The sequence below is a fragment of the Bradyrhizobium sp. Pha-3 genome, assembly GCF_042258615.1.
Lineage (GTDB): Bacteria > Pseudomonadota > Alphaproteobacteria > Rhizobiales > Xanthobacteraceae > Bradyrhizobium.
On the sequence record NZ_CP170152.1, the window covers coordinates 4,591,819 to 4,815,197 of the forward strand.

General features: G+C 64.1%; 221 protein-coding genes and 4 tRNA genes (2 of these 225 only partly in view). 144 read left to right on the plus strand and 81 right to left on the minus strand.

From position 1 onward, the window contains the following. Window positions 1–415: the 5' portion of an RDD family protein gene (locus ACE10Z_RS21805; protein WP_375789717.1), read on the minus strand. Its footprint begins 128 nt before the window's first position; only the first 415 of its 543 coding nucleotides appear in the window; it begins with the start codon at window positions 413–415; its stop codon lies off the left edge, out of view. 204 nt (window positions 416–619) lie between these two features. Here ACE10Z_RS21805 and ACE10Z_RS21810 point away from each other — a divergent pair, with 204 nt between their 5' ends. Then, complete coding sequence (locus ACE10Z_RS21810) at window positions 620–1,210, plus strand: DUF6151 family protein (RefSeq protein WP_375789718.1); 591 nt, start codon at window positions 620–622, stop codon at window positions 1,208–1,210. A gap of 5 nt (window positions 1,211–1,215) precedes the next feature. Here the strand turns inward: ACE10Z_RS21810 and hemB are convergent, their stop codons facing one another. Beyond that, complete coding sequence (hemB, locus tag ACE10Z_RS21815; protein WP_375789719.1) at window positions 1,216–2,280, minus strand: porphobilinogen synthase; 1,065 nt, start codon at window positions 2,278–2,280, stop codon at window positions 1,216–1,218. A gap of 212 nt (window positions 2,281–2,492) precedes the next feature. Here hemB and ACE10Z_RS21820 point away from each other — a divergent pair, with 212 nt between their 5' ends. From ACE10Z_RS21820 to ACE10Z_RS21835, 4 genes are all read left to right on the plus strand, one after another. Further along, window positions 2,493–2,954, plus strand: coding sequence for a DUF6163 family protein (locus ACE10Z_RS21820; protein WP_050422596.1), 462 nt, complete (start codon window positions 2,493–2,495; stop codon window positions 2,952–2,954). A gap of 665 nt (window positions 2,955–3,619) precedes the next feature. Further along, window positions 3,620–4,138, plus strand: coding sequence for a transcriptional regulator LdtR (gene ldtR / locus ACE10Z_RS21825; protein WP_018271925.1), 519 nt, complete (start codon window positions 3,620–3,622; stop codon window positions 4,136–4,138). Between the two features lie 187 nt (window positions 4,139–4,325). Then, window positions 4,326–4,556 (plus strand): hypothetical protein, encoded by a 231-nt coding sequence (locus tag ACE10Z_RS21830; RefSeq protein ID WP_375789720.1) that lies wholly within the window; start codon window positions 4,326–4,328, stop codon window positions 4,554–4,556. 20 nt (window positions 4,557–4,576) lie between these two features. Next, a complete protein-coding gene (locus tag ACE10Z_RS21835; RefSeq protein ID WP_092114742.1) occupies window positions 4,577–4,798 on the plus strand; it encodes a hypothetical protein in 222 nt (73 codons plus the stop codon). A 524-nt stretch (window positions 4,799–5,322) separates the two neighbouring features. On the opposite strand, the gene ACE10Z_RS21840 is transcribed toward ACE10Z_RS21835, so the two are convergent. The 6 genes from ACE10Z_RS21840 to ACE10Z_RS21865 form a co-directional block, all read right to left on the minus strand. Then, a complete protein-coding gene (locus tag ACE10Z_RS21840) occupies window positions 5,323–5,445 on the minus strand; it encodes a hypothetical protein (RefSeq protein ID WP_375789721.1) in 123 nt (40 codons plus the stop codon). 10 nt (window positions 5,446–5,455) lie between these two features. Next, window positions 5,456–5,659: a hypothetical protein gene (locus ACE10Z_RS21845; protein WP_375789722.1), complete on the minus strand. Its 204-nt coding sequence runs from the start codon at window positions 5,657–5,659 to the stop codon at window positions 5,456–5,458. Window positions 5,660–5,807: 148 nt separating this feature from the next. Further along, window positions 5,808–6,074, minus strand: a complete 267-nt coding sequence (locus tag ACE10Z_RS21850; RefSeq protein WP_375789892.1) for a transposase — start codon at window positions 6,072–6,074, stop codon at window positions 5,808–5,810. Between the two features lie 198 nt (window positions 6,075–6,272). Continuing rightward, a complete protein-coding gene (locus ACE10Z_RS21855) occupies window positions 6,273–6,653 on the minus strand; it encodes a hypothetical protein (protein WP_375789723.1) in 381 nt (126 codons plus the stop codon). A 606-nt stretch (window positions 6,654–7,259) separates the two neighbouring features. Beyond that, entirely contained in the window at window positions 7,260–7,649 is a 390-nt protein-coding gene (locus ACE10Z_RS21860; RefSeq protein WP_207829893.1) for a PRC-barrel domain-containing protein, read from the minus strand. A 111-nt stretch (window positions 7,650–7,760) separates the two neighbouring features. Next, a complete protein-coding gene (locus tag ACE10Z_RS21865; protein WP_375789724.1) occupies window positions 7,761–7,994 on the minus strand; it encodes a hypothetical protein in 234 nt (77 codons plus the stop codon). Window positions 7,995–8,399: 405 nt separating this feature from the next. Between ACE10Z_RS21865 and ACE10Z_RS21870 the strand changes: the two genes are divergently transcribed. Genes ACE10Z_RS21870 through ACE10Z_RS21880 form a run of 3 tightly spaced genes read left to right on the plus strand, consistent with a single transcriptional unit; the run spans window position 8,400 to window position 11,364 of the window. After that, a complete protein-coding gene (locus ACE10Z_RS21870; RefSeq protein WP_375789725.1) occupies window positions 8,400–9,368 on the plus strand; it encodes a Bug family tripartite tricarboxylate transporter substrate binding protein in 969 nt (322 codons plus the stop codon). Next, complete coding sequence (locus ACE10Z_RS21875) at window positions 9,365–9,865, plus strand: tripartite tricarboxylate transporter TctB family protein (RefSeq protein ID WP_375789726.1); 501 nt, start codon at window positions 9,365–9,367, stop codon at window positions 9,863–9,865. Before ACE10Z_RS21870 ends, ACE10Z_RS21875 begins: the two co-directional genes overlap by 4 nt. Next, window positions 9,865–11,364, plus strand: a complete 1,500-nt coding sequence (locus tag ACE10Z_RS21880) for a tripartite tricarboxylate transporter permease (RefSeq protein WP_375789727.1) — start codon at window positions 9,865–9,867, stop codon at window positions 11,362–11,364. Before ACE10Z_RS21875 ends, ACE10Z_RS21880 begins: the two co-directional genes overlap by 1 nt. Before the next feature lie 10 nt (window positions 11,365–11,374). Here ACE10Z_RS21880 and copD read toward each other — a convergent pair whose 3' ends face one another. Genes copD through ACE10Z_RS21900 form a run of 4 tightly spaced genes read right to left on the minus strand, consistent with a single transcriptional unit; the run spans window position 11,375 to window position 14,100 of the window. Then, window positions 11,375–12,322, minus strand: coding sequence for a copper homeostasis membrane protein CopD (gene copD / locus ACE10Z_RS21885; protein WP_375789728.1), 948 nt, complete (start codon window positions 12,320–12,322; stop codon window positions 11,375–11,377). 39 nt (window positions 12,323–12,361) lie between these two features. Next, window positions 12,362–12,712, minus strand: a complete 351-nt coding sequence (locus ACE10Z_RS21890; RefSeq protein ID WP_375789729.1) for a copper resistance protein CopC — start codon at window positions 12,710–12,712, stop codon at window positions 12,362–12,364. A 2-nt stretch (window positions 12,713–12,714) separates the two neighbouring features. After that, window positions 12,715–13,719 carry a hypothetical protein gene (locus tag ACE10Z_RS21895; protein WP_375789730.1) on the minus strand — a complete coding sequence of 335 codons (1,005 nt, stop codon included), beginning with the start codon at window positions 13,717–13,719 and terminating at the stop codon, window positions 12,715–12,717. A 57-nt stretch (window positions 13,720–13,776) separates the two neighbouring features. Then, window positions 13,777–14,100: a DUF2946 family protein gene (locus tag ACE10Z_RS21900; RefSeq protein WP_375789731.1), complete on the minus strand. Its 324-nt coding sequence runs from the start codon at window positions 14,098–14,100 to the stop codon at window positions 13,777–13,779. A 518-nt stretch (window positions 14,101–14,618) separates the two neighbouring features. Between ACE10Z_RS21900 and ACE10Z_RS21905 the strand changes: the two genes are divergently transcribed. Further along, window positions 14,619–14,900, plus strand: a complete 282-nt coding sequence (locus ACE10Z_RS21905; protein ID WP_375789732.1) for a hypothetical protein — start codon at window positions 14,619–14,621, stop codon at window positions 14,898–14,900. Window positions 14,901–15,088: 188 nt separating this feature from the next. Here the strand turns inward: ACE10Z_RS21905 and ACE10Z_RS21910 are convergent, their stop codons facing one another. After that, a complete protein-coding gene (locus ACE10Z_RS21910; RefSeq protein ID WP_375789733.1) occupies window positions 15,089–17,368 on the minus strand; it encodes a TonB-dependent siderophore receptor in 2,280 nt (759 codons plus the stop codon). 629 nt (window positions 17,369–17,997) lie between these two features. On the opposite strand from ACE10Z_RS21910, the gene glyA reads away from it, so the two are divergent. From glyA to ACE10Z_RS21960, 10 genes are all read left to right on the plus strand, one after another. Continuing rightward, entirely contained in the window at window positions 17,998–19,299 is a 1,302-nt protein-coding gene (gene glyA / locus ACE10Z_RS21915; protein WP_375789734.1) for a serine hydroxymethyltransferase, read from the plus strand. 22 nt (window positions 19,300–19,321) lie between these two features. After that, entirely contained in the window at window positions 19,322–19,804 is a 483-nt protein-coding gene (gene nrdR, locus ACE10Z_RS21920) for a transcriptional regulator NrdR (RefSeq protein ID WP_050400938.1), read from the plus strand. Further along, complete coding sequence (gene ribD, locus ACE10Z_RS21925; protein WP_375789735.1) at window positions 19,801–20,961, plus strand: bifunctional diaminohydroxyphosphoribosylaminopyrimidine deaminase/5-amino-6-(5-phosphoribosylamino)uracil reductase RibD; 1,161 nt, start codon at window positions 19,801–19,803, stop codon at window positions 20,959–20,961. The genes nrdR and ribD overlap by 4 nt, the downstream gene beginning before the upstream one ends. Beyond that, window positions 20,961–21,569 carry a riboflavin synthase gene (locus ACE10Z_RS21930; protein WP_375789736.1) on the plus strand — a complete coding sequence of 203 codons (609 nt, stop codon included), beginning with the start codon at window positions 20,961–20,963 and terminating at the stop codon, window positions 21,567–21,569. Before ribD ends, ACE10Z_RS21930 begins: the two co-directional genes overlap by 1 nt. Before the next feature lie 12 nt (window positions 21,570–21,581). Continuing rightward, on the plus strand, window positions 21,582–22,190 hold the full coding sequence (locus ACE10Z_RS21935) for a demethoxyubiquinone hydroxylase family protein (RefSeq protein WP_375789737.1): 609 nt from the start codon (window positions 21,582–21,584) through the stop codon (window positions 22,188–22,190). A 109-nt stretch (window positions 22,191–22,299) separates the two neighbouring features. After that, entirely contained in the window at window positions 22,300–22,791 is a 492-nt protein-coding gene (gene ribH, locus ACE10Z_RS21940) for a 6,7-dimethyl-8-ribityllumazine synthase (protein ID WP_092114727.1), read from the plus strand. Between the two features lie 2 nt (window positions 22,792–22,793). After that, the gene (gene nusB, locus ACE10Z_RS21945; protein ID WP_097673462.1) at window positions 22,794–23,288 is read left to right on the plus strand and encodes a transcription antitermination factor NusB; all 495 of its coding nucleotides are present in this window, start codon (window positions 22,794–22,796) and stop codon (window positions 23,286–23,288) included. A 176-nt stretch (window positions 23,289–23,464) separates the two neighbouring features. After that, window positions 23,465–24,466 (plus strand): thiamine-phosphate kinase, encoded by a 1,002-nt coding sequence (gene thiL / locus ACE10Z_RS21950; protein WP_375789893.1) that lies wholly within the window; start codon window positions 23,465–23,467, stop codon window positions 24,464–24,466. Window positions 24,467–24,689: 223 nt separating this feature from the next. Next, the gene (locus ACE10Z_RS21955) at window positions 24,690–26,810 is read left to right on the plus strand and encodes a sodium-translocating pyrophosphatase (protein WP_375789738.1); all 2,121 of its coding nucleotides are present in this window, start codon (window positions 24,690–24,692) and stop codon (window positions 26,808–26,810) included. Between the two features lie 151 nt (window positions 26,811–26,961). After that, complete coding sequence (locus ACE10Z_RS21960) at window positions 26,962–27,117, plus strand: hypothetical protein (RefSeq protein WP_375789739.1); 156 nt, start codon at window positions 26,962–26,964, stop codon at window positions 27,115–27,117. A 48-nt stretch (window positions 27,118–27,165) separates the two neighbouring features. On the opposite strand, the gene ACE10Z_RS21965 is transcribed toward ACE10Z_RS21960, so the two are convergent. Both ACE10Z_RS21965 and ACE10Z_RS21970 read right to left on the minus strand, forming a co-directional pair. Further along, window positions 27,166–28,173, minus strand: a complete 1,008-nt coding sequence (locus ACE10Z_RS21965) for a Bug family tripartite tricarboxylate transporter substrate binding protein (RefSeq protein WP_375789740.1) — start codon at window positions 28,171–28,173, stop codon at window positions 27,166–27,168. 100 nt (window positions 28,174–28,273) lie between these two features. After that, window positions 28,274–28,753 (minus strand): outer membrane protein assembly factor BamE, encoded by a 480-nt coding sequence (locus ACE10Z_RS21970; RefSeq protein ID WP_375789741.1) that lies wholly within the window; start codon window positions 28,751–28,753, stop codon window positions 28,274–28,276. Window positions 28,754–28,890: 137 nt separating this feature from the next. Between ACE10Z_RS21970 and ACE10Z_RS21975 the strand changes: the two genes are divergently transcribed. The 7 genes from ACE10Z_RS21975 (at window position 28,891) to ACE10Z_RS22005 (ending at window position 33,742) form a co-directional block, all read left to right on the plus strand. Beyond that, window positions 28,891–29,442, plus strand: coding sequence for a ubiquinol-cytochrome C chaperone family protein (locus ACE10Z_RS21975; protein ID WP_375789742.1), 552 nt, complete (start codon window positions 28,891–28,893; stop codon window positions 29,440–29,442). After that, window positions 29,439–30,026: a DUF177 domain-containing protein gene (locus ACE10Z_RS21980; protein ID WP_375789894.1), complete on the plus strand. Its 588-nt coding sequence runs from the start codon at window positions 29,439–29,441 to the stop codon at window positions 30,024–30,026. The genes ACE10Z_RS21975 and ACE10Z_RS21980 overlap by 4 nt, the downstream gene beginning before the upstream one ends. Window positions 30,027–30,341: 315 nt before the next feature. Then, window positions 30,342–31,403, plus strand: a complete 1,062-nt coding sequence (plsX, locus tag ACE10Z_RS21985) for a phosphate acyltransferase PlsX (RefSeq protein ID WP_092114721.1) — start codon at window positions 30,342–30,344, stop codon at window positions 31,401–31,403. After that, the gene (locus ACE10Z_RS21990; protein WP_375789743.1) at window positions 31,400–32,377 is read left to right on the plus strand and encodes a beta-ketoacyl-ACP synthase III; all 978 of its coding nucleotides are present in this window, start codon (window positions 31,400–31,402) and stop codon (window positions 32,375–32,377) included. The genes plsX and ACE10Z_RS21990 overlap by 4 nt, the downstream gene beginning before the upstream one ends. A gap of 130 nt (window positions 32,378–32,507) precedes the next feature. Then, complete coding sequence (locus ACE10Z_RS21995) at window positions 32,508–32,843, plus strand: integration host factor subunit alpha (RefSeq protein WP_035631661.1); 336 nt, start codon at window positions 32,508–32,510, stop codon at window positions 32,841–32,843. 128 nt (window positions 32,844–32,971) lie between these two features. Next, window positions 32,972–33,565 (plus strand): MerR family transcriptional regulator, encoded by a 594-nt coding sequence (locus ACE10Z_RS22000; protein WP_375789744.1) that lies wholly within the window; start codon window positions 32,972–32,974, stop codon window positions 33,563–33,565. A gap of 99 nt (window positions 33,566–33,664) precedes the next feature. Then, window positions 33,665–33,742: transfer RNA gene (locus ACE10Z_RS22005), tRNA-Pro, on the plus strand. Window positions 33,743–34,294: 552 nt separating this feature from the next. On the opposite strand, the gene ACE10Z_RS22010 is transcribed toward ACE10Z_RS22005, so the two are convergent. The 3 genes from ACE10Z_RS22010 to ACE10Z_RS22020 all read right to left on the minus strand — a co-directional run bounded on the left by ACE10Z_RS22010 (window position 34,295) and on the right by ACE10Z_RS22020 (window position 35,142). Beyond that, window positions 34,295–34,447, minus strand: a complete 153-nt coding sequence (locus ACE10Z_RS22010) for a zinc finger domain-containing protein (RefSeq protein WP_375789745.1) — start codon at window positions 34,445–34,447, stop codon at window positions 34,295–34,297. Window positions 34,448–34,693: 246 nt separating this feature from the next. Further along, on the minus strand, window positions 34,694–34,894 hold the full coding sequence (locus ACE10Z_RS22015; RefSeq protein WP_375789746.1) for a hypothetical protein: 201 nt from the start codon (window positions 34,892–34,894) through the stop codon (window positions 34,694–34,696). Beyond that, window positions 34,879–35,142, minus strand: a complete 264-nt coding sequence (locus tag ACE10Z_RS22020) for a hypothetical protein (RefSeq protein WP_375789747.1) — start codon at window positions 35,140–35,142, stop codon at window positions 34,879–34,881. Before ACE10Z_RS22020 ends, ACE10Z_RS22015 begins: the two co-directional genes overlap by 16 nt. 555 nt (window positions 35,143–35,697) lie before the next feature. On the opposite strand from ACE10Z_RS22020, the gene ACE10Z_RS22025 reads away from it, so the two are divergent. Further along, entirely contained in the window at window positions 35,698–36,387 is a 690-nt protein-coding gene (locus ACE10Z_RS22025; protein WP_375789748.1) for a hypothetical protein, read from the plus strand. A gap of 178 nt (window positions 36,388–36,565) precedes the next feature. Here ACE10Z_RS22025 and aspT (ACE10Z_RS22030) read toward each other — a convergent pair whose 3' ends face one another. Together aspT (ACE10Z_RS22030) and aspT (ACE10Z_RS22035) are read right to left on the minus strand one after the other, a co-directional pair. Next, complete coding sequence (gene aspT / locus ACE10Z_RS22030; RefSeq protein ID WP_375789749.1) at window positions 36,566–38,260, minus strand: aspartate-alanine antiporter; 1,695 nt, start codon at window positions 38,258–38,260, stop codon at window positions 36,566–36,568. A 15-nt stretch (window positions 38,261–38,275) separates the two neighbouring features. Then, window positions 38,276–39,967, minus strand: coding sequence for an aspartate-alanine antiporter (gene aspT / locus ACE10Z_RS22035; protein WP_375789750.1), 1,692 nt, complete (start codon window positions 39,965–39,967; stop codon window positions 38,276–38,278). Window positions 39,968–40,332: 365 nt separating this feature from the next. Here aspT (ACE10Z_RS22035) and aspD point away from each other — a divergent pair, with 365 nt between their 5' ends. From aspD to ACE10Z_RS22050, 3 genes are all read left to right on the plus strand, one after another. Then, window positions 40,333–41,964, plus strand: coding sequence for an aspartate 4-decarboxylase (gene aspD / locus ACE10Z_RS22040; RefSeq protein WP_375789751.1), 1,632 nt, complete (start codon window positions 40,333–40,335; stop codon window positions 41,962–41,964). 218 nt (window positions 41,965–42,182) lie between these two features. Further along, the gene (locus ACE10Z_RS22045) at window positions 42,183–42,362 is read left to right on the plus strand and encodes a hypothetical protein (protein WP_375789752.1); all 180 of its coding nucleotides are present in this window, start codon (window positions 42,183–42,185) and stop codon (window positions 42,360–42,362) included. A gap of 143 nt (window positions 42,363–42,505) precedes the next feature. Continuing rightward, a complete protein-coding gene (locus ACE10Z_RS22050; protein ID WP_375789753.1) occupies window positions 42,506–42,823 on the plus strand; it encodes a hypothetical protein in 318 nt (105 codons plus the stop codon). A gap of 36 nt (window positions 42,824–42,859) precedes the next feature. Here the strand turns inward: ACE10Z_RS22050 and ACE10Z_RS22055 are convergent, their stop codons facing one another. Further along, the gene (locus ACE10Z_RS22055; protein ID WP_375789754.1) at window positions 42,860–43,252 is read right to left on the minus strand and encodes a hypothetical protein; all 393 of its coding nucleotides are present in this window, start codon (window positions 43,250–43,252) and stop codon (window positions 42,860–42,862) included. Between the two features lie 395 nt (window positions 43,253–43,647). Between ACE10Z_RS22055 and ACE10Z_RS22060 the strand changes: the two genes are divergently transcribed. Both ACE10Z_RS22060 and ACE10Z_RS22065 read left to right on the plus strand, forming a co-directional pair. Further along, entirely contained in the window at window positions 43,648–44,727 is a 1,080-nt protein-coding gene (locus ACE10Z_RS22060) for an AI-2E family transporter (RefSeq protein ID WP_375789755.1), read from the plus strand. After that, window positions 44,727–45,164: an ion channel gene (locus ACE10Z_RS22065; RefSeq protein WP_375789756.1), complete on the plus strand. Its 438-nt coding sequence runs from the start codon at window positions 44,727–44,729 to the stop codon at window positions 45,162–45,164. The genes ACE10Z_RS22060 and ACE10Z_RS22065 overlap by 1 nt, the downstream gene beginning before the upstream one ends. Window positions 45,165–45,172: 8 nt before the next feature. On the opposite strand, the gene ACE10Z_RS22070 is transcribed toward ACE10Z_RS22065, so the two are convergent. Next, window positions 45,173–45,841 carry a helix-turn-helix domain-containing protein gene (locus ACE10Z_RS22070; protein ID WP_375789757.1) on the minus strand — a complete coding sequence of 223 codons (669 nt, stop codon included), beginning with the start codon at window positions 45,839–45,841 and terminating at the stop codon, window positions 45,173–45,175. A gap of 233 nt (window positions 45,842–46,074) precedes the next feature. Between ACE10Z_RS22070 and ACE10Z_RS22075 the strand changes: the two genes are divergently transcribed. The 3 genes from ACE10Z_RS22075 to ACE10Z_RS22085 all read left to right on the plus strand — a co-directional run bounded on the left by ACE10Z_RS22075 (window position 46,075) and on the right by ACE10Z_RS22085 (window position 49,223). Beyond that, on the plus strand, window positions 46,075–47,919 hold the full coding sequence (locus ACE10Z_RS22075; RefSeq protein ID WP_375789758.1) for an ABC transporter substrate binding protein: 1,845 nt from the start codon (window positions 46,075–46,077) through the stop codon (window positions 47,917–47,919). Between the two features lie 85 nt (window positions 47,920–48,004). Beyond that, window positions 48,005–48,637 carry a response regulator transcription factor gene (locus ACE10Z_RS22080; RefSeq protein WP_375789759.1) on the plus strand — a complete coding sequence of 211 codons (633 nt, stop codon included), beginning with the start codon at window positions 48,005–48,007 and terminating at the stop codon, window positions 48,635–48,637. 55 nt (window positions 48,638–48,692) lie between these two features. Further along, window positions 48,693–49,223 (plus strand): response regulator transcription factor, encoded by a 531-nt coding sequence (locus tag ACE10Z_RS22085; protein ID WP_375782651.1) that lies wholly within the window; start codon window positions 48,693–48,695, stop codon window positions 49,221–49,223. Here the strand turns inward: ACE10Z_RS22085 and ACE10Z_RS22090 are convergent. Then, window positions 49,205–49,759: an invasion associated locus B family protein gene (locus tag ACE10Z_RS22090; protein WP_375789895.1), complete on the minus strand. Its 555-nt coding sequence runs from the start codon at window positions 49,757–49,759 to the stop codon at window positions 49,205–49,207. The two genes, ACE10Z_RS22085 and ACE10Z_RS22090, sit on opposite strands and share 19 nt — an antisense overlap. Window positions 49,760–49,820: 61 nt before the next feature. Further along, window positions 49,821–50,708, minus strand: coding sequence for an alpha/beta hydrolase family protein (locus tag ACE10Z_RS22095; protein ID WP_375789896.1), 888 nt, complete (start codon window positions 50,706–50,708; stop codon window positions 49,821–49,823). 163 nt (window positions 50,709–50,871) lie between these two features. Between ACE10Z_RS22095 and ACE10Z_RS22100 the strand changes: the two genes are divergently transcribed. The 3 genes from ACE10Z_RS22100 (at window position 50,872) to ACE10Z_RS22110 (ending at window position 55,998) form a co-directional block, all read left to right on the plus strand. Further along, entirely contained in the window at window positions 50,872–52,566 is a 1,695-nt protein-coding gene (locus tag ACE10Z_RS22100) for a SulP family inorganic anion transporter (protein WP_375789897.1), read from the plus strand. Between the two features lie 177 nt (window positions 52,567–52,743). Then, window positions 52,744–55,494, plus strand: a complete 2,751-nt coding sequence (locus ACE10Z_RS22105) for a decarboxylase (RefSeq protein WP_375782652.1) — start codon at window positions 52,744–52,746, stop codon at window positions 55,492–55,494. A gap of 69 nt (window positions 55,495–55,563) precedes the next feature. Continuing rightward, a complete protein-coding gene (locus tag ACE10Z_RS22110; protein ID WP_375782653.1) occupies window positions 55,564–55,998 on the plus strand; it encodes a hypothetical protein in 435 nt (144 codons plus the stop codon). Between the two features lie 44 nt (window positions 55,999–56,042). Here the strand turns inward: ACE10Z_RS22110 and ppk2 are convergent, their stop codons facing one another. Together ppk2 and ACE10Z_RS22120 are read right to left on the minus strand one after the other, a co-directional pair. Next, entirely contained in the window at window positions 56,043–56,843 is an 801-nt protein-coding gene (gene ppk2, locus ACE10Z_RS22115; RefSeq protein WP_375782654.1) for a polyphosphate kinase 2, read from the minus strand. Between the two features lie 25 nt (window positions 56,844–56,868). Next, window positions 56,869–57,321: a hypothetical protein gene (locus ACE10Z_RS22120; RefSeq protein WP_375782655.1), complete on the minus strand. Its 453-nt coding sequence runs from the start codon at window positions 57,319–57,321 to the stop codon at window positions 56,869–56,871. Window positions 57,322–57,475: 154 nt separating this feature from the next. Here ACE10Z_RS22120 and ACE10Z_RS22125 point away from each other — a divergent pair, with 154 nt between their 5' ends. From ACE10Z_RS22125 to ACE10Z_RS22155, 7 genes are all read left to right on the plus strand, one after another. Beyond that, window positions 57,476–57,919, plus strand: coding sequence for a hypothetical protein (locus ACE10Z_RS22125; RefSeq protein WP_375782656.1), 444 nt, complete (start codon window positions 57,476–57,478; stop codon window positions 57,917–57,919). Further along, window positions 57,912–59,144 carry an HlyD family secretion protein gene (locus ACE10Z_RS22130; RefSeq protein ID WP_375782657.1) on the plus strand — a complete coding sequence of 411 codons (1,233 nt, stop codon included), beginning with the start codon at window positions 57,912–57,914 and terminating at the stop codon, window positions 59,142–59,144. Before ACE10Z_RS22125 ends, ACE10Z_RS22130 begins: the two co-directional genes overlap by 8 nt. 24 nt (window positions 59,145–59,168) lie before the next feature. Then, window positions 59,169–59,582, plus strand: coding sequence for a hypothetical protein (locus ACE10Z_RS22135; RefSeq protein ID WP_375782658.1), 414 nt, complete (start codon window positions 59,169–59,171; stop codon window positions 59,580–59,582). Between the two features lie 281 nt (window positions 59,583–59,863). Further along, window positions 59,864–61,162 carry a C4-dicarboxylate ABC transporter substrate-binding protein gene (locus ACE10Z_RS22140; RefSeq protein WP_375782659.1) on the plus strand — a complete coding sequence of 433 codons (1,299 nt, stop codon included), beginning with the start codon at window positions 59,864–59,866 and terminating at the stop codon, window positions 61,160–61,162. Between the two features lie 87 nt (window positions 61,163–61,249). After that, window positions 61,250–62,941 carry a DUF3300 domain-containing protein gene (locus tag ACE10Z_RS22145; protein ID WP_375782660.1) on the plus strand — a complete coding sequence of 564 codons (1,692 nt, stop codon included), beginning with the start codon at window positions 61,250–61,252 and terminating at the stop codon, window positions 62,939–62,941. Next, on the plus strand, window positions 62,938–63,870 hold the full coding sequence (locus tag ACE10Z_RS22150) for a DUF2950 domain-containing protein (protein WP_375782661.1): 933 nt from the start codon (window positions 62,938–62,940) through the stop codon (window positions 63,868–63,870). The genes ACE10Z_RS22145 and ACE10Z_RS22150 overlap by 4 nt, the downstream gene beginning before the upstream one ends. A gap of 17 nt (window positions 63,871–63,887) precedes the next feature. Next, window positions 63,888–64,319, plus strand: a complete 432-nt coding sequence (locus ACE10Z_RS22155) for a hypothetical protein (RefSeq protein WP_375782662.1) — start codon at window positions 63,888–63,890, stop codon at window positions 64,317–64,319. Between the two features lie 157 nt (window positions 64,320–64,476). On the opposite strand, the gene ACE10Z_RS22160 is transcribed toward ACE10Z_RS22155, so the two are convergent. Continuing rightward, window positions 64,477–64,989: a MarR family winged helix-turn-helix transcriptional regulator gene (locus tag ACE10Z_RS22160; RefSeq protein ID WP_375782663.1), complete on the minus strand. Its 513-nt coding sequence runs from the start codon at window positions 64,987–64,989 to the stop codon at window positions 64,477–64,479. Window positions 64,990–65,441: 452 nt separating this feature from the next. Between ACE10Z_RS22160 and ACE10Z_RS22165 the strand changes: the two genes are divergently transcribed. Together ACE10Z_RS22165 and ACE10Z_RS22170 are read left to right on the plus strand one after the other, a co-directional pair. Continuing rightward, on the plus strand, window positions 65,442–66,977 hold the full coding sequence (locus tag ACE10Z_RS22165) for a porin (protein ID WP_375782664.1): 1,536 nt from the start codon (window positions 65,442–65,444) through the stop codon (window positions 66,975–66,977). 407 nt (window positions 66,978–67,384) lie between these two features. Beyond that, window positions 67,385–67,597: a hypothetical protein gene (locus tag ACE10Z_RS22170; RefSeq protein WP_375782665.1), complete on the plus strand. Its 213-nt coding sequence runs from the start codon at window positions 67,385–67,387 to the stop codon at window positions 67,595–67,597. A gap of 144 nt (window positions 67,598–67,741) precedes the next feature. On the opposite strand, the gene ACE10Z_RS22175 is transcribed toward ACE10Z_RS22170, so the two are convergent. Next, window positions 67,742–67,879 carry a hypothetical protein gene (locus tag ACE10Z_RS22175; protein WP_375782666.1) on the minus strand — a complete coding sequence of 46 codons (138 nt, stop codon included), beginning with the start codon at window positions 67,877–67,879 and terminating at the stop codon, window positions 67,742–67,744. Then, window positions 67,876–68,094: a hypothetical protein gene (locus ACE10Z_RS22180; RefSeq protein ID WP_375782667.1), complete on the minus strand. Its 219-nt coding sequence runs from the start codon at window positions 68,092–68,094 to the stop codon at window positions 67,876–67,878. The genes ACE10Z_RS22175 and ACE10Z_RS22180 overlap by 4 nt, the downstream gene beginning before the upstream one ends. A gap of 18 nt (window positions 68,095–68,112) precedes the next feature. Here ACE10Z_RS22180 and ACE10Z_RS22185 point away from each other — a divergent pair, with 18 nt between their 5' ends. Further along, entirely contained in the window at window positions 68,113–69,075 is a 963-nt protein-coding gene (locus tag ACE10Z_RS22185) for an SDR family oxidoreductase (RefSeq protein ID WP_375782668.1), read from the plus strand. A gap of 73 nt (window positions 69,076–69,148) precedes the next feature. Here ACE10Z_RS22185 and ACE10Z_RS22190 read toward each other — a convergent pair whose 3' ends face one another. The 4 genes from ACE10Z_RS22190 to ACE10Z_RS22205 form a co-directional block, all read right to left on the minus strand. After that, on the minus strand, window positions 69,149–69,616 hold the full coding sequence (locus tag ACE10Z_RS22190; RefSeq protein ID WP_375782669.1) for a GcrA family cell cycle regulator: 468 nt from the start codon (window positions 69,614–69,616) through the stop codon (window positions 69,149–69,151). A 48-nt stretch (window positions 69,617–69,664) separates the two neighbouring features. Beyond that, window positions 69,665–69,865: a hypothetical protein gene (locus ACE10Z_RS22195; protein ID WP_016844973.1), complete on the minus strand. Its 201-nt coding sequence runs from the start codon at window positions 69,863–69,865 to the stop codon at window positions 69,665–69,667. A 173-nt stretch (window positions 69,866–70,038) separates the two neighbouring features. Then, on the minus strand, window positions 70,039–71,865 hold the full coding sequence (locus tag ACE10Z_RS22200; protein WP_375782670.1) for an AMP-binding protein: 1,827 nt from the start codon (window positions 71,863–71,865) through the stop codon (window positions 70,039–70,041). A gap of 87 nt (window positions 71,866–71,952) precedes the next feature. After that, complete coding sequence (locus tag ACE10Z_RS22205; RefSeq protein ID WP_375782671.1) at window positions 71,953–72,894, minus strand: acetamidase/formamidase family protein; 942 nt, start codon at window positions 72,892–72,894, stop codon at window positions 71,953–71,955. A gap of 66 nt (window positions 72,895–72,960) precedes the next feature. Between ACE10Z_RS22205 and ACE10Z_RS22210 the strand changes: the two genes are divergently transcribed. The 3 genes from ACE10Z_RS22210 to ACE10Z_RS22220 all read left to right on the plus strand — a co-directional run bounded on the left by ACE10Z_RS22210 (window position 72,961) and on the right by ACE10Z_RS22220 (window position 75,899). Beyond that, the gene (locus tag ACE10Z_RS22210) at window positions 72,961–73,755 is read left to right on the plus strand and encodes a YdcF family protein (RefSeq protein ID WP_375782672.1); all 795 of its coding nucleotides are present in this window, start codon (window positions 72,961–72,963) and stop codon (window positions 73,753–73,755) included. Window positions 73,756–73,847: 92 nt separating this feature from the next. After that, window positions 73,848–74,630 carry a DUF169 domain-containing protein gene (locus ACE10Z_RS22215; protein ID WP_375782673.1) on the plus strand — a complete coding sequence of 261 codons (783 nt, stop codon included), beginning with the start codon at window positions 73,848–73,850 and terminating at the stop codon, window positions 74,628–74,630. A gap of 93 nt (window positions 74,631–74,723) precedes the next feature. Then, entirely contained in the window at window positions 74,724–75,899 is a 1,176-nt protein-coding gene (locus ACE10Z_RS22220; protein ID WP_375782674.1) for a saccharopine dehydrogenase family protein, read from the plus strand. Between the two features lie 131 nt (window positions 75,900–76,030). On the opposite strand, the gene ACE10Z_RS22225 is transcribed toward ACE10Z_RS22220, so the two are convergent. Continuing rightward, window positions 76,031–77,230: an FAD-dependent monooxygenase gene (locus ACE10Z_RS22225; RefSeq protein ID WP_375782675.1), complete on the minus strand. Its 1,200-nt coding sequence runs from the start codon at window positions 77,228–77,230 to the stop codon at window positions 76,031–76,033. Between the two features lie 123 nt (window positions 77,231–77,353). Between ACE10Z_RS22225 and ACE10Z_RS22230 the strand changes: the two genes are divergently transcribed. Further along, entirely contained in the window at window positions 77,354–77,848 is a 495-nt protein-coding gene (locus ACE10Z_RS22230) for a MarR family transcriptional regulator (RefSeq protein ID WP_375789898.1), read from the plus strand. Here ACE10Z_RS22230 and ACE10Z_RS22235 read toward each other — a convergent pair. The 4 genes from ACE10Z_RS22235 to ACE10Z_RS22250 all read right to left on the minus strand — a co-directional run bounded on the left by ACE10Z_RS22235 (window position 77,820) and on the right by ACE10Z_RS22250 (window position 82,695). Beyond that, window positions 77,820–79,088 (minus strand): O-antigen ligase family protein, encoded by a 1,269-nt coding sequence (locus tag ACE10Z_RS22235; RefSeq protein WP_375782676.1) that lies wholly within the window; start codon window positions 79,086–79,088, stop codon window positions 77,820–77,822. The two genes, ACE10Z_RS22230 and ACE10Z_RS22235, sit on opposite strands and share 29 nt — an antisense overlap. A 175-nt stretch (window positions 79,089–79,263) precedes the next feature. After that, a complete protein-coding gene (locus ACE10Z_RS22240; RefSeq protein WP_375782677.1) occupies window positions 79,264–80,799 on the minus strand; it encodes an undecaprenyl-phosphate glucose phosphotransferase in 1,536 nt (511 codons plus the stop codon). A 114-nt stretch (window positions 80,800–80,913) separates the two neighbouring features. Further along, window positions 80,914–82,053: a glycosyltransferase family 4 protein gene (locus ACE10Z_RS22245; protein ID WP_375782678.1), complete on the minus strand. Its 1,140-nt coding sequence runs from the start codon at window positions 82,051–82,053 to the stop codon at window positions 80,914–80,916. A gap of 3 nt (window positions 82,054–82,056) precedes the next feature. Then, window positions 82,057–82,695, minus strand: a complete 639-nt coding sequence (locus ACE10Z_RS22250) for a polysaccharide biosynthesis/export family protein (RefSeq protein ID WP_375782679.1) — start codon at window positions 82,693–82,695, stop codon at window positions 82,057–82,059. Window positions 82,696–82,871: 176 nt separating this feature from the next. On the opposite strand from ACE10Z_RS22250, the gene ACE10Z_RS22255 reads away from it, so the two are divergent. After that, window positions 82,872–85,205: a GumC family protein gene (locus ACE10Z_RS22255; RefSeq protein ID WP_375782680.1), complete on the plus strand. Its 2,334-nt coding sequence runs from the start codon at window positions 82,872–82,874 to the stop codon at window positions 85,203–85,205. Between the two features lie 76 nt (window positions 85,206–85,281). Here the strand turns inward: ACE10Z_RS22255 and ACE10Z_RS22260 are convergent, their stop codons facing one another. After that, the gene (locus tag ACE10Z_RS22260; RefSeq protein WP_375782681.1) at window positions 85,282–86,619 is read right to left on the minus strand and encodes an MFS transporter; all 1,338 of its coding nucleotides are present in this window, start codon (window positions 86,617–86,619) and stop codon (window positions 85,282–85,284) included. A gap of 282 nt (window positions 86,620–86,901) precedes the next feature. Between ACE10Z_RS22260 and ACE10Z_RS22265 the strand changes: the two genes are divergently transcribed. Beyond that, window positions 86,902–87,840 (plus strand): LysR family transcriptional regulator, encoded by a 939-nt coding sequence (locus ACE10Z_RS22265; protein ID WP_375782682.1) that lies wholly within the window; start codon window positions 86,902–86,904, stop codon window positions 87,838–87,840. A 181-nt stretch (window positions 87,841–88,021) separates the two neighbouring features. On the opposite strand, the gene ACE10Z_RS22270 is transcribed toward ACE10Z_RS22265, so the two are convergent. Next, window positions 88,022–89,215, minus strand: a complete 1,194-nt coding sequence (locus tag ACE10Z_RS22270; RefSeq protein ID WP_375782683.1) for a GNAT family N-acetyltransferase — start codon at window positions 89,213–89,215, stop codon at window positions 88,022–88,024. A 168-nt stretch (window positions 89,216–89,383) separates the two neighbouring features. Here ACE10Z_RS22270 and ACE10Z_RS22275 point away from each other — a divergent pair, with 168 nt between their 5' ends. Then, entirely contained in the window at window positions 89,384–90,412 is a 1,029-nt protein-coding gene (locus ACE10Z_RS22275; RefSeq protein ID WP_375789899.1) for a polysaccharide deacetylase, read from the plus strand. Here the strand turns inward: ACE10Z_RS22275 and ACE10Z_RS22280 are convergent. Next, window positions 90,409–90,618: a DUF2842 domain-containing protein gene (locus tag ACE10Z_RS22280; RefSeq protein ID WP_076857838.1), complete on the minus strand. Its 210-nt coding sequence runs from the start codon at window positions 90,616–90,618 to the stop codon at window positions 90,409–90,411. The genes ACE10Z_RS22275 and ACE10Z_RS22280 overlap by 4 nt on opposite strands. A gap of 191 nt (window positions 90,619–90,809) precedes the next feature. On the opposite strand from ACE10Z_RS22280, the gene ACE10Z_RS22285 reads away from it, so the two are divergent. Beyond that, window positions 90,810–91,895, plus strand: coding sequence for a COX15/CtaA family protein (locus ACE10Z_RS22285; protein ID WP_375782684.1), 1,086 nt, complete (start codon window positions 90,810–90,812; stop codon window positions 91,893–91,895). A gap of 4 nt (window positions 91,896–91,899) precedes the next feature. Here the strand turns inward: ACE10Z_RS22285 and nadC are convergent, their stop codons facing one another. The 8 genes from nadC to ACE10Z_RS22325 form a co-directional block, all read right to left on the minus strand. Beyond that, window positions 91,900–92,751, minus strand: a complete 852-nt coding sequence (nadC, locus tag ACE10Z_RS22290; protein ID WP_375782685.1) for a carboxylating nicotinate-nucleotide diphosphorylase — start codon at window positions 92,749–92,751, stop codon at window positions 91,900–91,902. Then, the gene (locus ACE10Z_RS22295) at window positions 92,751–94,298 is read right to left on the minus strand and encodes an L-aspartate oxidase (protein WP_375782686.1); all 1,548 of its coding nucleotides are present in this window, start codon (window positions 94,296–94,298) and stop codon (window positions 92,751–92,753) included. Before ACE10Z_RS22295 ends, nadC begins: the two co-directional genes overlap by 1 nt. Continuing rightward, window positions 94,295–95,281: a quinolinate synthase NadA gene (gene nadA, locus ACE10Z_RS22300; protein ID WP_375782687.1), complete on the minus strand. Its 987-nt coding sequence runs from the start codon at window positions 95,279–95,281 to the stop codon at window positions 94,295–94,297. Before nadA ends, ACE10Z_RS22295 begins: the two co-directional genes overlap by 4 nt. 54 nt (window positions 95,282–95,335) lie before the next feature. Next, window positions 95,336–96,295 carry a hypothetical protein gene (locus tag ACE10Z_RS22305; protein WP_375782688.1) on the minus strand — a complete coding sequence of 320 codons (960 nt, stop codon included), beginning with the start codon at window positions 96,293–96,295 and terminating at the stop codon, window positions 95,336–95,338. Window positions 96,296–96,309: 14 nt separating this feature from the next. Next, on the minus strand, window positions 96,310–96,714 hold the full coding sequence (locus ACE10Z_RS22310; RefSeq protein ID WP_375782689.1) for a hypothetical protein: 405 nt from the start codon (window positions 96,712–96,714) through the stop codon (window positions 96,310–96,312). A 156-nt stretch (window positions 96,715–96,870) separates the two neighbouring features. Continuing rightward, a complete protein-coding gene (locus tag ACE10Z_RS22315) occupies window positions 96,871–98,151 on the minus strand; it encodes an O-acetylhomoserine aminocarboxypropyltransferase (RefSeq protein ID WP_375782690.1) in 1,281 nt (426 codons plus the stop codon). Between the two features lie 147 nt (window positions 98,152–98,298). Continuing rightward, complete coding sequence (locus ACE10Z_RS22320; protein WP_375782691.1) at window positions 98,299–98,883, minus strand: CoA-binding protein; 585 nt, start codon at window positions 98,881–98,883, stop codon at window positions 98,299–98,301. Window positions 98,884–98,992: 109 nt separating this feature from the next. Next, window positions 98,993–99,820 carry an enoyl-CoA hydratase gene (locus ACE10Z_RS22325; RefSeq protein WP_375782692.1) on the minus strand — a complete coding sequence of 276 codons (828 nt, stop codon included), beginning with the start codon at window positions 99,818–99,820 and terminating at the stop codon, window positions 98,993–98,995. A gap of 70 nt (window positions 99,821–99,890) precedes the next feature. Between ACE10Z_RS22325 and ACE10Z_RS22330 the strand changes: the two genes are divergently transcribed. From ACE10Z_RS22330 to ACE10Z_RS22350, 5 genes are all read left to right on the plus strand, one after another. Beyond that, window positions 99,891–100,319: a PaaI family thioesterase gene (locus ACE10Z_RS22330; RefSeq protein ID WP_173642586.1), complete on the plus strand. Its 429-nt coding sequence runs from the start codon at window positions 99,891–99,893 to the stop codon at window positions 100,317–100,319. A 152-nt stretch (window positions 100,320–100,471) separates the two neighbouring features. Beyond that, window positions 100,472–100,936: a 50S ribosomal protein L13 gene (gene rplM, locus ACE10Z_RS22335; RefSeq protein WP_050405657.1), complete on the plus strand. Its 465-nt coding sequence runs from the start codon at window positions 100,472–100,474 to the stop codon at window positions 100,934–100,936. Beyond that, window positions 100,936–101,412 carry a 30S ribosomal protein S9 gene (gene rpsI, locus ACE10Z_RS22340; protein WP_375782693.1) on the plus strand — a complete coding sequence of 159 codons (477 nt, stop codon included), beginning with the start codon at window positions 100,936–100,938 and terminating at the stop codon, window positions 101,410–101,412. The genes rplM and rpsI overlap by 1 nt, the downstream gene beginning before the upstream one ends. Window positions 101,413–101,658: 246 nt before the next feature. Beyond that, window positions 101,659–102,876, plus strand: a complete 1,218-nt coding sequence (locus tag ACE10Z_RS22345; RefSeq protein ID WP_375782694.1) for a GGDEF domain-containing protein — start codon at window positions 101,659–101,661, stop codon at window positions 102,874–102,876. A gap of 43 nt (window positions 102,877–102,919) precedes the next feature. Further along, entirely contained in the window at window positions 102,920–103,156 is a 237-nt protein-coding gene (locus ACE10Z_RS22350) for a hypothetical protein (protein ID WP_375782695.1), read from the plus strand. Here ACE10Z_RS22350 and ACE10Z_RS22355 read toward each other — a convergent pair. Further along, the gene (locus ACE10Z_RS22355; RefSeq protein ID WP_375782696.1) at window positions 103,149–104,318 is read right to left on the minus strand and encodes an AI-2E family transporter; all 1,170 of its coding nucleotides are present in this window, start codon (window positions 104,316–104,318) and stop codon (window positions 103,149–103,151) included. The genes ACE10Z_RS22350 and ACE10Z_RS22355 overlap by 8 nt on opposite strands. Window positions 104,319–104,601: 283 nt before the next feature. Here ACE10Z_RS22355 and ACE10Z_RS22360 point away from each other — a divergent pair, with 283 nt between their 5' ends. The 5 genes from ACE10Z_RS22360 (at window position 104,602) to ACE10Z_RS22380 (ending at window position 111,489) form a co-directional block, all read left to right on the plus strand. Beyond that, window positions 104,602–105,372, plus strand: a complete 771-nt coding sequence (locus tag ACE10Z_RS22360; RefSeq protein WP_375782697.1) for a gamma-glutamyl-gamma-aminobutyrate hydrolase family protein — start codon at window positions 104,602–104,604, stop codon at window positions 105,370–105,372. 524 nt (window positions 105,373–105,896) lie between these two features. After that, window positions 105,897–108,170, plus strand: coding sequence for a PAS domain S-box protein (locus tag ACE10Z_RS22365; RefSeq protein ID WP_375782698.1), 2,274 nt, complete (start codon window positions 105,897–105,899; stop codon window positions 108,168–108,170). Between the two features lie 150 nt (window positions 108,171–108,320). After that, window positions 108,321–109,379, plus strand: coding sequence for a dipeptidase (locus ACE10Z_RS22370; RefSeq protein WP_375789900.1), 1,059 nt, complete (start codon window positions 108,321–108,323; stop codon window positions 109,377–109,379). Window positions 109,380–109,468: 89 nt separating this feature from the next. Then, on the plus strand, window positions 109,469–110,536 hold the full coding sequence (locus ACE10Z_RS22375) for an ABC transporter substrate-binding protein (RefSeq protein ID WP_375782699.1): 1,068 nt from the start codon (window positions 109,469–109,471) through the stop codon (window positions 110,534–110,536). Between the two features lie 56 nt (window positions 110,537–110,592). Further along, window positions 110,593–111,489 (plus strand): haloalkane dehalogenase, encoded by an 897-nt coding sequence (locus ACE10Z_RS22380; protein WP_375782700.1) that lies wholly within the window; start codon window positions 110,593–110,595, stop codon window positions 111,487–111,489. 65 nt (window positions 111,490–111,554) lie between these two features. Here ACE10Z_RS22380 and ACE10Z_RS22385 read toward each other — a convergent pair whose 3' ends face one another. Beyond that, the gene (locus ACE10Z_RS22385; RefSeq protein WP_375782701.1) at window positions 111,555–112,532 is read right to left on the minus strand and encodes a GlxA family transcriptional regulator; all 978 of its coding nucleotides are present in this window, start codon (window positions 112,530–112,532) and stop codon (window positions 111,555–111,557) included. 152 nt (window positions 112,533–112,684) lie between these two features. Between ACE10Z_RS22385 and ACE10Z_RS22390 the strand changes: the two genes are divergently transcribed. Continuing rightward, window positions 112,685–112,948 carry a tautomerase family protein gene (locus ACE10Z_RS22390; protein ID WP_223967645.1) on the plus strand — a complete coding sequence of 88 codons (264 nt, stop codon included), beginning with the start codon at window positions 112,685–112,687 and terminating at the stop codon, window positions 112,946–112,948. A 180-nt stretch (window positions 112,949–113,128) separates the two neighbouring features. Here ACE10Z_RS22390 and glnA read toward each other — a convergent pair whose 3' ends face one another. Together glnA and ACE10Z_RS22400 are read right to left on the minus strand one after the other, a co-directional pair. Next, the gene (gene glnA / locus ACE10Z_RS22395) at window positions 113,129–114,538 is read right to left on the minus strand and encodes a type I glutamate--ammonia ligase (RefSeq protein WP_375782702.1); all 1,410 of its coding nucleotides are present in this window, start codon (window positions 114,536–114,538) and stop codon (window positions 113,129–113,131) included. 151 nt (window positions 114,539–114,689) lie between these two features. After that, the gene (locus ACE10Z_RS22400) at window positions 114,690–115,028 is read right to left on the minus strand and encodes a P-II family nitrogen regulator (RefSeq protein ID WP_011441447.1); all 339 of its coding nucleotides are present in this window, start codon (window positions 115,026–115,028) and stop codon (window positions 114,690–114,692) included. A 354-nt stretch (window positions 115,029–115,382) separates the two neighbouring features. Here ACE10Z_RS22400 and ACE10Z_RS22405 point away from each other — a divergent pair, with 354 nt between their 5' ends. The 7 genes from ACE10Z_RS22405 (at window position 115,383) to ACE10Z_RS22435 (ending at window position 122,099) form a co-directional block, all read left to right on the plus strand. Next, window positions 115,383–116,882, plus strand: coding sequence for an NAD(P)H-hydrate dehydratase (locus ACE10Z_RS22405; RefSeq protein ID WP_375782703.1), 1,500 nt, complete (start codon window positions 115,383–115,385; stop codon window positions 116,880–116,882). Next, window positions 116,860–117,321, plus strand: coding sequence for a GNAT family N-acetyltransferase (locus ACE10Z_RS22410; RefSeq protein WP_375782704.1), 462 nt, complete (start codon window positions 116,860–116,862; stop codon window positions 117,319–117,321). Before ACE10Z_RS22405 ends, ACE10Z_RS22410 begins: the two co-directional genes overlap by 23 nt. A 164-nt stretch (window positions 117,322–117,485) precedes the next feature. Further along, entirely contained in the window at window positions 117,486–119,102 is a 1,617-nt protein-coding gene (locus ACE10Z_RS22415) for a B12-binding domain-containing radical SAM protein (protein ID WP_375782705.1), read from the plus strand. Between the two features lie 192 nt (window positions 119,103–119,294). After that, entirely contained in the window at window positions 119,295–119,705 is a 411-nt protein-coding gene (locus ACE10Z_RS22420) for a RidA family protein (RefSeq protein WP_375782706.1), read from the plus strand. Continuing rightward, entirely contained in the window at window positions 119,702–121,024 is a 1,323-nt protein-coding gene (locus ACE10Z_RS22425) for a heterodisulfide reductase-related iron-sulfur binding cluster (RefSeq protein ID WP_375782707.1), read from the plus strand. Before ACE10Z_RS22420 ends, ACE10Z_RS22425 begins: the two co-directional genes overlap by 4 nt. Next, window positions 121,021–121,803: a Crp/Fnr family transcriptional regulator gene (locus ACE10Z_RS22430; protein WP_375782708.1), complete on the plus strand. Its 783-nt coding sequence runs from the start codon at window positions 121,021–121,023 to the stop codon at window positions 121,801–121,803. Before ACE10Z_RS22425 ends, ACE10Z_RS22430 begins: the two co-directional genes overlap by 4 nt. Then, window positions 121,800–122,099, plus strand: coding sequence for a DUF1330 domain-containing protein (locus ACE10Z_RS22435; protein WP_375782709.1), 300 nt, complete (start codon window positions 121,800–121,802; stop codon window positions 122,097–122,099). Before ACE10Z_RS22430 ends, ACE10Z_RS22435 begins: the two co-directional genes overlap by 4 nt. A 48-nt stretch (window positions 122,100–122,147) precedes the next feature. On the opposite strand, the gene ACE10Z_RS22440 is transcribed toward ACE10Z_RS22435, so the two are convergent. Beyond that, complete coding sequence (locus ACE10Z_RS22440) at window positions 122,148–122,975, minus strand: oxidoreductase (protein WP_375782710.1); 828 nt, start codon at window positions 122,973–122,975, stop codon at window positions 122,148–122,150. Window positions 122,976–123,076: 101 nt separating this feature from the next. On the opposite strand from ACE10Z_RS22440, the gene ACE10Z_RS22445 reads away from it, so the two are divergent. Both ACE10Z_RS22445 and ACE10Z_RS22450 read left to right on the plus strand, forming a co-directional pair. Further along, window positions 123,077–124,042, plus strand: coding sequence for a LysR family transcriptional regulator (locus ACE10Z_RS22445; RefSeq protein ID WP_375782711.1), 966 nt, complete (start codon window positions 123,077–123,079; stop codon window positions 124,040–124,042). Window positions 124,043–124,193: 151 nt separating this feature from the next. Further along, a complete protein-coding gene (locus tag ACE10Z_RS22450; RefSeq protein ID WP_375782712.1) occupies window positions 124,194–124,748 on the plus strand; it encodes a flavin reductase family protein in 555 nt (184 codons plus the stop codon). Window positions 124,749–124,768: 20 nt separating this feature from the next. Here the strand turns inward: ACE10Z_RS22450 and ACE10Z_RS22455 are convergent, their stop codons facing one another. After that, complete coding sequence (locus tag ACE10Z_RS22455; protein ID WP_375782713.1) at window positions 124,769–125,668, minus strand: LysR family transcriptional regulator; 900 nt, start codon at window positions 125,666–125,668, stop codon at window positions 124,769–124,771. 143 nt (window positions 125,669–125,811) lie between these two features. Here ACE10Z_RS22455 and ACE10Z_RS22460 point away from each other — a divergent pair, with 143 nt between their 5' ends. From ACE10Z_RS22460 to ACE10Z_RS22475, 4 genes are read left to right on the plus strand one after another with little or no spacing between them, the layout of a single operon-like run. Continuing rightward, a complete protein-coding gene (locus tag ACE10Z_RS22460) occupies window positions 125,812–126,816 on the plus strand; it encodes an HpcH/HpaI aldolase/citrate lyase family protein (RefSeq protein ID WP_375782714.1) in 1,005 nt (334 codons plus the stop codon). Next, the gene (locus tag ACE10Z_RS22465) at window positions 126,806–128,005 is read left to right on the plus strand and encodes a CaiB/BaiF CoA transferase family protein (RefSeq protein WP_375782715.1); all 1,200 of its coding nucleotides are present in this window, start codon (window positions 126,806–126,808) and stop codon (window positions 128,003–128,005) included. The genes ACE10Z_RS22460 and ACE10Z_RS22465 overlap by 11 nt, the downstream gene beginning before the upstream one ends. A 39-nt stretch (window positions 128,006–128,044) precedes the next feature. After that, window positions 128,045–129,418, plus strand: a complete 1,374-nt coding sequence (locus ACE10Z_RS22470; protein WP_375782716.1) for an LLM class flavin-dependent oxidoreductase — start codon at window positions 128,045–128,047, stop codon at window positions 129,416–129,418. A gap of 26 nt (window positions 129,419–129,444) precedes the next feature. Further along, the gene (locus tag ACE10Z_RS22475) at window positions 129,445–130,893 is read left to right on the plus strand and encodes an MFS transporter (protein WP_375782717.1); all 1,449 of its coding nucleotides are present in this window, start codon (window positions 129,445–129,447) and stop codon (window positions 130,891–130,893) included. Window positions 130,894–130,984: 91 nt separating this feature from the next. On the opposite strand, the gene ACE10Z_RS22480 is transcribed toward ACE10Z_RS22475, so the two are convergent. Further along, on the minus strand, window positions 130,985–131,326 hold the full coding sequence (locus tag ACE10Z_RS22480) for a monooxygenase (RefSeq protein WP_375782718.1): 342 nt from the start codon (window positions 131,324–131,326) through the stop codon (window positions 130,985–130,987). Between the two features lie 252 nt (window positions 131,327–131,578). On the opposite strand from ACE10Z_RS22480, the gene ACE10Z_RS22485 reads away from it, so the two are divergent. Next, window positions 131,579–132,406, plus strand: coding sequence for a tetratricopeptide repeat protein (locus ACE10Z_RS22485; protein ID WP_375782719.1), 828 nt, complete (start codon window positions 131,579–131,581; stop codon window positions 132,404–132,406). A gap of 21 nt (window positions 132,407–132,427) precedes the next feature. On the opposite strand, the gene ACE10Z_RS22490 is transcribed toward ACE10Z_RS22485, so the two are convergent. From ACE10Z_RS22490 to ACE10Z_RS22500, 3 genes are all read right to left on the minus strand, one after another. Next, window positions 132,428–133,138: a hypothetical protein gene (locus ACE10Z_RS22490; protein ID WP_375782720.1), complete on the minus strand. Its 711-nt coding sequence runs from the start codon at window positions 133,136–133,138 to the stop codon at window positions 132,428–132,430. A gap of 177 nt (window positions 133,139–133,315) precedes the next feature. Further along, complete coding sequence (locus tag ACE10Z_RS22495) at window positions 133,316–134,401, minus strand: enolase C-terminal domain-like protein (protein WP_375782721.1); 1,086 nt, start codon at window positions 134,399–134,401, stop codon at window positions 133,316–133,318. A 32-nt stretch (window positions 134,402–134,433) separates the two neighbouring features. Further along, window positions 134,434–135,765 (minus strand): multicopper oxidase family protein, encoded by a 1,332-nt coding sequence (locus tag ACE10Z_RS22500; RefSeq protein ID WP_375789901.1) that lies wholly within the window; start codon window positions 135,763–135,765, stop codon window positions 134,434–134,436. Between the two features lie 135 nt (window positions 135,766–135,900). Here ACE10Z_RS22500 and ACE10Z_RS22505 point away from each other — a divergent pair. From ACE10Z_RS22505 to lon, 5 genes are all read left to right on the plus strand, one after another. Further along, window positions 135,901–135,985: transfer RNA gene (locus ACE10Z_RS22505), tRNA-Leu, on the plus strand. Between the two features lie 164 nt (window positions 135,986–136,149). Next, a complete protein-coding gene (gene tig, locus ACE10Z_RS22510; RefSeq protein WP_375782722.1) occupies window positions 136,150–137,508 on the plus strand; it encodes a trigger factor in 1,359 nt (452 codons plus the stop codon). A gap of 240 nt (window positions 137,509–137,748) precedes the next feature. Continuing rightward, window positions 137,749–138,384 carry an ATP-dependent Clp protease proteolytic subunit gene (locus ACE10Z_RS22515; protein WP_021079148.1) on the plus strand — a complete coding sequence of 212 codons (636 nt, stop codon included), beginning with the start codon at window positions 137,749–137,751 and terminating at the stop codon, window positions 138,382–138,384. A 441-nt stretch (window positions 138,385–138,825) separates the two neighbouring features. Next, window positions 138,826–140,100 (plus strand): ATP-dependent Clp protease ATP-binding subunit ClpX, encoded by a 1,275-nt coding sequence (clpX, locus tag ACE10Z_RS22520; RefSeq protein WP_018271869.1) that lies wholly within the window; start codon window positions 138,826–138,828, stop codon window positions 140,098–140,100. 321 nt (window positions 140,101–140,421) lie between these two features. Next, complete coding sequence (lon, locus tag ACE10Z_RS22525) at window positions 140,422–142,851, plus strand: endopeptidase La (protein WP_375782723.1); 2,430 nt, start codon at window positions 140,422–140,424, stop codon at window positions 142,849–142,851. A gap of 81 nt (window positions 142,852–142,932) precedes the next feature. On the opposite strand, the gene ACE10Z_RS22530 is transcribed toward lon, so the two are convergent. Then, the gene (locus ACE10Z_RS22530) at window positions 142,933–144,144 is read right to left on the minus strand and encodes an MFS transporter (protein WP_375782724.1); all 1,212 of its coding nucleotides are present in this window, start codon (window positions 144,142–144,144) and stop codon (window positions 142,933–142,935) included. 1 nt (window position 144,145) lies between these two features. Beyond that, window positions 144,146–144,814 (minus strand): GntR family transcriptional regulator, encoded by a 669-nt coding sequence (locus ACE10Z_RS22535; protein WP_375782725.1) that lies wholly within the window; start codon window positions 144,812–144,814, stop codon window positions 144,146–144,148. Window positions 144,815–145,015: 201 nt separating this feature from the next. Between ACE10Z_RS22535 and ACE10Z_RS22540 the strand changes: the two genes are divergently transcribed. Both ACE10Z_RS22540 and ACE10Z_RS22545 read left to right on the plus strand, forming a co-directional pair. Continuing rightward, window positions 145,016–145,420, plus strand: coding sequence for a GFA family protein (locus tag ACE10Z_RS22540; RefSeq protein ID WP_375782726.1), 405 nt, complete (start codon window positions 145,016–145,018; stop codon window positions 145,418–145,420). A gap of 79 nt (window positions 145,421–145,499) precedes the next feature. Further along, window positions 145,500–145,574 (plus strand) — tRNA-Val (locus ACE10Z_RS22545). Window positions 145,575–145,720: 146 nt separating this feature from the next. Here the strand turns inward: ACE10Z_RS22545 and ACE10Z_RS22550 are convergent. Beyond that, a complete protein-coding gene (locus ACE10Z_RS22550) occupies window positions 145,721–145,969 on the minus strand; it encodes a PRC-barrel domain containing protein (RefSeq protein WP_375782727.1) in 249 nt (82 codons plus the stop codon). A gap of 250 nt (window positions 145,970–146,219) precedes the next feature. Here ACE10Z_RS22550 and ACE10Z_RS22555 point away from each other — a divergent pair, with 250 nt between their 5' ends. The 3 genes from ACE10Z_RS22555 to ACE10Z_RS22565 are packed head-to-tail and all read left to right on the plus strand — an operon-like array spanning window position 146,220 to window position 147,730. Next, window positions 146,220–146,516 (plus strand): hypothetical protein, encoded by a 297-nt coding sequence (locus tag ACE10Z_RS22555; protein ID WP_375782728.1) that lies wholly within the window; start codon window positions 146,220–146,222, stop codon window positions 146,514–146,516. Window positions 146,517–146,538: 22 nt separating this feature from the next. Then, window positions 146,539–146,844: a YciI family protein gene (locus ACE10Z_RS22560; RefSeq protein WP_375782729.1), complete on the plus strand. Its 306-nt coding sequence runs from the start codon at window positions 146,539–146,541 to the stop codon at window positions 146,842–146,844. A gap of 34 nt (window positions 146,845–146,878) precedes the next feature. Further along, window positions 146,879–147,730: a class I SAM-dependent methyltransferase gene (locus tag ACE10Z_RS22565; RefSeq protein ID WP_375782730.1), complete on the plus strand. Its 852-nt coding sequence runs from the start codon at window positions 146,879–146,881 to the stop codon at window positions 147,728–147,730. Here ACE10Z_RS22565 and pepT read toward each other — a convergent pair whose 3' ends face one another. Continuing rightward, complete coding sequence (pepT, locus tag ACE10Z_RS22570; RefSeq protein WP_375782731.1) at window positions 147,731–148,987, minus strand: peptidase T; 1,257 nt, start codon at window positions 148,985–148,987, stop codon at window positions 147,731–147,733. Window positions 148,988–149,149: 162 nt separating this feature from the next. Then, window positions 149,150–149,449 (minus strand): HU family DNA-binding protein, encoded by a 300-nt coding sequence (locus ACE10Z_RS22575; protein WP_016847738.1) that lies wholly within the window; start codon window positions 149,447–149,449, stop codon window positions 149,150–149,152. A gap of 331 nt (window positions 149,450–149,780) precedes the next feature. Here ACE10Z_RS22575 and ACE10Z_RS22580 point away from each other — a divergent pair. Beyond that, window positions 149,781–149,857: transfer RNA gene (locus ACE10Z_RS22580), tRNA-Asp, on the plus strand. 130 nt (window positions 149,858–149,987) lie between these two features. On the opposite strand, the gene ACE10Z_RS22585 is transcribed toward ACE10Z_RS22580, so the two are convergent. Beyond that, complete coding sequence (locus ACE10Z_RS22585; protein WP_375782732.1) at window positions 149,988–150,173, minus strand: hypothetical protein; 186 nt, start codon at window positions 150,171–150,173, stop codon at window positions 149,988–149,990. Window positions 150,174–150,620: 447 nt separating this feature from the next. On the opposite strand from ACE10Z_RS22585, the gene ACE10Z_RS22590 reads away from it, so the two are divergent. Next, a complete protein-coding gene (locus ACE10Z_RS22590; RefSeq protein WP_375782733.1) occupies window positions 150,621–151,499 on the plus strand; it encodes a class I SAM-dependent methyltransferase in 879 nt (292 codons plus the stop codon). A gap of 84 nt (window positions 151,500–151,583) precedes the next feature. Here the strand turns inward: ACE10Z_RS22590 and ACE10Z_RS22595 are convergent, their stop codons facing one another. From ACE10Z_RS22595 to ACE10Z_RS22615, 5 genes are all read right to left on the minus strand, one after another. Next, window positions 151,584–152,885, minus strand: coding sequence for a hypothetical protein (locus tag ACE10Z_RS22595; RefSeq protein ID WP_375782734.1), 1,302 nt, complete (start codon window positions 152,883–152,885; stop codon window positions 151,584–151,586). Between the two features lie 165 nt (window positions 152,886–153,050). Further along, on the minus strand, window positions 153,051–153,218 hold the full coding sequence (locus tag ACE10Z_RS22600; protein WP_375782735.1) for a hypothetical protein: 168 nt from the start codon (window positions 153,216–153,218) through the stop codon (window positions 153,051–153,053). Between the two features lie 37 nt (window positions 153,219–153,255). Then, window positions 153,256–153,456, minus strand: a complete 201-nt coding sequence (locus ACE10Z_RS22605; protein WP_050405629.1) for a hypothetical protein — start codon at window positions 153,454–153,456, stop codon at window positions 153,256–153,258. A gap of 98 nt (window positions 153,457–153,554) precedes the next feature. After that, on the minus strand, window positions 153,555–153,695 hold the full coding sequence (locus ACE10Z_RS22610) for a hypothetical protein (RefSeq protein WP_375782736.1): 141 nt from the start codon (window positions 153,693–153,695) through the stop codon (window positions 153,555–153,557). A gap of 146 nt (window positions 153,696–153,841) precedes the next feature. Continuing rightward, window positions 153,842–154,045 (minus strand): hypothetical protein, encoded by a 204-nt coding sequence (locus ACE10Z_RS22615; RefSeq protein ID WP_173642773.1) that lies wholly within the window; start codon window positions 154,043–154,045, stop codon window positions 153,842–153,844. A gap of 256 nt (window positions 154,046–154,301) precedes the next feature. Between ACE10Z_RS22615 and ACE10Z_RS22620 the strand changes: the two genes are divergently transcribed. After that, the gene (locus ACE10Z_RS22620; RefSeq protein ID WP_375789902.1) at window positions 154,302–155,258 is read left to right on the plus strand and encodes a TRAP transporter substrate-binding protein; all 957 of its coding nucleotides are present in this window, start codon (window positions 154,302–154,304) and stop codon (window positions 155,256–155,258) included. 136 nt (window positions 155,259–155,394) lie between these two features. On the opposite strand, the gene ACE10Z_RS22625 is transcribed toward ACE10Z_RS22620, so the two are convergent. Then, a complete protein-coding gene (locus tag ACE10Z_RS22625) occupies window positions 155,395–157,224 on the minus strand; it encodes an FAD-dependent oxidoreductase (RefSeq protein ID WP_375782737.1) in 1,830 nt (609 codons plus the stop codon). 186 nt (window positions 157,225–157,410) lie between these two features. Here ACE10Z_RS22625 and ACE10Z_RS22630 point away from each other — a divergent pair, with 186 nt between their 5' ends. The 3 genes from ACE10Z_RS22630 (at window position 157,411) to ACE10Z_RS22640 (ending at window position 163,982) form a co-directional block, all read left to right on the plus strand. Continuing rightward, on the plus strand, window positions 157,411–158,391 hold the full coding sequence (locus ACE10Z_RS22630; RefSeq protein ID WP_375782738.1) for a LytTR family DNA-binding domain-containing protein: 981 nt from the start codon (window positions 157,411–157,413) through the stop codon (window positions 158,389–158,391). A gap of 313 nt (window positions 158,392–158,704) precedes the next feature. After that, the gene (locus ACE10Z_RS22635; RefSeq protein WP_375782739.1) at window positions 158,705–163,024 is read left to right on the plus strand and encodes an autotransporter domain-containing protein; all 4,320 of its coding nucleotides are present in this window, start codon (window positions 158,705–158,707) and stop codon (window positions 163,022–163,024) included. Window positions 163,025–163,163: 139 nt separating this feature from the next. Further along, window positions 163,164–163,982 (plus strand): alpha/beta fold hydrolase, encoded by an 819-nt coding sequence (locus ACE10Z_RS22640; protein WP_375782740.1) that lies wholly within the window; start codon window positions 163,164–163,166, stop codon window positions 163,980–163,982. On the opposite strand, the gene ACE10Z_RS22645 is transcribed toward ACE10Z_RS22640, so the two are convergent. Both ACE10Z_RS22645 and ACE10Z_RS22650 read right to left on the minus strand, forming a co-directional pair. Next, entirely contained in the window at window positions 163,979–165,271 is a 1,293-nt protein-coding gene (locus tag ACE10Z_RS22645) for a spinster family MFS transporter (RefSeq protein WP_375782741.1), read from the minus strand. The genes ACE10Z_RS22640 and ACE10Z_RS22645 overlap by 4 nt on opposite strands. A 50-nt stretch (window positions 165,272–165,321) precedes the next feature. Further along, window positions 165,322–166,512 (minus strand): Rieske 2Fe-2S domain-containing protein, encoded by a 1,191-nt coding sequence (locus ACE10Z_RS22650; RefSeq protein ID WP_375782742.1) that lies wholly within the window; start codon window positions 166,510–166,512, stop codon window positions 165,322–165,324. 131 nt (window positions 166,513–166,643) lie between these two features. Here ACE10Z_RS22650 and ACE10Z_RS22655 point away from each other — a divergent pair, with 131 nt between their 5' ends. The 21 genes from ACE10Z_RS22655 to mtnK all read left to right on the plus strand — a co-directional run bounded on the left by ACE10Z_RS22655 (window position 166,644) and on the right by mtnK (window position 186,672). Continuing rightward, window positions 166,644–167,159, plus strand: coding sequence for a MarR family winged helix-turn-helix transcriptional regulator (locus tag ACE10Z_RS22655; RefSeq protein ID WP_212314868.1), 516 nt, complete (start codon window positions 166,644–166,646; stop codon window positions 167,157–167,159). Between the two features lie 213 nt (window positions 167,160–167,372). Continuing rightward, window positions 167,373–167,738 carry an NADH-quinone oxidoreductase subunit A gene (locus ACE10Z_RS22660; RefSeq protein ID WP_375782743.1) on the plus strand — a complete coding sequence of 122 codons (366 nt, stop codon included), beginning with the start codon at window positions 167,373–167,375 and terminating at the stop codon, window positions 167,736–167,738. Further along, window positions 167,729–168,319, plus strand: a complete 591-nt coding sequence (locus ACE10Z_RS22665) for an NADH-quinone oxidoreductase subunit B family protein (protein WP_050402390.1) — start codon at window positions 167,729–167,731, stop codon at window positions 168,317–168,319. The genes ACE10Z_RS22660 and ACE10Z_RS22665 overlap by 10 nt, the downstream gene beginning before the upstream one ends. Window positions 168,320–168,329: 10 nt before the next feature. Further along, window positions 168,330–168,947 (plus strand): NADH-quinone oxidoreductase subunit C, encoded by a 618-nt coding sequence (locus ACE10Z_RS22670; RefSeq protein ID WP_229183747.1) that lies wholly within the window; start codon window positions 168,330–168,332, stop codon window positions 168,945–168,947. Beyond that, the gene (locus ACE10Z_RS22675) at window positions 168,944–170,140 is read left to right on the plus strand and encodes an NADH-quinone oxidoreductase subunit D (protein WP_375782744.1); all 1,197 of its coding nucleotides are present in this window, start codon (window positions 168,944–168,946) and stop codon (window positions 170,138–170,140) included. Before ACE10Z_RS22670 ends, ACE10Z_RS22675 begins: the two co-directional genes overlap by 4 nt. Before the next feature lie 41 nt (window positions 170,141–170,181). Continuing rightward, window positions 170,182–170,793 (plus strand): NADH-quinone oxidoreductase subunit NuoE, encoded by a 612-nt coding sequence (gene nuoE, locus ACE10Z_RS22680; protein WP_029080758.1) that lies wholly within the window; start codon window positions 170,182–170,184, stop codon window positions 170,791–170,793. Next, window positions 170,793–171,005, plus strand: a complete 213-nt coding sequence (locus ACE10Z_RS22685; protein ID WP_375782745.1) for a hypothetical protein — start codon at window positions 170,793–170,795, stop codon at window positions 171,003–171,005. Before nuoE ends, ACE10Z_RS22685 begins: the two co-directional genes overlap by 1 nt. A 19-nt stretch (window positions 171,006–171,024) precedes the next feature. After that, window positions 171,025–172,350: an NADH-quinone oxidoreductase subunit NuoF gene (nuoF, locus tag ACE10Z_RS22690; protein ID WP_097673573.1), complete on the plus strand. Its 1,326-nt coding sequence runs from the start codon at window positions 171,025–171,027 to the stop codon at window positions 172,348–172,350. Window positions 172,351–172,359: 9 nt separating this feature from the next. Beyond that, window positions 172,360–174,435: an NADH-quinone oxidoreductase subunit NuoG gene (nuoG, locus tag ACE10Z_RS22695; RefSeq protein ID WP_375782746.1), complete on the plus strand. Its 2,076-nt coding sequence runs from the start codon at window positions 172,360–172,362 to the stop codon at window positions 174,433–174,435. 10 nt (window positions 174,436–174,445) lie between these two features. Further along, window positions 174,446–175,516: an NADH-quinone oxidoreductase subunit NuoH gene (gene nuoH, locus ACE10Z_RS22700; RefSeq protein WP_223967244.1), complete on the plus strand. Its 1,071-nt coding sequence runs from the start codon at window positions 174,446–174,448 to the stop codon at window positions 175,514–175,516. A gap of 7 nt (window positions 175,517–175,523) precedes the next feature. After that, window positions 175,524–176,018 (plus strand): NADH-quinone oxidoreductase subunit NuoI, encoded by a 495-nt coding sequence (gene nuoI / locus ACE10Z_RS22705; RefSeq protein ID WP_097673576.1) that lies wholly within the window; start codon window positions 175,524–175,526, stop codon window positions 176,016–176,018. Window positions 176,019–176,027: 9 nt separating this feature from the next. Further along, window positions 176,028–176,666 carry an NADH-quinone oxidoreductase subunit J gene (locus ACE10Z_RS22710; protein ID WP_375782747.1) on the plus strand — a complete coding sequence of 213 codons (639 nt, stop codon included), beginning with the start codon at window positions 176,028–176,030 and terminating at the stop codon, window positions 176,664–176,666. After that, a complete protein-coding gene (nuoK, locus tag ACE10Z_RS22715) occupies window positions 176,663–176,971 on the plus strand; it encodes an NADH-quinone oxidoreductase subunit NuoK (protein ID WP_027537255.1) in 309 nt (102 codons plus the stop codon). The genes ACE10Z_RS22710 and nuoK overlap by 4 nt, the downstream gene beginning before the upstream one ends. A 7-nt stretch (window positions 176,972–176,978) precedes the next feature. Continuing rightward, window positions 176,979–179,066, plus strand: a complete 2,088-nt coding sequence (gene nuoL, locus ACE10Z_RS22720) for an NADH-quinone oxidoreductase subunit L (RefSeq protein WP_375782748.1) — start codon at window positions 176,979–176,981, stop codon at window positions 179,064–179,066. Next, complete coding sequence (locus ACE10Z_RS22725; protein ID WP_375782749.1) at window positions 179,067–180,581, plus strand: NADH-quinone oxidoreductase subunit M; 1,515 nt, start codon at window positions 179,067–179,069, stop codon at window positions 180,579–180,581. Window positions 180,582–180,591: 10 nt separating this feature from the next. Beyond that, window positions 180,592–182,028 carry an NADH-quinone oxidoreductase subunit NuoN gene (gene nuoN, locus ACE10Z_RS22730; RefSeq protein ID WP_375782750.1) on the plus strand — a complete coding sequence of 479 codons (1,437 nt, stop codon included), beginning with the start codon at window positions 180,592–180,594 and terminating at the stop codon, window positions 182,026–182,028. Between the two features lie 61 nt (window positions 182,029–182,089). Continuing rightward, window positions 182,090–182,896 (plus strand): biotin--[acetyl-CoA-carboxylase] ligase, encoded by an 807-nt coding sequence (locus tag ACE10Z_RS22735; protein WP_375782751.1) that lies wholly within the window; start codon window positions 182,090–182,092, stop codon window positions 182,894–182,896. Beyond that, a complete protein-coding gene (locus ACE10Z_RS22740) occupies window positions 182,896–184,566 on the plus strand; it encodes a ribonuclease J (protein WP_375782752.1) in 1,671 nt (556 codons plus the stop codon). The genes ACE10Z_RS22735 and ACE10Z_RS22740 overlap by 1 nt, the downstream gene beginning before the upstream one ends. 42 nt (window positions 184,567–184,608) lie before the next feature. Continuing rightward, the gene (mce, locus tag ACE10Z_RS22745) at window positions 184,609–185,013 is read left to right on the plus strand and encodes a methylmalonyl-CoA epimerase (RefSeq protein ID WP_375782753.1); all 405 of its coding nucleotides are present in this window, start codon (window positions 184,609–184,611) and stop codon (window positions 185,011–185,013) included. 6 nt (window positions 185,014–185,019) lie between these two features. Further along, entirely contained in the window at window positions 185,020–185,295 is a 276-nt protein-coding gene (locus ACE10Z_RS22750; protein ID WP_375782754.1) for a DUF1467 family protein, read from the plus strand. A 72-nt stretch (window positions 185,296–185,367) separates the two neighbouring features. Then, a complete protein-coding gene (mtnK, locus tag ACE10Z_RS22755; protein WP_375782755.1) occupies window positions 185,368–186,672 on the plus strand; it encodes an S-methyl-5-thioribose kinase in 1,305 nt (434 codons plus the stop codon). A 346-nt stretch (window positions 186,673–187,018) separates the two neighbouring features. On the opposite strand, the gene ACE10Z_RS22760 is transcribed toward mtnK, so the two are convergent. The 4 genes from ACE10Z_RS22760 to ACE10Z_RS22775 form a co-directional block, all read right to left on the minus strand. Continuing rightward, complete coding sequence (locus tag ACE10Z_RS22760; RefSeq protein WP_375782756.1) at window positions 187,019–188,053, minus strand: ABC transporter permease; 1,035 nt, start codon at window positions 188,051–188,053, stop codon at window positions 187,019–187,021. Window positions 188,054–188,065: 12 nt separating this feature from the next. Next, window positions 188,066–189,568, minus strand: coding sequence for a sugar ABC transporter ATP-binding protein (locus ACE10Z_RS22765; RefSeq protein WP_375782757.1), 1,503 nt, complete (start codon window positions 189,566–189,568; stop codon window positions 188,066–188,068). Window positions 189,569–189,577: 9 nt separating this feature from the next. Next, a complete protein-coding gene (locus ACE10Z_RS22770; RefSeq protein WP_375782758.1) occupies window positions 189,578–190,612 on the minus strand; it encodes a sugar ABC transporter substrate-binding protein in 1,035 nt (344 codons plus the stop codon). 88 nt (window positions 190,613–190,700) lie between these two features. After that, on the minus strand, window positions 190,701–191,126 hold the full coding sequence (locus ACE10Z_RS22775; protein WP_375782759.1) for a globin: 426 nt from the start codon (window positions 191,124–191,126) through the stop codon (window positions 190,701–190,703). 209 nt (window positions 191,127–191,335) lie between these two features. Here ACE10Z_RS22775 and ACE10Z_RS22780 point away from each other — a divergent pair, with 209 nt between their 5' ends. From ACE10Z_RS22780 to ACE10Z_RS22825, 10 genes are all read left to right on the plus strand, one after another. Beyond that, window positions 191,336–191,956: a DUF2946 domain-containing protein gene (locus tag ACE10Z_RS22780; RefSeq protein ID WP_375782760.1), complete on the plus strand. Its 621-nt coding sequence runs from the start codon at window positions 191,336–191,338 to the stop codon at window positions 191,954–191,956. Window positions 191,957–192,038: 82 nt separating this feature from the next. Continuing rightward, window positions 192,039–194,417, plus strand: a complete 2,379-nt coding sequence (locus tag ACE10Z_RS22785; RefSeq protein ID WP_375782761.1) for a TonB-dependent receptor family protein — start codon at window positions 192,039–192,041, stop codon at window positions 194,415–194,417. 11 nt (window positions 194,418–194,428) lie between these two features. Next, window positions 194,429–195,655: a sialidase family protein gene (locus ACE10Z_RS22790; protein WP_375782762.1), complete on the plus strand. Its 1,227-nt coding sequence runs from the start codon at window positions 194,429–194,431 to the stop codon at window positions 195,653–195,655. Then, on the plus strand, window positions 195,652–196,146 hold the full coding sequence (locus ACE10Z_RS22795) for a TlpA family protein disulfide reductase (protein ID WP_375782763.1): 495 nt from the start codon (window positions 195,652–195,654) through the stop codon (window positions 196,144–196,146). The genes ACE10Z_RS22790 and ACE10Z_RS22795 overlap by 4 nt, the downstream gene beginning before the upstream one ends. Window positions 196,147–196,178: 32 nt before the next feature. Next, entirely contained in the window at window positions 196,179–196,703 is a 525-nt protein-coding gene (locus ACE10Z_RS22800; RefSeq protein ID WP_375782764.1) for a copper chaperone PCu(A)C, read from the plus strand. Between the two features lie 7 nt (window positions 196,704–196,710). Then, window positions 196,711–197,238 (plus strand): YcnI family protein, encoded by a 528-nt coding sequence (locus ACE10Z_RS22805; RefSeq protein ID WP_375782765.1) that lies wholly within the window; start codon window positions 196,711–196,713, stop codon window positions 197,236–197,238. A 3-nt stretch (window positions 197,239–197,241) separates the two neighbouring features. After that, window positions 197,242–198,819 (plus strand): copper resistance CopC/CopD family protein, encoded by a 1,578-nt coding sequence (locus ACE10Z_RS22810; protein WP_375782766.1) that lies wholly within the window; start codon window positions 197,242–197,244, stop codon window positions 198,817–198,819. Window positions 198,820–198,983: 164 nt separating this feature from the next. Then, window positions 198,984–200,303 (plus strand): proline--tRNA ligase, encoded by a 1,320-nt coding sequence (gene proS, locus ACE10Z_RS22815; protein ID WP_375782767.1) that lies wholly within the window; start codon window positions 198,984–198,986, stop codon window positions 200,301–200,303. 72 nt (window positions 200,304–200,375) lie between these two features. Further along, window positions 200,376–201,656, plus strand: a complete 1,281-nt coding sequence (locus ACE10Z_RS22820; protein ID WP_375782768.1) for a lipoprotein-releasing ABC transporter permease subunit — start codon at window positions 200,376–200,378, stop codon at window positions 201,654–201,656. A gap of 9 nt (window positions 201,657–201,665) precedes the next feature. Beyond that, window positions 201,666–202,364: an ABC transporter ATP-binding protein gene (locus ACE10Z_RS22825; protein WP_375782769.1), complete on the plus strand. Its 699-nt coding sequence runs from the start codon at window positions 201,666–201,668 to the stop codon at window positions 202,362–202,364. 107 nt (window positions 202,365–202,471) lie between these two features. Here the strand turns inward: ACE10Z_RS22825 and ACE10Z_RS22830 are convergent, their stop codons facing one another. Next, the gene (locus ACE10Z_RS22830) at window positions 202,472–202,753 is read right to left on the minus strand and encodes a DUF3551 domain-containing protein (protein WP_375782770.1); all 282 of its coding nucleotides are present in this window, start codon (window positions 202,751–202,753) and stop codon (window positions 202,472–202,474) included. Between the two features lie 117 nt (window positions 202,754–202,870). After that, window positions 202,871–203,167 carry a DUF3551 domain-containing protein gene (locus ACE10Z_RS22835; protein WP_375782771.1) on the minus strand — a complete coding sequence of 99 codons (297 nt, stop codon included), beginning with the start codon at window positions 203,165–203,167 and terminating at the stop codon, window positions 202,871–202,873. Window positions 203,168–203,462: 295 nt separating this feature from the next. On the opposite strand from ACE10Z_RS22835, the gene ACE10Z_RS22840 reads away from it, so the two are divergent. Next, a complete protein-coding gene (locus tag ACE10Z_RS22840; RefSeq protein ID WP_375782772.1) occupies window positions 203,463–204,197 on the plus strand; it encodes an outer membrane protein in 735 nt (244 codons plus the stop codon). A gap of 648 nt (window positions 204,198–204,845) precedes the next feature. Here ACE10Z_RS22840 and ACE10Z_RS22845 read toward each other — a convergent pair. After that, the gene (locus ACE10Z_RS22845) at window positions 204,846–205,031 is read right to left on the minus strand and encodes a hypothetical protein (protein ID WP_375789903.1); all 186 of its coding nucleotides are present in this window, start codon (window positions 205,029–205,031) and stop codon (window positions 204,846–204,848) included. A gap of 651 nt (window positions 205,032–205,682) precedes the next feature. Here ACE10Z_RS22845 and dnaE point away from each other — a divergent pair. From dnaE to fabZ, 13 genes are all read left to right on the plus strand, one after another. Next, entirely contained in the window at window positions 205,683–209,207 is a 3,525-nt protein-coding gene (gene dnaE / locus ACE10Z_RS22850; protein ID WP_375782773.1) for a DNA polymerase III subunit alpha, read from the plus strand. A 110-nt stretch (window positions 209,208–209,317) separates the two neighbouring features. Beyond that, complete coding sequence (locus tag ACE10Z_RS22855) at window positions 209,318–209,845, plus strand: DUF2846 domain-containing protein (RefSeq protein WP_375782774.1); 528 nt, start codon at window positions 209,318–209,320, stop codon at window positions 209,843–209,845. A gap of 260 nt (window positions 209,846–210,105) precedes the next feature. Then, window positions 210,106–211,098, plus strand: a complete 993-nt coding sequence (locus ACE10Z_RS22860) for a 30S ribosomal protein S2 (protein WP_097673599.1) — start codon at window positions 210,106–210,108, stop codon at window positions 211,096–211,098. A gap of 127 nt (window positions 211,099–211,225) precedes the next feature. Further along, entirely contained in the window at window positions 211,226–212,149 is a 924-nt protein-coding gene (gene tsf / locus ACE10Z_RS22865; protein WP_375782775.1) for a translation elongation factor Ts, read from the plus strand. A gap of 69 nt (window positions 212,150–212,218) precedes the next feature. Further along, window positions 212,219–212,935: a UMP kinase gene (pyrH, locus tag ACE10Z_RS22870; RefSeq protein WP_375782776.1), complete on the plus strand. Its 717-nt coding sequence runs from the start codon at window positions 212,219–212,221 to the stop codon at window positions 212,933–212,935. Between the two features lie 73 nt (window positions 212,936–213,008). Further along, window positions 213,009–213,572 carry a ribosome recycling factor gene (gene frr / locus ACE10Z_RS22875; protein WP_028334007.1) on the plus strand — a complete coding sequence of 188 codons (564 nt, stop codon included), beginning with the start codon at window positions 213,009–213,011 and terminating at the stop codon, window positions 213,570–213,572. 21 nt (window positions 213,573–213,593) lie between these two features. After that, complete coding sequence (locus tag ACE10Z_RS22880; protein ID WP_375782777.1) at window positions 213,594–214,352, plus strand: isoprenyl transferase; 759 nt, start codon at window positions 213,594–213,596, stop codon at window positions 214,350–214,352. Continuing rightward, the gene (locus ACE10Z_RS22885; RefSeq protein ID WP_375782778.1) at window positions 214,349–215,218 is read left to right on the plus strand and encodes a phosphatidate cytidylyltransferase; all 870 of its coding nucleotides are present in this window, start codon (window positions 214,349–214,351) and stop codon (window positions 215,216–215,218) included. The genes ACE10Z_RS22880 and ACE10Z_RS22885 overlap by 4 nt, the downstream gene beginning before the upstream one ends. 4 nt (window positions 215,219–215,222) lie before the next feature. Continuing rightward, a complete protein-coding gene (gene dxr, locus ACE10Z_RS22890) occupies window positions 215,223–216,449 on the plus strand; it encodes a 1-deoxy-D-xylulose-5-phosphate reductoisomerase (protein ID WP_375782779.1) in 1,227 nt (408 codons plus the stop codon). A gap of 44 nt (window positions 216,450–216,493) precedes the next feature. Further along, window positions 216,494–217,645, plus strand: coding sequence for an RIP metalloprotease RseP (gene rseP / locus ACE10Z_RS22895; RefSeq protein ID WP_298369500.1), 1,152 nt, complete (start codon window positions 216,494–216,496; stop codon window positions 217,643–217,645). Between the two features lie 177 nt (window positions 217,646–217,822). After that, the gene (bamA, locus tag ACE10Z_RS22900; protein WP_375782780.1) at window positions 217,823–220,366 is read left to right on the plus strand and encodes an outer membrane protein assembly factor BamA; all 2,544 of its coding nucleotides are present in this window, start codon (window positions 217,823–217,825) and stop codon (window positions 220,364–220,366) included. A 32-nt stretch (window positions 220,367–220,398) separates the two neighbouring features. Next, complete coding sequence (lpxD, locus tag ACE10Z_RS22905) at window positions 220,399–221,460, plus strand: UDP-3-O-(3-hydroxymyristoyl)glucosamine N-acyltransferase (protein ID WP_375782781.1); 1,062 nt, start codon at window positions 220,399–220,401, stop codon at window positions 221,458–221,460. Beyond that, the gene (gene fabZ / locus ACE10Z_RS22910) at window positions 221,460–221,918 is read left to right on the plus strand and encodes a 3-hydroxyacyl-ACP dehydratase FabZ (protein WP_229170551.1); all 459 of its coding nucleotides are present in this window, start codon (window positions 221,460–221,462) and stop codon (window positions 221,916–221,918) included. Before lpxD ends, fabZ begins: the two co-directional genes overlap by 1 nt. Window positions 221,919–221,939: 21 nt before the next feature. On the opposite strand, the gene ACE10Z_RS22915 is transcribed toward fabZ, so the two are convergent. Then, complete coding sequence (locus tag ACE10Z_RS22915; protein ID WP_375782782.1) at window positions 221,940–222,263, minus strand: KTSC domain-containing protein; 324 nt, start codon at window positions 222,261–222,263, stop codon at window positions 221,940–221,942. 149 nt (window positions 222,264–222,412) lie between these two features. Here ACE10Z_RS22915 and lpxA point away from each other — a divergent pair, with 149 nt between their 5' ends. Continuing rightward, entirely contained in the window at window positions 222,413–223,207 is a 795-nt protein-coding gene (gene lpxA / locus ACE10Z_RS22920; RefSeq protein ID WP_375782783.1) for an acyl-ACP--UDP-N-acetylglucosamine O-acyltransferase, read from the plus strand. Between the two features lie 19 nt (window positions 223,208–223,226). Next, window positions 223,227–223,379 carry the start of an LpxI family protein gene (locus ACE10Z_RS22925; protein ID WP_375782784.1) on the plus strand. Its footprint extends 705 nt past the window's final position, so the window shows 153 of its 858 coding nt (coding positions 1–153); it begins with the start codon at window positions 223,227–223,229; its stop codon lies off the right edge, out of view.

Consider the following 223,379-nt stretch of genomic DNA (forward strand, 5'->3'; position numbering starts at 1 on the left):
GCGACAGGAACGAGATCGTCACCCAGAACAGCACCGCGTGGGTGGCGCCGAGCACGAAATAGCCCCGCGCGCCGTACCAGGTGCGCAGTTCCAGATCCATCATGCGCATGCCAAGCGTGGCCGAGTGCTGGCCGCCGATCGAGGCGCCGTAGTAGACGATCGCCCAGACGATCGAAGCGGGCGAGACCAGCCAGAACAGCGCCCAGCCCAGGCCGAGCGTGACGATGCCGAAGATCGCGATGAAGATCACCGCCAGGATCACAGGCACCGACAGCACAAAGAGGTCGATCAGGAACGCAAACACACGACGCGTCAGCACGCCGCGGAACAGTTCCGGCTGCATCCACGGATCGAACGCATGCGGGGGAACGCCGCCGTCGTTGCGCCAGGCGCTACCGTCACTGCCGTAAGACATGACCAACCTCCGATGAAACTCCCGCGCAGGACATGGGAGCACGAGGCTCGCCTGCCAAGTCCGCGCGAACATTAACTAGCCGAAATATTCCGGCGATTCGGCGGCCGAAACCGCCCGCCTCGGTGTAGGCTGGAGTTGCGTGACGGCGGGGAACAGATGGGCACACAAATCGGGTTGCGCTGCCGCTGTGGAGAGGTTCGAGGTGTGGTCACGAACGCCGCGCCGGCGGCCGTCAACCGCGTCGTCTGCTACTGCGACGACTGCCAGGCGTTCATGCATCGGATCGGCCGGGCCGATCTGCTCGATGTCCACGGCGGTACCGACATCGTCCAGGTCGCCCCGGCGTCTCTCAACTTCGTGCAGGGGCATGACAAGATCGCCGGGCTGCGGCTGACGCCCAAGGGACTGTACCGCTGGCACACCACCTGCTGCAATTCGCCGGTGGGCAACTCGCTGACGCCCGCCGTCCCGTTCGTCGGAATCGCAGTGCAGGCCTTCGACGGCGGCGCGCCGCGCGCGGACGAGGTGTTCGGCAAGCCAACCGGTGCAATCCTCGGCAAATATGCGATCGGCGAAGCCCCGAAGGGATCGACCGGCTTCAACCTGTCGCTGATCCTGCGCGTGATCGGCAAGGTGCTGGGCTGGCGCCTGCGCGGCAAGACCTGGCCGCACCCGTTCTTCAAGCGCGAGACAAATGAGCCGGTCTACCCGCTGACGGTGCTGTCGCGGGACGAGCGCGATGCGCTGCGCCCGCTCTGCGGTCCACGTCCAACCGCGCTGGCCGGATCCGTGTAGCGCCGTTACGATTCCGCCTTGATCTTCTCGGCGGCCCGCGGCGCGAAATAGGTGAGGATGCCGTCGGCGCCGGCGCGCTTGAAGCCGACCAGGCTCTCCATCATCGCGCGCTCGCCGTCGATCCAGCCATTGGCGGCGGCGCCCGCGATCATCGCGTATTCGCCCGACACCTGGTAGACGAAGGTCGGCATCGCGAAATGGTCCTTCACGCGGCGGACGATGTCGAGATAGGGCATGCCCGGCTTCACCATCACCATGTCGGCGCCCTCGGCGATGTCGAGCTCGACCTCGCGCAGCGCCTCGTCGGAATTGGCGCTGTCCATCTGATAGGTGCGCTTGTCGCCGGTCAGCGTCTTGGCGGAGCCGATCGCGTCGCGGAACGGGCCATAGAAGGCCGAGGCGTATTTCGCTGCGTAGGACATGATCTGGACGTCGCCGAAGCCGTTGTCGTCGAGCGCCTCGCGGATCGCGCCAATTCGGCCATCCATCATGTCGGACGGCGCGATCACGTCGCAGCCGGCCTCGGCCTGGGTCAGCGCCTGCTTGACCAGCACCGCGACCGTCTCGTCGTTGAGGATCTTGCCGCCCTCGATCAGCCCGTCATGGCCGTGGCTGGTGAAGGGATCGAGCGCGACGTCGCAGAGTACGCCGATATCGGGAAACTCCTTCTTGATCGCGCGCACCGCCTGGCAGACCAGATTGTCGGGGTTGAGGGCCTCCGAGCCTTGCTCGTCGCGCAGGGCCGGCTCGGTGAAGGGAAACAGCGCGATGCAGGGGATGTTGAGTTTTGCGGCGCGCTCGGCGTCGCGGACGATCTGGTCGACGGTGAGCCGATCGACGCCGGGCATCGAGGCCACCGGCGTGCGGGTGTTTTGGCCATCGACCACGAACATCGGCCAGATCAGGTCGTCGGTGGTCAGCACGTTCTCGCGCACCAGGCGGCGGGCCCATTCGGACTTGCGATTGCGGCGCATCCGGATCGTGAGGTCGAGCGACGGGGAGGCGAGGGCATCCGTCTGGCGCCGCGGCGCATCGCGCAGTTCGATCGGGCGCCCGAATTTGATCGCCATGTCTTGTTCTCCTCGAGGGACGGCAGTTCTGGACCTGATAAAGTCTGGACCTGATATAAGTCTGGTTCTAGCACCTGTCAGGGGCGCCGTCATTGCGCCCCTGTTGCACTCTTGGCGCCCTTGATCTGCCGCAACGGCAATTGATTTTGCGGCTCCGGCGGGCCAAGACTGCGCCATGAACCCCATTTTGCGGCCGCCATGCGGCGATTCGGATGTCTGACACCTCTGCACGCGATCAGGCGCGGGACAACGCCATCTCGGTGAGCGCGATCTCGTCCGACCGGATCGAGCCGGACGACAATGCGTGGACGCGGCGCCTCGTCATCTTCCTGCGCATCATGGCCGTCGTCTCGGTCGCCAAGGGCCTCTATCACTGGGCCCAGGTGACGGGCTTCGTCGGCGGCGAGGAGGAGGCCTTCGAGAACCAGTCGATGGCCTGGCAGACCGCCACGATCTATTTCGCCGTCATCGAGCTCGTCGCCGCCGTCGGGCTCTGGCTTGCGACGCCGTGGGGCGCCGTGGTCTGGCTGACCACCGTGGTTTCGATGGCGGTCATCGAGCTGATGTTTCCGGGCATCTATGGCGGCAGCCTCACCGTGGTCGGGCTCGAGGCCGTGATGCTCGCGGCTTATCTGGCGCTGGCCTGGATGTCGGCGCGCGAACGCCCGCCATAGGCCTTGCGCACTGCAATGGCTTGAGCACTGTTGCCTGGCTGCGACAGCGCGGCGAAGAGCTGACGGTGACAGCCAATATTTGCCAGTCGTGCGCGGAGCGAGAAGACAGCGTCGCTGGTTCTGCTAGGTGGATGCCACAGATCGCATCCCCTTTTAAGGCGTCCCATCGCGGCAGCGCCTTTGCGGGACCTGCCGTCGGGACCCATTTCACCGGATCTCGGCGCGTGTGCCGGCCGGCTTTTCGCGGGCCGACGGCGGAACCGATCTGGCCGCGGCGACGAATGAGGGCAGCTTACGCGCATCACGCGCGTCCCGCCCCGATGCACTCCCATAAAATTTTCGAAGAATTTTCCGGTAACCGATCGGTCACCGTAAAGGGTTCCCTCATACCCGTTACGGCACCGTTTCGAATTCGGACGCTGCTGTTTCCGAATGTGACAGGTGAGGCACACGAAGCGTGAACAGGGGCCCGCCACCGTCAATGAAAAGTTGCGAAAAGTCCTTGATCCATGGGCTTAATCCACGATTCACTGTCTTAAATTCATGATCTCTTTATTCTCTTATTTAAGCGGATATTCAAACGGCCCCCTTACGTTGGACCTATCAGGCGGGACACAAGTTTCGTCGAAATAAAGTCGATAAAAACGACAAACAGGGGAAGTGTCATGATGAAAGCCGTTGCGACAACGGCGGCGGATGCCGCTGATCGCGCTACCGGTCAAGCTCCGGTGCAGCCGCTCTATCTCGAAGCCCTGACTTTGGTGGAGCGGCTGCATCGCCGGCTCCTCGACGTCATAAAGGACGAATTCGATCGTCGTGGCCGCGCCGACATCAACTCGGTGCAGGCGCTGCTCCTGTACAATATCGGTGACAAGGAGCTGACCGCCGGCGAGCTGCGCACCCGCGGCTACTATCTCGGCTCCAACGTCTCCTACAATCTGAAGAAGCTCGTCGAGCTCGGCTTCCTCGATCATCAGCGCTCGCGCGTCGATCGCCGCTCGGTCCGCATCCGTCTGACCCCGCAGGGCCAGGAAGTCCGCAAGATCGTCGATGCGCTCTATCAGAAGCACGTCAAGACGGTCGAGCAGGTCGGCGGCATCTCGAACGAGGAGTTCGCGAGCCTCAACAAGTCGCTGCACCGCCTCGAGCGCTTCTGGACCGACCAGATCCTGTATCGCCTCTGAGCCTTCCCGTTTTCGCCTGATGGCCAAGTCGGCCGCTTGAGAAGACCGGCAGCCTCCCTCCAGTCAACGCATCGGTCATGCCCGGCCGATGCGTTTTTCATGCTGCACCTGCGAAAATAAATAGGTCCCGGCGAGGAACCAAGCCGTTTCCCGCGCTTTATCCCGTCTCCCAACGGAGAGGCAGGACATGCTGGTCGAGCGCGGGATCGAGGTGCTGAATGTCGAGGTCGTCGGTGACGCCTACGCGATCGCCTCGAATTATCTGCGCAAATCCGGCGCCATTCCCGACACATTCGCCACCAATGAGCGCCTGCTCGGCATCATCGTGAAGCTGTTCCAGCGCGGTGAGCTGAACCGACTTCGCCTCGCCAACAAGGCGATCGCGAGGTTCGAGGCCGAGACGCTGGTGGTCGCCTGAGCGTCAACCCGGAGACATCAATGGAAGCCGCGATCGATCGGATCATGCAGACGTATGATCTGCTGCTCAACCGCACGTCCGCTGCAAGCGACGAAGCACGGGCGAAGGTGACAGAGTACGTGCAGACGCTGTTCGAGGCCGGCGAGCGCGATACGCATCGATTGACCGTGTGCGGGCTGACCTATCTGCGCCAGCTCGACGGCAGCACCGACCATGTAAAGGCCGGGTTTACCGGGCTGTAAGGCGTACTTTTCTGTCGTCCCTGCGAAAGCAGGGACCCATAAACCACTGGATCGTGTTGCTGAGACAGGCTCGGCCCCAGCGTCGCGCAACGATCGCCATCGGTGGTGATGGGTCCCGGGTCGCGCTTCGCTTGCCCGGGACGACGCGGATGGGTTCAACTGTCAAACAGCTACTCGGTGTCATCGCCCGGCCCGGGCGATGACATGAGGACGAGGATGCAGCTCCGCACTCTCGCGACATGATTGCCCGAACTTTGCATTTCTTTTTCGTCCTCTCTCTTGCAGAGGGCGCAGGGGTCGGTTCGCGGGGAGGGGGCCATGTGCCCCGGAAACGCCGTCCGCCTGGCTCCGTCGCCGGAACACCGTACTGATCCGGATTTCATCGCAAGCCAGGATGGTCGTAATTACAACTCTGCCGGCACTCCTTTTTTTACCGAGCATTTCTTAACTTTTGAGTTTTTACAGATCCATTCGAACCGGCAGAAAAGGACCGTCCGTGTGACGGTCCTTTTCGATTCGATTGCTCACCGCAGCAGAAGCCACGCCACGCTGGCGAGCAGGGCCATCAGCGACACGGCCGCAGCGCAGACAAAGGCAACCTCCACGCCGTCGAAATGGTGATGGTTCTGGTGATGGTTCGCTTGCATCTTCGCCCTCCTAGATGGGCGTTCGTTGACCCGGGGACATCAGCCATTCCGTCATGTGCGCGGCGGCTTCATCATGCTGCGCTCGCTGGAGCAGTGCGTCTCGGTCCTGGCCGGCGGGAAGCTGCCCGGCACGGCCGCGAAGCTCCCTCGCTTCCTGCGAGAGCCGGATTTCGAGCGTATCGGCTTGCTTCACGCGGCGGCGGATTTGTCCCATGCATTTTCCCTTATCGGTTCCTGCCCGGAACAGGATCCCAATTGTCGGGACACCGTAAGGTTCCAAGCTCAAAGCTCTTTCGGCAGCACGCCTGCCAATTCCATTGCTCCGGTGCGCGGGAAGAGCGTTGCGGAAAATGTGCCGCGCTTCAGCGCCCACCGGCAATCCGGTTCACCTGATCCGGTTTCGAGACCCGGCGGTTGACCTCACGCCGGGCGAACTGCGGCGCGTATCGGTGGAGCTGCGCACTGCCGATGTGGTGGTGAACTCCGGTCCCGGCACGTCGCAGGCGGGAAAAGTATTCTTCAGCCATGTCAGTGCACGCGCCATCGAGGCTGTATGCCGCCTGATGGTTGATTCCCTCGATCTCGAAACGCTCATGTCGGCTATCCCATGATGCCGCTTCGTCGGGTATGCACTACCGTCTCTTCGCGATGCGATCGCGAATGAATGAAGCGGCCTAGCTTTCCGAACTGAAAATTGCCGGGACGGAATTTGCTCCGCGCTTCCGGACTGGGACGATAACTCTGGGCTTGCCGTTCTGGTTCCTCGCAAAGCGACGGCCGATCCGATCCGCCGTCATATTGGCGGGCTTCGCGCCGCCGCTGCGATGTCAAAACTGAAATGGAGCAACCGAAACGGACAGTTTTCCGTCGGCTGATTTTTGCGCGGTGAACTCAACTTCCTTCGACGCCTTGACGTCGCCGACGGATACCGAAATCCCGCCGCTGCACTGCAGGGTTCGCTTGTCCTTGCTCGTCGAAGTCGTGACGATTCTTTCGCCGAGAAGGTATTGTGGCTTCGAGTTGTCCGGATCAGGTTTCGCCGTCGACTCCCTGGCGGCGTAGTTGACCAGCGGATTCCGATGGTCATCGGCAATGGCCTGGAGCACGGCCTTTCGGGTGTCGATCGAATCGCACTCGAGTTGATCGCCACAACCGCTCAGAACAAGCAGAAGCGGAAAACCCATGAGCGAAAGCAGTCGTGACGCCATGATAATACTTTGTGCGTGAATGGATGGGTGCTTTCCGACAACCGACCTGGAGGAGCATGGTTCCTGCGCGCCCCCTTCAGCGCGCGGCCGCCCCACTGTCGGACGACGGCTTTGCCCTTCAGCGATCTACGCCGTGGTCTGAACAGGAAGACGGGCAGCTACCGGAGCCTCGCGTCTGACCAGTCTGACCTTTGGTGGGATCGCTCACATGCGGTTCTGTCGAGGAACCAACGAAAATCGACAGCGTAGACTCGCAGCTCCCGGCCTTTGCCCCCAAGCCCTCCGGGAGTAGCGATCCCCGGCGCGGCGTACTGCCGGCGCCCGGGGATCGTTGGTTTGCGGATCAAGCAAGGAATCCTGAAACAGGAACACGCCCAAGGGTTGCTGGGTGGGTTGGTTGGTTGTCGCGTGTCCGGTCCTTCCGCTGGAGGCATCGGATCATCACCGCGGGAATCCGGCCTTACTGCGCCTTGCTTGCCGGGCTGAGGCGGAGTTCAAGGCGGAAGCAAGAGCCCCAGCGCGGGAATGCGCCGGGGCAAGTGTCTCCGCCTTGCTCGTCAAGTTGCGTGATCGGCAATGAACCGCCGAGCAGACGGACCTTCGGTGTTACTTGTTCTCAGGAATCCAGGTCGTGCTGGCCCGATCGTACTTGAAGCCCGGTGCAGCCTTCAGGCTGTCCTTGGTCTCGTCGAGCGTGAGCCACCACTTGTCGTCCTTCTTTTGCGATTTGACGGCCGTGTACGGCACGATCACGTCCTTCTCGCCGGCGCCGAGAAAGCCGCCGACGCCGACGACGAGGCCGGTCACCTTGCCGGCCTTGTCGACAAGCACGTCGTCGATCGTCCCGATCTTGGATTCCTTCGGATCATAGACATTCTGCTTGTAGTAGTTGGTGATGGTCCAGCTGTCCGTCGGGGCGGCGGGCATCGTGGTCGCCGCGTGCGCGGCGGTAGCGAACGCCGCAGCCAAGATGCAGCCGATAGCAAACTTCTTCATAAGAGAAACTCCTCGCCTTCAGTGCAGATGACCGATCCGGCAGATGCCATCAGCCAGGATGACGACTGCCGGCACGGCCCAAATAATGATGACTGGCGTGCTCGGCGCCCATCAGTCGGACGTGCAGACCTTGACAGTCTTCATGCCGGTCTCGGCTTCGGAGCGCGTCTTGTAGATCGTGCCCGACGGGCTGACGACGGTGGTCGTCGTATCGACCGGCTTCTGATCGACGATCGTGCACTTCTTCGTCTTCACGTCTTGCACGACGTAGAATTCGTCCGCTGCAAATGCCGGCGTGACAAAAGCGGCAAGCAACGCTGCCGCGACAATCGTTTTAACGTTCATGTTCTCTCCTCCAATGCCGTATCTATCGGCGGAGGTGGAACGGGAAGAAGTAGTAATGGTTCCTAGAGTTGGACCAGCCGGCGGCACTGTGCTGCACGGTGTGCCGTCGCGACGGAATTTGATCTGCGACATCGGCCAAGCCGACTTCGAGCGAGCCGGCCGGCCCTCGCTCAAATCATGGCAAGCGAAAAGCGATCGGCGAGGTGCGGCGATTTGCAGCACGGTGTAGCCGCGCCGCCGGGCTTGCCGAAGGCTGTGGCGAATGGTCGCTAAGGACGCGCAGACGCGATCTTGGCGAGCGATTCCATAACCCGATGGGACCGCGCGTTTCGATGGCGATGCGACCACGCGACTGACGCAGCCGGCGATCGGCGGGCCGCGTCTGAAAATCCAGGAGGAAGCCCCATGATCTCGTCCCACATGCGCCTGTTCGGCGCCGTCGTCGCGCTGTTGCTTGGGGCGAACGGTCCGGCGCCCGCGCAGCAGCTCGAGCTCAAGCTGATGGCGCCCGCAGCACCAGGCGGCGGCTGGGACCAGACTGCGCGTTCGATGCAGCAGGCGCTGGTTGCTGCCGGTGTCGCGCGCAGCGTCCAGGTCACCAACGTGCCCGGCGCCGGCGGCAGCGTCGGCATCGCGCAGTTCGTCAACGGCGCCAAGGGCGACGGCAACCAGATGATGGTGAACGGCTTCGTCATGGTGGGCGCGCTCGCCATGAACAAGTCGCCGGTGACGCTGGATCAGGTGACGCCGATCGCGCGCCTCACCGAGGAGACCCAGGTCATCGTGGTGCCGGCGAGTTCGCCGATCAAGACGGCGCAGGATCTAGCTGCCGCGCTCAAGGCCGATATCGCCAAGGTGACCTTTGCCGGCGGGTCGGCCGGCGGCGTCGACCACGTGATGGCGGCGCTGTTCGCGGGCACGGTCGGCGCCGATGCGAAGAAGATCAATTACATTCCGTTCTCGGGCGGCGGCGAGTCGCTCGCCGCCATTCTTGGCGGCAAGGTCACGGCCGGCATTTCCGGCCTCAGCGAATACGAAGGCCAGATCAAGGCCGGCAAGCTGCGCGCGCTCGGCGTGACCTCGGCGCAGCGTCTGCCCGGCGTCGATATCCCGACCTTCAAGGAGCAGGGGATCGAGCTGGTGCTGGCCAATTGGCGCTCGGTGGTGGCGCCGCCCGGCATCACGCCGGAGCAGCGCAAGGTGCTGAGCGATGCGGTCGAGAAGATGGTGAAGTCCGACGCCTGGAAGGAGATCCTGAAGCAAAAGGGCTGGGATGACGCCTATCTCGGCGGCGATGCCTTCGCGGATTTCCTGAAGAAGGAGATCGCGCGCGTCACCGAGGTGCTGAAGTCCGTCGGCCTCGTGAAATCATGACGCCGGACACGGCTTCAGAGAACCTGACGCGCGAGCCGGCGCGGCGCGTCGATCGCGCCGGCGTCGTCATCGCGGCCGCGCTCGCTGTGCTCGCCGCGGTGCTGGTGTGGGACGCCAGCAAGCTGCCGGCCACCACGATGTACGGGATGGGGCCGGAGGCGATGCCGATCGTCATCGCGATCGGCCTTGTCATCCTCGCGATCGGCAATCTGATCGACGCGCTGCGTGGCAACCTGCCGCCGCGCGAGAGCTTGGATCCGAAACCGGTGTGGCTGATCATCGGCGGCCTTGCGCTGCTGATCGCCGTCATCGGCCTCGGCGGCGGCTTCATCCTCGCCACCTCGGCGCTGTTCGTCACCACGTCGGCCGCCTTCGGCCGGCGCGCTGTCGCGGCCGACACCGCCATCGCGCTCGCGATCACGACCCTCATCTACCTCGCGTTCGACAGGCTGTTGACGCTGAGCCTTCCCGCCGGCCCGCTGGAGCGACTGCTGTGATGGACACTTTCGTCGCGCTGGCGCACGGCATGGCGGTCGCCATGCAGCCGATGAACCTGCTCTACGCCCTGATCGGCGTGTTCCTCGGCACCGCGGTCGGCGTGTTGCCGGGCATCGGTCCGGCGCTGACGGTCGCGCTGCTGCTGCCGGTAACCTACAAGCTCGATCCCGGCGGCTCGCTGATCATGTTCGCCGGCATCTACTATGGCGGCATGTATGGCGGCTCGACCACCGCGATCCTGATCAACACGCCGGGCGAGAGCGCGTCGATGGCGACCGCGCTCGAGGGCAACAAGATGGCCAAGGCCGGCCGCGGCGGCCCGGCGCTGGCGACCTCGGCGATCGGCTCGTTCGTGGCCGGCACCATCGCCACCATCGGCCTCGCATTCCTCGCGCCATGGCTGGTCGACTTCGCGGTGCGGTTCGGGCCGGAGGATTACTTCGCGCTGATGTGCGTCGCCTTCGTCACGGTGTCGGCGACCTTCGGTGACTCGCCGGTTCGCGGCCTCACCAGCCTGTTCATCGGTTTGACGCTCGGGCTGATCGGCATCGACAAGCTGACCGGGCAGGCGCGGCTTGCCTTCGGCATCCCCGAGCTGCTCGATGGCGTCGAGGTGACCACGCTCGCGGTCGGCCTGTTCGCGGTCGGGGAGGCGCTCTACGTCGCCTCGCGCCGGCATCACGCCGAGGAGAAGCTCGAGCCGGTGCGCGGCTCGCTGTGGATGACGCGGGAAGACTGGCGGCGCTCGTGGAAGCCGTGGCTGCGCGGCACGCTGTTCGGCTTTCCGATCGGGGCGCTGCCCGCGGGCGGCGCCGAGATCCCGACCTTCCTGTCCTATTCGACGGAGCGGCGGCTGACCAAACATCCGGAGGAGTTCGGCAAGGGCGCCATCGAAGGCGTCGCAGGACCGGAAGCCGCCAACAACGCCTCCGCGGCCGGCACGCTGGTGCCGCTGCTGACGCTTGGGCTGCCGACCTCGGCCACCGCGGCGATGATGCTGGCGGGCTTCCAGCAATACGGCCTCAATCCGGGGCCGCTGTTGTTCGCGGAGCGGCCGGACCTGGTGTGGGGCCTGATCGCGAGTCTGTTCATCGCCAACGGCATGCTGCTGGTGCTCAATCTGCCGCTGGTCGGGCTGTGGGTGAAGCTGCTCGCGATCCCGCAGCCCTGGCTCTATGCGGGCATTTTGGTGTTCGCGACCATGGGCACGATCGCGGCAAAGCCGTCGGTCGTCGAGCTGTCGATGCTGGCGGCGTTCGGCGTGATGGGTTTCCTGATGCGGCGGTTCGACTTCCCGATCGCGCCTGTCGTGATCGGGTTGATCCTCGGGCCGATCGCCGAAAGCCAGCTGCGCCGCGCGCTGGCGATCAGCCTCGGTGATCCCATGGTGCTGCTGCAAAGCCCGATGTCGGCGACACTGCTCGGCTTCGCGCTGATCGCGCTGCTGGCGCCGTTCGTGCTGAGGGGACTCGGGCGGTTCAAGGCGAATGAAGACTAGGGAAGTTGCTTCAATGTTGCCTGGTCAGCAAGAGGTCGGAAATGTCCTGCAGGTGAATGGCGGGATGCAGGGTTCCGAGCAGCCCAACAATGACGATGATGCCCAGTCCGAGTGTTGTCTCGATCGCACTGTTACGGATCAGTTGGCGAAGGGCGACAGACGATTGTTCGCTTTCGATGGCGGCGAACTGCGGCGTCAAGCGAAAGCGGTTGATCGCCGCGAAGACGAGCATCGCCACGAAGATCGCTATCTTGAGCATGAGCAGGCGCCCATATTCGGTGGCGACGAGCCCATGCAGCGAGCCGACCAGAATGGCGGCGTTGACAACGCCACTGAGCAGAATGGTTGCCACGCTGACAATGCCGAGTATCGAAAACCGTTCGGTGGCATCGCGGACCAGCGACATGCTCTCACGGACCTTGGGAGTGGCCAAGAGGGTGATTAGTGACACCAGACCACCGATCCAGGCTGCGGCAGCGACGGTGTGCAACGCATCCGCTGCGAGATGCAGATAGCCGATCGGACCAACGGTTGAGGCGGCGTGGCCGGTCCAGGCAAGACTGCCGGCAAGCCCGATCGCCGCAGCGAGCCCTAGCCATTGTGCGGCCACCGCGCGGTCCGAGATGAGGCAGGCCGCCAGGCAGATCGCAAGACCTGCGCGGATGATCGTCATCTCACCGAACTGGGTTTCGTTGATGACGGTCGATAGGATGTCTGCGGTCAAAGCGTCGGTGAGCGGCATTCCGCTCATCGACGCCGCCTGCAGCAGAAGCCAAATCGCGCCCGAGATCACCGCGAGGGCAAGATAAGCCCAGACATGCCGCCGCGTCCGGCTCCGAAACGCAATCGTCGCCGCGGTGTGGTCGTGCAAGACCGGCATGGCGATCAGGCGGCCGAAAATAACGCTTCCGACCGCTAACGCCGTCGCTGCGAAGTGCACGGCGCGCGTCGCGATCAACGGCGCTCCTGCTGCGGACCAATCCATTGCGACCAAGCTCTACTGGCCAACCTGGAAGGTGTAGTTCCCCTCGGTCGTGTGGGTGTCTACCGAAAGCACGTGCCAATTGACGTGGTAGGTCCCGGCACCGCCCCCCTTCAGTGAGACCGACATCTGGTTGCCGTTCACGCGCGCCTTTCCGGCATCGACCCGCTGCCCGGAAGGACCGGTGACTGTTACCGAACTGAATGCGGCTTCCAGCTTCTGGGTGAAGGTGAGCGTCACCTCGCGCGGCGGGCTCGCCACCTGGTTGCCGACGCGTGGCTCGGCATGATCAAGAAAGGCGTGGGCGTGTGCCTTATCGGCTGCCAGCGACAGCAAAAGCGTGATGATCAGGGATGAGCGTCGCATGATCAATTCCTCGCAAACGGACTGGCGGGCTGGACCGGGCCGCCAAAGAGCGGCCTGCCGATGCCCCGGGGATCGATATCGTCGAGATAAAGATGGAGCTGCGCAATCACGCCGACGCGAGTGCCGCTCTGCCGATTGATCGGGATCAGCGCCTCGACGCCGAGCTGATAGGTGTTTCCGACCCACAGAACGCCGGGGTTGATGGTCCCGGTCGTCATCGTGCCCGACGTCAGCGTGTTCGCGACCGGCGTCTGCAGCGTCGCCTCCACAAGCGGGATCATGCGATTGACGAAATCCGGCAGGCCGAGATCGACGACCGCGGATTTCAGATAGGGCATGCTGTACTGGATCGTGGCGCCCCAATTCAGCACGTTGGGATGAAATTGGGTATCGGAGGTCACCTCGCCGGAGTCGGGATCGACCCCGAAGGTCGTGGTGGAACGCCTCCCGGGAATGGCATAGCCGACCTGTCCGGTGACCGCGACGGGGCGCAGCCATGACAAGGTGTCGGGCAGGTCGCCAAAACCTTTGCCGAAATAGACGGTCGGTGTGTAGGTGTTGAACGGATCGGCTCCGACGCTGTCGGCGCCGGTGCCGCCCCATTCGACGCTCAGCCCCACCGACATCACGAATTCATGCTCGGCGTTCTTGAAGACACGATACTTGAAGGTGGTGTCGACGTTCTGGAAGCCATGGGCGCCGGTTCCGGTCGGTCCACCAGGTGGATGGAGAAAGCTGTACGTTGATCCAATCGAGATTGCGAAAGCCTCGGTGATCCGCTTGGAAAACTCGCCGGAGAAGTCACGCTGCCGAAACGACGGATCATCGCCGGTGTGGAAGCTGGAGACCGTCGGCAGCGAGAGTTCGTCATTGACGCCGGGGTCATCGATGCCGAGCGTGGCCGGAAAGAAGCGGTTGCCGACGATTTCGTGGGCGGTACTGACAGAAAATGGAATGAGCGCGACGGCGAGGCCCGGTAAGGCTGCGCGCGCATGACGGATGAACATGGGAATCTCCGCAGGCGTTGATGTGTAAAGGGGGCAGCGGCCAGTGGCCGCGCGGCTTTACGACAGAAACGGCGGGGCGCGCGCCTGGGCCTCGGAATCGGCACCTGGACCGAACAGACGCGGCGCAAAATCCTGCCAGGCGACCTCACTCATCACGCGATCGATCACGATCGCGGCTGACATCTTCGGGGCAGCGATCGGCGCACCGGTCTGCAGCACGCTGCAGGCGGTGCAGCAGCCCTCGTCCGCGCGGTGGCCGGTCTGATCGTTATGGTCGGCCGCTTGTGCCGCCCCGCCGTGGCACATGACCGCGCCTGCAAGCGGATCCGAGGCGGCAAGACTCGCCGCCCAACAGGCGCCGATCGGTGCAAAGATCTGCACCAGCAGGGCAACCAGAACTAGAGGTAGAAATCTCTTCAGCCGTCGGCGCATCGGTCCACCTGCGACAACCTACCGCAAGGGAGGGCCGCCGTCGAGCCAAGTGACAATGGAGCGAGGAGGGACGACGATTTAATGGAGTGTGTTGTGCGTCGGCAACGGGATGCATACGCGCTGCGGTACGGCCTGAGGCGGGATCAGTCTGATGAGCCGATTTGTTTCAGGCGACAGGGGTAGGTCGGCTGGCCGCATTCATTGCGGCCTATGCGCTTGTCCTCAATGTCGTGCTGTCGGGCGTCCTGGTCTCCAGCGTATCGCCTGTGGCGGCGGGAGCCAGCGTGCGAGAATCCGACCCGCGGCGATAGTGCCCGGGTTCTGCGGCGCGATGCCCGCCTCGTCGAGCCACGTAGCAACACCGCCAACATTGGCGTGATCGGGAATATCCAAACTCCGGTCCCGGTCTTCCTTTCAGCAACGCACATGCCTCGCTTGCGCGAGGCGCAAATCAAGGCGGCTGAACGATGAAGATCATCTATCTTTTGGCGGCGCTCATGCTGGCGCCATCCCTTGCGACCCAGGCCATTGCTGATGCGCGAACCGGCAGAGGCAGCGATCGAGTGCATGTCGGCACAGGACTGGCAATTGACAGCAGACTGCCAGGCTACCGCATCGTCGGTCGTCAGATCGCGGCTCCTCCGTGGAGTTCTGCCTGCATGAACGATACAGGCCCACGAGAATGCGACGAGCCGATGTGGGTCTATGGGAGCCCCGACTATGTCGCTCAGTTCAGGAGTGCATTCTGACGTTGGTCCCGCGGGCGGCCGGTGCGGCGGGCTCAGATGCCCTCGGGTAACCGCGGGAAACCCTCGCATGTAAAAGGCCCGCTCCGGGGCTCGCAATTCGGAGCGGGCCAGTCTGGGCGCGGCAAGTGTAGCCGCAGCGCGAACCTAGCGCGACATGCTGACACCACCCTGACGGCGTCGCGGCATGCTCACCATTTGTAGGCGAGGCTTGCCGTGATGCGCCGGCGATCGCCGTAGTAACAGGAGCTGATGGTCGCGCAGGTCGCGACGTAGATCTTGTCGGTGACGTTCACGACATTGAGCGCGGCGCGCCAGTTGTTGTTCCATTCGTAGTGCAGGGCAAGGTCGCCGAGCACGACTCCGGGGACGCGCGCGGTGTTGGCGATATCGGCAAAGGACGAGCCGACATAGCGCACGCCGCCGCCGAAGCCGAAGCCGTTCAACGGGCCGTCGCGGAAGGTGTAGTCGGTCCACACCGAGGCGAGCTGCCGCGGCGTGTTGGTCGGCACGGTGCCGATCAGCGCGGGATTGAGGTCCTTGCTGACGAACAGCTCGTAATTGGTGTAGCTCGCCACGAGCTTGAAATCCCGCGTGATGTTCGCCACCGCCTCGAGCTCGACGCCGCGCGAGGTGACCTCGCCATTCTGGGTCTGGAACAGCGTGTTGTTCGGATCTGTGGTCAGCGCGTTCTTGCGCTTCAGGTCGAACAGGGCGACGCCGAACCGCGCGTTGAGTCCGACCGGCTCGTACTTGACGCCGATCTCGGTCTGCTCGGAAGTCTCCGGCAGCAGCAATTGGCCGGCGGCATTGGTACCGATGACCGGATTGTAGCTGGTCATGTAGGAGACGTAAGGCGCAACACCGCTGTCGAAATTGTAGATCGCGCCGACCCGGCCGGAGAACTTGCTGTCGTCGCGGCTCTGATCGGCGCCGATCCGGTTGTTGTTGGTGAGGTCGACCCAGTCCTGGCGCCCCGACAGCACGACCGTCAGGCGATCGAGCTTGACCTGGTCCTGCAGATAGAGTCCGGCCATGCCCTGGGTGAGATAGGCGTTCTGATACAGCGGGCCGCCATACGGCAGGTTGTTGCCGTAGACCGGATTGAACACGTTGAGATTCGTGCCCATGCCGAAACCCTGCCGGTCGTCGATGCCGTAATATTTCAAATCGACGCCGACCAGCGCGGTGTGCTGCAGCGCGCCGGTTGAGAAGCGATATTCGAGCTGATTGTCGAGGTTGAGCTGCGTGGCGATGCCGCGGGTATAGAAATTGCCGCGGGTGATGTCGGCGGCCGCCGGCGTCGTCGCGTAGCCCAGCCCGTAGAGGCCGGCATAATAGACGTCGACATGCGCCATGCGCGCGTTCTGGCGGAAGTCGACGCTGTCAGTCACGCTCTTCTGGAACTGGTAGCCGACCATCTCCTGGTCGCGGCGGAACTGATCGACGTTGGGATCGCCGGCGAACAGGCTGGTCGGAATGCGGCCGAACGGCGCGTTGGTGACGGTGCCGACATAGGGCAGGAAGTTGAGCGCGCGGGTGTTGCTGTGCGAGGCCATGCCGAACACGGTGAGGCTGGTATCGGCATCGGGCCTCCAGGTTACCGACGGGGCGAAGAAGAAATTGTTGTCGTAGACATAGTCGGTCTGGGTGCCGCCGCCCTGGGCCTGGCCGACGAGGCGGTACTGCACCTGGCCGCCGCCGGGCTGCGCTGACGCGCCGCCGATGTCGAACTGGGTATAGGCGTTGCCGAAATTGTTGACGCCGGTCTCGATGTAGCGAATGGGCTCTGCCTGCGGCAGCTTGCTCACCGCATTGACGAGGCCGCCCGGCGCCGAGCCGCCGTACAGGATGCCGGACGGACCGCGCAGCACCTCGACGCGCTCGAGATTGAAGGGCTGCAGCTTCCAGCTCGCATAGGAGGTGTAGAACAGCTGCAGGCCATCGAGGAACAGCGACTCGTTCTGTGCGGGGAAGCCGCGGATCAGGAACCAGTCGTTGCGGAAGTCGGCGCCATAGGTGCCGCCGACCACGCCCGGCGTGTAGCGCAGCACCTCGTCGAACTTGCTGACGATCTTCTGGTCGCGGATCTGCTCGGCGCTGATCACCGTCACCGATTGCGGCGTCTGGATGATCTGCGTGCTGGTCTTGGTGCCGCTTGAGCTCTGCCGCGCCAGATAGCCCGTGACCGGGCCGTTGGCGCGCTCGTGTCCGCCGCCTCCGCCCGCGGCCTGCTGTGCCGCCAGCGGCTGCGCTCCCGCTGGCGTAACTGTTGCGCGGCGCGAGGCGCTGCGTGCGCGCGTGGTCCGTTGCGATGACTGCTGCGATCGCGCCGCTTGCCTGTGCTGCGGCGCATCGACCGTCACGGACGGCAATTGCGTCTGCGCGAAGACCTCGTCCGCGCCAGTGACCGAAAGCACCACCAGAGCCGAAGCAGCAAGCCGCTGCGGCCGAATCCATCCGTCCGTCATTCAACGCCCCCAAAGAGAAGATTTCTTCGGCGTCGTTATCACGGTGATTTTCGCGAACGGCCCGCGCCCGGTTAGAAGCTATCGAAGCTGTGCGCAAAGCCAGTGTGTGTGACTGAGAGACAACGGAGTACGACGCACAATTGCACGCATCGCGTGAGAGGCTTGAACCGATCCAGTGTTGAACGATTCAAGAGTTGAACCATTCAAAATCGTCTCGTGGCTCGATGCATCGTGATCGATCGCGCGCATGATGATCGAGAGAGACGGACGCCGCGTGATTAGGTGAGGTGTGATTTGGGGATCGGCACTGGCGAAGCTCGAGGGCGCGGCTCGCCTTGAGGCGTCGGCCCCGGCTGGTCGCGCGACCGGGAAGTGGGGCGTCCCGTCCGCCCCGCGGGCGCCGGGAGTTATGGCCTGCGGGAGGCCCGGAACCGGGACGGGGAGGGGCCGGCTCCCGCCGGCTGGCAATCCCGGCCATCCCCACCATATCTGGCATAATTGACCGCCGGGGACCGCAAGCGCTTGGCCATTTTGGGGTGATGTGATAACCCTCTGAAACCAGCTTCGACCGCCACTCGTGACCGTCCGCATCCCACCTAAAGGCTTGCGGCGGTGGAGATATTTCGCCGATGACCTCATCCTCCAAGACCGCTTCCGCGCCCGATTCCTTCTTCACGGCAACCCTTGCCGAGGCCGATCCCGAGATCGCCGCCGCGATCAAGGGCGAGCTCGGCCGGCAGCGCCATGAGATCGAGCTGATCGCCTCCGAGAACATCGTCAGCCGCGCCGTGCTGGAGGCGCAGGGCTCGGTGATGACCAACAAATACGCGGAAGGTTATCCGGGCGCGCGCTACTACGGCGGCTGCGAGTGGGTCGACGTCGCCGAGAACCTGGCGATCGAGCGCGCCAAGAAGCTGTTCGGCGCCGGCTTCGCCAACGTCCAGCCGAACTCCGGCAGCCAGATGAACCAGGCGGTGTTTCTGGCGCTGCTGCAGCCCGGCGACACCTTCATGGGCCTCGACCTCGCCGCCGGCGGCCATCTGACCCACGGCTCACCGGTCAACATGTCCGGCAAGTGGTTCAAGGCCGCGCACTACACCGTGCGCCGCGAGGACCAGATCATCGACATGGACGAAGTCCAGAAGCAGGCCGAGCAGGTCAAGCCGAGGCTGATCATCGCCGGCGGCTCGGCCTATTCGCGTGCCTGGGACTTCAAGCGCTTCCGGGAGATTGCAGACTCGGTCGGCGCGTATCTGCTGGTCGACATGGCGCATTTCGCAGGCCTCGTGGCCGGCGGTGTGCATGCCTCGCCGGTACCGCACGCCCACGTCACCACCACCACCACGCACAAGTCGCTGCGCGGTCCGCGCGGTGGCCTGATCCTCACCAATGATGAGACGCTCGCCAAGAAGCTGAACTCGGCGATCTTCCCCGGCCTGCAGGGCGGCCCGCTGATGCACGTCATTGCCGCCAAGGCGGTGGCGTTCGCTGAAGCGCTGCGGCCGGACTTCAAGGTCTACGCCAAGAACGTGGTCGAGAATGCCAAGGCGCTGGCGGAGACGCTGCGCAGCCACGGCCTCGATATCGTCTCCGGCGGCACCGACAACCACCTGATGCTGGTGGATCTCAGGCCGAAGGGCCTGAAGGGCAACATCTCCGAGAAGGCGCTGGTGCGCGCCGCCATCACCTGCAACAAGAACGGCATCCCGTTCGATCCCGAAAAGCCGTTCGTCACCTCGGGCCTGCGTCTCGGCACGCCGGCTGCGACTACCCGCGGCTTCGGCGTCGCCGAGTTCAAGCAGGTCGGCGGCATGATCGCGGAAGTCCTGAACGCGCTGGCGCAGTCGCCGGACGGCAAGGCGCCGCTGGTCGAGGCTGCGATCAAGGAGCGCGTCAAGGCGCTGACCGATCGCTTCCCGATCTATCAGTAAAAGGTCCTAGAGGTCCCGTCGGATGCGTTGTCCGAGCTGCAATTCTCTCGATACGCAGGTCAAGGATTCGCGTCCGACCGAAGACTCCGCCGTGATCCGCAGGCGGCGCGTCTGCATGGCCTGCAACTTCCGCTTCACGACCTTCGAACGGGTGCAGCTGCGTGAGCTCACCGTCATCAAGCGCAACGGCCGGCGCGTGCCGTTCGACCGCGACAAGCTGGTGCGCTCGCTGCAGATCTCATTGCGCAAGCGCCCGGTTGAATCGGAGCGGGTGGAGAAGATGGTGTCCACCATCGTGCGTGAGCTCGAAAGCGGCGGCGAGGCGGAGGTCTCCTCGGAGGCGATCGGCGAGATCGTGATGGAACATCTGCGCCAGCTCGACGACGTCGCCTATGTGCGCTTCGCCTCGGTCTATCGCAACTTCCGCGAGGCCAAGGACTTCGAGGCCGTGCTCGACGAGTTGACCGGCGAAGAGGACCCGCGGATCGCGACGTTGCGAAAATGATCTTCCGCATTCTGGAAGAGCAGCTCGGGCAGAAAGCCAAAGAGACGAAGGAAGCGGCAAAGGCTGCCGATCTGCGCTTCATGCAGCTCGCGCTCGCGCTCGGCCGCCGTGGGCTCGGGCGCACCTGGCCGAATCCGGCGGTCGGCGCCGTCATCGTCAAGGATGGCGTGATCGTCGGCCGCGGCTGGACGCAAGCAGGCGGCCGCCCGCATGCCGAGGTCGAGGCGCTGAGGCGGGCAGGTAGCGCCGCGCGCGGCGCCACGCTCTATGTCACGCTCGAACCCTGCTCGCATTTCGGCCGCTCGCCGCCTTGCGCGGATGCCGTCGTTGCGGCCGGGCTCGCCCGCGTGGTTTCGGCCATTGAGGACCCCAATCCGGACGTCGGCGGGAAGGGGCATGCGAAACTGCGCGCTGCAGGGATCGCGGTCGATGTCGGACTGTGTGCGGCCGAGGCCGCGCGCGACCATGCCGGGCATTTCCGCCGCATCACGGACCAGCGCCCGCATGTGATCCTCAAGCTCGCGGTGTCCGCCGACGACAAGATCGCAGCCAGCGGCCACAAGCCAGTTGCGATCACCGGCGAGGCCGCGCAGAGACGCGTGCATCTGTTGCGCGCGCAGAGCGACGCGATCCTCGTCGGCATCGGCACGGTCAGGGCCGACGATCCGCTCTTGTCCTGCCGGTTGCCCGGCATGGCGGCGCGCTCGCCGGTACGTGTCGTGCTCGATCGCGCGCTACGCATCTCAGGCGACAGCCGTCTCGTGCATTCCGCACGCGAGACGCCGCTCTGGGTGATGACGTCGGATCTTGCCGAGGCGCCGGCCGCGATGAAGCTCGGTGCTGCCGGGGCGGAAGTGATCCGCGTTGCGTCCGTCGCACAGCCGGGGCTCGATCTGCCGGTGGTATTGCACGCGCTGGCGGAGAAGGGCATCACGCGACTGATGGTCGAGGGCGGGTCGCGCGTGGCAAATTCTTTCGTGGCAGCCGGCCTCGTCGATGAAATCTGGCTGTTGCGCGGGCCTGAACCGATCGGTGCCGACGGCGTTCCCGCGCTGGACGCAATGCCGCTCGACGCAATCACGCAGTCGCCCGCCCTCCGCCTTCGTGCTAGCGAAACCCTCGATAACGACAGTCTCACTATCTACGAGCGTGCGTAATGTTTACCGGAATTGTCACCGATATCGGCGAGATCACCAACCTGAAGCCCGTGGCGCAGGGACAGCTGCACCGGATACGGATTGCCTGCGACTACGACCAGACCACGATCGCCGACGGCGCCTCGATCGCCTGCAACGGCGTCTGCCTCACCGTGGTCGCCTCCGGCATCGCTGACGGCAAGACCTGGTTCGATGTCGATGCCGCGGCCGAGACGCTCGGCATGACCACCGCCAAGCACTGGGCGCAAGGGGGCCGGCTCAACCTCGAGCGCGCGCTCAAGATCGGCGACGAACTCGGCGGTCACATCGTGGCCGGGCATGCCGACGGCATCGCGACCATCGTCAAGCGTGACGATCTGCCCGACATGGCGCGCTTCGAGCTTCGAACCAGCCGCGAGCTGGCGCGTTTCATCGCGGCGAAGGGATCCATCACGCTGGACGGCGTGTCGCTGACCGTGAATACGGTCGACGATGTCAGCTTCTCGGTGCTGATCATCCCGCACACGCTGTCCGTCACGACCCTGAGCGGGTGGAAGACCGGCAGCGAGGTCAATATCGAGGTCGATCTGATGGCCCGCTACGCGGCGCGGCTGTCGGAGATGAAATAGCCGAGGCATTGAATGAGCGGTCAAGCGGCCGGATCGATTGATCGCCTTCCGCTTGCGCCGCGCGACGCCCTGACAGTCGCCCGCATCGTCAAGGTCAATCACGCCGGCGAGTTCGGCGCCATCAGGATCTACTCGGCACAGCTGCTGGTTTCGGGATGGTTCTGGCCGGATTGTATTCCGGCGCTCGCCCATATGCTCAAGCATGAACGCAATCACTGTGCGATCTTCCGCGCGGCGATGCCGTCGCGACAGGCGCGGCCCTGCCGGGTGATGCAGCTCTGGAGCTATGGCGGCTGGTTGCTTGGATTTTTCACCGCCTGTCTTGGCAGACAGGGAATATGGGCCTGCACCGCCGCGGTCGAGGCGGCCGTCCACCGCCATCTCGACGATCAGCTGCATTTCCTCTCGGACCGCGATCACGAGCTGTACCGGATCATCATGTCGATCCGGGAGGAGGAACTGGCGCATCTGCGTCATGCGGAAGAACAACTGCCTTCGCCCGGCCGCCTGCTGCGGAGTCTGCGCCGAGGCATTGGGGTCGTTACCGACGCGCTGATCTGGCTGTCGACCTGGGGTGATTCCAGCCGGATGGCCTATGCACTGCGGGCGAAGCCGACCTGAAAAATCAGGCCGATCGTGGTGACATCCGGGCCAGTATTGCCCTTGGCTTTACCGCCTGCTGCGCCTAAAACGCTGCACAACTCCTCCCCAAGTTCCGATTGGTATTGCAATGGCTGACGCGCGGCGCGCACCCCTGAAGGACCAGACCGACATCACAGGCGCACGCGTGCTGATCGTCGAGGCCCGGTTTTATGACGACATCCAGGACGCGCTGCTGGAAGGCGCGCTCGCCGAGCTGAAGACGGCGGGCGCCAGCCACGACGTGATCACGGTGCCGGGCGCGCTGGAGATTCCAGCCGCGATCGCGATCGCGATCGACGCCGCGGCGGCGAACGGCAAGCCCTATGACGCGGCGATCGCGCTCGGCTGCGTGGTGCGCGGCGACACCATCCATTTCGAGATCGTCTCACAGGAATCCTCGCGCGGATTGATGGATCTGGCCGTGAGCCGGAAATTCCCGCTCGGCAACGGCATTCTCACCGTCAACACCGAGGCGCAGGCCTGGGCGCGGGCGCGTGCCAGCGAACTCAACAAGGGCGGCGACGCCGCGCGCGCGGCGATCGCGATGCTGCGGATCAAACGCCGCCTGGCAAAGGCCTGACCATGGCTGACAACAAGAAGCCCGCGAAAGCCCCCGACAGGAAAGCCAACCGGCGCGGCGCGGCACGGCTCGCGGCCGTGCAGGCGCTGTACCAGATGGACATTGGCGGCGCGGGTATCAACGACATCTTCGCCGAGTTCGAGAGCCACTGGCTCGGCAACGAGGTCGAGGGCGAGAAATACCTGCCGGCGGAAGCGGCGTTCTTCCGCGACGTCGTCTCCGGCGTGGTGCGCGACCAGGCCAAGCTCGATCCGCTGATCGACGAGGCGCTGTCCAAGGGCTGGCCGCTGAAGCGGATCGACGCGATCCTGCGCGCGGTGCTGCGGGCAGGGTCCTACGAGCTCGAGCATCGCCGGGACGTGCCGGGCCGCGTCGTGGTTTCCGAATATGTCGATGTCGCGCACGCCTTTGTCGAGAAGGACGAGACCGGCATGGTCAATGCGGTGCTCGACCAGATCGCACGCCAGTTCCGCGGCGACGAGTTTGTGCGGAGCTAGTTGACGCGACGCCTCCCTCCGTAGCCGTCACCCCGGCGATGAGCGCAAAGCGCTCACGCCTGAGGTGCCGGAGCGAAGCGGAGGCCTCGAAGGGTGGCGGCGTGGCTTGGTGGGAGCGGGGCGTGCATCCTTCGAGGCTCGCTCCGCTCGCACCTCAGGATGACGGGTCGGCTATCGTGGCGCAGAGCGACAAACAGGTTTCCGGCGAAGACTCCCTGATCGCGCGCTACTTCAAGCCGCTGGCGACCGACCCGGGCGCATTCGGCCTCGACGACGATGCTGCCGCACTGAGGGCCGCCGGCGAGGACATCGTGGTCACCACCGATGCCATCGTCGAGGGTGTGCATTTCCTCAGCGACGATCCGCCCGATACGCTGGCGCGCAAGGCGCTGCGGGTGAACCTGTCCGACATCGCAGCCAAGGGGGCTGCGCCGGCCGGTTTCGTGCTGACGCTGGCGCTGCGCGGCGCCGAAGAGGCCTGGCTCAAGCCGTTTGCCGCAGCGCTCGGTGACGACGCCAGCCATTACGGCTGCCCGCTGCTCGGCGGCGACACGGTCTCGACGCCGGGCCCGCTGATGATCTCGATCACCGCGTTCGGGCGGCTGCCTCAGGGCAAGATGGTGCACCGCGCAGGCGCAAAGGCCGGCGACCGCGTGTTCGTGACAGGTACGATCGGGGATGCCGCGCTCGGGCTCGATGTGCTCCAGGCTGGTTCGGTCGCGGCGGCACTGGCGGACGATGCCGCCGGCCGGGATTATCTTGCCGGCCGCTACCGCGTTCCGCAGCCGCGCAACGCCCTTGCCAAGGCCGTCCGCAGCTACGCGAGCGCGGCGATGGACGTGTCCGACGGTCTCGCCGGCGATCTGACCAAGCTTTGCGCAGCCAGCCGTGTGACGGCCGTGATCAACGTGCCGAGCATCCCGTTGTCGCCTGCGGCCGCGGGGCTGCTCGCGCGCAAGGCGATCGGTATCGAGACCCTTGTCGCCGGCGGCGACGACTACGAGCTGTTGTGCGCGGTGCCGGGCGATCGCGCGGACGCCTTTCTGCGCGAGGCACGGCAGGCCAAGGTCGCTGTCACCGCCATCGGTGGCCTCATTGCAGGCCTGTCACCGCCAAGCTTTCTCGACGGACAGGGCAGGGAACTGGCGCTGAAGCGCCTGTCCTACAGCCATTTCTAGAACGTTCGGCCGAAACGCGCCGACTTTCCTTCTAAATTGCTGCCGATATCGGCGTTTTCGGCCGTAGGTGGCGTTGCACAGCGGTAACGATTTTGGCAAGGTCGCGCCCGATTTGAGGCAATCCGTTTTTGGGGAGGATTGTCCTCGCAAAATAAGCGCCTGCCGCCCCCTAGCGGCACAATGAAGGCGCGGGGGTTACATCAAGGATCTGAGGCAACATTCAATGACAGCTTTATGGTTGATTGTGCTCTGCGGGGCGCTTTCCATCGTCTACGCGATCTGGGCGACGCAGTCGGTCTTGAACGCGGATGCGGGCACTGCCCGCATGCAGGAAATCGCGGGCGCGGTGCGCGAGGGCGCACAAGCCTATCTGCGGCGGCAGTACACGACGATCGGCATGGTCGGTATCGTGATCTTCGTGGTGCTGGCCTACTTCCTTGGCCTTCTGGTGGCGATCGGCTTTGCGATCGGCGCCATCCTGTCGGGCGCGGCCGGCTTTATCGGCATGAACGTCTCGGTGCGCGCCAACGTCCGCACCGCGCAGGCGGCGACCACTTCGCTCGCCGGCGGCCTCGAACTCGCCTTCAAGGCGGGCGCGATCACCGGCATGCTGGTTGCCGGTCTCGCGCTGCTCGGCGTCACCATCTACTTCATGGTGCTGGTCAAGTTCATGGGGCTGGAAGCCGGCAGCCGCACCGTGGTCGACGCCATGGTGGCGCTCGGCTTCGGCGCCTCGCTGATCTCGATCTTCGCCCGTCTCGGCGGCGGCATCTTCACCAAGGGTGCTGACGTCGGCGGCGACCTCGTCGGCAAGGTCGAGGCCGGCATCCCCGAGGACGATCCGCGCAACCCGGCCACCATCGCCGACAATGTCGGCGACAATGTCGGCGACTGCGCCGGCATGGCGGCCGACCTGTTCGAGACCTATGCGGTGACCGCGGTCGCCACCATGGTGCTCGCGGCGATCTTCTTCGCCAAGACGCCGATCCTGGTGAACATGATGACGCTGCCGCTCGCGATCGGCGGCATCTGCATCATCACCTCGATCATCGGCACCTTCTTCGTCAAGCTCGGCGCCAGCCAGTCGATCATGGGTGCCCTGTACAAGGGCCTGATCGCCACCGGCATCCTGTCGCTGGTCGGCGTCGCGGCCGTGATCAACTGGCTGATCGGCTTCGGCAAGCTCGATGGCGTCGGATTCACCGGCATGGCGCTGTTCGAGTGCGGCGTGGTCGGTCTCGTCGTCACCGGCCTGATCATCTGGATCACCGAGTACTACACCGGCACCGACTACCGCCCGGTGAAGTCGATCGCGGCGGCGTCCGTCACCGGTCACGGCACCAACGTGATCCAGGGCCTCGCCGTCTCGATGGAGGCGACCGCGCTGCCCGCGCTCGTCATCATCGCCGGCATCCTGGTCACCTACAGCCTGGCCGGCCTGTTCGGCATCGCGATCGCGACCGCCACCATGCTGGCGCTGGCCGGCATGATCGTCGCGCTCGACGCCTTCGGCCCGGTCACGGACAACGCCGGCGGCATCGCCGAGATGGCGGGTCTGCCCAAGGAAGTGCGCAAGTCGACCGACGCGCTCGATGCGGTCGGCAACACCACCAAGGCGGTGACCAAGGGCTACGCGATCGGCTCCGCCGGTCTCGGCGCGCTGGTGCTGTTTGCGGCCTATAATGAGGACCTCAAATTCTTCATCGCTGACTCCGCCAACCACCTCTACTTCAAGGGCGTCAACCCGGACTTCTCGCTCAACAACCCGTACGTGGTGGTGGGCCTGCTGTTCGGCGGCCTGCTGCCGTATTTGTTCGGTGCGATGGGCATGACCGCAGTCGGACGCGCTGCGGGTGCTATCGTCGAGGAGGTGCGCCGTCAGTTCCGCGAGAAGCCGGGCATCATGCAGGGCACCGACAAGCCGGACTACGGCAAGGCGGTCGACCTGCTGACCCGTGCGGCGATCAAGGAAATGATCATCCCGTCGCTGCTGCCGGTGCTGTCGCCGATCGTCGTCTACTTCCTGATCTATGCGATCGCGGGCGGTGGCGCGGCCGGCAAGTCGGCGGCGTTCTCCGCGGTCGGCGCCATGTTGCTCGGCGTCATCGTCACCGGCCTGTTCGTCGCGATCTCGATGACCTCGGGCGGCGGCGCGTGGGACAACGCCAAGAAGTACATCGAGGACGGCCACTACGGCGGCAAGGGCTCTGACGCCCACAAGTCCGCGGTGACCGGCGACACCGTCGGCGATCCCTACAAGGATACGGCGGGCCCGGCGGTCAACCCGATGATCAAGATCACCAACATCGTGGCGCTGCTGCTGCTGGCGATCCTGGCGCACTGAGCGGTACGACAAGATTGAATGCAAAACCCCGCGGTGCAAGCCGCGGGGTTTTTGTTTTGCGTGGACTTGGTTCGGTGTACTGCCGGATTGATCGGCTTTCCGCCAACGCCATCCGCCGACAACCAGACGCGAACAACACGGAGATCAATCGATGTCGCTCTCATCCGCCCGGAACTTTGCGCTCCGTGCCTCCAAGTCGCAGGATCAGAAGGAGGCCATCGAGCTGTTGTCGCAGGCGATCCTGGAACTGGCGATGTCGATGGAAGCAACCGACGCCAAGATCAAGAAGATCAACAAGTCATCGTAGCATCAGCCGCACCGTGCTCCGGGAAGATTGCGAGTGACGGCTGCGCCGTCACTTGACCTCCATCTGGAGCCCTTCCTTTTCGATGATGGCGGCGAATTTCTTCGTCTCGGCATCGACGAAATCAGAGAATTGCTGCGGCGTGCCGTAGTCGGCGCGGGCGCCCATGCCGGCGATGTTCTTTTTGACGTCGTCGCGCTCCAGCATCGCCTTGATCTGACGATTCAGCTCGTCGACCACGGGCGCGGGCGCAGTCTTCGGCAGGAACACACCGAACCAGGAGGCGACGTCGAATTTGGCGAGCTCCGGCGCACCCTCGCGCATCACAGGCAGATCGGGCGCAGAGTCGCTGCGCTCGGTCGTGGTGACGCAGAGCCCGTTGAGCTTGCCGTCCAGCACTTGCGGCAGCGACGGATAGAGATTGTCGAACAGGATCTGGATGTCGCCGGCGAGACCGGCCTGCAGCGCAGGGCCCGCGCCACGGAACGGCACATGCGTCATCTTCAGACCGGTGAGTTGCAGGAACCAGGCGCCGGTGAGGTGAGGGCTCTGCCCGGTGCCGGACGAGCCGTAGGTGAGCTTGTCGGGGTTCTTCTTGAGGTACGCGATCAGTTCGGGGATCGACTTGATGCCGGTCGATGGATGCGCCGAGACGATGTTCGGGATCCGGATCATGTTGGAGACCGTCTGCAACTGGTCGGCCTTGTAGGTCAGGTTCCGGAAGATGCTGAAGGCGATCGCGTTCGGGCCGGGATTGCCGATCAGGATGGTGTGGCCGTCGCCCTTGCTGCGGGCGACCTCCGCGGTGCCGATGGTGCCGCCGGCGCCGGAGCGATTCTCCACCACGACCGACTGGCCCCAGAGCGGCTGCAAATGCGCCGCCAGCAGCCGCCCCATCACGTCGGTCGAGCCGCCAGCCGCTGCCGGCACGATGATCCGAACGGTTTCGGTCGGCCGCCAGTCGCCGGCACCGAGACAGGCGCGCGGCAAGATCGACGCCGCCGAAAATGCGGCCGCGCCCGACAATACCGTACGACGGGAAAATCTTTTGGCTCTCACGCGCTTACCCCCTGCTCGGACTTTCTTGTTTGCGAGCAAGCGTAGGGGACCGCTTGCCCGTAGGGCAAGCGCGGCAACTTGGCGCAGCTTGGCTTAAGCTCTAGTTGAAGCTCAGCAGCTTGAAGAGCGGTGTCAGGTACGACATTTCCTGGCCCGACGTCGGCGTGGTGCGGCTGACGAAGTCGAAGATCTTGCCGTCCTTCAGGCCGTAATTGGCGAGCCGGCGCACCTGGCGGTTTTTGTCGAAATAGACCGCGATGACACGCTGGTCGACCACACGCTGATTCATGAAGGCGACAGGGCGCGAGGTCCGCTGCGAGATGTAATAGAACACCTCGCCGTCCAGCGTTGCGACCGTCGAGGGGGTGCCGAGCACGATCAGGACCTGATCCTGGCTCGCGCCGATCGGAATCTGCTCGAGTGCTCCGTCGGGCAGGATGTAGCCCTTCTGGAATTGCTCGCCGGCGCAGCCGCCGAGCGCGGCGGCGCAGAACAGACCGACGACCGCAATGGCGCGGAAGCGCGTGAGGAACCCGCGCGCGGAAGCCGTGCGAGACTGTCTTGGAAGAGTGTGGTTCATCGGCGGAACTGATCCGTCCCCTTGCATCGGCCGGAGCATTGACGTACCGGGCAGCTTAATGGATTGCAATCATGCCGAGCTCCAATGGGCGAACCTTCAACAGGTGTCCTTTGGGGGGCCGGCAGCCGGAACCCGTCATGCTTTGGCCGTTCAATCACTTCAGAAGACCCCGGGTGCCCGCGCGCAGCACCATTGAGACCATCTATGGCATGATCGTGACGCAGGCGCGAGAACCGTTGTTTTACCGTGACTTGGGCGTTCCGGACACGGTTAATGGCCGTTTTGACCTGCTTCTGATGCATCTGTGGCTGGTGCTGCGGCGATTGAAATCCGCAGAAGGCGGCGTGGAGTTGTCGCAGGCCCTGTTCGATCATTTCTGCATCGACATGGACGACAATCTCAGGGAAATGGGGGTCGGCGACCTGACGGTGCCGAAGCGGATGCAGGCGTTCGGCGAGGCCTTTTACGGCCGCACCGCGGCCTACGACCTGGCGCTGGCCGACAGCGACGAGGCCCTGTGCCAGTCGTTCTGCAAGAACATCCTCAATGGTCAGAACATCGACAAGGCCCGCGAACTGGCCGTCTATGCCAGAGAGGCGATGGCGGTGTTGGCTCGCGCCGACCTCGCGGCGCTGACCGAGGGGGCATGGCGCTTCCCGGCGCCGCAAGCTGCGAGGACCACGGCATGAGCGGCGGCAGCACAGGACGGCCCGATGCCGCGCGGGATCCTTGGCGCGTTCTCATCAACGTCGCGCAGATCCCGGATACCGGGCTGCATCGCGAGATCGTGGCCGACGAGGCGACGCGCAAGGCGATCGCCGAGGTCGCCGAGTTGCGCGAGGTCGCCTCCGCGCATGCCGAGTTCGATCTGCAGCCCAAGCGCGACGGCAGCTGCCACGTCACCGGCAGGGTTTGGGCTCGGATCGGCCAGACCTGTGTGGTGACGCTCGATCCGATCGAGAACGAGATCATTGAGCCGATCGACGTGGTGTTCGCGCCGCCCGAGCAGATCCCGGAAATGGCCGACCTCGTCGACGACGCCGAGGAAGGCGACGAGGAGACCCCGGATCCGCCGGAGCCGATCGTCGGCGGCTTCATCGACATCGGCCGGCTCGCCACCGATGCGCTGTTTCTCGGCATCGACCCGTATCCGCGCAAGGCGGATGCGGTCTTTGAACAAGAGGTTGAAGCGCCTGATCCGGAAAATCATCCCTTCGCCGCGCTGAAGGCGCTGAAGGAAGAGCCCGGCGGCAAGAAGCCGAAGGGGAGTTGAGGGAAGCTGACGGAACTTGAGGGCGGCCAGCGCCAACATTTGAGGGGATGGCTTGCCTGCAGGCCTGCGCGAGGGGTGTTCCCGGTTACTTCAAGTATTTGTTATAATAGTTTGAAATATCATGTATTTCTGGTAAGTCTTGATGTATTGCGTGACGGTTCGGCGCCTCGGTTGTTTGTGGTCAAGAGGTTGTGTCGGACCGCGGACACGCTATTGTCGCGGCCCGGCGTTTCGCCGCGCGCCGTTGACGGCGGTGACTTCAAGCTCGCGGTCTTCATCTGAAGGGCTGTGGGAGAGCAGGCTTCCGGGACGTTCATGCCTCATAAGGTTCGAATCGCGCTTGACGCCATGGGGGGCGATGTCGGCGCATCGGTGGTCATTCCCGGCGCCGCGATCTCGTTGAGTCGTCATCCCGACAGCGAATTCCTGCTGGTCGGAGACCGCGCCCAGATCGAGCCGGAGCTTGCGAAACATCCTGCGCTGAAGGCGGTATCGAAGGTGATACATACCGACGTCGCGGTGAAGAATGACGAGAAGCCGAGCCAGGCGCTGCGGCGAACCCGCAGGGCGTCGTCGATGTGGCTGGCGATCGATGCGGTGAAGCACGGCGAGGCCGACGTTGCGGTCTCCGCCGGCAACTCAGGCGCACTGATGGCGATGGGCAGTATCAATCTGCGGACGTTGCCGGGCGTCGACCGCCCGGCGCTCGCTGCGGCGTGGCCGACGCTGCGAGGCGATTCGGTGGTGCTCGATCTCGGAGCCTCGATCGGCGGCGACGCCCGCCATCTGGCAACGCTCGCGGTGATGGGCAGTGCCATGGCGAGCGTGCTGTTCAATCTCGAACGGCCGACCGTCGGCCTGCTCAATATCGGCTCCGAGGAGATCAAGGGGCACGGGGAAATCCGCGAGGCCGCCGAGATGCTGCGCGCGATGAACGCGCCCCAGTTCAACTATATCGGCTTTGTCGAGGGCGATGCGATCGGCAAGGGGCTCGCCGACGTGATCGTGTCGGAAGGCTTCAGCGGTAATATCGCGCTCAAGGCCGCCGAGGGAACCGCGCGCCAGATGTTCACGCTCTTGCGCGAGGCGATGTCGTCCAGCTGGCTGGCGAGGATCGGCTATCTATTTGCCCGCGGCGCGTTCCAGAAGCTGCGCGACAAGCTCGATCCCAACAAGTCGAACGGCGGCCTGCTGCTCGGCCTGAACGGCGTGGTGGTCAAGAGCCATGGCGGCATCAACGCGGAAGGCTTTGCCTATGCGGTGGATGTTGGCTATGAGATGGCCCACTACGATCTCCTCACCAAGATCAATCAGATGCTCAACCGCGACGGCGGCGCCCTGGTAAAGGCGCAGACCGCGCAGGAGGCTGTCTCGTGACTGCGATACGTTCGGTAGTGCTCGGCTGCGGCTCATATTTGCCGGAGCGGGTTTTGACCAATGCCGAACTGGCGAGCCGGATCGACACGTCGGACGACTGGATCGTGCAGCGCACCGGCATCAGCGAGCGGCACATCGCGGCCGATGACGAGTTCACCTCGCATCTCGCCATCAATGCCGCACGCGCCGCGCTCGCCGATGCCAAGATCGACGCCCAGTCGATCGACCTGATCGTGCTGGCGACCTCGACCCCCGACAACACGTTTCCGGCGACCGCGGTCGCGGTCCAGCACGGGCTCGGCATCAACCACGGCGTTGCGTTTGATCTGCAGGCGGTGTGCTCCGGCTTCGTCTTTGCGCTGACCACCGCGGACAATTTCCTGCGCGCCGGCGCCCACAAGCGGGCGCTGGTGATCGGCGCCGAAACCTTCTCGCGCATCCTCGACTGGAACGACCGCGGCACCTGCGTGCTGTTCGGCGATGGCGCCGGCGCGGTCGTGCTGGAGGCGCAGCAGCATTCCGGCACGACGGACGATCCCGGCGTGCTGACGACGCATCTGCGCTCGGACGGACGCCACAAGTCGAAGCTGTTTGTCGATGGCGGTCCGGGCTCGACCAAGACGGTCGGCCATCTCCGGATGGAAGGCCGCGAGGTATTCAAGCACGCCGTCGGCATGATCACCGATGTGATCGTCGATGCGTTCAACGCCACCGGCTTCACCGCCGACGACATCACCTGGTTCATTCCGCATCAGGCCAACAAGCGAATCATCGATGCCTCGGCCCACAAGCTGCATATTGCGCCGCAGAAGGTGGTCTTGACAGTCGACAAGCACGGCAACACCTCGGCGGCCTCGATTCCGCTCGCGCTGTCGGTCGCCGTGAGGGACGGGCGCGTCAAGAAGGGCGATCTGGTGCTGTTCGAGGCGATGGGCGGCGGCTTCACGTGGGGCTCGGCGCTCGTGCGCTGGTAGCGCATCGCCAAAGAGTATCGGCAGGTTGCCGGCATCTTTCCAGCGCCCGGACGCTGGTCGCTGTTGACCATTGCGCGCTAAGCTTTTAATTTCAGTCAAGAAATTGTTCGCCGAGAGTGCGGGGCAGGCGATGACCACGGGAACCGGAAAAACAGTGACGCGCGTCGATTTGTGCGAGGCGGTCTACCAAAAGGTAGGTCTGTCGCGCACGGAATCGTCGGCGTTTGTCGAGTTGGTGCTGAAGGAGATCACCGATTGCCTGGAAAAGGGCGAGACGGTGAAGCTGTCCTCATTCGGCTCCTTCATGGTGCGCAAGAAGGGCCAGCGTATCGGCCGCAATCCAAAGACCGGCACCGAGGTGCCGATCTCGCCGCGGCGTGTGATGGTGTTCAAGCCGTCGGCGATCCTGAAGCAGCGGATCAATGGCCACGTCGTCACCAATGGCGACGGCAGCAAGGCCGACTAGAGCGTTTTCAAGCGAAGTGGATACCCGGTTCGCGTGAAGAAAACGCGCCGAAACCAGAAACCGGAGCCCCGTTCCGATTCAATCGGAACGGAAACGGCTCCAGGCATTGAAGCCAGAGGAGCGGGCATTTGGACAAGGCGCCGGATGCGTTCCGTACCATCAGCGAAGTCGCAGATGAGCTCGATATTCCCCAGCATGTGCTGAGATTCTGGGAAACGCGCTTCGCGCAGATCAAGCCGATGAAGCGCAGCGGCGGACGCCGCTACTATCGCCCCGACGACGTCGACCTGCTCAAGGGCATCCGCCGGCTGCTCTACGGCGAGGGCTACACCATCCGGGGCGTGCAGCGGATCCTGAAAGAGCATGGCATCAAGTCGGTGCAGGGCATCGCCGACCAGACCGCTGCCGTCTCGTTCGGCGCGGTCGAGGAGGCGGTCGGCAACAGCATGGCCGAGCCCGACGATCTCGAGGGCAATGACGGCCTCGATTTCGACGGCGAGGAGGGCGACGGCGACGAGAAGGGCATCGACTACCGATTCGTCGATCCCGACGAGGACCCGATCCTGTCGACCTACAAGGCGCACGCCCACCCCGGCAAGGCGCCGGCCGCGCCGCCGGTGCGTCCCTCCGTCCCGTCGGTGGACCGGGAGCGGCTCGAACGCGCGCTGCAGGAGCTGGTCGCCTGCCGGCAGCTGATCGACGCGGCAATGAAGGACGGCTGAGCCAAGGAAGCTGCGGTGGGGAACCGGGCCCCGGATTGCAGCCTTTAAGCGCTTGGTCCGCCTTGCGCGAACGCAGGATCGCAGCTAATGGAACGGCATCGGAGCGTGGCGCAGCCCGGTTAGCGCACTAGTCTGGGAGACTAGGGGTCGGAGGTTCAAATCCTCTCGCTCCGACCATTTTTCTCTATTCATTCAATACCGGATCGGGTCGGGCGGTTGCCGCTGAACCGCCCGTTGCCATTTCGTTGTCAATTTCGTTCGCGCAGCGTTCTGATTTCGTAGTCCGTTCTCATGGGCCGTCTGGTGCTGGCCTGTTTTATTCTCTAGTGGCCTAATTTGATTTTGGGAGTGGCCTGTTTCGAATGAAGCGGGCTGGAACCAAGACTTGGCCGATGTTCTCGGTTGGACAGCTGAGTCGGCAATCCAATGTTCTGCCCGTAGCAATACCTATGGTCCGGCCAACTGTTCTCAATCCACAGCGCAGAGGAGTTACCGGGGTTCTCCGTGCGTGAACACGGAGCGCGGCGTAAGGATGCTGTCAGCAAGAAATGTTTCGATACAATGACACTTCCCAGCCTCGGGATGTACCGCTCTGAGGCCGTCTCGTGGACGGTTGCAGCAAATGGATCCATCGGGCCGACAATTCTGGACCTATCAGTTGATAGGCTATGCCGTGATAGCTCTCAGCGTCGCGGCCATCATCGCGATCGTTCTCGCATAGAGGTCGCCTCAGTTGGCATTGTCCCTGATCTTGCCTTTACCTTCGCAGGCCGCGCATTTGACCGGATAGATTCTGTGACCCGGCTGGACCGCCTGCGCAATCGGCTGGACGCCCGTTCCATTGCAGGCCGGGCAGATACGCTCTTTGATCTTCGGCTGCATGTTGAGCCTTTCTGGCCGCGCCTCAATTGGGCGGCTATCGCTTCACTCCGTGAATCGAAAGGGGCCGCCCACGCGCGGCCCCGTTGCCGGTTTAGTTTCGAAAATCGGTTCGGGATGAAAATCGAGCATCGGCAAGACCTACGTTAGAGTTTTCAACAAGTTTTTAGGATTCCGGGAAAGTACGGTGTTTTGCCATTATGCTGCTGTTCGCCACGGTGATGCTCACCGGCATACAATAAGGCCGCCTCAGTTGGCGGCCTCTTTCCCTTCCCGGCTTGCCTTGTCGCGATAATTCTCAAGCTTCTCGATCGCGTTCGCCGCCAGCACGCCACGGCGCGCAGGGTACATATCAATCACGCGCAGCGCCTTGTCGACGGTCCTGCCGCCAAAGCTCGGCGATCGAGCATGGGTTTCTCCGATGGGGGGAAACGCTATTTCGGAAGGCATTCTACATTGTAAGCAATGATGATCTGCGCCGGGTCGGCCTTGCCGACGCTTTTCAGGTCTTCAAGGCCGCTTCTGAGCTTGGCTCCCGCCTCTTTCAGGCTGCCTTCGAGTGTGGCCTTGGCCGCCCTGCATCGCTCTTCGCTCGTGAATTCCTGGAACACCACGGTTGGGAGCAGCCTCCATTCCGCCTTGTCGATCGTAGCGGCTGGGCTGACCGAATAGGAGAACACGTACATCAGTATCCACATCAGCGTGCTCCTGTTGCGATGCGAGGATCGCAATGGTTTGCCCACTACCGATGAGCCCCGTGGTTGACTTGGATCAAGAGGGCTCAACTAGTTTGGTGTCGTGTGTTTCGACCGAACCCAGGTGGTCATCTCCTGCAGTCAATTGAACCGGCGGTGGTCACAGCGGCATGACGGATCTTCTGGCATCACCATGCCGGCGCTACGGATCGCTGGGGCCCCGTGGTTGCTGCGACCGGATGGTCGATGCTTCATGCGGCGCCCACCGCAATCGGGACTCACGCGACGTCGACGGTCGGCTTTGAGACCGCGCAGAGGATGGCTTTCTTTCCGCTGATCATCCCGCCGACGACCGGACCGGGGACGATGCGACGGCGATCGCCATCGGGCCCCGGCGGCGGGTTGACTATCTGATCTCCCGTCGATCAATCCGGGTTCGGGGCCGTGGTCGCGGTTGACCTATGTCAAGCGTCACGGCCGTTCCTCCGATCATGCTGCGCTATGGCTTAACGTCGATCGGGGTGAGATGTGCCTGGCCCGGATAGCTGTTGGATTGGCATGGCTCGGATCGGGGAGGCGGCCAAGACCGGACTGAGCGCCGCGATGCTGCTGCTGTCAACCAGCTGTCTCGCGATGGACATCGTGCGTGTGCCCAATTGCACAGGAGATGTCCTAAAGCTGAGCGGCGACATCGGGCCTGGCGATTTTGCCCGTTTTCGTGGGTCGGTGGGCGCGGAGAGGCGCGTGCGTGGTGTCGATCTCGACTCAGGCGGCGGCTCTCTCGATGAGGGCTTCCGGATTGCCATGCTTGCCCATCGACTGCAGCTCACAACCTACGTCTCCGGAGAATGCGACTCAGCCTGCGCATTCATTTTTCTGACAAGCACGAAGCGCTACGTGTCGCCGGCCGCCAGGATTGGCGTTCATTCCGTCTCCAATGTGCACGGTAACGAAGATAACGGGACCATTCGCGACACGATTAGGCTGGCGCGATTGATGGCCAAGAACGGGATTTCTCCCTCGGCGATCGGCAAGATGGTGACGACCCCACCGGGAAAGATGTCTTATTTGAACAAGGACGATCTTGCGGCGCTCAAGGTCATCGTGCGCAATCCCTTCGATCGCATCATCCGCACCTCAACGGCGCAAGCCATGAAAGGCGCGTCGACTTGTGACACGGGAGCTTCGAACAGCGTGTCGAAAGAGGAAGGTCCTGCGTCGGCGGGTAGCGGCGGAAAGAAAAGCTAGGCGGCGATACGCCGACCAGTTCGAGGCGTTCAAGAAGCTGGCGGTCGAACGCGGGGTCGGCGCGGAGGAAATCGCCGCCCGTTTCGGCGTGACGACGCATGCGGCAACGCCTGCGAATAGGCGCTGTCTCCCCGAAGCTGATACAGCGCCATCGCGACGGCGACCTGTGCGCGTCGGCTCATCCGCCGATGACGACCACCATGATCGATCCCCAGGTCGTCAGCAGAATGTTCGAGATCGGATAGGCGGGCGTATAGCCGAGCACCACCACGGAGCTGCCCGAGCGTTCCTGAATGGCAGCCATCGCTGCCGTGACCGTCTGTGCACCGGTCAATGCACCGAGCAGGAGGATGGGATTCATGCGCAGCACGAAGTGGCCGAAGCAGAAGCCGACGATCTGCGGCAACAGGGTGACGATCATGCCGCCCAGAAGCAGGCCGATGCCCGACTCCCGTATGGCGGAAAGGAAGATCGGTCCGGCATGAATTCCGGTGAGGCCGACAAAGGCCGCCAGTCCGAGCGACGTCATCAGGCTGATCGCGCCATCGGGGATCCGGCCGAAATACGGCAGACGGGTGCGGAGATAGCCGACCAGAAGTCCGGCGAGCAGGGTGCCGACGCTGGTGCTCAGCGAGATCGTGATGCCGCCAACGGAAAAGCTCACGAGAACGCCGACGAGGCCGCCGAGGAAAATCGCGAGCCCCAGCACGACGAAATCGATGCTGGTGCTCGGCGCGACGATGACGCCGATGCTCTTGGCCGCATTCTGCACCACCGCTTCAGGACCCACGATGCGAAGCAGATCGCCGCGCTGCAGGACGACGCCGGCGGCAATGGGAAGTGCCTCGCCACCCCGGCTCACCGAGCGCAGATAGAGGCCGCGTGCCCAGCTCTGCTCCGACGCCTGTTGGAGACTGCTGCCCGCGAGCCTCGGGTCGATCAGGAACACGTCGGCCGCGACCAGCGGGATATCGAGCAGCTCCCGGTCTTCCACCTCCTGGCCGCGCGGTCCGATCAGCTCCACGACGGTTTGGCGCGGAGCGGACAGCGCGACAACGTCGCCGGCCGCCAGTATGGTTCCAGGCTCCGCCTCGAGGATGCGCTCTCCGCGGCGGATGCGGTGGATGAACACGCGCTGCTCGGGCACCCGCGCCTCGGCGGCCGCAACCGTCAATCCGACGATCGCCGCATGATCATCCAGCCGGTAGGCACGCATTTCGAACTTGCGCCAGGCGGACGCTAGGCCGGGCTTGGTGCGCGTGATGCCCAAGGCCTGTTCCAGCTTGAGCGCTTCCGTCTTCAGGTCGAATTTAAGCAGCGCCGGAACGACCATCGTGCAGAATGTGATCACGCCGGCATAGCCGAAGATGTAGCAGACCGCATCGGCCACCGCGATGTGCGAGACGAACAGCGCACGCTGCGCTTCGGACACGGGTAGCGAATTGACTGCGTCGGTCGCCGTACCCATTGCTGCGCTCTGGCTGAGCGCACCAGACAGCAGTCCGGCCGCAAAGCCGGGGTCGAGTCGCAGCACGCGTGCCACGGCGATCGCCGCCGCAAGACCGGTCAGACTGACGACAACGGCCATCAGCACCGGCTTCAGCCCGTCGCGCTTCATCGCCAGCACGAATTGCGGACCGACCGAATAGCCCACCCCGAACAGGAACAGCAGGAACAGGAACGATTTGGTCATGCTGGACACGGGCACGTGCGCGAAATCGCCGACCGCGAGGCCGGCGAAGAGCGCGCCCGTCACCGGGCCAAGGCTGAAAGCGCCGATCCTGAAGCTGCCGATCCAGTAGCCCGCCGCGATCACCAGGAACAGTGCGAGCTCCGGATAGCGGACGAGAAACTGCTGCAGCCAGATCAACATCGTCGCTCGCCGCGGCTATGTCATCATCATCACCAGCACCATGCCCCAGATCGTCAGCAGCGTGTTTCCGACCGCGTAGGTGACGGTGTAGCCAAGGCCGGGAATCTGGCTTTTCGCGCGATCATTGATCATGCCCAGCGAGGCGGTGGTCGTGCGCGCGCCGGAGCAGCATCCGAGCAGGATCGCGTCGTGGAAGCGGAACAGGTATTTGCCGACGAACATCGCCAGGATCAGCGGCACCGTGGTCACGACGACGCCCCAGAGGAACAGGCTGAAGCCGAGTTTCTGAAGACCTGCGACAAATCCCGGTCCCGAGGAGATACCGACCACGGCAATGAACACGTTCAGGCCGACCGAGTTCATGAACCACACGGTGGGTGACGGGATGCGGCCGAAAGTCGGGTGCACCGATCGCAGCCAGCCGAAAAACAGACCGGAGATCAGCGCGCCGCCGGAGGTCGACAAGGTGAGCGGCACGCTTCCGATCTTGTAGACGAAGGCGCCGAGAAGAGCGCCGATCGCAATCGCTGCGCCGATGAAGGCGACGTCGGCAACGTCGGTTGCGCGATCCGGCCGGCCCAGCATCTTTGTGGTGACAGCGACATCGGGCGTGCGGCCGACCAGGGTGACGATGTCGCCCCGGTTGATCTTCGTGTTCGGCAGGATCGGTATCTCGGTCGCGATCGCGCCCCGAACGATCCTGCGCAGGAATACGCCGCGCGCGCCCGGTTCCTTCGCCAGTTGCTCCAGCGTCTTGCCATCGACGTCCTTGCTGGTCACGTAGACGTCGACGCCCTCGATCGGTACCGCCAGCAGCTCGCGATCGTCGACTTCCTCCGCCTGCTCGCCGATCAGCTGCACGAGCACATCGCGGCGGCCGGCGACGGCGACGACATCGCCGGCGTGAATCACCGTGTCGGAAGTTGCCTCCACGATCTTTCCACTTTGCCGAAGCCGCAGGACGAAGACGCGATGATCGGGAATCAGTGACTCGGCCTGCTCGACCGTCTTACCGACGACAGGCCCACGCTCGCGAACGCGGTAGGCGCGCAAATCGAACTGGTGCCAGGCCGTCCCGGGGCCACCCAGCTCCTTTTTGCCGCCATGCTCCTCCTCATATTTCTTGCAAGCGGCCTCGAGATCGATACCGAGCAGCGCAGGGCCTAGCAGGGCGAGGACGATCGCCGACCCAACCGTGCCAAAAATATAGGTCACGGCATAGGCGACCGGCATCGCATCGAGCAGTTTCTTGGCTTCGTCTGCGGGCAGACCGAGGCGATTGATGGCGTCGGTCGCGAGCCCCATCGACGCAGAGATCGTCTGCGAGCCGGCATAGAGCCCGATGGCCGATCCGACGTCGTAGCCGGCGATCTTCGCGCCGAAATACGCCGAGAGCAGACAGAACACACACACCACTGCGGCGAAGATGGCCTGCGGAACGCCGTCCTGCGCGATGCCGCGCACGAATTGCGGTCCGACGCCGTAACCGATCGCGAACAGGAACATCAGAAAGAAAAACGGCTTGAGCGGACCTGAAATGGTGATGCCGATCTGGCCGATGATGACCGCGGCAACCAGCGTCGCGGTGACCGCGCCGAGACCGAGACCCTTGTAGGTGAAGGACCCGAAATAATAGCCGAGGGCCAGCGAGAGGAAGATCGCGATTTCGGGATAGGTGCGGAGCGTCTGGAAGAACCAATCGATCATGATGTCACCCGTTCATGCTGTCCCGGGGCTTCGGCATGCGCCCGCTTCGATGTCGTGCAGGGGGCCGAAAAGGGCGAGCAACTGTATCGATCGACATCAGGCGCCGGTCGGCAGGAGGGATGTTGATCTATGTCAACCGCACCTGCGAGAGCCTCGCGATTTCATCATCTTGCCGACACCACACGTTTGGTTCGTACGATTGCATCGTGACGCGGCCATCCGTCGCTGCGGTAGCGTCGCTTGCGCGAGACCGTTGACATAGATCAAGGCTCGTCACCTGCCGGCGATCATGCTGAGCGCGATTGCGCAGGCGAGGAGCCTGTCCGCCTCCATTCCAACACCTTGCATCGTCCCGGGAGTGTCAAATGGCCGATCTTCTGACCTTAAAGAAATTCGAGGCGTTGAGCCCCTTCGAGATCAAGGACGAACTGATCAACCTCGCGAAGAGCGCTTCGAAGCAGAGTCAAATGGCCTTCCTGAATGCCGGGCGGGGCAATCCGAACTGGGTGGCCACGACGCCGCGCGAAGGCTTCTTCCTGCTGGGACAGTTCGCCATCACCGAGAGCAAGCGGGTGGTGGAGCATCCGGCGGGGATCGGCGGCATGCCTCAGGCAAAGGGCATTGCCGGACGGTTCGAGGCCTGGCTCAAACAGCACAAAGACATGCCCGGCGCGAGCTTCCTGACCGAGATGCTGCCTTTTGCGGTGAAGAAATTCGGCTTCGATCCCGACGCCTTCGTCCACGAACTGGTCGATTCGATCATTGGCGACAATTATCCGGTGCCGGACCGCATGCTGGTGCATAACGAAAAGATCGTGCACGAGTACCTGATGTGGGCCGTCTGCGGCGAGCCCCGGCCGGCCGGCAAGTTCGACATCTATGCGGTCGAGGGCGGCACGGCGGCGATGTGCTACCTCTTCAAGTCGCTGAAGGCCAATCGGCTGCTGGTGCCCGGTGATACGATTGCGCTGGCGACGCCGATTTTCACGCCCTACATCGAGATGACGCACCTGGAGGACTACGATCTGAAGGTCGTTCAGATCAGGGCTCCGCAGGAAAACAAATTCCAGTTCACCGACGAGGAAATCAAGAAGCTGGAGGATCCGAAAGTTAAGGCCTTCTTCGTCGTCAATCCGTCCAATCCTCCGGGGATGGCGTTGAGCAAGGAGACGGTCGCCAAGTTGGCCAATCTGGTCAAGACCAAGCGCCCCGACCTGATGATCCTCACCGACGACGTCTACGGAACCTTCGTGCACAACTTCCGTTCGTTGCTCGGCGAGCTGCCGCACAACACCATCGGCGTCTACTCCTATTCGAAGTATTTCGGCTGCACGGGATGGCGGCTCGGGGCCATCGCGATCCACGAAGACAATATCTTCGACAAGAAGATCGCCAAGCTCCCGGACGAAGCCGTGAAGGCGCTCGACAAGCGTTACGGACCGCTCACGCTCGAACCGCGTAAGCTCAAGCTGATCGATCGCATCGTGGCCGACAGCCGCGACGTGGCGCTCAATCACACCGCGGGACTGTCGTTGCCGCAGCAGGTGATGATGAGCCTGTTCTCGCTCGCGGAGATGATGGATGTGAAGAAGGCCTACCAGGCCGCCTGCATGGAAATCGTCAACAAGCGCCTGTGGTCGCTGCTCGACGGGCTCGGGCTTGCGGACAAGCTGACCCCAAATCCGAACTACGATGCGTACTACGCCCTGGTCGATTTCGAGTTCTGGGCTCGCAAGAACATCGGCGACGATGCCGTCGAACACCTGAAGAAGAATGTCCACCCCTTGGATCTCGCGTTCAGGCTGGCCGAGGCCCACGGGATCGTGCTGTTGAACGGAGGTGGCTTCGATGCTCCGGAATGGTCGCTTCGGGTATCGCTCGCGAACCTCCCTGACGATGTCTACGACGACATCGGACGAGGCGTCCGGACCATCGCCAGGGGCTATCGCGATGCCTATGAAGCTGCGACGGGGAAGGGCGGAGGCGCAAGGCGCTGACGAACTTAAATTCCATGGGTCGGAGAGCCCCCGTTGATTTCCGGCGCGACAGCTGGCCGCGGATAACACCGCCCGGTCATCCGTCATCCGGGTGTCGCGTCGTCAACCGGTCTACTCTTATAGTCCGATTGGGTTAGCAGGGTTGTCGCAAGTGTGTTCGATCGTGTGGCACAAGCTGCACTGGTCAGACGGTTTCCCCGTGATCTAGGATGACGATCATGAGGAACGGCAGCGACACATTGAGTCGAATCGTTCGTGTACGCCCGCCGGCTCGCGGCCGCCGCTGGTTGAATCATTGGCTTGAGGCCATCGACGGCGATTTTGCGTTCAGGATGATCGTTGTGACGGCTGGCGCCGTGTCGACCATGGCGTTTGCATTCGGATTGCTGTCGCCCTGAGCACGCGGTTACCGGAAGTCGAGCGAGTTGATGTCGGTGACGAGATCGGCGCCTGCAATCGCCACGAGCCCGGTCTTGACCGCATGGCTGCCGACGATCATGTGGCAATATCGCCACGGGCTCGCGTTGTTCAGCCAGTGCCATTGAGATCAGCAGGTATTTTAGCTTGGTCGCAACGTCGAGACCGCCTGGCGGGTAGGTTCGCTGTCGGGGCCTGCGTCACGATCTTCTTGTTCTGCTGTGCACAACAGACGGTCGCGCTGCCGCTGACCCCTTTCCGTTACGAGGCCCTGGCTCAGCGGCATTGTCCGGGGGATACGGTGGTCTGGCTCGATCTCCGCCGCGGACGCTATTTTCTCAAGGGGCAGAGCCGCTATGCCAGGGGCTTCGACGGCAGTTTCGTGTGCAGGAACGAAGCCCGCGACAGCGGCTATCGGCGATCGTTGTTGGGTCTCCGCTGATATCAGCAAAGGCCGGCGTGGCGCCCCACAACCGACCTACCATCCGTAGTAATAGCGCGGCTGGCTGTAATAGCCGTAACCTCCGCCAGGCGGGCAATAGCCGTAACCGCCGTAGCCATATCCGCCGCCGTAATAGGGATATCCGCCATAGGCTGAGCTGGCGATGGCTCCGCCAACGATCGCGCCGGCTGCGGCGCCGCCCCATCCTCGATAACCCCATCCACGATAGCCCCAGCCGCCGTAGCCTCCTCTCCAACCGCGGTAGCCCCAGCCACCGCCCCAGCCGCCCCAACGGATCTGGACGGCGCTGTTGTCGATCGCGCCTTTCATGGCAGCGATGTTGGTCGGCAGCGGGGCTGCCTCGCCCGCGCCGACGCCGATCCCGCTCGCAAGCAGGATCAAGGCCAGCAAGGTTTTGATGTTCTTCATGACGTCCTCATACCCGGGTGATGCAGGCGGTCGTGATGCGACGACGGCCAACTTGCAGATCGCACGCAGCGAGCCTGTCAGGCGGCGCCGGCCGAGGCTTGATTTGAATCAAAGTGACCATGGTGACTGCTCGGCAGGGCAGACGATTGATCCTGCACCTTGGGACAATTGCCGGAGGCGGCAGTCCGCCGCCTAATCGGGGCGCGATCGTGGTCGTGATCCCGACCGTGATCGCATCCCGACGACGTTGGAGCGGCCCCGATTCCTACCCCCGAATCGGGGCCGTCTCGTTGCGAGGGGCGAACGCATGACGCTTGATCTGGATCAAGCAGTGCATGCCAAGGCGATGGCACCGCTTCCCGTGTGCCTGCTGATGCTCAATCGAAAGCACGTTCTTGAAAACCCTTCGCCAGCTCGTGGCCGGAGACGAATTCATCCAGCTCGCAATTCGCCTCGGATTGCTGGCGTTGCTGATCTACTGGTCGTTCGTCCTGGTCCGCCCGTTCGTTCCGATCCTGGCCTGGAGCGTCGTGCTCGCGGTCGCGCTCTATCCGGTCTTCAACTGGCTTACAGGCACGCTCGGGGGCCATGCGGGCATCGCCGCCCTGGTCCTGACCCTGATCGCGTTGGCCGTCGTCATCGGACCGGCGACCTGGCTCGGGATCGGGGCGGTGGAGGGGGTGAGGGAGCTCGCCGGACAATTGAGCGCCGGTAACGTTGTGGTGCCGTCGCCGATGCCGGAGATCAAGGATTGGCCGCTGATCGGCGGCCCGCTCTATGACCTCTGGGATCGGGCGTCGACCAATCTGCGCGCCGTGCTGCGCGAGGTCGTGCCGCACCTGAAGCCGCTGGCCGGGATATTGTTAGCGTTTGCGAGCGATGCCGGCGTCGGGATGCTGAAGTTTTTGCTGGCGGTCGTGCTGGCGGGGTTCCTGTTTCCCCACGGCCGGCAGCTTGCCGCGGCATGCAGGGGCTTCCTGTCCCGCATCGTGCCGGAGCAGAGCGAGCACTTCCTTGACCTGGCCGGCGCGACCATTCGGGCGGTCTCCCAGGGCGTTATCGGCGTCGCCGTCCTGCAATCGCTACTCGCCGGAATTGGCTTCAAGCTCGCCGGGATTCCGAGTGCGGGCCTGCTGGCGTTCGTCGTGATGTTGTTGGCGATCGTGCAGATCGGGGCGGCGATCGTGCTGTTCCCCGTCGTCATCTGGCTCTGGTCGGCCAAAGACTTCACGACGGCGCTCGCCCTGACGTTGTTCTTCCTGGTCGTCGGCGTTCTCGACAATGTGCTGAAGCCGCTGGTCATGGGGCGGGGACTGACCACGCCGGCCCTTGTCATCTTCGTCGGCGTGATCGGCGGCACGCTTGCGCACGGCATCGTAGGCCTGTTCATCGGCCCGATCATTCTCGCGGTCGCCTGGGAGCTGGTCACGGCGTGGATCCGGGACGACCGTGCCCGGCTGACGGGTGAACGATGATGCTGTTTCAACTCGTCGTCGGATCGGCGGTCAGCGCGATCAATATCGTGCTCCATTCATTGTTCACCGTCCTGGTGATCGGACTGGTACGGAACGTCGCCCTGAGCGCTACTGGCCGGTTTGAGCTGCAGCTCAGCGGCGTGATGGTTGCGACCGCGCTGATCCTGATGGTGGCTCACATGATGGAGATATTCGTATGGTCACTGGCCTATCTTGCTATCGGTGCGGCGCCAGCGGCCGCCAATCTGCTCTATTTCGCCTTTGTGAACTACACCACGCTCGGCTATGGCGACGTCGTTCCGGTCAAGCAGTGGCTGCTGGTTGGCCCGATGGCTGCCATGAACGGCATACTGATGTTCGGCTGGTCGACTGCGGTCCTGTTCGAGGTGCTGCAAAAGACCATCGAACGCCAGGGGACACTCACGAAATCCTCGTAATGTCCCGGTCAGTTGTCGAGCCTGGAGAGTTGGTCGCGGTCAACCAGCATGATTTCGCGCTGGTTCGAACCGAGGAAGTTGAGGGCTCCGTAGGCGTGCAGCTTGGATAGGACTCGCGATACGGTCTCGAGGGTCAGCCCGAGATAGTCGGCGATATCGCGCCGGCACATCGGCAGGGCGACGACGCTGACCCCCGTCAGCCGGCGATCCATTTCGAGCAAGAACGCCGCCACGCGTTCCAACGCGGTCTTGCGGCCGAGCAGCAGCATGTGATCTTCGGCATGCTGCAGGTTGCTGGTGGTCATGATCAGCAAATTGCGAGCTAGGGTGGAATCGGAATGGGCCCCCCGTTCGAGGCTCATCCGCTTGATCAGGCGCACGTTCGTGTCGACGATAGCTTCGGCCGTGAAGCGATGCGTTTCGGCATTCTCAAGGCCGAAAATGTCCCCGACGAGGTGAAAAGCACCGATCTGACGTCGTCCGTCGGAGAGGAGCTTGTAGCTGCGGACAGCCCCTGAAACGACCTGGTAGACGTACTCCGCGGGCTCCTTCTCGCCGTAGATCTCGGCACCCCTTCTGTAGTGGAATTCGCTGGTGATGAAGTTGGCGTGCTGGGCGGTCAGCCCACCGAGGATGCTCGGTACATTGGCCGGTCTGACGTTGACGCGAGCGAACATGGACCAACTCTCTTACTGAGACTTTGCGGCTTGAAAATCCTTGGCCGCGTGCAATGACTACGACGGGGCCCGACCAGGCTCTATTGGTCTTGAGGCCATTGTCCCAAAGGACAGGGTGCGCGGAATGCAGCAATTTGTTCGTAATTGGTACCCAAGTCCCGGATTACTTTTCAGCATTTGCGACCATAACGTGCTAGCTTTCCCGAACCCGTTGATCTCCGGCTGCGAGCGCTATGGGTAAGGCAATTCGGCTCTCTCGACTGATCATCCTGCTGGTTACCTTGCTGTCGCCGGCTGGTCTCCAGGCGCAGGATATGCGTCCACGTTCCATGCTGGTGCTGGACCAGTCCGATCGGCGTGGCCCCTTCTACTCCCAGGTCTTCGTCGGGCTGAGGGACGCCGTGAGCGCACACGGTCACGCTCCGACGACAGTCTACACCGAAAGTCTCGATCTCACCCGGTTCGGCGGTGAGGGCTATCAGGACGGTTTCCGGAGATTTCTCGAGGAGAAATACCGCGATCGACCGATCGGCGTCGTGATTGCCGTTGGAGCGGCGGCGCTCGAGCTTGCAATCCGCTGGCGCCCACAGCTTTGGCCCGACACGCCGATCGTGTTCACGCTGGTCGAGGAGGCCGATTTCAAGCGATTGCGGCCGCCGGCCTATGTCACCGGCGGAATTGTGGCCTTGAAGCTCAAGGACGCCGTCTCGGCCGCCCGCGCCGTGGTGCCAGACCTCAAGACGGTCGTGCTCGTTGGCGCCGAATGGGATCAGCAAGTCCTTTTTCGCAACTGGAAGGACCAGGCTGTGGCCGGCCTTCCGGGCCTCGACCTGATCGAGATCATCGGACGTCCGATGCCCGACGTCATCGAGCAGGTGGCCGCGCTACCGGATCACAGCGCGATCATTTACACAGGGCTCTATAGCGACGGCAAAGGTAACTACTATCCGCCTTCGGATGCCCTTGCATTTGTCGCGGCGAAGGCAAATCGTCCCATCGTCGTTGCGGCGGAGACGTTCCTCGAGCCGGGCGGCATCGGCGGCTTCGTTATCGTCCCGTCTTTGATCGGCGCCGAGGCAGCACAGAGGGCGCTACGGATCCTGGATGGAGAAGCGCCGGAGAACCTGCCGCCGTCGGTCATCAATGCCGTGAAGCCGATCTTCAACTGGCAGCAGATGCAGCGCTGGAACGTCAGCGAAGCCGGTCTGCCGCAAGGCAGTGAGATTCGCTTCCGTGAGCCTAGTCTTCTGGAAAAATATCGCTGGCGGGCCGTTGCGCTCGCTACGGCGTTGCTGGTCCAGACCATGCTGATTGCGTTCCTTCTGCACGAGCGATACATGCGACGAAAGGCAGAGGTCGAGGCCCGCAATCGCCTTTCCCAGCTTGCTCACAGCAATCGCCAGGCGACCGCCGGAGAACTGTCGTCCTCGATCGCCCATGAGCTCAATCAGCCGCTTGGCTCAATTCTAACCAATGCCGAGAGCGCGGAGCTGATCCTCGGCTCGCCGACGCCCGACCTCCAGGAGGTGCGGGAAATCATTTCCGACATCAAGCGCGATGATCTGCGTGCGAGCGAGGTGATCCGACGGATGCGTAGCCTGCTGAAGCGTGCGCCATTTGAGAAGAAAGAGATCGATCTCAACCAGACCATGCGGGAAGCCTTCGATTTCCTCAAATTGCAGGCCTCGGCGCGCAACGTCGCAATCTACCTGCAGACGTCGCCGCAGACCCTGCGGGTGAAGGGTGACCCGGTCCAGTTACAGCAGGTCATTCTCAACCTCGCGGTCAACAGCATGGACGCGATGGGAAAGATGCCCTACGGGCGCACGATCATCGGGCGTACCGAAGTCAACGGAGGGGCGTCGGCCGTAATTTCGATCTGCGATTCCGGTCCGGGAATTCCCCCGGACAGGCTGAACGAGATTTTCGATCCGTTCTTCACCACAAAGGATCAGGGAATGGGTATCGGCCTGTCAATCGCCCGCACGATCGTTCTGGCGCATAGTGGTCAGATCTGGGCTGAGAACCAGTCCGGTGGTGGAGCGGCTTTCCATCTTTCATTGCCGCTGGCGGCATAGCGCGTTTGGGCTGTTACTTTAGCAGGAGGCAGTGCTAACTTGGCGATCGCAGTCTTTTGTCGTCGGTTGTGTAGGGGAGAGGGTAATGCACGCTTACGTGCATATTGTCGACGACGACGCCTCGTTTCGCACCGCACTTGAGCGCAGGCTCAAGCTCGCCGGCTACCGTGTTGCGACCTACGCATCGGCCCGGCAACTGCTCGAGCAATTGCCTGACGACGAAGATGCCGGCTGTATCGTGCTGGACGTGCGCATTCCCGGAATGAGTGGTCCGGAGCTGCAGATGCGCCTCAACGAGCTGCAATCGACGCTTCCGATCGTATTTCTCACCGGACATGCCGACACGGCGACGACCGTGCAGGCGATCAAGGCCGGAGCCGAGGATTTCCTGACCAAGCCGATCGCGTCGGAGCAACTGATCGAGGCAATCAATCGCGCCGTCGCGCGGCACGAGTTGGTCCGCAGCCAGCGAACCAGGCTCGACTCACTCCGCGCGCTGCTGGCAAGGTTGACCCCGCGCGAGCGGCAGGTGTTCGATCTGATTGTGCGCGGTCGGATCAACAAGCAGATCGCCTATGAGCTCGGCACGACGGAACGCACGATCAAGGCGCATCGTCACCAGGTCATGGAGAAGATGCAGGTGCAGTCGCTTGCCGAGTTGGTCTCGATCGCCGAGCGGCTCGGCGCGCGCGAGCTTGACGGCGCGGTCAAGGGGTGATCCGCCGCGGGCGCGGCTGGGGCCGTCCTGTCCCATGGTACAATATGAAAGCCTTGTGACGGCGCTTATCTCCAATAATGGCCGCGACGGTGTCGCGCCGATCGAGGTTCAGTGTCCTGCATCGGGACACGGACGTCGGGTCGCGGGTCAAGATTTGGCGCCGAGGTGGAGGTTTCAGAATTTGCCGATCCCGAAGATTGTTTTCGTTGTGGACGATAACCCCTCCATGCTCCGGGGAATCGGACGGCTGCTTCGGGAATATGGATTTGCATCCAGATTATTCGAGACCGGAACTGCTTTGCTAAGTGACGGTGGCCTCGATGCCGCGCTGTGTCTGATCCTGGACATCAATCTCAGCGATGGCTCAGGGATCGAATTGCGGCATCGCCTGGCGGATCAGGGCATCGAGGTCCCGGTCATTTACATCACCGGAAATGACAACCCGGCGACACGCATGGCCGCAATGGCATCGGGATGCGTGGCCTATCTGACCAAGCCGTTCACGGCAAAGTCGCTGATGCAGCCGATCGAACAATTGCTGGCTGGCGCAGCGACCGCGGGTCTCGATCACTCGTCGATGGCTTGATCGAGCGTCAGCGCGGGTGCTCCCTTGCGGACGGTCGCAAAGTGGTCGAGCGGCACCGATGTCGTCACCGTCAGAATGCTGGTATCGACCACCTCTATCGAGAGCATCTTTCCGCCATCCATTTCCTCGAGCAGCTTGGGATCGGCAACATCGGCGGCGATGCACATGTTGGTCACGCACCAGGTATAGGGCAGGCGATGGACCTGCTGCTGGTCGACCGACAGCTTGACCCCGGCCTGCAGGTACATCCCGACCGGCAGGAATAGCTGGAGACGGGCGGTGCCGTCTTCGCGCTCGATCAGATCGAAGCGAACGGCCGTCTGGCCGGTCCCGAGGGTGCCGGTGATCGTCGTCCGGCACAATGTCTTGGCGCCGGCAGCATTGAAACAAAGCTTGCGCCAATCGCCAAATTTGACGTCTCGCGCCACGCGTGCGCCCCGCGAGGCGACCTCGGCGCCGTCCTTGACCGCAGCGGGCGGCGAGGGCGTCTGTTGACTGTGCGCCGCACCGATGCTGACCGCGAACAGCACCAACATCGCCAAGGCACTATGCAAGGCACCATATCGGACCATGGATGCTCCTCCAGCGAGATTGCGCCTAGCGCTCCTTGTCCAGAAATCGTTCGACCAATGGCGACCAGATGGGAATGGCATCGGGAGAGCCGATCAGGAAATGCCCTTCGTTGCCGAACGGCGGCAATAGATGGTACTCAGCCCGGCCGCCGGCGCGCGTGAACGCCTCGTGCATTCGCTTCGACAGGGCTGGGCCGAAGAATGTGTCGTTTTCGATGTAAAGCCACAGCATGGGCACCCGCGACGTGTTGCCAAACACGCCGGTCGCTTCGACCAGTCGGTCGGGGCCGCAATTGTTGTTGGGCTTGCCATCGACACGGCCGCCGCGGCCCGCCGCGAAGGTGATGATGGCCTTGACCTGCGGCGGATTGAGGCTCGACAGCGCGATCGCTGCCCAGCCGCCTGCCGACTGTCCGACGACGATGACGTCTTTCGGCAAGGTGCGCTTTTCGGCGACCATGTAGTCGATGATCCAGAGATCGACTTGCGCGACGGCGAGACCCGGATCGAGGAAATTAGGATTGGTGCATTTCCCGACCTTGGAGAAGAACGGGCCATAAAGACCGCGTTCGGGAATATCAATGGCGGCCGCGCCATAGCCGGTACCGACAGGCGCGACGACGAGATAGCCACGCCGTGCAAACCACATCGCGGCATCGCGAAATTCGACCAGCGGGAAGAAGCTGCGGTCCCTGGCGTTCAGCGACACGCCATGATTCATGATGAGCAGCGGGAAGGGACCGTCGCCTACGGGGCGGACCAAGTAGGCGAACATTGGTAGCGGGAGCGGCAACGCCCAGATCTCTTCCTGGATGCGCGGGGATGCGCCCTGATCATCGGAGCGTGCTGCAGCGGTCAGGCCAAGCACCAGAACGGCTGCGGTTACGAGGGTCCGTAAGCGGTGCTGACGCATGCCATGCGCTCCAGCGGTTGTCCGGCAAATGTGCAGGTCAGGACAATCAAGCCGAGCAAGGTAAGAAGCACATCGCCGGCAACGAGGCTTGATCTGAGTCAACGAGCATCGGGCCCTCTGGCGCGACCACGAGCGACCAATGCAGCTTCGAACGGCGGGCTTGATGTCGATCCAGGGGGAGACGAGTTGGATGCGCCGGTTTCCTCCGGCGAACTGGCTCGCCGGCTACCGCGCCTCCTGGCTTGGCGGCGATGCCATCGCCGGGGTCACGCTGGCCGCCTACGCCATACCGGTGTCGCTGGCCTATGCGGGCCTCGCCGGCCTGCCGCCGCAGGTCGGCATCTACGGCTATCTGCTTGGCGGCGTCGGGTATGCGTTGTTGGGCTCATCCCGGCAACTCGCGGTCGGACCGACCTCGGCGATCTCGCTGATGATCGCCGGCGCCGTCGGCATGCTCGCCGGCGGCGACGCCACGCGTTACGGACAGATCGTCAGCGTCGTTGCCTTCAGCGTCGCGGTGCTCTGCCTGATTGCCTGGCTGTTCAGGCTCAGCCTGCTGGTGCGGTTGATCAGCGACAGCATTCTGGTGGGCTTCAAGGCCGGGGCGGGGCTCACCATCATCATGAGCCAGCTGCCGAGCCTGTTCGGCGTGGCAGGCGGCGGCCACAATTTTTTCGACCGCGCGATCAAGCTTGCCGGTCAACTGGGCGATACCCGGCCGCTGGTGCTCGGCATTGGTGTGGCTGCGACCGTGCTGCTCCTGCTCGGCGAGCGCAGACTGCCGGGAAAGCCCGTTGGGCTTGCCGTGGTCGCGCTCTCGATCCTCACGGTCTCCGTCCTTGGGCTTGCAGAAATGGGACTGCCGGTGACCGGAACGATCCCGACCGGGTTGCCGAGCCTTGCGCTGCCCACGTTCGGCTTGCTCGAATTTGACGATCTGTTTCCCATCGCCGCCGGATGCCTTGTGCTGGCTTACGTGGAAGGCGTGTCCGCCGCGCGAAGCTTCGCGGCCAAGCACGGTTATGCGCTGGATGTCCGGCAGGAGTTTCTGGGGCTCGGCGCGGCCAATCTCGCTGCAGCCTTGGGACATGGCTATCCTGTCGCCGGCGGGCTGTCGCAGTCGGCCGTCAATGACGCAGCCGGCGCGCGAACGCCGCTGGCTCTCGTGTTCTGTTCGGCAACCCTTGCCCTCTGCCTGCTGTTTTTCACGGGTCTCCTGACCAATCTGCCGAAGACCGTGCTTGCCGCGATCGTCTTTTCGGCGGTCTACAAACTGGTCGATATTCCGGCGCTCGCCCGAATGTGGCGGATCAGCCGGATCGATTTCTATGCCGCGGTCATCGCTCTCGTCTCCGTGCTGTTCCTTGGGATTTTGCAGGGCGTGCTGCTGGCGGCCGTCGCCTCGATCTTCCTGCTGCTGTTGCGTGCGTCCCAGCCCAATGTCGCGTTTCTTGGGCGTCTCCCTGGCAGCGGCCGCTATTCCGACCGGGCGCGCCATGACGACGTGGAGCCGTTAACCGGGATCGTCGCCTTCCGCCCCGAAACCTCGCTGCTTTACGTCAATGCCGAGACGATCTTCGAAACGGTGCTGGCCGCCCTGCGGACGTCCCCCAACGTCAAGCTGGTGGCCTGCGACCTGTCGGCCTCGCCGTTCATCGACCTGGCGGGGTCGCGGATGCTGCACGATCTCCACCAGGAGCTCGCATCACGCGGCATCAAATTCTGCATCGTCGGCGCGCACGCGCAGTTGCGCGAGCTCCTTCAGGCCGATGGCCTTGCCGACAAGACCGACAGCGGAGACTGGATGCGTACGCTCGACAACGTATTGAGCAACCGAGAGCCGCAGCCAAACGGCTAACGTGTGCGGCTTTGCGGACCGTTCCCCGACATTCGAGCCTTGTTGCATCGCAAGGCAGGGCGCTCACTCGGCAGCTACGAGACTTGTCTCATCCGGCTGCGGCTTGACTTGGATCAAACCGCGCGGTGGGCACCGTTCCTAGAATCGGAGAACCAGCGCCAAAATCGGGAGATATCGATGGCCAACGACGCGAAGCCGGCACAGCAGCGCATTGACCAGTTCTTCTCCGGACCCGGCGGACGCGCCGACAATTGGCGCGATCTGGTCGAGGCGGCAAAGCGGTGGAGCGGCGGCGGCGACCGTGCGCCGTATGACGCGGCGCTGTCGGCGCTTGCGGTCACGGAGGAGTTTCACGGCTACCCCGGCCTGCGCTTGATGACGGCGTTGAAGGAAGCCGCGGCGGCGGGGGACGCCGCCACCTCGCATATGCTTTCGTCGCGGATCGCGCAGGCACTTCAGACAAAATCCTTCCGCCAGCATGCCGGTGACTGGAGCACGCAGGACGACGGCAATGGCGACGTTCCCGATCTGCTGCCGCCAACTCTCGGGCAGTCGGCGGCGCGCCGTCCTTACTTCGAGACCCTGATCGTGACCGGGGTGCCGGCCAGCAACTGGCCGGGACTCCTGGCGGAATGGCGCAGGCTGCGGCGTCCGGTCGACGCCTTCATCTATGAGCCCGTGGTGGTGGGCAGTCTCGAGGACGCCTTCTGCGCGGCGATGCTAAATCCCAACATTGCGGCGGTGGTGATCAACGAAGGTTTTGGATTGCGCTCGCACCACGATGCGCCCGTGCTTCGTGCCATGACTGCCGCCATGGGGCTCAAAGAAGAGTCCGATGCATCCGCGCTGCGGCTGGCTCACATCCTGAAGCGGATCCGCCCCGAGCTTGATCTCTACCTGATGTCCAATCGCGACGTCGAGGAGTTGGCCGGCAATCCCGAGGCCGACGTGGTGCGGCGGGTGTTCTACTCGGTCGAGGATATCCTCGAATTGCACCTTTCAATCCTGGAAGGCGTACAGGATCGCTTCGACACACCGTTCTTCGACAATCTGAAGAAATACGCGCAGCGGCCGATCGGGACCTTCCATGCGCTGCCGATCGCGCGGGGCAAGTCGGTGTTCAAGTCCGACTGGATCCGCGACATGGGTGAATTCTACGGGCTGAATCTGTTCCTTGCCGAGAGCAGCGCCACCACCGGCGGCCTCGACAGCATGCTGGAGCCGACCGGCAACATCAAGAAGGCGCAGGAGAAGGCCGCGCGCGCACTCGGCGCAGATCGCGTCTACTTCGTGACCAACGGCACCTCGACCTCCAACAAGATGGCGGTGCAGGCGCTGCTGGGTCCCGGCGACATCGCTATCGTCGATCGCAACTGCCACAAGTCGCACCATTACGGCATGGTGCTGGCTGGCGCGCAGCCGCTCTACGTCGAGGCATTCCCGATGACGGAATACTCGATGTACGGCGCGGTGCCCCTGAAGACGATCAAGCAGGCGCTTCTGAACGCGAAAGCCGATGGCCGGCTCGACCGGGTCAAGATGATCGATCTGACCAATTGTACCTTCGATGGCCACATCTACAACACACGGCGGGTGATGGAGGAATGCCTCGCGATCAAGCCCGACCTGATCTTCCTCTGGGACGAGGCCTGGTTCGGCTTCGCGCGGTTCTCGCCATTCCTGAGGCGGCGAACCGCGATGGGTGCGGCGAACGAGATCGAAGCCTGGATGCGCGATCCGAAGTCGGTTGCGGCCTATGAGAAGCAGCAGGCCGAACTCGGCAAGAGCCCGTCGGACGAGGTACTGCTCAAGACCAGACTCATCCCCGATCCCCGTCAGATCCGGTTGCGGGTCTACCAGACCAATTCGACGCACAAATCGATGTCGGCGATCCGGCAGGGCTCGATGCTGGCCGTCAAGGACATCGAATTCCACACCGTCGAGGCGCAGTTCAAGGAAGCCGTGTTCACGCACGCATCGACCAGTCCGAACCAGCAGCTGATCGCGAGCCTCGACGTCTCGCGCCGCCAGATGGAGCTCGAGGGTTATGGACTGGTGGCCAATGCCATGGAGATTGCGTTCGCCATCCGCAATGCGGTCAATACCAATCCGCTGATTTCCCGGTATTTCCGCGTTCTGGGTGCGGATGCGATGGTCCCCAAGGAATATCGCCAGAGCGGGTTCACCGACTATCTGGCGGCCGGCACCAACTGGGCGAGCGCGCTGAAGAGCCTGAACGACGACGAGTTCTGCCTCGATCCGACCCGCATGACGCTGGTCTGCGGCACGGCCGGATACGATGGAACGCAGTTCAAGGGCCTGCTCGCCAGCCGCTACAACATCCAGGTCAACAAGACCTCGCGCAACTCGGTCCTGATCCAGTCCAACATCAACAATACCCGGAGCGACGTCGCGCATCTTGTCCGGGTCCTGGCCGAAATCTCCGGCGAAATCGATCGGGGCCTGGCCAAAGGCGGAGCGAACGCCAGGGGCGATTTCGACGCGCGGGTCAACAGCCTGATGAAGGACGTGCCAGACCTGCCGAACTTCTCGCATTTCCACGAGACTTATCGCGGCGATGCCGGCACCAGGACGAACGAGGGCGACATCCGGAGCGGATTCTATTCAGCCTATGATGCCGCTGGATGCGAATACATTCGCCTGAACGATCCCGAGATCGACAGGCGCCTGAAGAACGGGCCCGCGCTCGTCTCCGCGAGCTTCGTGATCCCGTATCCGCCGGGCTTCCCGATCATGGTTCCTGGCCAGGTCATCACGCAGGAGACGATCGACTTCATGCGTAAGCTCGATGTGAAGGAGATCCATGGCTATGACGCGGCCGAGGGCCTGAAGCTCGTGACGACCGACGCTCTCGCCAGGATGGGCAAGCCGAAGGCGTCAGCGCCGAAGCTCAAGGCTGCATCGTAGGAGAACGAGATATCGCAAGGCGATCCTTGCGCCACATGTCGTAACGCAACCGGGTCCTGGAGGGACACTATGAGGAAAGTGGGTTTGATCGGAGCTCTTGCTGCGCTGGTGACTGGATTGGTCACCCTCAGCACGCCGTCGCTGGCTGAAACCGGCGCGGTGGCCGTTATCTTCACCAAGGGCGGATTCATCGTTGGTGTCGGAGGCGGCGAGGGCGTCTTGACCCTGCGCGGCAAGCATTATCCGTTCACCGTGTCGGGCATGAGCGTCGGCTTCACGATCGGCGCCTCGACCACCAAGCTTGTCGGGCGCGCCATCAATCTCAGAGGGCCCGCCTCGATCGAAGGCTCCTACAGTGCCGCAGGCGCCGGCGGGGCAATTGCCGCGGGCGCCGGCGGGGTGCAACTGCAGAATGCCAATGGCGTGATCCTGCAGCTCAGCGGACCGAAGGTCGGCGCCGAAGTCTCGGCCGCCGTGGGCGGTGTCACTATCCGCTTGAAATAGGTAGGAAGGACCCGGGCTGCGCATCCGGCGCGGCCTGGGCCTTTTCAGTAGCGCTCCTCGACGAACTTCATCCCGCGCAGACCGGCCTGGTCGTTATAACGACCCTTATTGGAGCGGGACGGCAGCTTGACCTTGTCGCGCTTGACCCGTCCGTGAGGAATTGTCTTGAGCAGGAACGAGATGCAGTTCAACCGCGCCCGCCGCTTGTCGTCGGAGCGGATGACGTGCCAGGGCGCGTGCTTCGAGCTCGTCGCCTTGAACATCAGGTCGCGCGCACGGGAGTAGTCGTACCAGCGTCGGTAGGATTCCGTGTCCATCGGGCTCAGTTTCCATTGCCGGAGCGGATCGTCGATCCTTGCCCTGAAGCGCCGTTCCTGCTCCTCCATTCCGACTTCGAGCCAAACCTTGATCAGGATGATGCCGCCCTCGATGATGTATTGCTCCATCTGCGGGCAAAGCGAGAGGAACCGCTTGTGCTCCGCCGGCGTACAGAATCCCATCACATATTCGACGCCTGCGCGATTGTACCAGCTGCGATCGAAGATGACGATTTCGCCGGCGGCCGGAAACTGCTGCATGTAGCGCTGGATGAAGAGCTGGGACTTCTCACGATCGGATGGCGCGGGCAGCGCGACCACGCGAAACACGCGCGGGCTGACCTTCTCGGTCAGGGCCTTGATGGTCCCGCCCTTGCCGGCCGCATCGCGCCCCTCGAACAGGATGATGACCCTGAGCTTGTTCGCTCTCACCCATTCCTGCAGTTGGCAGAGCTGGACCTGCAGCTTGTACAGCTCTTCCTCGTACTGTTTGCGTTTCATCTTTCCGGAGGAATTTTCCTTCGCCATTGATACCCGTCCATCGTTTGAGCGGTCAGCCCCATGCAATGACAATGCCGATGTCGCCGGGCATGCCGCCGGGGTATTCAACGACCTGGTATCGGATGCTGTAGCCGCGCGGTTGCAGGTAATCCGCCCAGAGCTGGTATATTTCCTTCGGTATGCCGGTCAGGGTCTTTTCCCAGCCCACCTCCATCTGATTGATGGCCCGCCCCTTGTCGGTGCACAGCGTGTTGGGGAAGCGGTAGACCTGCACTTCGGTCAGCCCGTTGCGTACCGCGCGCTGAATCACCGTGGAGGCCAGCTTGACCTTCTCGTCCTCGCTGAGTCCGGACGGCTTGCTCAACCGCTCGATCAGGGCGCGCTTCTCGGCCTCCACAGCCGCCGCGCGCTTGGCATGCTCCTCGGCCTTTTCCGCTTCCTTGAGCGAGGCCTGCTTCTGGATCTCGTGCGCATTCGGGATCAGGTCATCAATTTTGTCTCGCATGGCTGGGTCTCCTAAGCCCAAGCTTCGACGTTGCCTCAAACGGTAGGAGCGAGCCAACCGGCTTCCTTGATCCAGATCAAGCAAGCTGCATGGTGGAAATGCACGGTGCGAGGCACGGCTGCGAGGCGCCAGGCGCCCGGACGGGAGATGAAATTTGAGCGAACAGATGCATCCGGCAGCCCCCCATCATCTGCCGTTCTTCATTCCCGGCGCCGACGGGTCCGACACCCTGATGGTGGTGATGGGCATTTTCCTTGTCGCTACGGTCCTATGGGTTGGCACCCTTTACTGGAAGCTGCACAGCCTGCCGGAGCGCATGGCGCACAAGTCCCAGAAACTTCAGTTTGAGATCGTCGCCGTCCTCGGCCTGATATCGCTCTTCACCCACATGCATATCTTCTGGGTCGCCGGCTTGCTGCTGGCGCTCATCGATCTGCCGGATTTCGGCACGCCGATGCGTAGCATCGCGGACTCCGTCGAGCGTATAGCCGACGCCACGCCGGGCGCGCCCGCGGCCGAACCGGAAGCCGAATCCGGGCCTGCCGGCAGTCCCGACGCCCGCACGCCCGCGAAGCAGGAGGTGCACAACCATGCTTGAGCTCATGATCTGCTCGCTGGTGACGATCCTGCCGGATTACCTCTACCGCCGCTATCGGCAAGGCAAGCGGTTCGGCAAGGAGATCACGTTCTTCTCTGTCTGGTACGAGCTGAGATGGGGGATCACCGGCTGTCTGATGCTCACGATCTCCCTGATCACGATGATCTTCTACTTCCATCCCTCGACAACCTCCGCGGCGATCTACTTCAGGACCGTGCCGATCCTGCCCGAAGGTTCCGGCCGCGTCGTCGAGGTCAATGTCGACTTCGCCGCGCCGGTGAAGAAGGGCGATGTTCTGTTCCGGCTCGATAGTTCGAAGCAAGAGGCTGCGCTCGAGACCGCCAAGCGAAAGATCGCCGAGGTGGATGCGTCGCTGATCTCGGCGCAGGCCGATGTCGTCAAGGCGGACGCTCAGATCGGGGAGGCGAAAGCCTCATTGCAGCAGGCCAAGGACGAACTCGATGTGAAGAGCGAATTGCAGCGCCGCAACCCCGGCATTGTGCCGCAACGGGAGATCGAGAAGCTGCAGGTCCTGGTTGATCAGCGGCAGTCCGGCGTCGATGCGGCCAGCGCCGCCAAGGAATCGGCGGCGTTGCGCGTCTCCACACTCCTGCCGGCCGAGAAGGCGAGCGCCGAGGCCGCGCAGGCGCAGGCCCAGGTGGATCTCGACAAGACGTTCGTCCGTGCCGGCGTCGATGGCCGCGTCGAGCAATTCCTCGTTCGCCCCGGGGACCTCGTCGCGCAGATCATGCGGCCGGCCGGAGTCCTGATACCGGACGAAGCGGGCCGCAACAGGTTGCAGGCAGGGTTCGGGCAGATCGAGGCCCAGGTGATGAAGCCGGGCATGGTTGCGGAAGCCACGTGTATGTCGAAACCCTGGGTGATCATTCCGCTGGTCGTCACCAGCGTGCAGGATTTCATCGCCGCCGGCCAGTTTCGGGCCAGTGAGGTGTTGATCGACCCGCAGAACCTGCAAAAGCCGGGTTCGATCCTCGTGTTTCTTGAGCCGCTCTACAAGGACGGCCTTGATGGCGTGACACCGGGCAGCAGTTGCATCGTCAATGCCTACACCAGCAACCATGACGTGATTGCCGATCCGAAAACCGGCGCGTTGAAGGGGTTTGCCCTCCATGCCGTCGACGCGACCGCACTCGTTCATGCAATGCTGCTTCGGATCCAGGCTCTGCTGCTGCCGATCCAGACGCTGGTGCTCAGTGGTCACTGACAGGCGCGAACAGGGAGACTGCAGATGAAGCCGGACGGCAAGCTTCGCGCAATCGTGGTGGCGGGCATGATCTTCGCACTGCCGGATCATGCGCTCGCGTTCGATCTCGCCGGCGCCTGGGCCACGAGCGCGAACCAATGCGGCAAGGTGTTCGCCCGCAAGGGCAGGGCGAACCAGGTCACGTTCACGAATTTCTCCGGGGTCTATGGCGGCGGCTTCATCGCAGAGGCCGATCGCCTGAGGGGCAAGTTCGAGAACTGCAAGATCAAATCGCGCAAGGATGACAGCAAGGACATCAATATCATCGTGGGTTGCGCTTCGGGGATCATGGTGTCCAACGTGCAGTTCTTCCTCAAGGTCGTCGACGACGACACCATCACGCGCGAGTTTCCGGGTATCGAGGGGATGCAGGTCTCCTATCATCGCTGCAAACTCTAGTGTGCTGAATGCGAAGTTCGTGCGATTTCGCGGCAGCCGCTTTCACGAACTTCGCATTCATAAAGCACACTAGAATCATAAGTTTGCTAGTGTCCTTATCGAATCCGAAGTTCGCTCCGAAGGTGCGGCGAATGATACGAACTTCGGATTCGGGACACTAGCGGCATGCAGCCTTTGACCAAATTCTGCTGCCCGATATATTGAGCGTTGTGAAGCAGAATCCGGTCAACGCCGGATTGACCGAGTAGCGCGCCGTGGATCCGAGCAATTTGCCAAGGTCGTTGCGCATCGCCCTGGTCGCCGGGCTCGTGCTGATGCTCGGGGGTGCCGCTTTGTTGGCCTATCGCTGGTATCTTCAGCCGACAACGCTCACGGTCGCCGTCGGTTCGCTTGATGGCGAGGCGAACAAGCTCGTTTCGGCGATCGCCGGCAAGCTCACGGAGTCGAAGGCGACGGTCCGGATTCGCCTGGTCCAGACCACGGGGCCGCTCGAGTCTGCCGCTGAGTTCGCGTCCGGAAAGGTCGATCTTGCGGTGGTGCGTGGTGATGTCGGCGACCTGTCGCAGGCCCAGGCCGTGATCGTGCTGGCCCATGCCGCCGTGCTGATCGTTGCTCCGCCTGGGGCTTCGATATCCGACGTGACGGAGCTGAAGCGCGCCACGCTCGGCGTGATCGGGTTCGACACCAATCAGAAGCTGATCAAGGTGTTGTCGGACGAGTACGATCTGGCGCGCGCAGGCGTGACGTTCAAGCCGCTTCTGCCTTCGGACGCGCGCCGGGCGCTGGAAACCAAGGAAGTCCGCGCCATCCTGCTCGTGATTCCTCTGACCGAGAAATACCTGTCCCTTCTGCGGGGCGTTCTCCCGCACACATCGCGAGCCGGCCCCGCGATGATTGCCATCGAGTCCGCGGGCGCGATCGCTGAAAAGGAGCGCGCTTACGAAAGCTTTGACGTGCCCAAGGGGACATTGCGGGGCGCACCGCCAATTCCCCCCGACGACCTGACGACGCTGCGGACCTCATTCTACCTGGTGGCGCAGAAGAAGCTTGGCAACGACCTGATAGGCGACCTGACCCAGTCGATCATGACCGCACGGCACGATCTGCTTGCTGAATTGCCCGGGCTGGCGCAGATCGTGACGCCCGACACCGATGCAGATGCCTACATCCCCGTACATCCGGGCGCGGCCGCGTTCTACGAGGGGACCCGCGAGAGCTTTCTCGATCAATGGGGAAATGCGATTTTCCTGGCGCCGATGATCGCGGGGGGCCTTGCGTCGGTGCTCGCCGCCGCCTGGAAATTTCTCCGGCCGGCCGAGATACCGAGCCGCCAGGAAGCGCTCGACATGCTTTATGCGCTGGGACCTCGGATCCGGGCGGCCGAGCATGTGCCGGAGCTGGAAGAGATCGAGCGCGAAATTGACCAGGTGCTGCGGACGCAGCGCAGCCAGCCCGTCGGAGACGACAACAGCGAGCGTGCCGTCACCGCGGTGAACGTTGCGGCCCATCGGCTCGAAAGTCTGATCCACGATCGCCGTGCCCATCTTGCGTCGCGGCAAGCGGGCCAGGTCGGAAGCTGAGCGAACCAGCGCATTCCTTGATCTCGATCAAAGGGCGGACGTGGCCCGTGGCCGATTCTGTCGACCGTCGTGTCAATGGAGGTGGCCATGTTCCGTTGGGGCAAGACCCTGTTTGCGATTGCGCTGATGTCGGTAACGCCAGTTGCCGCATTGGCGCAGACTGCCGACAAGCCGCCGGCGCAGGCCAGCCAGCCAGCCGCGGCAACAGCGCAGCCGGCCGATCAGCTCCTGAAGCCCGAGCAGCTGGAAGCCCTGGTGGCGCCGATTGCCCTTTATCCGGACTCGCTGCTGGCAAATGTGCTGGCGGCTTCGACCTACCCGCTCGAGGTCGTCCAGGCCGATCGCTGGCTGAAGGAGCGCAAGAGCCTGAAAGGGGACGCGCTCAAGGCGGAGGTCGACAAGCAGGCCTGGGATGACAGCGTGAAGGCACTCGCAAGCACCGCCGACGTGCTGTCGATGATGAGCGACAAGATCGATTGGACAAAGAATCTGGGCGACGCCGTGCTGGCCCAACAGGCCGACGTCATGGACGCGATCCAGCGGCTGCGCAGCAAGGCGCAGGCGAACAACAAGCTGGTGACGACCAAGCAGCAGAAGGTCAGCGTCCAGACCCAGGAGAACAAGCAGGTCATTGTCATCGAGCAGACCGATCCGAACACGATCTACGTACCCTATTACGATCCAGCCACGGTCTACGGCACGTGGCCATACGCTTCGTACCCGCCGTACTATTTCGGCTATCCGTCCTATATCGGTGCGGGCGTGATCGCGGCGGGTCTTGCCTTCGGTGCCGGATGGGCGATCGGGCGCTGGGGCAATTATTGGGGCGGCGGCTGCAACTGGGGCAATCGCAACGTCTATGTGAACCAATTCAACAGAACCAACAATATTGCGAACGGCTGGCAGCACAATTCCGCGCATCGCGGGGGCGTTCGCTACAACAACAGCAGCGTCCAGCAGCGCTTCGGCGGCAACAACAATCGTGCCGGCGTCAGCGACCGGATGAATTATCGCGGCCGCGACGGTCAGCAGGTTCTCAATCCGGGTGGCGATCGCGCGGGTGGCGCAGATCGAGGAGACCGGGCAGGAGACCGCGGCGGCGATCGCGCCGGAGACCGTGCGGGTGATCGCGCTGGAGATCGTGGAGGAGATCGCGCCAGAGGTGGCGACCGCGCCGGTGCGGGCGATCGTGCCAAAGGTGGCGACCGCGCCGGTGCCGGCAACAAGGCCAAGGGCGGCGGCGATCGCGCAAAGGCCGCCAACCGTGGCAGTGCCGGTAACCGCGCCGCTGCGGCTAATCGCGGTGGCGGCAGTCGTGGCGGTGCCATGAACGTGTCGTCCGGACGGGCAGCTGCGGCGGCATCGGCGCGCGGGCGATCGAGCATGGCCAGCATGCCGCGCGGTGGCGGCGCGAGTTTCGCCGGCCGTGGTGGTGGCGGCGGAGGTGGCGGCTTCCGAGGCGGCGGAGGAGGTGGTGGCTTCCGCGGCGGCGGTGGCGGCGGACGGCGTTCCGATATTGCGCTCAAGCACGATATCGAGTTGCTCGGATATCTCGCCAACGGCCTCGGCTACTATCGCTTCAGCTATCTCGGCAGCAGAAAGGCCTATGTCGGGGTGATGGCGCAGGAAGTCGAGCAAGTGATGCCGGCGGCGGTGACGCGCGGCGCCGACGGTTATCTCAGGGTCTATTACGACAAGCTCGGGCTCAAATTCCGCAGCTACCACGACTGGCTTGCTGCCGGTGCGACGATTCCATCTCCGTCGGAGGCTTCACGATGACAGGCACTTCGTACTTGCGATTGAATCGCCTCGCTTGGATCGGCATCACGACGGCAGCGGCATTCGCCTTGCTACTCTCTCCCGTTCGCGCCCAGCAGGGCTTCCCCAATCCCGAAGATGCGGCGACCGCCCTAGTGACCGCCGTCAAGGCCGGCACGAGCAAGGCCATGCTGAAAGTATTGGGCCGCGATGCTGCCGATATCATCGAGTCCGGCGACGATGTCGCTGACGCCAATGCGCGAGAGCGCTTCCTTTCGGCCTACGACGCCAGGCATTCGATCAAGGCCGACGGCAACAAGAAAGCCATCCTGATTCTGGGGCCGGACGATTTCCCGTTCCCGATTCCCCTCGTCAACAACAACGACGATTGGAGCTTTGACACGGCTGCGGGGCGCCGCGAAATCCTCTATCGCAGGATTGGTCGCAACGAGCTTGCTGCGATCCAGACTAGTCTTGCGTATGTCGACGCGCAGAATGAATATGCCGAGAAGGATCGCGGCGAGGGGGTGGGCACCTATGCCCAACGTATCGTCAGCAGGCCGGGCAAGACCGACGGGTTGTTCTGGCGCGACGACAAGGACCCGAGTCCGCTCGGCGAGCTGGCGGCCCAGGCCGCGGCGGAAGGCTACAAGGTCGGCGAGCAGGCCGAACCCTACCACGGATACTACTATCGCATCCTGAAGGCGCAGGGCTCCGATGCCCCGGGCGGCGCGCTGAACTATGTCGTGAAGGGCAAGATGATCGGCGGATTTGCACTGGTCGCCTGGCCTGCCGAGTACGGCAATTCCGGGGTCATGACCTTTCTGGTCAATCACGCAGGCACTGTCTATCAGAAGGATTTCGGCCCACGCACCGATTTCCTCGCCAAGCGGATGATCGTTTTCGATCCGGATCACACCTGGAAGAAAGTCGACCCTACAAATCCTTGAGCGAAGAGGGGGCTGCAATGATGCGAGGCATCCGTCCCGTCATACTGGCGCTTGTCGCGATGGTTCTGCTCGTCGCGCCGTGCTTCGCTCAGGCCACCGGCCACGTCCAGGTCAAGTTCGCGAAGGCGGCGCTCGTCGTGGGTGGCGGCGGCGGGAGCGGCACGCTCATCTACCGCGGGCGGCACTATCGGTTCATCGTGTCCGGCTTCAGCCTCGGCGTAAGCGCGGGCGCATCGGTGACCTGGCTGGAAGGCACCGCCTCAGGCATCAGGGAAGTCAACGATTTCGCCGGCAGCTATACGCTGGTCGGGGGAGGCGGCGCGTGGGCCGCCGGCGTCGGCGGTGTGAGTATGCGAAATGAACGTGGTGTCCTGCTTACGCTCAAAGGGCCGAAAGCGGGGCTGGAATTTGCCGCAAATCTGGGCGGGTTGACGATCTCGCTGCAGTGAACGCGAACCGAGATTTCGGAGCGAAATCTAAGATTCACCTCGCTTACGACTGATAAGGTTTGGCTGCAGAGCTTATCAGTCGCCAAATCCGATATTCTCGATCTTGGAATTGATCCGTCTCGAGCGCAAAGCGGCCTGCGACCCGATGCGGCAATGGTCAGGTCTCGAAATCCATCGCGGCAATCAGGCACGCCTTTTCCAGGCGGTTGTTGAGCATCGTAAGCTTGGCCGTGAACTCGGCCAGTTCAGGCTCGCTGAATTCTTCGAACACGGTCTTCTTGAACGCCTTGTGCTGGTCGGAGAGGCCCGCCAGATGCTTTCGGGTCTTGTCGGTCAGCGACAGCCGGACCACGCGCGCATCGGCCGGAGAGGGCGCACGGCGCAGCAGCTCCTTCTGCTCGAGCAGCTTGGACTGCGTGGTTACGAACGACGGATCGACATGCAGCAGCTTTGACACCACGTTGATCGGCACGCCGTCATCCTTGTCGAGGTCCGAGATCGCAATCAGGATCATCCATTGCGGGCCGCTGACGCCAAGCGCCTTGCCCCAGAGCTGGCGGACCCGTTCGAGATGGGAGTTGATCGACGATATCTCGAGCGTAAAGCGTTTGATGATGTCGAGATGCTCGATGGCGCGCAGACGCGCCGGATCCTTCCTGGTCACTGACACCGCTTCCCCTTCCCTAGGTGCCGACTCAGCTTTGTGCTGATTTGTTTCTTGATTTTCTGCGCCGGCGGACGTTTTTTCTAGCAAGTCGCGCAGGAAGGCAAGTGAACGTAAAGCAATTATGATGCGTATGTGACGGTTCAGCTGTTTGGGGTGCGACAAATTTGCCCATTCGCATAAGGGGCTTAAGGCGAGCGTTGCCGGCGAGACACAGTGTGGCCGCATTCGCATTCCTGACTTTATAAACTATTTTGTTTGGCGAACTCGCCCATGCATATTGACCCCGGCGGTAGGGGAATCTCGATCGTCCCGTTGCGGTGATCGTTCAAGTCCGTCGCACTCACAGATTGATCTGAGGGTGCGAGGTTTGGGGAAAACGGTCTTGGACAATGCGGGAGGATCACGGGGCGCTCGCGACCCGGACTCTACGCATATGAGCAACTTGGAGGTTTAATATGAAATTGGCGAAGAGCCTTATTCTGGGCTCGGCCGCTGCGCTGGTCGCGGTCGGCGGGGCACAGGCAGCCGATCTTCCCGTTAAGGCCAAAGCGGTCGAATACGTGAAGGTTTGCTCCCTTTATGGTCCGGGCTTCTACTACATCCCCGGCACCGACACCTGCATCAAGCTGGGCGGTTACGTTCGTGCCGACGTCGTGGTGAACGGCAATAGCGTGTACGGCCCGAACTACAACGGCGCCAGCGGCGCCAACAACCGCTTCACCAACGGCTACACCTGGCGTTCGCGTGAAGACTTCAACATCGACACCCGCACCGCGACCGAGTACGGCGTGGTCCGCACCTACTTCGACGCGGTGTTCACCTGGACCTCGGACACCTACACCGGTCAGGGCAACGGCACGTCGGTCTACTCGGCGATCGGCAGCGCTGCGGCGCCGAACAATGCTAGCTCTGGTGGCGTTGCCGCCGGTACGGTCGGCGTCTACTACGCCTTCATCCAGTTCGCCGGCTTCACCATGGGTAAGGCGGTCTCGCAGTTCGCTGCTCCCTGGAACGGTTATCCGGGCAACAACTACGACGGTCTCGTCGGCGGCGTGAGCACCACCAACGGCATCAACCAGTTCACCTACACCGCACAGTTCGGCAACGGCGTGTCGCTGGCCCTGTCGGCGCAGGACCAGGTTGCGTACATGCAGGCTGGCGTGAACAACCTCGGCGTCGGTGGCGCCTACGGCTCGAGCGACTACGCTGGCACCGTCGCGCCGGACTTCGTCGCTTCGCTCAAGGTCGACCAGGCTTGGGGTATCTTCCAGGCATCGATCGCGGCGCATGACAACCACGCTGCTTACTATGGCGGCACCGAGTTGACCGGTCATCCGGACGACAAGTGGGGCTGGGCTGGTGCACTGGCCCTGTCGATCAAGAACATCCCGACCGGACCTGGCGACACCATCAACATCCAGGGCGTCTACACGGACGGCGCGACCCGTTACAACGTCCAGGAACTGGCCAGCCAGGCCAGCTCGATTGCGATCTATGGCGGTTCGAGCCTCCCGGGTGTGTACGGCAGCGTCGGCTTCGGCACCGCGCCTGACACGGTGTTTGGCCCCGGCGGCCAGCAGCAGACCGTCAAGACCTGGGGTATGCGCGGTGCGTACACCCACAACTGGGATCCCTATTGGAACACCAGCTTGTACGGTGCTTACGCCGCTATCATGTACAACGACACGGCCAAGTCGCTCATCTGCGGCGTGGGTGGCGTGGGTGGCACCTTCCGTGCTGCGTTCGCCGGTGGCGCTGGCGTCACGAGCTGCAACCCCGACTACAGCATCGGGCAGATCGGCGTGATCACCCGTTGGACCCCGGTCAAGAACCTGACCTTCTCGGCCGACGTGACCTACTCGCACCTCGATCAGAAGTATGCCGGCACGATCACCACCTCGTCGACTGGTATCGGCAAGCCGGTCGCGACCTACGAGCTGAAGAATCAGGACACTGTCCAGATGCTCTTCCGCGCTCAGCGCAACTGGTAATACCGGTCGATCTGATCACGTCCTACAGAACCCCGGCAGGCAACTGCCGGGGTTTTTTCTTCGGCTGGAATAGGTAGCGGAAGGTTGGCTGCGTCATTTCGGTCCAAGCGAACAACGAAGACGTGCCATGCGATTCATTCGCGGCAAATTTATTTACTTACCTGATCTACTAAACTATATACGTGGCGGCCAACACATTGAATGATGGCTCTTGGCTCATGCTAAGCCTCCCAAACCTCCGGCAATGCCCTGCCGGAGGTTTTTGATTCAAGGCGGGGGCTGCCGCCGACGATCGTGACACGCGTGGCCGTCGCAAACAGCAGCTCACAGGCAGGGCCGACACCGTCCCATCGATTCGATGTGGTCAAGATTTGACGGAATCGATCCGCAGTGCATTCTCGTCACTCATGGGACGCTTCAAGAACAGCCGCCTGGCTCGAATGAGCAGCGGCCACTACTGCTTGATCCGGGATCTCGGGCTGGTGAAGGGCGGCAAGGGATTGCGGCATCATGAGGTGGTCATCGACTTCTCGTGGCGCGGCCTGCTGAAGCTTGTCTTGAGCGTTGCCACCGGCGTTCTGCGGCGGCGCGCGCCTGTGCGGATCGAGACGGCCGAATAGCGCGGAGCCGTCCCGCGCTCCGACCTGGCGTTCACGGGGGTCGCGGACAAGCGTTCGAGATCGAGCGACATTATCTCGGCATCTGAGAGCGCGCATGCGACGACGATGCATTGTGGCACGCTGCTTCTGCGCTTGTCGATCTGATCAGCGGGAGCTGTCGGCACAAGCGCCGTCGCGCGGCTTCGGCGGTGTGACCTCGACGGCAGCGGCCGCAGCGGAAATGCCGGCCGCGACCGCCATCAGCGTCGTTGCGATCAATCTGTTCAGGATCTGCACGATCATTGTCTCCGCTTGCCGATGTCCGATTGTTCGCTGCGCGGAATGATTTCGTTGCAGCGCCGGCAGCCTTGATCTGCTGCTGGCGGCACACTTGCGCGTAATGGGTGGGCGCCGTTGCTGCGCGACAATTCGGTGATGTAGAGTGCCGCCGCCAAGCGGCCGGGACTGCGATCCACGCTCCAGCCGAAACCAAGAACAAGCAGGGCAAGAAGAATCAAGGAAGGAACGGATCTCACATGAAGGATTTTGCCGGAAAGATTGCCGTCATCACCGGTGGCGGCACGGGCATGGGGCGCGAGCTGGCGCGGCAGCTCGTTGCTGAAGGATGCAATGTCGCGATGTGCGACGTCTCGGCCGAGGCGATGGCCGAGACCAAGCGGCTCTGCGAGGTCGAGAAGCTGCCGCAGGGCCTGCGCATCACCACCCACGTTGCCGACGTCTCGATCGAGGATCACTACAAGCGGTTTCGCGATGAGCTGGTCGAGCAGCAGGCGACCGACAAGATCCATTTGCTGTTCAACAACGCCGGCATCGGCGGCGGCGGCAGCCTGTTCACCAACACGCGCGAGCAGTGGGAACGCACTTTCAATATCTGCTGGGGCGGCGTCTATCTCGGCGTCCGCACCTTCCTGCCGCTGCTGGTGAAGGCCGACGAGGCGCACATCGTCAACACCTCGAGCGTCAACGGCTTCTGGGCGTCGGTCGGCATGGGCGTGTCGCACACCGCCTACAGCGCGGCGAAGTTCGCGGTGAAGGGATTCACCGAGGCGATGATCAACGATCTCCGGCTCAACGCGCCGCATGTCAAATGCTCCGTCGTGATGCCGGGTCACATCGGCACCTCGATCGTGTCGAACTCGCGCAAGGTGCAGAATGGCGCCGACCAGCTCAATCCCGACGAGCTCAGGCAGGCCCGCCAGCGTCTGCAAGGGCAGGGCATCGACGTCGCCGGGATGTCGGATGCCGACATCCAGCAGCTCGCGCTCGACCGCGCCCGCATCTTCCACGACGAGGCACCGACCTCTGCAGCCGCCGCTGCCAAAATCATCCTCAACGGCGTGAAGGCCGATCGCTGGCGCATCCTGGTCGGCGACGACGCGCATCTGCTCGACGAGCGCGTGCGCAAGACCCCGGAGCAGGCCTATACGCCGGAGTTCTACCAGGGCATCGTGGCGGCGACCGGCTGGAAGGTCGGGTGATCAGCGGTCCGGTTCTGATGGATCAGAGCCGGACCTGCTTCCCGTTTCGACGCGGTGTGCGTCGCGCGAAACGCTACCCGCGCATCGCGCGCTGGCGTGATCCCGCCTGATAGGCGAGGCGGTAATGCCCGGAGCAATAGGGCATGCCGCCGAGCGGCGTGTTGCCGCAAAAGCAGAAATCATCGGCGCCCGGCGTGCTGATCGGCCAGCGGCAACGTTGTTCGCTCAGTTCGAACAGCGAGCAGTTGTTGGCGCTGACGATCGGCGCATCGTCGGGCACTTGTTCATAGACCGCCTGAAGCAACCTGAGCTGCTGCTTCGCGGTCGCCCGTTGTGCGGCGTGGGCGTTGGATTTCTTCCGCCTGGCCCGGCGTTCGTCCGGCGTCGTGCGCGTGAGGTTCAGCCGTGACAGCTTGCCGATCACCGCATTGCGGCTGACGCCGATATTGACGGCGATGTCGCGGCAGGAGAGGCCGGCTTCAAAGTAGATCTTGAGTTGGTCGACGCGCTCCGGCGTCCAGGTCGGCTCGATGGTAATCATTCTGACGGTTCCACGTTCTGTTGAACCGCCGCGCCGACGCACACGCCGTCAAGGCGTGCGGCCGTTGTCGCGGATTGCAAGCAACCCGTCCTTGATGGCGAGCCGAATGCCTTCCTCGATCAATGTCCGTGCGACGCCCGGGACGCTCGTGCCGTGGGTGCCCTGTCTCACCAGCTTCTCGAGGTAACCAATGGTCGAGAGCGCCAATGTGACCGGGACGCGGTCGGTTTCGGCCTTTTCTGTAGCCATGAGAAAACGCTTAACCCCGAATGCAGGTACTGAAAAGTATCTATTTAGAGTCTATTTAGGAATATGACGGTCCGTCAAGCCAAGAGCCGCAAAACTGGACGCGCACGTTCGCGCGCGCCGGAAGCTGGTTCCGGCGCGGCGCTGCGGTCAAATTAGCTAGATGAATGAGTGGGTTAGGATCGTAACTCGACCTTGACTGGGAACTTCTTGAGAAGCCGCTCAGCCGTTTCGGCCTTGTCCGCAGGCGCGCTCACACTCAGGTACAGCCCGCGGGACGGGTCTGTGATGGCCTCGACACTGACCTCGCCGGACAAGCCTTCCCGAGCCAGCAACTCGCGCGCGGCCTCGCCGGCGGCGATCTCGCGCAGCTTCGGCTTGAAGATCTTGCCGACCGGCGTGACCGGCATCTCCGGAATCACCGACACCACGCGCGGCCGCGCCGGCGGCTCCAGGATGTTGTCCTGCACGAAGGCGGCGAGCGCGTTCGGATCGATATGGGCGCCGGGCTGCGCCGAGACGAACAGCATCGGCACTTCGCCGGCATAGCTGTCGGGACGCCCGACGGCCGCGGCCAGCGCCACGCCGGGAAACCCTAGCGCGGCATCCTCGATCGCCCGGGGGTCGATGTTGTGGCCGCCGCGGATGATGACGTCCTTGGCACGACCCAGGATGTAGACGAAGCCGTCGGCGTCGATCCGGCAGATGTCACCGGTGCGCAGCCAGCCGTCGCGGAACGCCTCTTCGGTCTGCTTCTTGTCGACGTAGCCGGCGAACACCTGCGGACCCCTGGTCAGGAGCTCGCCGACCGGCGAGGGCCACGGCCCGGTGTGCAGCTTGCCGCCGTCCAGGATCGCGAGCTCGACCAGCGGATTGCGGGTGCCGACGCTCTCGGCGCGCGGCTTCACGCCGTGTACGTCATGGGTGATGGCGCCGGCGAGCTCGGTCATACCGTAGAGCTGCTGGATGCAGGCGCCGCCCCAGGTCGCGAGATAACGCCGTTCGATTTCCGGTGGGCAGATCGAGGCGCCGGTGGCGGTGACGCGCAGGGTCGAGATGTCGCTCTCCGCGACCGGGATGTCTGCCAGCGCCCCGAGCGTGGTCGGCACGTTGCCGGAGATGTTGACGCGGTATTTCTCGACGATCTTCCAGAAATGCGTGATCAGTGACGGATCGCGGGCGCCGGCCGGGCCGGGGATGAAGATCGTCGTGCCGGCGGAAAGGCAATTGGCCGTGGTGCAGAACAGGCCTCCGACATGGAACAGCGGCATCGTGATCATTGCGCGCTCGCCGCGATGGAAATCGAGTGCCATGCGCGAGGACACGGTGGAGGCCACCATCGCGCGGTTGGTGAGCCGCGCCACCTTGGGATGACCTGTGGTGCCGCCGGTCGGCAGCATCACCGCGACACGGTCGGCCTCGCTCATGTCCTTCGACTTGCCGTAGTCGTCGCGCCACGCAGGATCGGGCTGCAGCACCTCGCCGTCGAACGCGATGCTGCCGTCGAGCGGCACGATCACGATGTGTTTGAGCGACGGCACCTCGCGCTGCAACCCTTCGACCCGCTCATAGAGCCCGCCCGGCATGCCCGGCGGCGGCGCCAGCAACAGTTTTGCGTTGATCGCGTTGAGCTGCGCGACGATCGCCTCGCGTGTGAACAGCAGGTTGAGCGGCTCGGCGACACCGCAGGCAGCCGCGCCGAAGATCGCGACCACGGTCGCGGGGCAGGCCGGGAGCAGGACGGCGACCGCGTCGTCCTTGCCGATGCCCTGGCCGCGGAAATAGTTTTCGGCCGCCTTGATGCAACCCATCAGATGATCGTTCGAGATCACGACCGGGTTGGGATCGAGCGGCGAGCGCAGATAGATCGCGGCTTCGGCGTCCGGCGCGCCCTGCGGACCACGGGCAATGAGATCGAGGATGCGCGGGCAGGCGGCGAGCGTCTCCTGCATCTCCTTGTCGCGCGCAGCCTCGTCGGCTGGCGAAAGCCTGTCCTTCAGCATATCCGTCCCCGTCCATTTTTGTTCGTTGGGAGGAGGATTGTATCGAGCCGCGCTCGCGGAACACAAGTGCGGCCTATCGACCGGCCGTCAGCCGTGAACGACCGATTTGGCGATCATGCAGTGAATGCCCTTGGAGCCGTTGACCGTTTGCGTGACGCGCAGGTCGGCGGCCAGGCTGCACAGCGTATAGGCGTCCTCGCGCGACAGATTGCGCTTCTCGCCGAGCAACACGATCATGTCGCGCAGCGCCCGTACCACGCACTGGTCGAGATCGGGATCCATCGCCATGGTCATGTAATGGTCAGCGGTCTCGGCACGCGGATAGGCGAGCCTGAGGTCTTTGCGCAGGGTCAGGCGGAAGCGGCCGGTGAGCGCGGTCTCGATCGCGGTGACGCAGACCTCGCCGTCGCCCTGCACCCCATGGCCGTCGCCGCAGGAGAACAGCGCGCCCGGCACGAACACCGGCAGATACAGCTTGGCGCCGGCCCCGAGCTCCTTGTTGTCGAGATTGCCGCCCATCGCGCGCGGGATCAGCGAGGAGATGCGGCCCCAGGCCGGCGGCGGCGACACGCCCATCACGCCGAAGAACGGCTTCAGCGGCAGGTCGAGCCCCCACGGCATGCGGCCGACCATGCGCACGCGATCGAGCGGGATGTTGAGGATGCGGGTCTCGTGGAAGTCGTCGGGCAGGGTGCCGGACAGCGGCTTGATCAGATTGTAGCCCCAGTCCTGGCGGAGCTGGACGTCGAGAATATCGACCTCGAGCACGTCGCCGGGCTCGGCGCCACTGACGGCGATCGGGCCGGTCAGGATGTGCCCGGGCACCATCCGCTCGCTCTTCGCATGGATATCGTCGAGCTCCGGAGGGACCACGAATTTGCCGCGGTCGGGCACCACGTCGGGGCCGCCGCTGACGGTCTCGATCGTGACCTCGTCGCCGCTCGCGATGGTCAGGACCGGTTTCAGCTTTGCTTCGAAGAAGCCCCAATGGCAGGTTTCGGCACTGGATTTCAGATGATGATGGGTCATGTGACTTCTTTTTATTGCACTCCCGGCAGCGTATGACGCTGTAGCAGAACTTCGCAGAGGCTTCCCTTGTTTTTTGTACTCTCCAAGACGCTCGGCATCATGCTGCTGCCGATCAATTTCCTGATCGGTATCGGTGTGATCGGCACCGTTCTGCTTTTGACGCGGTTTGCCCGGCTCGGCCGCAGGTTGATGGTTGGCTCGCTGGTGGTGCTCGCGATCTGCGGCTTCTCGCCGCTCGGCAACGTCCTGATCTCCACCCTGGAGCAGCGCTTTCCACCATGGGACGCTTCGCGCGGCGCGCCCGACGGCATCATCGTGCTCGGCGGCTCGATCGATGCCGATCTGTCGGTTGCGCATGGCACGCCGGTGGTGCGCACTGCGGCGGATCGCGTCATCGCGGCGGCGGCACTCGCGCGCAGATATCCGGATGCCCGGCTCGTGTTCACCGGCGGCAGCGCGAACCTGATCTCGAACGACGCACGCGAAGCCGACTATGCCGCCGAGATGTTCGAGAGCCTCGGCATCGCCAAATCGCGATTGATCATCGAGCGCCGCTCGCGCAATACGCTGGAGAATGCAGAGTTCTCCAAGGCGCTGGTCGATCCCAAGCCGGGCGAGCGCTGGCTGCTCGTGACCTCGGCCTATCACATGCCGAGGTCGGTCGGGCTGTTCCGCAAGGCGGGATTCGACGTCGAGGCCTATCCGGTCGACTGGCGCGTCGGCAATGTCATGGGTTTCGCGACGCTCGCGATCGAGGGCCTGTCGCGCACCGATCTCGGCACGCGGGAGTGGATCGGGCTCATGGCCTATCATCTGGCGGGCAAGACCGACGATTTGCTGCCGGGACCGGCCGCGCGTTGAGCCGCACCACGAGCTTGTCGCTTCCCTCGGCCAATCCGGCTAACATCAAATCAACAGGCGGCGCCAAGCCGCCGATCACGGGAGTTTTCGCCATGCAACAGCAGACATCGCCGGAACAGTTCGACCTCTCCGCAATCGTGGCCGACCTGAATAGCCTGCTGCGGCTGAAGACCACGGTCATCGGCATCAAGATGTTCGCGCGGGTCGAGGAGATGGAGGCGATCCCGAAGATCCGCCGCCCATCGGCGGTCCATACCACGGACCAGATCGTCAGCATGGCCTCGCGGCTCGGCTGGACGGTCGGCATTACCGGCGATGATCTGGTCGGCGCGCAATGCCGCGCGGTGATCGGGCTAGCGCCGCAGGACGAGAAGTGGCTTGCCGGCGAGAACTATGTCGGCGTCTGGCACGGCACGGCAGAAGACGCGCGCAAGCGCCAGGAGGCGCTCGACGTGGTGCCTTACGGTCAGTACCAGGCGATGGCGGTGAGCCCGCTGACCAGCGGACGTCTCAATCCACCCGACATCTGCCTCGTCTACGCGACGCCGGGACAGATGATCATCCTGATCAACGGACTGCAGTACACCGGCTACAAGAAGTTCGAGTGGGGCGTGGTCGGCGAAACCGCGTGCGCGGACTCGTGGGGCCGGGCGCTGAAGACCGGCGAGCCGAGCCTGTCACTGCCGTGTTTCGCCGAACGCCGCTACGGCGGCGTGCCCGACGAGGAGATGCTGATGGCGCTGCCGCCGGCCTATCTGGCGAAGGCGATCGCGGGGATGAAGCAGCTCGCCAAGAACGGCCTGCGCTACCCGATCGCACCGTACGGGATCCAGGCCGACGTGCGCGCCGGCATGGGCGTATCCTACAAGAAATAGCTGCAAGAAATAGCGGCAATAAATAGCAGATTGCGTCGCCGCGCCCGCGATGACAAAAGGGGCGCCCATTTTGCTGCGCAGGGAGCCCGATCCATGTCCTCGTCGAAACTCGACATCGTCGTCTATGGCGCGACCGGCTTCACCGGCCAGCTCGTCGCCGAATATCTCGCGGCGCATTATCGCGACGGCAGCCTGAAATGGGCGATGGCCGGTCGCAGCAAGGACAAGCTCTCGGCGGTTCGCGACGCGATCGGCGCGCCCGCCGACACGCCGCTGATCGTCGCCGATGCCAGCGACGCCGCATCGCTGGAGGCAATGCTGGCGCAAACCAAGTCGGTCATCTCGACGGTTGGTCCGTATCAGCTCTATGGCAACGAATTGATCGCGGCCTGCGTGGAAAGCGGCACCGACTATTTCGATCTTTGCGGCGAGCCGGTCTGGATGCGGCAGATGATCGACAAGCACGAGGCCGCCGCAAAGGCCAACGGGGCGCGCATCGTGTTCTCCTGCGGTTTCGACTCGGTGCCGTTCGAGCTCGGCGCCTTCTTTGTCCAGGAGGAAGCCAAGCGGGTGTTCGGTGCGCCGGCGCAGCGCGTCAAGGGCCGCGTGCGCGACATGCGCGGCACGCTGTCCGGCGGCACGGCCGCGAGCGCCAAGGCAACCTTCGATGCGGTCGCCAAGGACTTGAGCCGAGTCGCGATCCTCAACAACCCGTTCGCGCTGACGCCGGGCTTCGAGGGCCCGAAGCAGCCGCGCGGCAGCAAGCCGGCCTATGAGGACGACCTGCACTCATGGACCGCGCCGTTCATGATGGCACTGATCAACACGCGCAACGTTCATCGCTCCAACATGCTGATGGGCTTTCCCTACGGCAAGGAGTTCGTCTACGACGAGATGGTCCTGACCGGTCCCGGCGAGAAGGGGGAGGCCAACGCCAAGCGCGTGATGGCGCTGAATTCGGAGAAGACCGGTCCGAGCGCGCCGAAGCCGGGCGAGGGGCCGTCGAAGGAGGAGCGCGAGAACGGTCGCTACGATCTGCTCTATATCGCGGTCGCGCCCGACGGCCGCATGGTCCGCGCCGGCATCAAGGGCGACCGCGATCCCGGCTACGGCTCGACCTCGAAGATGATCTCGGAATGCGCGATCTGCCTGTTGCGCGACACGCCCGACGTCGCCGCCGGCTTCTGGACGCCGGGAGCGGCGATGCAGCACAAGCTGATCAAGCGGCTGGTCGATCACGCCGGGCTGACGTTCGAGGTCGAGAAGTAACTTCGTGCAACCGCCACCGCTGTCATCGCCCGGCTCGACCGGGCGACCCAGTACGCTGCGGCCTCTCGCTCACGCACAGCTGTCTCTGGAATACTGGATGCCCCGCTTTCGCGGGGCATGACAGCTGGTAGCTACGCTGCCGCGCGCGGGTTGTAGGCGTACATGAAGTCCATGCCCTTGGACGACACTGGCAGCAGCAGCTTCAGCATGTGATCGCGAAGCCAGGCGCCGGTCGGGCCGAATTCGCGCTTGCTGTTGCCGTTGCGGCGGGCGATCGCCACGATCTTCTCGGCGCGCGGGCGCCGCTCGTGCTCGAAGGCCTGGAAGGTCAGGCCGAGCTCCTGGCCGTCGCGCATCAGCATGCCGAGCCGCAGCGCGTCCTCCAGCGCGAGCGACGCGCCCTGGCCGGCATGCGGGCTGGTGGCGTGCGCGGCGTCGCCGATCAGGAGCGTGCGCTTGCGCGACCAGGTCGGCAGCGTCGCGACGTCGAGCGTATCGGTCACCACGATGTTCTCGGCGGCCCCGATGATCTCGGGGATCGGCGCGTGCCAGCCGGCGTGGAAATCGCGCAGGTGCTGCCTGATCGCATCCTGGCTCTGCAGCCGGTAGGCGGCCGCGGTCATGCCGTGCGACGGCTGCGTGCTCCACCACATTCCACCCCTGTCCGGATCGGGGCTGCACAGGCCGTAACCGAAAAAGCCGCTTTGCCCGAACGTCGTCTCCACCTTCTGACCGATCGGCAGGCGCTCGAACATGGCCCGCGGCACGAAGCCGCCGAAGCCGATCAGCCCGGTGTCGAACGGCGTCGGGCCGTCCGGGATCACGTGCCGCCGCACCGCCGAATGCACGCCGTCGGCGCCGATCACGAAATCGCCCTCGGCGGTGGTGCCGTCGTTGAAATAGGCGATGACCGGCTGGTCGCCGCGATCCTCGATCTTCACCAGCTTCTTCTCGAAGAACACCGAGACGTTGGAGCCCCAGGCCTTGTCGATCAGCATCTCGTTCAACGTCGCGCGGCACATGTTCACCGCGGGCTGGCCGAAGCGCTGCTGCATGTTCTGGTTGAGCGAGCCGAGCTTCTTGCCGGCCTGCGAGTAGAAATCGAACGACTCCGCGATCGAGCCGCTGCGGATCAGTTCGTCGGCGAGGCCGAGCTCGGCCAGCACATGCATGCCGTTCGGTGCGATCTGCAAGCCGCCGCCGATCCCGGTGGAGTAGGGCCATGCTTCATAGAGTTCGGCCTCGATGCCGGCGCGGGTCAGGAACATCGCTGTCACTGGACCTGCGATGCCGGCGCCGATGATCAGAGCTTTACGGGGACGTGAGGTCATGCCTTGCTCCATGCATCCGTGTGGGGTACGAAAGGTCAGTTGCTAATTATCTTAGATAATAAGATAGTAGGCGAGTAAGATACAGGAGCAGCTTTGTCAAGTGCGAAATCGCGCGCAGCGCTGATGCAGGAACTCGAGGAGGCGATGCGCCGGTCATCCGCGCAGGGCGTGATGTACGGCCAAGCCGTTGCAAACATGGCCGGAATCTCCAATTCCGACATGGAATGCATGGACATCCTGCACCTTGAAGGGCGCGTGACCGCAGGGCGTCTCGCCGAAGTCACCGGGTTGACCACCGGCGCGATCACCGGCGTGGTCGACCGTCTGGAGAAGGCGGGTTACGTGCGCCGCGAGCGGGACGACAGCGACCGCCGCAAGGTCTTCATCTCGGTGGTGGAGGAAAAGGCGGCGGAGATCGGCAAGTTCTACGTGCCGATGCAGGAGGCGATGCTCAAACTCTGGAGCCGCTACACCGACGACGAACTGCGCCTTCTGCTGCGCTTCGCCAATGACGGCTACAAGGGCGTGCTGGAAGCGACCGGGGCATTGAAGGCAGTGATCGACATGCCGCCGGAGCAGCGCGCCGAGCTCAAGCTGCCGCCGAAGTCTCGTCGCTGACCTCGGCCGGTGTCGCGCGGGTGCGCTCGGTCGCCGCGTACATGCCCCACATCGTGCCGAGCATCAGCCAGAAGTGCCGCCAATGGTCGGTATCGATGATGAAGCTCTCGCCGACGATGCCGAGGAATGCCGAGAAGATCGCCAGATAGTCGCGCTGCCACGGCACCCGCTTGTAGACGTAGCGGAAGCCGATGATTGCGCTGACGAACACCAGCGCCGGATAGCAGATGCCCGAGATCCAGCCGCCCGACATGAAGGCGTTGAGGAAGGAGTTGTGGGTGTCTTCGGGGAAGTAGGTGTGGAATTGCAGCGGCCCGATGCCGAACGGTAGTTCGAGCGCCATCTGGGCGCCGAGGATATGACGGCCGAAGCGGCCGAAGCGACCTTCGTCGTAGCTCTGGTCGAAGCTCGCGCGCTGCTTGAACATGTCGGCGACGGAGCCGATCGAGAGCAGCACTGCGATCAGGGCGACGGCGAGGATCGCGGCGATCAGGGTCATCACGATGATGCGCGAGCGTTGCGCCTGCGAGCGGCTGGTGAACACCATCAAGGCCAGCATGAAGGCCGCAGTGACGATCAGGCCGCCCCAGGCGGCGCGGGAGAACGACAGCAGGATAGCAAGCGAGATGATGCCGAAGGCGATGGCGTTGCGGAATGCCTTGCCGAAGCGGTCGGTGACCACGCTTTGCAGCGTGAACAGCGCCGGCAGGATCAGGAACGCGCCGAGCACGTTCGGATCCTTGAATGTGCCGCGGGCGCGGTCATACAGCGTCAGCAGATCATAGCCGCCGGGCACCAGATGGAAGTAGCCGGCGATGCCCGCAAGCGAGGCGATCATTGCGCCGACGATCAGGCCGCGGCGCAGCATGTCGAGCCGCGCTTCGGTATCCTCCGACATCACCATCGCGAAGAAGATGACGGTGACAGCCATGTACCAGGAGGTGAGGACCCAGTTCACCACCTCCGGCTTGTCGAGGAACGGCACCGCGCCGATGCTGTAGCCGACATTGAGCACGATCAGCGCGAACAACAGCGGCATGAACGCGAGCTGCATGCGCAGGCCCGTGGCGAAGAACAGCACGCAGGCGGTCAGCGTGACGAGTTCATACGGGCTCGGTTCGATGAACACGATGGCGATCGACGCGCCGGCGAGCCACACCAGCGCCCGCTGCAGCGCCAGCACGCCTGACGGAGCCGATGTCGGCGAATGGGACGTCCCGGCTGTCGCCGCATAGGCCATCGGATACTCACGCTACTCGATACAACAACGTTCAGTACGCTACTTCGACATCACACGGTCCAAAGCGACGACTTGTCCGCCGAAGCCTTGGCGAAGGCGGAAGCAATCCACCTATCCCCGAGCTGCGATATGGATTGCTTCGCTGCGCTCGCAATGACGGCAGTAAGTCTAGTTCTCAGTACGCGTTTTCGCTCTTGGTCAGCAGCGAGAACGGGGTCTTGAGCAGGATGTAAAGGTCGAACAGCACCGACCAGTTCTCGATGTAATAGAGGTCGTATTCGACGCGCTTCTGGATCTTCTCGTCGGTGTCGACTTCGCCGCGCCAGCCGTTGATCTGCGCCCAGCCCGTGATGCCGGGCTTGACGCGGTGGCGGGCGAAGTAACCGTCGACGGCCTCGTCGAACAGGCGGTTTTCCAGCTTGCTCTGCACGGCGTGCGGACGCGGGCCGACCAGCGAGAGATTGCCCTTCAGCACCACATTGAAGAGCTGCGGCAGTTCGTCGAGCGAGGACTTGCGGATGAAGCGGCCGACGCGGGTGACGCGCGGATCGTTCTTGGTCACCACCTTGGAGGCGGTCGGATCGGCCTGGTGGTGGTAGAGCGAGCGGAACTTGTAGACGTCGATCCGCTCATTGTTGAAGCCGAAGCGCTTCTGGCGGAACAGCACCGGGCCGGGGCTGTCGAGCTTCACCGCAAGCGCCACCAGTCCGAGCACCGGCAGTGCCGCAAGCAGGGCGAGGCCGCCGACCACGCGGTCGAACAGCCATTTCAGCACCAGATCCCAGTCGGTGATCGGCGCCTCGAACACGTCGAGCGTCGGCACCTTGCCGACATAGGAATAGGAACGCGGGCGGAAGCGCAGCTTGTTGGTATGGGCCGACAGGCGGATGTCGACCGGCAGCACCCAGAGCTTCTTCAGCATCTCCAGGATGCGGGTCTCCGCCGATATCGGCAGGGCGAACAGCACGAGGTCGACGCGGGTGCGGCGGGCGAACTCGACAATGTCGTCGACCTTGCCGAGCTTCGGTGAGCCGGCGCAAGTCTCCATGGCGCGGGCGTCATTGCGGTCGTCGAACACGCCGAGCACGTGGATGTCGGAATCATCGTCGGCATTGAGCGCCTCGATCAGCTTCTCGCCGTTCTGGTCGGCGCCGACGATGATGGTGCGGCGGTCGAGCCGGCCGTCATGCGCCCAGGCGCGCACCATCGAGCGCAACGCCAGCCGTTCGGCGATCAGCACCGCGAGGCCGACGCAGAAGAACGACGACAGCCAGACCCGCGAGACCTCGCCGCCGAGCTTGACCAGGAAGGAGACCCCGATGAACAGCAGGAACACAAACGCCCATGACGAGATCATCCGCGTCATCTGACGAAGCTGGCCGCGGAAGATCTGTACCTGGTAGATGTCCGCGGCCTGGAAGCAGACCACCGCCGCAGCCGACATGCCGAGGATCGATGCGATATATCCCCAATGGATAGCGAGCGGCCTGATATAGGCAAAATAGAGCCCGACGCCGACCAGACTGAGCAGCACGAAATCGGCAAGGCGAACCACGCCGGTTATCACGACCGGCGAGTAGGCGCTGCGAACTTTCTGATTGGTAACGGCGAGCGCGGCCGGCGACAGGCGGCGGCGGCGTTCGACCTGCGGCCGAGCGGCCGTCGCAGACGCAGCGGCATCCAGCATCGAGCGTGCGTTAAACGGTTCCACGAGTCCACGTCCATTCCTGTGCTTGCAGATGAGCATCCGCGCGCAGCAGCGAAATTCCCCCGGACGTGAGTTAAGGGACAAATCGGAAGAAACGGTTACGCGTGTAAGAGATAGTTAACGTTTGGCAAATGCGTCGCGATAGCCGGCCAGCACGCCCTCGACCATCGCGCTCTGCGAGAAATGTGCGGAAATCCGCTCGCGCAGTTGCTCGGCGCGCGCCGCGGTCGCCGCGGGATTGTCGAGTGCGGCCTTGATGGCGTCGGCCATCGCGCCGGCATTGCTGGGCGCGAACAGCGCGTCGGTGTGGGTATCGAAGATCTCGGGGATGCCGCCGACATTGGCGGCGATCATCGGAATTCCTGCAGCACCGGCCTCGATCACCACATAAGGCATCGAATCGCCACGCGAGGGAACCACGAGAACGCTGCCCTTCGAGAAGCCGTAGCGCGCCTTGACGTGGCCGATGAAGCGAACGGCATCGCCGAGCGAAAGCCGCTTCACCTGCTCCTTGAGCCGCTCGAACTCTTCGCCGTCGCCGCCGAGCGTCAGCGTTACCGGCTTGCCATCGGCGCGCAGCTTGGCGACCGCGTCGATCAGGAGATCGGCGCCCTTGATGCGCCGGAATTCGCCGACATAGGCCACGTCGGAGGCGTCGTCGGCTTTGGCGACCGGTTCGAATTCCTCCGACGTGACGCCGTTGAAGACGCAGCGCCCGAGGCCTGAGGGTTTGCCCACGGTCCGCTGATAGGTGTCGCGGGCAAATGCGCTCTCGAACAGGAACAGGTCGGTGCTGTTCATCAGCGTGCGCTCGAGCTGGCTGTAGAAGCGGCCCTTCCAGGTGTCGAGCGGGTAGTGCAGCGAGCCGCCATGCGGCGTGTAGACCCGGATCACCTTGTTCGATCGCCGCCGCAGCCGGACATAGGCGCCGGCCTTGGCGCCATGGCCGTGGACCACATCGGGTTTCAGCTTCCGGATCAGGCCGGCGATATGCGCCCAGACCATGAAGTCGGCGAAACGCGGCTCGCGGCGGATCGCCACCCGGTGGACGCCGAGCTTGAGGCGCGGTTCGATCTCGGCAAGGACAGCGTCAGCCCGCGCGCCGCCGGTCAGGCTGTCGGCGACGATGCCGACATGGTGGCCGCGTTCAATCTGGCCGTTGGCGACATCGAGGATGTGACGGATGATGCCGCCGACCGGGGCGCGGACGACGTGCAGGATGCGAAGCAGCCGTTCCTGATTTTGATCCTGTGCCATCGATCAGAACCAGCGTTCGCCGATGAAGACGGTGTCTCCGGGCCCGATCGGCGTGCCCACGGGAACGACGAAGCGGCCGGCGCCCGATGCATCGGTATGGGTGAGGGTGACCTCGTCGCGCTTGGCGCGCGGCGAGAAGCCGCCGGCGATCGCCACCGCGCTCTCGACCGTCATGTTGGGTACATAGGGATACTGGCCGGGGGCCTGGACTTCGCCAAGGATGAAGAACGGGCGGTAGGACTCGATCTCGACCGCCACCGAGGGCTCGCGGATGAAGCCGTTGCGCAGCCGTGCCGTGATCTCGGCGGCGAGCCCCGCGGGCGTCCGGCCACGCGCCGGCACCGGGCCGATCAACGGCATCGTGATCGCGCCGGCGGCGTCGATCGCATAGGAATTGGTCAGGCCTTCCTGGCCATAGACCACGACGCGAAGTCTGTCGCCCGGACCGAGATTGTAGGCCGCGCGCGTCGGCGCGGGATCGGCATAGGCCATGGCCATCGGCGCGGGCGCAGCAAAGGCTGGCTGCCCATACGCCATCGAATCGAGGGCCGGGTCACCGGCAACCGGCGACGTCCGGCCCATGCAGCCCGACAGCGCGAGCGCAGCAATCAGACAAACGAGGGGAGCGCGCAGATCGCGCATGTGAGGAATCCCACGGACAATATCGGCGTCGATTAACGGTACTCATGGTTAACAAACGATGACGGAGCGGTGGTGGCCGCCGCATCCGTCAACCGCGCCGATTAACCCAGCAGCAACCTTAATGGACTGTAATCGCGGCCATTGAGATGGAATCGCGGCGTCCGCGGGAGTTGGTTATGCGTTTTGCATTCTGGCGTAGAGGCAAGGAAAAGGCCGCGGTGCAACGGGCGTTGCCGAAGTCCGCGCCCGTTGCCGCCGAAGCCGTTGCGAGGCCGGCTGCGCCGATATCAGCTCCTGACAAGCCGACGCGTCCGGCGGAGGCGACTGATCTCGATCTGCATGTGCTCGGACGCGCGCTGGCGCGCAAGCGAAGCTGGATCATCGTGCCGACCGTGCTCGTGTTTGCGGTGTCGCTTGCCGCCGTCAACGTCGTGACGCCGCGCTACAAGTCGGAAGCGCGAATCCTGATCGACAATCGCGAGAACGCCTTCCTGCGCCCGAACGGCGAGCGCGACCTCGAGCGCACCTCGCTCGACGCCGAGGCCGTGACGAGCCAGGTGCAACTGCTGCTGTCGCGCGATCTCGCCCGCGACATCATCAAGAAGAACAAGCTCGCGGAGCGCCCCGAGTTCGATCCGGTGCTGCGGGGCTTTTCCCCGCTGAAGTCGCTGCTGGCGCTGTTCGGCATCGGCCGCGACCCGTTCAGCCTGACGCCGGAAGAGCGGGTGCTCGATTCCTACTACGAGCGCTTCCAGGCCTTTGCGGTCGACAAGTCGCGCGTCATGGTGATCGAATTCCAGTCGGAGGATCCCGAGCTTGCGGCGCGCGTCGCCAACTCGATTGCCGACGGTTATCTGGTGTTGCAGCAGGCGGCGCGGCAGGACCAGGCCAAGTCCGCCAGTACCTGGCTATTGGGCGAGATCGACAAGCTGCGCAGCAAGGTCGCGGACGCGGATTCGCGGGTCGAGGAATTCCGCTCCAAGTCGAGCCTGTTCGTCGGCACCAACAACATCCCGCTGTCAAACCAGCAGATGGGCGAGCTGAACACACAGCTCAACAATGCCCGTGCGCTGAAGGCGGATGCCGAGACCAAGGCGCGGCTGATCCGCGAGATGCTTCAGGGCGGCAAGCCGATCGAGGCCTCGGAAGTGCTCAACTCCGAGCTGATCCGCCGGCTCGCCGAGCAGCGCGGCACGCTGCGCGCGCAGCTCGCCGAGCAGTCGTCGACGCTGCTCGACAACCATCCGCGCATCAAGGAACTGAAGGCGCAGATCGCCGACCTCGACCGCCAATTGCGCGAGGAAGCCGGCAAGATTTCGCGCTCGCTGGACAACGACGCCCGCGTCGCCGATGGCCGCGTCCAGGCGCTGCAAGTGGGCCTGGATCAATCGAAGAAGCAGGCGTCGTCGAGCAACAGCCAGGACGTCCAGCTGCGCGGATTCGAGCGTGAAGCCAAGGCGCAGCGCGATCTGCTGGAAGCCTATCTCGCGAAGTATCGCGAGGCGACGGCACGCGAGAACATCGAGGCGGCACCGACCGACGGCCGCATCATCTCGCGCGCCACGGTTTCGAACACGCCGGCCTATCCGAAGAAGCTGCCGATCGTGCTGATCGCGACGCTGGCGACGCTGTTGCTGTCGTCCGGCATCATCATCACCGGCGAGCTGCTGCGCATCTCCGCGCCCGGCGCGGTGGGCCGTGCCTTCGCGCCGGCCGCCGCAGTGATCCGGCGCCGCGAGCCGGTCATGGAGACCGGAGCCATCGAGCCGGCATTGACGCTGCCGCCTGAACCTGAGCTCGCGTCGCCGCTCGCACCCAGCCTGTCGCCCGAGCCGGAACCGTCGCCTGAACCCGCAGTCGCATATGAACCGGTCATCAGCGATCCGCAGCCCGCGCCCGCCCGGACGGCCAACGAGATCGATGAGCTGGCCGAACGTCTGGTCGCGGCCGGCCCCGCCGCCCACAAGGTCACGGTGCTCGGCCCGGCTGCCGCCGAGAGCGTCACGCTGACCGCGCTGACGCTGGCCCGTCTGATGGCGCGTCAGGCCAAGGTCGTGGTGGTCGATCTCGTCGCGTCTTCACCCGCGCTGACGGCAGCGACCGTCGATCCCGGCGCGCCCGGCCTTGCCGAGTTGATGCAGGGTGAGGCGACGTTCGCACAGATCATCACCAAGGATCGGCAGTCGCGGGTTCAGATCGTCAGCGCCGGGCGTCCGGGCTTCGATCGCTCGCATCTGCAATCGCCGCGGCTGGCACTTGCGATCGACGCGCTGCTCCGGGTCTACGACCACGTGCTGCTCGACGCCGGCACGGCCGTCGACCTGCCGGCCGAGCTGCTGACCGCAAAGGCGCAGGCTGTCGTCGTGCCCGACGCCGCAATGGCGCAGGATGCCCGCCGCTCGATGGTCGATCAGCTCAGGGCCGTCGGCTTCTCCGAAGTGACGATGCTGAGCAAGCCCTGCGCGCCGTCGGAAGCGGTCGTGGCGGGGCCGCGCGTGGTGGCGGCCTGACCAACCTCCAAGGCGCGATGGGATCGCCATCGCGCTTGGCTTCGGGAGGCCGCTTCACGCGTTTCCTGATGGCGCCTCAGTGCGCCATCATCGGCTCGCGCATCGATCGCTCGAGGACAGGATCGATCCGCAGCCTGATCGTGACCAGCGCGCCGATCAATCCGACCACCGCGAGCAGCAGCAGGCCTGCGGTGAATCCACCGGTCAGGTCCTTCAGATAGCCCATCGCGAATGGGCCCGCGAAGCCCGACAGATTGCCGAGCGAGTTGATCGCGGCAATGCCGGCCGCGGCCGAGGCGCCGTTCAGGATGCTGGCCGGCATCGGCCAGAACATCGGCGGCACAGCCGAAACGCCGATCTGCGCGAGGCAGAGCAGGCCGATGATCAGCACCGGGCTTGAGACCAGTCCCGCCAGGCCGATGCCGACAGCCGCCAGCACCAGCGCGCCGGCGACATGGTAGCGCCGCTCACCGGTCTTGTCGGAATGGCGGCCGAGCAGCACCATGCCCACCGCGCCGAACACGAACGGCAGGGCGGCGATGAATCCGGTCTGGGTATCGGTGACGCCGAACGCCTTGATGATGGTCGGCAGGAAGAATGCGACGCCGTAGCTGGCTGCATTGAGACAGAAATACACCAGCGCGCAGGCGAGCACCCGCGAGTCGGTGAGCGATTGCATGACCGAGATGTGCTCTACGGCTTCCTTCTTCTGCCGTTCGATCTCAAGCGTGTTCTGGACCCATTTGATCTCGTCGGGCTGCAGCCAGCTCGCCTGACGCGGGAAGTCAGGCAGCATCGCCAGCACAGCGAAGCCGACGAGGACCGACGGCAGCGCCTCGCAGATGAACAGCCACTGCCACCCGGTCAGACCGCCTCCGGACAGGTTGAGCAGCAGGCCCGAGATCGGCGCCCCGATGATGCTCGAGATCGGGATCGCGAGCATGAACAGGCTGATGACGCGGGCCCGGTAGATCGTCGGGAACCAGAGGGTCAGGTAGAAGATGATGCCGGGGAAGAAGCCGGCCTCGCAGGCGCCGAGCAGCAGGCGAAGGAAGTAGAATATCCACTCGCTGGAGACGCCGCTTGCCGCGGACATCTGCGGGATGAACGCGAATGCCGCCGAGACGATGCCCCAGCTGATCATGATGCGGGCGATCCAGCGCCGTGCGCCAAACCGTTCCAGAAGGATGTTGGAGGGCACTTCGAAGAAGAAGTAGCCGACGAAGAACAGGCCCGCACCGAGCCCATAGGCGGCTTCGCTGAGCCCAAGCGCCGTGTTCATGTGCAGCTTGGCAAAGCCGACATTGACGCGATCGAGATAGGCCACGAAGTAACACAGGATGAGGAACGGAATCAGCCGCCGCATCATCTTTCCGATTGCGCGCTTCTCGACATCGTCGCTCATCGTTCCCATCCCTTCCGGTTTTCGATTCGGCGCACGGTGATCGCGCTGTCCGGGCGGCACCTTCGTGCAGCCGCAGCGGTCCGTCGCCTTGCCCTTGCAAGTATTGCATTCATTGTTGTGTAATCGACCGCCGCGTGACTAATGGCATTTGGGAATGGAGCCACGGCGAAACTGTCATGATGCACCGCGGTATGAACGCGGGAACCCTGGAGCGTTTTCCAGCGAAGTGGATGCCGGTTCGCGGCAGGAAAGCGCGTCAAATAGAATCAAGAGCCAGGATGGTGGCGGGCCGTGATCAATAATCTGAAACTGCGCCAGTTGCGCCTGCTGGTCGCGCTCGATAGTGAGCGGAAGCTGCAGCTGGCCGCCGAGCGGCTCAACATCACCCAGTCGGCGGCATCCAAGATGCTGGCCGAAATCGAGGCAGTGGCGCGGGTTCCGTTGTTCGAACGGACGGCGCGCGGCGTCGAGCCCACGGCCTATGGCTCGATCCTGATCCGCGGCGGCAGGAGCGTGCTGGCCGACCTTGACCGGGTCACCAACGAATTCGCCGGTTACCGGTCCGGCGAGCTCGGCACCGTATCGGTCGGAACGGTCGCCAAGCCGAGCATCGACCTCGTCGTCGATGTCATGCAGTATCTCGGCGAGAAGCTGCACCGCGTGAATATTTCACTCGATGTCAGCACCAGCCCGCCGCTGGTTGCGCGCCTGGTCGCGCTCGAGCTCGATTTCGTCGTTGCGCGAATTCCCGCCGGCGTCGATCCCGGACAGTTCGACTATCACGAGATCGGCGCCGAGCAGGCCGGCTTGCTGGTTCGCGCCGAGCATCCGCTGGCCGCGCTCGACAGCGTCAATCTGGAGGACACGGTCGACCTGCAATGGATCTCCCAGCCGCGGGAATCCTTCATGCGCCAGGCCCTCGAGCGGCTGTTCTACAGCCGGGGCATTGCGCCGCCGCAGCGCATGATCAATACCGAGTCCTTCTCCGCATCGATCGGAATTGCCGCAGGGATCGACGCAATCGTGCCGGTGCCCCTGCTGATCTTCGATCTGCTCGATCCGCAGCGCTTCAAGATGCTGCGCATCCGCGACCAGCTGATGCTCGAGAGTTACGGGCTGATCAAGCTGCGCAAGCGCGCGCTGTCACCGGCCGCGATGCTGGTGTTCGATGCGATGATGCGGCTTGGCGTCGAGAGCGGACGGGAGGCATCCGAGGGCTCGTCCGCCTAGTGTCCCGAATCCGAAGTTCGTATCATTCGCCGCACCTTCGGAGCGAACTTCGGATTCGATAAGGACACTAGCAAACTTATGATTCTAGTGTGTGCTTTATGAATGCGAAGTTCGTGAAAGCGGCTGCCGCGAAATCGCACGAACTTCGCATTCAGCACACTAGTGTCGCCCGTGGGCGTTCTCAGCGGAACATGCTGCGCAGGTTCTGCGCGATCTCGAACAGCGCCGGATTTTGCTTCACGGCGCGCTTGGCGCGGCTGATGGCCGCCAGCGCGCCGGCCGCGGGCTTGCCGCGCAGGCTCAGCGGAATGAAGCTGTCGACGATCGCTTCGTCGTCCTTGCAGAACAGCCGCTTGTACTCGTCCGAGCCGATGCCGAGGTCGAAGGCGCGGTAGTTCAGGCCGGCATGGCGATCGATGATGTCGCGCATCAGGATCAGGCCGGGGCTGAACTTGGAATTGGCCGACATCGTGTAGGTGTTGAACATCATCGAGAACCGATGACCGTCGGAGACGCCGGCGTAGATCGCGATCACTTCCTCGTCGCACTCCAGCGCGTGGATGTCGATTGCATAACCCTTGCCGTCGGCGCGCGGCGCAAGGCAGGCGCTGCGGATGAACTGCTCGACACCCGGCTCGGCGAAAACGTCGGGCAATTTCTGCTCGGCCATACGTTGCGGCTTGACGCGGAAGAACCAGTCGAGCAGGCGGCAGACGTCGGCGCTGTCGCTCGCGACATGGTAGCGGTAGCCGGGCAGCGCCTGCAGCTTGCGCTCCTTGCCCTTGAGGCGGCGGCGGAACGAATTGCTGATCAGTGCCGCGGGTGCCGCGCCGGGCTCGATCACCAGCAGCGGGCAGTCGTTCACCGCAGCCTGGTGTGGCAGCAACGCCAGCGGATTGGGCTGGTCCTGCCAGCGCACCGGCTGCTGACACAGCACGAGCGCGTCGACGCGAGACCGCTCGGCGATCGATCGGGTCAGGGCCGTGATGTCGGCCTCGGTTGCGTTGGCGGCGAAGTCCTTGTCGTACAGCGCCATATTGAAGGTCGCATGCTTGCCGCCCATGAAGCTCGCGCAGTTCGCGCCGAGGCGCTGCTCGACGGCGAGCGGCAATAGCAGCAGCGGACGGCGTTCGCTGTCATGCGCGACGACGATGAAGGGCCGCAGGCCCTCGCGTTCGCCGACCTGACGTTGCCAGTTGGCGAGGAAATCGAAGCGCTGATAGGGTGTGTAGCTGTGTTGCTGTGTCTCGAGACTGCGCCAGGTCGTCTCGGCCGCAGTGAGGTCATGAAAGATGTCGACGCCGGCGACGCGGATTGCGTTCGGCCATGGTCGCGTCCCCGCCGTCTGGCCTTCAACTGCCGCCGCCATGATCATCTCGGAACCTAAATTTTTTAAGGTATTAATTTACAGGTCTCGACCGGGGCCGACCTTCGCAGGCAAATGTCAACAAAGAGTAATAACAATGCCGCGGCGGTGTGTGGGAACCGCCGGGCAGAGGCGGGGATCTTGGTGCCGGACAACAGGATTTTGCGGCGGGCCCGGATGGAGCTCGCCTATTTTAGCGGCGCCTTCAGGTTGCGGGAACGCGAGGCCGGGGGCGCCGGCGTGATCCTGCGCTTCGCGCGCGTCCGTCCCGCACGCCGGGCCCGGTTCCAGCCGTTGAGGTCGCAGGAGATCACGCCGGCCTTCCTCGATCGTACCATCCGCGCACTGAAGCGCTGGAAGTACGACATCGTCGGGATCGACGAAGCCTGCCGCCGTGCGGTGACCATGCCGGAGCGCCGCCGCTTTGCCTGCCTGACCTTCGATGGCGCCAGCAAGGACTTCGTCGCGCATGGCCACCCCGTGCTCAAAAGGCACGGCGTCCCCTTTACCCTCTATTTGCCGACAGCCTTCCCGGATGGCGTGGGAACGGCGTGGTGGCTGGTGCTTGAGGACATCATCGCGCGCGAGAGCCGCATCAGCCTGATGATCGATGGCAGGGAACGGCACTTCGTGGTCTCGAGCCTGTCGGACAAATACGAGCTGTTCGATTTCCTGTCCGGCTGGCTGCGCAAGCTGTCGCCGCGTGATCTGTCCTATGCGGTGAATGATCTCGGCCGGCGTTATTCGGCCGATGCGGCGCAATTGTCACGTGGCGCGTCGCTCGACTGGCAGGATCTGGCGAAGCTTGCGGCTGATCCGGACGTGACCTTCGGCAGCGCTACGGTGAACTATTCCGCCCTGTCGAGCCTCAGGGATGCCGATGCGCAGCGCGAGATCGCGATGGGAAAAGCGGTCGCCGAGAGTGCGCTGCGCCGGCCGATCATGCATTTCGCATTCCCCTTCGGGGACCGTGACGCGTTCCGCCGTCCGCATGTCGTGATGGCCGAGGAGGCCGGCTTTGCCAGCGCGGTGTCGACCATATCAGGGGTCGTCGAGGCGAAAGGACGCACCAACCTCTACGCATTGCCGCGCATCGCATGGGATGGCCGCGTGCGGTCGCTGCGGATGATGCGCGTGCTGCTCTCGGGCGTGATGTTCGCACCGGTGCGGCCGACCCGGCACGGGCGCGACGAGGGCGCGATTTAGGCGCGATCAGGCCGCGACATCCAGGAGACGATCGGCATCGCCGGCAGCACCCAGCCGAGCCCCGCGACGACGTAGAAGATCGCCTGCAGCAGCCCCGAATTGGCGAGCCACGGCGTCTGGGCCACCGTCATGCCGAGCAGCGACCACACCACGACCAGGATCAGCAGGAAGATGGTTCCGAGCAGTTTGCGGGTGCGTATGGCCATGGCGGATATGTATGACTCGTGATCCAGAGCGTTTTCGAGCGAAGTGGACACCGGTTCGCGTAAAGAAAACGCGTCAAAACAAGATTCCGGAGCCTCGTTCCGAATTGATCGGAACAAGGCTCCGGGCGGCGCTTGCGCCGCGGGCGGGCCGGACTATAAGGGGCGCGAAAATCCAATCAAGTCAGAGCGAAATGGCCGGTATTTCCGCAAATCCATCGCAGCTTCGCGCCGTCAGGGTCTGGCTGCTGGCGGTCGCCGCCCTGATCGCGCTGATGGTGCTGGTCGGCGGCGCCACGCGGCTCACCGAATCCGGCCTGTCGATTGTCGAATGGAAGCCGGTGACCGGCGCGCTGCCGCCGCTGACCGAGGCGCAATGGACGAAGGCCTTCGAGGGCTACAAGGCCATCCCGCAATATCGCGAGCTCAACGCCGGGATGACGCTCGCGCAATTCAAGACGATCTTCTGGTGGGAGTGGAGCCACCGGCTGCTCGGCCGGGTGATCGGCGCCGCCTATCTGCTGCCGTTCCTGTACTTCCTGTGGCGCGGCGCGGTGAGCGGCGAACTCGGCCGGCGTCTATGGGTGATCTTCGGCCTCGGCGCGCTGCAGGGCGGCGTCGGCTGGTGGATGGTGGCGTCCGGCCTCTCGGAGCGCGTCGAGGTGTCGCAATATCGGCTGGCGACGCATCTGGTGCTGGCGCTTCTGATCTTCGCGGCGATCGTCTGGACGCTGCGGCGGTTGACGGACCGCCCGTCCGTGATCGCGCCGGTCAGGCTGAAGATCACAAGCGCCGTGCTGCTCGTGCTCACCTTCGTGCAGCTCTATTTCGGCGCGCTGGTCGCGGGCCTGCGCGCCGGCCGGGTCTACAACACCTGGCCCGAGATCGACGGCGGCTTGATCCCGTCGGCTGACCGGCTGTGGTTCGAGACGCCGTGGTGGCGCAATCTGTTCGACAACACGCTGACGGTGCAGTTCGAGCATCGCATGACCGCCTATTTGCTGTTCGTGCTGGCGATTGCGCATGCGATCGATGCCGTGCGCGCGCGCGCCGGCGGTGCCGTCATCGCGGGTGCCTGGTGGCTGGTTGCGGCAATCACGCTGCAGGCGACGCTCGGCATCCTGACGCTGCTGCATCAGGTGCCGATCGATCTGGCGCTGACGCACCAGGCGGTTGCGATCGTGGTGCTGACGCTCGCGGTCCTGCAAGCCGAGCGCTTCGCTGCGCGCCGGACCGAACGGGACCAGCCGACCCTCGTTCCGGTCGGCCAGTCGCTCTAAGCCATCAGGACAGATAATCGAGCCCGATATCGAGCGCGGCCGAGCTGTGAGTCACCCAGCCGACCGAGATCAAATCGACGCCTGTGGCGGCAATCGCCGCGGCGGTCGCAGCCGTGATGCGGCCGGAGGCTTCGGTGAGCGCCTTGCCGCGCGCCATCGCCACGGCCTGACTGAGCTGCTCCGTCGTCATGTTGTCGAGCAGGACCGCGTCGACGCCGAGCGCCAGCACCTCTTCAAGCTGCGCCAGCGTGTCGACCTCAACCTCGATCTTGACGAGATGGCCGGTATTGGCCTTGGCGCGCTCGATCGCAGGACGGACACCGCCAGCGAGCGCGATGTGGTTGTCCTTGATCAGCACGGCATCGTCGAGACCGAAGCGGTGATTGCCGCCGCCGCCGGCCCGCACCGCGTATTTCTCCAGCGCGCGCAGTCCGGGCGTCGTCTTGCGGGTGCAGACGATCTGCGCGCGCGTGCCTGCGACGGCCTTGACGAGCGTGGCGGTCGCGGTCGCGACACCGCTCAGATGGCAGAGGAAGTTGAGCGCGGTGCGTTCCGCGGTGAGCAGGCTACGCGCCGGGCCGTCGATGATCGCGATGACCTGGTCGGGTTCGACCGCGCTGCCGTCGGGCCGCTCGGCGCGCAGCTCGATCGCCGGCGACACCGTCTGAAAGGCTGACCGCGCGATGTCGAGCCCGGCGATCACGCCGGGCTGCCGCGCCCGCATCACCAACCGGGCCTGCTGGCTGGCCGGCACGATGGCGTCCGCCGTGATATCGCCGGCGCGGCCGAGATCCTCGCGCAGGGCGGTTTGCACGATCGGCTCATACAGCAGCGGCAACAGGGGATTGAGGGTCATCAGCGGGCACTCCTGGCTGGTAGATTGGATTCAACGATGTCGTGCGCGGCGACGAGCGCCTCGGCAAGGGTGAGGGAAGACGGCGCTGCCGACAAAGCGGTGTGCGGAAAATCAGTGCGGAAATGACCGCCGCGGCTTTCCTCGCGCCTGATCGCGGCAACCGCGATCATCAATCCGACCAATGCTGCGTCGGATGCCGCGCTCTGGCCGCGCGCGAGCGGATAGAGGCCGCGGATCGCGCGCGCGATCCCGTCGCGGTCGCGCAGCACGCCGAGCCCCTGGGTGAGGATCGGACGCACGGCGGAAGGATCGGCGGCGGGCGGCATCGTGTCGTCGCTCAGCATCGCGCGCGGACCTGCGCTGACGCCTTCGATGCTTTCGGCGACCCAGCGCGCGCAGACGATCGCTTCCATCAGCGAATTGCTGGCGAGCCGGTTGGCGCCGTGCAAGCCGGTTCGCGCCGCCTCGCCGCAGGCCCACAGGCCCTGCACCGTGCTACGGCCATGGCCGTCAACCGCGATGCCGCCCATGTGGTAGTGAACCGCAGGTCGGATCGGGATCGGATCCGTGGCGGGATCGAGGCCCGCCATCTTGCAGAACGCGCTGATCACGGGATAGCGCTGCGCGAAGTCCGCGCCCGGATGCTTGCGCGCATCGAGGAAGGTGCGGTGTCCCGCGGCGCGATGGCGCCAGACGGCGCGCGCGACGATGTCGCGTGGCGCAAGCTCGGCGCCCGGCTGATCGGCCATGAAGCGCTGCCCGGTCTCGTCGATCAGGATCGCGCCGTCGCCGCGGATCGCCTCGGTCAACAGCGGCGTCGGCCGTGACGGCCCATCGAAGGCGGTCGGATGAAACTGCACGAATTCGATGTCCGACAGTTTTGCGCCGGCATGGGCCGCGAGCGCGAGCCCCTGGCCGAAACATCCGCCCGGGTTGGTGCTGTCCGAAAACAGCCCGCCGATGCCGCCGGTTGCGATCACGACGCGGTTGGTCGCGATCGTCAGCACGCCGCGGTCGCTGGCTGCGAGCACGCCCCTGACCGCATTGTCCTCGACCAGCAGCCGCCGCGCCTCGACCCCCTCTAGCAGCGTGATCGATGGCGTCTGACGGACCGCGGATATCAGCGCGCGCATGATCTCGCGGCCGGTGCCGTCGCCGGTGGCGTGCACGATGCGGTTGCGGCCGTGCGCGGCCTCGAGCCCGAGACGCCAGCTGCCGTCGGCGCGCCGGTCGAAGGCGACGCCAAGCTCGGCCAGATGCTCCACGGCGGCCGGCGCGGCATGGACGATTCGGGATGCTGCGGCCGCATCACAGAGGCCGGCGCCGGCCGCGAGCGTATCGGCGAGATGGAGGGCAGGGGTATCATCCGCGCCGACCGGCGCAGCGAGACCACCTTGTGCCCACATGCTGGAGGCTTCGGCGCCGAGCGGCGATTTCGACAGCAGCACGACCGGCTCGGGCGCGAGTTGCAGCGCGGTCATCAGCCCCGCGGCGCCGCCGCCGATGATGACGGGGCGGCCGTTGAGATCGGAGATATCAATACTCATATCGCCAGCATCCTTTCGACGCTCTTGCGCGCGCGATCGGCGATCGCAGGATCGATCGTGACCTCGTGCTGATTGGTCTCCAGCGCGTGGCGGATGTTCTTCAGCGTGATCCGCTTCATGTGCGGACAGAGATTGCAGGGCCGGACGAAGTCGACATCGGGATTGCGGGCCGCGATGTTGTCGCTCATCGAGCATTCCGTCAGCAGCACGACGCGCGGCGGACGTTTGGTCTCGACGAACGACTGCATCGCAGCGGTCGATCCCGAATAGTCCGCTTCGGCGACAACCTCGGGCGGGCATTCCGGATGCGCCAGGATGGTGACATCAGGGTAATTTTCACGCAGCTGACGCACGTCATCGGCGGTGAACAGCTCGTGCACCTCGCAATGGCCCTTCCAGGCAATGATCTTCTTGCTGGTCTGCTTGGCGATGTTCTGCGCCAGATATTCATCCGGCAGCATGATGACCCGCTCGGCGCCGAGCGATTCCACGATCCTGAGCGCATTGCCCGACGTGCAGCAGATGTCGGACTCCGCCTTCACCGCGGTCGAGGTGTTGACATAGGCAACGACGGGCGCATCCGGATAGCGCGCGCGCATCAGCTGCACGTCCTGCGCCGTGATGGAATCCGCCAGCGAGCATCCGGCCTTGAGGTCGGGGATCAACACCGTCTTGGCCGGATTGAGCAGCTTCGCCGTCTCGGCCATGAAGTGCACACCCGCGAGCACGATGACATCGGCGTCGACCTTGGTCGCCTCACGCGCGAGCAGGAGGCTGTCGCCAACGATATCGGCGACGCCGTGGAAGATCTCCGGCGTCTGGTAGTTGTGCGCCAGCACCACCGCGTTGCGGCGGCGTTTCAGCGTGAGGATCGCATCGACATCCTCGGCGAACGTGGCCCATTCGAACGGCGGGATGACGCGCTTGACGCGCTCATAGAGCGGCGCGGTGCGGGTGAGCAGATCGGTATCGAGTGCAACCATTTATACTCTCCTTGAGCATAAGATGGCTTATACTTATCCTGAGCATAAGGCGTGTCAAGTGCGCGAAAGCGGAAGCTTGGTGCCGGCGACGGCCCGTTCGGCCAAGACGGCATGGCGGAAGCGGAACAGCTTGGCCGGCCGTCCGACGGTATCGGCGGCCATTGCGCCAGTCTCTTCAACGAGTTCCTGCTGCTCGATGAGCCGGCGGAAGTTCTGCTTGTGGACCAGCCGGCCTGCGAGTGCCTCAACACTGCGTTGCAGTTGCAGCAGGGTGAACTCGGTCGGCATCAATTCGAATACCACCGGACGGTATTTGATCTTGGCGCGCAGCCGCGCGATCCCGGTGGCGAGGATGCGGCGATGATCCGCCGTCATCGGCTTGCCCGGCACGACCGGCGCCTCGCGGTCATGCGCGCGCCCGGCTTCCGGGATCAGCAAGGCCTCGTAGAGCAGCTCGTAGCGCTGCAACACGAGTTCTTCGTTCCAGTCGCGGTCATCGAGACCGAAGGTGATCGCGCAGCGCTGCCAGCGCTCGCGCTGCAGCGTGGGTGAAGGTGCCGCCTTCGCCCATGTCTTCAGCTTCGGCGCGATCATCTTCGCAAGGCAGACCGGCGTGCCGGCGCGATGATCCTCCCACGGGAAATAGTCGTACCAGCCTGACCAATGTGCCTCAAAGCCTTCGCCGACCTGATCCTCGCGGGTCAGGCCGAGATAGCTGATCGAGACGCTGTGCGGCGACCTGGCGTCGCCGGACCGGCCGCGGTCGGCAAAGGTGTAAAGCTGCTCGACATAGCCGAGCGGATGGCCGGTCTGCGCCTCGACCCAGGCGCGCAGCGCGGTCTGCAGCGAGCGGTGGGTGAACTCGAACGGGCCGCTCGGCAGCGCAGAGCCGCCGGCGATGGTCATGATCTTCGGCGTGCCGTCGGTGACGGCGACCAGCACCGCGACGAGGTCGGCGGTGACCGCATTGCCCGAAGCCGGTGCGCTGGTTTTCTTCTGCGGCGATCTGGCCACGCGCGCGTCCCGGGCTAGCAGTAGCCGTAGACGCCGCAGGCGTAGGGCAGGCGGTCCCAGTAGGTCACATAGGCGCCGCCGTAATAGGGGCCGTAATAATTGTAGGAGTGCCAGTTACCGTAATAGCCGGGCAATGACGACGATCCAGGCAGCAGCGGTTCACCCTGCATGTACGGGATGTACGGCTCTGAGTTGAGCGGGATCACCGTGGGCTCGACGACCACGAGCTGGCGTCCGCGCCGCACATAGGTCGGTGACGTGATGGTGGTGCGGTAGGCGTAGTGCCGGCGCGGCAGGCCCGCCGGCAGCTGGCGCGCTGCCTTGACGGTGGCGCGTTTGGTGACGACAGGGCCGTCGGCGGCGTCAGCAGGCGAAATCGCAAACAGCGCGATCGCGAGCGGCAATATCCAGCGCAGCATCAATGGTCTCCCGAATCATCCGGAGCCTATCACTGCCACTTTATGCCCGATTGAACGTTAACGAGAGACCCGTCGGTATTAAGCGTTAACGAGATGGTGGCTTCGGGCAAGATTGCCGGAGCGATGCGGGCGCACCGCTCCGGAACAATGGCGGGATCAGGCCAGCAGGGCCTGGTCGAGGTCCGCGATCAGGTCTTCCTTGTCCTCGATGCCGATCGACAGCCGCACCACCTCGGGCGCGGCGCCCGATTTCACCTTGGCGGCGTCGTCGAGCTGGCTATGCGTGGTGGAGGCCGGGTGGATCACCAGCGAGCGGGTGTCGCCGACATTGGCGAGGTGCGAGAACAGCCTCAGATTCGACACCAGATTGACGCCGGCGTCGTACCCGCCCTTGAGGCTGAAGGTGAACACCGCGCCGGCGCCCTTCGGCGCGTATTTGCGCTGCAGGGCGTTGTACCTGTCGCCGGGCAGGCCGGCGTAGTTCACGGCCGACACGGCCGGGTGGGTGGAGAGGAATTCCGCCACCGCCTTGGCATTGTCGCAGTGCTTCTGCATGCGTAGCGGCAGCGTCTCGATGCCGGTCAGGATCATGAAGGCGTTGAACGGCGACAGCGCGGGGCCGAGGTCGCGCAAGCCGAGCACGCGGCAGGCGATCGCGAAGGCGAAATTGCCAAAGGTCTCCTGGATCCGGATGCCGTGATATTCCGGGCGGGGCTCGCTCAGCATCGGATATTTGTTGTCCTTCGACCAGTCGAAGGTGCCGGCGTCGACGATGATGCCGCCGAGCGAGTTGCCGTGGCCGCCGAGGAACTTGGTCAGGGAGTGCACGACGATATCAGCGCCATGGTCGATCGGCTTGATCAGATAGGGCGAGGCCAGCGTGTTGTCGACGATCAGCGGCACGCCGGCCTTGCGTGCGACGGCTGCGATCGCCTCGATGTCGGTGATGCTGCCGGCGGGGTTGGCGATCGACTCGATGAAGATCGCTTTGGTGTGCGGCGTCACCGCGCGCTCGAAGCTTTCGATCTCGTCGGGATCGGCCCAGGCCACGTTCCAGCCGAACGCCTTGAAGGCGTGGGTAAACTGGTTGATCGAGCCGCCATAGAGTTTTCGCGCGGCGATGATTTCGTCGCCGGGCCGGAGCAGTTGTTGCAACACCACGAGCTGCGCGGCGTGGCCGGAGGCAACCGCAAGGGCCGCCGTGCCGCCCTCGAGCGCCGCGACGCGTTCCTCGAGCACCGCGTTGGTCGGGTTGCCGATGCGGGTATAGATATTGCCGAAGGCCTGCAGGCCGAACAGCGAAGCCGCGTGGTCGGCGTCGTTGAAGACGAATGACGTGGTCTGGTAGATCGGCGTCGCCCGCGCGCCGGTGGTGGGATCAGGCTGTGCGCCGGCGTGCACGGCGAGGGTGGAAAATCCCGGAAGGCGATCGGTCATTCTTTGTGTCCTGTTGTGGCCTGGTCGAAACGCGCGGCATGCTGATGGCGGCGGCGTCCGCCGTCAAGCGAGTTGGGCACGCCGCCGGTTTTGGGAGGGGCATCCCGGGCTATACCGGATGATCGGAGCGATTATTCCGCTGCGATGTCAGGTCGTCTCGGTCTTGTTTTTTGCCGCGCGGTCGGATGCCGCAGTCTGGCCGCCGCCAAAGCTCGTGCGGTTGAGCGACAGCCGCATGCCCTGGGTCGGGATCGGCGCGCGCTTGGAACTCAGCGTGCGCGAGTTGACGCCCATCCAGGAGATCTCCGACGATAGCCGGCCGTACTCGATCTTCGGGCAGCGGTTCATCACCACCTTGAGGCCTGCGCCCTCCGCCTTCTCGGCGGCTGCGTCGTCGCGTGCGCCGAGTTGCATCCAGATCACCTTCGGCAGCGGCGACAATTTCAGCGCCTCCTCGACCACCGGCATGATGTGGCTCGAATTGCGGAAGATGTCGATCATGTCGATCGGGCGATCGATGTCCGCCAGCGATGCGACGAACGGCTTGCCCATCAGCGCCTTGCCGACATGGCCGGGGTTGACCGGGATCATGTCGTAGCCGCGCTGCGCCAGATACTTGAACGCGAAATAGCTCGGCCGCACATTGACCGGCGAGGCACCGACCATCGCGATCGATTTCACGTTGTTCAGGATGCTGCGGATGTAGTTGTCGTCGTAGGCGTCGTGATTCATTCTGATCAATTGTCCGATGACGTCATTGCGAGAAGCGTAGCGACGAAGCAATCCATTCTATCGTCGCATGGAGTGGTGGATTGCTTCGCTCCGCTCGCAATGACGAAGGTTATTTGTCCTGCCACTTCGGCTCGCGCTTCTCGATGAAGGCGCCGATGCCTTCCTCGGCGTCGCGCGCCATCATGTTTTCGGTCATCACCTCGGCCGCGAAGCGATAGGCCTCAGCAAGGCTCATCTCGGCCTGGCGATAGAAAGCCTCCTTGCCAAGCTTGACGGTGTAGGCCGATTTCAGCGCGACTTTCTCGGCCAGCGCGATCGCGGCGTCGCGTTCGGTGCCGGCCGGCGCCACGCGGTTGACGAGGCCGATGCTCTGCGCCGTTGCCGCCGAGACTGGTTCGCCGGTCAATAGCATCTCCATCGCCTGCTTGCGCGGCACGTTGCGCGATAGCGCCACCATTGGCGTCGAGCAGAACAGCCCGATGTCGACGCCCGGCGTCGCAAACGCCGCGGCTTCGGAGGCGACCGCGAGGTCGCAGCTCGCGACGAGCTGGCAGCCGGCTGCGGTCGCGATGCCCTGCACGGACGCGACCACCGGCTTCGGCAGGTGCACGATTGCCTGCATCATAGCGCTGCAGGCGTTCATGATCTGCGCGAAATAGGCGCGGCCGCGGTCGGCGTCGGTGCGGCGCGCGGTAAGCTCCTTGAGGTCGTGGCCGGCGCAGAACGCCGGGCCGTTGGCGGCGAGCACGACTGCACGGATGCTCTTGTCAGTGCCGATATCGTTCAGCGCAGCGTGCAACTCGCCGATCAGGCCCTCGGAGAGGCTGTTGCGCGCCGCGGGGCGATTGAGCGTCAGTAACGCGATACTGCCGACGGTCTCGCGCAGCAGGATCGGCTGATGTTTCGGCGCTTCCGCGCGGGCGGCTTGGGCGGACATGGTGAAATTCCACTTTGGTCTCTATGACAACTTAATGTAACAGGCAGGCTGAAGCGAGGGCAGGGACCGCATGGCGATTGCGAAAATGAGCGTGGCTGATCTGGAGGAGTTCCTGCGCAAGGAATTTCCGCAGGCATTCACCCACGACGACATCAGGATCGAAAGCGCCGATGGCGAGACGGCCCTGCTGCGCCAGCGCTTCAGCGAGCGCATGCTGCGGCCGGGCGGCACGGTGTCCGGACCGACCCTGATGGGGCTGGCGGATTTCGCGATGTATGTGGTGCTGCTGTCGGCGATCGGGCCGATCGGCCTGGCCGTCACCACCAATCTTAACATCAACTTCCTGCGCAAGGGCCAGCCGGGCCAGGACGTGCTCGCGGTCGCCAGACTGCTCAAGCTCGGCAAGCGGCTTGCGGTCGGCGAGGTGAACCTGCTGTCCGGCACCTCTCCGGATCCGATCGCCCATGTCACGGCGACCTATTCCATTCCAAATCAATAGGCTTTTTCCCGGTATTATTGCACCATATTTACAAGCTATTGTTTTCGCTGATGTAATTAGCGTACTTCGACGTTGACGCGAGACCGCAGCTTCTCTAGAAAGCCGCCAGTTCGGCGCATACGGCGCCGATTTCCTTTTCACGGATTTCACACATGAGCACGTTCTCGGCCAAGCCTGCCGAAGTGACGAAGAAGTGGGTCGTGATCGACGCCAAGGGTTTGGTCGTCGGTCGTCTCGCCACGCTCGTCGCGATGCGCCTGCGCGGCAAACACCTGCCCACCTACACCCCGCATGTCGATTGCGGCGACAACGTCATCATCGTCAACGCCGCGCATGTGGTGCTGACCGGTCGCAAGCGCGACCAGAAGGTCTATTACAAGCACACCGGCTTCATCGGTGGCATCAAGGAGCGCACCGCGAAGCAGATCCTCGAGGGTCGCTTCCCCGAGCGCGTCGTCGAGAAGGCGATCGAGCGCATGATCCCGCGCGGTCCGCTCGGCCGCATGCAGATGGGCAATCTGCGCGTCTATCCGGGTGCCGAGCATCCGCATGAGGCCCAGAGCCCCGAGAAGGTCGATATCGCTTCCCTGAATCGCAAGAACACGAGGGCCGCATAATGTCCGATACTTTGCAGTCCCTCGACCAGCTCTCGCAGGTCAAGCCGGCGGCTCCCGACGCGCCGAACTACGTCAAGAAGGTCGACAAGTTCAACCGCGCCTACGCAACCGGCAAGCGCAAGGACGCGGTCGCCCGCGTCTGGATCAAGCCGGGCGCCGGCAAGATCTCGGTCAACACCCGCGACATCGAAATCTACTTCGCCCGCCCGGTGCTCCGCATGATGATCCAGCAGCCGCTGGTCGCTGCCGCCCGTAACGGCCAGTACGACGTGATCTGCACCGTCGCCGGCGGCGGTCTCTCCGGCCAGGCCGGTGCTGTCAGGCACGGCATCTCGAAGGCGCTGACCAACTTCGAGCCTGAGCTGCGCAGCGTCCTCAAGAAGGGCGGCTTCCTGACCCGTGACTCCCGCACGGTGGAGCGCAAGAAGTACGGCAAGGCCAAGGCCCGCAAGTCCTTCCAGTTCTCGAAGCGCTAATTCGAGTTCTCAAATTCGCGGCAATTGCCGCGTGCATCAAGCTGCAGAGGGCGCCGCGAGGCGCCCTTTTTGCTGCGCCCAACCGCGCTTGCTTCGACGCGAATTAGCGCAGTTTTTCATGAAAACTTGCGTGTGCGTGCAAACGAAATTGGAACTCGGGCCTTCTAGCTTGCGGGCTCGCACTGGCGCTGCATCACCGTATTATTTGCGCCTGCGAACGTTGCATCACCGGGCTGGGGTGACTCTATGTCGTTCGATCCATCGACGCTTTATCTGTTCGCCACCATGGTCGCGGGCATGCTCGGCGCCATGCTCTGGTTGTTCGGCAGGCAGGAGAACATTGCCGCGCTGAAATGGTGGGGCACCGCCTATTTGCTCGGTGCGGCCTCGGTCGCGCTGTGGACGGTCGGCAGCTCGACGCTCGATCCGCTCGTCTTGCTGGGCCTCAACGCGATCGGCTTCGCCGCATGTGGCATGGTCTGGAATGCCGCCCGTATCTTTCACGGCCGCAAGGCCAATCTGCCGGGACTTGTGCTCGGCCCGATCATGTGGATCGGCGCGGTGACGACCGTGCAGGATCCGGCGATGCGCCTGACCATCGGCGCCGGGATCGTCGCGATCTATGCCGCGCTGACCGCCTCCGAACTCTGGAGCGAGCGCCGCCGCGCGATGCAGAGGCGCTGGATCGCGATCGCGATCCCGGTCGCGCATGGCTGCGTCCTGATGCTGCCGATCCTGGTCGGCGACGTGTTGCGGCTGAACGGCCAGAATTTCGTCAGCAGCTTCTGGGTCACGCTGTTCTCGATCGAACTCGTGCTGTACGCGATCGGCACGGTGTTCGTGATCTTCATGATGGTGTCGGACCGCGCAGTAGCTGTGCACAAGACGGCTGCGTCGATCGATCCGTTGAGCGGCATGCTCAACCGCCGCGGATTCACCGAGGCCTGCACGCGGGTGATCGAGCGGGAGGCCGTTGCCGGCCGGCCGGTCACCGTGATGATCTTCGACATCGATCACTTCAAGTCGATCAACGACCGGTTCGGCCATCCCGCGGGTGACGAGATCCTGAAACTGTTCTCGGCCGTGGTGGTCAGCAGTCTTAGGATCAGCGATCTGTCGGGCCGGATCGGCGGCGAGGAGTTCGCAGCACTGCTGCCGTGCTCGCTGGACGAGGGCGTCTTGGTCGCCGAGCGCGTGCGCGAGGCGTTCGAGAACAGCAACATCACCTGCGAGGAAGGTGCGGTCGACACCACGGTCAGCATCGGCGTGGCCGGTGGACCCGCCGGGACCGAGCTCGAGGTGCTGTTGGCCTCGGCCGACACCGCGCTCTACCAGGCCAAGCGCGGCGGCCGCAACCGCGTCGAGGCGGCAGAGGAATTACCGCTGTCGCTGGAGAACTGGCGGCGCAAGACCGCGGGCCTGCCGGCATCGGCGCGGCAAAAGCCGGCGCCCGTGCGCGCATGAGTGCGGTAACGATTGATTAACCATTCGATCCCATGGTTCGGGCATGGAGTCGATCCGCACCCGCAATCCGCAATCAGCCCTGATGTCGCTCGAAGCCGATGCGGTTTCGGCGCGCAGCGGCTTCGCCTGCCTGTTCTCGGACTCCGATGAATACGAGACCGCGCTGATCGCCGAACGTCGTGCGCAAGGGCGATACGAACCGCCGAGGAGCCGCTGGCCGATCGCAATGCTGGTCGGCGTGATGCTGATGGTCGTCGGTACCGTCCTGCTCTTCAACTGAGCTGCGGCTGCGGCACGTTCGACGGAGCGGGCGTCTGCGCCTGATCCTCCGCCTTGAAGTGGTCGATCATCACCTTGGCGATCGCCATCAGCGGCAGCGCCAGCGCGAGCCCCCAGATGCCGAACACGACGCCGAGCAGGATCTGGAACGCGAACAGCGTTGCCGGCGGGATGTCGAGCGCCTGGCGCTGGATGATCGGCGTCAGCACGTAGCTTTCCAGTGCGTGGACGCCGAGAAACAGGATGAAGGCCGACAGCGCTGCGATCCACCCGGTCGCGAGGCTCGCCAGCACCACGATCAGCCCGCCGAGGATCGCGCCGACCGTCGGGATGAAGGCGAGCAGGCCGGCCTGGATGCCGAGGATGAACGAGCTCGGGATGCCGATGATGGCAAGCCCGATCCAGGTGACGAGGAACACCGCGGTCATGGTGATGATCTGCGCGATCAGCCAGCGTTCCAGCGTCTCGCCGATGCGGTCGACGATGACGGTCGCCTGCGCGCGGTATTTGGCCGGCGCGATGAACAACAATCCAGCGCGGTAGATGCTCGGCTGGGCGGCAAAGGCGAGCCCGAGGAACAGCACGATGAAGAAGTTGCCGACGACGCTGACGGTGCCGAGCAGCACCTTCAGCGTCTGACTGATGATGGCGCCGCCGCTCGAGGCCAGCGCGCCGGCACCGGGGATGCCATGCGACTGCGACGGTGCCGGCGTCGTTGTCGTCGTCGTCACGGCGGTACCGTCCGGCTTCGCCTCGCCGGCGGTATTGGTGAAGTCGAGATAGCTGGTGTCGACACCACGCTGCTCGAGGAACTCCTTGACGTTGCCGAGCTGCGATTTGATCGTGTTGCTCAGCACGGTGGCCTGCTGCGCGATCGTGGTGCCGCCGAGGAACACGATGCCGGACAGCAGTCCGGCCATCGCCAGGCAGACGATCGCAAGCCGCAACGCATGAGGCAGCCCGGTCAGCCGGCCGAGCAGGGTGGTCATGGCATTGAGGGCGACCCCGAGCAGCATGCCCGCGAACAGCAGGAACAGGGTCGCGGCGAACTGCCATGCGAAGGTCAACAGGGCGGCGAACAGCACGATGCCGATGCCGCCGACGGCGATCGCCCACGCCATGTCATTTCGGGCCTGCAGGCGATTGTTAGCCGGGTCTGTCACGGGTGATTCCCCCTTCGCGACGGTGTCCGGAGCAGTCTTTGGCGAAAATCCCGCCGGGATCAAGCTGGGCGGACCGGGCCGGTTTGCCGCTGAGGCACCGCAATGCCCGGTGCGCCCGGAATGGCGCGCGCCCGGCCGGATTTGGCGGCCTCAGGGGGCTCGCCTGTGCAGGATCGCAAGCCCCCCTGTGCAGATATAGGCAGTTGATCCGGCGGGAGCTGGAAGGCATGATCGTCTCCGCAAAGTCGCAAACTTAGAAGAATCATTGCGCGAGACTTCAATAATGAGACGGCCCGTGGTCGGCGTGATCGGAAACGCCCATCGCATCGAAAATCGTTTCACAGTCCAGATGGTCGGAGAGCGCAACCTTCGCGCGGTTGCCGAGGTGTCGGGTGCCGTGCCCTTGATGTTCGCCGGCAGCCCTGAAATCACCGAGGTCGGCGCCTTGCTCGACGTGGTCGACGGCGTGGTGCTGACCGGGGCCCGCGCCAACGTTCATCCGACCCGCTTCAACACCGAACCTTGCGCGGCCCACGAGCCCTACGACATCCACCGCGACGACGTCGCGCTGGCGCTGTCGGAGGCCTGCGTCGCGCGCGGCGTGCCGATCTTCGGCATCTGCCGGGGCCTGCAGGAGATGAACGTCGCGTTCGGCGGCTCGCTGCATCCGGAGATCCGCGAGATCCCGGGCCGCATGAACCATCGGATGCCGCGGCTGGAGAACGGCGAAATCCATCCCGATCCCACCGTGGTGTTCGCCGACCGTCACGACGTAGCGCTGACGCCGGGTGGCGCCTTCGCAAAGATCCTCGGCTGCGAGACCATTCGCGTCAATTCGCTGCACGGCCAGGGTATCCTCGAGCCCGGCAAGCGCGTCGTGATCGAGGGCATTGCCGAGGACGGCACCATCGAGGCGATCCGCATCGCCGACGCCCCCGGCTTTGCGCTCGGCGTCCAATGGCACGCCGAATACGATCCGCAGCGCAACCCGATCAACCGCGCGCTGTTCGAGGCCTTCGGCGACGCACTGCGCGAGCGGCGGCGGGCGGCATAGGGACCTTCCGCACCGCTGTCGTCCCTGCGTGTCTCAAATTCCGCGTCGTCCCGGCGCAGGCCGGGACCCATACGCCGCAGCAGATGTTGTTGAAAGGACTCGTCGTTCCGGCATTGCGCAACAATCGGCATTTGTGGTTATGGGTCCCGGCCTGCGCCGGGACGACACTGAGTTTGTTGCGCTACTTGTGAGTCATACTTCCGCATTCTCGCGACACGATGTGCCCGAGCTTTGCATCTCGTTTCACCCTTTCGTCGATTCAGAGGGTGCAGCGGCGGCGGCGTGAATTCCGGCGCCGGAGGGCCGGTTCAACCGGCAGTGGCCCGTAGTCAATCTCCGTACTTATACGGAAACGAAAGTGGCGGATTGCAGCGCCGGACTCGGCTAAGCAAGAAGCCGTAAGCCCCCCGTTATTGCCCTGGCGCCGACGATCCTTTCCGATATTGTTTTCTTTTCCATTTTCCGGTGCAACTGCTCACGATGAGTTGCTCGGGATGAATTTGTCGGGCCGATTGGCGGCCGGGATGATGCTTCCCGTCGTCACACTCCTGCTTGCGCTGGGCTTCATCCATGGCGTCACCTGGCAGGGCATTCTGCTCGCCGGTGGTGTGGTTTCGGTGGTATTGATGACGGCTGAGATGATTGCGAGGTCGCAGTCCGGAACGCCCGCCCAGTTGGTGCGGGCGGCGGAGGCGGTGTCGCGCGGCGAGCCGGTCCCGATACGCCCGAGTGGCGCCGACGAGGCCGCTCAGCTCGCAGCGACGCTTGCCGAACTGTCCGCGCAATTGGGCAGCAGGCAGCACCTGCTGGAGAAGACCGTCGAGAGCATCCGCGATCCGGTGGTGGTCGCCGACGAGCATGCGATGATCGTGATCGTCAACGCCGCGGCGCGGCGGCTGTACCGCGTCGAACCCGGTTTTGACACGCTGACCGGCGTTCGCACCTTCCAGAACTATTATGCTGACGGCACGACCGTGATGCCGATCGCAGAGACGCCGATGGCGCGTGCGCTGCGCGGCGATGACGTCGACGATTGCGAACTGATCGTCAAACCTCTGCGGCCTGAACCGGCTGTCTGTCTTGTCGCCAACGCCAGGCCGCTGCGCGACGATGCCGGCAATTTGCGCGGCGCAGTCATCGTGCTGCGCGATGTCACCGCGGAGCGTCAGGCGCATCAGGCGCTGGTGGAGAGCGAGCAGATGGCGCAAGCCATCGTCAGGACCGCGCTCGACGCCTTCGTTCAGACCGACCAGGACGGCATCGTGCTCGACTGGAGCCCGCAGTCCGAGGCGCTGACCGGCTGGACCCGCTCTGAGGCGGTCGGCCGGCGCGTGGTCGAGCTGGTGTTCCCGGAAGAGCTGCGGGTTGCGCACCGGCAGCGCATCACCCGCTTCCTGCAGGAGACCGCGGCCGGCGGCATGGGCATGCGCTATGAAACCGCATCCGTGCACCGCGACGGCCACCGATTCTATGTCGAGGTGTCGCTCAATGCGCTGCGCCGCGGCGATGGCTGGATCATCAATTCGTTTGTCAGGGACGTCACCCAACGCCGGCTCGCCGAAGAGCAATTGATCCAGGCGCAGAAGACGGAGTCGCTCGGGCGGTTGACCGGCGGCATCGCGCACGACTTCAACAACATGCTGACCGTGATCACCGGCACGATCGAGATCCTCGCCGACGGCGTCAGGGATAACCCGCAGCTTGCCGCGATCGCCAAGCTGATCAGCGATGCCGCCGATCGCGGCGCGCAGCTCACCACGAGCCTCCTGGCATTCGCGCGCAAGCAGCCGTTGCAGCCCGCCGAGACCGACGTCAACGACCTGATCGGCGAAGTGGTGCGGCTGCTGTCGCAGACGCTGGGCTCGCAGATCGAGATCAGGACGGAGCTCGGCCGCGACGCCTGGCTCGCCTTTGTCGACCGCAGCCAGCTCGGCGCTGCGCTGGTCAATCTCGCCATCAATGCGCGCGACGCGATGCCGGAGGGCGGCACGCTGACCTTTGCGACCCGCAACATGCAGCTTGGGATTCCCGATGCCGTGGCGCACGGCGTCGAGCGCGCCGGCGACCATCTCGTGATCGAGGTGACCGATACCGGGACCGGAATTTCGCCGTCGCATCTGGAGAAGATCTTCGATCCGTTCTTCTCCACCAAGGAGGTCGGGCAGGGCACCGGGCTCGGGCTCAGCATGGTGTTCGGTTTCGTCAAGCAGAGCGGCGGCGGGATCGAGGTCAAGAGCGAGCAGGGGCGCGGCACCATCTTCAGGATCTACCTTCCCAAGGCGGACGGCGCCACGCAGCGCGCGGTCGAGGAGGACGATCTGCCGTTCAGGGGCGGCAACGAGACCATCCTGTGCGTCGAGGACGACCCCACGATCCGCGACTACGTCACCGGCCAGCTCGAAAGCCTCGGCTACAAGGTGCTGGTCGCGGCAAACGCAGATGCTGCGCTCGCGATCGTCAATCGCGGCACTGCGTTCGATCTCCTGTTCACCGACATCGTGATGCCCGGCAGCATGAACGGCCGCCAATTGGCGGAGACGCTGATGGCCGGGCGCCCGGCGCTGCGGGTGCTGTTCACCTCGGGCTACAGCGACGGCCCGCTGCCGGCGCAACAGGGACGCGGCGGCCACGGCATTCCGCTGCTGACCAAGCCTTATCGGCGCAGCGAGCTGGCGCGGATGCTGCGGCGCTGCCTTGATCTTCAGGTCGACTTTCAGGGCGATCCGGTTCCGCAGCCTTACTCCGTGCAGCCCGATCTCGAACGCTTCCTGCGCGAGAACCCGCCGGAGAAGAATTAGTCCACAGCGTGGACCCACCCCTTTCGCAAGCCCCGACACGATGGATATCGCGGAGTTTATCATCGGGCCGCGCGTTGCGCGGACCCGTTGGCTCAACCCATCCTGCGCGCTACGCTGATCGTCGCAGCCAAAGCGACGGAGAGCAGTGCGGTGCAGGAAAGCGGCAAGATCGCGATCTTCGACGGCCATAATGACGCGGCTCAGCACCTGGCTGAATACCGGGACGACGGGCGTGATTTTCTCGTGCGCTCCGAGGAGGGGCATCTCGATCTGCCGCGTGCCCGGGAAGGCGGCATGGTCGGCGGCCTGTTCGCGATGTACGCCAAGGCAGAACATCCGCGCCAAGGCGATTTCACCCGAACCGCCAACGGGTACGAGGTGCGCCTTGCGGAGCCGCTCGATGCGGCCTACGCGCGCCGTACCATCGATGCTCAATTGAACGGACTGGAGACCATGGTGGCCCGCGCCGGCGGAAAAGTCCGATGGGCGACGACCGTGGATGAAATCGAGGCGGCACGGCGGGACTCGGTATTTTCAATCGTGCTGCACCTCGAGGGCGCCGAAGCGATCGACGCTGATCTGGACGGGCTGGCGAGGCTCTACGCCCGCGGTCTGCGTTCGCTCGGCCTGGTCTGGAGCCGGCCCAACATCTTCGGCCAGGGCGTGCCGTTTGCCTACCCGCGCTCCCCGGATACCGGCCCCGGTCTGACCGACGCGGGGAAGGCACTGGTGAAAGCCTGCAATGAGCTCGGAGTCATGCTCGACGCGGCCCACCTCAACGAGCGGGGCTTCTGGGATTTGGCGGCGCTCAGCACTGCGCCCATCGTGGTCACCCACGCCTGCGCGCATGCGGTCTGCCCTGCGACCCGCAACCTCACCGACCGGCAGCTCGACGCCGTCAGAGCATCAGGCGGAGTCGTCGGCTTCAATTTCAGTGTGTCCGAAGTGCGCCCGGACGGGCGCCGCGATCCGGACATCATGATCGAGACGGTCGTCGACCACCTCAGCTACATGGTCGAGCGGATGGGTGACGACCACGTCGCGCTAGGGTCTGATTTCGACGGCGCGCTCATGCCCCTTCCGCTCCGGGATGCAAGCCATCTCCCCAACCTGATCCATGCGCTGCGGGTATGCGGCTACGACGACGCCATGTTGCAGAAGATCGCGTTCGACAATTGGATGCGGGTGTTCCGTCAAAGTTGGCGATGAAACTGCTGCACAGCGTCCATCGATCGTGATCTATTGTGTCGGCACAACAATGGCGCGGCCGGTCAACGGCCCGATTCAGGGAGCATGGAATGCAGGACCGCAAATGGTCGAGACGCGAATGGCTCAAGGTAACGGCGGCGACGGCAGCCGGCATGGTGTTCGCCGAACCGTTGCGGGCGGCGCCGCCGCCGGCTGAGGCGGTCACGCCGGAGTTGATCGCAGCCGCCAAGAAGGAAGGCAAGATCTCGTTCTACAGCGCGCTCGAGCTGAACACGGCGGAGCGTCTGGCGCGCGATTTCGAACAGAAATATACAGACATCAGCGTCCGCGTCGAGCGCTCCGGCGCCGAACGCATCTTCCAGCGCATCGCCCAGGAGCAGGGCAGCGGCATCCATGCCGTCGACGTCGCCAACTCCACCGATCCCGCCCATTATCTCGACTGGAAGAAGAACGACTGGCTCGCGGCCTATCTGCCCGAAGAAGTCGCCAGGCATTTTCCGGCCGACCAGATCGATCCCGACGGCACCTCGGCGACATCCTGCGCCTGGTTCGAGGTGATCGGCTACAACACCGAGCAGGTGAAGCGCGAGGAGGCGCCGAAAAGCTATGCCGATCTGCTCGATCCGAAATGGCGCGGCAAGATCGTCAAAGGGCACCCGGGCTACTCCGGCGCGATCATGACCGCGACCTTCGTGCTGGCGCGCGATCTCGGCTGGCCCTATCTGGAAAAGCTCGCGCAACAGCGGGTGATGCAGGTGCAGTCGGCAGCCGATCCGCCGAAGAAGATCCTGCTCGGCGAGCGCGCGGTCATGGCCGACGGCAACGACTACAACCTCGTGCTGGCCAAGGATCAGGGCAAGCCGGTCGAGGTGGTCTATCCGACTGAGGGCGCGCCGCTGATCATCGTGCCGAGCGGCATCTTCAAGAGCGCGCCGAACCCGAACGCGGCACGGCTGTTCCAGAGCTACTTCTTCAGCGCCGAAACCCAGCAGATGCTGGCCGACGAGTTCGCGCACCGCTCCTTCCACGGCAAGGTGAAGGAGAAGGCCGGCCACGTGCCGCTCGACAAATTGAAGATGCTCAAGGCCGATCCGGCCCAGGTGCAGGCGCAGAGCGAGGAGATCAAGGCAAGGTACGCGAAGCTGTTTAGGGTGTGACGGCCGGTCCTTGCCCCCATCTTGCGAGCGACGTCAACAACGAGGAGCATCGGACAATGGCCATCGGGGCTTTGCGAACCGCGGATCAATGCTTTGATGACCTTCCCGGCTATGCGTTCGCGCCCAACTATCGTGACGATCTTCCCGGCTATGCCGGTTTGCGCATGCACTATCTCGACGAGGGAAGGGGCAATGCCCGTGTTGCGCTGTGCCTTCATGGCCAGCCGACCTGGAGCTACCTTTACCGCAAGATGATTCCCGGCCTCGTCGCCTCCGGCTATCGGGTGATCGCGCCTGACATGTTCGGGTTCGGTCGCTCCGACAAGCCTGTCGAGGAGCCCGTCTACACCTTTGACTTCCATCGCGAGAGCCTGATCGCCCTGATCCGTGCGCTCGATCTCGGTCGCATGACGCTGGTTTGCCAGGACTGGGGCGGTTTGCTCGGTCTTACCATCCCGATGGAGATGGCCGATCGCTTCGAAGCGCTGCTGGTTATGAATACCATGCTCGCGACCGGTGACCGCCCGCTGACGAAGGGCTTCATGGATTGGCGCGCGTGGAGCAACGCAAATCCCGACATGGCCGTCGGCAAGCTGATGGCGCGCGCCTGCCCGCAGCTCTCACCCGCGGAGGCAGCGGCCTATGACGCACCTTTCCCTGATGCCAGCTACAAGTCCGGTGTGCGCCGATTCCCGAATCTCGTACCGGACCAGCCCAATGCCGGCGGCGCGGCCCTGTCACGCAAGGCGCGCGAATGGTGGCGAAGCGAATACTGCGGCAAGACCGCGATGGTGATCGGCATGACCGACCCGGTGCTCGGGCCGGCCGTCATGGCGGAGATGCGGCAAACAGTCCGCAATTGCCCCGAACCGGTCACGCTCGCCGCAGCCGGACACTTCGTGCAGGAATGGGGTGAGGATGTCCTGAGCGGCGCGCTGCCGCTGCTGTCCTGAAGGCGGAAGATGGGCAGAGCCGGGCAACCGTAGCCGCGCCGCAAAGCTTGAACTGATGGGTAATCTCAGGCCGCACGCATCGTGCGCTGCGCGCGGTAGGCCTGGGGCGACAGCAGCGTCAGCTTGCGGAAAGCTTTTCGAAAGCTGCTCTCGTCCTCATAGCCGGTGGCGCGGGCGATGGCCTTGATCGGTTGTGCCGTCGTCTCCAGCAGCGTGCGGGCGTGCTCGACGCGGCGGCGCGTGATGAAGGCCTGCGGCGGCTCGTGGGTCAGTTCGCGGAAGCGGCGGTTCAGTGTCCGCTCGCTCAAGCCCAGCGCCTGAGCGAGGCCGCGCACCGTGATCGGCGCCTTGCCGGTGCGACGCACCAGCATGTCCGCCTTCATCAGCAGCGGGTCCTGGGCGAGCATGTAGCCGAGCGGCATGAAGATCGCCTGCGTGCGCTGTGCGGTGTCGATGACCGCGTAGTCGGCACAGATCTTCGCGACCTCCGGTCCTTCGACGAGCTCGATCAGCCGCAGCAACAGATCGACCCACGACATCGGGCCGGCGGCGCAGACCAAGCGGTCGGCCTGCGTGAGCACGGCGTCGCTGGCGAGGTCGATCCTGGGATGGCGGCGGCGGAGTTCGCTTTGCAGCCACCAGGTGATGGTGGCGCGGCGTCCGTCGAGCAGGCCGGCATTGGCGAGCAGCAGCACGCCGCTGCAGAAGGCGCCGATCAGCCGGCCGCTGGCATGTTGCTGGCGCAACCAGGCGCCGGCGCGGTCATATTGCGGTTGCAGGCGTTCGGCGGTCAGATGGTCGACCAGGCTGCCCGGCACGATGATCGCGTCGAATGCCGTTCGCTTGCTGACAGCGCCGTCGACGGCGAGCAACTTGCCGCCGCCGGCGCGCACCGCTTTGCCGTCGAGCGAGAGTGTTTGCCAGGTGAAGCGCGCCTTGCCGCCGCGCAGCTGCATCACATGGTTGCCGAGCGTGAGGATGTCGGCGATGCCGGCGACCGCCGATTGCATGCAGCCTTCCAGCGCGAGGATCGCAAGCTTCATGGGACCTCCGGTATTTGCCGTCATCCTACCCGATCGACGCAGGCAGGCCGTGGCAGATATTGCCCGATCTCTGTCCGATCGGCCACTGTCTGATCGCATCGTGCCGGTCCATCTTCGTTGCGTTGTCACAACCTCAGCAAGGGAGAGAGTCTATGCCTTACGTCACCATTTCCACTGTGCGCGGCATCTTCGATGTCGCGCAGAAGCAGGCGCTGCTGCAGCGCGTCACCGATCTCATGGTCGAGGTCGAGGGGCAGGGTAACCCCGATTTCCGCCGCAACGTCTGGGTCAAGATCGAGGAGGGCGAGCCGGCAAGCTGGTCGCTCGGCGGCATGATCCCGACGCCTGACATGATTGCGGGCAATTTCGGAGCGCTCGACGCTGGTGGCCGGCGGGTCGCGAAGGCGAAAGCCTGAGCGAAGAGACGGCGCTTTCACCACGTCATCATTGCGAGCGAAGCGAAGCAATCCATCTTTCCGTGTACGCGGATCTGTGGATTGCTTCGTCGCTTCGCTCCTCGCAATGACGGAGATACTGCACAGAAAAAAAGGCGCTTCCGGTGGAAGCGCCTTTCGCATTCGTGAGTGCCGCAGAGCTTACAGCGAATAGTACATCTCGAACTCGACCGGGTGTGGGGTCATCTCGAAACGCTCGACCTCGGTCATCTTCAGCTCGATATAGGCGTCGATGAAGTCGTCGTCGAACACGCCGCCGTTCTTGAGGAAGGCGCGATCCTTGTCGAGGCTCTCGAGCGCCTCGCGGAGCGAGCCGCAGACGGTCGGGATCTGCTTCAGCTCTTCCTTCGGCAGATCGTAGAGGTCCTTGTCCATGGCCGGACCTGGATCGATCTTGTTCTTGATGCCGTCGAGGCCGGCCATCAGCATCGCGGCGAAGCCGAGATAGGGATTGGCCATCGGGTCGGGGAAACGCACCTCGACGCGCTTGGCCTTCGGGTTCGCCGTGTACGGGATGCGGCAGGACGCTGAACGGTTGCGCGCGGAATAGGCGAGCAGCACCGGGGCCTCATAGCCCGGGACCAGACGCTTGTAGGAGTTGGTCGACGGGTTGGTGAAGGCGTTGATCGCCTTGGCGTGCTTGATGACGCCGCCGATGTAGTACAGGCAGGTCTCCGACAGGTCGGCGTATTTGTTGCCGGCGAAGGTCGGCTTGCCGTCCTTCCAGATCGACTGGTGGACGTGCATGCCCGAGCCGTTGTCGCCATAGACCGGCTTCGGCATGAAGGTGGCGGTCTTCCCGTAGATGTGCGCGACCTGGTGGATGCAGTACTTGTAGATCTGCATATGGTCGGCCATCAGCGTCAGCGTGTCGAACTTCATGCCGAGTTCGTGCTGGGCCGACGCCACCTCGTGGTGGTGCTTCTCGACCTTGACGCCCATCTTGGCCATTGCGCCCAGCATCTCCGAGCGCATGTCCTGCACCGAGTCCTGCGGCGGCACCGGGAAGTAGCCGGCCTTGGTGCGGATGCGGTGGCCGAGGTTGCCGCCCTCGTATTCGGTAGCCGAGTTGATCGGCAGCTCGGAGGAATCGAGGCGGAAGCCGGTGTTGTAGGGTTCGGCCGAGTAGCGCACGTCGTCGAACACGAAGAACTCGGCCTCCGGGCCGACGAACACGGTGTCGCCCACGCCCATCGACTTCACCATGGCTTCGGCCTTCTTGGCGATGCCGCGGGGGTCGCGGTTGTAGGGCTCGCCGGTGGTCGGCTCGAGCACGTCGCAGGTGATGACCATGGTGGTCTCGGCGAAGAACGGGTCGATCGTCGCGGTCACCGGGTCGGGCATCAGGCACATGTCGGATTCGTTGATCGCCTTCCAGCCGGCGATCGACGATCCGTCGAACATCGTTCCCTCGGCGAAGATGTCATCGTCGATCATGCTGACGTCGAAGGTGACGTGCTGCCACTTGCCGCGCGGATCGGTGAAGCGCAGGTCGACGTATTTGACGTCGTTGTCCTTGATCGATTTCAGGACGTCTTTGGCGGTCTTCATGAATACCCCTTATGGATGTGCGGGTCGGTTTCCAGCGGAGAGCGACGTTATTCCCGCTTTTGGCGAGTTCGTGTGACTGCTGAAACGAAATGAGGCTGCCGAAGCAGCCTTTTTTCTCTTTTGCCGTCAGAAAATCCGGATAGCACCGCCCTTAAATAGCGTCCAGCCCGGATTCGCCGGTCCGGATGCGGATGGCTTCCTCGATGTTGGAGACGAAGATCTTGCCGTCGCCGATCCGTCCGGTCTGGGCCGCGCGGCGGATCGCGTCGATCGCCTTCTCGACCAGGTCGTCGCCGATCACGATCTCGATCTTCACCTTGGGTAGGAAATCGACGATGTATTCCGCACCGCGATAGAGCTCGGCATGGCCCTTCTGACGGCCAAATCCCTTGGCCTCGGTCACGGTGATGCCTTGCAGTCCGACTTCCTGGAGTGCTTCCTTCACCTCGTCGAGCTTGAAGGGCTTGATGATGGCTTCAATCTTCTTCACTGAGCGCCTCCCGGGCATTGCAGATTGCAGGGTCGAGTTCGATGCGCGTGGGGCGCAGTCTGGTTGGTCTTAAGCCTTCCGGCGGGTAGCCGGAAACACGCGCAATGGTCGCATCGAGCGGCATTGTGCGCGGCTTCCTCAAAAGCAGGGTCTATGCCAAGTTGTTAAGGTCCCCGATTTCGGAATGTTATCAGCCTTTTAACAGGCAGTCGGCTGATATCGAACCACATGGGCTATGATATCCAAGCCTAACAAATAGGCAAATAGATCAATCCGTATGCAGTCGGCCAGTAGAAACCCCGCGAACGTCACAGGAATTGCCTCTCGAAAAGGCGAAGCGATTGAGGATTCGGCATGGACGTTCTGACCACCACCGAGATGGAGCGCGCCGACCGGCTGACCATCGCAGCCGGCACGCCGGGCTTCGCGCTGATGATGAGCGCCGGCCAAGCCGTCGCCGAAGCCGCGATGGACCTGGTCGAGGAGGGGCCGATCGTCGTGGTCGCCGGCCGCGGCAACAATGGTGGCGACGGCTTTGTCGCCGCCGCCGAGCTCGCTGCGCGCGGCCGCGAGGTGTCGGTGATCCTGCTCTGCGAGCGCGACAGCCTGCGGGGCGACGCGGCGCTGGCGGCGAAGGGCTGGAAGTATCCTGTGCTGCCGTTCAACCCGCAGGCGCTCGGCAAGCCGGTGCTGATCATCGACGCCCTGTTCGGCGCCGGGCTCAATCGCCCGGTGAAGGGCGACCCGCTGGAGATGATCGCGGCGATCAACGCCAACGGTATGCCGGTGCTGGCGGTCGACCTGCCGAGCGGCATCAACGGCACCACGGGCGCGGTCATGGGGGCGGCCGTGCAGGCGACCGAGACCGTCACCTTCTTCCGCAAGAAGCCCGCGCATTTGCTGCTGCCGGGCCGGATGTATTGCGGCCGGGTGCGCGTCGCCGACATCGGCATCGATCCGCAGGTGCTCGACGAGATCAAGCCGCTGACCGCCGAGAACGTGCCGCAGGCCTGGCGGTGGTCGTTTCCGGTGCCGCGGATCGACGGCCACAAATACGCAAGGGGCCATGCCGTCGTGGTCTCCGGCGATATCGCTTCGACCGGAGCGGCGCGACTTGCCGCGCGCGCAGCGCTGCGCGCAGGCGCCGGCCTCGTGACGCTGGCCTCGCCCCGTGATGCGCTCGCCGTCAACGCGGCGGCGCTGACGGCGGTGATGGTGCGTGCGGTCGACAACCCGATCCAGTTCGCCGAGCTGCTTGACGACAAGCGCCTCAACGCCTGCGTGATCGGGCCCGGTGCCGGCGTCAGCGCGCGCACCCGCGACTTCGTTCACACCGCGCTGTCGGCGCAGCGGCATCTGGTGCTCGACGCCGACGCGCTGACCAGCTTTGCCGGTTCGCCGGACCGGCTGTTCGAGGCGATCAAGGCCTCCGACGGTCTTGGCGTGGTGCTCACCCCGCATGAGGGCGAGTTCCCGCGGCTGTTCAGCGATATCTCCAACAAGCATCCCGGCCGCTCCAAGCTCGAGCGCGTCCGCGCGGCGGCCGAGCGCTCCGGCGCGGTGGTGCTGCTGAAGGGGGCCGACACGGTGATCGCGTCTCCCGATGGCCGCGCCATCATCGCCGCCAACGCGCCTCCCTGGCTCGCCACCGCCGGCGCCGGCGACGTGCTTGCGGGCATTATCGCGGGATTCCTGGCGCAGGGCGTGGCGGCATTCGAGGCGGCCGGCATCGGCGTGTGGTTGCACGGCGAAGGCGCAAGCGAGGCGGGGCCCGGCCTGATTGCGGAAGATCTCACCGAGGTGCTGCCGGCCGTGTTCCGCCGGCTCTACGATGAGTTCGGAATTGAGTATTAGGCGGCTCGAACTCGCAGACATGGATGCCGCCGCACGCCTGCACCGCGCGGCGTTCGACGAGGCGTTGCCGTGGCTCGCGGGGCTGCATACGCCTGACGAGGACCGCTGGTTCTATCGCGAGCGGATGTTCGCGACCTGCGCGCTGTGGGGCGTGTTCGACGGCGATGTGATGAGCGGCGTCATCGCGTTCCACGACGACTGGATCGAGCAGCTCTACGTGCTGCCGGCCGCGCAGGGCCGCGGCGTCGGCGGTGCGCTGCTCGAGATCGCGCAGCAGGGTGCGGACCGGCTGCAACTGTGGACCTTCCAGCGCAACGCGCGAGCGCGCCGGTTCTACGAGGCGCGCGGCTTCGTCCAGGCCGAGCAGACTGACGGGAGCCGCAATGAGGAGAGGGAACCCGACCTGCGCTTTCTCTGGACGCGGACGGCTGGCGGATGACATAGTGATCGGATTCACTGACCGCAGGCGGACCTGGGGACAGCACGGGGCTCACGGCGAGGCGAAGATCGTCCGACAATCGGCCACCATTTGAGCACTTGATGCCTGTATCGACGAGCGAATGTACCCTTGGGCCGAAGCTCCGTGGTACGGACCGGAGCAACATGACGAGCCCCTGCCGCGTTCTCATGATCTACCCGAAATTCGTTCCGGACTCGTTCTGGAACTATACGGAAGCTTGCGAACTCGTCGGCGCGAAGTACCCGGCGGCGCCACTCGGACTGATCACCGTCGCCGCCATGCTGCCGAAGCAGTGGGAAATTCGGCTCATCAACCGTAACACCGAGCCTTCGACCGAAGCGGACCTTGACTGGGCCGATCTCGTCATGATCGGCGGTATGCTCAACCAGCAGCCTGATTTTCTCCATCTGATCGATCTCGCCCACCGGCACGGCAAGCCGGTATGTGTCGGTGGGCCTGACGTCTCCTCGAGCCCGCACCTTTACGCGGATGCGGACTTCCAGGTGATCGGCGAGGCCGAACACATCATCGAGGAATTCGTCGCCGCCTGGGAACGCGGCGAGCGCGAGGGCGTGTTCATCGCGGAGAAATTCAAGATCGACGTCACGCAAAGCCCGATGCCCCGCTACGATCTGATCAAGTTCGATCATTATCTCTTTATTGGCGTGCAATATTCGCGTGGCTGCCCGTTCACCTGCGAGTTCTGCGATATTATCGAGCTGTACGGGCGCGTGCCGCGCACCAAGACTCCCGATCAGATTCTCGCCGAGCTGCAAGCGCTCTACGATCATGGTTATCGTGGGCACGTCGATTTCGTCGACGACAATTTCATCGGCAACAAGAAAAACCTCCGCATCTTACTGCCGCGGCTCAAAGCCTGGCTGGAAGAGCGAGACTATCCGTTCGAGTTCTCGACCGAAGCCTCGATCAATATCGCTGATGACAGCGAGCTGTTGCAGGCAATGAAGGACGCGAACTTCTTCGGAATTTTCGTCGGCATTGAGAGCCCGGATCCGGAGACCCTCGTGCAGATGAAGAAAAAGCAGAACACCAGGCGCAACATCGCCGAGAGCGTTCACAAGATTTACGACTATGGCATGTTCGTCACCGCGGGTTTCATCGTCGGGTTCGATACCGAGAAGGTCTCGATGGCACAGGCGATGATCGACTTCATCGAGGAGGCGAGCATTCCTGTCTGCATGGTTGGACTGCTCTATGCGCTGCCTGGCACACAGCTGACGCGGCGGCTGGCCCAGGAAGGCCGCCTGCACGAAGGCCATGATCTCATGAAGGCCGAGCAGGCGGGCGACCAATGCACGCTCGGCTGCAATTTCGAAACCAAGCGTCCGCTTCGTGACATCCTTGTGGACTACAAGGCTGTGCTCGGGCACGTGTTCAGCCCGGCGGCATATGCAGGGCGGCTGTCGCGGCTTTCCGTCATGCTCGACCGGTCCGATCGGCGTCGCGATCTGCCCGATGGCGACGTGCGCACGAAGCTTGGCGGCATCGAGGGCGTGCACAAAATCATGCGGACGCTGCCGGAGGTTCGCGAGCCGTTCTGGAAGACCTTCGTCGAGGTCGCCAAGTCCAACCCCGGTGCACTGCGCTACATCGTGATGCTGATGGCGCTGTACCTGCATTTCGGGCCGTTCTCGAAGCACGTGATCGGTGAGATTGACCGCCGGATTGCCGAGCTGGATGCCATGCCTCCGGTAGGGGTCGCGGAGCTTGTGCCGCGAGCTCAGCTGGACGCCGTTTGATGGACGGCAAAGTTCGCTGGCGGGGCCGCGGGATCTGCATGCGCCAGCCCGCGAGCTAGGCCGGAAGGTATCCCGTAACGGCAGGCGCGTTCCAGTCTTGCCCGGGCGCGGCCTTTCGGCGAATGTCGAGTTGTCGACACAGCAGACCGCCGATCCCGGGCTATACCTGAGCTCCCCACAAGAGGAGCTAGCATGTCGCGGCAGCCGCTGATCCTTGGAAAGCCGTTTGAGAACAAGGTGCCGTTTTCGCTCGGCGTTGTGTCGTCCGGTCGAATGCTCCACACTGCCGGCATTACGGCGCGGGATGCCGAGGGCAATCTGGTCGGATCGGGCGACATGCGTGCGCAGGTCGAGCAGTGCTTCAGAAATCTGGCCGATATACTGGACGCGGCAGGGGCGAGCTTTGCCGACGTGGTGAAGTATACGATCTACACCACCGATATCGCGCTGCTCGACAGCACGACGCGGGACATCCGCCACCCGTATTTCGTCGATCGGCCGGCCTCGACGCTGATCGAGGTGAGCCGGTTGATCGATCCGGGGATGCTGGTCGAGATCGAGGCCGTCGTCAGCCTCGATGCGTGGGGAGCCGCCGCATCATGACGACGCCTGCGCTCGCCGACTTCCTTGACTCCGAGGCCGTCAGGCTCGCGGACGCCTGTACGCGATGCGGCAAATGCGTCGAGGTCTGCCCGGTGGTTCCGTTCGGCCCGATGGCCGCGGTGCCGCCTCAGGACGTCGTTGGTCCGGTCGTCGCCTTTCTGGCGCAGGGGCAGGCGATGCCGGAGGCCTCGCGCACCTGGATCGCCGCCTGCAATGGCTGCGGAGCCTGCATCCCGGCCTGCCCGGAAGCGATCAACCCGCGAAGAATGCTGATGCTGGCGGCGACGAAGCAATCCGAGGGTGGGTCGCGGACGCCCGAATTGTTCCGCCGAATGTCGCGTGCGATCAAGATCATGATCGCGATGCAGCTCGTGCCGGCGAAGTTCGCGCGTCTGTTCGTTCCAGCGCGGACGCGTCCCGCCGATATGGTGTTCTATCTCGGCTGCAATGCGCTGCGCACGCCGCACCTTCTGTTCAATACCATGGCCGTGCTCGACGCGCTCGACGCCGACTACGAGGTCGTCGGTGGGCCTTCGTCCTGCTGCGGCGTGATCAGCACCAAGTGGGAAGGCGCGCTGTCGACGGGCGAGCGCGTCACCAACAACACCATCTCGCGGTTCGAGGGGTTCAGCCCCGAGCGGGTGCTGAACTGGTGTCCGACCTGCCAGCTTCACCTCGGCGAGACGCTGGAAGGATATCGCAAGACGTCATTCTCGCTCGACCATGTCACGGCCTATCTGGTGTCCCGGTTCGACGATCTGAAGCAGAGGATCTGCCGCCCGGTCGCGCGCTGCGCCGTGCTGCACATCCACGCCGGCTGCATTGATATCGGCCGCGCGGTCGAACAGTTGCTCCGCCTAATTCCGGAATTCGATCTGGTCGAGACCGTCGTCGAGTCCGGCTATACCTGCGGCGGGTCGGGGTGTAGCAAATCGCCCGAATTGGCGACGATCGAGCACGGCGAACTGCTCGATCGCACGCGAGCGGCAGGAGCCGATACGCTCGTGACGCTCTACCATGGATGCCATGCGATCTTCTCGTCCGCGGAGAAAGAGGGCGCGTTCGAGGTTCTCAACTTCACGGATCTGCTCGTCGAAGCGATTGGCGGCGTTCCCCACCAGGATATGCTGAAACGGTATCGGCTGATCGACGATTGGGACATCATCGTCAACGAGGCCCAGCCCTACCTTCGGTCGAACGGGATCGAGATCGATGACGAATGGCTGAAGCGGCACGGGCCGGAGATCTTCGCTTCGGCCGAATTCAAGGGAGGCCTCGATTGCCTCGGCGTCTCCGCGGCAGGGGGCCATCGTCAGTGAGCCGCGCAGCGAGGGTGAAGCCGCCGGTCGCTTCGGCGGAGGACGGTCTGTCGCCGAAGTGGAGCCTCGCGCTCGCGGGACTGTCGGCGGCACAGCGCAAGGACATCCGCAGCCGGATGCGGACCATGACCCTGCCGCCACGCTCCATCCTGTTCCGGCAGGGCGCGCCCAGCGACACGATGGTCGTCCTGGAGGACGGCCGTGTCAGGCTGTTGCAGGCCCAGCCCAGCGGCGAGCAATTTACCTTTGGTGTGTTCGTAGGCGGGACGATCCTCGGCCTGGCCGCGCTGGTGCTCGACCGGCCGCGTATCCTCACCGCTGAGGCCATCGACCAGGTCGTGGTCTCGGTGATGCCGCGGCGGGATTTTGTCGCCTGCACGCGGAGCGTGCCCGGGTTTCTCGACAACATCACGCGGCTGTTGGCGCTGCTCTCGGTCGAGAGCATCGAGCGCACCGGCCCGCAGGCTCTGGACGACGCGTGGGTGCGTCTCGGCAGCATCCTGACCTCGCTCGCCCGCAACGACAGCCGCAATTCATGCCCGACGATCACGGGGCTGACCCAGGAAGACCTGGCCAGCATGGTCGGCGTCAGTCGCTCGTGGATCGGTGCCGCCCTTGCCGAGTTCGAGCGGATGTCGCTGATCTCCAAGCGGCGCAGCAGGATCACGATCGCGCAGCCTGCGCGTCTGGCCGAGTTCATCACAGCAGCGCGCCGCCGCCGTCCCGACGGCAGCGACTGCGCCAATTCACGCCATTTTAGAGATGAGGACCGGGAATGACCGTCTATGTGATCGCACTCGTGAAGTTCACGCAGGAGGAATACTACCGCCGTTATCAGTCCCGCTTTGCCGGCGTGTTCAAGGCTTTCAACGGCCGCCTGCTGGCGGCCGATGAGAGGCCGAAGGTTCTCGACGGAGAGTGGACCCGCGACAAGGTCGTGATCATGGAATTTCCCGACGAGGCGGAGGCGATCCGCTTTCTCGACTCGCCCGCCTATCAGGAAATATCCAGGGATCGGATCGCCGGTGCGACAGTGGTGTCACTGCTGGTGAAGGGGCTGCCATCGCCGCCATGAGCCGGCACGGATAGCCACGCCGGCACCGTGGGTGGCGCTGCTTGAGACTCAGGCAACGTCGGTGGAAAGCGAGACGCTCTTCCACGCGTCGAATTCGGCTTGCAGCAGTTTCATTTTTTCCTCGACCAGCCGAACGGCATCGCTGCCGAGCAGCAGATGCGCCGGCGGATCGGCCGACAAAGCGAGTTTCAGCATCGCCTGCGCGGCCTTCTTGGGATCGCCGACCTGCCAGCCACTCAGTTCCATGCGACGTTTGCGGATTGGATTGATGACAGCGTCATAGTCTCCGATCGACCGTTCGGCTCGTACCATTGATCGTCCGGCCCAGTCGGTGCGGAAACCGCCCGGCTCGACCGCGGTGACCTTGATGCCGAGGTCTTTGAGCTCCTTGCCGAGGGATTCCGATATCCCTTCCAGCGCGAACTTGCTGCCGTGGTAGTAGCTGAGGCCGGGCATCGTGATGATCCCGCCCATCGACGTGATGTTGAGGATATGCCCGGCGCGCCGCTTGCGCATGAAGGGCAGCACGGCCTGGATCATCGCCACCGCGCCGAAGACGTTGACCTCGAACTGGCGTCGCAGATCGTCGATCGATGATTCCTCCAGAATGCCCTCGTGGCCATAGCCGGCATTGTTCACGAGAACGTCGATCGCGCCGATCCTGTGCTCGACGTCGGCGACGGCGGGCGCAATGGCCTCGGTGTTGGTGACGTCAAGAACCACCGCGTGCACGTGCGTGCCGAGTGCTTCGAATTTCTGCTTGTCGTTCTCGTTGCGCACGGTGCCGGCGACTGTATGGCCGTCGCCCAATGCTGCCTCGGCCAGCGCGCGGCCGAAGCCGGACGAAACGCCCGTGATGAGGAAAGTCTTTGCCATAGGAGATGTCCTTCAGATCGAGATTGCGGGCTCGATATAGGCGACTTGATTAGTGCAATAATCGGCATAAAGTGGGATGACCTGATGCAGATAACCGAACAATGCAGCATGCTGGCCTTTTCGAGCTGAACGCCGTCGTCGCGATCTCGACGCATCGCAGCTTTCGCGCGGCCGCGACTGAACTCGGCATTTCGCCCTCCGCGCTGAGCCATGCGATCGCCGGGCTGGAAAAACGCCTGGGCGTGCGCCTCATCAATCGGACGACGCGCAGCGTCGCATTGTCGGAAGCGGGAGAGCGTTTCCTCGCCAGGGTCAGTCCCGCGTTGCGCGAGATCGCCGGCGCGATGGAGGATGTGAACGAGTTCCGGGATACGCCCGCGGGAACGCTGCGCATCAATTTGAAGGAGCGGGCCGCGCACCAGATTCTCCGCCCCGTCGTCGCAAGGTTTCTGCGGCGCTATCCCGACATGAACGTCGAACTGACCCTGGAAGGACGTCCCATCGATATTGTCGCGGAGGGTTTCGATGCCGGCATCCGGCTGGCCGAAGCCGTACCGCAGGACATGGTCGCGATCCCCTGCGGCCCGGACACGCGCTTCATTGTCGTTGGCGCGCCCGATTATTTCGCGCGCTGTTCGGTGCCGCGGTCTCCGCTTGACCTGCTCGCCCATGAATGCATTCGCAGGCGGATGCCCAGCGGCAAGCTGTACCACTGGGAATTCGAAAAGCGCGGCGGCGAGCAGATGGTGGTGGATGTCCGGGGCAGGCTGACCCTCGACAATGACAGCCTGATGGTCGAAGCCGCCCTCGAAGGCGTGGGACTGGCGTTTGTCAGCGATTTTTGGGTGACCGGGCATCTCGCCGCCGGCACCCTGCAAGCCGTGCTGGACGACTGGACGCCGCCATTTCCTGGCTTGCGTCTCTACTATCCGAGACACCGGCACATGACGGCCGGGCTTCGTGCTTTCGTCGACATGATCCGCGAGGAGACGAAGTTGGCCGCCAGGGGTGGGGAGGGCTATTCACCCCCGGCCAAGCGATCAGGCGATCGTCGCAAGCGCGCTTGAGTTGTCGGGGGCCGTCGAGGCCGCTGATCTCAGATCGGAGCGGTCGCCATTGATCGAGTGAGCTGAACAACTGGTTAGATATTTGCGTTTCTGCGATCGGTCAGGCTGGCCTATAGGTTCGGCATCGTTGTCTCTTGCGCGGAACAGCCAGATGATCGCACCGAGCAGCCAGCTCTCCACCGGCCCACGGGCCGCCGGTCCGCTCCACGGGGGCGTCGACCCCGCGCCGTATCGCGCGGCGATGCGCCATCACGCCGGCGCGGTGACGATCCTCTCTGCGGGCGGACCGGGCGACAGAACCGGGATGACGGCGACATCGGTCTGCTCGCTGTCGGACACCCCGCCGCGGCTGATCGCCTGCGTCAACCGTTCGGCGAGCGCGCATGGCCTGATCCGGCGTACGGCTGCGTTCGGCGTCAACATGCTGCACGCCGACCAGGCCGAGCTCGCCAACGTGTTCGCCGGCCGCCGCGGCATCGAGCGGGACGATCGTTTTGGTGAAGGCGATGCCTGGCTGTCGCTTGCCACCGGGGCGCCGATCCTCAAGGAAGCGTTGATCGGGTTCGATTGCGAGCTGATTGATGAGCATGCGCACGACACACATTCGATCTTCGTGGGCGCAGTCCGCGCGATGCACCTGCGTGAGGGGCAGACACCGCTGATCTATTTCGGCGGCGCATTCCGCGCGCTCGCTCCGGCGAGCTAGCTACCGCCGGACGAAACAGCTCAGGGGCGCGGCTTGAGGAATTTGTGAACCACCGATGTCAGGGCGCTGGCGGCCGGGGAAAATGACTGCCCCCGTAGCGAGACGATACAGACCGTGCGCTCCAGCGTCGGATTGACGATCGGCAGCGCCTGCATCGTCTTCCTGACCGGCCGCGGCAAGGCGACCTTCGGCAGGATACCGACGCCGAGGCCGGCGCCGGCCAGCGCGGCGAGCGTGTAGCTGTGCTCGACCTCGAACTTGATCTTCATCTGCAGGTTACGCATGGCGAGCGCGCGCTCCAGCATCGAGCGCAGCGCCGCCGATTTGGAGTTGAGCAGGATCGGGTAGGCCGACAGCTCGGTGAGGTCGACCGAGCTGCGCTTGCGAAACGGGAACGCCTTGGTCGCCAGCGCATAGATCGGGTCCTTGAACAACGGCGTAAACTGAAACTCGGTTGAACCCTCCATCTCCGGCCCGATGCCGAAATCGGCCTCGCGGCGGCGCAGGCAGTCCAGCATATCCTCCGCCGCAAGCTCGCGCAGGTTGATGTTGATGCCGGGATAGCTCGCCTGGAAGGCATGCAGCGCCTGCGGCAGGATCGTCGCGGCGATGGTCGGAACACAGGCGAGCGACAGCGTGCCGCGCTGGATGTCGATGACCTCGCGGATCTCGCGCAACCCATTCTCCCATTCGCCGAGCGCGCGACGTGCATGCGTCAGCAGCTGCAATCCTTCGGCGGTCAGTTCGACGCGCCGCGTGGTGCGGTGGAACAAGGCGGCGCCGACCTGATCTTCCAGCAGCTTGATCTGCATGCTGACCGCGGATTGCGAGCGGTTGAGCTGCTCGGAGGCCTGGCGAAAGCTTTTGTTTTCGGCAACCGCGATGAACATGTGCAGCAGCTTGAAATTGATCTGCGACATCGTTTTGCCCCTCGCAGCCGACCGTCCCGAAGAACTGAACAATACTTAAGATAATCTCGTTAGAAAGATCAGTGCGGGACATCTAGCATGATTGTACTGGCTGCGGGAGGCGATCCCGCGGCGCGATGCAGAAAAGATGCTCCATGTCCTTCACCGTTACCAAGCCGCGCACGCGCCGCGTCCAGCGTTCCGAGCTCGCGGTTCCCGCGACTTCGACACACTTCTTCGAGCGTGCGGCGGGTAGCGCGGCCGATTTCATCTTCCTTGATCTGGAGGATGCGGTTGCGCCGCCGCGCAAGCCCGAGGCGCGCGAGATCGCGATCGAGGCGCTGAACCGGATCGACTGGGGCAGCAAGACGCTGGCGGTGCGGATCAACGGCCTCGACACCGAATGGGCGCATCGCGACATCATCGAGATCGTCGCCCGCGCGCCGCGCCTCGACCTCGTAATGGTGCCGAAGGTCGGTACTGCCTTCGACGTCCGTTTCGTCGATGCACTGCTGACTGGCCTCGAGCGCGAGTTCCCGCGCGCAAAGCCGCTCGGCATCGAGATCCTGATCGAGACCACGCTCGGGCTCGCCAATGTCGAGGACATCGTGCAGGCTTCGGAGCGCCTGGAGGCGGCCATCTTCGGCATCGGCGATTACTCGATCGATCTGCGCACTTGCGGCGAGATCATCGGCGCCTCCGATCCGCGCTACGCCGTCCGCACCGATGCCGGCGAGCATGGCACGCGCCAAATGCACTGGAACGACCAGTGGCATTTCGCGCTCGCCCGCATCGCCAATGCCTGCCGCGCCCACGGCCTGCGCGCGATCGACGGTCCCTATGCGAATTTTGGTGATGCCGCGGGATTTCGCGCCAGCGCCGCGCGGGCGGCCGCGCTCGGCTTCGAGGGCAAATGGGCGATCCATCCGTCGCAGCTCGAGATCGCCAACGAGGTGTTCTCGCCGACCGCCAGGGAGATCGGCTGGGCGCGTGAGATCGCCGCCAGGATTCGATCCGCCAGCGCTGAAGGCGACGGCGCCTTCGGCCAGGACGGCGTGCTGATCGATCTCGCGGTGCTGAAGCGGGCGCAGGCGATCATCGACCGTCACGAGGCGATCACTGATGTCGTAAGCAAGCAAGGCGCGCGCGATGTCGCATGATCCACCGCTGGCGGGAATTCGCGTGCTCGACATTGCGACTTTCGTGGCGGCGCCGTTCTGCGGGACGGTGCTGTCCGATTTCGGCGCCGAGGTGATCAAGATCGAACAGCCGGGGGTCGGCGATCCCCTGCGCCGGTTCGGCACGCCGAGCGAATGCGGGGATACCTATGTTTGGCTCAGCGAGGCCCGCAACAAGAAATCGGTCACCCTCGACCTGCGCAGCGAGCGGGGTGCCGCGCTGTTCCGTGAGCTGGTACGCCAGTCGGACGTGGTGCTGGAGAATTTCCGGCCGGGCACGTTGGAGAAATGGGGCCTCGGCTTCGAGGCGCTGCGCGAGATCAATCCCAAGCTCGTGATGCTGCGCATCAGCGCTTACGGGCAGGATGGCCCGCTGCGCGACAAGCCCGGCTTCGCCCGGATCGCGCACGGCTTCAGCGGGCTCGCCTATCTCGCCGGCGAAGCGGGACGCCAGCCGGTGATGCCGGGCTCGACCTCGCTTGCCGATTACATCTCGGGACTGTGGGGCGCCCTCGGCGTGCTGCTTGCGCTGCGCCACGCCGACGCCACGGGACATGGCCAGGTGGTCGACATCGGGCTCTATGAATCGGTGTTCCGGCTGCTCGACGAGATGGCGACCGTGTTTGCCAGGACCGGCTTCGTCCGCGAGCGCCTTGGCGCCGACACGGTCAACGTCGTGCCGCATAGCCATTACCAGACCGCCGACGGCAAATGGGTGGCGCTGGCCTGTTCGAGCGACAAGATGTTCGAGCGCCTCGCACAGGCGATGCAGCGCCCCGATCTCGCGACCGATCCGCGTTATGCGGTGATGGCCGATCGTCTGGCGCGGCGCGAGGAGGTCAACGGGATGGTCGCTGGCTGGATTGGCGGCATGTCACTTGAGACCGCGCTTGCCGAGTGCGAGCGCTATGACGTGCCTTGCGGGCCGATCTACAGCATCAGCGACATCTTCGCCGACCCGCAATACCGCGCACGCGGCAACATCGCCGAGGTGCCCTCGCGCGCCGGACCAATTGCGGTTCCGAGCGCGATCCCGAAAATGTCCCGCACGCCGCCGCAGTTCAAACACGCTGGTGTGGCGCTCGGCGCTCACACCGATGAAGTCCTGACCTCGCTTGCGGGTGCAACGGCGGCGGCGCTCGCCGCGCTGCGCAGCGAGGGGGTGATCTGACATGAACCAATTCTCCCGCGGCCACGAAGGAATGACGCCATGACCAGGCAGATGAAACTGATCGGCTTCCTGCAGGCCCAGAACTGCTCGAACTACCCCGCCTCCTGGCGCCATCCGGACTCGAAGCCGAACTGGTTCTCGCGCGAGTACTATCAGGAGATCGGCCGTACGCTGGAGCACGGCAAGTTCCATCTCGCCTTCTTCGACGACCGGCTCGCGATCCCCGATCGCTTCGGCGATGATTTCCGCGAGACCATCCGTCACGGCGTGCGTGCGGCAAAGCTCGATCCGGTCGCGGTTGCGCTGACGATGGGATTGGCGACCGAGCGGCTCGGCATCGGCGTGACCTATTCGACCACCTATTACGAGCCGTTCCATGTCGCGCGCGTGTTCGCGACGATGGACCTGCTGCTCAACGGCCGCGCCGCCTGGAACGTGGTGACCTCCCTGAATGATTCCGAAGCGGCGAATTTCGGCGCCTCGCAGCATCTTAGCCACGACCTGCGCTACGACCGTGCCGACGAGTTCATGGAGGTCGTGCTCGGGCACTGGAACAGCTGGGAGGACGACGCCGTCAGCTTCGACCGCGAGAGCGGCCTGTTCGCTGACCCGGCCAAGGTGCACCGGCTTGACCATCAGGGACAGTTCTTCCGCTCGCGCGGCCCGTTCACGGTGCCGCGCTCGCCGCAGGGGCATCCCGTGATCATTCAGGCCGGGCAGAGCGGCCGCGGCAAGACGTTCGCGGCACGCTGGGGCGAGCTGATCTTCGTGATCTATCCGAATCTTGACATCGCGAAGAAGCAATATGCCGATCTGAAGGGAACGCTCGCGAAGACGGGCAGGGATATCAGCATCGCGCCGGCGGTCTATCCGGTCGTCGCCGAGACCCAGGCCGAGGCCGAGGACAAGTTCGCGGCGATCAATGCCCTCGCCAAGCCGATCGATGCGCTGACGCTGTTGTCGGAGGTGCTGAACTACGATTTTGCGGCCAAGCCGATGGACGAGCCGTTCACATCGGACGAGCTGGCATCGATCAGCGGGCTGCAGGCGATCCGCGACCGCGTCATGAATCTCTGCGGCAAGCCCAATCCGACACCGCGCGACTTCGTCCAGTTCAGTGGGCGGGGGACGCTCGCCGAACTGCCAACCTTCGTCGGCTCGCCCAAGGCCGTCGCCGATCAGATGGAGCGCTGGTTCTCTGAAGGCGGTTGCGACGGCTTTGTTGTCGCCGCCACCCACGTGCCCGGCACCTATCAGGACTTCGTGCGCCTGGTTGTTCCGGAACTGCAACGCCGCGGCCTGTTCCAGCGCGAGTACCAGGGCGACACCCTGCGCGAGAACCTCGGTCTGCCGCGGCCGCAAGCCACGCATTCAGGCGACATCGACGAGGAAGCGCGCGTCTCGACCGGATGACGCCGGTCCAGACATCGGCGCAGATAATGACAAACAAAATCAAAATCAGGGAGGCTGAAGTGACCACGACAGGCGTCAACGCGGGGGGCCGGCTCGACAGATTGCCGATCGCCGGATTCCATTACCGGATCTTCTCGCTGATCGGAGCCGGACTGTTCGTCGACGGCTTCGAGATCTTCCTCGCCGGCAGCATCCTTGGCGCACTGGTTCAATCCGGATACTCGGATCTCGCCCAGAATGCGCGCTTCATCTCGGCGACCTTTGTCGGAATGCTGATCGGTGCCTGGCTGGCCGGAATTGCCGGCGACCGCTTCGGCCGAAAGTTCGCCTACCAGGCCAACCTGCTGATCTTCGGCCTGAGCGCGCTGGCGGCGACGCTGGCGCCGTCGATGAACTGGCTGATCGCGGCGCGCTTCGTGATGGGGCTCGGGCTCGGCGCCGAGATCGTCGTCGGCTATGTCGTGCTCAGCGAATTCATCCCGCCGCAGCAGCGCGGCCGCTGGGGCGCGGCGCTCGCGACCTGCACCAACGGCGCGCTGTTTGTCGCGACGCTGGTGGGCTGGGTCGTCATTCCGCATCTCGGCTGGCGCTGGATGTTCGCGCTGTGCGGCATCGGCGCGATGATCGTCTGGTTCCTGCGGCGCTCGCTGCCGGAATCGCCGCGCTGGCTCGAGATCCAGGGCAAGAGCGCAGAGGCGGAAGCCGTGCTGGCGGCGATCGAGCAGGAGGTCGGCAAGGGCAGGACGCTGCCGACACCGGCCTATCAGCCGGCCCCGGTACAGCCTGATGTGCGCTTCACGCGCCTGTTCTCGCGCGCGCTGATCGCGAGAACCGTCGTGGGCTGCATGATCCTGATCGGGCTCAACACCGCGGTCTATGGCTTCATCGCCTGGATCCCGACCTTCTTCGTCAAGCAGGGCATCAACCTGTCGTCATCGCTCGGCTACACCATGCTGATGACGCTCGGCAGCCCGGTCGGAACGCTGGCCGGCATGTGGATCGGCGAGAAGATCGACCGCAAGCCGTCGCTGATCGTGCTGTCGCTCACCGCTGCCGGGCTCGGGCTGATCTACCCGATGTTCATCAATCCGGTTGCCTTCGTCGTGATCGGCTTCCTGCTGGTCTTCACCGTGGCGGTGATGCTGGCGCTGGCCTGGGGGCTCTATATCCCCGAGCTGTTTCCGACCGAGCTGCGCATGCGCGGATCCGGCATCTGCAACACCGCCGGTCGCCTGATGTCCATCGTCACGCCGTTCATCGTGGTCGAGCTGTTCACCCGGTTCGGCGTCACCGGCGTCGTCGCCGTGGTGGCCGGCCTTCTGGTGGTGCAGGCGATCGCGGTCGCGGTGCTCGGCATCGAGACCCGCAAGCGTCCGCTGGAGGCGTTGCGGCCCGAGGTGATGGACGGCGAGCCGTCACCGGCGCAGGGCAAGCTTCGAGCAAGCCCCGGCGGGGTCGGCGCCGCCGGAGAATAGGCGTCGGGCCGCTGGGCTTGGTTGGCGATCGCCATGTCGAACGCCAGCACTGTGCCGGGATGCGAGCGCCCGGCGTGACCCCAGGGCGATTTCATTCCGCTTCGGAAATCAGCGGGGACTGGTTCACGCGCGTCTCGCCCTTGAGATTGTCGACGGTGACGTGCGTGTCGTACCAGGTCAGCCGCGGCCGGGCTCCGAACCGTTCGGTGAGCTCGGCCATCTTTGCCTCGGTGAACCACGCCTCGGCGGCCTCTCGGCTCTCCCATAGATAGACACCGCCGGTGCCGGCCTCTCCGTTGAGGTAGTCTTTGCGGATCAATCCCTGCGTGGCGAGATTCCGATAGATCGGGGCGGAACCCATGCCACCCTTGACGGCCTGCTCTTCAGTTCGCTTCGGAAGGTCGAATTGAACGATCACGATACACTGTGCCATCCTGGTTCTCCGATCTGGGTCGCATGGGGGCAGGTTCGTAGGGCGGCGCGCCGGTCGGGACCGACACTACAGGATCTGTCCCACGCTTGTCTCGAACAGAGGGGCGTCGCATCGCGATTTCGATTCGGATATCGATGCAGGAGGCAAGCGGGTCGGCTTCCGGTTGACCTCATGTCATGTTTTCAAGAGACTGTTGCTGGACGCCGGGGTTGGCGCCCACGGTCATCTCTCGCATCCTCCAGAAGCTTTCCCGTGAGTGGCAATCAGAACAATTTCCTCGCTCAGGCGCTGCAACAAGGCGCATCCGCGTTGCGGGCGCGGCAGTTTGCTGAGGCAGAGCAGATCGCGACAAGCATACTGAAATCAAATCGCAAGGACCGACACGCGGCACTTCTCCTGGCTCATGCCCTGATGGGGCAGAAGCGGGGAGGCGAGGCGATTGCGTCGCTCGAGCGAGTTGCACGCCGCGGCGACGATGGCGAGGTCGAGACCTTGCTTGGCGCATTGCTGTGCGGTGCAGGGCGCGCCACGGACGGCCTCGCACAACTTCGGCGCACGACGGCGCGCCGCCCACCATATCTCCCTTCGTTCCAGGAACTCGCCGGCCAGCTTGCCAAGGCCGGTCAGTACGACGAGGCGATCAGCACGGTCGAGGCCGGCCTCGCGCTTGTCCCCGGCAGCATCGATCTGAAGCTCGATCTCGGGCGGCTGTTGCATGATACCAATGACTTCGCGCGGGCTGCGAGTGTCCTGACAGCCGCGCGCGATGCCGCGCCCGGACGCCCGGACGTCCTTAACCAGCTCGGGCGGGTCCTGATCCTTCGCGGCGATTACGCCGCAGCCGCGGACGCTTTCCGCCGCGTGCTTGCGCTCTATCCGGACGATCGCTCGACCCGCGCCTACCTCGCCACATCCTTGTTCGAGCAGGGTGAGCGCGACGCTGCCGAGGCGGCGCTGCGCTCCATCATTCGTGGTCAGCCCCAGCTGTTGGGACGCGCGGCATTCGTCATGGCCGCGGCATCGTATGGTCGCTTCTTCTTTTCCCAGCGCGACGTTGCGAAATTCCTCGGCGGGGAGTGAGAGACGAAATCTCGTCGCGCCTCACGCCCTGAAGTTTCTCCGGTAGAGGTTGGGCTGCCGCCTGAGCTCACTCCGGAACTGGCCGACGCGCTTGGCTTCATCCGCGGTGAACGAGGATGTCTGCGCAGTCCAGTCGTCTCGCTTGACCGGAATGCATTGCGCGATGGGCGTCCCCTTGGGGAGAACGCCTCGAAAATTCCTGTCGTGCCAATACGCCGGGAAGTGCACCCAGTTGTCGGTATAGAGGTCAGAATTGACCAGGCCGCTGAGCGTGGTGAACGGCAGATCGAAGCGGTTGACGGGATGCGTGAAGTAGACCGCGTAGCCTTCCGGGGCTTCGACGGTCCACAAATTGTGGAATTTGAGAAAGAAGCGGCCCTCTTCGAATAGCGGCGTGCCGCTGACCTGACCCGGGTCGTGAAATCCGATCGGCGAACGTGGAAACTCGGGCGTGCCTCCCGGCGGCAGGTCGTGGTCCCAGGTAATCTCGCCGTCCTCGACCTTGAGATCGCAGACCAGTGGCAGCAGGAATCCGCAGGTCATCGCGTCAACGAATGGCGGACAGCGCTTGATGGTGTCCTCGTCGTGCAGGTTGATCGAAGAGAAGGCCGTCGCTGGCATGGCCTTGAGCCAGTCGGGAACGCCCTGCGCCGCCGGGATAGGGGCCGGTATCCGTCCCTCAAGCTCGGTCGGACAACGGAATTTGAGCGTCAGTTTGTTGTTGGTGGACATTGAGCGCTCCGATGCCCTGATGACCTACATGAATGCGTCGCAAAGGTGAAGCTGCGATCGATCGCAATAACGGCCATGCATGATGGGTGGAGCGAAGCGATATCCATCAATCATTTCCGCGCGGTCAGATGATGGGTATCGCTGCGCTCCACCCATCCTTCGGATTACCGTCCGCCGCTAGCTGACGAGATACTTCGCAACCGCCGGCTCGTTCCACGCGATGCCGAGCCCGGGACCCTTGGCGGTCACCGCGCCGTCGACGATCTCGGCGGGCTTCGCCAGGATGGAGCCCGCGAAGTCGAGGAATTCGAGCCAGTGCGCGGTCGGCGTCACCGCCAGCAGATGCGCGCTGACTTCCGCGAACAAATGGCTCGACATCGGGATCGAGGCGGCGTCGGCTTGGCCGGCGACCTGTATCCAGCCGGTGACCCCGCCGACCTTCATCACGTCGGGCATGATGAAGTCGGATGCGCCGGCCGCGATCGCCTCGGCGAAACCGCGCGGAAACCACCAGTTCTCGCCGGCCTGGATCGGCGTCGGCGAGGTCTCGCGGACCTTGGCGTGGCCGGACAGGCTTTCCTGCGGCACCGGTTCCTCGATCCAGTGCAAATCGTAGGGCGCAAGCCTGGCGATGCGGCGGGTGGCTTCCGCCGGATCGAGCGATTGGTTGAAATCGATCATCAGTGCGATGTCGGGGCCGAGCAGGGCGCGCACGCCCTTCACGACGCGCTCGTCATTGGCGGCATCACCGTCGCCGCCCTTGATCTTGATGCCCTTGAAGCCTTGGTCGAGCGAGCGGCGCAGCGCGCGCTCGTCGGCAACTGGATCGACCGCGCCATAGCTGTCATAGGCCTTGATCGGCTTCGCCGAGCCGCCGAGCAGTTCGACCAGCGGCCGGCCGGCGAGTTGGCCGAGTACATCCCAATAGGCCATGTCGAGGCCCGACACGGCCATCCCGACCAGCCCCTGTGCGCCGAGCAGCCGGAACTTGGCGTCCATCGCCTTCATCAGATCGAACGGGGCGACCGGCCTGCCGATCAGCTCGCGTCCGATCTCCTTGATCAGGTAGCAGAGAGGGTTAAGTGTGAGCTTGCTGTAGGCAAAGATGTAGGTGCGGCCGGTAACGCCTTGATCGGTCTCGACATCGATCAGCACCAGCGGACCGGAATCGATCACGCCAAACGCGGTCCTCACAGGACGCTTGAGCGGCACCACGACGCTTCGTGCCTTCACTCCGCGAATCGCTGCAACTGTCTGGCTCATCGGTGTTTCCTTCAGGCGATTTCCACTTCTTGTTATTGGACACTGTACCATCGCAGGAGCCGCGGCGCGGCCCAATCGGTCGCGACCTGCTCGATCAAGTAACGGCCCGGATATTCGGCGAGGAAGGCGATGCGTTGGGTCTGGCCCGGTTCGACCGCGAGCGTGTCGAGCCAGAACGGCTTCCAGCCGTCGTCGAGCCGGTCGAGCAGACGGAAGTGATGGCCATGCAGATGAAAGACGCTGGCGATTGCGCCCCGGTTGGTCAGGGCCAGCACGACGGTTCGGCCTGCCTTGGCCTGAAAGGCCGGAGCCGTTGACGGCTTGAAATCTGCCAGGCGGAACCACTCGGTGGGCGCACCGAGCGCCAGGTCGAATCGCGTGGCGCTCTTGAGATCGAGCTGGGCGGGCATGTCGTTGCCCGGCAACGGCGGGGCCGGCGGGAACGGCGCCGTTCGGATCGGCGGCTCGCTCGAGACGACGAGCTTGCCGAACGGGTGGGCTTGCTTGCCATCGTGCAGCAGAATCGGAAAGCTGGTTCCGGCCGGACCGGCCGCATCGACAAAGACATCCGTTCGGCTTCCGGGCGCCAGGACCAGCGCACCGTTCCGGGCCGCGAACGGTTCGGCCGGCTGGCCGTCGATCGCCATCACCCGGACGTCGAGATTCTCCAGCTTCACCGCCAGCACACTGCGTTGGCTGCCATTGATAAAGCGGAGTCTGAGGCGGGCATTGGCCGGTGCCGAGATGTCGTATGAGGTCTTGCCGTTAATTGTATGAATTTGCGTCGAATCCTTTGGATCGCTCCCGGGCGGGATCGCGGTTCCATCGGACTGCAGACGCCACTCCTCGATCAACAAGACCTCGTCGCGATCGACGGCGACCGGCGAGGTGCCGGTCACGATCAGCGGACGCGGGCGTGCCGGCGCCGTGCCGTCACCGAGCAGCGGCTCGCACAGGAAGGTGCCGGCATGCCGAAGCGGGAGCTGAAAGGTATCCTTTGCCCCCGTGGCAAGGGGCGCCCGGGAGGCCAGCGGCTCCGCAGCCGGGACGCCATCGAGCCCGCGGCAATCGAGCGCGGCGGCAACCGGCAGTTCGTTGCCGAACGTCACGTCGAGGACCTCGCCGCGCTTGAAGCGAAGGTCACCGCTGCCGAGCGACCAGACCGGGGTTTCCGGGGTGTCCGGACGAAGCAAGATGCGGTCGATCTTGGCCTGCAGCACGACCGCCGTCCGGCCCTGCGCCGAGCCGGTGGCCGGCCAAACGGGGCAAAGCGCCGCGGCGCCGAGGCCGGCGATCAGGTCGCGTCGGGTGAGGGAAAATTCGGGACTTGCTGCGGGGCTTGCCATCCGGCCGATGCGGACCATTTTCAAGTGTACCTGTCCAGTCGCGATCGGTCGCAGGGCGGGCTCTCCAGCGGCCATTTTTTTGCTGCGAACCGGCGGGCGCATGTTATAAGCCCGGCCGCCCGCGGCATCGCGGCCGGACTGGATGCTTTTCGCGCGGGCGTGGCGGAACTGGTAGACGCGCTGGATTTAGGTTCCAGTGACGAAAGTTGTGGGGGTTCGAGTCCCTCCGCCCGCACCAAGCGCTTACAGCGTTTGCATGACGAATTCTTGGAGAACCTTGGGCCCCGGAGGGGACGAGGGTTCGCCGAACCCACAGACGTTAGGCCGCAAGGCTCACCGTCGAACAGATAGACACTGCCACGGCCGCTCGGGCCGCGGCAAAAGCGGAAGAAGATTGATACCATGCAGGTCACCGAGACCCTCAACGAGGGACTGAAGCACGAATTCAAGATCAGCGTTCCGGCATCCGATCTCGATGCCAAGGCGGGCGCCAAGCTGGTCGACCTCAAGGACAAGGTCCGTCTCAACGGCTTCCGTCCCGGCAAGGTGCCGGTGGCGCACCTGAAAAAGATCTACGGCCGCTCGGTGATGGCCGAGACCATCGACCAGACCATCAGCGACACCAACCGGCAGATTTTCGAGGATCGCGGCTTCCGCCTCGCCGGCGAGCCGAAGATCACGATGCCGACCGAGAAGGACCAGGTCGAGGAATTGCTGTCGGGCAAGACCGACCTGACCTACACCGTCGCGATCGAGGTCGTGCCGCAGATCCAGCTCGCCGATTTCAAGTCGTTCTCGGTCGAGAAGCCGGTGGTCGATGTCTCCGACGCCGACGTCGACGATGCCATCAAGCGCATCGCCGAAGGCAGCCGCCCGTACAGCGCCAAGACCGAGGGTGCGGCGGAGAAGGGCGACCGCGTCACCATCAGCTTCAAGGGCACCATCAACGGTGAAGCCTTCGAGGGCGGCACCGGCGAGGGCATCCAGGTCGTGATCGGCGCAGGCCAGTTCATTCCGGGCTTCGAGGAGCAGCTGATCGGCATCGGCACCGGCGAGACCCGCACGCTGAAGGTTGGTTTCCCGAAGAACTACCTGAACGACAAGCTCGCCGGCCAGCCGGCCGAGTTCGAGACCACCGCGACGCTGATCGAGGCGCCCGGCGAGACCACGATCGATGACGAGTTCGCCAAGACGCTCGGCCTCGAATCGCTCGACAAGCTGAAGGAAGCCGCACGCGAGCGCCTGACCGCCGAATTCGCCGGTGCGACCCGTCAGAAGGTCAAGCGCGCGCTGCTCGACCGGCTCGACGAGAGCCACAAATTCGAGGCGCCGCCGTCGCTTGTCGCCGAAGAGTTCAACCTGATGTGGAACTCGATCAAGGCCGAGATGGACTCGACCGGCAAGAGCTTCGCCGACGAGAACACCACCGAGGATGCGGCCAAGGAAGAGTACCACAAGATCGCCGACCGCCGCGTCCGCCTCGGCCTGGTGCTGTCGGAGATCGGCGAGAAGAACAAGATCACCGTGACCGACGACGAGGTCTCGCGCGCCGTGATCGAGCGCGCGCGCCAGATGCCGGGCCGCGAGAAGGAGGTCTGGGATTACTACCGCAGCAACGCCCAGGCGCTGGCCCAGCTCCGCGCTCCGATCTACGAGGACAAGGTCGTCGACTTCGTCCTGGAGCTCGCCAACGTGACCGAGAAGAAGGTCTCCAAGGAAGAGCTGTTCAAGGATGAAGACGCCGAGCAAACTGCCGCTTAATTGCGGCACCTCGCGTTAATGATGAACCGCGAAAGCGTGCCCGCGGCGGGTCGCCGTCGCTAGGCGCGCCGACGCGAATCGGCTTGAACTTCTGCGGCCTGCCCAGGTGGCTAGTACGGCCATTGCCGGTCTTGTCGGCCGGAAATTGGCCCATATCTGGGTTAAGCCTTGAGCCAAGTAGCCTTGAGTCAGGTAGCCTTGAGTCAAGTTCTGCATCACCCCTAACCCTTGGGTTCTTTCATGCGCGATCCCGTTGAAACCTACATGAACCTCGTGCCGATGGTCGTCGAGCAGACCAATCGCGGCGAACGCGCCTACGACATTTTCTCGCGTCTGCTGAAAGAGCGCATCATCTTCGTCACCGGTCCGGTGGAAGACGGCATGTCGACGCTGATCGTCGCGCAGCTGTTGTTCCTGGAGGCCGAGAATCCGAAGAAGGAAATCTCGATGTACATCAACTCGCCGGGTGGCGTGGTGACGTCGGGCCTTGCGATCTATGACACGATGCAGTTCATCCGTCCGCCGGTGTCGACGCTGTGCACGGGGCAGGCGGCCTCGATGGGCTCGTTGCTGCTTGCAGCCGGCGAGAAGGACATGCGCTTCACGCTGCCGAACTCCCGCATCATGGTGCACCAGCCGTCCGGCGGCTTCCAGGGCCAGGCGACCGACATCATGCTGCACGCGCAGGAGATCCTGAATCTCAAGAAGCGCCTCAACGAGATCTACGTGAAGCACACCGGCCAGACCTACAAGGCGATCGAGGACGCGCTCGAGCGCGACAAGTTCCTCACCGCCGAGGACGCCAAGGCGTTCGGTCTCGTCGACAAGGTCATCGACAAGCGGCCGGAAGACCCGTCGGCGGCCAAAGCTGCCTGATCTGGACAGGCGACCCGAGGCGTCGGTGTGATCTCCACATTGACGCCTCACATAGTCGGCAAAGCAGGACGGCGGAGTACCTCGCAAGCGCATATGCGGGGGTAGAAAGTTCCGCTTTCGTGCTCATGGTCCGGCGTGGTAATCCCGCAACGTTCCGTGGATTTCGACGTGTATTCCACGTGCGATCGTGGAAAATCACGGTATTGTCACGGTCTTGAGCCTGCCCCCCGATTAGCGAATTCTTGATAGTCGGGTGCCAGCATGGTTGGCTGTAATGCATCGGCTATGATCGCGGAGATTCGAATAAACCGTGATCCACACGGTCAGTATTGCGTAGGGTCTTTTTTGGTACGGAATTTGCTCTATCTACCCAATACTCCGGTTTTGTGCCGGATTGGGTCGATCTGGCAAACGAGGTCGAACGGCGGACGGAGATAATGAATGAGTAAGGTCGGCACGAGCGACGCCAAGAACACGCTATATTGCTCGTTCTGCGGCAAGAGCCAGCATGAAGTTCGCAAGCTGATTGCCGGACCGACTGTCTTCATTTGTGACGAGTGTGTCGAACTCTGCATGGATATCATTCGCGAGGAGAACAAGTCCTCGCTGGTGAAGTCGCGCGACGGCATCCCGACACCGAAGGAAATCTGCAAGGTCCTGGACGACTACGTGATCGGCCAGAGCCATGCCAAGAAGGTGCTGTCGGTCGCCGTTCACAATCACTACAAGCGGCTTAACCATCAGACCAAGCACAACGACGTCGAACTGGCGAAGTCGAACATCCTGCTGATCGGTCCGACCGGTTCGGGCAAGACGCTGCTCGCGCAGACGCTGGCCCGCATCCTCGACGTTCCGTTTACCATGGCTGACGCGACGACGCTGACCGAAGCCGGCTATGTCGGCGAGGACGTCGAGAACATCATCCTGAAGCTGCTGCAGGCCGCCGACTACAACGTCGAGCGGGCGCAGCGCGGCATCGTCTATATCGACGAAATCGACAAGATCAGCCGCAAGTCGGACAATCCCTCGATCACCCGCGACGTGTCGGGCGAGGGCGTCCAGCAGGCGCTGCTGAAGATCATGGAAGGCACGGTGGCCTCGGTCCCGCCGCAGGGCGGCCGCAAGCATCCGCAGCAGGAGTTCCTGCAGGTGGATACCACCAACATCCTGTTCATCTGCGGCGGTGCCTTCTCGGGCCTCGAGAAGATCATCTCCGCGCGCGGCCGTTCGACCTCGATCGGCTTCGCGGCGCAGGTGCTCGCGCCGGAGGATCGCCGTACCGGCGAAATCTTCCGTCACGTCGAGCCGGAAGATCTGCTGAAGTACGGCCTGATCCCGGAATTCGTCGGCCGTCTGCCCGTCGTGGCGACGCTGGAGGACCTCGACGAGACCTCGCTGAAGAAGATACTGACCGATCCGAAGAACGCGCTGGTGAAGCAGTACCAGCGGCTGTTCGAGATGGAGAATATCGAGCTCACCTTCGCCGACGAGGCGCTTGGCGCGGTCGCCCGCAAGGCGATCGAGCGCAAGACCGGCGCACGCGGCCTGCGGTCGATCCTGGAGAGCATTCTGCTCGAGACCATGTTCGACCTCCCGGGCCTCGAAGGCGTCGAGGAAGTCGTGATCTCGCGCGAAGTCGTCGAGGGCACGGCGCGTCCACTCTACATCTACGCGGATCGTTCCGACCGCGCCGTCGAGAGCAGCGCGAGCGCCTAAGGCGCAACTTTCTGTCGTCGCAATTCATGCGGCTGCCGGGCGATCCGGCGGCCGTTGTGGCGCAGCAGCAGCGGCCATTTTCGCGTCGCAGTAAATGCCTGTTTAGCCTATATTTCCCGGCTCTTCTCAGACTTGACACCCCCCCGCCTGATAGCCACCTAATGCTATCGGTGAGGGATCTCATGTGTTGAGATTCGTCGCTTTACGATGCGGAACATGTGGCTGCTGACGGCAATCTAATTCCGGATCACCAAGGCACCTTGTGGCGGTTGCGCAAGCAGGCGGACTGCGTGCAAGGGGGCAAAACAAAAGGATAAGGCCATGACGACTTCAAAACCCCGGCCAACGATCGTCCACGGCGAAAGCCATTCCTATCCGGTGCTGCCGCTCCGCGACATCGTCGTCTTCCCGCACATGATCGTGCCGCTCTTCGTCGGCCGCGAGAAATCGATCCGCGCGCTCGAAGAGGTGATGAAGAACGACGCGCTGATCATGCTCGCGACGCAGAAGAACGCGTCCGATGACGATCCGGCTCCCGATTCAATTTACGAGACCGGTACGCTCGCCAGCGTGCTGCAGCTCCTGAAACTGCCCGACGGCACCGTGAAGGTGCTGGTCGAGGGCCTCGAGCGCGCGCGTGTCGAGAAGTATTCCGACCGCAGCGAGTACTACGAGGCGACCGCGGTCGCGCTCGCCGACACTGACGCCAACTCGGTTGAAGCCGAGGCCTTGGCGCGTTCGGTCGTGTCCGACTTCGAAAGCTATGTGAAGCTGAACAAGAAGATCTCCGCCGAAGTCGTCGGCGTGGTTCAGGCGATCACCGATTTCGCGAAGCTCGGCGACACCGTTGCCTCGCATCTCGCGGTCAAGATTGCCGATCGGCAAGCGATCCTGGAGACGTTGTCCGTCACCCAGCGCCTGGAGAAGGTGCTGGGCCTGATGGAGAGCGAGATCTCGGTGTTGCAGGTCGAGAAGCGCATCCGCTCGCGCGTCAAGCGCCAGATGGAGAAGACCCAGCGCGAGTATTACCTGAACGAGCAGATGAAGGCGATCCAGAAGGAGCTCGGCGACGACGAAGGTCGCGACGAGCTGGCCGATCTGGAGGAGAAGATCTCCAAGACCAAGCTGTCCAAGGAAGCGCGCGAGAAGGCCCAGCACGAGCTGAAGAAGCTGCGCCAGATGTCGCCGATGTCCGCGGAAGCGACCGTCGTGCGCAACTATCTGGATTGGCTGCTGTCGATCCCGTGGGGCAAGAAGTCCAAGGTCAAGAAGGACCTCGAGGCCGCGCAGGCGGTGCTGGACTCCGATCACTACGGGCTCGAGAAGGTCAAGGACCGTATCGTCGAGTATCTGGCGGTGCAGTCGCGCGCCAACAAGCTGACCGGACCGATCCTGTGCCTGGTCGGGCCTCCGGGCGTCGGCAAGACCTCGCTTGGCAAGTCGATCGCGAAGGCCACCGGGCGCGAGTTCGTGCGCGTGTCGCTCGGCGGCGTGCGTGACGAGGCCGAAATCCGCGGTCACCGCCGCACCTATATCGGCTCGATGCCCGGCAAGATCATCCAGTCGATGCGGAAGGCGAAGACCTCGAACCCGCTGTTCCTGCTGGACGAGATCGACAAGATGGGCGCCGATTTCCGCGGCGATCCGTCGTCGGCGCTGCTTGAGGTCCTGGACCCCGAGCAGAACTCGACCTTCAACGACCATTACCTGGAGGTCGATTACGACCTGTCCAACGTGATGTTCATCACGACCGCGAATACGTTGAATATTCCGGGACCGCTGATGGACCGCATGGAGATCATCCGGATCGCCGGCTACACCGAGAACGAGAAGGTCGAGATCGCGCGCAAGCACCTGATCCCGAGCGCGATCTCCAAGCACGGTCTGGACTCCAAGGAATGGTCGATCGACGACGCGGCCTTGCTCTTGATGATCCGCCGCTACACCCGCGAAGCGGGCGTGCGTAACCTGGAGCGTGAGCTCTCCACACTCGCCCGCAAGGCGGTGAAGGAGCTGATGATCTCCAAGAAGAAGTCGGTGAAGGTCACCGAGGCGAACATCGAAGAGTTCCTCGGCGTTCCGAAGTATCGCTTCGGCGAGATCGACGACGAGGATCAGGTCGGTATCGTCACCGGTCTGGCGTGGACCGATGTCGGCGGCGAGCTGTTGACCATTGAAGGCGTCATGATGCCCGGCAAGGGCAAGATGACCGTCACGGGCAATCTGCGCGACGTGATGAAGGAGTCGATTTCGGCGGCGGCGTCGTACGTCCGCTCGCGCGCGATCGTCTACGGCATCGAACCGCCGATGTTCGACCGCCGCGACATCCACGTTCACGTGCCGGAGGGCGCAACCCCGAAGGACGGTCCGTCCGCCGGTGTGGCGATGGCCACCGCGATCATCTCGGTCATGACCGGCATCCCGGTCCGCCACGATGTCGCGATGACCGGCGAGATCACGCTGCGTGGTCGCGTGCTGCCGATCGGCGGTCTGAAGGAGAAGCTCTTGGCTGCCGCGCGCGGTGGCATCAAGACGGTGCTGATCCCGGAGGACAACGCCAAGGATCTCACGGAGATTTCCGATGCGATCAAGGGCGGCATGGAGATCATTCCGGTCTCGCGGCTGGATGAGGTCGTTGCCAAGGCGCTGACCCGCGTGCCTGTGCCGATCGTCTGGGAAGAGGAGACCAGCAAGGTCGACGTCAAGCCCGACGCTTCGGATGAGGCGTCCGGCGGCCTGACGGCGCACTGAAGCGAGTTCCAGTCGAGATAATGAAACGGCGCCTTCGGGCGCCGTTTTTGTTTCGGTCATCACGAGAAGCCGGGCAGGCGACTACTCTTTCCTCTCGACGACGAAATTGCCGATCGCGCCGAGTGCCATCAGCACGCTGGTGCCGAGGAACACCGCGCGCATGCCGATATGGCCGCCGATGAATCCGCCGGCGAGCGGGCCGATCACCTGGCCGGCATATTGCGCCGAGATCGAATAACCCAGCATGCTGCCGGTGACCGTGTCAGGCACGTTGTGCCGGATCACGCTTGCGATGCAGGGCAAGAGGCCGCCGAGTGCGAGCCCCATCAGGAAGCGGAGCAGGATCAGCTGCCAGCCGCTGACCACGAAGGCCTGCGGGATCAGCAGCAGCGCCGAGGCGGCCAGGCAGATGGTGATGATCCGCCAATGGCCGACGCGATCGGCCAGCTTGCCGAGATGCGACGACGACAGCAGGCTGCCGAAGGCTGCTGCCGACATCACGAGGCCGGCGACGAACGTCACCTGCGGTGTCTCGACCAGTTGCGCGACATAGACCGTGATGATCGGCTCGATCGACATGTTGGCGATCATCAGCAGCAGGCCGGTACCCCACATCGCGATCACAGGACGCTTGTCCGGAACCAGCGACCAGCCGCCGCGCGCCTTAGCGCCTTTCGCCGTCTTCGGACGCGCCTCCTCGCGGATCAGGATGGTCGTGCCGAGGAAGGTGAGGAAGATGACGCCGCCGATCAGGAAGAAGGTCGAGCGGATGCCGATCAGGCCCGGCAGGACGCCGCCGATCAAGGGACCGACCAGGCTGCCGGCCATGATGCCGGCCGACAGCACGCCGATTGCCCAGCCGGACCGCGCCTTCGGCGTCTGCGCCGCGACCAGCACGGTCGAGCCCGAGGCGTAGCCGCCGAGCAGGCCGGTCAACAGCCGCAAGCCGACCAGCTCATAGACATTGTGCGCCATGCCGATCAGTGACATGGCGACCGCCATGCCGAGGCTTGCGCGGATCAGCATCAGCTTGCGGCCATAGCGGTCCGCGAGCCGTCCCCACAGCGGCGCCGTCAGCGCCGCGCTGAAGAAGGTTGCGCCATAGGCCACGCCCGACCATTGCACGATCGAGGCATGGTCGGTCACGCCGAGCTGCTCGACATAAAGCGGCAGGAACGGCAGCAGCAGCGTCATCCCCACGATGGTGGTGAAGGAGCCGAACACGCAGACTATGAGATTGCGTTTCCAGGGGCCGGCGTCGAGGGCCGCCTCGCGATCGATTTCCATGTTCATGTCAGCGCAGCCCGATGACGGCGAAGCCGCGCGCCCGCAGGCCGCGGCGATCCTCGTTCAGCGAACGCAGCAGCCGATCGCGGGTATCGGTGATATGGTCGGCGGCCTCGCGCGCGGCCGAATCCGGATCGTTGGCCTTGATGAAGCCGAGAATGCGCCGATGCTCGCGCCAGGCCTGCTCGCGCGAGGGTTCAGTCCACACTTCGAGCCAGCGCGCGCGCGACAGCCGGGTCATGGCGCCGGTGATCGCCTTGGCGATGAAGGGATTGCCGGAGAGGCGTGCGATCTCGACATGGAAATCGGTGCCGACCCGGTGCCATTCCTCGCGCGGCGCGCCGGACTGGCAGGCATCCAGCATCTCCTCGACGCCAGCGATATCGGCCGCGCTCGCCCGCGCGCAGGCGAGGCGGACCGCCGTCGTCTCCAGCGGGATCCTGAACTCCGCCAGCGCCTCCAGCTCACCGAGGTCGATCGGTGCGACGATCCAGTTGCGGCCGTCGCGGCGGACCAGCTCTTCGCCTTCGAGCCGCACCAGCGCGGCGCGGATCGGCGTGCGCGATCCCTCGAACCGGCTCTCGAGCCAGCGTTCCGTCAGCCGCTCGCCGGGGCCGAGATCGAGGGAGAGGATCATCTCCCGCAGCTGGTCGTGAATTTGAAGCATCTGCGACATGGCGGTCTGCCGGCGTGGGAGTAGAGTTTTGCGGTCATGTCGACGTATCCCGAATTGGTATCCCAAACAATCCCGTTTTGGGATGCCAGCGTTGTCCCAATGGGGCACCCGACCGTGTTCCGGATGCCTTGCGGGCCGCATCCCCCGGAACGACCTCTTGGCGACCGCCTTATTGGACAACGCCGAATTGGGAGAATGCGGATGCAGATCGACGGGCAATGCCATTGCGGGGCCGTGACCTATCAGGCCGAGATCGATCCCGAACGGGTGTCGATCTGCCATTGCACGGACTGCCAGACGCTGACCGGCTCGCCCTATCGCGTCACTGTGATCTGCGCCGCCGAGCAGGTCCGGCTGACCGCACGAGCGCCGAAAATCTACGGCAAGCGGGGCGATAACGGCCGGATCCGCTTCCAGCACTTTTGCGGCGATTGTGGTTCCCCGTTGTTCACGAGCGGTGAGGATGGTGGCCCCGATGATTGGGGCATCCGCTGGGGCAGCATTCGCCAGCGCGGCGAATTGACCCCGCGACGGCAGGTCTGGTGCCGCTCAACAGCCCCCTGGATCAACGATCTCAAGGGATTGCCGGCGCGGCCCGAGGATTGAAGAGGATTGAAGCCGAGGGATTGGGCCTCTGCGACCTTGCACCCGGGGGGCGGGCGAGGCTAAAGAGGCGCGCTGATAAGGGCGGTTAGCTCAGCGGTAGAGCACTGGTTTTACACACCATTGGTCGGGAGTTCGATCCTCTCACCGCCCACCAGCCTTCGCCCTGCGGGCTATGGCTAGGCAGGCCAGCCTTTGGGCGCGAATTTGTCCGCTTGTTCGGTTCGTAGGATGAAGGTTGTCGCGCCGAAGCTCGAAGAACGTAGGCGGATCGGCTCCGGACGCGTGCGATGGGAGCCGGCTCTACGGCTGGAGCATCCTGATTGTCGAGACCGGCCACTTCCCGATGTGCCCTCTGATCGAGATGCGCAACCCGTGCGACTCGTCCAGCGACACGCCCTCGACGGTCCCCGCCGTCCCGTCGGTGAGGATCGCCGCCCTTCCGACAAGCTCGGCCTCCACTTGAACATGCTCGCGCAGGATGACCGTGGCGCGGTGTTTCACGAGCTGCAAAGCGGCCGCTGGCTGGTGGGCCCGACGTAGTGAGGCCATATGGCTCGGCCCTCCGTGAGCGCACGGAGAGGGCGCGATCCCGGCCGTGGGGTAGTCTATGGGGTAGCCGGGACCGCGCTTGCTCCGCGCTGGCGTGCCGAATGTCGTTCCACACCCGACGGTGCGAAAGGTGCCGAAAGTCACGCTTTCGCCGTGGGCCGGGATCGGTTCCTGTTGGCGCGATGCCGCTCAGATTTGATGCCGACGCCGCTGCGATGCTATTCTCTCCGCCTAACCGGGAACTTGATGCATGCGCAAACTCGCCGCGATTTTTCTTCTCACCATGATTGCCGGACCGGCATTGGCGCAGCAGGACCATGTTCAGCGCTATCGCGAGGAGATCGAGAAGTCGCCGGCGGATATAGCCAACGAGGCGCGGCAGCAGCGCGCCTACCAGCGCGCGCTCAGCGGCGTGCCGGACCAGAAGCCGACCGACCCGTGGGGCATTGCACGCAGCAATGACGGGCAGGCCGCTCCCAAGACGAACGCCGCCAAGACCACCGCTGCGCCGAAGCAGGCCAAGCCCACGAGCGCTGCCGCCAAATAATCCCCGAGCGCGGACCAGGTCGATGAAGTATTACGTCTGCAAAATGACCGGACCGCGCCCGACCTTCCCGCAGGACATGACGCCGCAGGAAGCCGCCATCATGCAGGCGCACGTCGCCTATTGCGGCGAATTGCTGCAAGCCGGCAAAGCGCTGATCTTCGGGCCGGTCGCCGATCCCGCCGGCGTCTGGGGACTGGGCGTGCTGCAACTAGCTGACGATGCCGATCCGCAAGAGATCGTCGCTAACGATCCCGTCGTCAGGGCCAATGCCGGATTCACCTATCAGGTCACGCCGATGTTGCGCGCGGCCACGCGCGAGACTTGCTAGGATCGGCGCAACTTCTCAACAGGGTTTGGATCGCATGAACGCAGGCCATCCGCAAAACGCCGATCAGATTGCATATTGGAACGGGCCGGGCGGTCAGCGCTGGGCTTCGAGGCAGGCCGCGCAGGATATCGTGCTGCAGCCGGTGCTCGACCTCTTGATCGATCGCGCCGCGCCGAAGGCCGGCGAGCGCATCGTCGATGTCGGCTGCGGCAGCGGCGCCTCGAGCTTCGGGCTGGCGGCAAAGGTCGCGCCCAATGGCCATGTGTTCGGCGTCGACGTCTCGGAGCCGATGCTGACACGGGCGCGGCAGAGCGCGCCGCAGGGATTGCCGGTCGAGTTCACGCTCGCGGACGCGACCGTCTATCCGTTCGCCGGCGAGAGCTTTGATCTCTTGGCATCGCGCTTCGGCGTGATGTTCTTTGCCGATCCGGTGGCGTCGTTCGCCAATTTGCACAGAGCGATGCGGAGGAGCGGACGGCTCGCTTTCGCGTGCTGGCAGGAGCCGCGCGATAATCCATTCTTCATGGCGCCGTTGCAGGCCGTCTACAAGCACGTGCCGAAGCTGCCGCAGCTCGGCCCCGAGGATCCCGGTCCATTTTCGTTTGCTTCCGAAGCCCGGGTGAAGCGGATCCTGGGCGACGCCGGCTTCTCCGGTATTGCGATGGAGCCGTGCCGGCTTGAGTTCGATGTCGCGATTGGGCGCGGAATCGACACCGCGGTCCAGAGCGCACTCGAGATCGGGCCCGCCAGCCGCGCCCTGGAAGGACATCCGGATGACGTGCGGGCCGCCGCCGTCAGCTCGATCCGCGAGGCGTTGATGCCGTTCGTCAAAGGCGATTCCGTGCCGCTGCCGGGCGCGATCTGGATCGTAACGGCGCGGGCCTGATCAGGCTTTCTCTTCCCAGATCATCGCCAGGTGCACGATGGTCTGCACGGCCTTCTCCATGTCCTGGCGGCTCACCCATTCGAGCCGCGAATGGAATGCGTGCTCGCCGGCGAAGATGTTCGGGCAGGGCAGTCCCATGAACGAAAGCCGCGAGCCATCCGTGCCGCCGCGGATCGAGGTCTTCACCGGCGTCAGCCCGGCGCGCTCGATCGCCTCGATCGCATAGGCGACGATCTGGGGGTGGCGATCGATCACCTCTTTCATGTTGCGGTATTGCTGCTTGACCTCCATGCGGTAGGTCGAGTGCGGATATCCCTTCATGACGTCCTGCACGATCTTCTCGAGCAGCGCTTCCTTCTGCTTCAGGCCTTGCTCGGTGAAATCGCGCACGATGAAGTCGATCCGCGCATTCTCCAGCGCGCCAGAGATTGCGACCGGATGCAGAAAGCCCTCTTTGCCTTCGGTGGTTTCGGGCGAACAGGTGTCCTTGGGCAGCCGATCGACGATGGCGGCCGCGATCTTGATCGCGTGCTCCATCTTGCCCTTGGCGAAGCCCGGATGGGTCGCGACGCCTTCGATGATGATGCTGGCGCCGTCGGCTGAGAAGGTCTCGTCCTCGATATGGCCCGCGGTCTCGCCGTCCATGGTGTAGCCGAAATCGGCCCCTAACTTCTTGATGTCGACCTTGTCGACGCCGCGGCCGATCTCCTCGTCCGGCGTGAACAGGATCTTGATGGTGCCGTGCTTCACCTGCGGATTGGTAACGAGGAAATGCGCGGCATCCATGATCTCGGCGAGGCCGGCCTTGTTGTCGGCGCCGAGCAGGGTGGTGCCGTCGGTCGTGATGATGTCGTTGCCGATCTGGTCTGCCAGCGCTTCGTGCTCGGCGGCGCGGATCACCTGCGAGGCATCGGCCGGGAGCACGATGTCGCCGCCGCGATAATTCTCCACGACCTGCGGCTTGACGTTCTTGCCGGTGCAGTCGGGTGAGGTGTCCATGTGCGAGCAGAAGCAGATCACCGGTACCGTCTTGTCGGTGTTGGCCGGGATCGTCGCATAGACGTATCCATGTGGATCGAGATGCGCATCCGATATGCCCATCGCCTGCAGCTCGGCGACCAGCAGGCGGCCGAGATTCTTCTGCCTCTCGGTGGAGGGCGTGGTGGGTGAATCCGGGTCGGACTGGGTGTCGATCACGACATAGCGCAGGAAGCGCTCGGTGACGGTGTGCTTGAAGTCGAGAGCCGGTGCCAGCATGAAGACCGCGCAGGGATGGAGAACAGGAATAAGGCGCTCAGGCGAACTTGGCTCGCGCAAGCAAAGCGCATCGAGGGACAACTCTACAACAGAAAGCGCCATTCCGGGGCCGCGTCACGAGCCGGAATGGCGCCTTGGTATCGGACCTGGAAGGTTAATGCCTTAGACGGCTTCCTTCAGTTCCTTGGCGGCGCGGAAGGCGACCTTCTTGCTCGCCTTGATGTGGATCTGCTCGCCGGTCGCCGGGTTGCGGCCCATGCGGGCGGCGCGCTTGCGAACCTGGAGGATGCCGAGGCCGACGATGCGGATCCGCTCGCCCTTTTTGAGGTGCTTGGTGATCCGGGTGACCATGTCGGTCAGGATGGCCTCGGCCTGCTTCTTGGACAGCTCCTGCTCTTCGGCAATGGCCGCCGCCAGGTGCTTCAGCGTGATCGTCGCCGGGGTCGCTGCTTTCTTCGCCATGTGTGGCCCTCCTCGTTGCTGAATGGCTGGATTGCTGCTTTCACGCGAATGGCGTGCCGTTCGCGTCGGGAAAATGCGTCCGGAAAAATCCTGAAACCGCCGGTTCTGGGAACGGGCAGCGCCGGGCCCGGCCACAGGAAGCCCAGACGTATCAGGCCTTATTTGATTCGGGGCTTTGCTGACTACGTCGTTTCCCCTGAAAACAGGCGACAACTCGCGTCCACAGCGCAAAAGCGGCCGCACAGTGCAGGGCTCCGCAACGCGCTTGACTATCGGGATGCGGGCCTTTATGCCCTCGATCCTGCGCGGATCAATCCGATGATCGGCATCCGCGGGAGTAGCTCAGTTGGTTAGAGCGCCGCCCTGTCACGGCGGAGGCCGCGGGTTCGAGTCCCGTCTCTCGCGCCAGTCTTATCAAGCACTTAGCGCCAAGTTCCGGATTTGAGACGTGTTATGCGGAGCGCCGTTGTGACACTCTGAACGCGCTCGGCTCGGGCTTCCGGGACGCAAAAGCAACTGCGCTCCGGCTCGCGGTCTTTCAGACGATCTCGATCGCTGGTTCGCACCCGACAATCGCATGATCATCATTCACGCGTGCAATCCGACATTCCGCGACACCAGACACGATCAGCCAGGTCTCCGGCTTCGCGCCTTCTCCAATCACGACTGTTGCGTCCTGATCCGGGAGTGTCTGGAGCACCTGGATTAGCTCGCGGACTTTCATCGACATGCTTCCTGGAGGCTGACCGGCTGGTTCGCCTCACACGCGATCACCACATCGGCTGATGCGGTAGTGACTATCGCCACCCGGACTAGCGAGAAATGGAAGTACGGCAGGTCTCGGTTTGAGGGCGTAGCGTAACGCGCGAGCCTGACGTCAACCTTACTCTCGCGGCGGCCGAAGTCGCGGGGAAGGTCGGCCACCGGCGCGGTGCATGCGAACGGAACCGATCCAAGTCCTGGGTTGTCGGCTGTCGACTTCACACGTGGTGACCGGGATCGCGAAAGCTTGGCGCAGCGACGACGCTGGCGGTTCCATCGCCCTGCGGAACTCACGCGCTTTCCGTGTGTCTTAAAGTCGCCGGAGAAACCAGAGACACTCTCAGCAGAGTTCAAATGACGCCGATGCGGGCGAGGGTTGATGAAGCGAGCATAACACGGAGGCGTGCCGATGAATTGGAGTTCGTGGCTGAACGAGTACTACAACGATGAACTGGAAAAAGCGGATGCCGCCTGCCGAAGGGGAGAGTCCGTATACGACGCACTCAAATGGATCGACGATCCGTATTTGTGGAATGTGCTGCTCTGGAAGGAATATGATGGCTTCAAGGCGATCAAGGCCGCCATTCCCGATCCGCCGGACGCCGGCACCCAGAAAAACTGGAGCGGTCGTTCCGGGATGGAGCTCGGCGCCGCCGTCATCGAAACCTATCGCCTGTTGCACGATAAACTCAGGCGACATCTGGATAAGCCGTTCGCTGAATGTGCGGTGCTGGACTATGGCTGCGGCTGGGGCAGTGTGCTCCGGTACTTCATGAAGGATGTGCCACTGCGCAATTTGCACGGGTGTGATCCGCACAAGGGCATCATCCAGGTCGCGCAGCGCTCCAACCCGCACGCCGATATCGTGTTGTCGGACAGCCTGCCGAGACGTCTGCCGTTCAACCAGAAATTCGATGTCGCTTACGCGCTATCGATCTGGACGCACCTCTCGCCTGCCGCAAGCGACACATGCCTGGCCGCGGTCCACGATTCTCTGGAGCATCGCGGTCTCTTTCTTCTGACCATTCGGCCGCCGGCATATGCGTTCTATGAGCCGATTTCCAAATTGCCCGGCTGGGATCAGCAAAAAATCGCCGAGACTGTGGCGCGAGACGGATTCTACTTCTATCCGCAAAGCTATCCGGTCGATGGCGAAATGACCTACGGCGAGACGATCATCAGCAAGCGGTACATCGAGACGCACTGGACCGACCGGTTTGATCTCGTTGACGTCGGCATGAATGGGATCTCTCCGTATCAGAGCATCATCGTTCTCCGAAAGAAGTGAGGCCGCAGGGGCGTATCGGCGTGGCTTGGTCGCGGCGGCCGATCGCTCAGGCCGCAACGTCGCGTCGCGGCAGGGCGCAAGAAATCAGGCCGCAACACCGACGGCATCGATGGGTCGCGTTGACTGTTGCTGATGCTGCGAAGCTTCCGCTCGCCATTCGGGCGTCAGCCACCACAGCAGGAACAGCAGCGCGCTTCCGTTCGACACCAGGCTCGTCGTGAGCGGCACGTTCATGATCGCCTGAACGGCGATGCCCGACGACACCGCGATGAAGCGCGGCGACAGGTGCCGCGAGACCATCGACCCAACCGACAGGATCAGGCCGCACACGAGTGCCGAAACCGGCGCGAGCGCAAGGCCGACCGACGCGATGCCCTCGGTGGCGAGGAAGGAGGAGTTGAAATTGCCGTCCCGATAGATCGCCCCGAGCGCCGGGCCGAGCTCGCCATACGGGCAGGCGGCCACCTGTCGCACGATCGAGATCTGGCAGAAGCGGGTCAGGTCGCGGTGCGCGAAGAAGTCGGCGTATTGATCAAGGGCGAGCGACGGGATTGCTAGGAAGCGCAGATTGATGGCGCTGAATACGACATAGTCCTTGTCGGCGCCGAGCACGGCGAACGATGTCAGCCCGATGATCGTCGGAAGGAGGAACGCCAACACCGTGGCGAGCCGCGGGTTGAACCGGCCGAACAGCCAGAACAGAAACGGCAGCCAGATCGGCAACAGCAGCACGGTCTTGTTGTTGACGACCGGATAGAAGCAAAGCGCAAGCAGCAACACGCAAGCGGCCGGCATCCGTTGCCTGCGCGATGCGAAATGCGCGAACAGATAAGGCAGGACCGCGCCGATCATGATCCCGGTGAGATAATTCAACAGCGCCGGCCGCGTGACGGCGTTGCGGGCTTCGCCATAGGGATTGCCGAGATTGGCGCCGTACGAGATGTCGGCGATCAGCACGGCCAAGGACGACGCCAGTAGCAGCAGCGCAATGCGTTTGATCGCCGTTTCGGAAAGGCCGGGCCGCCAAACCGGCGTATTCTGGAGCATCAGGGGGATCATTGCGGCAGCAAGCGCGGCGATCATGGCCCAGCGGGCGATGGCATGCGGATAATCGAAAGCGCTGAAGAAGCTGAGCCAGACAAAGCCGAACACCGCTGACAGCAGCGCGAAGCTCACCAGATAACCGAAGCTGAATCGGCCCGCGACGAACGCCGGGATGAAGACGGCCATTCCGGCGGTGCCGAGGATGGCCTCGGCATTAATGCCGGAGCGCCAGACATGCATCGCCGGGAACGCGTGCCCGCAGGCGATCATCGAGGCGGTGCTGAGGACGAAGAACCCAGGGATTGCGACCCCGACAGTCAGCTCGTCGCGCGTCAATTGCATCGGCCCGTCCGTATCGAAAGCTGTGCGACAGCTAGCCGATCGACCTCGGGTCAATCAAGTCAAGCAAGGTTAGGCGACGTCTCGGTCCGTATTGTTATGTTTCTGCCGGGCGATCTGTCACCCCGACGTCGCATTGAATTCACAAACGGCAACACGTTGCCTTGATCAGGCAAAGAATGCGGCGACCGCGTCCAGGTCGGATTGTCCCGGGGCGTCGCCGCGTAAATTCGCGTCGATGATACGGCGGCAAGCGTCAACCGTGTGGGTATCGCCCAATTCGTTGGCGGCCTCGAGGATCGACCAGACAGTGTCCAGGGGAATGTCGCTCTGCATGGTCGCGTTCGAATCTGACAGCATCGGCGGCGCTGGGTTAGAATTCGAACAGGTCGCGGCCGCGCCGCGCCAGGGTGTGCAGGTCCGCCACCGTGCCGCGCACGGCGTTGCAGCGGCGGCATTCGATGATGGTGTCGCCGGACGCATGCGCCGGATCGGCGACCTTGATCGCCAGGCTGCCGCAATCCGTGCAGATGATCTTGAAGCCGGTCGAAATTACTTGCTGCTGCAAATTCATTGTGGGCCTGCGCCTCTGTTGACGCCCACCTTACGGAACAATTTTTAAGACTGGGGTCGCGGAGCGGGTTGCAATCGAGCGACCGCGTTAGGAGGCGGTTAAGATCTCGCCGCGGCTGCGCGGTCGCGCGTCAGCCAGACCGCGCATGCACCAACGAGCAGCGGATTGCGGCGCAGGATCGAGAACAAGCTCAGATAGAACAGGTCGTCCTTGATCAGGGTGTCGTCGAGGTCGAGCACCAGCGGCAGCGATCTCGCGCGCCCCGGTCTCGGTGGTCCTGAAATCGCCGGATCTGAACCTGGTGGCGAAGGCCTCACCGTCCTCAGGACCAACAAAAAAGCCGCCCGAAGGCGGCCGCTTTGTCTGCCCAAGCCTGAATACCGTCTTAGCGGACCGTCGATGTGCCCGAGGAGGTGATCGCGACAGGCTTGCCGGCCTTGATAACCTGGTTGGTCTGGGCGGTCTGGGTGAACTCCGCGTTGTTCCGGGCCGAAATGCCGAAAGCCGCAATCCCGATGGCCGCAACGAGAGCAACCACAACGATCTTGAGGTGGGTCGCGCGATCGGCTGAATGGATCGAGTGGTTCATGGTCGCCTCCGGGCGTCTATGCGCCGTCTATGGCAGCTACTGGTAGGCCCCATCTGTTTCCAGATCGTTTCGTGGGTTCCCGGAAATGGTTTCTTGCCATGGGCGGATTGGTTTCACCGTGCCTTGCGTCACAGAATGAGAGGGCTGAAACTGGCCATGGGCGCGGACTGCGCCTGGGAGAAAAACAATAATGAAAACAAGGAATATGACCCGTCGGCGGGTGCTGGGAACTGGCTCCATGGCACTTGCCGCCACGATGTTTGGTAAGCCGTCTCTTGCCGCTGCCGAGTTCGACTTCAAGCTCGGCGTCAACACTCCGGAAACCCATCCGCTAACAATCCGGCTGGCCGAGGCGGCGAGGCTGGTTGGCACGCAGTCGTCCGGCCGGGTCAACATCACGGTGTTCGCCAACAGCCAGCTCGGTGGCGATCCGGAGATGCTGTCGCAGGTCCGCGCCGGCGGTATCGAGCTATTGGCCGCACCCAGCATGACCTTGTCGACGCTGGTGCCGTTGTCGGGGCTGCCCAGCATCGGTTTCGCGTTCCAGTCCTACGACCAGGTCTGGGCGGCGATGGACGGCGGCGTCGGCGACATCGTCCGCGATGCGATCGCCAGGACCGGCGTCGTGCCGCTGAAGAAGGTGTGGGACAACGGCTTCCGCCAGATCACCTCGTCATCGAGCCGGCAGCTCAACAGCGTCGACGATCTCAAGGGTTTTAAAATTCGCGTGCCGGTAACGGCATTGCTGACGTCGCTGTTCTCAGGACTTGGCGCGCTGCCGTCGAGCATCTCCTACAGCGAGCTCTATTCGGCGCTGCAGACCCACATCGTCGAAGGGCAGGAGAACCCGCTGGCGCAGGTCTCGACCGGAAAGCTGTACGAGGTGCAGAAATACTGCGCGCTGTCGAACCATTGCTGGAGCGGCTACTGGATCCTCGGCAACCGCCGCGCGATGGCGGCCCTGCCGCCTGATCTGCTCGAACTCATCAATACGGCGTTCGACGCGGCGGCCGTGAAGGAGCGCGCCGATCTGGTGGAGATGGATCGCTCGTTGCAGGCCGAGCTGACCGAGAAGGGCATGGCCTTCAACAAGCCTGACCCGGTGCAGTTCAGGGCGGCGTTGGTGAAAGCCGGTTTCTACACGCAGTGGCAGAAGACCTATGGCGCAGACGCTTGGGCGACGCTGGAGAAATACACCGGCAAGCTGATCTGACGGTGTGAGCGCGGCGATCTCCGGCGTCGCGCTCCACTTACCCCTCTCGCGCGCGAACTCCCTTCGCGACGTTCAAATGAACCGGAGCGAGGCTTCCGGTCGACCAGCAAATCGCCGACGGGTCATTTCGGGACCATCACGGATGCGTCGCCAGCCGCGTAAATCCATCGTCGCTCCAGCCGTCGCTGCCGACGCCGTGGCGCGCGAAGAACAGGCCGGCCGGATCGTACTTCTGCTTGATCTCCAGAAGCCGCTGATAATTCGGGCCCCAATAGGCCTGCTGCCATTTCGGTTCGAAGAAGCTGCTTTCCGCGAGATAGGCGCCGCCATCCGGCGCCACCTTTCTGAGTTCGCCGACCGCCTTCGCGATCCCTGCGGCATTCTTGCGCGCATCGGCCAGATCCGGCTCGTGGCCGCTGAGGCCGGAATAGGCGGGCGGGCCCTCGCTCGCGATGATGGCGAGCACGAAGGCGTCGATCACGGCGGGGTTCGTGGCGGTTTCCTTTGCGGAGGCGATCGCGGCTTCCGATCCGCCGGCCAGCCCTTTCTGGAAATGCAACTCGACCGTCGCATGCTCGGCGGCCGCCAGCAGGGCCTCGACAAGCCGCGGACGCTCCACGCCGCTCAGCAGCGGTGCCGGAAGCCAGAGCGATTCAAAACCATGGATGAAGTGTCCGGCTTCGCTCAAATTGGCGGCCCAGAATACGTTCTCTGCCGGTGCGCCCGGACGATCGTCGGAGAGGATCGCCTGCGGAGCGCGCTGTCGGATGTAGGCGGCGTCCCAGCGGTGCGCTGCCGGACCGGTGCGGATTGATGGTGGACGGGCGAAGTTGAATTCAGCCTCGGCTGCCGTGACGAAGCGAATGAATGGCTGCCACAGTTCGTCGGCCTGCTGCCTGTCAAGGCCCAGGAACGACAGCTGGATGTCGAGCGTATTGCCGGGCTTGATGTTGACGATCTCGCCCCAGTGGCGGTTATGCAGGCGGTCGGCGTAGAGATCCACGAATGCGCTCACGAGGCGGCGGAATGACGCCTGAGACGCCGCTTTGATTGTCATGGAGGCGAAGCCGAAGACGTCGGGTAGTTCATGGGTGCGCAACGTCAGGCGGGTGACGACGCCAAAGGTACCGCCGCCGCCGCCGCGCAAGGCCCAGAACAGGTCCGGGTTGCTGCGGGCATTTGCGATCCGCACGACGCCGTCCGCGGTGACGATCTCGGCTTCCAGCAGGCTCGCCGCGGCGGTGCCGTAGTTCTTCGAGTAGCTGCCGAAGCCGCCGCCCTGCACAAGTCCCGCGACGCCGACGGTTCCACAGCCGCCACCTTGGACATAACGGCCACCTCGGGTCGTCACCTCATTGTAGACATGCATCCAGATCGCGCCGGCGCCGATGCTGACGGCCGGCTGCGGCGGATCCAGGCAGCCTTGCGGGACGAAGCTGTCGTGCAGCGTGATGTCGTGCATCGCGCGGGTCCAGATCATCAGCGAGTCGGGTGCACTCGATGTGCCGAGATAAGAGTGGCCGCCGCCCCTGACGACCAGCCGCAGATTGTTGTCACGTGCGAAATTGACGGCGGCAACGACGTCACCTGTCGTGCGCGCCGCGACGGCGTAGACACTTGGCTGGGACGCCCACGCATCGAGATAGCCCGTGGTCTGGGTCAGTGCAGGATCGTCGCCGATGTAGTAGGGGTTCTTCAGCTCCTTGAACACGTCGCGGCACGCCGGACCTGAGGGACTGTCCTGACACGCCGCCAGCGGCGACTTCACCGCCATGAGGTGGCCATCGGTTTGCTCGTTCAGCCGGTTCCAGCTGGCCGCCGAGGGCCACTGTGGGTCCGAGGGACGCGTTCGCCGAAATATTTGCGAGAAGTTGCTCGCACCCTGCGCAGCGGCAACCCGCCCTGGTGCCATCCAGCGCGCCATCAGCGTCAGGGCGGCGCCGATCAGGAGTTCGCGACGATTCATCGGCCGGTCACCTGTCCGTGAGTAGGGCGGATTTTACGCAGTCGGACCGCGCGCCACGCTGTCCTGCGGGACGCCGTTCGCCTGCCTGTGATAAGGACCTGACTGCGTGACAGATCGCAATTGGGTCCCGGACCTGGCCGCCGGGGCGGGTGACCTGACGAGTTGCAGCATTTAGTCCATCCCGACATGTCCACGACGCAGCCAGAGAATTCCATTGAACGCGGCATCGATCGGCGCGTCGAGCGGGGTTGGGATGAGCAAGCGGAATTCGGGGACGAAAATCGCAGCGATGTGACGGCGATCCGACCGGGCGGGGCGAAGCGCGGTTCGATGCTCGCCTACGGTTGGGTGGCGCTGCTGATCGTGGCGAGCGGCGTGGTCAACGTCTTCTCCTCGGTGAGCGAATTCAAACTGTCCGAGGGGGACGCGCCATTGCGCATGCCCGTGTTGCTCGAGGTGACGAGCGCCGTTGCATGGATCCTGTTTCTGCCGCTGCTGCGAAGCGGCATCACCCAATTGCGTGTTGGTCGCAGCCGAGTGATGGCCGTCACACTGGCGGTGGCGGCGACGCTGCTTTACGCGTTCGCACATCTCGTCACCATGGTCGGGTTGCGCAAGCTGCTGCTGGCCGACGGCTATTCCTTTCACTGGGCAACGGCGTTTCCGCATGAGCTCCAGAAGGACGTTGTCTCGTCGCTGATGGTGGCCGTTGTGATCTGGCTGATGGACCGCAAGGTGTTGGTGATGCCCGTAACACCGATGCCCGCAACACCAGCGCCGCCGGCCGAAGCGCTCGCGTTGCCGCTCGCCGGACCGTCCGTCGACGCCGCCAATCCCGGTCTGTGGCTGCGGGACGGCGCCATGAGCTTTCGGGTCGATCCTCGCGATATCGTGGCCGTGACGTCCGCGGGCAACTATGTCGAGTTTGCCCTCCCCAACGGACGTCGCCTGATCCGCGGCACGCTCGCGCGGGAGGAGGATCGGCTCAGGCCGTTCGGCCTTGTCCGCGTGCATCGGGCGAGGCTGGTGAACCTGGCGCGGGTCGTTGCAGTCGAGCATCGTCCGGCAGGGGACTTCGTCCTGCGGATGGACAATGGCGAGACGATCGCGGGCAGCAAGCGCTATCGGAATGTCGTGGCGAGCTTCACGGAAAATCCCAACAGGTAAGTCCCAGGAGACCCTGCGCCGACGACGGCCCATCGTTCTGCCGGCGACGTGGCGGGACGAAGTGGGCCTCGCCTTGTGGCAAAGAAGGCACATCGTCGCGATTTCGGTTCCAATTTGGCTTTTTGTCATGCGGCAGGATGTCTCAGGGGATACAACCTCACGCTGAGATTTTCAGTGGCCGCCCATGCGCGGCCCGAGTTGGAATGCCATGCGCGTGTCCGTTGTTGAACGCTTTCGTTTCCCCTGTTTGCAACGGGTAGCCGTAACTCTTGCTTTGCTCGTCGCGTTCGGGACCGGCGCACGCGCCCAGACGGTGCTGAACGCCAGCGACGGAGCGAGCCTCGTCGCAGCGCTGACGACGATCGATAGCAATCCGGGCAGAAGCTATACGGTCAACATCACGAGCAACATCACGCTGACCGGCGGGACAACGCTGCCCATCATCAATTCGAGCAGCAATGTCACGATCAACGGCGGCAACTTCACGCTCGACGGCGGTGGCGTGCAGCGCGGATTCTTCGTCTACTCGGGCACCGTCGCGGTCAACAACCTGACGATCCAGAATGCAGTGGCCAGGGGCGGCGATGGCGGCAGCGGGCTCGATGGCGGTGGCGGCGGCGGGATGGGCGCCGGCGGTGCGTTGTTCGTTGCCAGCGGCGCCAACGTCACGGTGAGCAATGTTTCGCTCGCCAGCAACCAGGCCAACGGCGGCAATGGCGGCAATTACGGCGCGGGCGGTGGTGGCGGCGGCGGCGGCGGGCTCGGCGGCAATGGCGGTAACGGCGGCAACGCCGGTGGTGGCGGTGGCGGCGGGATTGGCCTCGGCGCCAATGGCGGGGCCGGTGCGGCTGGCACCACGGGTGGCAATGGCGCTGCGGGCATCGCTGTCGGCGCTGCCGGTGGCGGCAGAGGCGCGACCGACACCTTTAGTGGTGCCACGCCAGGCGCAGGGGGCGCGAGTGGCGGCGGTGGCGGCGGCGGGGTCACGGGGATTGGCATCAGTTCTGCCGGCGGCGGTGGTGGAATCGGCGGTGGCGCTGGTACCACCACCGGAGGCTTGAGCGCCGGCGGCGGTGCTGGCGGCTTCGGTGGCGGTGGCGGCGGCAGCAACAACAGCGCAGGCGGAATTGGCGGTTTCGGCGGCGGCGGCGGGAGCGTGCGCTGCTTTGGCAATGCGGGGAAGGGAGGCTTCGGCGGCGGCGGTGGCGGCGCCAGCGGCAATTCCGGTCAGACGTGCGGCAATCTCGGCGGTTTCGGCGCTGGCAACGGCGGTAACGATTCCCAAGGCGGTGCGGGTGGTGGGCTTGGCGCGGGCGGCGCCGTATTTGTCCAGGGTGGCGGAACGCTCAATGTCTCCGGTGCCTTTACCGTCAACGGCAGCAGCGTCACCGGCGGAACGGGTGGTGTCGGTGCCGGCAATGGCTCAGCCTTGGGCTCGGGTATGTTTCTGCAGGGCAACGGGACGCTGACCTTCAGTCCTGCGGCCGGCCAGAACCAAACGGTCTCCGATGTCATTGCCGACCAGACCGGCGGCGGCGGCACAGGCGCCGATGCCGGCAGCTGGAGCCTTGCCAAGACCGGGCTCGGCACGCTGACACTCACCGCCGCAAATACCTATTCGGGCGGCACGGCCGTGAGCGGCGGCCTGATCAACTTCAACGCAACGAGCAATTTCGGATCGGGCAACATCACTCTCAATGGCGGTGGTCTGCGATGGGCGAGCGGCAACACGGTCGACATCTCGGCCCGGCTGAACGCAATCGGCTCCGGCGGTGCGACGTTCGACTATAACGGTAATGCCGTGACGCTCGCGACGGCGTTGAACGGTACAGGCGGCGTGACGGTCGCGAACTCCGGCAGCGGCGGTGCGCTGACCCTGACGGCGGCGGAAAGCTATTCCGGCGCGACGACCATCAATTCCGGCGCAACGCTGGCGCTGTCGAGCGGCGGCAGCATCTCGAATTCGAGCGTCGTGATGGTCAATGGTACATTCGACATTTCGGCATCGTCGTCCCTCCTCAACAGGATCACAACGCTCGCGGGCGATGGATCGGTTGCACTCGGCGGCAACGCACTGGTGATTACCGCCGGTTCGACGGAGTTTTCCGGCGCGATCAACGGCTCGCGCGCGGGGGGCCTGGAGATCGCCGCCGGAACGCAGACCCTGTCCGGTGTCAACGGCTACCTCGGCTTTACCCAGATCGATGCCGGCGCGACACTGGCGCTCAAGGGAAACGGCTCGATCGCCAATTCGGCCTCCGTCGCTTTCTCTCCGGGCGCTGGCGTCGGCACATTCGATATTTCGCAGACCAACAGCGGTGCCAGCGTCGCCGGTTTGTATGACCCGATCGGCGTCAGCGTCGTTTCTCTCGGCGCCAAGACGCTGACCATCACCAGCCGTGTAGGCCCCTACGACGGCGTCATCCAGGATGGGGGCGTTGGTGGCGGCACCGGCGGCAATGTGACGATCGCCCTTGGCGGCTTGGCGAGATTCGGCGGCGCCAACACCTATACCGGGCTAACCACGATCGACGCCGGCGGCGAGCTCGACCTGATGAGCGGCGGCAGCATTGCGTCCTCAAAGGCCGTGATCAACGACGGCATCTTCGATATATCGCGCGCGGGCGGCGGCGTCTCGATCAACGGTCTTTCCGGGACCAGCATCGCCGGCACCGTGAACCTCGGTGCCAATACGCTGACGTTCACCAATGCCAACGGCACGTTCGCCGGCGTCATCGGGGACGGCGGCGCGGGCGGCGGCGTGGCGATCACCGGCGGCAAGGAAATCCTGACCGGCATCAACACCTACACCGGCGCCACCACCGTCACCGGCGGCACCCTTGAAGTGGACGGCTCGATCGCCAACTCGCTGAAAGTGACGGTCAATTCCGGGGGCACCTTGAGTGGCACCGGCATCGTCGGTGCTCCGACCGTCGTCTTTTTCCACAACGGCGTCACGTCGACATTGTCAGGCGCCAACCCCGGCGCCACCACTGCCGTTGATGGTACGGTTGTGGTGAAGGAGCCGGTCACCGGCGACACCTTGAGGGGCGGCTTCGTCATTCCGGCACCCACGACCATCATGAGCGGAGGCACGCTTGCGCCCGGGAGTGCTGCAGATCCGACCGGCACACTGACGATCAACGGCAGTCTCGCCTTCCAATCCGGCGCGATCTATCAGGTGCAGGTGACGCCGACCGCTGCGGCATCGACCAATGTCAACGCGAACGCGACGCTTGGAGGCGCGACCGTCAATGCAGTGTTCGCCAACGGCAGCTACATCTCCAGGCAGTATACGATACTGAACGCCGCTGGAGGCATATCCGGCACGTTTGCATCCAACGTCGCCAATACCAACCTGCCGACGAATTTCACCGACACGCTGAGCTATGACGCCACCCACGCCTATCTCAATCTGGCACTGAATTTTCCGGCCCCCAGTTTCGGCGGCGGCCTTTCCATCAACCAGCAAAACGTCGCGAACACGCTGGTCAATTACTTCAACGCGACCGGCGGCATTCCGTTGGCGTTCGGCACGCTCACGCCGACGGGGCTGACACAGGCCTCCGGCGAACTGGCGACCGGCTCGCAGCAGACGACGTTCGATGCCATGAACCTGTTCATGGGGCTGCTCACCGATCCCTTCATGAACCGCACCGGCGGATCGGGGTCGATGCCGGGCGCACCGGGTTATGCGGACGAGGGCGATGCGAGCGCCTATGCCGCAGCCAGGAAGACCGACGCATTCGCCATGTTCACCAAGGCGCCGCCGGTGCCGTTCGTACCGCGCTGGAACGTTTGGGCCGCGGGCTTCGGCGGTTCGCAATCGACCAGTGGCAACGCCGTCGTCGGATCGAACGACACCACCAGCAGCGTCTATGGCACCGCGGTCGGCGCTGACTATTTGTTCTCGCCGAATACCATTGCGGGCTTTGCGATCGCCGGCGGCGGCACCAGCTTTTCCGTCGCGGGCAGCGGCAGCGGCCGGTCCGATCTGTTCCAGGCCGGCGCCTATGTTCGCCACACCGAAGGTGCGGCCTATGTCTCCGCCGCGCTCGCCTATGGCTGGCAGGACATCACCACCAACCGCACCGTGACTGCTGTCGGCCTCGACCAACTCCGCGCCGAGTTCAATGCCAACGCCTATTCGGGGCGGCTCGAGGGCGGCTATCGTTTCGTCGCGCCGTGGATCGGCGGCATCGGCATCACGCCTTATGCCGCCGGCCAGTTTACGACTTTCGAGCTGCCTGGTTACGCCGAGCGGGTGATCTCGGGCCTGTCGACGTTTGCGTTGACCTATGGCGGCAAGAGCCTGACCGATACACGCAGCGAGCTCGGCCTTCGCAACGACAAGTCCTTCCCGGTGCAGGACGGCATCCTGACGCTGCGCACCCGCTTCGCTTGGACCCACGACTACGACCCCAGCCGCTCGGCTGCCGCGACCTTCCAGGCGCTGCCGGGCACCAGCTTCGTCGTCAACGGCGCGGCGCAGGCAAGCGACTCCGCGCTGACCACGGCATCTGTCGAGATGAACTGGCGAAACGGCTGGTCGGCGGCCGCGACGTTCGAAGGCGAGTTCTCCAACGTCACCTCGAGCTACGCCGGCAAGGGCGTGGTGCGCTATCAGTGGTGAGACGGAAGCGTTTTCGTTTCCGTAAGCCTCACATCACGCGCGTGATTACCTGAGGCGTAATCGCGCGCACGATCTCCCTTTGCGATGGTCGGTGCATCGGCGGCGATGTTGCCGATCGATCTACAAAGGGGAATATGTCATGGCCAGCCAACCGCTTTATGCGACCGCGAGCGACGGCACAAAACTGTTCGTGCAGGATTGGGGCTCGGGTAAACCGGTGCTGCTGCTTGCCGCATGGACGTTCAACTCCGGCGTCTGGGGCAGCCAGATCGTGGCGCTGAACGCCAAGGGCTATCGTTGCGTTGCGCCAGATCGCCGCGGCCACGGCCGTTCCGACATGCCGATGACGGGATATGATCTCGACACGCTGACCAATGACGTCGCCGCGGTTATCGAGCAGCACGATCTCCACGACGTCACGATCGTCGCGCATTCGATGGGATCGATCGAGGCGGTGAACTATCTGGCGCGTCATGGCGCCGAGCGCATCGCGCGGCTGGTCCTGGTGGCGCCGACCACGCCGTTCATCGTCCAGACCGAGGACAATCCGGTCGCGGTGCCCAGAGCGATGGTCGAGGCCCAGAATGCCGCGATCGCGCAGGACTTTCCGAAATGGATCGGCGAAAATGAGGCGCCGTTCTTCGTGCCCGACACGCCCGAGGCCACGCGGGCCTGGATCAGGGAGATGATGCGGAGCGTGCCGCTGCCGGTGGCGCTGGCTTGCCGCAAGACGATCTCGTCTGCCGATCTGCGCGCCGCGGCCAAGAGTATCGAGCGTCCGACGCTGATCGTGCATGGCGACAGGGATGCCAGCGCGCCGCTCGAATTGACCGGCGCGAAGACGGCGGCGCTGATCAAGGGAAGCAAGCTCGCCGTCTATGAAGGTGCGCCGCACGCATTACCGCTGACGCACAGTGCGCGCCTGATGGCTGACCTGCTGGCCTTCATGGACGCTTAGCTCGCCCGCGCGATGTCGGTACGGATCCAGCGCGCCGCCCAGACGAACAGCAGCGCGCCGAGCGTCGTCGTCACCGCGGCCGACAGCAGCGAGTAGCGAACCGCGTCCGTGCCGTACGTGCTTTTCAGGGCGTCATTGATCATGCCGACGGCGAGGGGACCGACGCCCTGGCCGAAGCAGGTCGCGGTGAGGAGCACGATCGCCGAGGCCAGCGCCCGCATGCTGGGCTTTGCGACGGTCTGGGCGATCGCAAAGATCGGGCCGAGATGGAAGCCGACCATGAACGAGGTCAGCGCCAGAGTGGCGACCATCAGCGTGAAGCTTTGCGTCAGCATGCAGAGCGCGAAGACGGGACCCGCGAGGCCGGACATGATCGCGGGCGCCCACAGCTTCCAGCGATCGTCGCGCCGGCCGATCTGCGCCACCACGAGGCCGCCGATCAGGGTACCCGCCATGCCGGCGAGACCCTTGAAGGTGCCGGCATAGGTGCCGATCTCGGCGCTGGTCAGATGATGGATGCGGGTCAGGAACGGCGGGATCCACACCGCGGTGGCGTAGTTGGTGTAGGTCGTGAGGCAGAAGCCGATCAGCACGATGACGAAGCTCGGCTGCGAGCTCAGGAAGCCCAGCGTCGGCCCGATCGGTTCGGCCTTGAAGGTCTCGGCCATCGCTCCGCGCTTCGGCTCGGAGATCGTCAGCCACAGCACCGCGGCGAGCGCGATGCCGGGCAGGCCCGCGGTGAAGAAGGCCATCCGCCAGCCATAGTGCTGATTGACATAACCGCCGATGAAATAGCCGAGGAAGACGCCGAGATAGGTGCCGATCGCGTAGATGCCGAGCGCGCGCGGACGCTCGTTCCTGTCGAACAGATCGGCGATCATCGATTGCGAGGCCGGTGTGCCCGCGGCTTCCCCGATGCCGACGCCGACCCGCGCCAGTGCCAGCGTCGTGACGCTGGAAGCCATGCCGCACAGATAGGTCATCGCGCTCCAGAACGCGAAGGCTGCCGCGACAATGTTGCGGCGGTTGAGACGATCGGCCATCCGCGCAATCGGAATGCCGAGCAACGAGTAGAACAGCACGAAGCCGAACCCGGCGAGCAGGCCCATCGTGGTGTCGCTGAGCGCGAACTCCTTCTTGATGGGCTCGATCAGGACATTGAAGATCGTGCGGTCGAGGAAGTTGAGGGCGTAGATGATGGTGAGCAAAGCGAGGACGTAGTAGCGGCCGGCGGCAGGCCTGGCGCTGACTTGCGCTTGCGCAGCCGCCTGCGGTGCGACATCGACCATGACTTCCTCCCCCGATTTTTGTCTTTTCTTGTTTGCCTTGCGCGCGGGCCTTACCCTTCGCGGATGTAATTCCCTGCTTCGAATTCCACCGGCCCCGCATCGGCATCGAACGACACACCGATCGGGTCGCGGCCGGCGGCCACGGCCTCGAGCTGGTCAGAGAGCATCCGGCGGATCATCAGGATGCCGCGGTCGCTCTGGCCGAAATGCTCTTCCGAATGAACCGTGACCGGGCCCTGGCCGACTTGCGCCTCGTAATCGCCGGGGAATTGCTGGTGCTCCTGCTCCGTCATGTCCCACCAGAACTTGCCGTTGAACTTCGAGCGCATACGGCCGATATCGCCGGCGTTCTTGACCCGGCCGGCGACATAGATGCGGAACGAGGTGTCGTCGATCGGCAGTGTCCAGCCGATCGACTCGACGCGGGCGAATTGCGCGACCCGCGGATTGGGCACGACGCGGAGCGTGGGGAGGGCGGCCTCGGTGACGCGGTAGAACACCTTGCCGTCGTCCTGCCGGCGGATCGAGTGTACCGCGACGCCGCGCGGCGACATTTCGAACTTCACCTCGGGCATCGAGGCCATCATGGTGGTGAACTGCGGCCCTGAGAACGAGCCGTGCAGCACCGGCACATGATAGGGGTCGGCGACGTTCTCGAAATGCTGCAACCAGTTGCAGGGGATCACGGCAGGGCCGCCGCCCCCGATCGAGGAATCGTCGGCCTCGACGAACTCGCCGTCGTCCATCGTCTCCAGGCACTCGTAGCGCGGCAGCACCGGCTTCTTATCGGCCGGGCCCATATAGGCGAAGATCAGGCCGTAACGTTGCTGCACCGGATACCAGGGTTGGCGCGCCTTGTCCTTGAACAGGCCGCCTTCGGGCTCGCAGGGCTGTTCGAGGCAGCGGCCCTCGGTGTCGAACTTCCAGCCGTGGTAGCAGCAGCGGATGCCGTCCTCCTCGACCTTGCCGTAATAGAGTGTGGTGCCGCGATGGCAGCAGCGCGCATGCAGCAGGCCGGCCCGGCCATGCCGGTCGCGGAACAGGATCAGGTCCTCACCGAGCGCGCGGACTTTTCTGGGGATATCGGTGGCGTCGCCTACGAGCCCGATCGGGTGCCAGTAGCGGCGCAGCAGCTCGCCCATCGGCGTGCCGCGGACGACCGAGGTGAGCTCGGTCCGGGTCGTGGACGGCTTCATCGCATAGGCCGTGCCGAGATCGCGGTCGAGCTGGGTCATCGTCATGTTGTTTCCTCCCGCCGCCGGATTCTTGCCGACGGTCGCCGTGTCGTTGACCAAGTCAACGATGGATCGATGACAATGTCAACGATATCGTCTAACTTGGCAGCGACAGGCTTTGTTGGCAGAGGTTGGCGATGACCGAGAAGCTCAGGACTGCGCGGGCCTTGCCGCCGGAGGCGGTGGTCGATGCCGAGCTGGCGCCGATCACCGCGATGATGTCGTCGCGGCTGATGGTGCTGGCGAATCTGCTCAGGCGCGGCGCGCTGCTGCGCTACAAGCGCCTGACCGGCCTGTCCTCGGTCGAATTCGGCCTGGTGGCCTCGCTCGGCCGGCGGCCTCCGATGAGCGTGGTGCGGCTTGCCGAAGCCGTCGGCATGGACAAGGGGCAGATCAGCCGGGCGCTCGCCGAGCTCGTCGCGCGCAAGCTGGTCGCCAAGGCGGCCAACCCCCGTGACAATCGGGAAACACTGGTCTCCCTCACCAAGGCCGGGCTCGCAGCTCATGACGCCATTGTGGCCGGCGCGCAGGAGCGAAACCGGCGCCTGCTGGAACAGCTCGGCCCGCAGGATCTTGAGCTGCTCCTTGGACATATCGACCGCCTGACGCTGACCGCGGCCGAGATGCTCGCTGCCGAACGGGAGCTGGGCTGATATGGGGAAAGTGCAGGGCGCGGGACGGCGCCGTGGCGTTCCCCGTCGAGGCAAGCGCTTCCGCCTGATGCGGCAAAGAGCCCGCGGCAAGGACGGTAAAAGCGTCAAAATTGCTTGTCTTGCGCCCCCTGTTGCGCTGCGCTAAAGCCTCAAGAACAATTCCAATCAACGAATCTGCGGCGCGTCTGAAACCGCAGCAAGAAGGCCTCGCCGATGAGCGGCATCCTGCAGAATTATCTCCCACTCGTGGTCTTTATCGGGGTTGCGAGCTTGATCGGGCTGGCGCTCCTGATCGCGCCGTTCCTGGTCGCGTTCCAGTCGCCGGACCCGGAAAAGCTGTCCGCCTATGAATGCGGATTCAACGCTTTTGACGACGCCCGCATGAAGTTCGACGTCCGCTTCTATCTGGTGGCGATCCTCTTCATCATCTTCGATCTCGAAGTGGCGTTCCTGTTCCCCTGGGCCGTGGCGTTCGGAAAACTGGGCGCGACCGGTTTCTGGTCGATGATGGCGTTCCTGGCCGTGCTGACGGTCGGGTTCGCGTATGAATGGAAGAAAGGCGCGCTCGAATGGGATTGAGCCCCACCGCCGCATCCTCGCAGCCGGCGATAGCGCAGGCGCCGAGAGGCATTCTCGATCCGTCGACCGGCAAGCCGGTCGGCGCCAACGATCCGTTTTTCCTCGAGGTCAATCACGAGCTGTCCGACAAGGGCTTCTTCGTCGCCGCGGCCGATGACCTGATCACGTGGGCGCGCACCGGCTCCTTGATGTGGATGACCTTCGGTCTCGCCTGCTGCGCGGTCGAGATGATGCAGGTCTCGATGCCGCGCTACGACGTCGAGCGCTTCGGCTTTGCGCCGCGTGCCTCGCCGCGGCAGTCCGACGTGATGATCGTCGCGGGCACGCTGACCAACAAGATGGCGCCCGCGCTGCGCAAGGTCTACGACCAGATGCCGGAGCCGCGCTACGTCATCTCGATGGGCTCCTGCGCCAATGGCGGCGGCTACTACCACTATTCCTACTCGGTGGTGCGTGGTTGCGACCGCATCGTGCCGATCGACATCTACGTGCCGGGCTGCCCGCCCACGGCGGAAGCGCTGCTCTACGGCGTGCTGCTGCTGCAGAAGAAGATCCGCCGAATCGGCACTATCGAACGCTAAGGTTTCAGGCATGGACGACGGCAAGCTCGACGCCCTTGGGCAGACGATCGTGAGCGCGCTTCCGGGCGCCGCCACGGCGCACTCGGTCGCGTTCAATCAACTCACTATCGACGTCGAGATTGGCAGAATCGTGGACGTCGTCACTTTTCTGCGTGACGATCCGAACTGCCGCTTCGTCAACTTCACCGACGCGACGGCGGTCGACTATCCGAGCCGCGAAAAGCGCTTCGATGTCGTCTACCATCTGCTGTCGCCGACGCTGAACACCCGCATCCGAGTGCGCGGCCAGGCCGACGAGACCACGCAGGTGCCGTCGATCATCGGCGTCTTCCCGGGCGCCGACTGGTTCGAGCGCGAGACCTACGATCTCTACGGCGTGATCTTCATCGGGCATCCGGACATGCGCCGTCTGCTGACGGATTACGGCTTCGACGGCCATCCGCTGCGCAAGGATTTCCCGCTCACCGGCTTCGTCGAGGTGCGCTACGACGACCAGGAGAAGCGGGTGCTGTACGAGCCGGTCCGGCTCAACCAGGAATTCCGCAAGTTCGACTTCCTCTCGCCCTGGGAAGGCGCAGACTATCCGCTTCCCGGTGACGAGAAGGCCAAGGCGGAGCCGAAGCCATGAACGAGCAACCGCAAGATCTTCGTAACTTCACCATCAATTTCGGCCCGCAGCATCCCGCTGCGCACGGCGTGCTTCGCCTCGTGCTGGAGCTCGACGGCGAAGTCGTCGAGCGCGTCGATCCGCATATCGGCCTGCTTCACCGCGGCACCGAGAAGCTGATCGAGCACAAGACCTATCTGCAGGCGATCCCGTATTTCGACCGGCTCGATTACGTCGCGCCGATGAACCAGGAGCACGCGTTCTGCCTCGCGGCCGAAAAGCTGCTCGGCATCACCGTGCCGCGCCGCGGTCAACTGATCCGCGTGCTGTATTGCGAGATCGGTCGCATCCTCTCTCATCTGCTCAACGTCACCACGCAGGCGATGGACGTCGGCGCGCTGACCCCGCCGCTGTGGGGTTTTGAAGAGCGCGAGAAGCTGATGGTGTTCTATGAGCGCGCCTCGGGCTCGCGCATGCACGCGGCGTTCTTCCGCGTCGGCGGCGTGCACCAGGATCTGCCGCCTAAGCTGATCGACGATATCGAGGCGTGGTGCGATCCGTTCCTCAAGGTGGTCGACGACCTCGACACGCTGCTGACCGGCAACCGCATCTTCAAGCAGCGCAACGTCGACATCGGCGTGGTGCCGCTGAAGGAAGCCTGGGAGTGGGGCTTCTCCGGCGTGATGGTGCGCGGCTCGGGCGCGGCCTGGGACCTGCGCAAGTCGCAGCCCTATGAGTGCTACGCCGAGATGGATTTCGATATCCCGATCGGCAAGAACGGCGACTGCTACGACCGCTACCTGATCCGCATGGAAGAGATGCGCCAGTCGGTGCGCATCATGAAGCAGTGCATCCAGAAGCTGAAGGCTGCGGACGGGCAGGGCCCGGTCGTGGTCGAGGACAACAAGATCGCGCCGCCGCGCCGCGGCGACATGAAGCGCTCGATGGAAGCGCTGATCCACCACTTCAAGCTCTACACCGAAGGCGTGCACGTGCCGGCCGGCGAGGTCTATGCCGCGGTCGAGGCGCCGAAGGGCGAGTTCGGCGTCTATCTCGTCGCCGACGGCACCAACAAGCCCTACAAGTGCAAGATCCGCGCGCCGGGCTTCGCCCATCTGCAGGCGATGGATCACATCTGCAAGGGCCATCTGCTTGCCGACGTTTCCGCCATTCTTGGCTCGCTGGACATCGTGTTCGGCGAGGTCGACCGGTGATGATGTCCGCATCCGCACCGCCCGCAATGAGAGTTTGATCGATGTCCGTCCGCCGCCTTGCCCCGAAGGAATTGCAGCCCGCGAGCTTCACGTTCACGGACGAGAATCTCGCCTGGGCCAAGAAGCAGATCGAGAAATATCCGCCGGGCCGTCAGGCCTCGGCTGCGATCGCGATTCTGTGGCGCGTGCAGGAGCAGCATGACGGCTGGGTCTCGGAAGCGGCGATCCGCGCCGTCGCCGACCTGCTCGAGATGCCGCATATCCGCATGCTGGAGATCGCGACCTTCTACACCATGTTCCAGCTCTCGCCGGTCGGCAAGAAGGCGCATGTCCAGGTCTGCGGCACCACGCCGTGCCGGCTGCGCGGCGCTGCCGACCTGATCGAGGTGTGCCAGCATCGCATCCATCACGATCCCTTCCAGCTGTCGAAGGACGGTAACTTCTCGTGGGAAGAGGTCGAGTGCCTAGGTGCCTGCGTGAACGCGCCGATGGTGCTGATCTGGAAGGATACCTATGAGGACCTGACCAAGGAGAGCTTCGGCAAGGTGCTCGACGGCTTCGCCGCCGGCAATCCGCCGAAGCCGGGCCCGCAGGTCGACCGGCAGTTCTCGGCGCCCGCGGGCGGCCCGACGACGCTGAAGGAAACCACCTGATGCGGAGCTCTCAGGTGCAGGAAAATGAGGCGGGGAGGGGCGCTGCGATGAAGGCTTGGCGCACGATCGGCCTGCATACCGCTATTGCGGCCTGCTTCATGTTCCTGCTGCAGCGTTACGGCCTGAGCGCGACGCTGGAATCCAGCCTGTTGTGGGCCATCGTGTTCGGCGGCTGTGCCGCCGGGCTCGCATACTCCCAAGCCAATCGGTGATGTTCGGAAAGTTTTGAGCATGCTCGACGACAAGGACCGCATCTTCAAGAACCTCTACGGCCTCCATGATTGGGGCCTCGAGGGCGCGCGCCGCAGAGGCGCCTGGGATGGCACCAAGGGGATCATCGACAAGGGCCGCGACTGGATCATCAACGAGATGAAGGCCTCGGGCCTGCGTGGCCGTGGCGGTGCGGGTTTCCCGACCGGCATGAAGTGGTCCTTCATGCCCAAGGAATCCAAGGACGGTCGTCCGAGCTATCTCGTCGTCAACGCGGACGAGTCGGAGCCCGGCACCTGCAAGGACCGCGAGATCATGCGGCACGATCCGCATCTCCTGGTCGAAGGCTGCCTGCTCGCGAGCTTCGCGATGGGCGCGCATGCCTGCTACGTCTATATCCGCGGCGAATTCATCCGCGAGCGCGAGCGCCTTCAGGCTGCGATCGACCAGGCCTATGAGGCCAAGCTGGTCGGCAAGGACAACATCAACGGCTGGCCGTTCGACATCTATGTCGCCCACGGCGCCGGCGCCTATATCTGCGGCGAGGAGACCGCGCTGCTCGAGAGCCTCGAGGGCAAGAAGGGCCAGCCGCGGCTGAAGCCGCCGTTCCCGGCCAATGTCGGCCTCTATGGCTGCCCGACCACCGTCAACAATGTCGAGTCGATTGCGGTCGCGCCCGACATCCTGCGCCGCGGCGCCGCCTGGTTTGCCGCCATCGGCCGTCCGAACAATGTCGGCACCAAGCTGTTCTGCATCTCCGGGCACGTCGAGCGCCCCTGCAACGTCGAAGAGGCGATGGGGATTCCGTTCCGCGAGCTGATCGAGAAGCATTGCGGCGGCATTCGCGGCGGCTGGGACAATCTGAAGGCGGTGATCCCCGGGGGGTCGTCGGTGCGCATGGTGCCGGCCGACCAGATCATCGACACGCCGATGGATTTCGACAGCTTGAGCAAGTTGCGCTCGGGCCTCGGCACCGCGGCCGTGATCGTGATGGACAAGTCGACCGACCTGATCCGGGCGATCGCGCGCATTTCCTATTTCTACAAGCATGAGAGCTGCGGCCAGTGCACGCCGTGCCGCGAGGGCACCGGCTGGATGTGGCGCGTCCTGACCCGCATGGCCGACGGCCGCGCCCACAAGCGCGAGATCGACATGCTGCTCGAGGTCACCAAGCAGGTCGAGGGCCACACCATCTGCGCGCTCGGCGACGCAGCAGCGTGGCCGATCCAGGGTCTGATTGCGCATTTCCGTCACGAGATTGAAGAGCGCATCGATCAGTATTCGCACAAGGCCGATCTCGACGATCAGGGCGTTCGTGATCCCGTCCATATGGTCGCGGCGGAGTAGAGAAGAGACATGAGCAAGATCATCGTCGATGGCAAAGAGATCGATGTGCCGCCGGAGTACACGCTGTTGCAGGCGTGCGAGGCGGCGGGCGCCGAGATTCCGCGCTTCTGCTATCACGAGCGGCTGTCGATCGCCGGCAATTGCCGGATGTGCCTGGTCGAGGTGAAGGGCGGCCCGAAGCCGGTCGCGAGCTGCGCCTGGGCCGTGCGCGACTGCCGTCCGGGCCCGAAGGGTGAGCCGCCGGAGATCTCGACCCGTTCGCCGATGGTCAAGAAGGCGCGCGAAGGCGTGATGGAATTCCTGCTCATCAACCATCCGCTGGACTGCCCGATCTGCGACCAGGGCGGCGAGTGCGACTTGCAGGACCAGGCGATGGGCTATGGCGTCGACACCAGCCGTTTTGCCGAGAACAAGCGCGCGGTCGAGGACAAGTATCTCGGCGCGCTGGTCAAGACCTCGATGAACCGCTGCATCCAGTGCACGCGCTGCGTCCGCTTCTCCGCCGAAGTCTGCGGCGCGCCGGAAATGGGCGCGACCGGGCGCGGCGAGGACATGGAGATCACCACCTATCTGGAGCAGGCGCTGAGCTCGGAGCTGCAGGGCAATCTCGTCGATATTTGCCCGGTCGGTGCGCTGACCTCGAAGCCCTATGCCTTTGCGGCGCGCCCGTGGGAGCTCGGCAAGACGCAATCGGTCGACGTCATGGACGGCGTCGGCTCGGCGATCCGCGTCGACACCCGCGGCCGCGAGGTGATGCGCATCCTGCCGCGCATCAACGAGGCGGTGAACGAGGAGTGGATCTCCGACAAGACCCGCCACGTCGTCGACGGCCTGCGCACGCAGCGCCTCGACCGTCCTTATGTGCGCGAGAACGGCCAGCTCAGGCCGGCGACCTGGCAGGAAGCCTTTGCCGCCATCGCCGCCAAGGCTGGTCGCACCGACGGCAAGCGGATCGGCGCGATTGCCGGCGATCTCGCCGCGGTCGATGAAATGTATGCGCTGAAGGAGCTGCTCGCGAAGTTCGGCTCGGTCAATCTGGCGGTGCAGGGCGGCGACGCCTTCGCCTCCAAAACCGGCCGCGGCTCCTACATCTTCAACCCGACCATTGCGGGCATCGACCAGGCCGACGCGATCCTGATCGTCGGCTCGCATCCGCGCAAGGAAGCCGCCGTGCTGAACGCGCGGATCCGCAAGCGCTGGCGCACCGGCGGGCTCAAGGTCGGCATGATCGGTGCCAAGGCCGATTTCACCTACGACCACGACTATCTCGGTGCGGGCACCGACACGCTCGCCGATCTGGTGGCGGGCAAGCACTCCTTTGCCGATGTGCTGAAGAACGCCAAGAATCCGATCATCCTGGTCGGCGCCGGCGCCTACACCAGGCATGACGGCGCGGCGGTGCTGGCGCAGGCGGCCAAGCTCGCCGTCGATGTCGGCGCGCTGAAGGACGGCTGGAACGGTTTTGCCGTGCTGCAGGACACCGCCTCGCGCGCCGGCGCGCTCGATATCGGCTTCTCGCCGGCGGGCGGTGGCCTGACCACGGCGCAGATGACGACCTTCGGGACGCTCGATGTGCTGTTCCTGCTCGGCGCCGACGAGATCAAGGCACCGGACGGCACCTTCGTGGTCTATATCGGCACCCATGGCGACCAGGGCGCGCATCGCGCCGACGTCATCCTGCCGGGCGCCGCCTACACCGAGAAGTCCGGCATCTACGTCAACACCGAGGGCCGGGCGCAGATCGCCAACCGTGCCGCGTTCCCGCCGGGTGAAGCTCGCGAGGACTGGGCGATCATCCGCGCGCTGTCCGATGTGCTCGGCAAGAAGCTGCCGTTCGACTCGCTGCAGGCGCTGCGCCAGGCGATGTTCAAGACCTATCCGCACCTGATGCGGCTCGATCAGATCGAGGCCGGCAAGCCCGACGACGTCAAGGCGCTGGCCGGCAAGGGCGGCAGCGTCGACAAGGCGGCATTCAAGCCGACTGTCGAGGATTTCTATCTGACCAACCCGATCGCGCGGGCCTCTGCCGTGATGGCGGAATGCTCGCGGCTGGCGTCGGGTCGAATGCTGACGGCAGCGGAGTGAGCGTGACCTGATGGCTGAATTCTTCGCAAGCGCGTTCTGGACCGGCTTCCTCTGGCCGCTGATCATCATGGTCGCGGAAAGCCTGTTGCTGCTCGTCGTGCTGCTGATCGCGATCGCCTACATCCTGCTCGCCGACCGCAAGATCTGGGCGGCGGTGCAGATCCGCCGCGGCCCCAACGTGGTCGGCCCGTTCGGATTGCTGCAATCCTTCGCCGACCTCCTGAAATTCGTGCTGAAGGAGCCGGTGATTCCGTCCGGCTCCAACAAGGGCGTGTTCCTGCTGGCGCCGCTGGTCTCGTGCATCCTGGCGCTGGCCGCCTGGGCCGTGATCCCGTTCAATCTCGGCTGGGTGATCTCCGACATCAATGTCGGCATTCTCTACATCTTCGCGATCTCGTCGCTGTCGATCTACGGCGTCATCATGGCCGGCTGGTCGTCGAACTCGAAGTATCCGTTCCTGGCCGCGCTGCGTTCGGCGGCGCAGATGGTGTCCTACGAGGTCTCGATCGGCTTCGTCATCATCACCGTGCTGCTCTGCGTCGGCTCGCTGAACCTGTCGGCGGTGGTCGAGGCCCAGAACAGCCGCGGGCTCGCCCACCTGATCGGCCTGCCGCAGCTCACCATCCTGAACTGGTATGTGTGGCCGCTGTTCCCGATGTTCGTGGTGTTCTACGTCTCGGCGCTGGCGGAAACCAACCGTCCGCCGTTCGACCTAGTCGAAGCTGAATCCGAACTGGTCGCCGGCTTCATGACCGAATACGGCTCGACGCCGTATCTCCTGTTCATGCTCGGCGAATATGTCGCGATCACCACGATGTGCGCACTGGCGTCGATCCTGTTCCTGGGCGGCTGGCTGCCGCCGGTCAATTTGCCGCCGTTCACCTGGATTCCAGGCATCGTCTGGTTCGCCCTCAAGGTGTTCTTCATGTTCTTCATGTTCGCGATGGCGAAGGCGATCGTGCCGCGCTACCGCTACGATCAACTGATGCGGCTCGGCTGGAAGGTGTTCCTGCCGCTGTCGCTGGCGATGGTGGTGATCGTGGCCGGAGTGCTGCAGTTCGCCGGCATCGCGCCGAAGTGAGGTCGTCATGAGTGTCAACGTCAACGCAACAGCCCGCTCGCTTCTGCTCTCGGAATTCGTCTCGGCGTTCGTTCTCGCCATGCGGTATTTCTTCAAGCCGAAGCCGACGCTGAATTATCCCTTCGAGAAGGGCCCGATCTCGCCGCGGTTCCGTGGCGAGCACGCACTGCGCCGCTATCCGAACGGCGAAGAGCGCTGTATCGCCTGCAAGCTGTGCGAGGCGATCTGCCCGGCGCAGGCGATCACGATCGAGGCCGGCCCGCGCCGCAACGACGGTACCCGCCGCACGGTGCGCTACGACATCGATATGGTGAAGTGCATCTATTGCGGCCTGTGCCAGGAGGCATGCCCGGTGGACGCCATCGTCGAGGGACCGAATTTCGAATTCGCGACCGAGACCCGCGAGGAACTCTACTATGACAAGGCGAAGCTGCTCGCCAATGGCGACCGTTGGGAGCGCGAGATTGCGAAGTCGATCGCGCTCGACGCGCCGTACCGGTGAGGTGAGGGCATGATCCTTCCGGCGCTGTTCTTCTATCTGTTCGCCGCGGCCTGCGTGGCCTCGGCGGTCATGGTGATTGTCTCGCGCAATCCCGTGCACTCCGTGCTGTACCTGATCCTGGCGTTCGTCAACGCGGCCGGGCTGTTCATCCTGATGGGCGCCGAGTTCCTCGGGATGATGCTGATCGTGGTCTATGTCGGCGCCGTCGCGGTGCTGTTCCTGTTCGTGATCATGATGCTCGACGTCGACTTCGTCGAGCTGCGCGAGGGCTTCATCCAGTACCTGCCAATCGGCATCGTGATCGGCGGCATCTTCCTGTTCGAGCTGCTGCTGGTGGTCGGCGCCTGGGTGATCAACCCGCAGGTGACCAAGACGATCACGGCGGCGATCCCGACCAATGTCAGCAACACCGAGGCGCTCGGCCTCGTGCTCTATACGAAGTACATCCATTACTTCCAGCTCGCCGGCATGGTGCTGCTGGTCGCGATGATCGGCGCCATCGTGCTGACGCTGCGTCACAAGGCGAACGTCAAGCGGCAGAACATCAACGTGCAGAACGCGCGCACGCCCGAGATGGCGATGGCGATGCGCAAGGTGGCGTCGGGGCAGGGCCTGCAGGATGCCGACGCGGCGGAGTGGGTGAAATGACGATCGGGCTAGGGCACTATCTGGCGGTCGGCGCGATCCTGTTCACGCTCGGGATCCTCGGCATCTTCCTCAACCGCAAAAACATCATCGTCATCCTGATGTCGATCGAGCTGATCCTGCTCTCGGTCAACATCAATTTGGTGGCGTTCTCGACCTTCCTCGGCGACATCGTCGGCCAGGTGTTCGCGCTGCTGGTGCTGACGGTGGCGGCGGCCGAGGCCGCGATCGGCCTCGCCGTGCTGGTGGTGTATTTCCGCAACCGCGGTTCGATCGCGGTTGAAGACGTCAATCTGATGAAGGGCTAGTCCGGCAATGATACAGGCAATCGTCTTCCTGCCTCTGCTGGGCGCCATCCTCGCAGGCATCATCTCGCTGGTCGGCGCGCATGCGCGCTGCCCGAGCGGTGACACCGTCGACCACCACGACGACGCGCATGGCGACGCCCATTCTTTCGACGCTCATGCCTCGGCGGCCCATGACGATCACGGCCACGATGACCACGGCCATGACGACCACCACGTCTCCGAACCGCCGGCGGCGGGATCGCGGCTGGCCGAGCTGATCACCACCGGCTTGCTATTCGTGTCGGCGGCGCTGTCCTGGTTCACGCTGGTCGACGTCGGCTTCATGCATCATGACGCGCGCGTCGTGCTGCTGCCCTGGATCACCTCGGGCGACCTGCAGGTGGCCTGGACGCTGCGGGTCGACACCCTGACCGCGGTGATGCTGGTCGTGGTCAACACCGTGTCCGCGCTCGTCCACCTCTATTCCATCGGCTACATGGACGAGGACCCGTACCGGCCGCGCTTCTTCGGCTATCTCTCGCTGTTCACCTTCGCCATGCTGATGCTGGTGACCTCGGACAACCTCGTGCAGCTGTTCTTCGGCTGGGAGGGTGTGGGTCTCGCGAGCTATCTCCTGATCGGGTTCTGGTATCAGAAGCCATCGGCCAACGCTGCGGCGATCAAGGCCTTCGTGGTCAACCGCGTCGGCGACTTCGGCTTCGCGCTCGGCATCTTCGCGATCTTCGCGCTGGTCGGCTCGACCGATTTCGAGACCATCTTCCATGCCGCGCCCGGACTGACCGGCAAGACCATCGACTTCTTCGGCTGGCATCCCGACGCGCTGACGCTGACCTGCCTGTTCCTGTTCATGGGTGCGATGGGCAAATCTGCCCAGTTCCTCCTGCACACATGGTTGCCGGACGCGATGGAAGGCCCGACCCCGGTGTCGGCGCTGATCCACGCCGCGACCATGGTCACCGCGGGCGTCTTCATGGTGGCGCGGCTGTCGCCGCTGTTCGAGCTGTCGCCGACCGCGCAGGCGGTGGTGATGTTCTTCGGCGCGACCACGGCGTTCTTCGCGGCCACGATCGGCCTGGTGCAGAACGACATCAAGCGCATCGTCGCGTATTCGACCTGTTCGCAGCTCGGCTACATGTTCGTGGCGATGGGCGCAGGCGCCTATTCGGTCGGCATGTTCCATCTGTTCACGCACGCCTTCTTCAAGGCGCTGCTGTTCCTGGGCTCCGGCTCGGTGATCTACGCGATGCACCACGAGCAGGACATCCGCAACATGGGCGGCCTGTGGCGCAAGATCCCGTACACCTTCGCGGTGATGTGCATCGGCACCCTGGCGCTGACCGGCTTCCCGCTGTTTGCCGGCTACTTCTCCAAGGACGCGATCATCGAGGCGGCCTACGCGGCGCACAACCCGTTCGCGACCTACGCCTATCTGCTGACCATCGTGGCCGCCGGCCTGACCTCGTTCTACTCCTGGCGTCTGATCTTCAAGACGTTCTTCGGCGAACCGCACGACCAGAAGCACTATGAAGCCGCGCATGAGAGCCCGGTCTGGATGCTGGTGCCGATCGGCGTGCTCGCCGCCGGCTCGATCCTGGCGGGCCTGCCGTTCAAGGAAGTGTTCGCCAGCCCGCACGGCGTCGAGGAGTTCTTCCGCGAATCCGTGAAGATGAACCCGCACATCCTCGAGAACATGGAGCACATGCCGAGCTGGCTCGCGCCGCTGCCCACCGTGATGATGGCGCTCGGCCTGTTCGTCTCGTACCTGTTCTACATCCGCAGGCCGTACCTGCCGGTCGAGCTCGCGAACCAGCAGCCGATGCTGTACCAGTTCCTGCTCAACAAATGGTACTTCGACGAGCTGTACGACTGGATGTTCGTGCGCCCGGCGAAGTGGCTCGGCTACACGCTGTGGAAGAAGGGCGACGGCTTCGTCATCGACGGCTTCGGTCCGGACGGCGTCTCGGCCCGCGTGCTCGACGTCACCCGCAACGTCGTGAAATTGCAGACCGGCTATCTCTATCACTACGCGTTCGCGATGCTGATCGGGGCGGCCGGATTGATCACCTGGTTCATGTTCGGCTTGGGAGGCCAGTAAATGACAACCTGGCCCATCCTTTCCGTCACGACCTTCCTGCCGGCGGTCGGCGCGATCCTGGTCTATCTCTTGGCGCGGGGCGGCGACGAGACCGCGAGCCGCACGGCGCGCTGGATCGCGCTGTGGACCACGCTGATCACCTTCGCGGTGTCGCTGATCCTGGTCGCGCGCTTCGATCCTGCGCAGACCGACTTCCAGTTCGTCGAGAAGACGTCCTGGCTCGCCACCGGCATCACCTATCACATGGGCATCGACGGCATCTCGCTGCCGCTGATCATCCTGACCACCGCGATCATGCCGCTCTGCATCATCGCGAGCTGGAAGTCGGTGACGCAGCGCGTCGGCGAATACATGATGGCGTTCCTGATCCTGGAAACGCTGATGGTCGGCACCTTCTCGGCGCTCGACCTCGTGCTGTTCTATCTGTTCTTCGAGGGCGGCCTGATCCCGATGTTCTTGATCATCGGCGTCTGGGGCGGCCCGCGCCGGGTCTACGCCTCGTTCAAGTTCTTCCTCTACACGTTCCTCGGCTCTGTGCTGATGCTGCTCGCCATCATGGCGCTGTACTGGAACGCCGGCACCACCGACATCCCGACCCTGATGCACACCGCGGTGCCGCGGTCGATGCAGACCTGGGCGTGGCTCGCCTTCTTCGCCTCGTTCGCGGTGAAGATGCCGATGTGGCCGGTGCACACCTGGCTGCCTGACGCGCACGTCGAAGCGCCGACGGCGGGCTCGGTGATCCTGGCCGCGATCCTGCTGAAGATGGGCGGCTACGGCTTCCTGCGCTTCTCGCTGCCGATGTTCCCGCTGGCCTCGCACGACTTCGCGCCGTTCGTGTTCACGTTGTCCGTGATCGCGATCATCTACACCTCGCTGGTGGCGATGATGCAGGAGGACATGAAGAAGCTGATCGCATACTCGTCGGTCGCGCATATGGGCTTCGTCACCATGGGCATCTTCGCGGTGACCACGCAGGGCGTCGCCGGCGGCATGTTCCAGATGATCTCGCACGGCATCGTCTCCGGCGCGCTGTTCCTCTGCGTCGGCATCGTCTACGACCGCATGCACACCCGCGAGATCGCGGCCTATGGCGGCCTCGTCAACCGGATGCCGCTCTATGCGATGACCTTCATGGTCTTCACCATGGCCAATGTCGGTCTGCCGGGCACGAGCGGCTTCGTCGGCGAATTCATGACGTTGCTCGGCACCTTCAAGATCTCGCTGCCGACGGCGTTCTTCGCCACCACAGGCGTGATCCTGTCGGCCTGCTACGCGCTCTGGCTCTACCGCAAGGTGGTGTTCGGCGCGCTGGTCAAGCCGTCGCTGATGTCGATCAAGGATCTGACGTTCCGCGAATGCGTGACGCTGTTCCCGCTGATCGCGCTGACCATCCTGTTCGGCGTCTATCCGAAGCCGGTGCTCGACATGTCGGCCGCCTCGGTGCAGCAGCTCGTCAACAATTACAACACCGCCGTGACTGCCGTGAAGGCAGCCGCGCTGGTTACGCAGTAAGGCCGCCGTCATGAGCTTTTCCAGTGCAGGTTATCAGTTGCAGCCGGTGCTGCCGGAGCTGGTGCTCGCGGTCGGCGCCATGGTGCTGTTGATGATCGGAGCCTATCGTGGGCAGGGGACGACCCGGCTGATCACCGCGCTCGCGGTGTGTCTGCTGGTCCTGACCGGCGCGCTGGAGCTCTGGCTGCCGGCCGGCAAGCTCGTCACCTTCGGCGGCAGCTTCATCGTCGACGACTTCGCTCGCTTCCTGAAGGTCCTCGCTTTGATCGCCTCGGCGGCAACGCTGATCCTGTCGACCGAGTACCTGTCCCAGCCGTCGACCCGCAACTTCGAGTTCTCGATCCTGGTGCTGCTGTCGACGCTCGGCATGCTGGTGCTGATCTCGGCCGGCGACCTGATCTCGCTCTACCTCGGCCTCGAGTTGATGAGCCTTGCGCTCTACGTCGTCGCCGCCAGCCAGCGCGACAATGCCAAGTCGAGCGAAGCCGGCCTGAAGTATTTCGTGCTCGGCGCGCTGTCGTCGGGCATGCTGCTCTACGGCGCCTCGCTGATCTACGGTTTCACCGGCACCGTCAGCTTCGCCGGCATCGCGGCCGCCGCAACCACCGGCAGCATCGGCATCGTGTTCGGCCTGGTGTTCCTGCTCGCCGGCCTCTGCTTCAAGGTCTCGGCGGTGCCGTTCCACATGTGGACGCCCGACGTCTATGAGGGCGCGCCGACCCCGGTGACGGCGTTCTTCGCCTCCGCACCGAAGGTCGCGGCGCTCGCCGTGTTCACCCGCGCGACGCTGACCGCGTTCCCGGGCATCGTCACCCAGTGGCAGCAGATCCTGGTGTTTGTGGCGATCGCCTCGATGGCGCTGGGCTCGTTCGCCGCGATCGGCCAGACCAACATCAAGCGGCTGATGGCCTATTCGTCGATCGGCCATATGGGCTTTGCGCTGGTCGGCCTCGCCTCCGGCACGGCCGAGGGCGCGCAGGGCGTCCTTATCTACATCGCGATCTACGTCGCGATGACGCTCGGTTCGTTCTCGATCATCCTGGCGATGAAGCGGAACGGCCAGGCGCTGGAACAGATCAGCGATTTCGCCGGCCTGTCCCGCACCAACCCGCTGATCGCCTTCATCTTCGCGATGCTGCTGTTCTCGCTGGCCGGCGTGCCGCCGCTCGCCGGCTTCTTCGGCAAATGGTACGTGTTCGTCGCCGCGATCAAGGCCGATCTGTTCACGCTCGCGGTGATCGGCGTGCTGACCAGCGTGGTGGGCGCGTTCTACTATCTGTCGATCGTCAAGGTGATGTATTTCGACCAGCCGCTCGGCAAGCTCGACCCGGTCCGCGTCGAGCTGCGCACCGTGCTGGCGGTCGCAGGCATCTTCAACATCTTCTTCTTCGCCTATCCGGGACCACTCGTGAGCGTGGCAACGGCGGCGGCAAAGTCGCTGTTCTAAAGCACATGATCCCGAAAACAGGACGCTGGCTTTCGGATCGGATCATGCGCATAACCTCACTATGACCTTCACGCTCGGACCCCGGGCCATTGCGGCGGGCTATAAGCTCGCCGCCTTCGACCAGATCGGCTCGACCAATGCCGAGGCGATGCTGCGCGCCCGCGGCGGCGAGCAGGGCCCGATGTGGTTCGTGACGCCGGAGCAGACCGCAGGACGCGGGCGGCGGCAGCGGGTCTGGGTCGCGCCGCGCGGCAACCTTGCCAGCAGCATCCTCGAGGTGACGGACGTTCAGCCGGCGGTCGCGGCAACGCTCGGCTTTGCCGCAGGGCTGTCGCTCGAAGCCGCGCTGCAGAAGGTCGGCATCGAGGCGGCGCTGCGGCTCGGGCCGGACAGCCCGAAGTTCACCCTGAAATGGCCGAACGATGTGCTCGCCAACGGCAAGAAGCTCTCAGGCATCCTGCTGGAGGCTGAGGCCATTGGAAGCCGCCTGGCGGTTGTCGTCGGCATCGGGACCAACGTCGTCGCTGCGCCCGAGGGAACGCCGACGCCGGCGGTATCGCTCGCTGCGCTCGGCATCCAGATCGGCGCGGAGGAGCTGTTTGCTGCGTTGTCGGAGGCCTGGGTCGAGTTTCGCGGCATCTGGGACGATGGCCGCGGCTTTCCGGAAATCCGCAGGCTGTGGCTGGAGCGTGCTGCTGGCCTCGGTGACAGGGTCGCCGTCCAGACCGGCACCGCGACCCTCGAAGGCATCTTTGACACCATCGACGACACCGGCTGCCTGATCGTCCGCACCGCTGATGGACAGCGCATGCCCGTGACGGCCGGCGAGGTCTATTTCGGTACCGCGGCGTCGGTGAGGGCGAATTGATGGCACGACCTGACGAGCTTACCTTTGCACCGCTCGGCGGCGTCGGCGAGATCGGCATGAATTTGTCGATCTATGGGCTCGGCAACCGCCACCAGCGCTCGTTCCTCGCGGTCGATCTCGGCGTCTCCTTCGGCGACGAGGAGCATCTGCCGGGCATCGACCTGATCATGCCGGATGTGCGTTTTCTCGAGAAGGAGCGCAACAATCTGATGGGCCTCGTGCTGACGCACGCCCATGAGGACCATTTCGGCGCCATCATCGATCTCTGGCCGAAGCTCGGCTGCAAGATCTACGCGACCCAATTCAGCGCGGCGCTGTTCGAGGCCAAATGCGCCGCCGAGCGCAATCCGCCGAAGATCCCGATCACGGTGATCCCGTCGGGCGGGCGGGTTGATATCGGCCCGTTCAATGTCGAGTTCATCCCGGTCGCGCATTCGATTCCGGAATCGCACGCGCTCGCTATCAAGACCGACGTCGGCACCGTGCTGCACACCGGCGACTGGAAGATCGATCCGACCCCGATCATCGGCCTGCCGACCGACGAGCGGCGACTGCGCGAGCTCGGCGACGAAGGCGTGCTGGCGCTGGTCGGTGATTCCACCAACGCGGTGCGCGACGGGCGCTCGCCCTCGGAGACCGAGGTTGCTGCCACCATCAAGAAGCTGGTCAAGGCGGCTAAGGGCCGGGTCGCGGTCACGACCTTCGCCTCCAATGTCGCCCGCGTGAGGGCGGTGGCGGACGCCGCGAACGCCGCGGATCGCGAGGTCGTCGTGGTCGGCCGCGCCATGGAGCGCGTGGTGCAGGTCGCGCGCGAATGCGGCTATCTCGACGGCTCGCACAAATTCCGCGGCACCGACTATTACGGCCACTTCCCGCCCGACAAGGTGCTGGCGCTGTGCACCGGCAGCCAGGGCGAACCCCGCGCCGCGCTGGCGCGGATCGCCAATAACGACCACCCGCAGGTGACCTTGAACAAGGGCGACACCGTGATCTTCTCCTCCCGCACCATTCCCGGCAACGAGAAGGCGGTCGGCGGCATCATCAACGGGCTGGTGACCCAGGGCGTGGAAATCATCACCGACCGCGAGCATCTGGTGCATGTCTCCGGCCATCCGCGCCGCGACGAGCTGCGCGACATGATCTCCTGGGTGCGGCCGCAGCTCCTGATCCCCGTGCATGGCGAGGCGCTGCATCTCGCCGAGCACGCCAAGTTGGCGCGCGCCGCGGGTGTCCCGAAAGTCCTGACCTGCCGCAACGGCGACCTCGTCAAGCTCGGGCCCGGCGATCCCGGCATCGTCGGCGAAGTGCCGTCGGGGCGGCTCTACAAGGACGGAACCATTCTGGAGGACTCCAAGTCGCGCGCCGTGGTCGAGCGGCGCCGGATGGGCTTTGCCGGCTGCGCCTTTGTCGCCATTGCCATGACCGCGCAGGGCGAGATGGTCGACGATCCCGAGGTTGATCTGGTCGGCATGCCGGAGAACAATGCTGCGGGCGAATTGCTCGACGACATCGTGTTCGATGTCGTGGTATCGACGATCGAGGGCCTGCCCAAGCCGCGGCGCCGCGATCCGGACGCACTCGGGGAATCGGTGCGCCGCGCGGTGCGGGCCGCGCTGAACGAGCAGTGGGGCAAGAAGCCGATCTGCGTCGTGCACGTTTTGACGGTCTGACACGCGCCTTTAAGGCGTGCGCAACGACAAAGGGAGAGAGATATGCTGGGCCGCCTCAATCACGTCGCCATTGCGGTCAAGGACGCCAGGCGGGCCGCGAAGATCTACGGCACGGCCTTCAATGCCGAGATTTCCGATGCGGTGCCGCTGCCGGAGCATGGCGTCATTACCGTGTTCGTGACGCTGCCCAACACCAAGATCGAGTTCATCGAGCCGCTCGGCGAAGCCTCGCCGATCGCAAAGTTCGTCGAGCGCAACGCCGACGGCGGCATCCACCATGTCTGCTACGACGTGCCCGACATCATCGCGGCCCGCGACCGCATGATCGCCGAGGGCGCGCGGGTGCTCGGCGACGGCCAGCCGAAGATCGGCGCGCATGGCAAGCCGGTGCTGTTCTTCCACCCCAAGGATTTTTCAGGCGCCTTGGTCGAGATCGAACAGGCCTGAGTCCACATGGCGTACCAGATCTCCACCGGGCTTGCGGTCTACTTCGTCCTTTGGTGGCTCGTGCTGTTCCTGACGCTGCCGTTCGGCATACGCAGCCAGCACGAGGATGGCGTTGGCGCGCCCGGCACCGATCCTGGCGCGCCGATCATGGCGCGAATGGGCCGCAAGCTGTTCTGGACCACGCTGATCTCGGCCGTGATCTTCGCGATCGGTATGTGGGCCTATTATGCCGGCTATCTCTCGATCGAGCGGCTGTCCAAGCTGATGGGGATGCCGTTCTAGAACCGACCAGGATCTGGTGCCGAATGGAGTGAGGATCAACCTCACCCCGGCGATGCGGAGGAGGCGACTACGATGAACCTGCAGGCCCAGCCAGGCTCGGGGCAGAGCGCCTATCGAATCCTGCGGGAAGCCGATCTGCGCGACTATCTCGCGAGCCTTCCCGCCATCGTCACCCAACTCGGTGGCCGGCCCGCCGACTGGTCGATCAGCGAGGTCGGCGACGGCAATCTCAACCTCGTCTTCATCGTCAAGGGCAACAGCGGCGGCATCGCGGTCAAGCAGGCACTGCCTTATGTGCGGCTGGTCGGCGAGAGCTGGCCGCTGCCGTTGTCGCGAGCTCATTACGAGCATCTGGTGCTGGTGCATCAGGCGCGACTGGCCTCGATGCTAGTGCCGGCGGTGCTGCATCATGACGAGCCGCTCGCGCTCACCGCGATGGAGCTGCTCGAGCCGCACATCATCATGCGTAAGGGGCTGATCGGCGCCACGCGGTATCCGCGCTTTGTCGAGGATATCTCGACCTTCCTGGCGCAGACGCTGTTCTTCACGTCCGATCTCGCGCTCTCGGCTGCGCAGAAGAAGCAGGGGATCGCCGATTTCGCCGGCAACCACGCGCTCTGCAAGATCACCGAGGATCTGATCTTCACCGACCCCTATCGCATCGCCGAGCAGAACCGCTGGACCGCGCCGTATCTCGACGCCACGGCGGCAGCCTTCCGCGAGGATATCGACCTGCATGTCGCGATCTCCAGGCTCAAGCTGAAATTCATGGCGAGCCCGGAGGCGCTGCTCCATGGCGACCTGCACACCGGCTCGATCATGGTCACCGAAAGCGAGACCAAGGTGATCGATCCCGAATTCGCCTTCTACGGACCGATGGGCTTCGACATCGGCGCCATCATCGGCAATCTCCTGATGGCCTATCTGGCCTCCGCCGGCCATGAGCGCACGCCGGGCGAGCGCGCGTCATTCGAGGCCTGGCTCTTGGAAACGATCGAGGGCGTCTGGGGCGAATTTTCGCGCAAGTTTCTCGCGCTGTGGCGCAGCGAGGCGAAGGGCGACGGCTATCCGGTGTCGCTGTTCGCGGGCGATGCGGGCGCGGCGCGGCTGGAGGCGGAGCGGCAGGCCTACATGGCGCGGCTGTTCCAGGACACGGTCGGCTTTGCCGCGGCCAAGACCATCCGGCGCATCCTCGGCCTCGCGCACAACATCGATTTCGAGTGGATCGCGGACGAGAAGCGGCGCGCGATCTGCGAGGCGAGGGCCCTCAAGCTCGCGCGCAACATGATGCTGGAAGCAGCGTCCTACACGACGATCGGCACGGTCACCTACGCCGCGCGCGAACTGCGCCACTGGCAGCCGGATTTCGCCAGGTAAGTTGAAGGTAGACGGCGCGGCCGCCCCGCCGTCATTCCCCGGTGCGCAATTGCGCACCGGATAATGACGATGGGGCAGGCCTGCGACAGATGACCCCGACGGGCAAATTTGCAAGAACGCGAGGCTACGTTCCCATACTCATCGTCGTCCTGGCGAAAGCCAGGACCCATTACCCCGAATGATCATTGTTGTGCGGCGCTGGAACGACGAGCCCCATTCACAACTCCTGCTGCGGAGTATGGGTCCTGGCTTTCGCCAGGACGACAGCGGAGCGTATGTCGCGATATCGACAACTGGAGAGGGTGGGCGGTTCCGTCGCCATCACGCTGAGCGGGCCTTAGCAAGGTCAATCCGCTGCCTGTTCGCGGAGCCGCTGGGCGTAGACGTTGATGATCAGCGCGGCGAGCAGGATCAGACCGCGGATCAATATCTTCAGGAAGCTGTCGATATTGACGTGGTCGAGGCCGTTGTTGAGCACGCCGAGCACGAACAGGCCGACGATGGTGTTGCCGATGCCGCCGCGGCCGCCGAACAGGCTGGTGCCGCCGACCACCACGGCCGCAATCGAATCCAGGAGGTAGGTGTCGAACTCGTTCTGCTGCGCGCTGCCGAAATGCGCGACTCCGAGCATGCCGCCGATCCCCGAGCAGACCGCCGAGATCACCATCACGCTGCCGAGGATGAGCTTGACGTTGAGGCCGGCAAATTCCGCGGCCTCGCGGTTGCCGCCGACCATGTAGACGTAGCGGCCGAAGCGCGTGTAGGTCAGCACCAGATGGCCGCCGAGCAGCATCACCGCGGCGACGATCACGATCCAGGGGATGCCGCCGATCGAGCCCGAGCCGAGCGTCGTGATCAGCGGCGGCACCTTGTAGGCGATCTGGCCGCGCACCAACAGTGCCGAGACGCCGGCCGCGATCTGCATCATGGCGAGCGTCATGATGAAGGAGGGGATGCCGATCATGGTCAGCCCGAGCGCGTTGACGAGGCCAAGCAGCGCGCACAGCGCCAGCGCCAGCAGGATCGCGACAAAGCCCGGCATCGGGACGTTGGCGATGTTGACGTAGGACTCCTGCAGCGTGAAGTAGGCCACCGCGATGCCGGTGACGTTGGCGATGCTGGCGATCGACAGGTCGATCTCGGCACACAGGATCACGAAGGTGAGGCCGACGGCGATGATGCCGGTGACCGACACTTGCGTCAGGATATTGCCGAGATTGTCGATGGTCGCAAACGACGGGCTTGCGATCGCGAAGAAGCCGCTGAGGAAGATCAGCGTCAGGAACGGCGCGATGTTGCGCATCTGCGAACGCAGAAACGGCGCCAGCCCGCGTGGCCGTTTGTGATCGGCCGGGCTCGTCGCGCTGTCACTGCTTGCCATCATGCTTCTCCATCACGCGGCTTCCAGCAGCCGATCCTTGCTGACCGCTTCACCCGTGAATTCGCGCACTACCGCGCCGCGCTTCAGCACCAGGATCCGGTCGGCCAGCGACAGCACCGTCTCCGGTTCGGTCGACAGCACGATGATCGCCAGTCCCTTGGCGCGGAGGTCGCGCACGATGTTGATCACGTCGTTCTTGGCGCCGACATCCATGCCGCGGGTCGGTTCGCACAGCACGAGCAGGCGCGGCGGGTAGGTCAGCCATTTCGCCAGCGCCACCTTCTGCTGGTTGCCGCCGGAGAGCATGCCGAGATCGAGGCCGACCACCGGCGGCCTGATCTGCAATTGCTCGACCTGGCGCTGGGCGATCGCGCGCTCGCGCACCGGCTTGAGCAGCAGCGCCGAAATCCGCTCGAGGATGCTGATCGAGATGTTCTTGTAGACCGGCTCCTGGTGGAACAGCATGGCGCGGCGGCTCTCCGGCACCAGTGCGACGCCGGCCCGCCGCGCCGCCGCGGTGCTGCGGAAGGTTTTTGCGGCGCCATCGACGACAAGCGTTCCGCCGTCGGGTCTCAGCTTGCCGAACAGGATGCGCGACAGCTCCAATTGACCGCAGCCCATGAAGCCGTAGATGCCGAGCACTTCGCCGGCGCGGGCCTCGAACGAGACGTCCTGCAGGCTGCGGCGGAGCGAGAGCTGGTCGACCTTCAGGACCGTCGAACCGCCGCCCGGTTGCGGGAGCATGAGGTCATCGGTGTAGCTGTGCTCCAGCGCCTCGCCGCCGCGGCCGATCATGGCTTCGATCAGCGCGCCCTTGGTGGTATCCGCGGACGCGGTCTCGGCGATCTTCCGACCGTTGCGGAACACAGTCACCACATCGGAGACCCGCAGGATGTCCTCGATGAAATGCGAGATGAAGACGATGCTGGTGCCTTCGTCACGGAGCCTGTGCAGCGTCGTGAACAGGCGCTCGACCTCGGGCGGGGAGAGGGCCGAGGTCGGCTCGTCCAGGATGATGATGCGCGCGCCGGAGAACAGCACGCGGGCGATCTCGATCAGCTGCTGCAGGCCGATCGGCAGGTCGCCGAGCCGCGTCATCGGATCGACGTCGATGCCGAACCGGGACAGCTGCTCGCCGGCCTCGCGCGCCATCCGCCGCCATTGCACGAAGCCGAGGCGGTTGGTCGGCTGGTTGCCGAGGAAGACGTTCTCGGCGACGGTGAGATCAGGCGCGACGCTGAGCTCCTGATGCACCATGCCGATGCCGGCGGCGTGGGCGTCGCGGGTGGAGCGGAACCGGGTTTCCCTGCCGTCGAGCACGAAGCGGCCGGAGAACTCGGGGTGCACGCCGGCGATGATCTTCATCAGCGTGCTTTTTCCGGCGCCGTTCTCGCCGACGAGACCATGGATCTCGCCGGCGTGCAGCGCGAAGTCGACCCCACGAAGGGCTTCGACACCGCCGAAGGCCTTCGTGATCTGGTTCAACTCGAGGATCGGGGAGCGTCCCTGCGACATGCGGACCGCTCAGATCAGGAAGTGATCCTCCATCCATTGCATGCCGGCGGCGTTGGCCTTGGTCACGACGGGACCATCGGTCACGACGTTCTTCGGAATGCCCTGGCCGCTCTTCTCGCCGCCGACCACGGCCGCGACGCCTGCGACGATCGCACCGCCATGGATGCGGCAGGACGGATTGCGGACGGTTGCGAACATGCGGCCTTCGCTGACCGCCTGGATCGCCGGCGGCATGGCGTCGACGCCGCCGATCAGGATGTTGGTGCGGTTGTGCGCCTTCATGATGTTGGCGGCGGCGAGCGCCATGTCGTCGTTGTGGAAGAAGGCGGCGTCGATCTGCGGATACTTCGTCAGATAGGTTTCCCAGAGGCGGGCGGTCTTGGAGACGTCCCAGTCCGCGGGCTGGGTGTCCAGCACCTCGATGTTCGGGAACTGCTTGACGACGGAGTTGAAGCCCTTGGCGCGGCCCTGCGCGCCGGTGTGGCCGAGCGCGCCCTGGGTCATGATGACCTTGCCCTTGCCGCCGATCGCGTTGCACAGCGCCTGCGTCACCGAGGCGCCCATGAACTCGTTGTCGGGGGCGAGGAACGAGTGGACGTTGATCTGGTCGAGCGGCGCGATCAGCGTGTCCATGTCGATGACGGGGGTGCCGGCGTCGATCATCTTCTGCACCGGTTGGGTCAGCGTGCCGATGCCGAACGCCTGGATCGCGACGAAGTCCCATTTCTGCGAGGCCATGTTGTCGATCGCAGCGCGCTGCTTGACGGCATCGAGCTGGCCATCGAACCAGGTGACCTCGACGTTGAACAGCTTGCCCCAGAACTCGGCGGCCTGCTTGCCCTGCGCACACCATGTCGCTTGCAGGCCGGCATTCGAGAATGCGGCCTTCAGCGGCTTTTCCGAACGTCCCGTTTCGGCTGCGAGCGCGGACGTCACGCCCATTCCGCCGAACAGGCCGGCTGCAGCTCCGCCTGCCGCCGCCATCTGCAGAAGGTCGCGCCGCGTCGTCGACGCCTTGTCCATCCCCTTGTCAGTGTCTGGCATTGTTTGCTCCCTCATCGTTTTTCTGACCGTCGGCGTCAGTTGCACGCGCCGCGGATAAAGGGAGTGTGTCACAATCGGAACGGTGGCGCTACGCCCTCGCGTCCACGAGATGTTTCTGCTGCAGCACGATGGCTTCGATGTCGCGAAGCAGCTTGTGCCACGCAGCATCGATCTCATCAGACCATTGCTCGCCGAGGATGTCGCGCAAGCAGTCCGCGATCACGCCGAAGAATGCGACGAACAATTCGCGCGGCGTCCCGTAGGCGTCATGCGAGAACACCTCGGATTCGATCAGGCGAAAATGTCCGCGGCGCTCGCCCGCGAAATCGAGGATGGCTTCGATCGTCAACGCCAGCATCGAGCCTTTCACCGGCTCGCTGCCTTCGGTGCGAAACATCGCCTGCGCCTCGGGATGTTCGCGAAACAAGCGCTGGTACACGTGCGGTGTGAGATCATCGCAAGCCGCTGCTGCGAGTTCAAAACTGCGTTCGATTGGATTCGATGATGGAGTCATAGCGCTTTGCGATCATCACATAAAAAAAGAGCAGGGCTCCAAGCCCTGCTCCAAAAATTGTGTCGACCCTATTTGCCCCAAAAATTCGATTTGATCTTGATTCATGGGGTGACGCTGCTTGTGCGCGTCGGGCTCCTCCCGAGACTTGGACCACCAGGACACACCTCGCGGCTGGCCTGAGCCCGAATTGGTAGACTATCTTTCCAGCCTTGTCATCATTTTCGGCAACGATTGTTCAAATTTCGAGCAATTTGCGAAATGATTGGGATGGCGCCACCGGCAGTTGCGAAAGCGAGCTGAAAACACGCGACAGAGTAAGGAGATACAAAGGCCGGTGGAGCGGCCATGACGCAAGTATCACGCCCGGTTATTTCCGTCAGCCGGAAGAAACGAGCGATGTCGATGATCTCGACTTCCGACGCCCGTGGTGGTTAGTTCCGTCCCGGATGGGTTTTGCGATGCGCCGGCGGCTGAAGATTTTTCTGCCCATAGTCCTGGTTGCCCTGCTGGTGCAGATTTTCGCACCGATCGGGGCCTGCTGGGCGACGAGCCTTGCCCTATCCGATCCGCTCGCGGCGGCCACGATCTGCCATGGCAATGCCGGCTCCGGAGCCGGGCAGGGTGACCAGACCGGTCATGATGCCCATGACGGCTGTTGTTCCGTGTGCAGCGTGCTGCAGACCGGTGCACCTGTTGATAACCCGGAGATCACGGCTCACGCCGTCGAGCGGCCTTCGACGCGCATCGCCTGGCTTGATTTCGCCGGCGAATTCGATCGCTCGCAGGCGCGCCTCGCCGCGCAAGCCCGCGCCCCGCCGCTTTTTTCCTGACGACGTTCTCGCTGCCGGTGCGCGTCGCGCCGGCAAATGCCGTTGAGCAAGCCGGCCGAAGAGCCGGTGTCAGGATTCACCCATGTTTCGATGTCATCCGCGGGCCGGGGCCGGTGCGCTCACGCTGGGCTTTGCGCTTTCCATGCTTACGAGTTGGGCAGAGGCCCAGACGACGCTGCCGTCCGTCTCCGTCGATGCGCCGCAGCCTGCGCGCGCGAAGCCCGCAAGGTCCAAGCCGAAGACCCGTGCGGTTGCCGCCCGGCGGCCCGCACGGCCGCTGACGCCTTTGGCGATGGCTGCGGCCGGCCGCGCGCAGCGCATTACGCCCAGCGCGGCGCGGGACAGCCTGAACCAGGCGCCCGCCGGCCAGACACAAACCACCATCGACCGTAGTCAGTTCGACAATCGGCCGTCCTTCTCGGTGTCGGATGTGCTGCGGGATAGTCCCGGCATCTCGATCAAGCAGGGCAACGGCCCGCGTGATTTCGGCATCTCGATTCGCGGGTCGAATGCACGCAATGGCTTCGGCATCCGTAACCTCGTGATCTTCGACGACGGCTTTCCGGTCACTCAGCCGGACGGCCTGTCGCGCAGCGACCTGATCGATCCGCACGCCTATGGCGCGATCGACGTGGTCCGCGGGCCGTCATCGGCGCTCTACGGCAACTATGCGACCGGCGGCGCGTTGAATTTCCGGACCCGGCCGGGCGGCACGATCGACGGCGTCGAATACGGCGTCGACGGCGGCAGCTTCGGCTATCTCAACAACTATCTGGCCGCAGGCAAGAAGGTCGGCAATTTCGAGGGCTCGCTGTTCGCGAGCGACGCGCGTGGCGACGGCTATATCGGCAACAGCTGGTTCAATACCCAGACCGTCAATTTCCTCGGCACGCTTCAGGTGACGCCGGATGACCGTTTCACGTTCAAGCTGATCAACAATGACTTGACCGCGCGCCTGCCGATCCGCTCGTCGCTCAATCAGTTCTACCAGAACCCGTTCCAGCAGGGCTGCGCGACCGGCGCCACGGCTGCTCCAGGCTGCGGGACCGTCTCTCTGTTCAACAACGGCTTCAACGGAACCAAATCTACTGAGACTGCGGTTCAAGCTGGCCTCGGCCGAGATGACCGCCGGACGATCGTTGGGGGCCGCTGGGAACACGATTTCGACAACACGACTACGTGGCGCAACCAATTCGTCTTCGACGACAGGAACATCAATCAGCCGACGGGATCGACTAGCGCGCTGGGTGACTATCCTTCGTACAACTTCATGAGCGATTTGACCAAGCGTGGCGAATTGTTCGGAATGGATTCGACCACGATGGTCGGGGGTTGGTACAACACCCTCACGACGACCGGTACGACCTGGAACGTTTCGCCCGGGGGCAATGCGACACTCGGACTGCCACAGAGCAGTCTGTATCAATCGACAACCAATTATGGCGTCCGGGCGCGGGAAGAAATCAAGCTTATTCCGTCGGTGACGGCGATCGCTGGGATCGGCTGGGAAACGACCTCGCTGAACGGTGTCAACACTGCGCTGTCCTATCCGGTCATCAACAATCCCGCAATCGTGGGAGCGACTGTGACGCAAGCGGCGCCTGTGTTCACCAACACCGCGCCGGAGTTCGCGCTCGTCTACAAGCCGGATAACGAATGGCAGCTACGTGCTCGCGTGGCGACCGGCTACGGTACGCCGCAAGTTAGCAATCTGTTCGTTCTGCCGAGTGGGTTATCGGGCAACAACACGTCGCTCAAGACCCAGACCAACCTCGGCTATGACCTCGGCGCGGATTGGTCGCCCAACAAGAGCGTGAAGGTTAGCGCCACCGCATTCTACGAATTCTTCAACAATGAACTCGTTTCTCAGGCGACGCCTGTGGCGGGAGTTACATACACCTTCAACGCGCCGCGCTCGGAACATCGCGGCGTTGAACTCGCCGCTCAATGGGGCTTTTATCAGGGGTGGCGGTTCACCGCGGCCTACACCTACCTGGACGAGGTATATACCGACTACACGGAAACCATCAGCCGCTTCACATTCAATCGGGTCGGGAACAAGATTCCCGGCGTCTCGCCGAATGAGCTGACGACACGGCTTGGCTATGACCAGCCGTCGGGTCCGCTGCAGGGGCTTGGCGGCTTCGTCGAAGTCCAGTGGAAGGATGGCTTCTACATGGATAACGCCAATCTGCTGCGGGCGCCGGGTTACGAGCTGGTCAATCTCAACGTTCACTACACGACGGATCTGATCTCCGACTATTTCAAGTCGCTGAATTTGTATCTCGAGGTGCGGAACGTGTTCGATCGAACCTACATCGCCTCGGCGAACAATATCGCCAACTCGGTGACGGCGGCGGGCATTCAAAATCCCGCGAGCGTACTGGCGAACTCGACCAACTCGATCTATGCCGGATCGCCGCGCGCCTTTGTGGCGGGCATGAAGATTGCGTTCAAGTGAGGAGCGCATCGATGACATACCGCAAACCTCCGACTCTGACGGTGCTGGCAACGGTCATGCTTGCGGTCTTGCCGAACCTTGCCATCGCTCAGATGAGCCATCAGCACGTCTCCGAAGCCGCTTGCGAAGAGACTGTGCTGCGCTGCGCGACCAAGGTCACGCCCGCCTTCGCGCCGGACGGGACGTTGTGGCTGGCCTGGATGGCCGGAGGTCAGATCTCCGTCGCGAGCTCGAAGGATGAGGGCAAGAGCTTTTCCGCGCCGGTGCAGGTGACCCGGGACCGGCTCAACCTGGATTGGGGGCCGGATGCGCGCCCGAAGCTTGCGATCGACGCCAAGGGAGGCATCGCGCTGGCTTTCTCGATCTTTCGCGATCAGGCTTTCAACGGGCAGGTGCTGACCACGCGGTCGACCGATGGCGGGCGCAGCTTTGATCCGCTGAAGCCGATCACCGCGAACAACGAGAGCCAACGGTTCGAGGCGATCGGCTTCGATCCAGGCGGAGCCGTGTTCGCGGTCTGGCTCGATAAACGCAACCGCGTGCCGGCGCAGCAGCGCGGCCAGAAATATGACGGCGCCGGATTGTTCTTTGCGACCTCGAAAGATGGTGGTGCGACCTATTCCGACGCGCAGCTCGTGGCCGACAACACCTGCGAGTGCTGCCGTCTCGCCCTGGCGTTCGATGGTGCCGGCCATCCGGTGGTCGTATTCCGGAATATCTTCGAAGGCGGCGTGCGCGACCATGCGATCGTGACATTCAACGATCTGGCTACGCCCGGCGAGTTGCATCGGGTGAGCCGCGACGACTGGCAGATCGCGGCATGTCCGCACCACGGTCCCAGCCTGACCATTTCGTCCGCAGGAACCTACCATGTGACTTGGTACACGAATGGCAAGGCGCGCAAGGGATTGTTCTATGCGCGGTCGCGCGACGGCGGCAAAACCTTCTCCGATCCGCTTCCGATCGGTCAGCTGAACCGCAGTCCGTCACGGCCGCAGATCATCGCAGGGCCGCAGGGGCTTGTGATGGCCTGGAAGGAGTTCGACGGGCAGAAGACATCGATCCATCTGATGACATCGCACGACGATGGAGCGACATGGTCGAAGCCCACTGACATCGCCGACACCGCCGATAGCTCCGACCATCCGCTGCTCGTCTCGGACAGCCGGCAGACTTACCTGTCGTGGATGACGAAGGCCGACGGCTACCATTTTCAAGCGATCGAGGGCGAACCATGAAACGTCATCTGTTCGCGGCCCTTTTCCTGCTCGCAACGCTGCCGTCCGCACTTGCGGCGGGCGATGGGCCAAAGCCATTCGAACGCGGCAGCTGGCAGAAGCTGCTACATGCGCACGCCGGCCATCCGACCCTGGTGCATTTCTGGGGCGTGACCTGCGGACCATGCAAGGTCGAGCTGCCACAGCTCGGCCAGTTCATGAAGGATCATCCCGATATCGACGTGGTCACGATCAGCGCGGATTTGGTTCCGAACCTTCCGGAGGCGACGCGATCGATGCTGGATCAGGCCGGGCTCGCTTCCGCCGAGAACTGGATTTTTGGCGACGGCTTTGCCGAGCGCTTGAGATTTGAGATCGATCCGGCGTGGCAAGGTGATATCCCGCGAACCATGCTGATTACTCGTGACGGAACGATCACAACGATCGAAGGATCGGCCGAAATCGCCGATCTGAACAAATGGTCTGAGGCCCAGACCGCAACGATCCGATAACACCCAACCTCAACCTGAAAGGAACTCGCCCAATGAAGATGCTCTCCCGCATCCTTGCTCTCGCCGCGCTGACTGCTGCACTCGCGTCGACGTCCGCTCGCGCCGAGGACGTCAAGGCCGGCGACCTCGTGATCACGCAGGCGTGGACGCGCGCCACGCCGAACGGCGCCAAGATCGGCGGCGGCTATTTGACGATCGAGAACAAGGGGACGACGCCCGATCGGCTCGTATCAGGATCCGGCGACGTCGCCGGCAAGATCGAAGTCCACGAGATGTCGATGGACAACGGTGTCATGAAGATGCGTGCGCTCGACAAGGGACTGACCATCGAGCCGGGCAAGACGGTGAAGCTTGCGCCCGGCGGCTATCACCTCATGATGTTCGACCTGAAGAACCCGCTGAAGCAGGGCGACAAGGTGCCGGTCACGCTGGAGTTCGAGAAGGCCGGCAAGGTCTCGGTCTCGCTGGATGTGCAGGCCGTTGGCGCGCAGGCGCCCGGTGGTGATCACTCCGGCCATGGCGACCATTCCGGTCACATGGACATGAAGAAGATGTGAGGGAGCCATGCGGTCACACACGCTCGTCATTGCCACGGCGGCGCTATTCGCAGCGTCGCCGGCGGTCGCCCATATCACGCTTGAGGGAAAGCAGGCGCCGGTCGGTTCGTACTACAAGGCTGTGTTCGCCGTGCCGCATGGCTGCGCGGGATCGGCGACGATCAAGATCCGCGTGCAGATCCCGGAAGGCGTGATCGGGGTCAAGCCGATGCCGAAGCCCGGCTGGGCTCTCGATACGGTCACCGGCAAATATGCCGCCCAGTACGACGATCACGGTGCCAAGCTCTCCGAGGGCGTGAGGGAAGTCGCCTGGAGCGGTGGCAAGCTCTCCGACCAGAACTATGACGAGTTCGTGATGCAGACGTTTCTCACCGATACGCTGAAGCCGAACACCACGTTGTATTTTCCCGTCGTGCAGGAATGTGAACAGGGCGTCAGCCGCTGGATCGATATCCCGGCCGAGGGGCAGGGTGGCGGGCACGAGCATAGCAGCAAGACGCCGGCGCCCGGCGTCAAGCTGCTGCCGAAGTCGTAAGCCGTGCGGGCGGTCGCTAGTCACGTTGTAGCGAGTCTGGTTGCGCTGCTGTTGGCGCTATCTCTTGCGACCTCGGCCCATGCACATGCCGTCTTGATCGCCGCTGAACCGGCGGATGGCAGCGTGGTGACGGAGGCACCGAAGACGGTGGTGCTCCGCTTCAACGAAGCGGTGGCGCCGACCGCGGTCAGCCTGCTGGACGCTGCGGGCACGCCGCGCGACGTCACGATCCGCGCCGTCGATCAATCCGTGATGGTGACCCTGCCGGCCGACTTGCCTCAGGGGACACAGGTGGTCAGCTACCGCGTGGTGTCGCAGGACGGCCATCCGGTCGCGGGTTCGCTCTTGTTCTCGATCGGCGTCGTCACCGGCTCGGCGGCGCCGGCCGGCGACGGCGTGCTCCATGTGCTGATCTGGCTGGCGCGGCTCGGGCTTTATCTCGGGCTGTTTGCCGGCGTCGGCGGCGTGTTCTTTGCTGCCTGGATCGGGCAGGGACCGGCCGGCGGACGGCTGATCATGTGGTCGCTGGCGATCGGCCTCGTCTGCGCGATCGGCTCGCTTGGCTTGCAGGGCGTCGACCTGCTGAACCTACCGATTACGGGCATCCTGACATGGGCGGCGTGGGCTAGCGCTGCCGGCACCAGCCTGTTTCCCGCACTGCTGCTCGCGATTGCCGCGATGTTGATCGCGGCGCTTGCCTGGCGCAGTCCATCGTTCAGCGTGGCCTGGATCAGCACCGCGATCGCGATGATCGGCGTCGGGCTGTCGCTTGCGGTCAGTGGCCATGCTGCTGCCGCCTCTCCGCAATGGCTGACGCGGACCGCGCTGTTCATCCATGGCATTGGCCTCGCCTTTTGGATGGGTGCGCTCGGGCCGCTGGCGGTGCTGGCCTGGCAGCGCAAGGATTCGCTGCTGCGGGTGCTCCGGCGCTTTTCGACGCTCGCGGTGCCGGTTGTTGCGTTGATCGCTCTGTCGGGCCTCGCACTTGCCGTCGTTCAGCTCGAAAGCTTTGGCGCACTGATCGACACCGGATACGGCAACATTCTCCTGCTGAAACTCGTGCTGGTGTCGCTGTTGCTCTCGCTCGCTGCGCTGAACCGGTTGGTGTTCACGCCGGCGATCGCGCTCGAATTTCACCGCACGCGGCCGCTGCAGCGATCGATCGCGCTCGAGTTCGTACTGATGATCGCGATCCTCGGCCTCGTCGCGCTGTGGCGCTTCACGCCGCCGCCGCGCGTGCTGGCGATGTCGGACGACGTTCCGCTCGCGGTCCACATCCACACCGATGCCGCGATGTTCCAGGTGCTGATTGCGCCGGGCAAGGTCGGGCAGAACGATTTCGTGCTGCAGCTGATGAACGGCGATGCCAGCCCGTTCGCGGCCAAGGAGGCGATGCTGACGCTGAGCCTGCCTGATCGCGGCATCGAGCCCTTGGAACGCAGCGCGGCGCTGGGCCCCGACGGCTATTGGCACGTGAAGAAGGTGCCGTTGCCGGTCCCGGGCCGCTGGCACATGCAGATCGACGCCCTCGTGACCGATTTCAAGAAAGTGACACTGGAAGACGATTTCGAGGTCAGGTAAACGCACGATCAGCGCGCCGGGCACGCCAGCGGGACGCATTTCGCTCAAATGGCGGAAAATCGCCTGATTTGAAGGGCTTTTGTCATTTGGCGGCCTTGTGTTTTCACAGCCGATCCGGTTTCACTGCTGCTCTTCCCACGCTTTCCTGATTCCCGAGTAACGCCATGCGATTGTCGCGGTTTTTCCTGCCCATCCTGAAAGAAAACCCGAAAGAGGCGGAGATCGTCTCGCATCGGCTGATGCTGCGCGCGGGCATGATGCGGCAGGAAGCGGCCGGCATCTATGCCTGGCTGCCGCTCGGCTTTCGGGTGCTGAAGAAGATCGAGCAGATCGTCCGCGAGGAGCAGGACCGCGCCGGTGCGCTCGAACTGCTGATGCCGACGCTGCAGCTTGCCGATCTCTGGCGTGAAAGCGGCCGCTACGACGCCTATGGCCCGGAGATGCTGCGCATCCTCGATCGTCACAAGCGCGAGCTGTTGTACGGACCGACCAATGAGGAAATGATCACCGAGATCTTCCGCTCGTACGTCAAGTCCTACAAGAACCTGCCGCTCAACCTCTACCACATCCAGTGGAAGTTCCGCGACGAGCAGCGTCCGCGTTTCGGCGTGATGCGCGGCCGCGAATTCCTGATGAAGGATGCCTATTCGTTCGATCTCGACGAGGCCGGCGCGCGGCGCTCCTACAACAAGATGTTCGTGGCCTATCTGCGCACCTTTGCGCGGATGGGCCTGAAGGCGATCCCGATGCGGGCCGAGACTGGTCCGATCGGCGGCGACCTCAGCCACGAGTTCATCGTGCTGGCGGAGACCGGAGAGTCCGGCGTCTACATCAACCGCGATGTGCTGGACCTGCCGGTACCTGGCGAGGACGTCGACTATGAGGGTGATCTGACGCCGATCATCAAGCAGTGGACCTCGGTCTATGCTGCGACCGAGGACGTTCACGAGGCTGCGCGCTTCGAGCAGGAAGTGCCCGAAGCAAAGCGGCTCAACACCCGCGGCATCGAGGTCGGCCAGATCTTCTATTTCGGCACCAAATATTCCGACACGATGAAAGCGATGGTGGCGGGGCCCGACGGCGTCGACGTGCCGATCCATGGCGGCTCCTATGGTGTCGGCGTGTCGCGTCTGGTCGGCGCCATCATCGAGGCCTGTCACGATGACGCCGGCATCAAATGGCCCGAGGCGGTCGCGCCGTTCCGCGCCGCGATCCTCAACCTCAAGCAGGGCGATGCCGCGGTCGACGGCGCCTGCGAGCAGCTCTATCGCGAGCTCTCGGCGAAGGGCGTCGACGTGCTCTACGACGACACCGATCAGCGCGCCGGCGCCAAGTTCGCCGCCGCCGATCTGATCGGCATCCCCTGGCAGATTCTCGTCGGACCCAAGGGGCTCGCGGAAGGCAAGGTCGAGGTGAAGCGCCGCAGCGACGGTTCACGCGAGAACATGAGCCCCGCGGACGTGGTCGCGAAGCTCGCGGGTTAAAGTTTATTCACGCCGTATCTATCGGCGGGGTAATCCGGCCACATTTGACCCGAATCATGGGATTATCGAGAGATGGATGAGACCATGAACGAGCCAGCCCGTACCCCGCCTTTTGCGCCGTTCGAATGGCTGCTGTCCGGACGCTATCTGCGCGCGCGCCGCAAGGAAGGGTTCATCTCGGTCATCGCCGGCTTTTCGTTCCTCGGCATCATGCTCGGCGTTGCCACGCTGATCGTGGTGATGGCCGTCATGAACGGCTTCCGCAAGGAACTGCTCGACAAGATCCTCGGCCTCAACGGCCACCTGCTGGTGCAGCCACTGGAATCGCCGCTGACCGACTGGAAGGACGTCGCCGACCGCATCAGCCAGGTGCAGGGCATCCGCCTCGCCGCGCCCGTCGTGGACGGGCAGGGGCTCGGATCATCGCCCTTCAACGCGGCCGGCGTCTTCATCCGCGGTATTCGCGCTGACGATCTCAACAACCTCACCTCGATCGCCAAGAACATCAAGCAGGGCACGCTCGAGGGCTTCGACGAGGGGCAGGGGGTTGCGATCGGCCGCCGGCTTGCCGACCAGCTCTCGCTGCATGCCGGCGACATGATCACGCTGGTTTCACCGAAGGGCGCAGTGACGCCGATGGGCACCACGCCGCGCATCAAGCCCTACAAGATCACGGCGGTGTTCGAGATCGGCATGTCGGAATACGATTCGACCTTCGTGTTCATGCCGCTGGCCGAGGCGCAGGCCTATTTCAACCGCAACAACGATGTGTCCTCGATCGAGGTGTTCACCACCAATCCGGACAAGATCGACACCTACCGCAAGCTGGTGACGGAGGCGGCCGGGCGACCGGTCTTCCTGGTCGACTGGCGGCAGCGCAATTCGACCTTCTTCAACGCACTGCAGGTCGAACGCAACGTGATGTTCCTGATCCTGACCATGATCGTGCTGGTCGCGGCACTTAACATCGTCTCCGGGTTGATCATGCTGGTGAAGGACAAGGGCCAGGATATCGCGATCCTGCGTACCATGGGCGCCTCGCAGGGATCGATCATGCGGATATTCCTGATCACCGGCGCCTCGATCGGCGTGGTCGGGACGCTGACCGGCTTTGCGGTCGGCATGTTGATCTGCCTGAACATCGAATCGATCAGGCAGTTCCTGTCATGGCTCACCAACACCGAGCTGTTCTCGCCGGAGCTGTATTTCCTTTCCAAGCTGCCGGCCGAGGTCGATTTCGGCGAGACGCTCGCCGTCGTGATCATGGCGCTGACGCTGTCCTTCCTTGCGACGCTCTACCCGTCGTGGCGCGCCGCGCGCCTCGATCCGGTCGAAGCGCTCCGGTACGAATAGGGAGCGCACATGGCAGAGGGGGCGGAAGACGTACCGGTTGTCTATCTTCATGATATCAAGCGGGAATACAGGCAGGGCGAAGCGACGCTGACGATCCTGAACGGTGCCAACCTGGCGCTGTGGCCCGGTCAATCGGTGGCGCTGGTGGCGCCGTCGGGGTCCGGCAAGTCGACCCTGCTGCACATCGCGGGCCTGCTGGAGAGTCCCGATGAGGGCGAGGTCTATGTCGCGGGCACGCCGACTTCGCAGATGTCCGACGTCGACCGCACGCAGATTCGCCGCTCCGATATCGGCTTCGTCTATCAGTCGCACCGGCTGCTGCCGGAGTTCTCGGCGCTCGAGAACGTCATGCTGCCGCAGATGATTCGTGGCCTGAAGCGTTCCGAAACCGTGAAACGCGCGACCGAGATCCTCGCCTATCTCGGGCTTGGTGACCGCATCACGCATCGTCCCGCCGAGCTCTCGGGCGGCGAACAGCAACGTGTGGCGATCGCGCGCGCGGTTGCGAACGCGCCGCGGGTGCTGTTTGCGGACGAGCCGACCGGCAATCTGGATCCGGGAACGGCCGATCACGTCTTCAACGCGCTGATGCAGCTCGTGAAGGCGACCCGGGTCGCGATGCTGATCGCGACCCACAATATGGATCTCGCCGCACGGATGGATCGCCGGGTGTCACTGTCGAACGGGCAGGTCGTCGAGCTCGAATAGCGCTTCGCGCGAACTGGGTCGCGGTTCGTGTGAAGAATGCGCGCTAAGCATATGAATTTAGGGGCTTTGCCGCTCCGGTTCAATCGGAATAGAAAGGGCTTGAGCCCTCAATAAGCGGGCCGAGGCCGTCTGCCAGACTGGCTCGGCCGACGATCGATCGGCGGCCCGGCATAATAGGGATTATTGATGCACATCGCGGAGAGGCCCGACGCTGAGGCGCGGCACTGCTCCAGCGACGTGTAGCCGCAGTCGGTATCTTCACCGCCCCATCGGTAGTTCGTCTTGCAGACCGGCGAGGTCGAATCGTATTTCTGGGCGTTGGCTGGCGTGCCTGCGATGGTACCCAGCGCTAGCAGCGCCGGAAACACTACGAGAATCAGGTTTCGCATCAGAAGCTCCAGTCAATCTGGCGCCAGCAACGCCCGCGCCGAACATCCGTGCGAATAGGCACCGGCGTGCCGGAGCGATCAACTCACATTCCCGCGGCGGCGACGCCGGGCCGGGCGTCAGTGAATGAAGAGGTCGAAGAAATTGCCCTCGCGGCGGTCCCGCGGGGAGACGTGCAGATAGGAGCGCGGGTCGTTGTCGCCGGCATAATAGGGGTTGGCGATGCAATTCTGTCCGATGCCGGAGGCGGTGGCGAGGCACGCCTCATAGGACGGATAGGAGCAGTTGCTCAGACCGGGATAGCGGTCGCCCTGGATGCAGAACGGGTAGCGTACGCCGACGGCATGGGAGGGCGCCGTGCCAACGCTAGCGAGCGCGACCACAGACGCCGCAGCAGCAAGAATCATCGTCCGCATGTGCATTCCTTATCGCTGCGAAGATTCGATCTCGGCGACGATCCAAATCGGACAAGCCGGTTCCGGTCAACACGATCTTACTGGCCAGCTGCGCACGGAGTTTTGAATTGTGAAAATTGTGCGGCAGCTATGTGGCAAAAGTTCCAAGAAGTGCCTGTAACGCAGTATTAACTTCAAATTTGAGCGAAGTCGTTTGGGCCTGCCTGTTGCAGCGAAGTTACAGCAATTCCGACGAGGGCTGCTATGACGGTGTCTCGCGGCCTTGGGGGCCTGTACAAAAAGTTGGAACGGGAAAATGAAAAAGATTTTGCTTGTCACCGCCAGCCTGCTCGCGCTCAGCGCGACCGCTGCCTCTGCGGCTGACCTCGCGGCTCGCCCTTACACCAAGGCTCCGCCGCCCATGGTTGCCGCTGTGTATGATTGGACCGGCTTCTACATCGGTATCAACGGTGGTTGGGGCCAGAGCCACGACAACCGTTCGGTCGACGGCATCGGCCAGGCCGGCAGCTTCGATGCCAACGGCGGCACCGTCGGTGGCCAGGTCGGCTACCGCTGGCAGGCCGGCGGCTGGGTGTTCGGTCTGGAAGCTCAGGGCAACTGGGCTGACTTCTCCGGCAGCACCGGCAACCTGCTCGTCCCGGGCGGCACCGTTCGCTCGAAGACCGATGCGTTCGGCCTGTTCACCGGTCAGATCGGCTACGCCTGGAACAACGTCCTGCTGTACGCCAAGGGCGGTGCTGCGGTCACCGATCGCAACTACCAGTTCCTGGCGCCCGGCGGCTTGCTGGCGTCCTCGACCGGCTACGACACCCGTTGGAGCCCGACGGTCGGCGTTGGCCTCGAATTCGCCTTCTCGCAGGGCTGGTCGCTCGGCGTCGAATACAACCACATCTTCGAAGACACGCACGGTGCGACCTTCGTGACCCCGGGTGGTATCGGTGTGACCGGCTTCCACACCGGTGGCGACACCGACATGGTCCTCGGCCGTCTGAACTACAAGTTCGGTGGCCCGATGATCGCGCGTTACTGATCGCTCGCTTAATCCAAGCGGCATCGAAAACCCCGGGCTTCGGCCCGGGGTTTTTTGTTGGCTTGGCGGATTAGCTATCGGCCTTGAAGGCAGCGCGGGCGTCGGTGCCTCCGGTTGGAGGAAGGGCTCATACCGCGCCCGCAAATGCAGGCCGGGAACTGTTGCCGGTGGGGGTGAGCGTTCTCTTCAGAACAGCACCCCAAGACCCTCGCGATTAAATATCAAGATCTCTTTCGAGATCGGTCCGCCGCCATTGCGTGGGTAGTGGGTCAGTCTAATTGTGGCAGTCGGCGGGGATGGAAAATAACCGGCTCTGGGAGCATATTTGCTCCTATGGGACACTGGCTAAAGGCGGCCTTGGTCATTTTCGGCGTGTGCGCCGGATGGATGGTCATTGGTTACTTGGCCTTCGATGCTGATGACGATGATGTCGTCCAAATCACCATGGCGCACAAAAAACCGCACCATTGACCCCCCAAACGGCCCACAGACCCCGACCAGCTCGCCAAACGGATCATTGATATCGCGACAGGCGAAAACGCCCGACTGCGATCCTACGCCAGAGGAAGGGGGCCTGTGAGAAGGGAGGCTGGTTGCTGGAGCCATCTAACCGGGACCCGATGCGCCGAGCCAGGTTCGCCGTGGGTCTTATGGCGGTGGAGGAGCGGCTATTGGTGACGATGGCCATCTAGCCAACTTTTCCGCTGCATCCACGATCTGTGCTTGAGACTGGATTTTCAATTTCCTGAGTAAGCGAAGACGCTGGACGGCCACCTGGGCTTCTGTCCCGCCGATCTGAGCGGCAATCTCCGCGTCACGCCGCCCAAGAGCCATACGCCTCAGGAGCTTCTTTTCACGTGGGCTTAGTATTGGCTCAGTCACGACGCGAACATAACAATTCCGATGATCGCGAGAGGGCTCAGCCCGAGCAGAACAATGCAAACGCTTCCAAATATGTCATTGCCCATGACAACTCCTGCGTTGGCGTGAGAGCCTATGTTCGATGGAACTGGGTGGACTAGTGCAATTTGTGCCCAGCAATCAGCCGAAATAAAAATCGGCTCCGGTCACCCCGCCGAATTAACCAAGGAAAATCTTTCGGGGTCAGTTTTCAAACTGACCCGCCACCCTTGCTTGACTCCAAGAACAAAAAAGGAACAATGTTCTGCATACGTTCCAGTCAGGGAGAGCGGCCATGTTGAAGATTTTCGTGCAGGAAGCTGCAGCGCTGGCATCGATCACGCTGTTCGTCGGAATGATCGCGGTTTGGGCCCAGCTGATCACCCAGTTCTGAAATGTGCCCAGGGGGACCAGGGGCATAGGTTGCTGCTGGGGAAAAGCAGGACGACCTGCCGCCACGCCGCGTTCGGCGTGGACTTGGCAGGGCCCAGGCTCCACGATGGAGCTGCGAGTCGGGTCTGATGCTTTCGAGTTCCGGCTTTGGCACTCGCTCCATCCCTGACTTCAAGAGACCCCCGAGCAGCCATGCCGAATGCCGGATTCGTTCATCTTCACGTCCATTCCGCCTATTCGCTGCTGAAGGGCTCGATCAAGATCGCCAAGCTCGGCGAACTCGCCAAGGCCGACCGTCAGCCGGCGCTGGCGCTCACCGACACCGACAACATGTTCGGGGCGCTGGAATTCTCCGACAAGATGGCCGGCTACGGCATCCAGCCGATCGTCGGCTGCGAGCTGGCGGTGGATTTCGGCGATGTCGACCCCAATACGCGGAGCATCCTTGCGACGACGGGGCCGACGCGGATCGTGCTGCTGGCGGCCCGCGAGCGCGGCTACCGCAGCCTGATGCGGCTGAATTCGCGGGCGTTCCTGGAGACGCCGGTCAACCAGACGCCGCACATCAAGCTCGATTGGCTCACCGACGACGCCGAGGATCTGATCGCGCTGACCGGAGGGCCCGACGGACCGATCGCGCTGGCGCTGCGCGCCGAGCAGGCCGCACTGGCCGCAACCCGCTGCGAACGCCTGGCGAGCCTGTTCGGCGATCGTCTCTACATTGAATTGCAACGCCACGGCATCGACAAGGAGCGCCGCACCGAGGGCGGCCTGATCGATCTCGCCTACAGCAAGGGCCTGCCGCTGGTTGCGACCAACGAACCGTATTTCGCCAGCAGTGACGACTATGAATCGCATGATGCGCTGCTGTGCATCGCCGGCGGCCACCTGATCGCCGAGACCAACCGCGAGCAACTGACCCCCGATCACCGCTTCAAGAGCCGCGCGGAAATGGCGGTGCTGTTCGCCGATATTCCGGAGGCGCTGGCCTCGACGGTGGAGATCGCCGAGCGCTGCTCGTTCCGTCCGAAGACCCGCAAGCCGATCCTGCCGTTCTTCACCGTCGGTGCCGCCGCCAGTGCCGATGCCGCCGCCGACGAAGCCGCCGAGCTGAAGCGCCAGGCCGAGGGGGGTCTCGCCAACCGCCTGCGGGTGCACGGTCTCTCGCCGGGTATGACCGAGGAGGACTACAGCAAGCGGCTTGCCTTCGAGCTCGACGTCATCACCCGCATGAAATATGCGGGCTACTTCCTGATCGTCTCGGACTTCATCAAATGGGCGAAGGCGCAGGGCATTCCGGTCGGACCGGGCCGCGGCTCCGGTGCCGGCTCGCTGGTCGCCTGGGTGCTCACCATCACCGACCTCGATCCGATGCGCTTCGCATTGCTGTTCGAGCGCTTCCTCAATCCCGAACGCGTCTCGATGCCGGACTTCGACATCGACTTCTGCCAGGACCGCCGCGGCGAGGTGATCCAGTACGTGCAGGAACGCTACGGCCGCGACCAGGTGGCGCAGATCATCACCTTCGGTACGCTGCAGGCGCGCGGCGTGCTGCGCGACGTCGGGCGCGTGCTGCAGATGCCGTACGGGCAGGTCGACAAGCTGACCAAGCTGGTGCCGCAAAATCCGGCGGCTCCCGTGACGCTGGCGCAGGCGATCGAAGGCGAGCCCAAGCTGCAGGCGTTCCGCGACGAGGATCCGGTGGTGGCGCGAGCGTTCGACATCGCGCAGCGCCTCGAGGGCCTGACCCGCCACGCCTCGACCCACGCCGCCGGCATCGTGATCGGCGACCGGCCGCTGAGCGAGCTGGTGCCGATGTACCGCGATCCGAAATCCGACATGCCGGTCACCCAGTTCAACATGAAATGGGTCGAGCCGGCGGGCCTCGTGAAGTTCGACTTCCTCGGCCTCAAGACGCTGACGGTGCTCGATGTCGCGGTCAAGCTGCTCAAGCAGCGCGATGTGCACGTCGACCTCGCGACGCTGCCGATCGATGATGCGCCGAGTTACCAGATGCTGGCGAGGGGCGACGTCGTCGGCGTGTTCCAGGTGGAAAGCCAGGGCATGCGGCGCGCGCTGATCGACATGCGGCCGGACCGCTTCGAGGACATCATCGCGCTGGTGGCTCTGTATCGCCCGGGCCCGATGGCGAACATCCCGACCTATTGCGCACGCAAGCACGGCGATGAGGAGTCGGAATATCTGCATCCGATCCTGGAGCCGATCCTGAAGGAGACCTTCGGCGTCATCATCTACCAGGAACAGGTGATGCAGATCGCGCAGCAGATGGCGGGCTATTCGCTCGGCCAGGCCGACCTGCTGCGCCGCGCGATGGGCAAGAAGATCCGCGCCGAGATGGACAAGCAGCGCGACATCTTCGTCGCCGGCGCGATGCAGAACGGCGTTGGGAAGGGACAGGCGGAGACGATCTTCGAGCTGCTCGCCAAGTTCGCCGACTACGGCTTCAACAAGAGCCACGCGGCGGCTTATGCGCTGGTGTCGTACCACACCGCCTACATGAAGGCGCATTATCCGGTCGAGTTCCTGGCGGCGTCGATGACGCTCGAGCTCAACAACACCGACAAGCTCTCCGAATTCCGCTCCGAGGCGCAGCGGCTCGGCATCAAGGTCGAAGCGCCCAACATCAATCGCTCCGGCCCGACCTTCGAGGTCAGCGGCAACACGATCTACTACGCGCTCGCCGCGCTGAAGGGCGTCGGCATCCAGGCGGTGGAGCAGATCATCGAGGAGCGCAACAAGAAGGGCGCCTTCACCTCGCTGGCCGATTTCGCTGCAAGGGTGAGCCCGCGCGCCGTCAACAAGCGGATCATCGAAAGCCTTGCGGCGGCCGGTGCGTTCGACACGCTGGACCCGAACCGGGCCCGCGTTTTCGCCGGCGCCGATGCGATTCTCGCCGCCTGCCAGCGCAGCCATGAAGCGGCCACCTCGGGCCAGAACGACATGTTCGGCAGCGCTCCGGATGCGCCCAGCATCATGCTGCCGCAGGTCGAGCCATGGCTGCCCGCGGATCGGCTGCGGCGCGAGTACGACGCGATCGGATTCTTCCTGTCGGGTCATCCGCTCGACGACTATGCGACCGCGCTGAAGCGTCTGCGCGTGCAATCCTGGGCGGAATTCTCCCGTGCGGTGAAGACCGGCGCGACGGCGGGCAAGGTCGCGGCAACCGTGGTGTCGCGCATGGAGCGGCGGACCAAGACCGGCAACAAGATGGGCATCATGGGCCTGTCGGATCCGACCGGCCATTTCGAGGCGGTGTTGTTCTCCGAGGGCCTCGCGCAGTACCGCGATGTGCTGGAGCCGGGGGCGGCCGTGCTGTTGCAGCTCGGCGCCGAGCTGCAGGGCGAGGATGTGCGGGCGAGGGTGCTGCACGCCGAGCCGCTGGATCACGCCGCCGCGAAGACGCAAAAGGGCCTGCGGATATTCGTGCGCGACACCAAGCCGCTGGAGTCGATCGCGCGCCGGCTCAACATGCCGGACGCCGCGCCCGCCCCGGGTGGCGCCGCAAAGGCACCAGCCGTGAAGCCGGCCGCCGCACCGCCACCCGCGGCTGGCGCCGATGGCGACGTCTCGCTGGTGATGATGCTCGACCTCGAAACCGAGGTGGAGATGAAGCTGCCCGGCCGCTACAAGGTCTCGCCGCAGATCGCCGGTGCGATCAAGGCGGTCGCGGGCGTGGTCGACGTGCAGACGCTGTAGGCGACAATCCCGGCACCGCTGCGGAAAGCCAATGGCTTCGGCTTAAGCACTATTGCAACCACACCGTGCTTCTATCTATGGTCGCGCCTGCTGGGAATTTCGGGGGCGGGATGGTTGGACGTTACGCGGCCTTGCTGGCCGGTGTGTTGATGGTGTCGGGCTGCGTGAGCGATGGTGTCGGCACCGACTATGCGGCGATCCCGCAGAAGTTCGGGCCGCCGAAGCCGGGACATTCCCGCGTCGTCGTGCTGCAGGAGAAACGCAAGGGTCTGAGCATGGCGATCTGTGCTTGCGACGTGAAGCTCGATGGCGAGCCGATCGGCAAGGTCGCCATCGGCACCTATGCATTCGCCGATCGGCCAGCCGGCCGGCACCAGTTGGTCGCCGGCGAGGTGATGTTTCCCGGCGAGACCACGCACAATTTCACGACCGAGCCGGGTCGCACCTATTTCTTTCTGGTGAAATCGAGCGAGCGGCATGATGCCGTCACCGGCGTGACGATGGTGGGAGGTCTGGTCGGTGCGGTCGTTGCATCGGCCGCCACTTCGACCGCCGGCAATCCCGGGCCGGGCGATTTCGTTGCACTGGACGAGGCGACCGCGCGTACGACGCTGGCGGACCTGCAATTGGCGCAATAGGGGCGTCCGGCCGGGCTCCTGATGGGGGCTCTTGCCGCCACATCGGACCAGTTCTGGCCAAAACGGGCCAGTTCCGGGGCTCAAAGGGTCCGTTCAGCCGGCGTAACCGGCCGTATTTCCTTGCTTCTGGCGCAAATAGCGCTATATAGCGCGCCATCTCACACGGAAACATGGCTCTCAAAGGCCGTCCGGTGGCAACCGGGCCATTCAGGCTCGTTTGCTCACACGTTTCCGGAGGAACCAACCGGAGAATTAGATCTATGTCGCTGCCCGAATTCAACATGCGTCAGCTTTTGGAAGCTGGCGTTCACTTTGGCCACCAGGCCCACCGCTGGAACCCGAAGATGCAGGATTACATCTTCGGCGCCCGCAACAACATCCACATCATCGACCTCGCGCAGACCGTGCCGATGCTGCACCGTGCCCTGCAGGCGGTCAGCGATACCGTCGCTAAGGGCGGCCGTATCCTGTTCGTCGGCACCAAGCGCTCGGCCCAGGACGGCGTTGCCGATGCGGCCAAGCGTTCGGCCCAGTATTTCGTCAACTCGCGCTGGCTCGGCGGCACGCTGACCAACTGGAAGACGATCTCGGCCTCGATCAAGCGCCTGCGCCATCTCGACGACGTGCTCTCGTCGGGCGAAGCCAGCTCCTACACCAAGAAGGAGCGGCTGACGCTGCAGCGCGAGCGCGACAAGCTCGACCGCTCGCTCGGCGGCATCAAGGACATGGGCGGTCTTCCCGACATGATCTTCGTGATCGACACCAACAAGGAAGACATCGCGATCCAGGAAGCCCAGCGGCTCAACATCCCGGTCGCCGCGATCGTCGACACCAATTCGGACCCCAAGGGCATCACCTATGTGGTGCCGGGCAATGACGACGCCGGCCGCGCGATCTCGCTGTACTGCGATCTCGTGGCGCGCGCCGCCATCGACGGCATCTCGCGCGCCCAGGGCGATTCGGGGATCGATATCGGTGCGTCGGCTGCGCCCGTGCAGGAAGAGCTCCCGGCGGCTGCACCGTCCGGCTTCCAGGGCCTCGCCGGTCCGCGCGGCACCGCCGACAACCTCAAGAAGCTCACCGGCGTGTCCGGTACGATCGAGAAGAAGCTCAACGACCTCGGCATCTTCCACTACTGGCAGCTCGCCGAGCTCGACCACGACACCGCGCACAAGATCGGCGAAGAAGTCGGTCTGCCGAGCCGTGCCGACGCCTGGGTCGCCCAGGCCAAGACGCTCGCCGAAGCGGAATAAAGGTTACGCGGCGTGGCCGGGTCTCGCCCGGCCGCCGCTTCTATTCCACGAACAACGATTTCCCTGTCGCTGACAGCGGCGCCATCGGGCGCCGCGGTTTCTGTACAGGCAAGAAGGACATTGAACGATGGCAACGATCACAGCAGCGATGGTCAAGGATCTCCGCGAATCGACCGGCGCGGGCATGATGGATTGCAAGGCGGCGCTGACCGAGAACAACGGCGACATGCAGGCCGCGCAGGATTGGCTGCGCAAGAAGGGCCTGTCCAAGGCCGCGAAGAAGGCCGGCCGCGTGGCCGCCGAGGGCCTGATCGGCGCGCTGACCTCCGGCACCAAGGGCGTGCTGGTCGAGGTCAATTCCGAGACCGACTTCGTTGCGCGCAACGAGCAGTTCCAGGGCCTGGTCAAGATGATCGCCCAGGTCGCGCTGCATAACGGTGCCGATGTCGAGACGATCAAGGCAGCCAAGGTCGGCGACGTCACCGTCGAGACCGCGATCTCCGACGCGATCGCGACCATCGGCGAGAACATGACGCTGCGCCGCGCCGCTTCGCTCGAGGTGGGCAAGGGCGTGGTGTCGAGCTACGTCCACAACGCCGTCGTCGAAGGCGCCGGCAAGATCGGCGTGATCGTGGCGCTGGAGTCCACCGGCAAGACCGATGAACTCGCCGTGCTCGGCCGCCAGCTCGCCATGCACGTCGCGGCGGCAAAGCCGCTGGCGCTCGATCCGGCCGGGCTCGATCCGCAGACCGTCAAGCGCGAGAAGGACGTGCTGGCCGACAAGTACCGCCAGCAGGGCAAGCCGGAGAACGTCATCGAGAAGATCGTCGATTCCGGCCTGAAGACCTACTACAAGGAAGTCTGCCTGCTCGATCAGGCCTTTATCCACGACAGCGGCAAGTCCGTTGCCCAGGCGGTGAAGGAAGCTGAGGGTAAGGTCGGCGGGCCGATCAAAATCGCTGGCTTTGTGAACTATGCTCTCGGTGAGGGAATCGAGAAGCAGGAAAGCGACTTCGCCGCCGAAGTCGCGGCCGCCAGCGGCAAGAAGTAACCGCTGACACCAGGCGTCCGGCGCACGCGCCGGAGGCCGGCCTGCGCGGGATAGGAAAGCGATCGCATCATGGCTGAGCCGATCTATCGTCGCGTGGTGATCAAGCTGTCCGGCGAATATCTGGCCGGCTCCCACGGGGTCGGTATCGATCAACCGACAGTCGACCGCGTCGCCGACGACCTGATCGCGGCCCGCAAGCTCGGCATCGAGGTCGCGGTCGTGATCGGCGGCGGCAACATCGTCCGCGGCGTCGAGGTGTCCTCGCGCGGCGTGTCCCGGCCGACCGGCGACACCATGGGCATGCTTGCCACCATGATGAACTGCCTCGCGCTCGAGGCGGCGATCGAACGCAAGGGGACCCCGGCGCGGACCTTGTCGGCATTCGTGATGCCGGAGATTTCCGAGCTGTTCACCCGTAGTGCGACGCACAAATATCTCGCCGAGGGACGCATCGTCCTGCTCGGCGGTGGAACCGGCAACCCGTTCTTCACCACCGATACCACCGCCGTACTGCGCGCGGCCGAGATCGGCGCGCAGGCGGTGCTGAAAGCCACCAATGTCGACGGCGTCTACAGCGCCGATCCGAAGAAGGACCCCAAAGCCAAGCGCTTCGACCGCCTGACACATTCGCAGGCAATCGAGGGCGGCTACAAGGTCATGGACGCGACCGCTTTCGCACTTGCCCGCGAGACGTCGCTGCCTATCATCGTGTTCTCGATCGCGGAGCCCGGTTCGATCGGTGCGATTCTGCGCGGTACCGGACACGGCACGGTCGTCGCCGGCTGATTGCCGCGCCTCCGGGTCCAGACTTTGGACCCGAGGGCGTCGACAGCCGGTTTCTAGTAAAGGGAGAAGCGTCATGGCCGCAGCTGGTTTTGACATCAACGACGTGAAGCGCCGCATGCAGGGTGCCACACAATCGCTCAAGCACGAGCTCGGCGGTCTGCGTACCGGCCGCGCCGCGGCCTCCATGCTGGAGCCGGTCCAGGTCGAGGCTTACGGCTCGCATATGCCGCTCAACCAGGTTGCGACCATCAGCGTACCCGAGCCGCGCCTGCTCTCGGTGCAGGTCTGGGACAAGACGATGGTGAAGGCCGTGGAGAAGGCGATCGTCGACTCCAACCTCGGCCTTTCGCCGGCAACCGAAGGACAGGTGCTGCGCTTGCGGATTCCCGAGCTCAACGAGGAGCGCCGCAAGGAACTAGTCAAGGTCGCGCACAAATACGCGGAAGCGGCCAAGGTCGCGGTACGCCATGTGCGCCGCGACGGCCTCGACGTGATCAAGAAGCTCGAGAAGAATCACGAGATCTCGGAGGACGATCAGGAGCGCCTGTCGAACGAGGTGCAGAAGGCGACCGACGGCGTGATCGCCGAAGTCGATCAGCTGCTCGCCGCCAAGGAAAAGGAAATCCTGACGGTCTGAAGGCGCTACGGAAACGAGCCGATGTCAAACGCCGCCGCCCCAGCAACTGACGGTCCGGATCGCTCCGGCAGTCCGTTGCATGTGGCTGTTATCATGGACGGCAACGGGCGCTGGGCCGCTTCGCGCGGCCTGCCGCGCGTCGAGGGCCATCGCCGCGGCGTCGAGGCGCTGCGCCGCGTGGTGCGTGCGGCCCATGAACTCGGCATCGTCTATCTCACGATCTTTTCGTTCAGCTCGGAAAACTGGTCGCGGCCCGCCAGCGAGATCGGCGATCTGTTCGGCCTGCTGCGCCGCTTCATCCGCAACGATCTGGCGACGCTGCATCGTGATGGCGTGCGGGTGCGCGTGATCGGCGAGCGCGCCGGGCTCGACCCCGACATCTGCGCGCTGCTCAACGAGGCCGAGGAGCTGACGCGGAATAACGTCAAGCTCAACCTCGTGGTCGCCTTCAATTACGGCTCGCGGGCGGAGATCGCTGCCGCCGCGCGGCGCCTTGCGCGCGAGGTCGCCGAAGGCAGGCGCGACGCCAACTCCATCGATGCCGATACGCTCGGGCAATATCTCGATGCGCCCGATATTCCGGACCCTGATCTCATCATCCGCACCAGCGGCGAACAGCGTCTGTCGAACTTCCTGATGTGGCAGGCTGCCTATAGCGAGCTCGTGTTCGTGCCGATTCACTGGCCGGATTTCGACAAGGCGGCGCTCGAAGGCGCGATTGCGGAATACGGCAAGCGTGAGCGCCGGTTCGGCGGCCTCGCCGCGAAAACCGGCTCGTGAGCGAGCGCGAAGCCGCACCGGCGGCAGCAAGCGAGCAACCGCCGGCGGCAAGCGAGCAGGGGTCGCGCAACCTCGCGATGCGCGTTGTTGCGGCGCTGGTGCTGGCGCCGGTTGCGATTGCGCTGGCCTATCTGGGCGGCATCGCATGGTCGCTGCTGGTGACGCTGGTTGCGGTCGGATTGTTCGTGGAATGGCTGATGGTCACCGGGCTCGGACGCGAGTTCCGCGTCATGGTGCCTGGTGTTGTCGCGCTGTTGCTCACCGGACTTTGCCTGATGGCTGGCCGCATCGATGCGGTGCTGGTCGTCCTTGCCGTCGGTGCGGTTGTCGTGGCGTTGACTTCGGGCGTGCGGCGCAACTGGGCAATCGCGGGATTGCTCTATGCTGCGGCCGCCGAGATCGCATCGGTGCTGCTGCGGCTCGATCCGGCGAAGGGCTTTGCCGCGCTGATGTTCGTGTTGCTGATCGTGTGGGTCACCGATATCGGCGGCTATTTCGCGGGTCGCAGCATCGGTGGGCCGAAGCTTTGGGTGCGTGTCAGCCCGAAGAAGACATGGGCTGGCGCGGCCGGCGGTTTCGTCGCGAGCCTGCTGGTTGCGGCCTGCTTTGCCGCCTTCGAGATCGGCACGACCGGGCCGCTGCTGATGCTCGGAGCCGTGTTGTCGGTGGTCTCGCAACTTGGCGATCTCTTCGAATCCGCTGTGAAGCGGCGGTTCGGGGTGAAGGATTCGAGCCACATCATTCCCGGCCATGGCGGCCTGCTGGATCGCCTGGATGGATTTGTCGCGGCCGTCATTGTGGCGGCGATTTTCGGCTTTCTCCGTGGTGGCGCCGATGGCGTCGGACGCGGTCTTATGGTTTGGTGATGAGATGAGCGCAGTTCCGTTGCGTAACAACAAGGCCGCGGCGGCATCCGCCGCGCGGTCCGTGTCCGTCCTCGGTGCCACCGGCTCGATCGGCGACAGCACGATGGATCTGCTGCGTGGCGCGCGCGACCGTTACCGGGTCGAGGCGCTGACCGCGAACAGCAATGTCGAGGGACTGGCCAAGCTCGCCAAGGAGTTCGACGCGCGGTTCGCCGCCATTGCTGATCCGGCGCGGCTTTCCGAGTTGAAGGACGCGCTGGCCGGAACCCGGATCGAATGCGGGGCCGGGGAGAGCGCCATCATCGAAGCGGCCGCGCGGCCGGCGGATTGGGTGATGGCGGCGGTCAGCGGCGCTGCCGGATTGAAGCCGGCACTTGCCGCGGTCGATCGCGGCGCAACCGTCGCGCTCGCCAATAAGGAGTGCCTGGTCTGCGCCGGTGACATCTTCATGGAGCGCGCCAAGAAGGCCGGCGCCTGCATCCTGCCGGCGGACTCCGAGCACAATGCGCTGTTCCAGGCACTGGCGTCCGGCAATCGCGAGGAACTGACGCGGGTGATCATCACGGCGTCCGGCGGGCCGTTCCGCACCTGGGCTCCCGCCGACATCGAGCAGGCGACGCTGGAACAGGCGCTGAAGCATCCCAACTGGAGCATGGGGCAGAAGATCACGATCGATTCCGCCTCGATGATGAACAAGGGCCTCGAGGTGATCGAGGCGTCCTACCTGTTCGCCCTTTCGCCCGACGAGATCGACGTGCTGGTGCACCCGCAGTCGATCATCCACGGCATGGTCGAGTTCTCCGATCGCTCCGTGATGGCCCAGCTCGGCACGCCCGACATGCGGATCCCGATCGCGCATTGCCTCGGTTGGCCGGACCGGATCGTCGGCCCGTCAGCCAAGCTCGATCTCGCCAAGATCGGACAGCTCACCTTCGAGGTGCCCGACTTCCAGCGTTTCCCGGGGCTGCGGCTCGCTTACGAGGCGCTGCGGCTCGGGCGTGGCGCGACGACGGTCTACAACGCCGCGAACGAGATCGCGGTCGCGGCGTTTATCGCCGGCAAGATCAAGTTCGGTGCGATCGCCCGGTTGGTCGAGGCGACGATGAACGATTGGATCAGGTCGGGAAATCAGCCGCCACTCAACTCGGCGGATGATGCGATTTCCGTTGACCATATCGCGCGAAATAAAGCTGCCGCCCTATTGCCTCAAATTGCCTTAAAGGCAACCTAGAGGGTTGGGGACGGAGCCTATGGCTCTTGTCGAGGGGAATTCGAATGCCCGAGTATTTTCTTCATAGTATCAATGCGTTGAGTCATGGGCTCCTCGGTTATATCGTTCCCTTTCTCTTCGTCCTGACCATCGTTGTTTTCTTTCACGAGCTCGGCCATTTCCTGGTCGCGCGCTGGGCCGGCGTGAAGGTGCTGACATTCTCGCTGGGGTTTGGGCCGGAGCTTGCCGGCTTCAACGACCGGCATGGCACACGCTGGAAGATCTCCGCGATTCCGCTCGGCGGTTATGTCAAGTTCTTCGGGGACGACAGCGAGGCGTCGACGCCGTCGACGGAGGCGCTCGCCGCCATGACGGCGGAGGAGCGCGAAGGCAGCTTCCATCACAAGTCGGTCGGCAAGCGCACCGCGATCGTCGCGGCCGGTCCGGTGGCGAACTTCATTCTTGGTGCCCTGATTTTCGCGGGCATGGCGCTGTATTACGGCAAGCCCAGCACGATCGCCCGGGTCGATGGCCTGGTCGCCGAGAGCGTCGCTGCGAACGCGGGCTTCAAGGTCGGCGATGTCGTCGTCGATATCGACGGCAGCGCGATCCAGAGCTTCGCCGACATGCAGCGGATCGTAGCTTCGAATGCTGGTTCAGAGCTTGGTTTCAAAGTGAAGCGGGACGGTGCGATCGTTTCGCTGAAGGCTGCGCCGGCGTTGAAGGAGGTCAAGGACCCCTTCGGCAATGCCCATCGAATCGGCGTGCTCGGAATTGAACACAAGGCTCAGGTCGGCGAAGCTTCCAGCGCTCCGGTCGGCGTCTTTGAAGCCATGAAGATCGGTGTCGAGCAGGTTTGGTACATTATTTCGAGCACGTTCAAGTTCCTGGGGTCGCTGTTCGTCGGGACCGGCAATCCGGCGGAGGTGAGCGGGGTCATTGGAATCGCGAAGCTGTCGGGTCAGGCCGCGAGCGCCGGGTTCCAGTTCGTTGTCAATCTTTGCGCCATCCTCTCGGTCTCGATCGGGCTGTTGAACCTGTTCCCGATTCCGCTTTTGGATGGTGGACACCTCCTGTTCTACAGCGCGGAGGCGCTTCGTGGACGCCCGCTTTCAGAGCGGACGCAGGAGGTGGGTTTCCGAATCGGGCTGGGTTTGGTTCTGATGCTGATGGTGTTTGCGACATATAACGACATCCTCAGAATCGCTGGGTCCTGAAACGGGGCTTTTCTGTGGCGTTGCCAATGGGCAACGTCTTGGAATGAAAATGGAAATGTTCAGCTGTAGTAAGTTTGCCCCCTTGGCAAATTTAGCTACAAGCTGAGCGGCAGGTTGGGAATCTGTCGGGTCGTTGGGGAACGGTCCGGCATCGAGAAAGATAAGGGCGCGTTGCGCATGATGTTTGGAATGCGAGTGAGGGGGGGGCTGTTCGCCGCCTTGGTCATGTTCGCCGCGCCGGTGGCGGCCACCTTGGCGGCCGTTGCTGTCTCTGCGCCTGCGCACGCGCAGGCTGTCGATTCGATTACGGTGGAGGGGAACCGTCGCGTCGAGCTCGAAACCATCCGCTCCTATTTCCATCCCGGACCGGGCGGTCGGCTGGGCCAGGCCCAGATCGATGACGGCCTGAAAGCGCTGATCGAGACGGGCCTGTTCCAGGACGTCCATATCGATCAGCGGGGCGGGCGCCTGGTCGTGGTCGTGGTCGAAAACCCGGTGATTGGCCGCGTTGCCTTCGAAGGCAACAAGAAGGTCAAGGACGAGCAACTCACCGCCGAAGTCCAGTCCAAGCCGCGCGGCACCTTCTCGCGCCCGATGGTGCAGTCGGATGCCCTGCGCATCGCCGAAATCTACCGCCGTTCCGGCCGCTACGACGTGCGGGTCAATCCGCAGATCATCGAGCAGCCGAACAACCGCGTCGACCTGATCTTCGAGGTCAATGAAGGCGTGAAGACCGGTGTCCGGTCGATCGAGTTCCTGGGCAACAATGCCTATTCGGCATCCCGCCTGCGCGACGTCATCAAGACCCGCGAATCGAACCTCTTGAGCTTCCTCGGCGGCAACGACGTCTACGACCCGGACCGGGTCGAGGCCGACCGTGACCTGCTGCGCCGCTTCTACCTCAAGAACGGCTATGCTGACGTTCAGGTCGTGGCCGCATTGACCGAATACGATCCCGACAAGAAGGGCTTCCTGGTTACCTTCAAGATCGAAGAGGGCCAGCAGTACCGCGTCGCGGCCGTCAACTATACGTCGTCGATCGCAACGCTCGATCCGAACGCGCTGCGCTCGTTCTCGCGCGTCAATATCGGCTCGCTCTACAACGCCGAGGCGCTGGAGAAGTCGGTCGAGGAGATGCAGATCGAGGCGTCGCGCCGAGGCTACGCCTTCGCGGTGGTCCGGCCGCGCGGCGATCGCAATTTCGACAATCACACGGTGTCGATCACCTTCGCGATCGATGAAGGTCCGCGCACCTATATCGAGCGCATCAACATCCGCGGCAACAGCCGCACGCGCGACTACGTGATCCGCCGCGAGTTCGATATCTCGGAAGGCGACGCCTACAACCGTGCGCTGGTCGACCGTGCCGAGCGCCGGCTGAAGAACCTCGACTTCTTCAAGACCGTGAAGATCACCACCGAGCCCGGGTCCTCCAGCGATCGCGTCATCCTGATCGTCGATCTCGAGGAGAAGTCGACCGGCGACTTCTCGGTGTCTGGCGGCTATTCGACCACCGATGGCGCGCTGGCTGAAGTCAGCGTCTCCGAGCGCAACCTGCTCGGCCGCGGCCTGTTCGCGAAGGCGTCGGTGACCTATGGCCAGTATGCCCGCGGCTACTCGCTGTCGTTCGTCGAGCCCTATCTGCTCGACTACCGCGTCGCGCTCGGCCTCGACTTCTACCAGCGCCAGCAGCTGTCCAACAGCTACATCGCCTACGGCACCAAGACGCTCGGCTTCAGCCCGCGGCTCGGCTTCAGCCTGCGGGAAGATTTGTCGCTACAGCTGCGCTACTCGATCTATCAGCAGGAAATCACGCTGCCGTCGACGCTCGACAACTGTAACAACAATCCCTTCCTGGCTGACGGTGTAACGCCCAATCCTGCGTTCAATCCGAGCCCGGCCTATGCGAACCTGAACGGGATCAGCCTGGTGTCGACCAACGGTCTCGGCTGCTACAGCGATGGCGAAGCCTCGCTGCCGGTCCGCAAGGAGCTGGCGGGCGGCAAGACCCTGACCTCGGCGCTGGGCTACACGCTCAACTACAACACGCTCGACAACAACAAGAACCCGACCGACGGTCTGATCATCGACTTCAAGCAGGACTTCGCCGGCGTCGGCGGCGACGTCAGCTACATCAAGAGCGCGATCGACGCGAAGTACTACACCCCGCTGGTTTCGGACATCGTCGGCCTGATCCACGCCCAGGGCGGCATCCTGAACAAGCTCGGCAGCCAGGATCTGCGTATGCTGGATCACTTCCAGATGGGCCCGAACCTGGTCCGCGGCTTCGCGCCGAACGGCATCGGTCCGCGTGACATCAATCCGTACGGCACCATGGACGCCATCGGCGGCACCAAGTACTGGGGCGTGTCGGCGGAACTGCAGATGCCGTTCTGGTTCCTGCCGAAGGAAGTCGGACTCAAGGGCGCGGTCTATGCCGATGCCGGCGGCCTGTACGACTATAAGGGACCGACGTCGTGGGCGGCGACGGGCGAAGTCAACGTGCCCGGCTGTGTCAGGCCGACCAACAACCCGGCGTCTCCGGGCACCTGCCTTGGTCTGAGCTATGACGACAGCAAGGTTGTCCGTACCTCGGTCGGTGTCGGCCTGATCTGGCAGTCGCCGTTTGGTCCGCTGCGCTTCGATTACGCCGTGCCGCTGACCAAGGGTGCGTATGACCGCGTGCAAGAATTCCGGTTTGGCGGCGGTACGACTTTCTAAAACCGCTGCTCGACCGGACTGCGACGGATGGAATGGCGCAGCCGATCTTCTTCAAAAGTCCTCCTTCGTCATCGCTGGCTGAAATTGCCGCGCTGACGAAGGCGCAACTGGTCGACCCCGAGAGGGGCGCGCTTCAGATCAGGGGGCTGGCCTCGCTCGACGAGGCCGGTCCGATGCATCTCGCGTTTTTCGACAATCTCAAATACGCCGACCAGCTCGCCGCGACCAAGGCTGGCGCCTGCCTGGTCAGCCCGCGTTTCGAGGCGCAGGTGCCGAAGGGCACCGCCGTGCTGCGCGCCACGAAACCGTTCCAGGTGTTCGTCGAGCTCGCCCGCGAATGGCACGCCGATGCGCTGCGGCCGCAATCCTGGTTCGGGACCGAGGGCATCGCCCCGTCGGCGATCATCGATCCCACCGCGCGCCTCGAGGACGGCGTCATCGTCGATCCGCTGGTCGTGATCGGCCCGCGGGTTGAGATCGGCTCCGGCACCATCATCGGCGCCGGCGCGGTGATCGGTGCCGACGTCAAGATCGGCCGCGACTGCAATGTCGGCGCCAAGACCACCATTCAGTTCGCGCTGATCGGCAACAACGTGCTGATCCACCCGGCCTGCAATATCGGCCAGGACGGCTACGGCTTCATCTTCTTCGGGCCAAAGGGCCACGTGAAAGTGCCGCAGACCGGCCGCGTGGTGATCCAGAACAATGTCGAGGTCGGCGCCGCCTCGACCATCGACCGCGGTTCCCTGCGCGACACCGTGATCGGCGAGGGCACCAAAATCGACAACCAGGTCCAGATCGGCCACAATGTGACCATCGGCCGGCACTGCCTGCTCGCGGCCCAGATCGGGCTCGCCGGCAGTCTGACGATCGGCGACAATGTCGCGCTCGGCGCCAAGGTGGGCATCAACAACCACCTCAAGATCGGCGACGGCGCCCAGGTGACGGCGATGAGCGCGGTCAAGGACGACATCCCGGCCAATGGTCGCTGGGGCGGGCATTTCGCCAAGCCGACCAAGCAGTGGTTCAGGGAAATTATCGCGGTGGAGCGCCTGGTGCGCGACAACGAAGCCAAAGGCAAGGAACAGGAGTGATGGAGGAGGCACCGGTCAAATTCGAGCTCGTGGATATCAACGATATCCTGAAGACGCTCCCGCATCGCTTTCCGATGTTGCTGATCGACCGCGTGATCAAGATCCGCACCGACTACAGCGGCATCGGCATCAAGAACGTCACCTTCAACGAGCCGCCGTTCCAGGGGCATTTCCCGGATCGCCCGGTTTACCCCGGCGTCATGATGATCGAGGCGATGGCGCAGACCGCCGGCGTGATCGGCATCAAGTCGGTCGAGGGCACCGAGAAGCCGCGCGCGGTGTATTTCCTCACCATCGACAAGTGCAAGTTCAGGAAGCCGGTGATGCCCGGCGACACCATCGAGTACCACATGCGCTCGCTCGGCCGCCGCAAGACGATGTGGTGGTTTCACGGCGACGCCAAGGTCAACGGCCAGATCGTCGCTGAGGCCGACGTCGGTGCGATGCTGACGGATTAAAGCAACGTCAGCTCGCCGCCGTCACGACGTTCTGCAAGCATATCGGCCGTCCGCACCGGCGATCCGCAGGACGCGATTGAGGAAGATGCCCATCGATGGTGCGATCATCAGCGCGTCGTAGGTCTCTGCGGGCACGCCGCAATAATGCTGGTAGCTGCCCCTGACCGCGACCAGCAGCGCGCGCTCGCTTGCGCTGTAGCAGACGCGCTGGACGATCGTGCTGCGGTTGATGTCGCGGCAGTCGAAGGTCGTGAGATCGAGGGTCGTGCTATTGCCGAGATCGACGGTCTCCGGGCCGATCGGCGCGGAGAACAAGCTGAGGATCAGCGCGGCGGCCCGGACCATGGATCGGTTGCGACCTTCTTGTTTGCAACAGGCCGTCATCATACGTCACTGGACAGGGCGGGCAAAGTCGCGCTAACGACCGCCGAACCCGACAGCACAGCGCCTTGATAGCATCTTGGCGCCACTTACGAATTCCGGACCGTAACGACATGAGCATGATCGACCCCACTGCGCGGATTGCGGATGGCGCTGTGATCGGGGCCGGCACCGAGATCGGTCCGTACTGCATCATCGGCCCCAACGTCGTGTTGGGTGAGAGCTGCAGGCTGATCGCGCATGTCACCATCAGCGGGCATACGAAGATTGGCGCCGGCTGCGTCATCTCGCCGTTTGCCGCACTCGGCGGGCCGCCGCAGGATCTCAGCTATCGCGGCGAGCCGACCCGTCTCGAAGTCGGCGAAGCCTGCACGATCCGCGAAGGCGTGACGATGAATGTCGGGACAGTCAAGGGCGGCGGGCTCACCCGCGTCGGCGATCGCGGCTTCTTCATGAACAACAGCCATGTCGGCCATGACTGCATGGTCGGCAATGGCGTGATTTTCGCCACGTCGGCGACGCTCGGCGGCCACTGCGAGATCGGCGACTTCGTCTATATCGGCGGCCTGTCGGCGGTGCACCAGTTCACCCGCGTCGGCTCGCAGGTGATGATCGGCGGCGTCTGCGGCGTGCGCGGTGACATCATCCCGTTCGGTCTCGCCAACGGTCAATACGCGGTGCTCGAAGGGCTCAACATCATCGGCATGCGGCGGCGCCAGTTCACCAAGGCGCGGCTGGCGACGGTGCGCGCGTTCTATCAAAAGCTGTTCCACGGTCCCGGCATCTTCGCCGAGCGGCTGGTGTCGGTGCAGCCGCTGGCGAGCGAGGATCCTGCGATCGCGGAAATCCTCGCCTTCATCGAGGGCGGCAAGCTCCGTCCGCTCTGTCTTCCCGCCGACATCAATTGAGCAGGGGATGGCCGCCAGCATGACGTCAGCGGCTCCCTCGCTTTCCTCGCCGGTCGGCGTGATCGCCGGCGGCGGCGCCATGCCGTTCGCGGTCGCCGATCAGCTCACCGCGCGCGGCATCACGCCGGTGCTGTTCGCGCTGCGTGGTGCCTGCGATCCGGCGCGCGCGCAG

Bases quoted from the DNA above. Each gene is read 5' to 3' on its own strand.
- ACE10Z_RS22150 (WP_375782661.1), top strand. From the start codon at position 62,938: ATGACAGGCACTTCGTACTTGCGATTGAATCGCCTCGCTTGGATCGGC.
- ldtR (WP_018271925.1), top strand. From the start codon at position 3,620: ATGATGAAAGCCGTTGCGACAACGGCGGCGGATGCCGCTGATCGCGCT.
- ACE10Z_RS22840 (WP_375782772.1), top strand. From the start codon at position 203,463: ATGAAAAAGATTTTGCTTGTCACCGCCAGCCTGCTCGCGCTCAGCGCG.
- nusB (WP_097673462.1), top strand. From the start codon at position 22,794: ATGGCTGACAACAAGAAGCCCGCGAAAGCCCCCGACAGGAAAGCCAAC.
- ACE10Z_RS22460 (WP_375782714.1), top strand. From the start codon at position 125,812: ATGTCCTTCACCGTTACCAAGCCGCGCACGCGCCGCGTCCAGCGTTCC.
- nadA (WP_375782687.1), bottom strand. From the start codon at position 95,281: ATGGTTGCACTCGATACCGATCTGCTCACCCGCACCGCGCCGCTCTAT.
- ACE10Z_RS22620 (WP_375789902.1), top strand. From the start codon at position 154,302: ATGTTTGGTAAGCCGTCTCTTGCCGCTGCCGAGTTCGACTTCAAGCTC.
- ACE10Z_RS22445 (WP_375782711.1), top strand. From the start codon at position 123,077: ATGCAGCATGCTGGCCTTTTCGAGCTGAACGCCGTCGTCGCGATCTCG.
- ACE10Z_RS22285 (WP_375782684.1), top strand. From the start codon at position 90,810: ATGGCCGGTATTTCCGCAAATCCATCGCAGCTTCGCGCCGTCAGGGTC.
- ribD (WP_375789735.1), top strand. From the start codon at position 19,801: ATGATCTTCCGCATTCTGGAAGAGCAGCTCGGGCAGAAAGCCAAAGAG.
- ACE10Z_RS22175 (WP_375782666.1), bottom strand. From the start codon at position 67,879: ATGATCGTGCAGATCCTGAACAGATTGATCGCAACGACGCTGATGGCG.
- lpxA (WP_375782783.1), top strand. From the start codon at position 222,413: ATGAGCATGATCGACCCCACTGCGCGGATTGCGGATGGCGCTGTGATC.
- ACE10Z_RS22655 (WP_212314868.1), top strand. From the start codon at position 166,644: ATGACCGAGAAGCTCAGGACTGCGCGGGCCTTGCCGCCGGAGGCGGTG.
- ACE10Z_RS22195 (WP_016844973.1), bottom strand. From the start codon at position 69,865: ATGGCTACAGAAAAGGCCGAAACCGACCGCGTCCCGGTCACATTGGCG.
- clpX (WP_018271869.1), top strand. From the start codon at position 138,826: ATGAGTAAGGTCGGCACGAGCGACGCCAAGAACACGCTATATTGCTCG.
- ACE10Z_RS22330 (WP_173642586.1), top strand. From the start codon at position 99,891: ATGGCGATTGCGAAAATGAGCGTGGCTGATCTGGAGGAGTTCCTGCGC.
- ACE10Z_RS22100 (WP_375789897.1), top strand. From the start codon at position 50,872: ATGTCGATCCAGGGGGAGACGAGTTGGATGCGCCGGTTTCCTCCGGCG.
- nuoG (WP_375782746.1), top strand. From the start codon at position 172,360: ATGAGCAAGATCATCGTCGATGGCAAAGAGATCGATGTGCCGCCGGAG.
- plsX (WP_092114721.1), top strand. From the start codon at position 30,342: ATGCCTCATAAGGTTCGAATCGCGCTTGACGCCATGGGGGGCGATGTC.
- ACE10Z_RS21855 (WP_375789723.1), bottom strand. From the start codon at position 6,653: ATGGCGTCACGACTGCTTTCGCTCATGGGTTTTCCGCTTCTGCTTGTT.
- ACE10Z_RS22135 (WP_375782658.1), top strand. From the start codon at position 59,169: ATGAAGCCGGACGGCAAGCTTCGCGCAATCGTGGTGGCGGGCATGATC.
- ACE10Z_RS21980 (WP_375789894.1), top strand. From the start codon at position 29,439: ATGAGCGGCGGCAGCACAGGACGGCCCGATGCCGCGCGGGATCCTTGG.
- ACE10Z_RS21960 (WP_375789739.1), top strand. From the start codon at position 26,962: ATGTCGCTCTCATCCGCCCGGAACTTTGCGCTCCGTGCCTCCAAGTCG.
- ACE10Z_RS22490 (WP_375782720.1), bottom strand. From the start codon at position 133,138: ATGTCCACCAACAACAAACTGACGCTCAAATTCCGTTGTCCGACCGAG.
- ACE10Z_RS22565 (WP_375782730.1), top strand. From the start codon at position 146,879: ATGAACGCAGGCCATCCGCAAAACGCCGATCAGATTGCATATTGGAAC.
- dxr (WP_375782779.1), top strand. From the start codon at position 215,223: ATGAGCGCAGTTCCGTTGCGTAACAACAAGGCCGCGGCGGCATCCGCC.
- ACE10Z_RS21995 (WP_035631661.1), top strand. From the start codon at position 32,508: ATGACCACGGGAACCGGAAAAACAGTGACGCGCGTCGATTTGTGCGAG.
- ACE10Z_RS21935 (WP_375789737.1), top strand. From the start codon at position 21,582: ATGAGCGGTCAAGCGGCCGGATCGATTGATCGCCTTCCGCTTGCGCCG.
- ACE10Z_RS22255 (WP_375782680.1), top strand. From the start codon at position 82,872: ATGCGTTTTGCATTCTGGCGTAGAGGCAAGGAAAAGGCCGCGGTGCAA.
- ACE10Z_RS22615 (WP_173642773.1), bottom strand. From the start codon at position 154,045: ATGAACCACTCGATCCATTCAGCCGATCGCGCGACCCACCTCAAGATC.
- tig (WP_375782722.1), top strand. From the start codon at position 136,150: ATGCAGGTCACCGAGACCCTCAACGAGGGACTGAAGCACGAATTCAAG.
- ACE10Z_RS22800 (WP_375782764.1), top strand. From the start codon at position 196,179: ATGAAGATGCTCTCCCGCATCCTTGCTCTCGCCGCGCTGACTGCTGCA.
- ACE10Z_RS22025 (WP_375789748.1), top strand. From the start codon at position 35,698: ATGGCTCGGATCGGGGAGGCGGCCAAGACCGGACTGAGCGCCGCGATG.
- ACE10Z_RS21955 (WP_375789738.1), top strand. From the start codon at position 24,690: ATGACAGCTTTATGGTTGATTGTGCTCTGCGGGGCGCTTTCCATCGTC.
- hemB (WP_375789719.1), bottom strand. From the start codon at position 2,280: ATGGCGATCAAATTCGGGCGCCCGATCGAACTGCGCGATGCGCCGCGG.
- pepT (WP_375782731.1), bottom strand. From the start codon at position 148,987: ATGCTGGCACCGGCTCTCGACTTCAAGCACACCGTCACCGAGCGCTTC.
- ACE10Z_RS22120 (WP_375782655.1), bottom strand. From the start codon at position 57,321: ATGCGAGACAAAATTGATGACCTGATCCCGAATGCGCACGAGATCCAG.
- ACE10Z_RS22725 (WP_375782749.1), top strand. From the start codon at position 179,067: ATGACAACCTGGCCCATCCTTTCCGTCACGACCTTCCTGCCGGCGGTC.
- ACE10Z_RS22845 (WP_375789903.1), bottom strand. From the start codon at position 205,031: ATGGCTCTTGGGCGGCGTGACGCGGAGATTGCCGCTCAGATCGGCGGG.
- ACE10Z_RS22380 (WP_375782700.1), top strand. From the start codon at position 110,593: ATGGCCATCGGGGCTTTGCGAACCGCGGATCAATGCTTTGATGACCTT.
- ACE10Z_RS22250 (WP_375782679.1), bottom strand. From the start codon at position 82,695: ATGCGCGATCTGCGCGCTCCCCTCGTTTGTCTGATTGCTGCGCTCGCG.
- ACE10Z_RS22095 (WP_375789896.1), bottom strand. From the start codon at position 50,708: ATGCGTCAGCACCGCTTACGGACCCTCGTAACCGCAGCCGTTCTGGTG.
- ACE10Z_RS21905 (WP_375789732.1), top strand. From the start codon at position 14,619: ATGAAGATCATCTATCTTTTGGCGGCGCTCATGCTGGCGCCATCCCTT.
- ACE10Z_RS22215 (WP_375782673.1), top strand. From the start codon at position 73,848: ATGCAACAGCAGACATCGCCGGAACAGTTCGACCTCTCCGCAATCGTG.
- ACE10Z_RS22495 (WP_375782721.1), bottom strand. From the start codon at position 134,401: ATGAGCCAGACAGTTGCAGCGATTCGCGGAGTGAAGGCACGAAGCGTC.
- ACE10Z_RS22805 (WP_375782765.1), top strand. From the start codon at position 196,711: ATGCGGTCACACACGCTCGTCATTGCCACGGCGGCGCTATTCGCAGCG.
- ACE10Z_RS22015 (WP_375789746.1), bottom strand. From the start codon at position 34,894: ATGCCTTCCGAAATAGCGTTTCCCCCCATCGGAGAAACCCATGCTCGA.
- ACE10Z_RS21820 (WP_050422596.1), top strand. From the start codon at position 2,493: ATGTCTGACACCTCTGCACGCGATCAGGCGCGGGACAACGCCATCTCG.
- ACE10Z_RS22280 (WP_076857838.1), bottom strand. From the start codon at position 90,618: ATGGCCATACGCACCCGCAAACTGCTCGGAACCATCTTCCTGCTGATC.
- ACE10Z_RS22535 (WP_375782725.1), bottom strand. From the start codon at position 144,814: ATGTCGCAGATGCTTCAAATTCACGACCAGCTGCGGGAGATGATCCTC.
- nuoI (WP_097673576.1), top strand. From the start codon at position 175,524: ATGAGTGTCAACGTCAACGCAACAGCCCGCTCGCTTCTGCTCTCGGAA.
- mtnK (WP_375782755.1), top strand. From the start codon at position 185,368: ATGAACCTGCAGGCCCAGCCAGGCTCGGGGCAGAGCGCCTATCGAATC.
- ACE10Z_RS22450 (WP_375782712.1), top strand. From the start codon at position 124,194: ATGATCGCACCGAGCAGCCAGCTCTCCACCGGCCCACGGGCCGCCGGT.
- ACE10Z_RS22110 (WP_375782653.1), top strand. From the start codon at position 55,564: ATGAGGAAAGTGGGTTTGATCGGAGCTCTTGCTGCGCTGGTGACTGGA.
- ACE10Z_RS22295 (WP_375782686.1), bottom strand. From the start codon at position 94,298: ATGAGTATTGATATCTCCGATCTCAACGGCCGCCCCGTCATCATCGGC.
- ACE10Z_RS22600 (WP_375782735.1), bottom strand. From the start codon at position 153,218: ATGCAGAGCGACATTCCCCTGGACACTGTCTGGTCGATCCTCGAGGCC.
- ACE10Z_RS22270 (WP_375782683.1), bottom strand. From the start codon at position 89,215: ATGATCATGGCGGCGGCAGTTGAAGGCCAGACGGCGGGGACGCGACCA.
- ACE10Z_RS22375 (WP_375782699.1), top strand. From the start codon at position 109,469: ATGCAGGACCGCAAATGGTCGAGACGCGAATGGCTCAAGGTAACGGCG.
- ACE10Z_RS21875 (WP_375789726.1), top strand. From the start codon at position 9,365: ATGACGCCGGACACGGCTTCAGAGAACCTGACGCGCGAGCCGGCGCGG.
- ACE10Z_RS22710 (WP_375782747.1), top strand. From the start codon at position 176,028: ATGATCCTTCCGGCGCTGTTCTTCTATCTGTTCGCCGCGGCCTGCGTG.
- ACE10Z_RS22575 (WP_016847738.1), bottom strand. From the start codon at position 149,449: ATGGCGAAGAAAGCAGCGACCCCGGCGACGATCACGCTGAAGCACCTG.
- ACE10Z_RS22625 (WP_375782737.1), bottom strand. From the start codon at position 157,224: ATGAATCGTCGCGAACTCCTGATCGGCGCCGCCCTGACGCTGATGGCG.
- ACE10Z_RS22795 (WP_375782763.1), top strand. From the start codon at position 195,652: ATGAAACGTCATCTGTTCGCGGCCCTTTTCCTGCTCGCAACGCTGCCG.
- ACE10Z_RS22585 (WP_375782732.1), bottom strand. From the start codon at position 150,173: ATGAAAGTCCGCGAGCTAATCCAGGTGCTCCAGACACTCCCGGATCAG.
- ACE10Z_RS22595 (WP_375782734.1), bottom strand. From the start codon at position 152,885: ATGCAATTGACGCGCGACGAGCTGACTGTCGGGGTCGCAATCCCTGGG.
- ACE10Z_RS22405 (WP_375782703.1), top strand. From the start codon at position 115,383: ATGGACGTTCTGACCACCACCGAGATGGAGCGCGCCGACCGGCTGACC.
- ACE10Z_RS22820 (WP_375782768.1), top strand. From the start codon at position 200,376: ATGGATGAGACCATGAACGAGCCAGCCCGTACCCCGCCTTTTGCGCCG.
- ACE10Z_RS22105 (WP_375782652.1), top strand. From the start codon at position 52,744: ATGGCCAACGACGCGAAGCCGGCACAGCAGCGCATTGACCAGTTCTTC.
- ACE10Z_RS22540 (WP_375782726.1), top strand. From the start codon at position 145,016: ATGCAGATCGACGGGCAATGCCATTGCGGGGCCGTGACCTATCAGGCC.
- ACE10Z_RS22075 (WP_375789758.1), top strand. From the start codon at position 46,075: ATGGGTAAGGCAATTCGGCTCTCTCGACTGATCATCCTGCTGGTTACC.
- aspT (WP_375789749.1), bottom strand. From the start codon at position 38,260: ATGTTGATCTGGCTGCAGCAGTTTCTCGTCCGCTATCCGGAGCTCGCA.
- ACE10Z_RS22775 (WP_375782759.1), bottom strand. From the start codon at position 191,126: ATGACTCCATCATCGAATCCAATCGAACGCAGTTTTGAACTCGCAGCA.
- ACE10Z_RS22220 (WP_375782674.1), top strand. From the start codon at position 74,724: ATGTCCTCGTCGAAACTCGACATCGTCGTCTATGGCGCGACCGGCTTC.
- ACE10Z_RS21860 (WP_207829893.1), bottom strand. From the start codon at position 7,649: ATGAAGAAGTTTGCTATCGGCTGCATCTTGGCTGCGGCGTTCGCTACC.
- ACE10Z_RS22825 (WP_375782769.1), top strand. From the start codon at position 201,666: ATGGCAGAGGGGGCGGAAGACGTACCGGTTGTCTATCTTCATGATATC.
- ACE10Z_RS22385 (WP_375782701.1), bottom strand. From the start codon at position 112,532: ATGAAGCTTGCGATCCTCGCGCTGGAAGGCTGCATGCAATCGGCGGTC.
- glyA (WP_375789734.1), top strand. From the start codon at position 17,998: ATGACCTCATCCTCCAAGACCGCTTCCGCGCCCGATTCCTTCTTCACG.
- ACE10Z_RS21975 (WP_375789742.1), top strand. From the start codon at position 28,891: ATGCTTTGGCCGTTCAATCACTTCAGAAGACCCCGGGTGCCCGCGCGC.
- ACE10Z_RS22500 (WP_375789901.1), bottom strand. From the start codon at position 135,765: ATGGTCCGCATCGGCCGGATGGCAAGCCCCGCAGCAAGTCCCGAATTT.
- ACE10Z_RS22675 (WP_375782744.1), top strand. From the start codon at position 168,944: ATGAACGAGCAACCGCAAGATCTTCGTAACTTCACCATCAATTTCGGC.
- ACE10Z_RS22685 (WP_375782745.1), top strand. From the start codon at position 170,793: ATGCGGAGCTCTCAGGTGCAGGAAAATGAGGCGGGGAGGGGCGCTGCG.
- ACE10Z_RS22130 (WP_375782657.1), top strand. From the start codon at position 57,912: ATGCTTGAGCTCATGATCTGCTCGCTGGTGACGATCCTGCCGGATTAC.
- ACE10Z_RS22765 (WP_375782757.1), bottom strand. From the start codon at position 189,568: ATGTCGCAGGGACGCTCCCCGATCCTCGAGTTGAACCAGATCACGAAG.
- ACE10Z_RS22365 (WP_375782698.1), top strand. From the start codon at position 105,897: ATGATGCTTCCCGTCGTCACACTCCTGCTTGCGCTGGGCTTCATCCAT.
- ACE10Z_RS22785 (WP_375782761.1), top strand. From the start codon at position 192,039: ATGTTTCGATGTCATCCGCGGGCCGGGGCCGGTGCGCTCACGCTGGGC.
- nuoL (WP_375782748.1), top strand. From the start codon at position 176,979: ATGATACAGGCAATCGTCTTCCTGCCTCTGCTGGGCGCCATCCTCGCA.
- ACE10Z_RS22590 (WP_375782733.1), top strand. From the start codon at position 150,621: ATGAATTGGAGTTCGTGGCTGAACGAGTACTACAACGATGAACTGGAA.
- fabZ (WP_229170551.1), top strand. From the start codon at position 221,460: ATGGAGGAGGCACCGGTCAAATTCGAGCTCGTGGATATCAACGATATC.
- ACE10Z_RS22550 (WP_375782727.1), bottom strand. From the start codon at position 145,969: ATGGCCTCACTACGTCGGGCCCACCAGCCAGCGGCCGCTTTGCAGCTC.
- aspT (WP_375789750.1), bottom strand. From the start codon at position 39,967: ATGATCGATTGGTTCTTCCAGACGCTCCGCACCTATCCCGAAATCGCG.
- ACE10Z_RS22465 (WP_375782715.1), top strand. From the start codon at position 126,806: ATGTCGCATGATCCACCGCTGGCGGGAATTCGCGTGCTCGACATTGCG.
- ACE10Z_RS22425 (WP_375782707.1), top strand. From the start codon at position 119,702: ATGACGACGCCTGCGCTCGCCGACTTCCTTGACTCCGAGGCCGTCAGG.
- ACE10Z_RS22735 (WP_375782751.1), top strand. From the start codon at position 182,090: ATGACCTTCACGCTCGGACCCCGGGCCATTGCGGCGGGCTATAAGCTC.
- ACE10Z_RS22515 (WP_021079148.1), top strand. From the start codon at position 137,749: ATGCGCGATCCCGTTGAAACCTACATGAACCTCGTGCCGATGGTCGTC.
- ACE10Z_RS21930 (WP_375789736.1), top strand. From the start codon at position 20,961: ATGTTTACCGGAATTGTCACCGATATCGGCGAGATCACCAACCTGAAG.
- rpsI (WP_375782693.1), top strand. From the start codon at position 100,936: ATGTCCGATACTTTGCAGTCCCTCGACCAGCTCTCGCAGGTCAAGCCG.
- ACE10Z_RS22760 (WP_375782756.1), bottom strand. From the start codon at position 188,053: ATGGCAAGCAGTGACAGCGCGACGAGCCCGGCCGATCACAAACGGCCA.
- ACE10Z_RS22660 (WP_375782743.1), top strand. From the start codon at position 167,373: ATGAGCGGCATCCTGCAGAATTATCTCCCACTCGTGGTCTTTATCGGG.
- ACE10Z_RS22170 (WP_375782665.1), top strand. From the start codon at position 67,385: ATGGGACGCTTCAAGAACAGCCGCCTGGCTCGAATGAGCAGCGGCCAC.
- ACE10Z_RS22315 (WP_375782690.1), bottom strand. From the start codon at position 98,151: ATGACCGATCGCCTTCCGGGATTTTCCACCCTCGCCGTGCACGCCGGC.
- tsf (WP_375782775.1), top strand. From the start codon at position 211,226: ATGGCAACGATCACAGCAGCGATGGTCAAGGATCTCCGCGAATCGACC.
- nrdR (WP_050400938.1), top strand. From the start codon at position 19,322: ATGCGTTGTCCGAGCTGCAATTCTCTCGATACGCAGGTCAAGGATTCG.
- ACE10Z_RS22880 (WP_375782777.1), top strand. From the start codon at position 213,594: ATGTCAAACGCCGCCGCCCCAGCAACTGACGGTCCGGATCGCTCCGGC.
- bamA (WP_375782780.1), top strand. From the start codon at position 217,823: ATGATGTTTGGAATGCGAGTGAGGGGGGGGCTGTTCGCCGCCTTGGTC.
- ACE10Z_RS22020 (WP_375789747.1), bottom strand. From the start codon at position 35,142: ATGTGGATACTGATGTACGTGTTCTCCTATTCGGTCAGCCCAGCCGCT.
- proS (WP_375782767.1), top strand. From the start codon at position 198,984: ATGCGATTGTCGCGGTTTTTCCTGCCCATCCTGAAAGAAAACCCGAAA.
- ACE10Z_RS22205 (WP_375782671.1), bottom strand. From the start codon at position 72,894: ATGACCCATCATCATCTGAAATCCAGTGCCGAAACCTGCCATTGGGGC.
- ACE10Z_RS22640 (WP_375782740.1), top strand. From the start codon at position 163,164: ATGGCCAGCCAACCGCTTTATGCGACCGCGAGCGACGGCACAAAACTG.
- ACE10Z_RS21865 (WP_375789724.1), bottom strand. From the start codon at position 7,994: ATGAACGTTAAAACGATTGTCGCGGCAGCGTTGCTTGCCGCTTTTGTC.
- mce (WP_375782753.1), top strand. From the start codon at position 184,609: ATGCTGGGCCGCCTCAATCACGTCGCCATTGCGGTCAAGGACGCCAGG.
- ACE10Z_RS21880 (WP_375789727.1), top strand. From the start codon at position 9,865: ATGGACACTTTCGTCGCGCTGGCGCACGGCATGGCGGTCGCCATGCAG.
- ACE10Z_RS22350 (WP_375782695.1), top strand. From the start codon at position 102,920: ATGGAGTCGATCCGCACCCGCAATCCGCAATCAGCCCTGATGTCGCTC.
- ACE10Z_RS22470 (WP_375782716.1), top strand. From the start codon at position 128,045: ATGACCAGGCAGATGAAACTGATCGGCTTCCTGCAGGCCCAGAACTGC.
- pyrH (WP_375782776.1), top strand. From the start codon at position 212,219: ATGGCTGAGCCGATCTATCGTCGCGTGGTGATCAAGCTGTCCGGCGAA.
- ACE10Z_RS22320 (WP_375782691.1), bottom strand. From the start codon at position 98,883: ATGAATCACGACGCCTACGACGACAACTACATCCGCAGCATCCTGAAC.
- ACE10Z_RS22630 (WP_375782738.1), top strand. From the start codon at position 157,411: ATGTCCACGACGCAGCCAGAGAATTCCATTGAACGCGGCATCGATCGG.
- aspD (WP_375789751.1), top strand. From the start codon at position 40,333: ATGGCCGATCTTCTGACCTTAAAGAAATTCGAGGCGTTGAGCCCCTTC.
- ACE10Z_RS22200 (WP_375782670.1), bottom strand. From the start codon at position 71,865: ATGCTGAAGGACAGGCTTTCGCCAGCCGACGAGGCTGCGCGCGACAAG.
- ACE10Z_RS22235 (WP_375782676.1), bottom strand. From the start codon at position 79,088: ATGGCCTATGCGGCGACAGCCGGGACGTCCCATTCGCCGACATCGGCT.
- ACE10Z_RS21845 (WP_375789722.1), bottom strand. From the start codon at position 5,659: ATGGGACAAATCCGCCGCCGCGTGAAGCAAGCCGATACGCTCGAAATC.
- ACE10Z_RS22645 (WP_375782741.1), bottom strand. From the start codon at position 165,271: ATGGTCGATGTCGCACCGCAGGCGGCTGCGCAAGCGCAAGTCAGCGCC.
- ACE10Z_RS22055 (WP_375789754.1), bottom strand. From the start codon at position 43,252: ATGAAGAACATCAAAACCTTGCTGGCCTTGATCCTGCTTGCGAGCGGG.
- ACE10Z_RS22010 (WP_375789745.1), bottom strand. From the start codon at position 34,447: ATGCAGCCGAAGATCAAAGAGCGTATCTGCCCGGCCTGCAATGGAACG.
- ACE10Z_RS22415 (WP_375782705.1), top strand. From the start codon at position 117,486: ATGACGAGCCCCTGCCGCGTTCTCATGATCTACCCGAAATTCGTTCCG.
- ACE10Z_RS22740 (WP_375782752.1), top strand. From the start codon at position 182,896: ATGGCACGACCTGACGAGCTTACCTTTGCACCGCTCGGCGGCGTCGGC.
- ACE10Z_RS21895 (WP_375789730.1), bottom strand. From the start codon at position 13,719: ATGTTCATCCGTCATGCGCGCGCAGCCTTACCGGGCCTCGCCGTCGCG.
- ACE10Z_RS22770 (WP_375782758.1), bottom strand. From the start codon at position 190,612: ATGCCAGACACTGACAAGGGGATGGACAAGGCGTCGACGACGCGGCGC.
- ACE10Z_RS21830 (WP_375789720.1), top strand. From the start codon at position 4,326: ATGCTGGTCGAGCGCGGGATCGAGGTGCTGAATGTCGAGGTCGTCGGT.
- ACE10Z_RS22345 (WP_375782694.1), top strand. From the start codon at position 101,659: ATGTCGTTCGATCCATCGACGCTTTATCTGTTCGCCACCATGGTCGCG.
- ACE10Z_RS22830 (WP_375782770.1), bottom strand. From the start codon at position 202,753: ATGCGAAACCTGATTCTCGTAGTGTTTCCGGCGCTGCTAGCGCTGGGT.
- ACE10Z_RS22435 (WP_375782709.1), top strand. From the start codon at position 121,800: ATGACCGTCTATGTGATCGCACTCGTGAAGTTCACGCAGGAGGAATAC.
- ACE10Z_RS22260 (WP_375782681.1), bottom strand. From the start codon at position 86,619: ATGGGAACGATGAGCGACGATGTCGAGAAGCGCGCAATCGGAAAGATG.
- ACE10Z_RS21890 (WP_375789729.1), bottom strand. From the start codon at position 12,712: ATGCGACGCTCATCCCTGATCATCACGCTTTTGCTGTCGCTGGCAGCC.
- ACE10Z_RS22410 (WP_375782704.1), top strand. From the start codon at position 116,860: ATGAGTTCGGAATTGAGTATTAGGCGGCTCGAACTCGCAGACATGGAT.
- ACE10Z_RS22835 (WP_375782771.1), bottom strand. From the start codon at position 203,167: ATGCGGACGATGATTCTTGCTGCTGCGGCGTCTGTGGTCGCGCTCGCT.
- rplM (WP_050405657.1), top strand. From the start codon at position 100,472: ATGAGCACGTTCTCGGCCAAGCCTGCCGAAGTGACGAAGAAGTGGGTC.
- ACE10Z_RS22325 (WP_375782692.1), bottom strand. From the start codon at position 99,820: ATGTCCGCCCAAGCCGCCCGCGCGGAAGCGCCGAAACATCAGCCGATC.
- lpxD (WP_375782781.1), top strand. From the start codon at position 220,399: ATGGCGCAGCCGATCTTCTTCAAAAGTCCTCCTTCGTCATCGCTGGCT.
- ACE10Z_RS22480 (WP_375782718.1), bottom strand. From the start codon at position 131,326: ATGGCACAGTGTATCGTGATCGTTCAATTCGACCTTCCGAAGCGAACT.
- ACE10Z_RS22245 (WP_375782678.1), bottom strand. From the start codon at position 82,053: ATGGCACAGGATCAAAATCAGGAACGGCTGCTTCGCATCCTGCACGTC.
- ACE10Z_RS22475 (WP_375782717.1), top strand. From the start codon at position 129,445: ATGACAAACAAAATCAAAATCAGGGAGGCTGAAGTGACCACGACAGGC.
- ACE10Z_RS21840 (WP_375789721.1), bottom strand. From the start codon at position 5,445: ATGCAAGCGAACCATCACCAGAACCATCACCATTTCGACGGCGTGGAG.
- ACE10Z_RS21870 (WP_375789725.1), top strand. From the start codon at position 8,400: ATGATCTCGTCCCACATGCGCCTGTTCGGCGCCGTCGTCGCGCTGTTG.
- nadC (WP_375782685.1), bottom strand. From the start codon at position 92,751: ATGACCCTCAATCCCCTGTTGCCGCTGCTGTATGAGCCGATCGTGCAA.
- ACE10Z_RS22155 (WP_375782662.1), top strand. From the start codon at position 63,888: ATGATGCGAGGCATCCGTCCCGTCATACTGGCGCTTGTCGCGATGGTT.
- ACE10Z_RS22860 (WP_097673599.1), top strand. From the start codon at position 210,106: ATGTCGCTGCCCGAATTCAACATGCGTCAGCTTTTGGAAGCTGGCGTT.
- ACE10Z_RS22185 (WP_375782668.1), top strand. From the start codon at position 68,113: ATGAAGGATTTTGCCGGAAAGATTGCCGTCATCACCGGTGGCGGCACG.
- ACE10Z_RS22915 (WP_375782782.1), bottom strand. From the start codon at position 222,263: ATGGTCCGGGCCGCCGCGCTGATCCTCAGCTTGTTCTCCGCGCCGATC.
- nuoN (WP_375782750.1), top strand. From the start codon at position 180,592: ATGAGCTTTTCCAGTGCAGGTTATCAGTTGCAGCCGGTGCTGCCGGAG.
- ppk2 (WP_375782654.1), bottom strand. From the start codon at position 56,843: ATGGCGAAGGAAAATTCCTCCGGAAAGATGAAACGCAAACAGTACGAG.
- dnaE (WP_375782773.1), top strand. From the start codon at position 205,683: ATGCCGAATGCCGGATTCGTTCATCTTCACGTCCATTCCGCCTATTCG.
- ACE10Z_RS22455 (WP_375782713.1), bottom strand. From the start codon at position 125,668: ATGTCGCAGATCAATTTCAAGCTGCTGCACATGTTCATCGCGGTTGCC.
- ACE10Z_RS22855 (WP_375782774.1), top strand. From the start codon at position 209,318: ATGGTTGGACGTTACGCGGCCTTGCTGGCCGGTGTGTTGATGGTGTCG.
- ACE10Z_RS22420 (WP_375782706.1), top strand. From the start codon at position 119,295: ATGTCGCGGCAGCCGCTGATCCTTGGAAAGCCGTTTGAGAACAAGGTG.
- nuoK (WP_027537255.1), top strand. From the start codon at position 176,663: ATGACGATCGGGCTAGGGCACTATCTGGCGGTCGGCGCGATCCTGTTC.
- ACE10Z_RS22440 (WP_375782710.1), bottom strand. From the start codon at position 122,975: ATGGCAAAGACTTTCCTCATCACGGGCGTTTCGTCCGGCTTCGGCCGC.
- ribH (WP_092114727.1), top strand. From the start codon at position 22,300: ATGGCTGACGCGCGGCGCGCACCCCTGAAGGACCAGACCGACATCACA.
- ACE10Z_RS22190 (WP_375782669.1), bottom strand. From the start codon at position 69,616: ATGATTACCATCGAGCCGACCTGGACGCCGGAGCGCGTCGACCAACTC.
- ACE10Z_RS22560 (WP_375782729.1), top strand. From the start codon at position 146,539: ATGAAGTATTACGTCTGCAAAATGACCGGACCGCGCCCGACCTTCCCG.
- ACE10Z_RS22605 (WP_050405629.1), bottom strand. From the start codon at position 153,456: ATGAATTTGCAGCAGCAAGTAATTTCGACCGGCTTCAAGATCATCTGC.
- ACE10Z_RS22045 (WP_375789752.1), top strand. From the start codon at position 42,183: ATGAGGAACGGCAGCGACACATTGAGTCGAATCGTTCGTGTACGCCCG.
- ACE10Z_RS22165 (WP_375782664.1), top strand. From the start codon at position 65,442: ATGAAATTGGCGAAGAGCCTTATTCTGGGCTCGGCCGCTGCGCTGGTC.
- ACE10Z_RS22275 (WP_375789899.1), top strand. From the start codon at position 89,384: ATGGAGCTCGCCTATTTTAGCGGCGCCTTCAGGTTGCGGGAACGCGAG.
- ACE10Z_RS22390 (WP_223967645.1), top strand. From the start codon at position 112,685: ATGCCTTACGTCACCATTTCCACTGTGCGCGGCATCTTCGATGTCGCG.
- ACE10Z_RS21835 (WP_092114742.1), top strand. From the start codon at position 4,577: ATGGAAGCCGCGATCGATCGGATCATGCAGACGTATGATCTGCTGCTC.
- ACE10Z_RS22145 (WP_375782660.1), top strand. From the start codon at position 61,250: ATGTTCCGTTGGGGCAAGACCCTGTTTGCGATTGCGCTGATGTCGGTA.
- rseP (WP_298369500.1), top strand. From the start codon at position 216,494: ATGCCCGAGTATTTTCTTCATAGTATCAATGCGTTGAGTCATGGGCTC.
- ACE10Z_RS22530 (WP_375782724.1), bottom strand. From the start codon at position 144,144: ATGAACATGGAAATCGATCGCGAGGCGGCCCTCGACGCCGGCCCCTGG.
- ACE10Z_RS22555 (WP_375782728.1), top strand. From the start codon at position 146,220: ATGCGCAAACTCGCCGCGATTTTTCTTCTCACCATGATTGCCGGACCG.
- ACE10Z_RS22750 (WP_375782754.1), top strand. From the start codon at position 185,020: ATGGCGTACCAGATCTCCACCGGGCTTGCGGTCTACTTCGTCCTTTGG.
- ACE10Z_RS22070 (WP_375789757.1), bottom strand. From the start codon at position 45,841: ATGTTCGCTCGCGTCAACGTCAGACCGGCCAATGTACCGAGCATCCTC.
- ACE10Z_RS22065 (WP_375789756.1), top strand. From the start codon at position 44,727: ATGCTGTTTCAACTCGTCGTCGGATCGGCGGTCAGCGCGATCAATATC.
- ACE10Z_RS21970 (WP_375789741.1), bottom strand. From the start codon at position 28,753: ATGAACCACACTCTTCCAAGACAGTCTCGCACGGCTTCCGCGCGCGGG.
- nuoF (WP_097673573.1), top strand. From the start codon at position 171,025: ATGCTCGACGACAAGGACCGCATCTTCAAGAACCTCTACGGCCTCCAT.
- nuoE (WP_029080758.1), top strand. From the start codon at position 170,182: ATGTCCGTCCGCCGCCTTGCCCCGAAGGAATTGCAGCCCGCGAGCTTC.
- ACE10Z_RS22650 (WP_375782742.1), bottom strand. From the start codon at position 166,512: ATGACGATGACCCAGCTCGACCGCGATCTCGGCACGGCCTATGCGATG.
- ACE10Z_RS22360 (WP_375782697.1), top strand. From the start codon at position 104,602: ATGAGACGGCCCGTGGTCGGCGTGATCGGAAACGCCCATCGCATCGAA.
- nuoH (WP_223967244.1), top strand. From the start codon at position 174,446: ATGGCTGAATTCTTCGCAAGCGCGTTCTGGACCGGCTTCCTCTGGCCG.
- ACE10Z_RS22230 (WP_375789898.1), top strand. From the start codon at position 77,354: ATGCAGGAACTCGAGGAGGCGATGCGCCGGTCATCCGCGCAGGGCGTG.
- ACE10Z_RS22225 (WP_375782675.1), bottom strand. From the start codon at position 77,230: ATGACCTCACGTCCCCGTAAAGCTCTGATCATCGGCGCCGGCATCGCA.
- frr (WP_028334007.1), top strand. From the start codon at position 213,009: ATGGCCGCAGCTGGTTTTGACATCAACGACGTGAAGCGCCGCATGCAG.
- ACE10Z_RS22310 (WP_375782689.1), bottom strand. From the start codon at position 96,714: ATGCTGCGCTGGATATTGCCGCTCGCGATCGCGCTGTTTGCGATTTCG.
- ACE10Z_RS22090 (WP_375789895.1), bottom strand. From the start codon at position 49,759: ATGTTGGTGCTGTTCGCGGTCAGCATCGGTGCGGCGCACAGTCAACAG.
- ACE10Z_RS22665 (WP_050402390.1), top strand. From the start codon at position 167,729: ATGGGATTGAGCCCCACCGCCGCATCCTCGCAGCCGGCGATAGCGCAG.
- lon (WP_375782723.1), top strand. From the start codon at position 140,422: ATGACGACTTCAAAACCCCGGCCAACGATCGTCCACGGCGAAAGCCAT.
- ACE10Z_RS21910 (WP_375789733.1), bottom strand. From the start codon at position 17,368: ATGACGGACGGATGGATTCGGCCGCAGCGGCTTGCTGCTTCGGCTCTG.
- ACE10Z_RS22790 (WP_375782762.1), top strand. From the start codon at position 194,429: ATGACATACCGCAAACCTCCGACTCTGACGGTGCTGGCAACGGTCATG.
- ACE10Z_RS22080 (WP_375789759.1), top strand. From the start codon at position 48,005: ATGCACGCTTACGTGCATATTGTCGACGACGACGCCTCGTTTCGCACC.
- glnA (WP_375782702.1), bottom strand. From the start codon at position 114,538: ATGAAGACCGCCAAAGACGTCCTGAAATCGATCAAGGACAACGACGTC.
- ACE10Z_RS22670 (WP_229183747.1), top strand. From the start codon at position 168,330: ATGGACGACGGCAAGCTCGACGCCCTTGGGCAGACGATCGTGAGCGCG.